169 protein-coding genes and 5 pseudogenes are annotated in these 230,686 nt (G+C 46.1%); 96 read left to right on the top strand and 78 right to left on the bottom strand.

What is annotated here, in order from left to right; all coding sequences use genetic code 11:
* Nucleotides 1-261: 261 nt before the first annotated feature.
* Both QUA01_RS03050 and recN read right to left on the bottom strand, forming a co-directional pair.
* On the bottom strand, nucleotides 262-402 hold the full coding sequence (locus QUA01_RS03050) for a hypothetical protein (protein ID WP_333087654.1): 141 nt from the start codon (nucleotides 400-402) through the stop codon (nucleotides 262-264).
* A 174-nt stretch (nucleotides 403-576) separates the two neighbouring features.
* Entirely contained in the window at nucleotides 577-2,334 is a 1,758-nt protein-coding gene (gene recN / locus QUA01_RS03045; RefSeq protein ID WP_333087657.1) for a DNA repair protein RecN, read from the bottom strand.
* Here recN and QUA01_RS03040 point away from each other — a divergent pair.
* Nucleotides 2,333-3,718, top strand: a complete 1,386-nt coding sequence (locus QUA01_RS03040) for a TAXI family TRAP transporter solute-binding subunit (protein WP_333087659.1) — start codon at nucleotides 2,333-2,335, stop codon at nucleotides 3,716-3,718. The genes recN and QUA01_RS03040 overlap by 2 nt on opposite strands.
* Nucleotides 3,719-3,938: 220 nt before the next feature.
* On the opposite strand, the gene QUA01_RS27295 is transcribed toward QUA01_RS03040, so the two are convergent.
* Together QUA01_RS27295 and hemJ are read right to left on the bottom strand one after the other, a co-directional pair.
* Nucleotides 3,939-4,040 (bottom strand): hypothetical protein, encoded by a 102-nt coding sequence (locus tag QUA01_RS27295; RefSeq protein WP_333423514.1) that lies wholly within the window; start codon nucleotides 4,038-4,040, stop codon nucleotides 3,939-3,941.
* An 81-nt stretch (nucleotides 4,041-4,121) separates the two neighbouring features.
* Nucleotides 4,122-4,697, bottom strand: a complete 576-nt coding sequence (gene hemJ / locus QUA01_RS03035; protein ID WP_333087660.1) for a protoporphyrinogen oxidase HemJ — start codon at nucleotides 4,695-4,697, stop codon at nucleotides 4,122-4,124.
* A 489-nt stretch (nucleotides 4,698-5,186) separates the two neighbouring features.
* Between hemJ and QUA01_RS03030 the strand changes: the two are divergent.
* Nucleotides 5,187-5,779, top strand: a pseudogene (locus QUA01_RS03030) (ISAs1 family transposase).
* A 554-nt stretch (nucleotides 5,780-6,333) separates the two neighbouring features.
* Here QUA01_RS03030 and ruvB read toward each other — a convergent pair.
* On the bottom strand, nucleotides 6,334-7,434 hold the full coding sequence (gene ruvB, locus QUA01_RS03025; RefSeq protein ID WP_194010242.1) for a Holliday junction branch migration DNA helicase RuvB: 1,101 nt from the start codon (nucleotides 7,432-7,434) through the stop codon (nucleotides 6,334-6,336).
* Nucleotides 7,435-7,505: 71 nt separating this feature from the next.
* Here ruvB and QUA01_RS03020 point away from each other — a divergent pair, with 71 nt between their 5' ends.
* The 9 genes from QUA01_RS03020 (at nucleotide 7,506) to QUA01_RS02980 (ending at nucleotide 22,079) form a co-directional block, all read left to right on the top strand.
* Complete coding sequence (locus tag QUA01_RS03020) at nucleotides 7,506-8,045, top strand: hypothetical protein (RefSeq protein ID WP_194070679.1); 540 nt, start codon at nucleotides 7,506-7,508, stop codon at nucleotides 8,043-8,045.
* Between the two features lie 181 nt (nucleotides 8,046-8,226).
* A complete protein-coding gene (locus QUA01_RS03015) occupies nucleotides 8,227-9,075 on the top strand; it encodes an ABC transporter permease (protein WP_194070687.1) in 849 nt (282 codons plus the stop codon).
* 187 nt (nucleotides 9,076-9,262) lie between these two features.
* Complete coding sequence (locus QUA01_RS03010; protein ID WP_194070678.1) at nucleotides 9,263-10,675, top strand: ABC transporter ATP-binding protein; 1,413 nt, start codon at nucleotides 9,263-9,265, stop codon at nucleotides 10,673-10,675.
* Nucleotides 10,676-10,702: 27 nt separating this feature from the next.
* The gene (locus tag QUA01_RS03005) at nucleotides 10,703-12,247 is read left to right on the top strand and encodes a methyltransferase (protein ID WP_333087663.1); all 1,545 of its coding nucleotides are present in this window, start codon (nucleotides 10,703-10,705) and stop codon (nucleotides 12,245-12,247) included.
* A 147-nt stretch (nucleotides 12,248-12,394) separates the two neighbouring features.
* A complete protein-coding gene (locus QUA01_RS03000) occupies nucleotides 12,395-17,788 on the top strand; it encodes a glycosyltransferase (protein WP_333087665.1) in 5,394 nt (1,797 codons plus the stop codon).
* Nucleotides 17,789-17,817: 29 nt separating this feature from the next.
* Nucleotides 17,818-18,849: a class I SAM-dependent methyltransferase gene (locus QUA01_RS02995; RefSeq protein WP_333087668.1), complete on the top strand. Its 1,032-nt coding sequence runs from the start codon at nucleotides 17,818-17,820 to the stop codon at nucleotides 18,847-18,849.
* A 172-nt stretch (nucleotides 18,850-19,021) separates the two neighbouring features.
* Nucleotides 19,022-19,975, top strand: coding sequence for a class I SAM-dependent methyltransferase (locus tag QUA01_RS02990; protein ID WP_333087669.1), 954 nt, complete (start codon nucleotides 19,022-19,024; stop codon nucleotides 19,973-19,975).
* A complete protein-coding gene (locus tag QUA01_RS02985) occupies nucleotides 19,956-20,672 on the top strand; it encodes a class I SAM-dependent methyltransferase (RefSeq protein ID WP_333087671.1) in 717 nt (238 codons plus the stop codon). Before QUA01_RS02990 ends, QUA01_RS02985 begins: the two co-directional genes overlap by 20 nt.
* A 126-nt stretch (nucleotides 20,673-20,798) precedes the next feature.
* A complete protein-coding gene (locus QUA01_RS02980) occupies nucleotides 20,799-22,079 on the top strand; it encodes a glycosyltransferase family 4 protein (RefSeq protein WP_333087673.1) in 1,281 nt (426 codons plus the stop codon).
* Between the two features lie 105 nt (nucleotides 22,080-22,184).
* Here the strand turns inward: QUA01_RS02980 and gatC are convergent, their stop codons facing one another.
* On the bottom strand, nucleotides 22,185-22,466 hold the full coding sequence (gene gatC / locus QUA01_RS02975) for an Asp-tRNA(Asn)/Glu-tRNA(Gln) amidotransferase subunit GatC (RefSeq protein WP_333087674.1): 282 nt from the start codon (nucleotides 22,464-22,466) through the stop codon (nucleotides 22,185-22,187).
* Between the two features lie 234 nt (nucleotides 22,467-22,700).
* Nucleotides 22,701-23,222: a photosystem I assembly protein Ycf3 gene (locus QUA01_RS02970; RefSeq protein WP_194010252.1), complete on the bottom strand. Its 522-nt coding sequence runs from the start codon at nucleotides 23,220-23,222 to the stop codon at nucleotides 22,701-22,703.
* Between the two features lie 391 nt (nucleotides 23,223-23,613).
* Between QUA01_RS02970 and QUA01_RS02965 the strand changes: the two genes are divergently transcribed.
* Nucleotides 23,614-24,921, top strand: coding sequence for a hypothetical protein (locus QUA01_RS02965; RefSeq protein ID WP_333087678.1), 1,308 nt, complete (start codon nucleotides 23,614-23,616; stop codon nucleotides 24,919-24,921).
* 80 nt (nucleotides 24,922-25,001) lie between these two features.
* Here the strand turns inward: QUA01_RS02965 and QUA01_RS02960 are convergent, their stop codons facing one another.
* Together QUA01_RS02960 and QUA01_RS02955 are read right to left on the bottom strand one after the other, a co-directional pair.
* Entirely contained in the window at nucleotides 25,002-25,268 is a 267-nt protein-coding gene (locus QUA01_RS02960) for a hypothetical protein (RefSeq protein ID WP_333087680.1), read from the bottom strand.
* 324 nt (nucleotides 25,269-25,592) lie between these two features.
* The gene (locus QUA01_RS02955; RefSeq protein ID WP_333087681.1) at nucleotides 25,593-26,765 is read right to left on the bottom strand and encodes a SpoIID/LytB domain-containing protein; all 1,173 of its coding nucleotides are present in this window, start codon (nucleotides 26,763-26,765) and stop codon (nucleotides 25,593-25,595) included.
* Nucleotides 26,766-27,035: 270 nt separating this feature from the next.
* On the opposite strand from QUA01_RS02955, the gene QUA01_RS02950 reads away from it, so the two are divergent.
* The 4 genes and pseudogenes from QUA01_RS02950 (at nucleotide 27,036) to QUA01_RS02935 (ending at nucleotide 31,686) form a co-directional block, all read left to right on the top strand.
* Entirely contained in the window at nucleotides 27,036-27,986 is a 951-nt protein-coding gene (locus QUA01_RS02950; protein ID WP_333087682.1) for a ribonuclease Z, read from the top strand.
* Between the two features lie 246 nt (nucleotides 27,987-28,232).
* On the top strand, nucleotides 28,233-31,049 hold the full coding sequence (gene secA, locus QUA01_RS02945; protein WP_333087683.1) for a preprotein translocase subunit SecA: 2,817 nt from the start codon (nucleotides 28,233-28,235) through the stop codon (nucleotides 31,047-31,049).
* Nucleotides 31,050-31,274: 225 nt separating this feature from the next.
* Nucleotides 31,275-31,454 (top strand): annotated as a pseudogene (locus QUA01_RS02940) (DUF4160 domain-containing protein); the annotation flags it as partial.
* On the top strand, nucleotides 31,417-31,686 hold the full coding sequence (locus tag QUA01_RS02935) for a DUF2442 domain-containing protein (protein WP_333087685.1): 270 nt from the start codon (nucleotides 31,417-31,419) through the stop codon (nucleotides 31,684-31,686). The pseudogene QUA01_RS02940 and the gene QUA01_RS02935, both read left to right, overlap by 38 nt.
* A 36-nt stretch (nucleotides 31,687-31,722) precedes the next feature.
* On the opposite strand, the gene QUA01_RS02930 is transcribed toward QUA01_RS02935, so the two are convergent.
* Nucleotides 31,723-32,016, bottom strand: coding sequence for a DUF3288 family protein (locus QUA01_RS02930; RefSeq protein ID WP_333087686.1), 294 nt, complete (start codon nucleotides 32,014-32,016; stop codon nucleotides 31,723-31,725).
* A 297-nt stretch (nucleotides 32,017-32,313) separates the two neighbouring features.
* On the bottom strand, nucleotides 32,314-32,853 hold the full coding sequence (locus tag QUA01_RS02925; protein ID WP_333087688.1) for a tetratricopeptide repeat protein: 540 nt from the start codon (nucleotides 32,851-32,853) through the stop codon (nucleotides 32,314-32,316).
* Between the two features lie 71 nt (nucleotides 32,854-32,924).
* Here QUA01_RS02925 and QUA01_RS02920 point away from each other — a divergent pair, with 71 nt between their 5' ends.
* The gene (locus QUA01_RS02920) at nucleotides 32,925-33,665 is read left to right on the top strand and encodes an SDR family oxidoreductase (RefSeq protein WP_333087689.1); all 741 of its coding nucleotides are present in this window, start codon (nucleotides 32,925-32,927) and stop codon (nucleotides 33,663-33,665) included.
* Between the two features lie 117 nt (nucleotides 33,666-33,782).
* Here the strand turns inward: QUA01_RS02920 and QUA01_RS02915 are convergent, their stop codons facing one another.
* On the bottom strand, nucleotides 33,783-35,828 hold the full coding sequence (locus QUA01_RS02915; protein WP_333087690.1) for a serine/threonine-protein kinase: 2,046 nt from the start codon (nucleotides 35,826-35,828) through the stop codon (nucleotides 33,783-33,785).
* A 548-nt stretch (nucleotides 35,829-36,376) separates the two neighbouring features.
* Between QUA01_RS02915 and msrP the strand changes: the two genes are divergently transcribed.
* A complete protein-coding gene (gene msrP, locus QUA01_RS02910; RefSeq protein WP_333087692.1) occupies nucleotides 36,377-37,360 on the top strand; it encodes a protein-methionine-sulfoxide reductase catalytic subunit MsrP in 984 nt (327 codons plus the stop codon).
* Between the two features lie 278 nt (nucleotides 37,361-37,638).
* On the opposite strand, the gene QUA01_RS02905 is transcribed toward msrP, so the two are convergent.
* Both QUA01_RS02905 and QUA01_RS02900 read right to left on the bottom strand, forming a co-directional pair.
* Nucleotides 37,639-39,300, bottom strand: a complete 1,662-nt coding sequence (locus QUA01_RS02905; protein WP_333087693.1) for a putative bifunctional diguanylate cyclase/phosphodiesterase — start codon at nucleotides 39,298-39,300, stop codon at nucleotides 37,639-37,641.
* A gap of 21 nt (nucleotides 39,301-39,321) precedes the next feature.
* Nucleotides 39,322-41,673 (bottom strand): PAS domain-containing sensor histidine kinase, encoded by a 2,352-nt coding sequence (locus QUA01_RS02900; protein ID WP_333087696.1) that lies wholly within the window; start codon nucleotides 41,671-41,673, stop codon nucleotides 39,322-39,324.
* Nucleotides 41,674-42,548: 875 nt separating this feature from the next.
* Here QUA01_RS02900 and QUA01_RS02895 point away from each other — a divergent pair.
* From QUA01_RS02895 to QUA01_RS02885, 3 genes are all read left to right on the top strand, one after another.
* Entirely contained in the window at nucleotides 42,549-42,923 is a 375-nt protein-coding gene (locus QUA01_RS02895; RefSeq protein ID WP_333087698.1) for a DUF1257 domain-containing protein, read from the top strand.
* A gap of 990 nt (nucleotides 42,924-43,913) precedes the next feature.
* Nucleotides 43,914-45,269, top strand: a complete 1,356-nt coding sequence (locus tag QUA01_RS02890) for a sensor histidine kinase (RefSeq protein WP_333087699.1) — start codon at nucleotides 43,914-43,916, stop codon at nucleotides 45,267-45,269.
* Nucleotides 45,270-45,377: 108 nt separating this feature from the next.
* Nucleotides 45,378-46,754 carry a sensor histidine kinase gene (locus QUA01_RS02885; protein WP_333087700.1) on the top strand — a complete coding sequence of 459 codons (1,377 nt, stop codon included), beginning with the start codon at nucleotides 45,378-45,380 and terminating at the stop codon, nucleotides 46,752-46,754.
* 315 nt (nucleotides 46,755-47,069) lie between these two features.
* On the opposite strand, the gene QUA01_RS02875 is transcribed toward QUA01_RS02885, so the two are convergent.
* Entirely contained in the window at nucleotides 47,070-47,849 is a 780-nt protein-coding gene (locus QUA01_RS02875; protein WP_333087702.1) for an ion transporter, read from the bottom strand.
* 392 nt (nucleotides 47,850-48,241) lie between these two features.
* Here QUA01_RS02875 and QUA01_RS02870 point away from each other — a divergent pair, with 392 nt between their 5' ends.
* Complete coding sequence (locus QUA01_RS02870; RefSeq protein ID WP_442921514.1) at nucleotides 48,242-48,856, top strand: phosphate-starvation-inducible PsiE family protein; 615 nt, start codon at nucleotides 48,242-48,244, stop codon at nucleotides 48,854-48,856.
* Between the two features lie 296 nt (nucleotides 48,857-49,152).
* Here the strand turns inward: QUA01_RS02870 and rimM are convergent, their stop codons facing one another.
* The 3 genes from rimM to QUA01_RS02855 all read right to left on the bottom strand — a co-directional run bounded on the left by rimM (nucleotide 49,153) and on the right by QUA01_RS02855 (nucleotide 51,959).
* Nucleotides 49,153-49,794, bottom strand: coding sequence for a ribosome maturation factor RimM (gene rimM, locus QUA01_RS02865; protein WP_333087704.1), 642 nt, complete (start codon nucleotides 49,792-49,794; stop codon nucleotides 49,153-49,155).
* 187 nt (nucleotides 49,795-49,981) lie between these two features.
* Complete coding sequence (locus QUA01_RS02860; RefSeq protein ID WP_333087705.1) at nucleotides 49,982-50,614, bottom strand: response regulator transcription factor; 633 nt, start codon at nucleotides 50,612-50,614, stop codon at nucleotides 49,982-49,984.
* A gap of 70 nt (nucleotides 50,615-50,684) precedes the next feature.
* Nucleotides 50,685-51,959 carry a molybdopterin molybdotransferase MoeA gene (locus QUA01_RS02855; RefSeq protein ID WP_333087708.1) on the bottom strand — a complete coding sequence of 425 codons (1,275 nt, stop codon included), beginning with the start codon at nucleotides 51,957-51,959 and terminating at the stop codon, nucleotides 50,685-50,687.
* A gap of 352 nt (nucleotides 51,960-52,311) precedes the next feature.
* On the opposite strand from QUA01_RS02855, the gene QUA01_RS02850 reads away from it, so the two are divergent.
* The 3 genes from QUA01_RS02850 to QUA01_RS02840 are packed head-to-tail and all read left to right on the top strand — an operon-like array spanning nucleotide 52,312 to nucleotide 54,844.
* A complete protein-coding gene (locus QUA01_RS02850) occupies nucleotides 52,312-52,878 on the top strand; it encodes an SH3 domain-containing protein (RefSeq protein WP_333087709.1) in 567 nt (188 codons plus the stop codon).
* A 14-nt stretch (nucleotides 52,879-52,892) separates the two neighbouring features.
* Complete coding sequence (locus QUA01_RS02845) at nucleotides 52,893-54,017, top strand: hypothetical protein (protein WP_333087710.1); 1,125 nt, start codon at nucleotides 52,893-52,895, stop codon at nucleotides 54,015-54,017.
* An 8-nt stretch (nucleotides 54,018-54,025) separates the two neighbouring features.
* On the top strand, nucleotides 54,026-54,844 hold the full coding sequence (locus QUA01_RS02840; RefSeq protein ID WP_333087711.1) for an ion transporter: 819 nt from the start codon (nucleotides 54,026-54,028) through the stop codon (nucleotides 54,842-54,844).
* A 263-nt stretch (nucleotides 54,845-55,107) separates the two neighbouring features.
* On the opposite strand, the gene QUA01_RS02835 is transcribed toward QUA01_RS02840, so the two are convergent.
* Nucleotides 55,108-56,148 carry an AI-2E family transporter gene (locus QUA01_RS02835; protein ID WP_333087712.1) on the bottom strand — a complete coding sequence of 347 codons (1,041 nt, stop codon included), beginning with the start codon at nucleotides 56,146-56,148 and terminating at the stop codon, nucleotides 55,108-55,110.
* Between the two features lie 659 nt (nucleotides 56,149-56,807).
* On the opposite strand from QUA01_RS02835, the gene QUA01_RS02830 reads away from it, so the two are divergent.
* From QUA01_RS02830 to cobO, 9 genes are all read left to right on the top strand, one after another.
* Nucleotides 56,808-57,659, top strand: a complete 852-nt coding sequence (locus tag QUA01_RS02830) for a DUF1206 domain-containing protein (RefSeq protein ID WP_333087714.1) — start codon at nucleotides 56,808-56,810, stop codon at nucleotides 57,657-57,659.
* A gap of 60 nt (nucleotides 57,660-57,719) precedes the next feature.
* Entirely contained in the window at nucleotides 57,720-58,334 is a 615-nt protein-coding gene (locus QUA01_RS02825) for a hypothetical protein (protein ID WP_333087715.1), read from the top strand.
* A gap of 235 nt (nucleotides 58,335-58,569) precedes the next feature.
* Entirely contained in the window at nucleotides 58,570-59,610 is a 1,041-nt protein-coding gene (locus QUA01_RS02820) for a hypothetical protein (RefSeq protein ID WP_333087718.1), read from the top strand.
* A gap of 92 nt (nucleotides 59,611-59,702) precedes the next feature.
* On the top strand, nucleotides 59,703-60,323 hold the full coding sequence (locus tag QUA01_RS02815; protein WP_333087719.1) for a hypothetical protein: 621 nt from the start codon (nucleotides 59,703-59,705) through the stop codon (nucleotides 60,321-60,323).
* An 84-nt stretch (nucleotides 60,324-60,407) separates the two neighbouring features.
* Nucleotides 60,408-61,247, top strand: a complete 840-nt coding sequence (locus QUA01_RS02810; protein WP_333087721.1) for a hypothetical protein — start codon at nucleotides 60,408-60,410, stop codon at nucleotides 61,245-61,247.
* 385 nt (nucleotides 61,248-61,632) lie between these two features.
* Complete coding sequence (locus QUA01_RS02805; protein ID WP_333087723.1) at nucleotides 61,633-62,199, top strand: DUF3611 family protein; 567 nt, start codon at nucleotides 61,633-61,635, stop codon at nucleotides 62,197-62,199.
* A 324-nt stretch (nucleotides 62,200-62,523) separates the two neighbouring features.
* The gene (locus QUA01_RS02800) at nucleotides 62,524-64,143 is read left to right on the top strand and encodes an alpha-amylase family protein (protein WP_194070838.1); all 1,620 of its coding nucleotides are present in this window, start codon (nucleotides 62,524-62,526) and stop codon (nucleotides 64,141-64,143) included.
* Nucleotides 64,144-64,231: 88 nt separating this feature from the next.
* Nucleotides 64,232-64,810: a Uma2 family endonuclease gene (locus QUA01_RS02795; RefSeq protein WP_194070839.1), complete on the top strand. Its 579-nt coding sequence runs from the start codon at nucleotides 64,232-64,234 to the stop codon at nucleotides 64,808-64,810.
* Between the two features lie 148 nt (nucleotides 64,811-64,958).
* Entirely contained in the window at nucleotides 64,959-65,594 is a 636-nt protein-coding gene (cobO, locus tag QUA01_RS02790; RefSeq protein WP_194070840.1) for a cob(I)yrinic acid a,c-diamide adenosyltransferase, read from the top strand.
* A 462-nt stretch (nucleotides 65,595-66,056) separates the two neighbouring features.
* On the opposite strand, the gene QUA01_RS02785 is transcribed toward cobO, so the two are convergent.
* The 5 genes from QUA01_RS02785 to QUA01_RS02765 form a co-directional block, all read right to left on the bottom strand.
* Nucleotides 66,057-68,594, bottom strand: coding sequence for a sensor histidine kinase (locus tag QUA01_RS02785; RefSeq protein WP_194070841.1), 2,538 nt, complete (start codon nucleotides 68,592-68,594; stop codon nucleotides 66,057-66,059).
* Between the two features lie 560 nt (nucleotides 68,595-69,154).
* Nucleotides 69,155-69,649 (bottom strand): hypothetical protein, encoded by a 495-nt coding sequence (locus QUA01_RS02780; protein WP_333133006.1) that lies wholly within the window; start codon nucleotides 69,647-69,649, stop codon nucleotides 69,155-69,157.
* A 727-nt stretch (nucleotides 69,650-70,376) separates the two neighbouring features.
* On the bottom strand, nucleotides 70,377-71,381 hold the full coding sequence (locus tag QUA01_RS02775; RefSeq protein ID WP_194070843.1) for an RNA polymerase sigma factor, RpoD/SigA family: 1,005 nt from the start codon (nucleotides 71,379-71,381) through the stop codon (nucleotides 70,377-70,379).
* A 759-nt stretch (nucleotides 71,382-72,140) separates the two neighbouring features.
* Nucleotides 72,141-73,544, bottom strand: coding sequence for a sensor histidine kinase (locus QUA01_RS02770; protein ID WP_333087727.1), 1,404 nt, complete (start codon nucleotides 73,542-73,544; stop codon nucleotides 72,141-72,143).
* 222 nt (nucleotides 73,545-73,766) lie between these two features.
* On the bottom strand, nucleotides 73,767-74,318 hold the full coding sequence (locus tag QUA01_RS02765) for a heme NO-binding domain-containing protein (protein WP_194070759.1): 552 nt from the start codon (nucleotides 74,316-74,318) through the stop codon (nucleotides 73,767-73,769).
* An 899-nt stretch (nucleotides 74,319-75,217) separates the two neighbouring features.
* Here QUA01_RS02765 and QUA01_RS02760 point away from each other — a divergent pair.
* Nucleotides 75,218-75,871: a hypothetical protein gene (locus QUA01_RS02760; protein ID WP_333087729.1), complete on the top strand. Its 654-nt coding sequence runs from the start codon at nucleotides 75,218-75,220 to the stop codon at nucleotides 75,869-75,871.
* A gap of 7 nt (nucleotides 75,872-75,878) precedes the next feature.
* Nucleotides 75,879-76,559, top strand: coding sequence for an OmpA family protein (locus tag QUA01_RS02755; protein ID WP_333087731.1), 681 nt, complete (start codon nucleotides 75,879-75,881; stop codon nucleotides 76,557-76,559).
* A gap of 77 nt (nucleotides 76,560-76,636) precedes the next feature.
* Here the strand turns inward: QUA01_RS02755 and QUA01_RS02750 are convergent, their stop codons facing one another.
* The 3 genes from QUA01_RS02750 to ribBA form a co-directional block, all read right to left on the bottom strand.
* Entirely contained in the window at nucleotides 76,637-78,373 is a 1,737-nt protein-coding gene (locus tag QUA01_RS02750; protein ID WP_333087733.1) for an ATP-binding protein, read from the bottom strand.
* A 420-nt stretch (nucleotides 78,374-78,793) separates the two neighbouring features.
* Nucleotides 78,794-80,233, bottom strand: a complete 1,440-nt coding sequence (locus QUA01_RS02745; RefSeq protein WP_194070757.1) for a pentapeptide repeat-containing protein — start codon at nucleotides 80,231-80,233, stop codon at nucleotides 78,794-78,796.
* A gap of 29 nt (nucleotides 80,234-80,262) precedes the next feature.
* On the bottom strand, nucleotides 80,263-81,978 hold the full coding sequence (gene ribBA, locus QUA01_RS02740) for a bifunctional 3,4-dihydroxy-2-butanone-4-phosphate synthase/GTP cyclohydrolase II (protein WP_442921516.1): 1,716 nt from the start codon (nucleotides 81,976-81,978) through the stop codon (nucleotides 80,263-80,265).
* 721 nt (nucleotides 81,979-82,699) lie between these two features.
* On the opposite strand from ribBA, the gene QUA01_RS02735 reads away from it, so the two are divergent.
* Complete coding sequence (locus QUA01_RS02735) at nucleotides 82,700-84,094, top strand: DUF4339 domain-containing protein (protein ID WP_333087737.1); 1,395 nt, start codon at nucleotides 82,700-82,702, stop codon at nucleotides 84,092-84,094.
* 194 nt (nucleotides 84,095-84,288) lie between these two features.
* On the opposite strand, the gene QUA01_RS02730 is transcribed toward QUA01_RS02735, so the two are convergent.
* Entirely contained in the window at nucleotides 84,289-86,592 is a 2,304-nt protein-coding gene (locus QUA01_RS02730) for a PP2C family protein-serine/threonine phosphatase (RefSeq protein WP_333087738.1), read from the bottom strand.
* Nucleotides 86,593-87,345: 753 nt separating this feature from the next.
* Here QUA01_RS02730 and QUA01_RS02725 point away from each other — a divergent pair.
* Nucleotides 87,346-87,648, top strand: coding sequence for a hypothetical protein (locus QUA01_RS02725; RefSeq protein WP_194011901.1), 303 nt, complete (start codon nucleotides 87,346-87,348; stop codon nucleotides 87,646-87,648).
* A 187-nt stretch (nucleotides 87,649-87,835) separates the two neighbouring features.
* Here QUA01_RS02725 and QUA01_RS02720 read toward each other — a convergent pair whose 3' ends face one another.
* From QUA01_RS02720 to QUA01_RS02670, 11 genes and pseudogenes are all read right to left on the bottom strand, one after another.
* On the bottom strand, nucleotides 87,836-88,180 hold the full coding sequence (locus QUA01_RS02720) for an NAD(P)H-quinone oxidoreductase subunit M (RefSeq protein WP_332991772.1): 345 nt from the start codon (nucleotides 88,178-88,180) through the stop codon (nucleotides 87,836-87,838).
* A 143-nt stretch (nucleotides 88,181-88,323) separates the two neighbouring features.
* Nucleotides 88,324-88,845, bottom strand: a complete 522-nt coding sequence (locus QUA01_RS02715; RefSeq protein WP_333087739.1) for a hypothetical protein — start codon at nucleotides 88,843-88,845, stop codon at nucleotides 88,324-88,326.
* A gap of 186 nt (nucleotides 88,846-89,031) precedes the next feature.
* Nucleotides 89,032-90,936: a pentapeptide repeat-containing protein gene (locus QUA01_RS02710; RefSeq protein ID WP_333087742.1), complete on the bottom strand. Its 1,905-nt coding sequence runs from the start codon at nucleotides 90,934-90,936 to the stop codon at nucleotides 89,032-89,034.
* A gap of 526 nt (nucleotides 90,937-91,462) precedes the next feature.
* The gene (locus tag QUA01_RS02705; RefSeq protein ID WP_194012852.1) at nucleotides 91,463-91,768 is read right to left on the bottom strand and encodes an RNA recognition motif domain-containing protein; all 306 of its coding nucleotides are present in this window, start codon (nucleotides 91,766-91,768) and stop codon (nucleotides 91,463-91,465) included.
* 452 nt (nucleotides 91,769-92,220) lie between these two features.
* The gene (locus tag QUA01_RS02700) at nucleotides 92,221-94,428 is read right to left on the bottom strand and encodes a molybdopterin oxidoreductase family protein (protein WP_333087744.1); all 2,208 of its coding nucleotides are present in this window, start codon (nucleotides 94,426-94,428) and stop codon (nucleotides 92,221-92,223) included.
* Between the two features lie 419 nt (nucleotides 94,429-94,847).
* The gene (locus QUA01_RS02695) at nucleotides 94,848-96,596 is read right to left on the bottom strand and encodes a nitrate ABC transporter ATP-binding protein (RefSeq protein ID WP_333087747.1); all 1,749 of its coding nucleotides are present in this window, start codon (nucleotides 96,594-96,596) and stop codon (nucleotides 94,848-94,850) included.
* A 103-nt stretch (nucleotides 96,597-96,699) separates the two neighbouring features.
* Nucleotides 96,700-98,724 (bottom strand): ABC transporter ATP-binding/substrate-binding protein, encoded by a 2,025-nt coding sequence (locus QUA01_RS02690; protein ID WP_333087749.1) that lies wholly within the window; start codon nucleotides 98,722-98,724, stop codon nucleotides 96,700-96,702.
* Between the two features lie 161 nt (nucleotides 98,725-98,885).
* Nucleotides 98,886-99,755, bottom strand: a complete 870-nt coding sequence (gene ntrB / locus QUA01_RS02685; protein ID WP_194070878.1) for a nitrate ABC transporter permease — start codon at nucleotides 99,753-99,755, stop codon at nucleotides 98,886-98,888.
* A 152-nt stretch (nucleotides 99,756-99,907) separates the two neighbouring features.
* Nucleotides 99,908-101,230, bottom strand: a complete 1,323-nt coding sequence (locus tag QUA01_RS02680) for a CmpA/NrtA family ABC transporter substrate-binding protein (RefSeq protein ID WP_333087750.1) — start codon at nucleotides 101,228-101,230, stop codon at nucleotides 99,908-99,910.
* Between the two features lie 59 nt (nucleotides 101,231-101,289).
* On the bottom strand, nucleotides 101,290-101,535 hold the full coding sequence (locus QUA01_RS02675; protein ID WP_333113731.1) for a 2Fe-2S iron-sulfur cluster-binding protein: 246 nt from the start codon (nucleotides 101,533-101,535) through the stop codon (nucleotides 101,290-101,292).
* A 99-nt stretch (nucleotides 101,536-101,634) separates the two neighbouring features.
* Nucleotides 101,635-103,161 (bottom strand): annotated as a pseudogene (locus QUA01_RS02670) (ferredoxin--nitrite reductase); the annotation flags it as partial.
* A gap of 611 nt (nucleotides 103,162-103,772) precedes the next feature.
* Between QUA01_RS02670 and QUA01_RS02665 the strand changes: the two are divergent.
* The 4 genes from QUA01_RS02665 to QUA01_RS02650 all read left to right on the top strand — a co-directional run bounded on the left by QUA01_RS02665 (nucleotide 103,773) and on the right by QUA01_RS02650 (nucleotide 106,510).
* On the top strand, nucleotides 103,773-103,988 hold the full coding sequence (locus QUA01_RS02665; RefSeq protein WP_194011692.1) for a hypothetical protein: 216 nt from the start codon (nucleotides 103,773-103,775) through the stop codon (nucleotides 103,986-103,988).
* A 35-nt stretch (nucleotides 103,989-104,023) separates the two neighbouring features.
* On the top strand, nucleotides 104,024-104,152 hold the full coding sequence (locus tag QUA01_RS02660; protein ID WP_333087752.1) for a hypothetical protein: 129 nt from the start codon (nucleotides 104,024-104,026) through the stop codon (nucleotides 104,150-104,152).
* A 434-nt stretch (nucleotides 104,153-104,586) separates the two neighbouring features.
* On the top strand, nucleotides 104,587-105,024 hold the full coding sequence (locus QUA01_RS02655; protein ID WP_333087755.1) for a secondary thiamine-phosphate synthase enzyme YjbQ: 438 nt from the start codon (nucleotides 104,587-104,589) through the stop codon (nucleotides 105,022-105,024).
* Between the two features lie 583 nt (nucleotides 105,025-105,607).
* Nucleotides 105,608-106,510 (top strand): XDD3 family exosortase-dependent surface protein, encoded by a 903-nt coding sequence (locus QUA01_RS02650; protein ID WP_333087756.1) that lies wholly within the window; start codon nucleotides 105,608-105,610, stop codon nucleotides 106,508-106,510.
* A gap of 228 nt (nucleotides 106,511-106,738) precedes the next feature.
* Here QUA01_RS02650 and QUA01_RS02645 read toward each other — a convergent pair whose 3' ends face one another.
* The 3 genes from QUA01_RS02645 to QUA01_RS02635 all read right to left on the bottom strand — a co-directional run bounded on the left by QUA01_RS02645 (nucleotide 106,739) and on the right by QUA01_RS02635 (nucleotide 115,193).
* On the bottom strand, nucleotides 106,739-111,160 hold the full coding sequence (locus QUA01_RS02645; RefSeq protein ID WP_333087758.1) for a DUF4347 domain-containing protein: 4,422 nt from the start codon (nucleotides 111,158-111,160) through the stop codon (nucleotides 106,739-106,741).
* A gap of 640 nt (nucleotides 111,161-111,800) precedes the next feature.
* Entirely contained in the window at nucleotides 111,801-114,455 is a 2,655-nt protein-coding gene (locus QUA01_RS02640; protein ID WP_333087760.1) for a C39 family peptidase, read from the bottom strand.
* A gap of 297 nt (nucleotides 114,456-114,752) precedes the next feature.
* Complete coding sequence (locus tag QUA01_RS02635) at nucleotides 114,753-115,193, bottom strand: peroxiredoxin (RefSeq protein ID WP_333087761.1); 441 nt, start codon at nucleotides 115,191-115,193, stop codon at nucleotides 114,753-114,755.
* 318 nt (nucleotides 115,194-115,511) lie between these two features.
* Between QUA01_RS02635 and QUA01_RS02630 the strand changes: the two genes are divergently transcribed.
* Nucleotides 115,512-115,778 carry a type II toxin-antitoxin system HicB family antitoxin gene (locus QUA01_RS02630; RefSeq protein WP_333087763.1) on the top strand — a complete coding sequence of 89 codons (267 nt, stop codon included), beginning with the start codon at nucleotides 115,512-115,514 and terminating at the stop codon, nucleotides 115,776-115,778.
* Between the two features lie 286 nt (nucleotides 115,779-116,064).
* Here the strand turns inward: QUA01_RS02630 and QUA01_RS02625 are convergent, their stop codons facing one another.
* Nucleotides 116,065-117,822 carry a tetratricopeptide repeat protein gene (locus tag QUA01_RS02625; RefSeq protein WP_333087764.1) on the bottom strand — a complete coding sequence of 586 codons (1,758 nt, stop codon included), beginning with the start codon at nucleotides 117,820-117,822 and terminating at the stop codon, nucleotides 116,065-116,067.
* A gap of 250 nt (nucleotides 117,823-118,072) precedes the next feature.
* Here QUA01_RS02625 and QUA01_RS02620 point away from each other — a divergent pair, with 250 nt between their 5' ends.
* The 4 genes and pseudogenes from QUA01_RS02620 (at nucleotide 118,073) to QUA01_RS02605 (ending at nucleotide 124,798) form a co-directional block, all read left to right on the top strand.
* Nucleotides 118,073-118,483: an Npun_F0494 family protein gene (locus QUA01_RS02620; RefSeq protein WP_333087766.1), complete on the top strand. Its 411-nt coding sequence runs from the start codon at nucleotides 118,073-118,075 to the stop codon at nucleotides 118,481-118,483.
* Between the two features lie 323 nt (nucleotides 118,484-118,806).
* Nucleotides 118,807-119,391 (top strand): annotated as a pseudogene (locus QUA01_RS02615) (Uma2 family endonuclease).
* 332 nt (nucleotides 119,392-119,723) lie between these two features.
* Nucleotides 119,724-123,296: an isoleucine--tRNA ligase gene (ileS, locus tag QUA01_RS02610; protein ID WP_333087767.1), complete on the top strand. Its 3,573-nt coding sequence runs from the start codon at nucleotides 119,724-119,726 to the stop codon at nucleotides 123,294-123,296.
* 440 nt (nucleotides 123,297-123,736) lie between these two features.
* Complete coding sequence (locus tag QUA01_RS02605; protein WP_333087771.1) at nucleotides 123,737-124,798, top strand: NAD-dependent epimerase; 1,062 nt, start codon at nucleotides 123,737-123,739, stop codon at nucleotides 124,796-124,798.
* 619 nt (nucleotides 124,799-125,417) lie between these two features.
* On the opposite strand, the gene QUA01_RS02600 is transcribed toward QUA01_RS02605, so the two are convergent.
* Both QUA01_RS02600 and QUA01_RS02595 read right to left on the bottom strand, forming a co-directional pair.
* Nucleotides 125,418-125,927: a dihydrofolate reductase family protein gene (locus QUA01_RS02600; protein WP_333087773.1), complete on the bottom strand. Its 510-nt coding sequence runs from the start codon at nucleotides 125,925-125,927 to the stop codon at nucleotides 125,418-125,420.
* Between the two features lie 256 nt (nucleotides 125,928-126,183).
* The gene (locus QUA01_RS02595; protein WP_333087775.1) at nucleotides 126,184-129,351 is read right to left on the bottom strand and encodes a leucine-rich repeat domain-containing protein; all 3,168 of its coding nucleotides are present in this window, start codon (nucleotides 129,349-129,351) and stop codon (nucleotides 126,184-126,186) included.
* Between the two features lie 192 nt (nucleotides 129,352-129,543).
* Between QUA01_RS02595 and QUA01_RS02590 the strand changes: the two genes are divergently transcribed.
* Nucleotides 129,544-129,813 (top strand): type II toxin-antitoxin system VapB family antitoxin, encoded by a 270-nt coding sequence (locus QUA01_RS02590; RefSeq protein ID WP_333087777.1) that lies wholly within the window; start codon nucleotides 129,544-129,546, stop codon nucleotides 129,811-129,813.
* Between the two features lie 254 nt (nucleotides 129,814-130,067).
* Nucleotides 130,068-130,949 carry an aspartoacylase gene (locus QUA01_RS02585; protein ID WP_333087780.1) on the top strand — a complete coding sequence of 294 codons (882 nt, stop codon included), beginning with the start codon at nucleotides 130,068-130,070 and terminating at the stop codon, nucleotides 130,947-130,949.
* A gap of 132 nt (nucleotides 130,950-131,081) precedes the next feature.
* Here the strand turns inward: QUA01_RS02585 and QUA01_RS02580 are convergent, their stop codons facing one another.
* A complete protein-coding gene (locus QUA01_RS02580; protein ID WP_333087781.1) occupies nucleotides 131,082-131,783 on the bottom strand; it encodes a phosphatase PAP2 family protein in 702 nt (233 codons plus the stop codon).
* A gap of 256 nt (nucleotides 131,784-132,039) precedes the next feature.
* On the opposite strand from QUA01_RS02580, the gene QUA01_RS02575 reads away from it, so the two are divergent.
* Complete coding sequence (locus tag QUA01_RS02575; RefSeq protein ID WP_333087783.1) at nucleotides 132,040-133,116, top strand: M23 family metallopeptidase; 1,077 nt, start codon at nucleotides 132,040-132,042, stop codon at nucleotides 133,114-133,116.
* A 270-nt stretch (nucleotides 133,117-133,386) separates the two neighbouring features.
* Here QUA01_RS02575 and QUA01_RS02570 read toward each other — a convergent pair whose 3' ends face one another.
* Nucleotides 133,387-133,620: a hypothetical protein gene (locus QUA01_RS02570; protein WP_194070816.1), complete on the bottom strand. Its 234-nt coding sequence runs from the start codon at nucleotides 133,618-133,620 to the stop codon at nucleotides 133,387-133,389.
* A 193-nt stretch (nucleotides 133,621-133,813) separates the two neighbouring features.
* Here QUA01_RS02570 and QUA01_RS02565 point away from each other — a divergent pair, with 193 nt between their 5' ends.
* Nucleotides 133,814-136,000 (top strand): NAD(P)/FAD-dependent oxidoreductase, encoded by a 2,187-nt coding sequence (locus tag QUA01_RS02565; RefSeq protein ID WP_333087786.1) that lies wholly within the window; start codon nucleotides 133,814-133,816, stop codon nucleotides 135,998-136,000.
* Between the two features lie 342 nt (nucleotides 136,001-136,342).
* Here QUA01_RS02565 and QUA01_RS02560 read toward each other — a convergent pair whose 3' ends face one another.
* From QUA01_RS02560 to QUA01_RS02550, 3 genes are all read right to left on the bottom strand, one after another.
* Nucleotides 136,343-137,671 carry a hypothetical protein gene (locus QUA01_RS02560; protein WP_333087787.1) on the bottom strand — a complete coding sequence of 443 codons (1,329 nt, stop codon included), beginning with the start codon at nucleotides 137,669-137,671 and terminating at the stop codon, nucleotides 136,343-136,345.
* Nucleotides 137,672-138,011: 340 nt separating this feature from the next.
* Nucleotides 138,012-138,674, bottom strand: coding sequence for a (2Fe-2S) ferredoxin domain-containing protein (locus QUA01_RS02555; RefSeq protein WP_333087788.1), 663 nt, complete (start codon nucleotides 138,672-138,674; stop codon nucleotides 138,012-138,014).
* Nucleotides 138,675-138,815: 141 nt separating this feature from the next.
* Nucleotides 138,816-139,061: an Asr1405/Asl0597 family protein gene (locus tag QUA01_RS02550; protein WP_333087790.1), complete on the bottom strand. Its 246-nt coding sequence runs from the start codon at nucleotides 139,059-139,061 to the stop codon at nucleotides 138,816-138,818.
* 246 nt (nucleotides 139,062-139,307) lie between these two features.
* Here QUA01_RS02550 and QUA01_RS02545 point away from each other — a divergent pair, with 246 nt between their 5' ends.
* Nucleotides 139,308-139,850, top strand: a complete 543-nt coding sequence (locus QUA01_RS02545) for a Dps family protein (RefSeq protein ID WP_194070820.1) — start codon at nucleotides 139,308-139,310, stop codon at nucleotides 139,848-139,850.
* Between the two features lie 120 nt (nucleotides 139,851-139,970).
* Here the strand turns inward: QUA01_RS02545 and chlP are convergent, their stop codons facing one another.
* Nucleotides 139,971-141,191 (bottom strand): geranylgeranyl reductase, encoded by a 1,221-nt coding sequence (gene chlP, locus QUA01_RS02540; protein ID WP_333087791.1) that lies wholly within the window; start codon nucleotides 141,189-141,191, stop codon nucleotides 139,971-139,973.
* A gap of 225 nt (nucleotides 141,192-141,416) precedes the next feature.
* On the opposite strand from chlP, the gene yidD reads away from it, so the two are divergent.
* Together yidD and QUA01_RS02530 are read left to right on the top strand one after the other, a co-directional pair.
* On the top strand, nucleotides 141,417-141,935 hold the full coding sequence (yidD, locus tag QUA01_RS02535; RefSeq protein WP_333087793.1) for a membrane protein insertion efficiency factor YidD: 519 nt from the start codon (nucleotides 141,417-141,419) through the stop codon (nucleotides 141,933-141,935).
* 153 nt (nucleotides 141,936-142,088) lie between these two features.
* Nucleotides 142,089-142,484 carry a hypothetical protein gene (locus QUA01_RS02530; protein WP_333087794.1) on the top strand — a complete coding sequence of 132 codons (396 nt, stop codon included), beginning with the start codon at nucleotides 142,089-142,091 and terminating at the stop codon, nucleotides 142,482-142,484.
* 204 nt (nucleotides 142,485-142,688) lie between these two features.
* Here QUA01_RS02530 and QUA01_RS02525 read toward each other — a convergent pair whose 3' ends face one another.
* The 4 genes from QUA01_RS02525 to QUA01_RS02510 form a co-directional block, all read right to left on the bottom strand.
* Nucleotides 142,689-145,745: a tetratricopeptide repeat protein gene (locus QUA01_RS02525; RefSeq protein ID WP_333113289.1), complete on the bottom strand. Its 3,057-nt coding sequence runs from the start codon at nucleotides 145,743-145,745 to the stop codon at nucleotides 142,689-142,691.
* Between the two features lie 167 nt (nucleotides 145,746-145,912).
* Nucleotides 145,913-146,338: a universal stress protein gene (locus QUA01_RS02520; RefSeq protein ID WP_333087892.1), complete on the bottom strand. Its 426-nt coding sequence runs from the start codon at nucleotides 146,336-146,338 to the stop codon at nucleotides 145,913-145,915.
* A gap of 211 nt (nucleotides 146,339-146,549) precedes the next feature.
* Nucleotides 146,550-147,863, bottom strand: a complete 1,314-nt coding sequence (hisD, locus tag QUA01_RS02515) for a histidinol dehydrogenase (RefSeq protein ID WP_333087798.1) — start codon at nucleotides 147,861-147,863, stop codon at nucleotides 146,550-146,552.
* A gap of 387 nt (nucleotides 147,864-148,250) precedes the next feature.
* Nucleotides 148,251-148,601, bottom strand: a complete 351-nt coding sequence (locus QUA01_RS02510) for a hypothetical protein (RefSeq protein WP_333087801.1) — start codon at nucleotides 148,599-148,601, stop codon at nucleotides 148,251-148,253.
* A gap of 604 nt (nucleotides 148,602-149,205) precedes the next feature.
* Here QUA01_RS02510 and rpsT point away from each other — a divergent pair.
* Nucleotides 149,206-149,505 (top strand): 30S ribosomal protein S20, encoded by a 300-nt coding sequence (gene rpsT, locus QUA01_RS02505; protein ID WP_333087802.1) that lies wholly within the window; start codon nucleotides 149,206-149,208, stop codon nucleotides 149,503-149,505.
* 335 nt (nucleotides 149,506-149,840) lie between these two features.
* A complete protein-coding gene (locus QUA01_RS02500) occupies nucleotides 149,841-150,647 on the top strand; it encodes a TatD family hydrolase (RefSeq protein ID WP_333087804.1) in 807 nt (268 codons plus the stop codon).
* A 76-nt stretch (nucleotides 150,648-150,723) separates the two neighbouring features.
* On the opposite strand, the gene QUA01_RS02495 is transcribed toward QUA01_RS02500, so the two are convergent.
* On the bottom strand, nucleotides 150,724-150,870 hold the full coding sequence (locus QUA01_RS02495) for a hypothetical protein (protein ID WP_333087806.1): 147 nt from the start codon (nucleotides 150,868-150,870) through the stop codon (nucleotides 150,724-150,726).
* Nucleotides 150,871-151,227: 357 nt separating this feature from the next.
* Between QUA01_RS02495 and rpoB the strand changes: the two genes are divergently transcribed.
* The 5 genes from rpoB (at nucleotide 151,228) to QUA01_RS02470 (ending at nucleotide 162,320) form a co-directional block, all read left to right on the top strand.
* Entirely contained in the window at nucleotides 151,228-154,611 is a 3,384-nt protein-coding gene (rpoB, locus tag QUA01_RS02490; RefSeq protein ID WP_333087807.1) for a DNA-directed RNA polymerase subunit beta, read from the top strand.
* Between the two features lie 148 nt (nucleotides 154,612-154,759).
* Nucleotides 154,760-155,062: an HNH endonuclease gene (locus tag QUA01_RS02485; protein ID WP_333087809.1), complete on the top strand. Its 303-nt coding sequence runs from the start codon at nucleotides 154,760-154,762 to the stop codon at nucleotides 155,060-155,062.
* Nucleotides 155,063-155,104: 42 nt separating this feature from the next.
* A complete protein-coding gene (locus QUA01_RS02480) occupies nucleotides 155,105-155,797 on the top strand; it encodes an HNH endonuclease (protein ID WP_333087810.1) in 693 nt (230 codons plus the stop codon).
* Nucleotides 155,798-155,956: 159 nt separating this feature from the next.
* A complete protein-coding gene (locus QUA01_RS02475; protein WP_333087812.1) occupies nucleotides 155,957-157,831 on the top strand; it encodes a DNA-directed RNA polymerase subunit gamma in 1,875 nt (624 codons plus the stop codon).
* A gap of 349 nt (nucleotides 157,832-158,180) precedes the next feature.
* Nucleotides 158,181-162,320, top strand: a complete 4,140-nt coding sequence (locus QUA01_RS02470; RefSeq protein WP_333087813.1) for a DNA-directed RNA polymerase subunit beta'' — start codon at nucleotides 158,181-158,183, stop codon at nucleotides 162,318-162,320.
* A gap of 935 nt (nucleotides 162,321-163,255) precedes the next feature.
* Here QUA01_RS02470 and QUA01_RS02465 read toward each other — a convergent pair.
* On the bottom strand, nucleotides 163,256-163,651 hold the full coding sequence (locus tag QUA01_RS02465; protein WP_194009855.1) for a response regulator: 396 nt from the start codon (nucleotides 163,649-163,651) through the stop codon (nucleotides 163,256-163,258).
* A gap of 1,081 nt (nucleotides 163,652-164,732) precedes the next feature.
* Here QUA01_RS02465 and QUA01_RS02460 point away from each other — a divergent pair.
* From QUA01_RS02460 to QUA01_RS02450, 3 genes are all read left to right on the top strand, one after another.
* Nucleotides 164,733-167,285, top strand: a complete 2,553-nt coding sequence (locus QUA01_RS02460) for a DNA gyrase/topoisomerase IV subunit A (protein ID WP_333087815.1) — start codon at nucleotides 164,733-164,735, stop codon at nucleotides 167,283-167,285.
* Nucleotides 167,286-167,423: 138 nt separating this feature from the next.
* Nucleotides 167,424-168,851 (top strand): ABC transporter ATP-binding protein, encoded by a 1,428-nt coding sequence (locus QUA01_RS02455; protein ID WP_333087816.1) that lies wholly within the window; start codon nucleotides 167,424-167,426, stop codon nucleotides 168,849-168,851.
* A gap of 126 nt (nucleotides 168,852-168,977) precedes the next feature.
* Nucleotides 168,978-169,130 carry a chlorophyll A-B binding protein gene (locus QUA01_RS02450; RefSeq protein ID WP_194066599.1) on the top strand — a complete coding sequence of 51 codons (153 nt, stop codon included), beginning with the start codon at nucleotides 168,978-168,980 and terminating at the stop codon, nucleotides 169,128-169,130.
* Between the two features lie 556 nt (nucleotides 169,131-169,686).
* Here QUA01_RS02450 and rpoD read toward each other — a convergent pair.
* On the bottom strand, nucleotides 169,687-170,856 hold the full coding sequence (rpoD, locus tag QUA01_RS02445) for an RNA polymerase sigma factor RpoD (protein ID WP_333087819.1): 1,170 nt from the start codon (nucleotides 170,854-170,856) through the stop codon (nucleotides 169,687-169,689).
* A 2,011-nt stretch (nucleotides 170,857-172,867) separates the two neighbouring features.
* Between rpoD and QUA01_RS02440 the strand changes: the two genes are divergently transcribed.
* Complete coding sequence (locus tag QUA01_RS02440) at nucleotides 172,868-174,484, top strand: cation:proton antiporter (RefSeq protein ID WP_333087820.1); 1,617 nt, start codon at nucleotides 172,868-172,870, stop codon at nucleotides 174,482-174,484.
* Here QUA01_RS02440 and QUA01_RS02435 read toward each other — a convergent pair.
* On the bottom strand, nucleotides 174,441-175,157 hold the full coding sequence (locus tag QUA01_RS02435) for a potassium channel family protein (RefSeq protein WP_333087821.1): 717 nt from the start codon (nucleotides 175,155-175,157) through the stop codon (nucleotides 174,441-174,443). The two genes, QUA01_RS02440 and QUA01_RS02435, sit on opposite strands and share 44 nt — an antisense overlap.
* 970 nt (nucleotides 175,158-176,127) lie before the next feature.
* Nucleotides 176,128-177,012, bottom strand: coding sequence for an ABC transporter permease (locus tag QUA01_RS02430; protein WP_333087822.1), 885 nt, complete (start codon nucleotides 177,010-177,012; stop codon nucleotides 176,128-176,130).
* Between QUA01_RS02430 and QUA01_RS02425 the strand changes: the two genes are divergently transcribed.
* Both QUA01_RS02425 and QUA01_RS02420 read left to right on the top strand, forming a co-directional pair.
* Nucleotides 177,004-177,165 carry a hypothetical protein gene (locus QUA01_RS02425; RefSeq protein ID WP_333087823.1) on the top strand — a complete coding sequence of 54 codons (162 nt, stop codon included), beginning with the start codon at nucleotides 177,004-177,006 and terminating at the stop codon, nucleotides 177,163-177,165. The two genes, QUA01_RS02430 and QUA01_RS02425, sit on opposite strands and share 9 nt — an antisense overlap.
* Nucleotides 177,166-177,367: 202 nt before the next feature.
* Nucleotides 177,368-177,499 (top strand): hypothetical protein, encoded by a 132-nt coding sequence (locus QUA01_RS02420; RefSeq protein ID WP_333087824.1) that lies wholly within the window; start codon nucleotides 177,368-177,370, stop codon nucleotides 177,497-177,499.
* Nucleotides 177,500-177,537: 38 nt separating this feature from the next.
* Here the strand turns inward: QUA01_RS02420 and trxB are convergent, their stop codons facing one another.
* Nucleotides 177,538-178,908: a thioredoxin-disulfide reductase gene (trxB, locus tag QUA01_RS02415; RefSeq protein WP_333087826.1), complete on the bottom strand. Its 1,371-nt coding sequence runs from the start codon at nucleotides 178,906-178,908 to the stop codon at nucleotides 177,538-177,540.
* Nucleotides 178,909-179,665: 757 nt separating this feature from the next.
* Between trxB and QUA01_RS02410 the strand changes: the two genes are divergently transcribed.
* Complete coding sequence (locus tag QUA01_RS02410; protein ID WP_333087828.1) at nucleotides 179,666-180,625, top strand: methyltransferase domain-containing protein; 960 nt, start codon at nucleotides 179,666-179,668, stop codon at nucleotides 180,623-180,625.
* Nucleotides 180,626-180,677: 52 nt separating this feature from the next.
* On the opposite strand, the gene QUA01_RS02405 is transcribed toward QUA01_RS02410, so the two are convergent.
* Both QUA01_RS02405 and QUA01_RS02400 read right to left on the bottom strand, forming a co-directional pair.
* Nucleotides 180,678-181,838, bottom strand: coding sequence for a GGDEF domain-containing protein (locus QUA01_RS02405; protein WP_333087829.1), 1,161 nt, complete (start codon nucleotides 181,836-181,838; stop codon nucleotides 180,678-180,680).
* Nucleotides 181,839-182,494: 656 nt separating this feature from the next.
* Nucleotides 182,495-182,989 carry a DUF427 domain-containing protein gene (locus QUA01_RS02400; protein WP_333087830.1) on the bottom strand — a complete coding sequence of 165 codons (495 nt, stop codon included), beginning with the start codon at nucleotides 182,987-182,989 and terminating at the stop codon, nucleotides 182,495-182,497.
* Between the two features lie 952 nt (nucleotides 182,990-183,941).
* Between QUA01_RS02400 and QUA01_RS02395 the strand changes: the two genes are divergently transcribed.
* The 4 genes from QUA01_RS02395 (at nucleotide 183,942) to QUA01_RS02380 (ending at nucleotide 189,279) form a co-directional block, all read left to right on the top strand.
* Nucleotides 183,942-185,900 (top strand): cation:proton antiporter, encoded by a 1,959-nt coding sequence (locus QUA01_RS02395; protein WP_333087831.1) that lies wholly within the window; start codon nucleotides 183,942-183,944, stop codon nucleotides 185,898-185,900.
* Nucleotides 185,901-186,142: 242 nt separating this feature from the next.
* Entirely contained in the window at nucleotides 186,143-186,391 is a 249-nt protein-coding gene (locus QUA01_RS02390) for a hypothetical protein (protein ID WP_333087833.1), read from the top strand.
* A gap of 215 nt (nucleotides 186,392-186,606) precedes the next feature.
* The gene (locus QUA01_RS02385; RefSeq protein WP_333087834.1) at nucleotides 186,607-187,086 is read left to right on the top strand and encodes an NUDIX domain-containing protein; all 480 of its coding nucleotides are present in this window, start codon (nucleotides 186,607-186,609) and stop codon (nucleotides 187,084-187,086) included.
* Between the two features lie 465 nt (nucleotides 187,087-187,551).
* Nucleotides 187,552-189,279 (top strand): hypothetical protein, encoded by a 1,728-nt coding sequence (locus tag QUA01_RS02380; RefSeq protein ID WP_333087835.1) that lies wholly within the window; start codon nucleotides 187,552-187,554, stop codon nucleotides 189,277-189,279.
* A 1,181-nt stretch (nucleotides 189,280-190,460) separates the two neighbouring features.
* On the opposite strand, the gene QUA01_RS02375 is transcribed toward QUA01_RS02380, so the two are convergent.
* From QUA01_RS02375 to QUA01_RS02350, 6 genes are all read right to left on the bottom strand, one after another.
* Entirely contained in the window at nucleotides 190,461-191,042 is a 582-nt protein-coding gene (locus QUA01_RS02375; protein ID WP_333087836.1) for a hypothetical protein, read from the bottom strand.
* A 159-nt stretch (nucleotides 191,043-191,201) separates the two neighbouring features.
* Nucleotides 191,202-193,040: a CHAT domain-containing protein gene (locus QUA01_RS02370; RefSeq protein ID WP_333087838.1), complete on the bottom strand. Its 1,839-nt coding sequence runs from the start codon at nucleotides 193,038-193,040 to the stop codon at nucleotides 191,202-191,204.
* Between the two features lie 102 nt (nucleotides 193,041-193,142).
* Entirely contained in the window at nucleotides 193,143-194,282 is a 1,140-nt protein-coding gene (locus QUA01_RS02365) for a Gfo/Idh/MocA family protein (RefSeq protein ID WP_333087840.1), read from the bottom strand.
* Between the two features lie 177 nt (nucleotides 194,283-194,459).
* Complete coding sequence (gene gshB, locus QUA01_RS02360) at nucleotides 194,460-195,446, bottom strand: glutathione synthase (protein WP_333087842.1); 987 nt, start codon at nucleotides 195,444-195,446, stop codon at nucleotides 194,460-194,462.
* Nucleotides 195,447-195,505: 59 nt separating this feature from the next.
* Nucleotides 195,506-195,766: a glutaredoxin 3 gene (gene grxC, locus QUA01_RS02355; protein ID WP_333087844.1), complete on the bottom strand. Its 261-nt coding sequence runs from the start codon at nucleotides 195,764-195,766 to the stop codon at nucleotides 195,506-195,508.
* 189 nt (nucleotides 195,767-195,955) lie between these two features.
* Nucleotides 195,956-196,366, bottom strand: a complete 411-nt coding sequence (locus QUA01_RS02350) for a PEP-CTERM sorting domain-containing protein (protein ID WP_333087845.1) — start codon at nucleotides 196,364-196,366, stop codon at nucleotides 195,956-195,958.
* Between the two features lie 199 nt (nucleotides 196,367-196,565).
* Here QUA01_RS02350 and QUA01_RS02345 point away from each other — a divergent pair, with 199 nt between their 5' ends.
* Nucleotides 196,566-196,706, top strand: coding sequence for a hypothetical protein (locus tag QUA01_RS02345; RefSeq protein ID WP_333087847.1), 141 nt, complete (start codon nucleotides 196,566-196,568; stop codon nucleotides 196,704-196,706).
* A 146-nt stretch (nucleotides 196,707-196,852) separates the two neighbouring features.
* On the opposite strand, the gene hflX is transcribed toward QUA01_RS02345, so the two are convergent.
* Nucleotides 196,853-198,511, bottom strand: a complete 1,659-nt coding sequence (gene hflX / locus QUA01_RS02340; protein WP_333087893.1) for a GTPase HflX — start codon at nucleotides 198,509-198,511, stop codon at nucleotides 196,853-196,855.
* Between hflX and QUA01_RS02335 the strand changes: the two genes are divergently transcribed.
* The 4 genes from QUA01_RS02335 (at nucleotide 198,449) to QUA01_RS02320 (ending at nucleotide 201,140) form a co-directional block, all read left to right on the top strand.
* Nucleotides 198,449-198,586, top strand: a complete 138-nt coding sequence (locus tag QUA01_RS02335; RefSeq protein WP_228049827.1) for a hypothetical protein — start codon at nucleotides 198,449-198,451, stop codon at nucleotides 198,584-198,586. The genes hflX and QUA01_RS02335 overlap by 63 nt on opposite strands.
* Before the next feature lie 394 nt (nucleotides 198,587-198,980).
* Nucleotides 198,981-199,193 (top strand): chlorophyll a/b-binding protein, encoded by a 213-nt coding sequence (locus QUA01_RS02330; protein ID WP_194066620.1) that lies wholly within the window; start codon nucleotides 198,981-198,983, stop codon nucleotides 199,191-199,193.
* A gap of 299 nt (nucleotides 199,194-199,492) precedes the next feature.
* The gene (locus QUA01_RS02325; RefSeq protein ID WP_333087850.1) at nucleotides 199,493-199,771 is read left to right on the top strand and encodes a photosystem I reaction center subunit PsaK; all 279 of its coding nucleotides are present in this window, start codon (nucleotides 199,493-199,495) and stop codon (nucleotides 199,769-199,771) included.
* Between the two features lie 676 nt (nucleotides 199,772-200,447).
* Nucleotides 200,448-201,140 carry an SRPBCC family protein gene (locus tag QUA01_RS02320; RefSeq protein WP_333087851.1) on the top strand — a complete coding sequence of 231 codons (693 nt, stop codon included), beginning with the start codon at nucleotides 200,448-200,450 and terminating at the stop codon, nucleotides 201,138-201,140.
* 202 nt (nucleotides 201,141-201,342) lie between these two features.
* Here QUA01_RS02320 and galK read toward each other — a convergent pair whose 3' ends face one another.
* Nucleotides 201,343-202,422 (bottom strand): galactokinase, encoded by a 1,080-nt coding sequence (gene galK, locus QUA01_RS02315; RefSeq protein ID WP_333087852.1) that lies wholly within the window; start codon nucleotides 202,420-202,422, stop codon nucleotides 201,343-201,345.
* A 294-nt stretch (nucleotides 202,423-202,716) separates the two neighbouring features.
* Between galK and rsmA the strand changes: the two genes are divergently transcribed.
* The 5 genes and pseudogenes from rsmA to QUA01_RS02290 all read left to right on the top strand — a co-directional run bounded on the left by rsmA (nucleotide 202,717) and on the right by QUA01_RS02290 (nucleotide 206,950).
* A complete protein-coding gene (rsmA, locus tag QUA01_RS02310; RefSeq protein ID WP_333087855.1) occupies nucleotides 202,717-203,541 on the top strand; it encodes a 16S rRNA (adenine(1518)-N(6)/adenine(1519)-N(6))-dimethyltransferase RsmA in 825 nt (274 codons plus the stop codon).
* 275 nt (nucleotides 203,542-203,816) lie between these two features.
* The gene (gene ispE / locus QUA01_RS02305) at nucleotides 203,817-204,794 is read left to right on the top strand and encodes a 4-(cytidine 5'-diphospho)-2-C-methyl-D-erythritol kinase (RefSeq protein WP_333087856.1); all 978 of its coding nucleotides are present in this window, start codon (nucleotides 203,817-203,819) and stop codon (nucleotides 204,792-204,794) included.
* 177 nt (nucleotides 204,795-204,971) lie between these two features.
* Entirely contained in the window at nucleotides 204,972-205,325 is a 354-nt protein-coding gene (locus QUA01_RS02300; protein ID WP_333087859.1) for a DUF3082 domain-containing protein, read from the top strand.
* Between the two features lie 207 nt (nucleotides 205,326-205,532).
* A pseudogene (locus QUA01_RS02295) lies at nucleotides 205,533-206,039 on the top strand (DUF488 domain-containing protein); the annotation flags it as partial.
* Nucleotides 206,040-206,221: 182 nt separating this feature from the next.
* On the top strand, nucleotides 206,222-206,950 hold the full coding sequence (locus tag QUA01_RS02290; RefSeq protein WP_333087861.1) for a hypothetical protein: 729 nt from the start codon (nucleotides 206,222-206,224) through the stop codon (nucleotides 206,948-206,950).
* Nucleotides 206,951-207,309: 359 nt separating this feature from the next.
* On the opposite strand, the gene QUA01_RS02285 is transcribed toward QUA01_RS02290, so the two are convergent.
* Nucleotides 207,310-207,681, bottom strand: coding sequence for a type II toxin-antitoxin system Phd/YefM family antitoxin (locus QUA01_RS02285; RefSeq protein ID WP_333087862.1), 372 nt, complete (start codon nucleotides 207,679-207,681; stop codon nucleotides 207,310-207,312).
* Between the two features lie 303 nt (nucleotides 207,682-207,984).
* Here QUA01_RS02285 and metH point away from each other — a divergent pair, with 303 nt between their 5' ends.
* Complete coding sequence (gene metH, locus QUA01_RS02280; protein ID WP_333087864.1) at nucleotides 207,985-211,536, top strand: methionine synthase; 3,552 nt, start codon at nucleotides 207,985-207,987, stop codon at nucleotides 211,534-211,536.
* Nucleotides 211,537-212,003: 467 nt separating this feature from the next.
* On the opposite strand, the gene QUA01_RS02275 is transcribed toward metH, so the two are convergent.
* Both QUA01_RS02275 and QUA01_RS02270 read right to left on the bottom strand, forming a co-directional pair.
* A complete protein-coding gene (locus QUA01_RS02275; RefSeq protein ID WP_333087865.1) occupies nucleotides 212,004-212,627 on the bottom strand; it encodes a hypothetical protein in 624 nt (207 codons plus the stop codon).
* Between the two features lie 361 nt (nucleotides 212,628-212,988).
* Nucleotides 212,989-213,315, bottom strand: a complete 327-nt coding sequence (locus tag QUA01_RS02270) for a YbjQ family protein (RefSeq protein ID WP_194011360.1) — start codon at nucleotides 213,313-213,315, stop codon at nucleotides 212,989-212,991.
* 286 nt (nucleotides 213,316-213,601) lie between these two features.
* Between QUA01_RS02270 and QUA01_RS02265 the strand changes: the two genes are divergently transcribed.
* Nucleotides 213,602-214,702: a tetratricopeptide repeat protein gene (locus QUA01_RS02265; protein WP_333087867.1), complete on the top strand. Its 1,101-nt coding sequence runs from the start codon at nucleotides 213,602-213,604 to the stop codon at nucleotides 214,700-214,702.
* A 454-nt stretch (nucleotides 214,703-215,156) separates the two neighbouring features.
* On the opposite strand, the gene QUA01_RS02260 is transcribed toward QUA01_RS02265, so the two are convergent.
* Nucleotides 215,157-215,327 (bottom strand): hypothetical protein, encoded by a 171-nt coding sequence (locus QUA01_RS02260; RefSeq protein ID WP_333087868.1) that lies wholly within the window; start codon nucleotides 215,325-215,327, stop codon nucleotides 215,157-215,159.
* 9 nt (nucleotides 215,328-215,336) lie between these two features.
* On the opposite strand from QUA01_RS02260, the gene QUA01_RS02255 reads away from it, so the two are divergent.
* The 5 genes from QUA01_RS02255 (at nucleotide 215,337) to QUA01_RS02235 (ending at nucleotide 220,240) form a co-directional block, all read left to right on the top strand.
* The gene (locus QUA01_RS02255) at nucleotides 215,337-216,119 is read left to right on the top strand and encodes a class I SAM-dependent methyltransferase (protein WP_333087870.1); all 783 of its coding nucleotides are present in this window, start codon (nucleotides 215,337-215,339) and stop codon (nucleotides 216,117-216,119) included.
* A 282-nt stretch (nucleotides 216,120-216,401) separates the two neighbouring features.
* Nucleotides 216,402-218,093 (top strand): beta-carotene ketolase CrtO, encoded by a 1,692-nt coding sequence (gene crtO, locus QUA01_RS02250; protein WP_333087871.1) that lies wholly within the window; start codon nucleotides 216,402-216,404, stop codon nucleotides 218,091-218,093.
* A gap of 142 nt (nucleotides 218,094-218,235) precedes the next feature.
* Nucleotides 218,236-218,553, top strand: coding sequence for a DUF4258 domain-containing protein (locus tag QUA01_RS02245; RefSeq protein WP_333087873.1), 318 nt, complete (start codon nucleotides 218,236-218,238; stop codon nucleotides 218,551-218,553).
* Nucleotides 218,543-218,767 carry a YgiT-type zinc finger protein gene (locus QUA01_RS02240; protein WP_194066635.1) on the top strand — a complete coding sequence of 75 codons (225 nt, stop codon included), beginning with the start codon at nucleotides 218,543-218,545 and terminating at the stop codon, nucleotides 218,765-218,767. Before QUA01_RS02245 ends, QUA01_RS02240 begins: the two co-directional genes overlap by 11 nt.
* A 27-nt stretch (nucleotides 218,768-218,794) precedes the next feature.
* Nucleotides 218,795-220,240 carry a tetratricopeptide repeat protein gene (locus QUA01_RS02235; protein ID WP_333087875.1) on the top strand — a complete coding sequence of 482 codons (1,446 nt, stop codon included), beginning with the start codon at nucleotides 218,795-218,797 and terminating at the stop codon, nucleotides 220,238-220,240.
* 25 nt (nucleotides 220,241-220,265) lie between these two features.
* On the opposite strand, the gene QUA01_RS02230 is transcribed toward QUA01_RS02235, so the two are convergent.
* Nucleotides 220,266-220,391: a hypothetical protein gene (locus QUA01_RS02230; protein ID WP_255513389.1), complete on the bottom strand. Its 126-nt coding sequence runs from the start codon at nucleotides 220,389-220,391 to the stop codon at nucleotides 220,266-220,268.
* Between the two features lie 151 nt (nucleotides 220,392-220,542).
* Here QUA01_RS02230 and QUA01_RS02225 point away from each other — a divergent pair, with 151 nt between their 5' ends.
* The 7 genes from QUA01_RS02225 (at nucleotide 220,543) to cruG (ending at nucleotide 228,582) form a co-directional block, all read left to right on the top strand.
* Nucleotides 220,543-221,643, top strand: a complete 1,101-nt coding sequence (locus QUA01_RS02225) for a saccharopine dehydrogenase family protein (protein ID WP_333087878.1) — start codon at nucleotides 220,543-220,545, stop codon at nucleotides 221,641-221,643.
* A 291-nt stretch (nucleotides 221,644-221,934) separates the two neighbouring features.
* Nucleotides 221,935-222,414: a hypothetical protein gene (locus QUA01_RS02220; protein ID WP_333087879.1), complete on the top strand. Its 480-nt coding sequence runs from the start codon at nucleotides 221,935-221,937 to the stop codon at nucleotides 222,412-222,414.
* Between the two features lie 301 nt (nucleotides 222,415-222,715).
* A complete protein-coding gene (locus QUA01_RS02215) occupies nucleotides 222,716-223,237 on the top strand; it encodes a hypothetical protein (RefSeq protein ID WP_194012943.1) in 522 nt (173 codons plus the stop codon).
* Between the two features lie 807 nt (nucleotides 223,238-224,044).
* Nucleotides 224,045-225,370, top strand: coding sequence for a hypothetical protein (locus tag QUA01_RS02210; protein ID WP_333087895.1), 1,326 nt, complete (start codon nucleotides 224,045-224,047; stop codon nucleotides 225,368-225,370).
* Nucleotides 225,371-225,598: 228 nt separating this feature from the next.
* Nucleotides 225,599-225,739 (top strand): hypothetical protein, encoded by a 141-nt coding sequence (locus QUA01_RS02205; RefSeq protein ID WP_333087881.1) that lies wholly within the window; start codon nucleotides 225,599-225,601, stop codon nucleotides 225,737-225,739.
* Between the two features lie 164 nt (nucleotides 225,740-225,903).
* Entirely contained in the window at nucleotides 225,904-226,842 is a 939-nt protein-coding gene (gene cruF, locus QUA01_RS02200) for a gamma-carotene 1'-hydroxylase CruF (protein ID WP_333087883.1), read from the top strand.
* A 555-nt stretch (nucleotides 226,843-227,397) separates the two neighbouring features.
* A complete protein-coding gene (cruG, locus tag QUA01_RS02195) occupies nucleotides 227,398-228,582 on the top strand; it encodes a 2'-O-glycosyltransferase CruG (RefSeq protein ID WP_333087884.1) in 1,185 nt (394 codons plus the stop codon).
* Between the two features lie 14 nt (nucleotides 228,583-228,596).
* Here the strand turns inward: cruG and QUA01_RS02190 are convergent, their stop codons facing one another.
* Both QUA01_RS02190 and QUA01_RS02185 read right to left on the bottom strand, forming a co-directional pair.
* Nucleotides 228,597-228,803, bottom strand: coding sequence for a hypothetical protein (locus QUA01_RS02190; RefSeq protein ID WP_333087885.1), 207 nt, complete (start codon nucleotides 228,801-228,803; stop codon nucleotides 228,597-228,599).
* Between the two features lie 13 nt (nucleotides 228,804-228,816).
* Nucleotides 228,817-230,686 (bottom strand): calcium-binding protein (locus QUA01_RS02185; protein ID WP_333265739.1); only part of this gene is annotated, 1,870 nt, incomplete at its 5' end.

The following is a 230,686-nucleotide window of genomic DNA, read 5'->3' as shown; positions in this document are numbered from 1 at the left end:
GGCCTTGCGGGGGCAAGGTATCCGTTTCTGGATTGGATCTTACGGGTGGCGCAATACTCAAGTATGCGTAAAACTATTTCCCAGTTTACAGAAGTGCGAGCACAGAGCAAGAGAAGTTGAGTGAGCTTTCCTGGTGGACTGCGGGTAGGACGGTAAAGAGACTGTGGCATTACTTTACTTTGTTTGAGAGAACGCGAATTTTGTTTAAATGATTTATTAAGTGATTTTGACACTGTGCGTGCCTGGTTTAAGTAGGTTGTGTCAGCCGATCGCAAATCCGATCGCCTGCTGCAACATCAAGGCCCTCCGCGCGAGGGATTGCTGAAAGAGGGAGGACATTGCGGGAATAGCCGCAATTGTGACACCAGCAGTTGCTAGTGATGTGTGCCCTTCTCTACACAATTGTGGTTTTTAACTAAAATTTCTGTCAATTTTGCTGCTAGAAGCTTTGATCCGGGAACAAAGTCGCGCGGCTTTCAGCTTTTTCTTGTAAAATTTGCGGTTGCCATTTTTAGTGTAACCTCCGGTATGAAAAAAACTCCGCATTTTGACCCCCCGATCGGCTCAAGTGTGCTTTCAGGGTTTGGCGGACTGAATTTGGCGCAATCCGGCGGCTTCGACAAGTAGGGATTCGGCGAAGGCGATGGCTTCTGTGGCCGATCGACCGCTGGCGAGTTGGGCGAGTTCTTCGCGGCGCTGCTGGCTGTTGAGGCCCACAACTCTGACTACAGTACGTTCGCCCGGTTGGGAGTTGGAGTTGGCTGCTTCGTCGATATTTTGTTCTGCTGCGATCGTCATTTTGTTGACGCGAAAATGACAATCGGCCATCGCGGCGATCAGCGGCTGGTGGGTGACGCACAAAACTTGGTGTTTGTCGGAGAGTTGGTGGAGTTTTTTGGCGATCGCGCCGGCGACTCTCCCGGAAACTCCGGCGTCGATTTCATCAAAAATTAGGGTTCCGGCGCTTTCGATTTGGGAAAAACAGGCTTTGATGGCGAGTAGAAAGCGGCTCATTTCTCCGCCGGAGGCGATCGCCCCTAACGGTTGTAGCGGTTCTCCCGGATTGGGGCTGAAACAAAAGGCGATTTGGTCTGCACCGGTGGAGGTTGGGCTACAACGCGAGATTGCGACTTGAAATTGTACTTTTTCCATTGCTAAGGGCTTAAGTTCCGCGACAAGATGCGTTTCAAGCTTGAGAGCTGCTTCGCACCGCAGGATTGTCAGGTGGCTGCAAGCCTCTTTTAATTGGTCTAAAGCGGTCTGATATGCGAGTTCTAAGGCTTCCATTGACTCGCCTCCTTCTAAAAGTTCGTTTAGTTCGTTTTGGATGCCTTGGTAGTAGGCGATCGCTTCTTTGAGCGGCCCGTATTTGCGGCAAATTTGTTTGAGTTCGCGAATTCTGTCTTCTACTTCTTCGAGTCTTTCGGGATCTGCTTCTAATTGTTCGCCGTAGCTGCTAATTTGCCTGCTGGCTTCTGTGGCTTGAGCTAAAGCATCGCTGACCATTTCTAGGATTGGTTGCAACTGCACATCGTAAACGGCCATGTCGCTTAAAATTACTTCGGCTTTGCTCAACAAATCGGCGGCTGAGGCGGTGTCGCCGTCGTTTTGGTAAAGGGCTTGGTGAACTTTGTAACTTTGCTGCTGCAATTCGACGATGTGCCCGAGGCGGATTGATTCTTGTTCTAAGTGTGCGAGTTCCTCGCTGTCTTCGATGTTGGCTTCGCTGAGTTCTCGGACTTGGTATTGCAATAAATCGAGTCTTTGCAGGCGCTGCTGTTCTGACTGACGCCTGTGCTTGAGGGCTGTTTTGGCGGTGCTGGCTTCGATCCAGGCTTTGGTGATTGTCGATCGAGCTTCAGTGAGTTTTTTGCCGCCGTACAAGTCTAGCCATTCTCGTTGGAGGGTTTCTTGTCCGAGGTGGACGGTTTGGCCTTGGGCGGTAATTTCGACGAGCCGATCGCGCAGTTGCTCCATTAACTGGCGGTTGACGAGAATTCCGTTCAAACGCGATCTGGTACGCAGAGCACCGCTCGTGGCGTTAATTTCCCGGCTGCAAACGGCTAAATTTCCATCTATGGGTTCGATTTCTTGTTCGCCCAGCCATTTTGCGGAGGATGAGTCCAATTCAAAGGTAGCCTCCAATATTGCCCGTGTTGCTCCGGTGCGAATCGATCGGCGATCGACTTTCCCGCCCAAAACTGCATCGATCGCATCTAGGATAATCGATTTTCCTGCGCCGGTTTCCCCTGTAAATACGTTCAAACTCGGGCCAAAGTCTAGATCCAGGCGGTCAATTAGGGCAAAGTTTTCTATTCTGAGGGATAGTAACATGGGGAATTTAGAATTGATGATGGGAAATTGGGATTATATTTTAAACTACAATACTTTTAATTTTGCCATTATCGATCGAGTCTCAACATCAATGCAAAATAAATTTGTGCTGACCTTGGCTCTACTAAGCTTTATCCTGATTGGGTCTTTCGGCTGGAAGCTTCACCGAGACAAAGACCAAATCTATGAATTAACGTTAGCGACTGGTATAAAAGCAGGTAATTATTACCCTTTCGGGCAGGCAATTGCTGAGTTGGTTAGTCAACAAAATCCGCGCATCCACATTCAAGTTATTGAAACTCAAGGTGCCCAAGAAAATATGAACAAACTTGAGGCGAATGAGGCTCAGTTAGCGATCGTACAGAACAATACAGAGGCTGTACCTTCGGCGAGGGTAATTGCTTCGCTATTTAAGGAAGTTTTTCACTTAATTGTTTCTGAAAAATCTGGCATTCAGACTGTTGGCGATCTGAAAGGAAAACATATTTCCCTGATGGACAAAAAAAGTGGTTCTTACAGTTTTTTTTTCTTGATGAGCGAGCATTATGGCTTGCAAGAAACAGATTTTATTTATACTGCAACTAATTGGACAGAGGCTACTAAATTATTTAGTAAGGGGGAGGTTGATGCTATTTTTGGGGTACTGCCTCCTGGGAGCGATTTGGTTAGCGATTTGCTAAAAAATACGCAGGGTAAATTGGTGCAGATCGACCAAGGATCTGCCATGAAAATTAAGTTGCCTTATTTGGAAGCCGATATTATTCCGAAGGGTACTTACAAGGCCGCTCCGGCTGTTCCCGATGCAGATTTGGGGACTGTAGGAGTGCACGCTACTCTGTTGGCCCGGGAGGATGTCGATCCTGAAGTCGTGCGGGAAATTACGCGCATTTTGTTTGAGTACCGCCGCAATTTGGTGGCGGCTGATTCCCTGGCGGCAATGATTAATCAGCCGGGAGAAAACGGGAGTTTGGCTTGGCCCGTGCATGAGGGCGCTCAGGCTTATTACGATCGCGAAAAACCAGATTTTGTTGCTGCTAATTCTGATGCTATCGGTTTGTTTTTGTCGCTCGGCACTCTTTTGGCTTCTTGGCTTTGGCAGTTGCGATCGCGCTTTTTGCAGAAACCAAAAAATCGGGCTGATAAATTTAATCTGGATATTTTAAGTTTGATCCAACAAATTCGTCTAGCGAAAACAGTGAATGAAATTGATTTATTGCAAGAGCAGTTATTTGATATTTTTAAGCAGGTGATTTTGGATTTGGATGAAGATCGGATTGATTCTGATTCTTTTCAGTCTTTTACTTTTACTTGGGAAACTGCTATGAGAATTGCGAGCGAGCGAGAAAAAATGTTGCGGGAATTGCGGCTAATTTCGGATAGTTGATGATTGATGACAGACATATATATATATATAGCCTTTCTCAGAAAGATAAGGTACTATCCGGGATAGGGCATAGGGCATAGGGCATAGGGCATACCTCACTTTTTTGAGAAAGGCTATATCGAGTTATTGGCTTTAGTTTACTGTAGCTGACTTTTCACATTTTTCAACGGGAGCATCTCAGTTTTGATTTTGAGCGTGCGAACTGTCGCAAACTCGGGCTCTATCCAACACTCGCGAGTTCGCGACAGCTCGCACTATTGATTGGCTTTAAATTTTTGACTTCGCTGCAGTCTCTAACTCGCCGGAGCAAACGGTTAGTAATGCGGGGCGTTCTGTTGTGATAGTTTTAAAGCACCCACTCACCCCATTTCCTATGAGGAAATGGGGAATAAGTTTGACTTAGCTAGCCTTCTTGTTGGGGGATCGATGGGAGATTTTTGCGTTGGTCGTTGAGGCGCTTCTTGGCATAAAAATTAATGGTCACTACCATTAATACAATCATGGCAATAATCGTAGCAATAGTTGAAGAAACTGGTAAACTTTGCTTAAATACTGCTAGCAATACTATCATTGCCAACAAAACCGTTGGCACTTCATTTAATGCCCTAAATTGTTGACCAGTCCACTGACATTCATTCTTTGCTAATTTCTTCAGCAGCCAACCGCAATAGAAATGATAACCTATTAACAAAGTAACTAATGTTAACTTAATGTGCAACCAAGTGTCTTTTAATACATCTGGTTCTGTTGAAATCAACCCGATCGCCATCAGGACAGTCACAAACATTCCGGGCGTAGTAATCAAATTATAAAGACGTTTCTCCATAATTTGATATTGTTCTTTAAGAATTGTTTTTGCCGGTTCTGGTTTCTCTTCAGCTTCCGCGTGATAGACGAATAATCTTACTAAATAAAATAAGCCAGCAAACCAAACGACAATGCCAATAAAATGAAACGATTTAAACCAAAAATAAGCCATGATTTGTTACCTTTAATGAACCACAGAGGCAGAGATTTCCCAGAGGTTTGTTGATTTTCACCTCCAGCAACGGGGTTTCTCGTCGATCATTGTACAAGAAAGTCGGTTTCTTTGTCATCAAGAAACCCAGTTTTTCAGTCACCGGATAGCCCAAGGCCTCAGTCATTGTACAAGAAACCGGGCTTCTTTGCCGTAACTGTTGAGACCCCAAGGATTTTCACTCCCGTACAAAAAATCCGGTTTCTTTGCCGCAACTGTTGAACCCCAAGGATTTTTCCTCCAGCCCCGGCTCGATTGGGCAGCCCAAGCAGTTAATCATACTATAAAAAACCCGATTTCTTTGCTGTAAAGAAATCGGGTTTATAAATAATTTGATAGTTTAAAATGTTAATAGGAATACAATAAACCCCAGGGCGAACGCATCTAAATTTTATGTTAAGAGAATGTGGTATATTGGAGCAGAATTATTGAGTGTCCAAAAATTATTTAATTAGAGTTTACCATTATCAAACTCAAACCACCATTGCCGACCATTTTTCCGACTTAGAAGATCAAGCGAATTTAGCGAACGAAACATCATCAATTAATTGATATTATCACCATCTCAATTTGTGCAGTGATTTGCGGTGCTGATACATGGGTGGATATCGAAAGTTACGGGTTATTCTAAATACGAATAGTTAAAGACAATTTGAAAATTGCCGAATAGTATCCCGACCCATGACACAATTGCGAGAGTATTTTTTCGTCTCAAACCTGAGCAATTTCAAAAATGTTTTTTGAGTTGGATTCAATATTATATTAGTAGTTTACCAAATGATGCTCAAAAACTTGGTGAATCAGTCCGCAGCCATTGGAAAATGGAGAATTCTTTACATTGGGTATTAGATGTGGGTTTTCGTGAAGATGATTGTCGAATTAGAAAAGATAATGCTCCGCAAAATTTTGCTATAATTAGACATATCTCGCTTAATCTTTTGAATCAATAAAAAACCTCAAATACCGGAGCCAGAAATCAGCGACTTCGAGCCGGGTGGGATGATGATTATTTGACTAAGATTCTCGCTGTTGCAGTTAACTAAATTCTTACGAATAACTCATTAATAACTATTAGAACTCTTGCAAAAATCCAAAGCACCCCACCCCAACCCTCCCCTTATCAAGGGGAGGGAGCAAGATTATTCTTGTTTCTCCCCTTAATAAGGGGGGACTAAGGGGGGTAAATTTGACTTTTGCAAGAGGTCTATTATACAACTTGTAAACAGTGGTTATAATATTTTTATTGTCTCAAAATTCGCCTTAAGTCAAAATCACGATTAATCAGTTCCTATTTTATCTAACAGTTCATTACAAAGCGTGTCTGTAGCTTCTAAGAATGGTGAATTCATCTCAAAATATACTCACCACTGATGAACAGTGTTCAATAAGATGCGTTCCCCCTGGGGATTGGATAGGGGTTAGGAGCTTTCCGACAGTTGTATTTTTGGGGAAAAATGTAAGCTGTACTGCATTTTTATTGTAGATTTATTGAGCCATATCAAAGCTGGTGAAATCCTTTCTCCCTGTAATATCACTTTTTGAGCCTAGCAGATAGTTGAATTTTGAGGTTTCTTTTGCTGACCAAATCTAACACAGCCTACAATAGTTTAGGTGAGACAAAACCTAAGTGTTTCCAAGCGGCTGCTGTGGCAATTCTACCCCTACTTGTTCGCTGCAAAAATCCGATTTGCATTAAGTACGGTTCGTAGACATCCTCAATTGTTTGAGTGTCTTCTCCGGTGGAAGCGGCGAGGGTTTCTAAACCAACCGGGCCGCCGTTAAAGTTTTCGATCATTGCTGTCAAAAGTGACCGATCAGTCCAATCCAAGCCTAGGGGATCGACGTTGAACAATTCTAGGGCGATGGATGCAACTTCGGCATTGATTGGCTTTAAATTTTTGACTTCGCTGTAGTCTCTAACTCGGCGCAGCAAACGGTTAGCAATCCGGGGGGTTCCGCGAGCTCGGCGGGCAATTTCTTCGGCTCCTTCTGGGGTGATTTTAGTGTCGAGAACTTGGGCGGTTCTTTGGACAATTAGACTAAGTTCGTCTATTTCGTAGTAGCGCAATCTTTGGATTAAGCCGAAGCGATCGCGCAACGGAGATGTCAGCGATCCGACTTTGGTGGTTGCTCCTACTAAGGTAAAGGGTTTCAGGGGAATGCTGCGGATTTTGGCGCTTTTTCCTTGACCGATCGTAATATCTAAACGGCAGTCTTCCATCGCTGGATAGAGGATTTCTTCGGTAACTTTAGATAAGCGGTGAATTTCGTCGATAAACAGCACGTCGCCTGCTTTGAGGTTGACGAGCAATCCGACAATATCTCGCGGTTTTTCTAGGGCTGGGGCGGTGGTGATTTTGCATTCAACTTCCATTTCTGCTGCTAGAATTAGCGACATTGTGGTTTTTCCCAACCCTGGCGGCCCGTACAGTAACAGGTGATCCATCGGTTCGCCCCGCGATTTGGCTGCTGCAATTGCGATCGCCAAAACTTCTCTCAAGTCTTTTTGTCCGATGTATTCGGCTAACCGCTGGGGGCGGATTTTATCTTCTTGTTTGTTGTTGATTTCGTCTGGTAATTCTTGCGATTCTAGCAGCGATTCCGTCTGGGGTTTAGCTGCTCTTTTTCGGGGAGCAGGGGCTATGTCTTCAGGTAGATTTTGGTCTGGGGGTTGTTGTTTGGAGGAGATTATAGCCATATTTATTTGCGCTCGGACAGCGAAAATTGTTTACAATTATTAGCAGAATCGTGAAAATTATTGAGGTCGTTATGAGTGTTCCATCTTCTTTATTAGCATCGAAAAGTATAACTTTTGAGGAGGCGATCGCGCTGACTCAATCTTTACTGTCGCTGATTCAGAGCGATCGACTTTTAGAGGGAGATATCGAGCAAGCTGTTAAATCTCTAGTGAAAACTCCCAACGGTGCTAGGGGTTTTTTTGTCACCTATCTGACGGACGACCGACAGGCGGCAGACCGGCCGTCACCAGGAGTTATCAAGGCGCTGCGATCGGCTCCTGAGATCGTAGCAGAACTGCTGGTGAAAAATGTGGCGATGTCGGCGGCAATGGTGTTGCATCATTCGCGCCTTCAAAAGGAGGAAATGGCGGCGGGTTCTGCTAGAGTGCAGGAGCGATCGCGCAATTTAATTCAAATCCTGCAAATGCCAGCCTGTCAAGCTGTAGCGTCGCAAATGCTAGAAAGTTTACAAACTAAAGAAGGTGAGTATGAGGAGTTTTTCCAACGCTGGGGCTACGACGACGAGCAAAGAGTCGCGATCGGTTCGGCAGTTGGGGAGGCGATCGGCTAAAATAACCTCCTAAGCCAAAAGCCAGAAGCCAAAAGCCAGAAGTCTAAGCCGGGGAGACAGATCCTTGATCAAAGCGGCCCGGCTGTGGAATAATTGCGGTTTAGCAAAAGCTGCACAATTGTAGCTGGAGTTGATTTAGGTGTGAAGGTAGTCAACGAGGGCGAAAAAATTGCACAGATCGGTGAAAGGAGTTGTCCAAAAAGCCCGAAAGGGCCGCGGCCGGCGACCGACAAACAGCCAGCGCAGGGCAAAGCTGAGTCTGCTGGCTACATTGGTGCGTCGGGACTTGGAAGCTCAATACAAAGGCTCGATTCTGGGCAATTTGTGGCCGCTGCTGAATCAGCTATCGCAATTGGTGATTTACACCTACGTATTCTCGATCGTCCTCAAGGTAAAACTCAAACTTGCAGGCTTCCCGGAAAACAGCGACATCACATTTGGAGTCTGGCTATTTGCAGGTTTGTTACCTTGGAGTGCTTTCACCAGCGGTTTGATTAAATCGGGAGTATCCGTAGTAGGGCAGCCAAATTTAGTCAAAAAAGTAGTATTTCCCCTCGGTTTGCTGCCCCTCGTGCCGATTTTTACAGCTTTTATTGAAAGTTCTCTCGGTTTAGCAGCCTTGATTCTGATCGTAGCAGTATCCTCGCAAAAGCTCAACGCTACTTTATGCTTGCTGCCACTGGTTTGGGTGCCTCAATTGTTGCTCACAGCCGGCTTGGGATATTTGACAGCGGGCTTAACCGTGTTTTTGCGAGACATTCCTCAGACATTAGGTGTTATTCTAAATTTTTGGTTTTATTTGACGCCGATCGTCTATCCAGCATCAATCATCCCCCAACAGTGGCGAGCCTGGATATTTTGGTTGAATCCAATGGCCACCATCTCCGAGGTTTACCGAGACCTCATCCTGTTGGGAGAAGTCAAACACTGGGGCGAATGGGGTGTCGCCACCCTAATCTCTGCTGCTATATTTTGTGGAGGTTTAGCGGTTTACCGGCATTTGCGTCCCGCTTTTGCTGACGTGCTGTAATATGTTTTACATTTAAATGCAATCTACTATCAAAAATCGCGATCGAGGTTCGTAGTGAGGACTTTAGTCCGCATAAAAAATCAAAGGACTCCCATTCCCAACGAGCAAACCTATTTTTTGTTCTAGCGGACATAATATCAATCTAAAATCTAAAATCTAAAATCTAAAATCTAAAATCTAAAATCGGATGACAGAAAATGTAATTTCACTAAAAAATGTTTCCAAATGCTTTAAGCGGTACGATCGTCCTGGAGACCGCTTAAAAGAAATTATTTATCCCAATAAAAAACTTGCTGATGAATTTTGGGCTCTCCACGACATCAATCTGGAAATTGCTCGCGGACAAACCCTAGGAGTAGTCGGTCGCAACGGGTCGGGAAAAAGCACGCTTTTGCAAATCATTGTGGGGACGCTGACACCCACCGCAGGAAGCGTCCGAGTAGAAGGGCGAATCTCCGCTTTGTTGGAACTCGGAAGCGGGTTTAACCCGGAATTTACCGGAAGACAAAACGTGTTTTTCAACGCTCAAATACTCGGATTCAATCAAAAAGAAACTGAAGAAAAATTTGACGAAATTGCTGCTTTTGCTGATATTGGAGATTTCATCGATCAGCCAGTCAAAACCTATTCTAGCGGTATGTTTGTCAGACTGGCTTTTGCCGTTGCGACTAGCGTAGAGCCAGATATTCTAGTGGTTGACGAAGCACTTTCGGTAGGCGACGAAGCTTTCCAGCGCAAGTGTTTTGCCCGCTTGCAAAGCATTCAGGAAGGTGGCGGAACGATTTTATTTGTTTCTCATGCTGCTAGTTCTGTGGTGCAACTTTGTACTTCGGCGATTTTAATGGATAGCGGAGAATTGCTGCTAGCTCACACACCAAAGGTGGTAATTTCTAAATATCAAAAGCTGATCTATGCCGATCCAGATAAAGTCTTGGGGTTGAAGCAAGATATTCGAGTTCTGAACCAACTGACAAAGCAAGAAAGTCAAGAAAATCTTCATAATCCTAATTTAGAAAGTACCAAAAGGGAGGCTGTACCGGAGCAATATATCTCTCAACCCAAGGAACATTATGATGAATTTTACGAACCGGGGATGATCCCGTCGAATACGGTACGGTATCCGTCTCGCGGCGCGGAAATTATTAACCCGCGCATCGAAACGCTGCAGGGAAATGTGGTAAATCACTTGCTCGGCCGTCAAGATTATGTTTACACTTACTCTGTCACTTTCTCGCGGTCAACTTCCAAAGTTAGGTTTGGAATGTTGATTAAAACGATTAGCGGTTTTGAGTTGGCTGGTGCTTCTTTGAAGGCTTCTACTCAGTCAGTTAGATATGTGGAAGCAGGAACGACAATTGTAGTTAAGTTTCAGTTTAAATGTTTGCTGAATCCGGGGGTTTACTTTTTGAATGCGGGGGTGGTGGGAACGGTAGATGAGGATTTAAGTTATCTGGATCGCTGCGTTGATGTGGCGATGTTCAAAGTTCAGTCTTGTACTGAGTCCTGCGGCAACGGCATTGTTGACTTGCTGATAGAACCGTGTTTAACTGTTGTAAATTCTGATTGTCTGGTGCAAGAACAGTCAACGGAAGTCATCTAATAATTCTGTGAAAACTTTGTAAAAATAATGAGCAATCTCAATTTAGAATTGTCCAAAAATCAAGTAATCCAAGCATTGATTCAAGATCGAGCTAAGTTTCCCGAAGATTTTAAACTAAATATTTGCGAAGACGATGAAATGTATTTGTTTAGCTTGAGCAACGTCAAGGAGGATGGAGACGATGGAGACGATGACGATCGCGAGCGAGCTTTGGTGCGCTATTATGCGATCGGGCGACGCATCCGGGATGCGGTTCAACAAGTTGTAGATTGGCATTTTGGCGGCTTTGAAAATGTACCGTCTTTTCTGGATTTTGCCTGTGGTTACGGTAGATTTACCCGGTTTTTAATTCAGGAAATGCCACCCGAGCAAATTTGGGTTTCTGATATTTATGCTAACGCGGTCAAGTTTCAAACTGAATACTTGGGCGTTAACGGTATTGTTTCGACTGGAAAACCGGAAAAATATTTAATTGACCGAAAATTTGACTGCATTCTGGCTAATTCTTTTTTCAGCCATATCCCGGAAAGAACTTTTACGAGTTGGCTCCAAAATTTGTATAATTTGTTGACCGAAAACGGGATTTTGATGTTTAGCGTTCACGGCGATTGTTTGCTGCCTTCTCACATAGAAATGCCTGCTAACGGTATTTTGTTTAGTGCCGAAAGCGAAAGTCAGTCTTTGGATAAGGAGGAATACGGCACAACTTATGTAACTGAAAAGTTTGTGAGAGAAATTGTCGGTAAAGTTAGCGGTGGGAAAGCTTTTGTTCACCGGATCAAAAAAGGCATATGCAGGTTTCAGGATTTGTATGTTGTTACAAATAAGTTAACTAGAGATTTTTCGGAGTTAAATTTTTATCACCACCCTGGAGGATATATTGATGTTGCTGCTTTTACCAACAAGCAGAATTTGTATCTGGAGGGTTGGGCTGCTGATGTGAATTTGGGCGGTCGAATAGAAGAAGTTCAGGTGCTGGTAAACGGTGAGGTGGTGCAGAGGTGCGAGCCTTTTTACGATCGCCGGGATGTGGCTGACTATTTTCAAAAAGATGCAATTTTGCAGTCTGGTTGGAACTGTTATTTACCGAAAAACACTGTGACACCGGAGGATGTGTTAACAGTTAAAGCAATCAATAACTACGGTTGGGAATGGATTCTGGAAATTTGCAGCGTGAAATCGCTGGTGGGCCAACGGCAATCGCAGTCTTTGTTGGGCTCTACTCACGAAAAACTCAAGTTGGTTGAAACTCAGCTAGAGGCGGCTAAAATAGCATGGGAGATAAGTCAAAGTAAGTTAATGATTACTGAACCACTATTAGAAGAATCTCAAATAAAGTTGCAAGAAACTCAAGCTCAATTAATGTCAGCTCACGCGCAGTTGGAACAAACTCAAAGTCAGTTAGTATCTGTGCAAATGCAGTTAGAACAAACAGAATCTCAGTTAATTAATGTCAAGCAAGAATTAGACCGATCGCACAATCGAGTTGAGGCAATGGAAAGCAGCAAGTTCTGGAAGCTGAGAAGCACCTGGTTTCAAGTCAAGCGGTTGCTGGGGGTAGCGGGAGAATAGGGCGGCATCTCCAGCTTTGAAAAAAGCATTTTGATAGCGCGAGCACTTGAAAAGCTCGCGTTAGGAGACTCTTAAATGCTTGGAGGCAGAGGTTTCCGAGAATAATAAGTAAAGTTGGTGTGGGAATTAGGGCGAGGGATATAAATTGTGAGTACAAATGACAGCAAACCGTCGGTTTTTATTGTTACTGGAATGCACCGTTCCGGTACGTCTTTAACGGCTTCTTTGTTTCAGAAAGTCGGGGTTGATATTGGTAAAAAGTTGGTTGGGCCGGCGGTGGGAAATGTGAAAGGTCATTTCGAGAATGTTGATTTTGTGGAGTTTCACAAGAGTGTTTTACGATCGCACGGCATAGATGAACTCGGCTGTACGTTGGAAAAAACGATTCCGGTAGCAGCGTCAGATGTGGAAATTGCGAAACGGGCGATCGACCAAAATCAACAAACTCAGAAGCATTGGGGCTGGAAAGACCCGCGAACAGCTTTATTTTGGGATTTTTGGTTAAAATTGCTCCCCGAAGCTAATTTTATCTGCGTTTATCGATCGCCCTGGGAAGTAGTCGATTCGCTTTACCGCCGGGGAACCGATGTCAGCTTGCTGCAGCATCCCGAAATGGCAGTAAAAATGTGGCTGCACTACAACCAACAAGTCTTAGAATTGTTTGAAAGTTTTCCCGATCGCTGTCTGCTGGCCAACGTTTACCCGATCGGCAACACTCCCGAATTTTTTATCGATCGAGTCAACGAAAAATTTAACGTTAACTTAAGTGCGATCGCCGCCGACAACTTTGAAGAATCTTTATTAGTCAACGATATTGTTAAAAGTCATAGACCGAGTTTAATAGAACAATATTTTCCCGAAGCATTAGAACTCTATCAAGTTTTAGAAACCAAAGCCGGCAATCTCAGCAGCAAATTTCAATTGTCGAATGACCAAATTATTCATTTTCCAGTATCTCCTGTCGGGCCTTTTGAAGATTGGCTCAAAATCCGCTTGCTGGAAAAACAACAAAAAACCAGCAATTTAGAAGTCAAACAGTGGCAAGAACAATTTCAACAAGCTCAAGCAAAAGTGTTGGAATTGGAAACGAAGTTAGGAGAAACTCAAGTACAGCTTGACGGCAAAGAATCTCAATTTCAAGAAGCCCTAGCAAAACTGCTCGAATTAGAAACAGAATTAGGAGACACTCAGGTACAGCTTGACGGTCAAGAATCGCAATTTCAAGAAGCCTTAACAAAAGTCTTGAAATTAGAAACAGAATTAGGAGAAACTCAAGTACAGCTTGACGGCAAAGAATCTCAATTTCAAGAAGCCTTAGCAAAACTGCTCGAATTAGAAGCAGAATTAGGGGAAACTCAGGTACAGCTTGCCGGCCAAGAATCGCAATTTAAAATAGCCTTAACAAAAATTTTAGAATTAGAAGCAGAATTAGGAAAAACTCAGGTAAAGTTTGAAGAAAAAGAATTTAAATTAGATCAAAAATTAGCTGAATTATTGAGCTTGGAAACAGTCCAGAGTCAAACTCAGCAAGATTTGGAACAATCGCGGCAGGAAAATGCCAAAATCCAGGCTGAACTTTCTGCAATCAAGTCTTCTGACTGGTGGAAACTTAGAGAAAAATGGTGGGAATTTAAGCACAAAATCCGCGATTTATTCCCAAGATTTGTTTTTTCTTTAGACCAACCCACTACTTGGCAAGTTAGCGATTCCTACCTGCTAATTAAGGGTTGGGTGTTTAACACAAAAAAAGATATTAAAGCTGTCCGCGCCCGAATTGAAAATAAGAGTTTTGCCGCTGTTTACGGTCTGGAAAGAAGCGACATAGCTAGCTGGTATTCTAATATTGGGTCGGCAAAAAAATCTGGTTTTACAATGGAATTGCAAGCTCCCGCCGGACGGCACGAGGTGTTGTTGGAAGCGCAAGACGAGGGAGGAAAATGGCATTTTTTGGCAGCTTATCCGCTGTTAGTTTCAACGATTCAAGCGTCGTTAGATGTACCGGTGGTGTGGGAACAGCGTCAGGGTCAAGTTTTGTTTGCGGGTTGGTGTTGTCACCACGATCGCAAAATTGCTAAATTAAGTCTTTTGTGCGGCGATACTTCTGTAGAATGCGCCTACGGTTTGCGCCGAAAAGATGTCGGCGAAGTGTTTCCTGACTGGGTTAACAGTTCGGAAAGCGGCTTTGAGGCGCTTGTCAATTTGCCTCCGGGTGAATGGCACGTTTCTCTGCAAGCCGAGTTAGAAAACGGGGAAATTTTGTATTTTCAAGCACCGAAAATATTGACTGTGCGGCGCTACGATATTTGGCAGCGAAGTGCTGATAAATATGAGGAGTTTTCGAGTTTTGTAGAGGCAATCCGGCAGCGGGCGAGGGAGAGAAAACAGCGTCTCGGCAGAATTGTGCCGATGCCTTGGGAAATTGTGAAGGTGATGCGTCAGTTTGGGAAGATTTACAAGCAGCAAAAACAGTTTACTGCGCCGGGAGATTTGCTGCCGCCTGCGGGTTTTGTGCTTGCTTCACCGATTGATAGGTATGATGCTTGGCTGGAGGTGAATCAGTGGAACGATCGCGCGCGCGATTACCTGATTTATCGGCTAAAATCCTGTGGGGAAGCGCTGCCAAAAATCTCGGTGGTAATGCCAGTTTACAATCCGCAGATAGATTTTCTCGAAAGTGCGATCGACAGTGTAATCAATCAAGTTTATCAAAACTGGGAACTCTGCATCGCCGACGATCGCAGTACCGACGGTACGGTTGCTGAAACTTTGAAAAATTGGGCCGCAAAGGACGATCGTATCCGCATCACATTTCGCACAGAAAACGGCAACATCAGCGCCGCCACCAACAGCGCCGCCGCCCTCGCCACCGGCGACATCATCCTGTTTTTAGACAACGACGACGAACTAACTCCCGACGCATTAGGCGAAGTCGCCTTATATTTTGCCGCGCATCCAACCACCGACTTTCTCTACTCAGACGACGACAAAATCGACACCAAAGGTCGCAGATTCGCCCCGCAATTCAAACCAGAATGGTCGCCAGAACTGCTGCTTTCCTATATGTATCTCGGTCATTTGTGCGCCGTCAAAAAAGAAATCTTTGAACAAATAGGCGGCTTGCGGCTCGGTTTTGAAGGCTCGCAAGATTACGATTTTGCCTTGAGAGCAACCGAAATTTCTCGCCGCGTCGCCCACCTGCCTTTAGTGCTTTATCACTGGCGAACCGCACCAGGTTCTACAGCCGTATCTGGGGCCGCGAAACCATCCAGTTTTTCCGCAGGTCAACAAGCCATTCAAGACGCACTAAACCGCAGAAAAATTAAGGGAACTGTCGCTCAGCACGCCTGGGCAATCAAAGAAAATTTGGGCATATTTGCCCAGGATTTCCCTGATGATGGCCCGTCAGTAACTTTGATTATTCCTACTAAAAATCAAGTTAAACTGCTGAAAGCCTGTATCGATTCTCTCGAAATTACAACATACAAAAATTATCAAATTGCTGTCATTGACAACGAAAGCGACGATCCAAAAACCCTGGAATATTTAAATCAGTTAACTTGTCAAGTTTTGCGAATCAAAAATCCTGGAGGAAAGTTTAGTTTTGCGGCAATTAACAACCGCGCTGTCGAACAAGTTGACAGCGAATACGTGTTGTTTTTGAACAACGATACTGAAGTAATTACCCCGCGATGGCTGAGTCAAATGGTCGGATACGCTCAAATTCCTGCTGTGGGTGCAGTCGGTGCGAGGCTGTTATATCCCGACGGCAGAATTCAACACGCGGGCATAATTCACGGCCTCCATCACGGTTTAGCTGGTCACGCTTTTAAGCTGATGAACAGCGACAATCGAGGCTATCTTTCTCAAGCGATGGTAACGCGAAATTACTCGGCGGTAACAGCCGCTTGCACGATTACTCCGCGTCAATTGTTTTTAGAATTGGGCGGTTTTGATGAGGAGAATTTTGCTGTTGCTTACAATGATGCGGATTACGGATACCGATTGTTAGAACGCGGTTATCGGTGCGTTTACTGTCCCGATGCGGAGTTGTTGCATAAGGAGGGAACTTCTAGGGGTTTTACTGACAATCCTCAAGAAGTTGCAGCTTTTAGGCGCAAGTATGCGAGGAAAAATGATGGTTTTTACAGTCCTCATTTGTCTTTGGAAGATGAGTATTTTCATATTCAACCCCGACGGGTTTTTATGAAGGAAGAAGGTTCGGCAACGAGCAATGTACGGGATGTAACGGATGTAACGGATGGCGGATTGGCAGCGGATTTTGTAGCGGATTTAACGGATTTAACGGATGTCACTGATGGAAGGGACAAGGGAGAGTTACAATTTGCTGATGCTAGTTTGTTGGTAGGAGAAGCAGAGAATCTGATTCATCCTATCAAAGTTTTGATGTGCAGCAATTCGCTGGATTTTACGGGCGCGCCGCTGCATCAGTACGAAATTGCGGTGAAATTGGCGGCTGAGGGTGCGATTTTGCCGATCGTACTTTGCACGACAGACGGGCCGCTGCGTCAAGCTTACGAACAGCAGGGAATTGAAGTCATTGTGCGCGACAATCCCCTCGAACACATCTATCAACGCGATGCTTACGATGAAGCTATCCACAGCTTTAGCAAGGAAATTGAAAGTTTAAAAGTAGATGCGGTTTATGCCAATACTTTAGAAAATTTCTTTGTAGTTGATGCGGCCCAGGAAATCGGAATTCCGGCGGTGTGGAACGTTCACGAAAGCGAACCTTGGCAAACTTATTTTAACAGGTTTGGTTCAGAGATTGCGGCGAGAGCTTTGGAGTGTTTTCGCTTTCCTTACAAAGTAATTTTTGTGGCGGATGCAACGCGGGACAGGTATTTACCTCTCAACAGCCACTACAATTTTACAGTGATTCACAACGGTTTAGATTTGAGCAAACTGGAAAATTTGGATAATTTAGAAGTTGCTAGAAAAAGCTTAGGTGTTGCAACCGAAGATGTGGTAATTTTGCTGCTGGGGACAGTGTGCGAACGCAAAGGCCAGCAGGATTTAGTTAAGGCACTTTCGCTTTTGCCTGAAAAATGGCACAATAAAATTAGGTGTTTCATTGTGGGCGATCGCCCGAGTATTTACAGCAGTAAATTAGCCGATATGGTGGGCGAATTGCCGGAAGAGTTGCGGCAAAGGGTGACAGTAGTTCCAGAAACAGGGAAACCAGGAAAATATTACAAAGCGGCGGATATTTTTGTTTGCACTTCTAGGATAGAAAGTTTTCCGAGAGTGATTTTGGAGGCGATGGCCTGCGATTTACCAATTATTACATCGCCGGTTTTTGGGATTAAGGAACAAGTAAAACCGGGAATTAACGGTTTGTTTTATACACCGGATCGCCCGGAAGAATTAGTGGCAGCTTTGATTAGCTTATTGGAGGATAAATCCTTGCGCCAGCAGTTAGCTGGAAATGCTAAATATGTCTTGGATTCACTCAATACTTTTGAGGAAATGACTCAAGCTTATGCAGACATTTTCTGCGAAGCATATTTTGCTAAAGAATAAACGTTTAATAAAATCCAATGGTAAAAAATATGCCATCAAATTCCTCTAATAATACAGAAGATGAAAATCTCGATAAATCTACAGCTCAAAATTACTGTGAATCTAACCAAACAGCCGTAATCGCAAAAGACGGTTACTGGCTATCTAATCCGATTATTGAAAAAGCTGTAAATCATCGGCTATCAGGTGGAAAAACAGAAAATTACTGGCTATGCTGGTTAGTAAATAAATTCTTCAAAAAGCGACGGTTTGATAATCTTTTGTCTATTGGTTGCGGAGTAGGCAATCACGAGATTCTGATGGCAAAATTAGGATTTGCTACTCAAATTGATGCCTTTGATTTTTCCGAAACTTCTTTAGAAATAGCTAGAAAAGATGCCACAGCAGCGGGAGTAAATATTAATTTTTATCAAGATGACTTTAACTCATTTATAATTGACAAGAACAAAAAATATGATATAGTTTTTTGCTCTGGTTCGCTGCATCATGTCAAAGAACTCGAACGATGTTTATCAACCATTCAAAAATGTTTAAAGCCCGATGGATATTTTATTGTCAATGAATACATAGGAGATTGCTATAATATATACAATGAAAATCAAGTAGATTTGCTCGATCGCATTTACAAATGTTTTGACTACACGCTAAGGTCGGGAACAAGTGAAACGTTTTCTCGTCCTAGTATTGAGCAAGTATTTGCGAAAGATCCTTCGGAAGCAGTCAGGTCAAAGCTGATACTTCCTTTCTTGAAGTTCTACTTTGATATGGAAGTTTTAAATCCCGCTGGTGGGGGTTTGCTTTACGAAATGTACCCTTTGTTAGATCACTGTCAACTTTCTGATGGAGACCCCAAGAGTGAAACAATTGTCAAGTTATTGCTTGAGTTTGAGACAATCTTAATGGATTTGCCGACAGGACTATCAAGTGATTTTTGTTTGTGTATTTTGAGACATAAAAATCCGAAAATCTTAGAAAAATGGTTGCTGGGAATCTGGAGGAAAGCGAATCGTGGTAAACTTATTTTAACAAGTTTGGTTCGCCGATGGCGGCGAGAGCTTTAGAGAGTTTCCACTTTTGCGGGTGATTTGTGTGTTGTGTGCGACGCAGGAAGATATTTGCCGGCCCATAACTAGCAACCACAATTTTATAGCGATTTACTTCCCCTAAAATTTTTACAGAAGCTGATTTTACACATAATAGACTTTAAATCTAATACCAGAGTTAAAAAAAACTATGTTCTCAAATTCTGAAAACAGACAAAATGAAAATTCCCATAAATTAATAGCTCAAAAATACTGGCAATCTAACCCAACAGCCGGATTTACAAAGGAGGGTTACTGGTTATCCAATCCGATTATCTCAAAAACTGTAAATTATAGGTTGTCAGGCGGACAAACAGAAGGTTATTGGTTAACATGGCTAGTAAATAGCTTCTTCAAAAAACAACGGTTTGATAATCTTTTGTCTGTTGGTTGCGGAGTGGGAAATCACGAGATTTTGATGGCTAAATTAGGATTGGCTACTCAAATTGATGCCTTTGATTTTTCTGAAACTTCTTTAGAAATTGCCAGGAAAGATGCCGCAGCAGCGGGAGTAAATATTAATTTTTATCAAGATGATTTTAATTCATTTATAATTGACGAAAACAAAAAGTACGATATCGTTTTTTGCTCTGGTTCGCTGCATCACGTCAAAGAAATAGAACGATGTTTATCAACCATTCAGAAATGTTTAAAACCCGATGGATATTTTATTGTCAACGAATACATCGGAGATTGCTATAATATATACAATGAAAATCAACTCGATTTGATCAATCGCATTTACCGATGTTTTGACTCCCGGTTGAGGTCGGGAACAAGTGAAATATTTTTAAATCCCAGTATTGATAAAATATTTACGAAAGATCCTTCAGAAGCCGTCCGATCAAAGCTAATACTTCCTTTCTTAAAATTCTACTTTGATGTAGAAGTATTGAATCAAGCCGGCGGGGGTTTGCTTCACGAAATTTACCCTTCGTTAGATCACTGTCAACTTTCTGATGGATCTCCAAAGAGTGAAACTATTGTCAAATTATTACTGGAGATTGAGAAAATATTAATGGATTTGCCGGGAGGACTCTCAAGTGATTTTTGTCTGTGTATTCTGAGAAAAAAAACAAAAAATAATGGAAATAGTACCGCCTAAAATAGACTACGAAACCGCATGGGACAGTTACGCCCAACAGTGGCAAAAAACTAATGCCGAACTTGCCCATCTTGGCGACGAATGGATAGGTAAAGCCGCAGGTGCCGCCAACTCCTTAAGCGAATACGAAGCGCTGATCGAACAGCAATTTATAGCGCCGTATATCAAAAAAGAACATACGGTTTTAGAAATTGGTATCGGCGGCGGAAAAACAGGTTCGCTGCTGCTGAAATATTGCGATCGCCTAATTTGTGCCGACATTTCCAGTCAAATGCTGCAAGCCGCCCGATCGCGCTTGGGAGACGATCGCGTTTCTTACGTCAAACTCGACGGTTTAACATTAGACGGCATCGCCCCCGGTGCAGCCGATGTCTGCTTTTGTTACGATACAATGGTACACGTAGAACCCGTAGACATATTCAACTACCTAACACGCATTCCCAAACTGCTGCGGGGCGATCGCCTTTGCGTCTTTCACCACGGCAATATTCTCACCGAATTGGGCTGGGAAAAATTCGCCAGCGAGTGGGATAAAAACTTATTGGGACGCAGAGATGGCACTGCATTCTCAATAATGACTGATACAATTATGGAAAAATTTCTCAACCATTTAAACTATGAAATCATCCTGAAAAACACAACTTCAGTACCGCGAGATTGCGTCTGGATCTGCAAAGCACCCCCCTACCAAGAGTAAAATCAAAGCTTTTACTCGCAGTTAAATACTGAATTTTTACTAACAACTGCCAACCATTCGACAAGCAATCGGGCTAACTGCCAACTACCAACTGCCAACTGCCAACTGCCAACTGCTAACTGCCAAATGAAAGCATTATTTCTTCACCCAAACTTCCCCGCCCAGTACCGCCACATAATCACGGCTTTAGGCGCAGATCCCAAAAATCAGATTGTTTTCGGCACTAAAAACGAGCGTCCCGAATGGAACATTCCCGGCGTTCGCAAAGCAGCATTTACACCAAGCCGCGAACCTAACCCGCAGACTCACCAATACGTCCGCCCTTTAGAAAGTGCCGTCATCTACGGACAAGCCGTGTTTAGAATGGCAGAACAACTTAAAGCAGACGGTTTTGTACCCGATATTATCTGCGGACATTCCGGTTGGGGGCCGACACTGTTTGTCAAAGAAGCTTTCCCAAATACGCCGCTTTTGTGTTATTTCGAGTGGTTTTATCACTCGATCGGTTCCGACGCAGATTTCGATCCGGCTGAACCTTTAACAGTTGACGACATGGCGAGAATTAGAATCAAAAATGCGCCGATTTTGATCGATTTATACTCTTGCGATTGGGGTTTGTCGCCGACATACTGGCAGCGATCGCAATTTCCCCCAGAATTGCAGCAAAAATTATCCGTACTCCACGACGGCGTAGACACCGATTACTTCAAACCAGATCCAGGCGCTAAACTAATTTTGCCCAACTTAGATTTGTCTGGCGTTGATGAAATTGTCACCTATGTATCGCGGGGAATGGAACCTTATCGGGGCTTTCCAGAGTTCATTGAGTCGATCGCCTACGTGCAAGAACGCCGCCCCAACTGTCACGTTGTAATTGTTGGTTCAGACAGAGTTTGTTACGGCCGTTCTTTACCAAACGGCGAGTCTTACAAAGACCATATGCTCAAAAAAGTGCCACTAGATATGTCGCGAGTTCACTTTGTCGGGCCGCTACCCTACGGACTGTATTTAAAAGTAATTCAAGCATCGGACGTACACGTTTATTTAACCAGACCTTTCGTGCTATCTTGGTCGATGATTGAATCTTTATCGACAGGATGTTTAGTAATCGGTTCCGACACCGGGCCTGTTAGAGAAGTTATCCGCGACGGAGAAAACGGTTTAATCGTCGATTACTTCTCGCCAAAACAAGTAGCCGATCGCATTGACGAAGTTTTAGACCATCCTACCCGCATGGCAGAAATTCGTGTCAAAGCCCGTCAAACCGCTCTAGAACGCTACAGTTTAGCTAAAATGTTGCCGCAGCAATTACAATTGATCGAACAGATAGCAAATCGATCGATGCCGCCGACAGTTGGTATGCAGCCAGAACGGGAATTAGCCGCATCTTTTGGAGTGAGAATTTAGCACATTCCTAAACGCAATATCATATGTTGCACCATTCTCAAAAACAGGCTGTCCGGCCTGTTTATAAAAGGCTTGTTGAGAATGGTGCAACATCTCAGACGCACCCTACATAATCTTAGGCACTTTGAAAAACTCCCCATCGCGATCGGGAGCACCAGCCAAAATACTTTCTCCATCAGCAAAAGGTTGCAAATCGTCCGATCGCATAATATTGCTAACATCGATCGCCCGCGTTGTCGGTTTTACCTTACTCGTATCCAGTTCTTTCAACTGCTCAAAATAATCCAAAATACCGTTCAGTTGACCAGTAAACTGCTCTTCTTCTGCCGGCGTTAATTCCAATCGGGCTAAATTCGCTACTTTCCGAACTTCTTCTCTGTCAATCATAATATATTGGGAATTGGGAATTGGGAATTGGGAATTGGGAATTGGGAATTGGGAATTGGGAATTGGGAATTGGGAATTGGGAATTTGTTATTTGTTGTTTGTTGTTTGTTATTTGTTGCTTGTTATTAAAGAAGTTACTAACCAATAACCACTAACCCATAACTACTAACCAATAACTACTAACCAATAACTACTAACTATGCCCAATTCCCAATTCCCCATTCCCAATCATAGTTAAAAATACACATCAATTTGCGATCGGCCTGTCGTCTTCAGCCAATTTTGCACCTCAATGTAATTATTCGGCGCTAAGCGAATAGCCTCTTTCCAATAATCTGCAGCCTTATCAAACAACCCTTCCGCCGCTTCCACATTGCCAGATTCCTTTTCCTTTTCCCCTTGATAGTGGTAAATCACAGCAATATTATTCAGCGCCTGCGGCATTCTCGGATTCAGTTCCAGCGCTTCGCTGTAATACTCCAAAGCTTGCTCGTGTTCGCCGTTGCTAGTATGGATCAGGCCCATATTGTACAACACGTAACTGCGATCGTAAGGATCTTCTTCCAGCTTCAGCGCTTCATGATAATTGTCCAGCGCTTCAGCATATTCGCCATCAGCTTGAGCCGACATACCATCTCGATAGTAAGCAAAAGCTTCCTTCGCCTGCTTTTTCGCCGGCATAATCTTCAGGATAATATCGGCCATTACCGTGAAACTTTTGTCAATAAAGTTATCGTTGCGTTGAGTTCTGGGCATAATTCGATTCTTTGGTTAACGGCCAATCAAAAATATTAGCCTGTAAAGTTTTCCTATTAAGAGTTTTGCGACTGTTTCGGTTCAGTCCGGCCGCCGACGCTTGGAAACGCTGGTGAGACACAACTGCAAAGCTGAAAACACGCGCTTGCGAGGTGCAAAAGAGTGCAAATCTCATCCATTTTAGATAACTCTTGCCAGTATTGACAAAAAAAACCACATTTCTTTAACCTATTGACCGCACTCTACGGGCGATCGGGCAAAAACCTAGCAACATTTCGCCCCAAAGTCAAGAGCATCATCAAAAAAATTCATAAACCAGCGACTCAAAACCAGTTTGAATTCCCACAATATATAATATAAACAACCGGGTAATTTTCACAGAGAGAAACCTATGGCTCCGAATCCCACCATTATGCAAGCCGTCGAGCAACTTGGCTACCGCGTTACGGTTGGAGACGTGGCGGCAAAAGCTGGATTAGACGTTAATTTTGCCCAGCGAGAACTGTTAACCCTCGCCTCCGAAGCAGGCGGCCACCTGCAAGTAGCAGAATCCGGCGACATTGCCTACCTATTTCCCAACAACTTTCGAGATATTTTGCGAAACAAATTCTTTCGCTTGCAGTTGCAGGAATGGTGGCAAAAAATCTGGAAAATTCTATTTTACCTAATTCGAGTATCTTTTGGCATAGTGCTGGTAGCTTCCATCCTCTTAATTTTTGCGGCCATCACGATGTTACTCTCCAGCATGAACAGCGACAATAACGGGGGAGGCGGAGGCGGAGGCGGAAGCGACGGTAACAGAGGCGGCGGATTCTTCTTTTTTCCCTACTTCTGGAACGAGTTACCCTGGATATTTTATTGGAACCATAACGAACCTTACTACCAGCAGCAATCGCGCTTAAGCGGCCAAAAACCCCAGATGAGTTTTCTGGAAGCAGTTTTCTCCTTTCTATTTGGAGATGGCAATCCAAATTACAATTTAGAAGAGCGCAAGTGGAGCGATATTGCCGTCGCCATTCGCAACAACCGAGGTGCCGTAGTCGCCGAACAAATAGCGCCCTATCTCGACAATCTCGGACAAGGATACGCGAGAGAATACGAAGAATATATGCTACCGACTCTCGCGCGTTTTGACGGCCGCCCCGAAGTCAGTCCCGAAGGACAAATAGTCTACCATTTTCCGCAATTGCAAACCACAGCAGTTCAAAAAAATCCTCAACCAGTAGGAGCTTATTTGCGAGAAATGCTGTGGCGTTTCAGCCACGCCAGCTCCGGCCAACTCATGCTCGCGGCAGGGTTGGGAGCCGTCAATCTTGTCGGTGCGTTAGTTTTGGGGAATTTATTAACTAAAAGTGCGATCGCCAGTGGATTTATCGGTTTCGTCAGCGGTATTTATCCACTACTGCTGATTTACGGCATCGGATTTTTGACAATTCCCTTAATTCGGTACTTCTGGACTCAGTGGAAAAATAGCAAGATAGAAACCCGGAATCAAGAGCGGCAGCAGCGAGCCATGTTATTAAACCAACCAGATGCCAACTTGCAGCAAAAATTAAGCTACGCCCAGGAATTTGCAGCAGAAAACCTACTGACTGGAGAAGATTTAGCTTATACAACAGAAACCGATTTAACCCAACAAGAACTAGAACAGTCAGCAAAAATAGATGCCGAATGGCAGCGGCGAATCGATGGAGTTTAGATTTTCTATTTGACGATTTGAAATTAATTAATAATTTTGAGTCAACATCTAAAATCCGATGAATATTAGATTGAGCTAGGTCAAGTTTGCTGTACCAAAGACTGCTTCGTACTCCTGGCTTTTTTGACAATTTTAGGACGTTTAAAAATCAAACAATTTTGGTCGTATTTCGAGTCATGGCGCATAGCCACAAGTTCCCAACCCTCCTCCCCCAACTGATTGATAAATAGATGCAGCGATCCTTGTTTCCAATCTCGCAATTCCTCACCATTTACATATAAACTAATCAGCTTATTGCCAAAAGGATACATATTTGCATCCACAAAAAAATACTCCCACTTTTGCATAGTTATCCTTAATGTAGTTAGTCATTGGTCATCAGTCATTAGTCATTAGTCATTAGTCATTAGTCATTAGTCATTAGTCATTAGTCATTAGTCATTTACTCGTTACCAGGCTCTGCCTGGTAATGCAGACCCGGAGGCTCTGCCTCCATCTTCGCAGCCGACGACGAGGCAGAGCCTCGCTTACATGGGTTCCCAGGCTCTGCCTGGGAACCAGTTAATAACTATTTTTTGCTTCAACCTTCAGACTTTGCTCCTCAAAATCCATCCGTTAAACCCATTAAATCCGTTAAAAAACCCGCTGCCAAACTTCCTTCTTCCCAGCAGTTACTGAACAGCTATTCTAGCCAAAGCAGCGCCCCGGTAATAGTGCAACAAAATCTGCTGGTAGCCGTATCCCTGCCTGGCCAAATTGTAAGCTCCCCACTGGCTCATGCCAACACCGTGACCGAAACCTTTGCCAGCAACTTGAAAACTCGTAGGAGCTTGGCCGCTGTTCTTGGCGCTCCCGCCTGCATACTGAGGAATCACCGTAAACCGCGTGCTCCTCAAACTCAGAACCCGACGCAAATCTGCCCCAGTCATCACTCTAGAACCGCCATCTCCCACAACTTTCATCCTCAAAACGCTGCCGTAAGCGGTAGTGCGTTCTGGCTTCATCGAGATGACGTTACCGACACCGGAAATCTTGCTGCTGATTTGAGCGCGGGAAAAATTTTCTTTCCACTGATAAACCGGCGCGCCTTGGTCAAAGTCAGGAACACCGCGCAGGTAAGGCAGGGGTTCCGTCCAAACATCCTCAACATTTTCGGTATGTCCGCCAGATGCTGAGTGGAAAACAGCTAAAATAATCTGACCGTTGTAGGTGAGAACTTGACCTGCGGTGGCATCGACTGCGCTATAAGTACCCGAAGATTCTGTTTGCAGTCCTTTGTAAACCTGCGAAGACTGAGTGTCGTCCACATCGTAAAGGTCGGTTTCGCTTTTGAGGCGCTCGTGGATTGCGTAGGAACGGGCGGCGACTGCTTGGGCTTTTAAGGCCTCCAGAGGCCAATTGCCGCTCATTTCGGCACCCAGAACGCTGTAGAGATACTGTTCGATATCGACGTAGTTGACTGCTGTCAGGGATCCTTTTTCGGGAATTACAAGGGTGCGTCCGCGATACCACCGATCGCCAATCCAAACATACCCGTTCCCGGTCGGCTCGATCCAAATTTGATTGGCGGCCCAGCGTCCGATCGCCACTTTGCCCGATCGAAATTGAGCCGATCCAGAACTGTTGGCAGACAGTTCGCCCAAATTGCGCCCGCTACCGTCGCGGATTGCAGCCTTAGTAGAACTGCCGACTTTGATCTGACTTGCGCCGTCTTGTACCGCCACTCGCAAGATCAGCGCCGCCTGTGCTGGGGCTACCATTACCAGCCAAAACAACAGAGAAATCCAAAAGTAGCGTTTTGTTAATCTTGAAAGAAGCGAAGCAAATAACACTCCTGGCTGCATTTAAAAAATTTCCTCCTGTGCTGTACGAGTTTGAGAATTTTTAAGGGGAAGGTTTGGTTCGCGAAAAAGGAAGGAGAACGGCAGAAAGAAAACGTTAGAATTGGGTTTGGCACTTTGTGCGCCTGTCAAAAAAGATTGGAACGACTCGATGCTCGCAGCAACAGCGATTTATCCCGGTTCCTGCCTGCGACTATTTCATTTAGGTCGGATTTGCCGCACTCTGGATATATGTAACATATTTTTTAAGATTTAATTGAGGTGATTTGACTCTTGCAGATTACATTTCTCGGAACTAGCTCCGGCGTGCCGACGCGATCGCGCAACGTTTCCAGCATCGCCCTGCGTTTGCCTCAGCGAGCGGAACTCTGGCTGTTTGACTGCGGCGAAGGAACTCAGCATCAGTTTCTCCGCAGCGAGCTCAAAGTCAGCCAACTGAGCCGTATTTTCATCACTCACCTGCACGGCGACCACATTTTCGGCTTAATGGGTTTGCTGGCTAGCTGCGGTTTGGCGGGGAATGTCAAGCGCATCGATCTTTACGGGCCTCCGGGACTTGAAGAATATTTGCAAGCTGGCGTTCGGTATTCTCAAACTCATTTTTCTTACCCGGTGAAGGTACACAAAATTCACGAGGGAGTCATCTATGAAGATGATGAATATATTGTTAGCTGCGGCCCTTTGAAGCACCGAGTTACTGCTTTTGGTTATCGAGTAACTGAGAAAGATCGTCCGGGACATTTTGATGTAGAAAAAGCCAAGGCTGTGGGTATTCCTTGGGGGCCGCTTTACGGTCAATTAAAACAAGGAAAGACGGTAAAGTTAGAGGACGGGCGACAGTTTAAAGGTACTGATTTTTGTGGCCCCGATCAAATCGGGCGCAAGTTTGTTTATTGTACTGACACGGTTTTTTGTGACGGGGCCGTGGAATTAGCGAAGGATGCTGATTTGTTGGTGCATGAAGCTACTTTTGCTCATCAAGATGCTCAAATGGCCTTCGATCGCCTCCATTCAACTTCGACAATGGCGGCTCAAGTGGCTTCGATCGCTGGGGCGAAACAGTTAATTATGACGCATTTTAGCCCGCGTTACGCTCCGGGAAATGCGATCGTCTTGGATGATTTGCTCAAGGAAGCGCAGGCAATTTTTCCGAATACGAAAATGGCTTATGATTTCCTGAGTTACGAAATACCGCGAGCCCAGGATTCGGGGAATGCTTCATAGATGAGACGGCGGTTGAAATCGCGTCCGTACAAACAAACTCCATGCCAACCGGACTGAATGCAATCAGATAATCTCAATAGCCCGATCTTATTCAACCCTTGGCAATGGGCGCGAGTGTCTGTACAGGCGCGGTTTCAACCGCCCGGTCTTCTGCTACAATCTGGAAAGGTATATGTTGTGGCTAACACTACAGCCCGTAACCCTGAAAGCTAATAGCTAAATTATTAAAAATCTGCCTCTCCTGCCATGTTTAAAAATCTGTTAGGCGATCCCAACGCGCGCAAACTGAGAAAATTTCAGCCTTGGGTAGCTGATATCAATATCTTGGAAGAAGACTTCCGTACCCTCTCAGACGACGGCCTCAGAGGGAAAACTGCCGAGTTTCAAGAACGTCTGGCAAAAGCTAAATCTCTCAACGAAGAGAAAGAAATCCTAGACGAAATCTTGCCAGAAGCTTTTGCAGTGGTGCGGGAAGCGGGACAGCGGGTTTTGGGAATGCGCCACTTTGATGTCCAACTCCTCGGCGGCATCATCCTCCACAAAGGCCAAATTGCCGAAATGAAAACCGGTGAAGGCAAAACTCTGGTGGCGACACTGCCGGCTTACCTCAACGCCCTCAACGGTAAAGGCGTACACATCATCACCGTCAACGATTATCTCGCAAGGCGGGACGCGGAATGGATGGGGCAGGTGCACCGCTTTCTGGGATTGACGGTGGGGCTGATCCAGCAGGGCATGGATCAGGTTGAACGCAAGAAAAATTATAACTGCGATATTACCTACGCCACTAACAGCGAGGTGGGTTTTGATTATTTGCGGGACAATATGGCTACTGTGATGGAAGATGTAGTCCAGCGTCCTTTTAATTTCTGCGTGATTGATGAGGTTGACTCGGTGCTGATCGATGAAGCACGGACGCCTCTGATTATTTCCGGCCAGGTGGAACGCCCCAGCGAGAAATATATCGGGGCGGCTGAGGTGGCTGCTGCTCTGAGAAAGGAAAATGAGGAACATTACGAGGTTGACGAAAAGGCACGGAATGTGCTGTTGACCGATGAAGGGTTTGGGGAAGCTGAGCGGTTGTTGGGCGTTACGGATTTGTACGACCCGGCTGACCCTTGGGCGCATTACATTTTTAATGCGATTAAGGCGAAGGAATTGTTTATTAAGGATATTAACTACATTGTCAATCCCGATCGCGAAGTGGTGATTGTCGATGAGTTTACCGGCCGGGTGATGCCCGGAAGGCGCTGGAGCGACGGTTTGCACCAGGCGATCGAAGCGAAGGAACGGGCGGAAATTCAGCCGGAAACTCAGACACTGGCGACGATTACCTATCAGAATTTCTTTTTGCTTTATCCGAAGCTGTCGGGAATGACTGGGACGGCGAAGACTGAAGAAACCGAGTTTGAGAAGATTTACAGTCTGGAAGTGACGCTGATTCCGACAAACCGGGTGACGAGCCGCACTGACCTTTCGGATATGGTTTACAAGGCGGAGGCCGGCAAGTGGAAGGCGATCGCCCAAGAATGTGCTGAAATGCACGAAATCGGTCGCCCGGTGCTGGTGGGCACCACGAGCGTAGAAAAATCCGAGTTGCTGTCGCGGCTGCTCCAAGAACTCAAGATTCCTCACAATTTGCTCAACGCGAAACCGGAAAACGTGGAACGGGAGTCGGAAATTATCGCTCAAGCCGGACGCAAAGGCGCTGTGACGATCGCCACTAACATGGCCGGACGCGGTACAGACATCATTTTGGGCGGTAATTCTGAGTACATGGGGCGGCTCAAGTTGCGGGAGTATTTGATGCCCCGGATCGTCCAGCCGGAGGATGAAGAAGGGTTTTCGCTGGTGCAAGTTCCCGGTATTGGCGGCCGCCCCGCAGCTCAAGGTTTTGGTCAAACTGCCAAAAAGGTCAAGTCTTGGAAAGCTTCGGCGCAGATTTTCCCCACGCAGCTATCGAAAGATGCTGAGCAACTGCTCAAGGCGTCGGTGGAATTGGCGGTGAAGGAGTACGGGGAGCGATCGCTCTCGGAATTGAAAGCCGATGACATTGTGGCTGTAGCCTCGGAAAAAGCCCCTACCAAAGACATCGTAATTCAAAAATTGCGCGAAGCTTACAATTTAACTCGCAGCGAGTACGATGCTTTTACCAGCAGCGAACACGATGAAGTTGTGCAGTTGGGAGGCCTCCACGTCATCGGTACCGAACGCCACGAATCGCGCCGGATTGACAATCAGTTGCGGGGCCGGGCGGGACGCCAAGGAGACCCCGGTTCTACGCGGTTTTTCTTGAGTTTGGAAGACAATTTGCTCAGGATTTTCGGCGGCGAACGGGTAGCAGGTTTGATGAAGGCTTTCGGTGTTGAGGAAGATATGCCGATCGAATCTGGAATGCTGACTCGTTCCCTCGAAGGCGCTCAGAAAAAAGTCGAAACCTACTACTACGACATCCGCAAACAGGTATTTGAATACGACGAAGTGATGAACAATCAACGTCGAGCAATCTATGCAGAACGCCGCCGAGTCTTGGAAGGTTTGGACTCGAAGGAACAGGTAATTAAATATGCCGAACAAACGATGGACGACATCGTGGGAGCATACATCAATCCCGAGTTGCCTTCGGAAGAATGGGAACTCGAAAAACTTGTCAGCAAAGTGAAGGAATTTGTTTATCTCCTAGCTGACATGACTCCCGATCAATTAGAGGATTTGTCGGTTGAGGAAATTAAAACTTTCCTCCACGAACAAGTTCGCAACGCTTACGACATGAAAGAAGCGGAAGTTAATGCCATCCGAGCGGAATTGATGCGCGATGCTGAGCGGTTCTTTATCTTGCAGCAAATTGATACTTTGTGGCGGGAACACTTGCAGCAAATGGATGCTTTGCGCGAGTCTGTCGGGTTGCGCGGTTACGGACAAAAAGACCCGTTAATCGAGTACAAAACTGAAGGTTACGAGCTGTTTTTGGACATGATGACGGATATCCGCCGCAATGTGGTTTATTCGCTGTTCCAGTTCCAGCCGCAGCCGGCAATGCAAGTTTCGCCGGAGATGGTTTAAAAATAGTTAACAGTTGACTGTTGACTGTTGACTGTTGACTGGTTCCCTGGCTCTGGCTGGGAACCAGTTGAAATATAAAACCCGTGTTCTAGAAGAATAATAATAAAAAAATACAGAGATTCCCGTTGAAATATTGTATAGCTTGGAACTATGCCAACTATTTTACGAATAGGCCGTTACCGACTTTACTTTTACAGCCATGAACCAAATTAACCACCTCATGTTTATATTGACAGAGACAAATCATCGGTTAAATTTTGGTTGGAGCCAGTCAGTTTAGGAAATAACCTTGGTTTTAGTGCTAAAGAACTTCGTAAAATAGAGTCGGTAGTACAAGAAAATAAACAAACGCTATTGGAACCTTGGTATGGGTATTTTGGCGATTCGAGCGGACGAGAGAGTTAAGCACATTCATTTTACAGAAGAAACCATTAGTGTTGATTTGATGGATGGACGAATCATTACCGTGCCTTTAATTTGGTATCCAAGATTGTTTAATGCAACGCTCCACCAAAGGGAAAAATGGGAAGTATGTGGAGGAGGCTATGGCATTCACTGGGAAGAAATTGATGAAGACTTGAGTACAGAAGGAATGCTGCGAGGCGCACCGGCTCCGAGACCTAAAATTACTCATTAATTTAGATCGCTACTTCACTTCTAAGCTTTGGTATTATTAAGCCCAATCTTCTTGGTCGCTTTTTTGTTTCCTGTAAACTTCACCTGTGGCGTGAATTTTACGGGTTTGTTCGTAAAGAGTTTCTTCGGTATGATTCCATTGTTGCAGGACTTTTTTTAAGTCTGATTGAATATCTCTAGCGCCGGGAAAGCCTCGGTAGCGAATGATTAATCTTGCTAATTCCGATAAATTGTAGTCGGTTGCTTCTCCTGTTAATAAAGTATTGACACTGGCTCGATCGCGCTTGTATTGCGGGTGCTGTTGGTCTTGATTTTTGGCTTCTAAATTCATGTTTTTTTGCGATAAAACGGTTTGTAGTGAAGACTTTATTTCTATGATTTATGCGGACCAAACTACAGTCAACTTAGATTTGAGATTTGAGATTTGAGATTAGAGGATTGGAGGATTCGGGGATTGCGGGATTGGGGAACTGTTAAATGAATTGGTGAATACCTCATCTTTCCGAGAACAGCTATAAGTGTGCAAAAAAAATGTTGTTGTTTTTCACTCAAATTCTAAGCACAGGTGCGTTGCTGTGAGAATTTCGAGCTTGGTTTAGGGAGTTATCGCAGGCGACACACCCTACAACTACTTGGCTAATTCTGGCTCTAATTTTAAAGCTTTTTCTTGATATATTAAGCCTTCGTTGGTGCGCCCTTGCTGTTCTAATACTTTGCCTAAGTTCCAGTAAGCGGCGGCTAAGTCTGGCTGTATAGCGATCGCCTTTTGGTAATAAGTTATTGCTTCGTCTAGCAAGCCTTGTTTGTAAAACATACTGCCCAAATTAACATAAGCCGCCACCAAATTGGGGTCGAATTCGATCGCCTTTGAGTAGGCGCGCACCGCCGCTTCTATTTTGCCTTGGGCTTGCAGAATATTGCCTAGGGTTTTGTAGACTGGGGCGAAATTGGGTTGATGGCGCAGTGTTTGGTAACAGGATGCGATCGCCTCTACATATTTCTGTTGCGTATAATAAACTTCTGCTATCTTGCTGCACGCAACCGCCGCATCCGGTTTGAGTGCTAATATTTGTTGGTATTGGGCGATCGCCTCCTCAAATTTTCCCGATTTCTGCAGGTTCTCGCCCGCTGACAAATACTGCTGTGTTAACTCGGAATTTGCGGTCATAAATTTTACTTGAACAGCCGACACTACTTTACCATAGAGAGAATATCAACGCTAATTGGAGAGCAAATCTCATGGCATCACTAACAGGAAAAGTAGCAATTGTGACTGGTTCATCGCGGGGAATTGGACGCGAGATCGCCCTTCGATTATCTCAAGAAGGCGCATCGGTTGTCATCAACTACGCCAAAGCAGCAGAAGCAGCAAAAGAGGTTGTCTCAGCGATTGAAGCAGCAGGCGGCAAAGCATTAGCCGTGCAAGCGGATGTCAGCAAAACCGCAGAAATTTGCAATTTGTTCGATCGCGCTCTCGAAACCTATTCACAAATCGATATTTTAGTCAACAATGCAGGAGTAAATCTTTCCAAAACTGTAGCGGAAGTTACCGAAGCAGAGTTTGATAATCTTTTTGCAATTAACGTCAAAGGCACGTTTTTTGCTTGTCAAGAAGCTGCTAAACGCATGGCAGATGGAGGTAGAATTGTCAACTTTTCTAGTTCGACAACTGCTATGCTATTGCCAACTTACGGGGCCTACGTGGCGACAAAAGGTGCGGTGGAACAGCTAACTCGATCGCTGGCGAAGGAATTGGGCGATCGGGCAATTACAGTCAATGTCATTTCTCCGGGCCCAACGGATACAGAACTTTTCACAGTCGGAAAAACCGCCGAACAAATCCAAAGATTCACTCAAATGACTGCTTTGGGAAGACTCGGAAAAGTTGAAGATATTGCCGATGTGACGGCTTTTTTGTGCAGCGAACAAGCCCGCTGGATTACCGGACAAAATATCCGCGTTAACGGCGGAATTGCCTAACTCGGCGGAGGCGGACAAAAGTTTGACTCTTAAGCAATTTCCATCGCCGAGTTTTGAACAATCCCCAACCAAATCAAAGATTATGGTTAAAGATTGTTCCAAGAAAGAATAGAAAAATCAAGGAGACAGTCGCCACACCTTAATCGTGTCGTCATAACTGCCGCTGATCAACGTTTTGTCTTGAGGATTAAAAGCCAGTTCCACCCAAGTCGAATGACCTTTGAGCGTACCCTGTTCCCCGCTATCCATCGCCCACAGCTTGATAGTACCGCTCAAATCGCCGCTAGCTAACGTCTCGCTGTCGGGACTGAAAGCTAAAGACTGGATGCGATCGGCATGACCGGTAAAAGTCACCTCGCCCGAGGGCTGCGGCCCGTGATTCGTGGTGATATCCCAAATCCTCACCGTGTTGTCCCAACCGCCGCTGCCCAAAATATTACCATCCGGGCTGACAACCAAAGCCGAAACAGCATCGACATGACCCCTGAGAGTCGCTTGGAATTCCCCAGTCTTCCAATTCCACATCTCGATCGTACCGTCGCCCTTGCCAGCAAACAAAGTATCTTTGTTGGGACTGAAAGCCACTGAATGCACTTCGTCGGTAATCCCCTTGAGGGTTTGCAACTCGGCACCGCCTTCGACTTGCCACAGTTTCAATGTATTGTCTTTACCGACACTGGCGAGGACTCGGCCGTCGGGACTGAAAACAACTGAGAACACTCCATCTTTGTCTCCGTCCAACGTCCGAATTAACTTGCCAGAATAGAAATTCCACAATTTAATCGTACCGTCTGCGCCTCCGCTGGCGATCGTCCTGCCGTCGGGACTGACAGCCACCGACCACACGGGCCCCAAATGTGCTGAGATAACTTTGAGTATTTTGCCGTGACGCTTGTGCAGCAGGCGAATTGTCCCGTCATTGTTGCCGCTGACTATGACGCGGCCGTTGGGACTGACTGCTACAGCCCACACCGGGTTTTTGTCTTGCTCTGCGAGAGTGCGAACTGCAGGGCCTGACTGCAATGGCTCACTGCTGAAATTCTGCATCGGGGGCGGCTCGAACCGAATTTGGGGAATGCTGGAAACTGGTTCGGAAGAAGTGAAAGCCTCCGGTACTGTCGATGACAAGCCAGAACCCAGCAGCACAGAAATTAGGGCCACGGCGGCTCCTCCCCACAAAGCCAAAGTCACTCTGGGTTTGTTGACAATCGCGTCTATCGGTGTCGGGCCGTATTTTATGTCTCTGAGAATTGCTTCGGTCGATCGATAGCGTTTTGAGGCTTCTCGTTCTACCATTTTATCCAGGATGCGGCCGAGTCTGCTCGAAACTGGTATTTTCAAATAGTGCCTCCAGGCCCAAGTGTCCCCTTTGATATCAAACAAATCAAAGGGCGACATTCCTGTTAACAAATGAATGCAAGTCACGCCCAAACTGTAGATGTCGCTGCTCAAAATAGCTTGACCTTTGATTTGTTCGGGAGCGGCGAATTCGGCCGAACCCGTCACTGTTTCTGTTTTCAGCGGCCCGCTGTTGGCAGGAATTGCCGCGCCGAAATCGACTAAAACCAGTCCCGATTCCTCCTCCCAGGGTATAGTACCTACATCCTCTTTACCCGCCGTTATTAAGCCATTTTGGCTCGTTTTGCGGTGAATAATATTGGAGGGTTTGATGTCTCGGTGAATTAGTTGATGGTCGTGAACCAGTTGCAGGACAGGCAACAATTCGCTCAGCAAATACCAAATGTGAATTTCTTTCAGTACGCCTTTTTGCGACAGTCGATCGGCCAAATTGCGACCGGGGATGTATTCTTGCACTAAATACTGGCAGCCTTCGACTTCAAAAAATGCCAGCAGTTTCGGTATTTGGGGATGTTTACCCAACTCTTCGAGGACGCTGGCGTCGCTGCGAAATGTCTGGTTTAGCTGTGCGCCATTGTCGGCGACTGAGGACACTGAGCTGCAGAACTGTTGAATGACGCAGCGGGGTTGGGTTGGTTGGTCTTCATCGACTGCTAAGAAGGTGCGGCAACCGAGACTTTGACCGAGGGGGTGAAATACTCGGTAGCGACCTTTTAACAGCAAGTTTGACTCGCAGCTTTTGCAGGCTGTGGCGCGATCGAGATTTTCTGGATTCTGGCAATTGGGATTGATGCAGTAACTCATTTCTCTTTCCGCTGGAGACCCCCGTCCGACTTAAAGCCAGGAGTGGGGGAGGAAAGCGGGGCGGTGCGTGCCGCTTCCTTTGGACAAATTAAATAATTTGAATCATTGCTTTGCTTCATGATAATTGTTTCCAAGATTTTAGTGACAATTCCTGCGGTCGATCGCGCGTTAATTATTACTGACTTTCCTGCGATGGAGGTTTAATACCATTTTTCTAAAGCTGTGTTATGGGTGAAGTCCTAGCCCCCCCTTACTAAGCTACCGTTGGGGGGCTAATATCTAGCACTACTTTATGAAATTGGTATAATAGGTCGATCGCCCGCGTGCCGTGACATTGTTCGGCAGAACTCGCTTTCAACGAATTAGGCTATACTGTCATTGCAGATACAATAATTTTGCTCGCAGCGCCAAGTCAAGCCATCGCGAGGCCTTGCCAAAACTCCCCTATCCTCCGTTCGCCCTGAGTAAATCTCAAATTTCAAATAAACTAAAAAATTGAAATTTGGGCAAATTTCGCCCGACGAACTACTAACTTTTAACTATTACTTATGCCCTTCATTCGCATTCCTAAATCTTGGGAAATTCTCGATCCCCAAATTACCTCAGAAACAGCCTTTCTCAACCGCCGCCGCTTCATGACAAATTTAATCGGCGCTGGCGTGACTGCTTCGTTGCTGCCGCTGACAAGCTGTCAAAGCAGTGATAGCTCAAAAACCGCTCTGGACCAAAGCTCAACCCAAGCATATTCGGGATTGACCCGGAATTCTAACTTCGCAAAAGTCGATCGAGCAATTACCGACGAAGCCTTAGCTACAAAATATAACAACTTTTACGAATACGGCGGCACAAAATCTATCTGGGAAGCCGCTCAAGCTTTGCCAACAGAAAACTGGAAAGTAGAAGTAGCAGGTTTAGTCAAAAATCCCCGCACTTACGACATTGACGACATCTACAAAAAATTTCCCATCGAAGAACGAGTTTATCGATTTCGCTGTGTAGAAGCATGGGCAATGGTAGTTCCTTGGGTCGGATTTCCCATGAAATTACTCATGGCTGATGTCGAACCACAATCAAATGCTAAATTCGTTCGCTTCACCTCGTTTTATGACAAAAAAATTACTCCAGGCCCCGGTTTGATGTCACAATTTTATCCTTGGCCTTACACCGAAGGTCTGCGGATTGAGGAAATGGCCAACGATTTAGCATTTTTTGCTACGGGCTTGTACGGGCGGCAGCTACCCAAACAAAACGGTGCGCCACTGCGAGAAGTGATTCCTTGGAAGTACGGTTTTAAGGGCGCAAAGTCGATCGTCAAAATTGAATTTGTCGAAAAACAACCCGCTACTTTTTGGAATACAGTCGGCCCCAACGAATACGCTTTTGAGGCAAATGTCAACCCCGACCAACCTCACCCCAGATGGTCTCAAGCCAGCGAAAGAGTCGTCGGCCCCGGTAACAGTTGGTCGTGGGAAACTCGCCCGACTTTGCCCTATAACGGCTACGGCGAATATGTGGCGAGTCTTTACAGTTAAAAATAGATTCGGCTCGTTACCAGGCAGAGCCTGGTAACAAGCAACAAGTAACAGTTATTAAAATTTCATTCCTAAAATTCGATCGCGCGTGTGGAATGCGAGTCTGCTCTTTTGCGGACTCGCATTCCGCACGCGCGAACCGCTTTTGGGTACTATCTTATATCAAATCCTCTCTTCATCGGAATGATTCAGATATATATTCTCGGACTCTGTGTACTCTGTGTTCTCTGCGGTTAAATCATTCCGATCCAAGCGGAAACGATATTACCTGAAAACTGCTATAATTCCCAACGCTTATCGCTTTTGAGCAAGGCCTCAAACTCAGCCGCTGGTAAAGCCTGACTGAAAAAATAGCCTTGAATTTCGTCGCAATCGCGGGCGCACAAAAACGCAAGTTCCCGCTCATTTTCTACCCCCTCAGCAATCACAGTCATATTCAGAGAGTGCGCCATTTGAATAATCGCTACTGTAATCGCTGCATTTTGGCGATCGTCCGCAATATCCCGAATAAAACTCTTGTCAATTTTGAGCGCATCAAATACAAAGCGTTTCGGATAACTCAAAGAAGAATACCCAATCCCAAAATCATCAATCGCTATCCTAATCCCCATCTCTCTCCATACCTGAAAAGCTCCCGCCGCAGCCATTTCATCTTGCAAAATCAGACCTTCCGTCAATTCTAATTCCAGACATTTAGGATCGAGATTCGTTTCTCTCAATATCTGGCTTACTCTCTCCGTCAAATTTTCGCCTTCAAACTGGCGGGCTGACACATTGACCGCTACCCGCAGCGGAGGTAAACCCTCAATTTGCCACGCTTTAGTTTGCCTGCAAGCAGTCTCTAAAACCCATTCGCCCAGCGGTGCAATTAAGCCCATTTCTTCAGCCATTGGAATAAATTCTGCAGGGGAAACTCGGCCTCTTTTTGGATGATTCCAGCGCACTAATGCTTCAGCACCAACGATTTTTCCTGTTTTAATTTGTATTTGTGGTTCATAATAAACTTCAAATTCCGAGCGTTTTAAAGCATGGCGAAGACAATTTTCTTGACTAAATTTGTTAATGGAAATAATTGCATTTTTAGCGGTATAAAATTGATAGTTATTTCCTCCTTTCTCCTGAGAATTGTACATAGCTGTATAAGCATTTTTAAGCAGTTCGTCTCCATTGCTGCCGTCGTTTGGAGATAAACAAATGCCGATACTCGCCGTGACGTAAAGTTCGGAGCCTCTGGCTATTATAGGTTGGGCTACAATATCTAAAATATTTTGAGCAATTTTGACAGCATCCTGTTTTTTGGTAACTGGTTCGATAACAATTGCAAATTCAGCAGATTCCAAACGAGCCACCATATTAATTTTATCCGTGCAGTTGCTCAGCCGTTCGGCAATTTCGCAAAGTACAAAATCGCCAATATCGTGTCCAAATGTACTGTTAATCCTGTTAATTCTATCTATACTGAGAGTAACAACGGGAACGATTTCTGGCACTTCTTTGTGCTTTTCCAATACCTGACTTAGCTGCTCTCGCAACAGCGAACGATTTGGCAAGTTTGTCAAGCAGTCGTGCTGATGTCGGTGCAGAGCTATTTGAATAGTTGTGTGCAAGTTTTTTTCTTCAAATGGTTTAACAATATAGCCGAATGGTTTGGTTGAATTGACCCGCCGCAACGTATTTTCGTCAGCATAGGCTGTTAGATAAATTACCGGAATTGCCAAGCGCGATCGAATTACTTCTGCTGCTGTAATACCGTCGATTTCTCCTTGCAGGTTAACATCCATTAAAACTAAATCTGGTCGAGATTGTGTTGCCGATTGAATTGCTTCTTCTCCTGAATAGGCAATATCAGTGATTCTATAACCAAGAGATATTAAGCTGTCGGAAATATCTTCGGCAATAATGCTTTCGTCTTCAACTATCAGAATTTTTTTATTGGGCATATTTTTTGTCTCCGAAGATGGCTATTGTTGTTTAGAAAATGTTATTTTAAAAGTCGTGCCTGTTGTTGCTAGTAGCTCTATTTTCCCCCTAATTTGCTTAACTAAAGATCCGACAAGTCGCAAACCCAATGTGCGAGCATTTCGATAATCTAAGTCTTGAGGAAAACCAACACCGCTGTCGCTGACAGTTAGCACGCAAACCCTATCATTTTCCAAACTAAAGTCTATGTTAATTGTACCTGCAATTTCTCCTTCAAAAGCATATTTTAGTGCATTGGTCACAAGTTCGTTGATAATTAATCCGCAAGGAACAGCCTCGTCAATATTCATAGAACACGGCGCAATATTTGTTCGCAATTTGACGCTTTCTGCATGAGTTTCATAAGCTTGAAATAAATTGTGGGCGAGATTTTGGATATATTCAGCAAAGTTAATGTTTGAAAAATCTTTGGATTGATACAATTGTTCGTGAACCAGGGCCATTGACATGACTCGGTTTTGACTTTCTTTTAACATTTCAGTAACCCTGCTGTCTTTGATGTAGCGGGACTGAAGTTTGAGCAAACTGGAAATAACTTGCAGGTTATTTTTGACGCGGTGGTGAATTTCTTTGAAGAGGACTTCTTTTTCTGCGAGGGATGCTTTGATCCGATCTTCGTCGCGCTTGCGGTCTGTAATGTCTCGCACTACTGCTTGAATTACTTTACGACCGTTAATTTCCATTACATTTAACAGCACTTCGGCTGGAAATTCTGAACCGTCTAGCCGTTTGTGTACCCAGTCAAAGCGACAGCTACCTGCTTGCATTGCTGTCGATATTCTCTGTGCGGCTAAACTGTATGAGTCTTGTCCGCTAGGCTGAAATTGCGGGGAAAATTCGCTGGGTTTTTTTCCGTAAAACTGTTTTTTATTACTACAGCCGAAGATTCTTAAGGTGGCGACGTTACAGTCAAAAAATTCTTGTTCGTCTAGTAGCATTACTGCGTCGCTGGTGGCTTCGTAAAGGCTGCGTAATTTGCGCTCAGATTCTTGCAAAGAAGCGATTAGTTCGGTTTTTTGAGCTTCGGCGCGTTTGCGGTCGGTAATGTCTATTCCTACCGAAACTGCTGCGGTTCCTTGATGATATTTCTGAGCTACTATTAGATAATTGCGGGTGTTGCCATTAATTTCTATGTCTATTTCTTGCCAGATTTGGCGAGATGAACTGTCAAAAAAGTTTCGGATCAGTTCTCCAAAAGCCGATCCTTTGTCGAGAAAGTTGATTTCTTGACCGACAAAGCTTTCTGGAGACAGTTGGAAGGAGGTGGCTAGGTGCTGGTTGACTCCTATATACCGCAAATCTGAACCGATCCAAGAAATGAGTCCGGGCACTGCATCTAAGACTGCGCGAAGTTGGTCTGTGGCTTCTTGGAGTGCTGCTTCCGATCGCTTGCGATCGCTAATATCTGTTGCGGTTCCGCAAAGACCTAAAATAGCGCCGTTTTCACCTTGGTTGATGATGCTGTTGACGCGCAGGTGGACGGGGCTACCGTCTTTGCGAACTTGTTCTATTTCGTAAGGAGAATTGGGGGTTTGTTGCTGAAGGCTGGTTCTCGCTAAAAGTTCGGCAAATATTTCTATTTGTCTGCTGTTTTGTTGGGGAACTAAAAATTCAGTAAAGCGGCGGCCGATCATTTCTGGGGGGTCGTAACCGTAGATGCGTTTGGCGGCGGTATTGACAAAAGTTAAGATGCCTTGAATATCGATCGACCAAATAAGTTCTTGGGAGGTCTCTACAAGGTTGCGGTACTTTTTTTCGCTGGCGGCAAGTGCTGTATTGAAGGCTGTTGTTTGCTGCTGAAGTCTGTTTTCTAATTCTTGATTTGCTGTTTCGAGAGTGGCGATCGACTTTTGGCGATCGGTAATATCGGTAGCAACACCGACAGCCCCGACAATTTCCCCCCTTGCATCTCGCAGCGCTGTCGATCGAATTTCGTGAATAAAATCCCCCTCTTGGGCATTCCAAGTGCGATCTTTTCCTGCTATTACCTCGGCAATATTTTCTAAGATATCTGGCTGACTGCCGTAAACTTCAAAAATCGACAGTCCCACAGTTACAGGTTGTTTGAACCCCAAATTTTCTATGTTTTTGCCGGAAGCAAGGGTTAACCTGCCGTCTTTGTCAGTTGCCCACAGGAAAATTGGGGAACAACTGAGGGCGGCGTGGAGGGTTTCGTTTTCTTGTTTTAGCCGATCGATTTCGGCATGAAGCTTCGCGCGCGTGTTGCTCAATTCTACCGTTAGTCGATCGGCTATAAGCTGCCAACTCGCAGCAGTGTCGCACATTTCAGCAGGATTGCGCGATCGACAGATGGATTGGTTGCAGTATGACATGGTTCTCAGGGATGTACTGTATATTTAATCCCGGGCTATCTTTTAAGCATAAACTTTTTAAGTAAAATATTACAGTTTTTCGGGATACTCATCCGAGCCAGATGCGATAGTTTAAATCTTGTTTAAAACATTCAGCAATTGCTCCCCTGCCTGTATTCCTGGCAACTTTTTAAAGGTTGATAACAAGCTGAATAATGCCTGTAAATACGTATTTTCACGGTAAGCACCTGTAGTATTTTAAAAATGAGTTTCGCAATGTTAGTCTTGTACAAGACATACAATTATAAAATTTTCATATTATTTGCGTATATTCACGCACTCCAGAATCGGAAATCGGGATTTTTGAAATATAGTCACGGCTAACAAAAGTGCGAGCGGGGCGATCGCAAGGGAACAGCGATTTAAATCTAAAACCTAAAACCTAAGATGCTGTAACGCCATGTCGGGTAGATTATCCTAATAAAAACGGTTTGTAGTGCGGACTTCAGTCAGCGACCTATTGCCGACACTAGGGCGCACGCGCGATCGAATCCGATATCCGTTAACTTTAGATTTTAGACACTTCAAGTTACCCGTACAAGTTTTAGATCGTAGGATTAAAACACGGGTGAATAATGATTAAGCTATGGTTAAACTTTCGTTTTTAAAGTTGATTTTTTATCTTTATAGTATCTATTAAAAAAACGGAATTCGGGAATGACAAGGCGCGGTGGATCAAAGCACCGTTCAAGCGGGTTGATGTGCAGGTGTAACTCTGCAAAGCTCTATATTTGTCGTAAAAGTCGAGTTAAATAGCGCAAGTCCTAAGTTATTGACGGTGGTTGTTGATGCTATGATAATCAAATCAGCGTTTCACAAAAAAATCTGAAAGTGATATGTCACACTTCACAACGATCGAGGTTCAAATCACCAATGGCGAACTGCTGCATCAAGTGTTGGAAGAGTTGGGTTATAACGTAGAGTCCAACGTGCAGGTGCGGGGTTATCAGGGCGACCAAACTAATGCGGAGTATGTGATTCGGCAATCCAACGGTTACGATTTGGGTTTTCGTCGCAACGGAGAGAATTACGAATTGGTTGCGGATTTTTGGGGCGCTAGAATTAACAAGCAAGAATTTGTCAATTCAATTAGTCAAAAATACGCGCGCCGCCAGTTGATGGTGGCGGTGCAGTCCGAGGGTTTTCATGTTGAAAAAGAGGAAACGTTGGCGGACGGAACGGTGAGGGTTGTTGTGGGTCGATGGGTTTAAGACTTGCGCTTGAATAACTCGTTTTTATATACCAAGTAGGCGGGTACAAATCAATAAATATTCGATTGGTCAAGTGGGTTTTGCTTGGGAGCATCTGGTGTTTTGCGTTTATAGTGCGATCGTCCCCGAAGAGCGAGTACAATATGCGAGCGGGGACGATCGCACGCTCAATAAAAAAAATGCGTTTTGCAAAACACCAGATGCTCCCTTTTACTTTCATCTTCTGGCTGTGATTTCGTGACTCTTCGCTCGCGCCCGCTTCTAGGTTTTTGGGGATTCGGTAGGGGTTCGCTTGACTGACATCTTTGATAGCAACAAAAAATTCAGGTAAACCGTCACGCACACAACTAAAATTTTAGACTATTGTTCCTGCTCGCTGATTCATCTGTGGAGTAAATCTCAAACTTGTAGGGCGAAGTCAAAGTATCTAAAATCTCAAATCTACTGACTGGTGCGGGCTTTCGCAAACTAAGATTTAGGGGTTGTTGGAGTTGGAGTTGGAGTTGGAAACTTGCCTGCATTGGCATTTTTGCTTAAATACAGTAAAATCTGCCGATTTTTGCCTCCGGGCCAGTTTTGCGCGCTGGTGTCTCAAGTTCCTGAGACTGTGGGAATCCGGGCCGTCGAACTCTCGAAGGATGTCAGTATATTTGTTGATAACGGGCGATCGCAGTTCTCCAATTTCCTACCTAAAGAGGAAAATTGCATAACAGATTGCACTAATCTATTGATAGATTTTTAAGATTTTTCGGAAAACACGCGATCGCAGGGTATATCATGGTAAAAAGTTTACAGAAGAGTTCCGTAAGTTCCACAAAAGCTTCGATCGTTTAACATTGATTTAGAAACAAAATCCTTAGCAGACCATGCTATTGCGATCGGGTTTTCCCGTTGGGTGCTGTTGAAATTTGACAAACTAGCAATTACCCGTTAGCCATTAATAGCAACTTAACTTATCCATCAATACAAAATTTAACAGGGGTTTCATCTATGTTTGCTGTGCATGAAACAAACTCGGAGTTATCCGTTTTGCATATCAATGAAATTTGTAGTTGGGATATATCCTTAGAATCAACTCTCCTAGATTTGCCTCTCTACCACTGTCAAATTGACTTAACCCAACAGGCAAAAGAAGTAGCCCAGGCTTTTGAAGGAAATTCCATGCTTCCCGGCGTCATTTTGACCGAGCGGGGTAATTTTGTCGGCATGATATCCAGGCGTTATTTTTATGAAAAAATTAACAGGCGCTACGGGTTAGAAATGTTTTTTAAGCGACCGATAGAGGTATTGTACAGGTTTTCCAAGCAAGAGCTGCTGGTGCTTCCCGGTAGTAAATTAATAGTAGAAGCCGCCTCGGAATCTCTTTACAGGTTAGCAGAATTAGTCTACGAACCCGTAGTAGTGGAAGTAGCACCCCAGACTTACAAATTGTTAGACTCACACCAATTAATGGTGGCTCAATCCCGAATTCACCAACTAACAAATAAGCTGCTCAAGAAACAAACCCAAGCGAAACTCATTCAAACCGAAAAAATGGCGAGTCTGGGGAGAATTGTCGCAGAAGTAGCCCACGAAATTAGAAATCCGCTGAACAGTATTTGGGGAAATTTGACTTTTCTGCTGTCCTATTTTGAAAATTTGCTGCAACTAATGTCAGCTTATGAAGAGGAATATTCGGAACCCTCTCCCCGAATTAATGCCCTCAAAGAAGAAATTGAGTTTGATTTTTTACAAGAAGATTTGCCGATCACCTTAGAAGGGATGGAGTTGGGAGCCTCGCAATTGCTAAAAATAGTGAACGGGCTGCACCACTTTTCTCATATGGACGAGACAAAGCCAATGGAGACAGACATTCACGAATGCGTGGATATGACGCTGTTAATTCTCAAAAACCGCTTGAAGAATAGCATAAGAGTGGTAAAGATTTACGGCGAACTGCCCCTAGTTAGTGGCTACTCCGGTCAGTTGAGTCAGGTGTTTTTGAATTTGTTAGTTAATGCTATAGATGCCCTGACAGAGTACGCAGCAAATAGAGAAATACAGACCGAGTGCGCGGATAACTGGCAGCCCCAAATCGAAATTACCACTAATGTCAGAGAAACTGAACAGGGCCTGCAGGTAGCAATTGAGATTGCTGATAACGGGCCGGGCATTGCCCCAGAACATCATCAGCAAATATTTGATACCTTTTTTACCACAAAACCGGCAGGGAAAGGCAGCGGTATGGGGCTGGCTATCTGCCATCAAATCGTCACAGAAAAGCACGGCGGCCAACTTTTTTTGCGATCGCAACCAGGCCAGAACACCAAATTTGAAATTCTCCTGCCAATAGTTCGCAAAACATGATTAACTCAAAAACAGTTTTCTGGTTCGCTGCTGCGGTGAAATGATAGGCTACCTTAGTAGTGAGTTCTCATTTGACTTTTCCAGCATTTCGGCAATTATAAAGTTCCAGTGGCAAATACATTCAGTTCCAAACTACAAAGCCCTTCACTTTCCGAAGGCAGCCATCAAGACCTTTCACTAGAGTCTACCCTCTGGGATTTGCCCCTGTATGAATTTCAGGTAAAATCGAGCTGCTTGGCTGTGACAGTTGCCGAAATCTTTGAACGGCATCCTCTGGTGCCGGGAGTCGTCTTGATCGAAGCAGGAGAGTTTGCGGGCATGATCTCGCGCAGACAACTGCTGGAATATCTGCTCAAACCCCAAGGCCCTGAGCTATTTTTGCACCTGCCGCTGAAAGTGCTCTACAGTTACGCTCGCGTCGAAATATTATTGCTCGCAGAGAGTACAACCATTTTGGCGGGAGCTCCACAAGCTTTGCGCCGATCGCCCGAATTGCAGTCAGAACCAATCGTCGTCCAAATAGACTCCCAATCTTACCGACTCTTAGACCCTCACGCACTAAACATCGCCTACTGGCAAATTCGCGGCATAGAAACTCAAGTCCGCTACGAAAGAGCCCAAACTCAAATGATTCAAAGCGAAAAAATGGCTAGTTTAGGCCGTTTAGTCAACGGAGTAGCCCACGAAATTTTAGATCCGGTGGGCTTTATTTGGGGGAATTTAACCTACGTCAGCGACTACAGCAAAAACTTGATGGAGTTGCTCTTAGTTTACGACGCGCACTGTACCGAACAACCGCCGGAAATAGCACGGCTCAAAGAAAAGATAGACTATGACTTTTTGCAAAACGATTTCCTGCGAACTGTGGCCAGCATCAAAGCCGGAGCCGAACGTTTGAGTAAGTTAGCAACCAGTTTGCAAAATTTCTGCCACATCGACGATATTTATCCCAAACCGACCGACTTGCACGCCAATATAGACAGCATACTCTTGCTGCTCAAAAGTCGTTTGACCAGGGAAATAAAAGTAGTAAAAAACTACGGCTACCTGCCGCCGGTACCGTGCTATGCAGGACAGCTCAACCAAGTATTTATGAATATCTTGACCAATGCTATTCATACATTAATTAACGAAGCAGTCGGTCAAGAATTGGCGAAGGAGTTCAAGGGTGGAGGAATCAGAGAGGGCGATCGCCAGCCTCAAATTGAAATTACAACTGAAGTGGGCTGTCCCGAACCTGCGAGCGACTTGAACCAACTTCACGATCGCTGGGTTTCGATTCGCATAGCAGATAACGGGCCGGGAATGTCACCTCACAAATACAAAAGAATCATAGAATCATTCTCTGCCGAAAAACGCGCCCTCAAAGAAACCAGCTTAGCAGTTAGCTATCAAATCGTGACGGGCAAACACGGCGGCGCATTCAGAATGCGATCGGAATTAGGAACAGGTACCGAATTTGAAATCTTGTTACCTTTAGCTTAAAGAAGTTATTGGTTATTGGTTATTGGTTATTGGTTATTGGTTATTGGTTATTGGTTATTGGTGATTGGTGATTGGTTATTGGTGATTGGTTATTGGTGATTGGTTGTTGGTTGTTGGTTGTTGGTTGTTGGTTGTTGGTTGTTGGTTGTTGGTTGTTGGTTATTGGTGATTGGTTATTGCTTGTTGGTTGTTAGTTATTAGTTATTGGTTGCAGCTAACAAATAACCACTAACAAATAACCACTAACAAATAACTACTAACAAATAACTACTAACAAATAACTACTAACAAATAACTACTAACAACAGCCAACAGTCAACCATTATCCAACTGAGTGCCACACATTTTACAGAATTTAGCATTAGCATCATGTACTAACCAACCGCAACCCTTACAAACAATCTCTACTTGATTAGCACTTTTAACTAACTGTTTAATCAAATCCCCCAACTGCCAAGGAATCAGAGCAATTCCCGTCAAAATCATCAAAATAGTTAGAAAACGGCCGGATTCTGAAATCGGAGTAACATCGCCAAATCCTACTGTAGTCATCGTGACAACCGAAAAATAAACAGCATCTAAAAAAGTGCCAAAAGCTGCGGGATTTTCCGAATGTTCGACTTGATAAATCAAACCAGAATAAACAAAAATTATCGCCAGTAAAGTAAACACAATCCGGGAAAAAATCACCCCATCTTCGGTGCTGATGCGAAAAACCGAATTTTTTAATTCCAGAAAGCGGATGAGTCGGAGAATTCTAAACCAGCGAAAAATCCGAATAAAACTGACATTGACAAATCCCAGTAAAAATGGTAATATTGCCAGCAAATCGACTATTGAAAAAAAACTAAAAATAAACTTAAATTTATGATCGGCGCACCACAGCCGCACTAAATATTCAACAGTGAAAACGACTAAAAGAGCGGTATCGAGAGTTGCCAATCGAGTTCTAACTAATTCGGAAATCGGGTAAGTTTCTGCGATAAAGCTGGCAGTAGATAGGAGAATGAGTCCGGTAATAATTAAACTGACGGTTCTCCCTGGGGGCGTTTCAATGTCTTCTAAATAAAATGCAATTTGTTTGCGATTTAACATAAATAATCTGTATTTTAGCAGGACTCGGCGATTGAAATACTCAGCGTCAAAGGATGTGCGCGCCGGAGGGCGACTGAAAAGGAAACGGGGTATTAAAGCCGGCTTTAGGATAATTCCCCTAGGGGCTGGTTCACGAATGTATGCAGCAATACAAACGAGAAATCCTGTAAACCCGCCGCCCCAACCTACTCCTTTAAAGTATCGAAAGGCGACGGAAATCGCCTAAGCGTCAAACGATATCCGCCGGAGGGCGACTGAAGAATCTACGGGGTATTAAAACCTGATTTAATATAATTCCCGTAGGGGCTGGTTCAAAAATAATATATAATTCAGACACACAATCTATATACCAATACACTTGGGTTAACGCTGTTTCTTGCCAGGAGAGCTCCTTGCATCTCCCTGGTTGTAGGGAATTAGGGGTTGGCGCAAGAGCAATTTCTTGTCCCCTGGGGAGGGACGGTGGGCGATCGGGCTACATCAACCCGCCCCAACACGGCACAGAGTTCGATCGCTGGCAATTCAATGCACATGATATAACTGGTATGCTGAAAAAAATTTTTAGGCGAATTTCTCAGTTTGACAGCGAGAAAAATTTTCTGCATTTTACAGAAAGTGTAGAAGTAATAATATCGAAAATTCTCTCACTGGCGATGATTGTGGTAATTATCGTCAGCGTTTGCGATTTGCTGATTTATTTAGCAAAAGAGTTGTTTAACAACGACAATCCTTTACTAAAAGACACGTTGTTTGTCATATTTGGGCTGTTTTTAAATGTTTTAATTGCTCTGGAAATCTTGGAAAACATTACAGCTTATCTAAAAAAGCACGTAATTCAAGTAGAGCTAGTTATTGTAACTTCTTTAATAGCCGTATCTCGAAAAATAATTATTCTGGACTTAGAAAAAAAAACAGCAGCAGATTTGATAGGTCTATCGACGGCAATTTTGGCCCTTTCAATTAGTTATTTAATCGTGCGATATAGCAATAATAGACACGATACTTAATATCTAGATAGAGAGTATTCGACCTCTCGAACAGTTTTAACAATCGCGTATTGAATTTTAGTTTTATAGCCAATTTGAAGATTTGGCAGACGGTGAACTCAAGGGCAGTGGCGAAGTCTGGAACGGGAAGTTTGTCTTGGGGTCGATCGAATACGGCAATGGTGCGATCGCTTCGGTAGACAAAGATCAATTCTTTGTCGGGGTCAATCAGCCAGCCCATGTGGTTTGGTGCGTCGCTTCTCGCCAATCAAATAGTGGTGAAAATTTCGTTAACGACGCACCAAAATATTTTGATATTAGTCTAACAAACCAGCGGGAGGCACAATTTCAATTCGGCCTTTTTCTAAGTCAACAACTGGCACAATCTCTTGCACGAAAGGAATCAAAACTTTTGTAGATTTGGGCTGTTTGACGCGGATTTTCCGTGGTTTGCGGGTATTTCTGGGATCAGGGTTTGTTTTGGGAATTTCAGCTTTTTTGGGCTTTTCTAGTTCTGGGACGACAATTTCTGGCAGCGTTAGATTTGTTTCTACTTCTAACAAGTCGTTACCTGCGGCAAGAATATCACTTACTTTGCCTAAAATTTCCCCGGTTAATTGGTTAAAAACTTCCATACCGATCAAATCTTGCACGTAAAACTCATCAGGTTCGAGGTAAGGTCGATCGGTCTTTTCTACAAACAACTTACAGCCCCGCAGCGCCTCGGCACTATCGCGGTCTTCCACGCCCTCCACCTCTACAGCATACAAGCCTTTGCCCGGTATGTAGCGACCTCCCAAAAACTCGATCGGTTCCGGTTCACTTTTGTTAGGGCGCAAAAGCCACCGCTTCCCCGGTTCGATAAATCTCTCCGGGAAATCTGAATCGGGATAGACTCGCACTTCCCCGTCCAAACCTTGAGCTGCTACAATTGTACCGATTTCTATCCACTCTGACATAAACTTTTTGGGAATTAGGAATTAATTGGGAATTGGGAATTGGGAATTGGGAATTGGGAATTGGGAATTGGGAATTGGGCCCGCGCAGGGAATTGGCCCGCGCAGGGCAGTGGGAATAGGAACTAACCAATAACCAATAACCGATAACCAATAACTAATGACTGCTGACTCCTGACTGCTGACTTCTTTAAACCAACCCGGTTCTCAGGGCTACAACTGCCGCTTGCACGCGGTCATCCACAGCCAACTTATTCATAATACCGCGAACGTGAGTTTTAATAGTATTTGGACTCAAGTAAAGTGCCGCTGCTATCTCTGGATTGCTGTTACCTTCCACCATTAACTTTAATACCTCCAACTCCCGCTGCGACAACTGACCAAAAGTAGCTGTAGAGGCTGGTGTCGGCGGTTTGAGATGCTCGATCACAGTGCGGGCAATTTGAGGGTCAAGGTATGTAGCCCCCTCTGCTGCCGCTGCGATCGCCGCTAACAGCCTGTCTACGGAAGCACCTTTAATACAATAAGCATCAGCACCGCTAGAAAGTGCTGCAATAATTTCAATTTCTGCTGTGTGAGAAGTTAACATTACCACTCGAACTTCCGGCATTTGTGATTTAATTTTTTGAGTGGCTGCTATGCCGTCTAGCCTGGGCAAACCGATATCCATAACAATAATATCAGGCTTGAGTTTCAGTGCAGCAGCTACTCCTAAATACCCGTCTTCTGCTTGCCCTACTATTTCTATTTCTGGCGAATCTGCTAATACTTGCTCTAATCCCAGTTGCATCATCGGATCGTCTTCAACAATTAAAATTCTCATAATATGAATCAGGAAGGAATATGGAAGATTAATAACTACTAACTACCAACTACTAACTACTAACTAATGACTAATGACTAACTTTTAAAACTTTAACAAATTCGCCTGGGGGAATCCAGGTTTCTGCTGCTGGCAAAACTGCTAAACCAGTTGTATTAGCAAGGTTAATTAAATTCGCTGAATTTTGGCTGCCGCTAGCTGGTTCAAATTCCCAGACTCCCGCCACTAAATGTAGTTTACCCCAAACATAAGTTTCGCGCTTGCCGATCGATCGCAATTCCACATTACACCTAGCCTTGACAAACTCCGGCCCCCAAGCATCCGCACCGAGCCCCGACATCTTTCTCAAAGCAGGCACAACAAACCGCCAACAGCAGACTAAAGCTGAAACCGGATTTCCGGGCAAACCAAAATAGAGACAATCCAAACTCGAAATCGGCGCATCAGATTTTGTTTCACCTCGTTTAAACGCAGCAACGGTTAAGGGTTTTCCCGGTTTAATCGCCACAGCCTGAATGTGAATTTTACCTCCTAAATCTGCCAAAATTTTCTCTACATAATCGTAGTCTCCTACCGAGACACCGCCTGTAGAAAGCACCACATCCGCTGTCGAAACAGCCTGGGCGATCGCCTTTTGTAGCGCATCTTCGCGATCGGGAATTATCCCCAATCCGATCGGCTCACATCCCATTTGCGCCAACAAAACAGACAAAGCATACTGATTCGAGTCTACCAGTTTCCCAGGACTCAAAGGTTTGTCCGGCGATACCAATTCGTCACCAGTAGAAAAAATAGCGACGCGCACGCGCTTGTAAACGGGAACTTTAATGCACTGTGCAGTTGCTAACACTGCTATTTCTGGTGCATTGATAGCAGTACCGCGATCCATCAAAGTTGTTTCTGCTTGATAAAAAGCGCCTTTGTGCCTGACAAAAGCTTGCGGTTTTTCAGGAGTAACTAAGACAAAAATACGATCGCCCTCACGCCTCGTTTCTTCCTGCATTACCACCGTATCAGCACCATCCGGCATCATAGCCCCGGTAAAAATTCGCGCCGCTTGGCCCGGCTGCACCGTAATTTGAGGCAGATATCCCGCTGGAATCTCCTCAACTACTTCGAGCACCGCTGGTTTTTCGGCGCTGCAATTTTCCACATCGGCAAACCGCACGGCATATCCATCCATTGCCGAATTGTCCCAATAAGGAAAATCGAGGGAACTTGTCACAGGCGCGGCCAAGATTCGCCCCGATGCTGCCAGCAAGTCTACTGTTTCTACATCCCGCTGACTGTCGGGAGATTGCGCCAAATTTAGTATTATCGATTCTGCTTCTTTTACTGACAGCATGACTGTTTCCTGCGATCGCTCTGCGATTATTTTAACAGTCCTGCACGCAAAAAATACTTTGACAAACTACCCATATCGGTCAAGTGTGCAGTGTGCACATAAGCTATTAGCTGCGTAGAGGACTGGCTCTTTGCTGAGTTTGGCAGTGGCAATGATTGATGCTGTGGGCGATCGTAAACCGCGCGTTTATGCTTGATTACCGGCGATCGACCTTGAAAATCTGACCAGCACGGCAGCAAATATAACTTTTTTATGTCTTGCGAGTGATTCTTTATTCATGCTTTAAGCAGATGAGCAAAATCAAAATTTGAGATAGGCTGTTGACATAAAGAGTTAAAACTGAGATAAAGTGATGAAACAGAATGGAAGCTGGAAAAAATATACAAGTTTAACAAGTTCGTTATTGTTGAGTGCAACGGTTTTAGTTGCTCCGGCGTTTGCTAACGAGACCAATCAAACTCAAAACGTTAAACTTCAAAATACAAATCAATATTTACTAGCACAAATACCCGATAGCTGTCGCCAGGTAATTGCTAGTAACGGTCTTAACGTGCGCCAAGAAGCGAACAGTAATAGCCAAGCAGTTGGCATCATCGGCTCCGGCAGAACTGTGACAATTCAAAGTCTGGGTGAGAATGGTTGGGTGCCAATTACAGCACCGCTAAAAGGCTACGTATACGGTGGTTTTCTCGGGGAGTGCGAAACTGCAAATACTCCGCCTCCTACTGACTGCCGCTTAGTTGCAGCCGTCAGAGGAATTAACGTACATCAAACACCTTCGAGCGAGGGGGAAACGGCTGGTTTCATTGCGAACGGACGAAGAGTGACGATTGAAAGTTTAGGAAGCGATGGTTGGGTGCCTATTACAGTACCTCTGAAAGGCTACGTCCAATCTGAAAACCTGGCATATTGTCGTTAATTGAAAAAACAGTGATGAATGACCAATCAAACCCAGAAGAAAAAACTGATTTGCAGCCAAAGTCTAGTTTGTTAAATGTGGTTGCTGAGACAGCAGAATCTGCACTGAATGCAGGCAAAGCGGTTGTTGATACGGCAGTTGATTTGGGGGAAGCTGCTGCTAAACAAACTTATCGATTAATTGGACACGCAACGCAGGGAACCGGACAAGTTGTGACTTTTGTTGGGAATCTTCCTTTTGTCAGACAAGTTGCAGGTGTGTTCAGGGTTGATTGGTTAGTTGGAGTTACCTCGCGCGTCGATTTGGCCAAAGCCGAAGCGGAAGTCAAGCAACTTCAACAACAGTATCCCAAGGAAAATTCCAGCGAAATTGCCCATCGCATCATGGTGCAAAAAGCGATCCAAGCAGGTGGTGTCGGACTTGCTAGCAGCCTTTTACCCGGTGTCGCGGCTGCACTGTTGGCGATCGATTTAGTCGCGACTACTGCGATTCAAACTGAAATGGTTTATGAAATTGCTGCCGCTTATGGGATGGATTTGCAAGATCCAGGGCGAAAAGGCGAGGTTTTGGCAATTTTTGGGTTGGCGCTGGGCGGTAGCAACGCCATGAAAGCAGGTTTGGGTTTTTTACGCAACGTACCGCTGGCAGGTGCGATGATTGGTGCGAGTACGAATGCTACGATGCTGTACGCGCTGGGATATGCGGCGCGCGAGTTTTATGAAGCCAAATTGAGGGAAGATGCTGATAAACCTGCAACCGAAACGCTGCAAGCAATTCAGCAACAAAGCGAAGAATATCTCGATGTGGCGATCGCCCAACAAGCAGTTATGGATCAAATTATTGTGCACATGATTCTAGCAAGTTATCCCAACAAAAACTGGGAAGATATTTTGCCAGGATTGAAGGTGTTGCAATTAAATGCCCATTCTCTGAATACGATTGCTACTAATATTAAATCGCCCGAACCATTAGATGCCTTGTTAGAGCAACTCAACCCCGACTTTGCCGTACCGCTATTAGCTCAATGCCGTCGCATTGCCCAAAGTAGCGGGGAAGTCTCCGAACCAGAACAGAGAGTCCTCGGTGCGATCGCCGATCGCCAAAGCCGATCGCAAAAAATCGACGCTCTGGATCGGTGACTTAACCTATGAGCGACCCAAACCTTGCAGAAAAACCAGCCCTAGAACAAGAGCGCAGCGAGATTTTACAGCAGCTAGAAGATTGGCTGGAAACTCCCATGCTGGTGCTGTCATTTGTGTGGCTAGCTCTATTTATAGTTGAATTAATTTGGGAATTAAACCCGTTTTTAGAATTCGCCAGCAATACAATTTGGGCGATTTTTATTGCAGATTTTATACTTAAACTCGCCATTGCACCGCGCAAAATTTCCTATATCAAAAGCAATTGGATCGCAGTTTTTTCTCTGCTGTTACCTGCTTTGCGTACCTTTCGATTTATCCGAATTTTCCGAGCATTTAAGACAGCACGGGCTGTCCGAAGTTTGCAGTTGTTGCGAGTCATGACTCGTACCAATCGAGGGATGCGGGCCTTAGCTGCAAGTGTTCAACGCAGGGGATTTGGTTATGTTGTAGGACTAACAATAATTATTACCTTGGTAGGCGCAGCGGGGATGTATGCGTTTGAAAAAGATGTCGGCGACAGTTCCTCCGGTTTAAATAATTACGCCACTGCTTTGTGGTGGACGGCAATGTTGATGATGACATTGGGTTCGGAATATTGGCCAAAAACGCCTGAAGGCCGCATACTTTGCCTTGTTTTGGCACTTTATGCTTTTGCAGTTTTTGGTTATGTAACTGCGACAATCGCCACATTTTTTATCGGTCGCGATGCAGAGGATGAGGAAGCCGAATTAGCAGGAGCAAAGTCAATTGCAGCCCTGAGCGCTGAAATTGCTGCCTTGCGGACGGATATTCAGCAATTACTGCATCAGAACTCAAATTCTTGAATCAGATATAGCAGTCCTTGCAGGAATCGTAAAGTTTTTCACCCCACCCCAACCCTCGCCTTATTAAGGGAAGGAGTAAGAAATTCACAAATGATTTAGGATTGCTATACATATCAAGAGGGTGTAGGAAACCGGATAATTACAATCAGGACTTTCAAGATGATTGGGCGGTTGCAACCGCATCTAAAAAAACGATTTCGGCCTGAACCTACTGCTTCGCAAAGAATCTCCAAAACCCAAATTTTGTATAATATAACATCATTTCATGGTTTCCGCGAGGGAGCGGTTTCCCAGCGATCTAATATATCTTTGATTACAACTTCTTTAACCCAAGTTTGAGCAACAATTAGGATTGGAAGCGCTAGCAATAATCCTAAAAACCCCAATAAAGAACCAAATGCTCCCAACAAAGCTAAGGTGTATGCCGGGAGCAGGGACACTTGCTTTTCCATGATTATAGGTGTAATAAAATTGCCTTCTATTTGTTGAATTACCAAATAAAGTAACAATACGGCACCTGCTTTTCCTGGAGAATCTAACAAAGCTAGCAACATGGGTGGAACGACACTCAAAATCGCGCCAACATAAGGAATTAAAGCTAATAAAAATGCTAAAAATCCGTTAACAAAAGGCAGTTGCACTTGCAAGAGAAACAGACCCACAGTGCTCGCAATCCCAATAAAACTCATGCTGAATGCAATTCCCGCCAACCAGCCCATTAAATTTTTTTCACATTCAGTCAGAATTTCATCGACTCGCTGGCGGTAAAAAGCGGGAAACAGCCTGATTATTACTTGGCGGTACGGCACGGGATTTACCACAAGCATAATTGTCAAAACGGTAATTAACAAGAAATTAATTACTAAACTGAGGGAGTTGGATAAAAATAGATAGATATGGGAAATTATCCACTGAGAAAGGGTTTGGAGTTGTTGGCTCAAATTATCAAGATTGGGAATATTATTTAAGGCCGGTTCCGGCACTTTTGCTTGCAACCAGTCGATCCACAATCGCAGTTTTTCTATCCCTAGCGGGATAAGTTTAGTTAGCTGTTCAAATTGAGAACTGAGGCGCGTGAATATCAGGAAAATAAAAACAGATGAGATCACCAGTACAATGCCAACTGTTAAAGCGATCGCCAGTTCGCGCCTAGCACCAGACTGCTGCAATCTTCGCACTAAACGGTTGAGAGCGATCGCTAAAATTACGGCAGTAAAAAACAATAAAATGACCGCTCTAATTTTCCACAAAATATAGAGCGAGACTATCAAAGCCAAAAAACCGATCCACTCTCCTAAACCCATAACATAAACCCCTCCTACCGGTTATACAGGAACGGTGCAATATCTGAGATTAAACCAAAGACAACTGCGATCGCGATCGGGCTTAACCAGGTTCTCAAGTTGGACAGCGCAATTTTCATGAAACTTCTCTGATAACTCTTATGGGATAGCCGTCCCGTCTGTCTTGGAAAATATTTTTTGGAGAAATCTATTTTCTACAGCATACCTACCTATGGGAAAGATTGTGCAGAATTCCAGCAGATTTCCTCAAATCTTACTTAAGATATATTCCCCCTACATTCAATTTAAAAATTCTCGTACCTCAGATAGATCGCGCGCATAATTCGACTAACTAAAAAGCACGGGGCGATCGCCGGTACCGAGCCAGTCCCATCCTGGGCTAATCTTCCACAGAGGCTATTTGATGGCGATCGCCCTGACTGATTTACCTACCTGGAGGGATGCCAAAACTCTCTGAGCAGGAGAAAATCATAGTGGAATAAATACAAATACTATATCTGCCTTCAAAAAAACCTTTTTTACTCAGAATTTCCCTTTTTTGCTTGTCCTCTTACCAACCAAACACAGGCGAGCGAACTGCCTCCGGCACGCTGCGCGATCGCACTAAATTTATGAATAGGCGGCTCGAATACCCAACTAATTCCAAATTGTAGAAAAATATGACACGGCGCAACTCACCCACCGATAGCATCACAGAACCTGTCCGACGCGCAAGTTCTCATCCCTGGTTCGAGCGACTGGCAAGACTGGGATATGCCGCCAAAGGCTTAGTTTACTTTATCATCGGTTTTCTTGCCGCACAAGCTGCTTTTGGATCTGGTGGCAAAACAACCGATACTAAGGGTGCATTAGCAACAATTGTCTCCCAACCCTTCGGAAAATTCCTGCTATTTTTGGTGACAATTGGTATTATTGGGTACGTCCTTTTGCGGATTGCTCAAACCGTTCTCGATCCAGAACACGCTGGCGAAAAAATGGATGCCAAGCGAATTGCGACGCGCATTGGCTACGCTTTTAGTGGGTTAGCTTATGCAGGTTTGGCCGTGACTGCTGTCAAATTAATTATCGGTTCTGGTGGTGGTAGCAGCGGCAATTCAACTCAAGATTGGACAGCTTTGTTTTTATCTCAACCTTTTGGTCAATGGCTGGTAGGGCTGGGGGGAGCAATGACGATCGGTGTGGGTTTCTCTTACCTTTATAAAGCATTTAAGGGAAAATTCCGCCAGCAGTTCAAACTCACTCAAATGAGTAACAACGAGCAAACTTGGGCCGTGCGACTGGGTAGACTGGGGATTGCGGCTCGTGGCATTGTCTTCACTATCATCGGCTTTTTCTTGATTCAAGCTGCGAAGCAATCAGATGCCAGTCAAGCTAAAGGATTTAGTGAGGTGCTGGCATCCCTGGAACAACATCCGTTTGGCCCGTGGATTCTCGGTTTAGTGGCTTTGGGTTTGATTTCCTATGGCATCTACTCATTAGTTCAAGCTCGTTACCGACAAATTCTGCACTGATAAACTGTTCGCTCCCAACAAAATTAATAAAATTTTTTCTGTTAAGACGGAAAGATAGTCATGATAATTACAAACTGGCGTGGGTATCGAGTTGCAGCTTGGGTAGGACAGGCGTTATTAACAATAGCAGTAATAGCTGCTCTGAGTCAGGGAAAATGGCAAAATGCCTTGGGGTTAGCCTTATTCTTGGTAGCATCCCTGGCGTTTGTGGTGAGGGAAGATCATTTGCCAACGCTGTTTGATTTCCTGTTTGTGCTTGCTGCTTTACTCAACGCCGGAGGCTGGGTTTTGGGGCTGTTTTATCAACCGGGACCTTATGATGAAATTGTTCATGCTTTCACGACTTTTGCCGTGACTTTAGCATTGAGTTTTTTAGCATACAGTTCAATGCTGACTATTTTTCGCACCCATAAACTGCTGTACTTGCTAACAATAACCAGTTTTGGGATTGCGATTGGTGCTTTGTGGGAAGTTGCCGAATGGACGGCTGGTATTGTTCTCTCAACCGAAGTGATTGAGAGTCTGAATGATACGATTATTGATTTGATTATGGATAGTGTGGGAGCTGCAATAGCTGCCCTAACTAGCTTATGGACGTTGCAAGAATGGATGCGCCCCAGCGCGACAGTGGGGAATCAAGCATCTATCGGCAATAGTCGGAGCGATCGCACTTAACTCAAAGCAAATTCATCATTTTTTCTTCAATCATCTTTCATCAGATAGATATTTTCTTATTGCCTCCGACAGATGGCAAGCTTTGGAGAGTTGAGATTAAATGTAGAGAGATAAACAAGTTTTGAGAGAATGTAGAACACAGACAATCGACCTTTAGCCAAAGTCAATTTTTAATAATTAATTTAAATTTTCACGTTACTGCAAGAGGTTGGTTGTTGCGATTTAGGAGGATTTTATGAAAATAAAATCATTTTCAACGGCAATTGGACTGGTTATGTTGGGTTCAACCCTTTATTTACCGGAAATTGCCCAAGCTAGTCCCAAACCCTCGATCCAAGTAGCTCAACGAAGAGTAGTCGGCTCTGATATCGACAGTTTTACCGCGTATCCAGTACAACGATTAGATCCGGGAACAGAACTCTTTTTCGTGCTGCGAGGAGCCCCGTATTCTAGAGCTACGTTGACTATCCCAAATGCAGTGCAAAATCTGCCGATGCGGGAGGTTCAACCGGGAGTTTACGAGGCAAGCTACATGATTCGCGAGGGCGATCGAATTTCCGAAAATACAGTTGTGCGGGCAAATTTGCAACAAGGCGATCGCATCAGTAGCACCCGCTTGCAACAACCTCTAATTGCGGGTTATAGCGATCGCGGCTTTCAATCTTTGTCTATTAACCGGTTCAGTGCTCAACCAGTACAGCAGTTAGATCCGGGAACCACGCTCAATTTCAAATTGCTCGGCACTCCTAACGCTACAGCTAATTTCTCCATTGAAGGAGTTGCTTATAACATCCCCATGCGGGAAGAATCCAACGGCGTTTACACAGGGGAATATACGATCCGCAGGCAAGATTATTTCCCCCCTGCGGGTGCAGCGGTTACTGCTAGTTTGCAGTCGGGGAATCAAGTTATTCGTTCCCGTTTAGATCGAGAGCTAGTTGCTGGCGATGATACCAGTGTTGAGACTGCCGAAATCCCTCTAGAAATTATCACTCCCGAAGAAAATGCTCGCGTCAGCGGGACGGTTAAAGTAGAAGGCCGCAGCGCACCAAATGCAACAGTTAATGTCGAGGTTCAGGCGAATTCTTCTGTAGCAGGTTTGTTTGGGTTTAAACGAAACATCCTCGAACGCATAATTAAAGCGGACGAACAAGGTAACTTCAGTTTTGCTTTTAATCCGACCATTGCTCTACCAGGAACCAGATACGAAGTGAACCTCAGTTCTAACAGCGGCGATCGCACCAGTGAAGAAACTTTGGTACTGTTTCAAAATTGAGCAGTTACCAGCGACTATTTGCAGCGACTATTTGCTCGCTAAAAAACTGGCAAACTCTGACTAAATTTTAAAAATTCCATCAGGAGGTATCGATGAATAAACTCAATCGCTGGGAAAAAACACCAGGGATATTACAAAAATTCATCTCTGGAACTTTATTAATCGGTCTGCCAATCATCCCTCTGGCTGCATCAGCAACTCCTCTTTCTACACTCAAATCTTGTCCTGGCATTTATTATGAAGAACCTTACAACAGTAATGTTCGGGTTCCCCAGGGATGTCAGTCGAATGCTGCAAGTCAAAGATTGAACCAGCAAGAGTTGGGTCAAAATATGGTTCCTCCCGCGAGGCCAACAAATGTTACGCAACCACCTTTGCCAGAAACAAGACAGACTCCCATTGCCACTGTCATGCCAATAGCAGGTGAGGTGAGCGTGAAATTAACAAACAGCACAAATGCCTCGATTTCCTATCAGGCGATCGGGCATACTGAATCCCGAATGCTAGCGCGCGGAGCAGAAATTATCCTGCAAAATCTACCAACGCCTGTGACAGTCACAATGGTGCGCGCAGATGGAGGGCTGCTGAAAGTTATACCCATGTCTAGTTCTGAAAAAGGGATGCTAGAAGTTTCAATAGATGAAACGAGTAACTTTGATGGCAATCAAGGAGTTTTAAGAATTCAACCTGACGGTCAAGTGTTTTTGAATTAGCCAATCAAAAGACCCGGTTTTGAAGAGCAAAAACTCTGTAGCTTGATCAACAAAATAAACAAAAAAAATTTAGGAGGTTTTTCAATGGTTAATAATCGTTTAAACAATTCTACTCAAAAACTATCGAATGCTTGGGGAAGTGCGATCGCACTCGCACTAGCAGCTATGCTGCTTCCGGGTTGTACTACCCCACAGCGGCAAGCAACGGCACCTGTACCTGCACCTGGAACACCCGGTTCGGTTGCCACGACAACCGAGAATGTGGTTGATAACACAGCACAACTGCTTGGCAAAACTGTGACCATCAGAAGCGAACCAGTCAAAAAATTGGGGCCATCGACCTTTACAGTTAGCGATCAGGAGTTTTTTGGCAGCGAACCGATTTTGGTTGTCAATGCCACCGGCAAGCCTTTTGTGCTGCCGGCTGAATCAGGTCAAGAAGTTCAAGTAACGGGAACTGTTCGCAACTTTGTGCTTGCAGATATTGAGCGCGAGTACAAATTAGGCTTAGAGCCAAACCTGTACGCCGATTACGAAAGTAAACCTGCCATCGTTGCACAATCGATGGCGCTAGCCCCCACACCGGGGGAACTCACCTCAGACCCCAAAAAATACTACGGCAAAACCCTGGCGGTAAGCGGTGAAGTCGAAGACATCAAAAGTCCAAACTCGTTCACCTTGGATGAAGACAAATTAATTGGCGGAGAAGATTTGTTAGTGATACACACCGTTCCACAACCAAGCGTGAAAGAAGGCGAGAAAGTTGCCGTAACCGGTGTGCTCCGTCAGTTTGTTGTCGCTGATCTCGATCGCGAATACGATTTGCAATGGGATTTGACCTTAAAGCAGAAGCTAGAAGCCGAGTATACCAACAAACCCGTGCTAGTTGCTACAGGCGTGTATCCCTCAGCCATTCCTGACTGATGAATAGACCTCTCAAATAACTCTTGTGGAACAGGCTATTTGAGCCTGTTCTTTAGAGGATTTTAGAAGAGAAGTCTAATAGAGGACTCATATCGTGTGCGATCAATTAAGCCCGATCGCTCGGGTTCGTAGTGTTGACTTCAGTCCGCACTACGAACCTTTTTTGTGAGGGTAATAGATCGGACATGATATCACTCCGGGATGATGAGAAACCGGGTTTGATGCACTAAAATTATTGGTTGTTACCCGAAGATTAAGTAAAAAACTAAGGCTTGAAGGCATTGATGCGTCCAGGAGCGATGGCTTGCACCCGGACTACCGACCGAAAGAACCTCTTCCTTGTTTCGTTTGTGATAATTATCAATTCAGCAATAAGGTGTATATCATGAATCAATCAGAATCCGTATCGCCACCACTGCTCCAAAGCAAATTCGTCGAGAATTTTCGTTGGTTCAGTCGATTTAGCTTCTGGGTACAGTTATTGTTTGGTGCGGTTTCCGGTATTACTTTAATACTTGCCATGTTGAGCCGCAACCTGAGCGAGCAACCCAATAATCCAGGTATTGGGTTCGGCATAGTTTTAGCGATAGTTGGTGTGGTATTGCTTGCTTTTAGAATATTTTGGGATTTTAGATATCGACTTTTAGGCAGACGTTTACAAGGAGGCGATATCGAGTTCTATCCCAGCAAAGAAGATATTACTCAAGCCTTACGAATTGGATTAAATTCTAGTTTGGTAGGGCTACTGCTCGCGTTTCTCGCTTCGGAAGCAACAGTGGGTGTAGTTTTAGCAAAAACGCTCGCTCAACCACAAGCGCTCGCAACTAATACGCCAGAAAATGTGATTCGTTCCCTAGATATTTTTGTAACGATGTCAAACGTCAATATGATTGGCGCTCACTTTTTTGGAGCTGTTACTTCTCTTGGGTTACTCAATTGGGTAGAAGAGTAGTTGGGCAGCAAAAAACACAACTCCTATGCCGTCAGGACTTACAAATGGTGGTATATTCAACTGAGACCGTGTCCCCTCGATTACCACAACCAAAACGGTTCGCGCGTGCGGAATGGGAGTCCGTAAAATGCAAACGACTCGCATTCCGCACGCGCGATCGAATCTTACTATGATTAATCGAGCGGACAGGATAGGACATCTTGCACCATTCTCAATAAACTTATAACCGGGTTTTTGAACCATAAATATAGGTTTTGATGCTAATTTTTGGTTCAAAAACCCGGTTTTTGCCACAGGCGCAATATCTCAATTTAACTAACTAATATGAAAGACCTCTGGTATAAAGACGCAATTGTCTACTCCCTTGATGTTGAAACCTTCCTGGACTCGAACGGGGATGGTGTAGGGGACTTTCAGGGACTTACCAACAAGCTAGATTATTTATCAGGACTGGGAATTACTTGTTTGTGGTTGTTGCCATTTTATCCTTCGCCTAACCGCGACAACGGTTACGATGTGATGGATTACTACAACATTGACCCGCGACTGGGAACCCTGGGAGATTTTGTCGAGTTCATGCACCAAGCAAAGGAACGAGGGATTCGCGTGCTGATCGATCTAGTAGTAAATCATACGTCCCATCAGCATCCTTGGTTTGTGGCATCCAAAAGCGATAAAAACTCCAAGTATCGCAATTACTACGTGTGGTCAGAAAATCCACCCAAAACTGATCCAGAGTTGCTGGTGTTTCCCGATGCTGAGGACAGTATTTGGGAGTACGACGAACAAGCAAACGCTTACTATTTGCATCACTTCTATAAAGAACAGCCAGATTTGAATATTACCAATTCGGCGGTACGAGAAGAAATCTGCAAAATTATGGGTTTCTGGCTAGAACTGGGCGTGTCTGGATTTCGCATTGATGCTGTTCCCTTTTTAATTAAAGAAACTGGCACCGAAGGTACAAGCACCGAAGACCTGCGATGTTTCTTGGAAGAAATGAGAGAATTTGTGTCATCACGTCAGAGTGATGCAGTTTTGCTGGCAGAAGCAAATGTCGCGCCCGATCGCATTCACGTCTACTTTGATAAGGGCGACAGAATGCACGTCCTGTTCAACTTTTTGCTGAACCAATATCTGTTTTTGGCCCTAGCGCGTCAAGAATCCACAGCCCTGCGCGATGGACTAAAAATCTTACCGGACATTCCTGATATTTGTCAGTGGCTGAATTTTGTGCGCCACCACGATGAACTGACACTAGACCGCATTTCTTCATCCGAACGAGAGGAAATTTTTGCCGCATTCGCCCCCGATGAAAGGATGCAAATTTTCGGGCGCGGGATTCGCCGCCGCTTACCGCCGATGATGGGAAATGACCGCTGCCGGATCGAACTAATCTACAGCTTGCTGTTTACTTTGCCCGGTACACCAATGCTGCGCTACGGCGAAGAAATTGGCATGGGAGATGACCTTTCGTTGGAAGGTCGAAACAGCGTCCGCACGGCGATGCAATGGTCAGATTCTCCAAATGGTGGCTTCTCGACTGCTGCAACTGATGCTCTTGCCAAACCTGCGATCGCCAGCGGAGAATACAGTTATAAACAAGTCAATGTCGCCGCAGCGCAGCGCGATCCTAACTCATTAATTAACTGGGTCGAACGTGCAATCCGCATCCGCAAGCAATGTCCTGAGTTCGGTAGGGGAAAATGGCAAATTTTGGAAACCGACTGTTCTTGGGTTTTTGCCCACTGCTGTCACTGGGAAGGCAGGACATTACTTGTCGTCCACAATCTAGCCGACAAACCTTGCACGGTTACTCTCAAATCTAACGAATACACCAATCTTATTGATTTATTTGGCGATCGCCTGTACGAATCTCTCGATGACGGATCGCCCTGTATTCCCTTACAAGCTTACGGCTATCGCTGGTTGCGAGTCAATTAAATCTTAGACAAATCCTGATTGTTCAATATTCGGATTAGTTTGCGGATTTTCCCGGCTGATGCCACCCGATTTACCAACAGATAATACCATGCTAGCAGTTACCATTAATTTTGATGCGATCGCCCAAATCACCGACGACCAATTTTATCAACTGTGTCGCGAAAACCCCGATGTCAAATTTGAACGCAACGCCAAAGGAGAAATAATCGTCATGTCACCCACAGGAGGAGAAACCGGAAACAGCAATTCAGAAATTAATGCAGATTTTGTGATTTGGAACCGACAAACTAAACTGGGAGTTTGTTTCGATTCTTCAACTTGTTTCAAACTCCCCAGCGGTGCAAATCGTTCTCCCGATGTCTCTTGGATAAAAAAAGAAAGATGGGATGCACTGACTCCCGAACAAAAACAAAAATTTCCTCCTATCGCCCCAGATTTTGTCTTAGAGTTAATGTCCCCGACTGACAGTCTCAAGGATACTCAAGACAAAATGCAAGAATACATGAAAAATCAAGTAAAATTAGGCTGGTTAATCAACCGTAAAACCCGCCGAGTAGAAATCTACCGCCAAGGACAAGCAACAGAAGTTTTGGAAAGTCCCGCAGAGCTTTCAGGAGAAGATATTTTGCCCGGTTTCGTGCTAAACTTGCAAACAATCTGGGCGTAATACGATTTTAGATTTTAGATCGGGGATGATTTACTGGATAATAGTTTGAAGATTCCCTAAATTTGTATGTTCAGGAAAAATGGTATAACTAGACATCCTGAATCTATCAGCGTTTATTTGCGTTAATCTGCGGTTAAAAAGCAATCTCATGGAAACCAATACAGAAACAACTACAACCACTGGTTTAACAGCCGAACAGCACAAACAGAAAATGCAGCGCCGCCAAGAAGTGCAGGCGCAGCGAATTGCCAACGCTGCTAAAGACAAAGGTTTGATAATTGTCAATACCGGCAACGGTAAAGGCAAAACTACGGCTGCTTTGGGCATGGTTGTGCGATCGCTCGGTCACGGATACCGCGTCGCCATAGTACAATTTATCAAAGGAGCTTGGGAACCTGCAGAAAAAGCCGTTTTTGAAATGTGGGAAAAACAGCTAGAATTTCATGCAATGGGTGAAGGTTTTACCTGGGACACGCAAGACCGCGATCGAGATATCGCAACAGCTCAAAAAGCCTGGGATAAAGCCTTAACTTTTATCTGCAATCGCGAATTTAAATTAGTGCTGCTAGATGAAGTTAATATAGCATTAAAACTGGGTTATTTGCAAGTAGAGCAAGTTCTCTCCGGCTTAGAACAAAAACCCGAAGAAACTCATGTTATTTTAACAGGTAGAGGCGCGCCCCCAGAATTAATTGAACGGGCAGATTTGGTTACTGAAATGACTTTAATCAAGCATCCATTTCGGGAACAAGGGATTAAAGCTCAAGCAGGTATTGAATATTAATATGGTTCGTAGTGCGTCTTAGGATCGAAAACTTAATAACTTAAACAACTCCTACAGTCCTCTCTCCTGTAAGTTGCTTTCCTCAAAGGAGGCAGAGCCTCCGCACCTGCATTACCAGGCAGAGCCTGGTAACGAGCAATCGCTTAAGTTATACCAATTTTAAAAAAGAATGCAACAGTGTTCTTGTCCCCCCCCTTTGCAAGGGGGGGCTAGGGGGGGGTCGAAGAGTGTTGCACGATTTTAGAAAAATGGTATTATTAAATTTTTATTCCTTAGTGTCCGCAACAAAAGAACACTCAACCATTTAGTTTTTCGCCCTCTAGTCAACAGTCAACCGTCAACAGTCAACGGTCAACCGTCAACAGTCAACAGTCAACAGTCAACCGTCAACCGTCAACCGTCAACCGTCAACAGTCAACCGTCAACAGTCAACCGGAATTCATATCAAATATCAAATATATCCTATGCCGGCAACATGAGAGTAAAAGTTGAACCCTTGCCCAACTCGCTATTCACCGTAATTTCTCCCCCCAACATCTCAGAGTATTTCTGTGCTATTGCCAAACCCAAACCCGTACCTCCGTACTTGCGAGTAGTCGAAGCATCAGCTTGTGTAAAAGGTTGAAATAACTTTTGTAGCTGTTCGGGAGTTATCCCAATTCCCGTATCCGTACACTTAAAAATAAACCGTTCAGCATCCCAACTATTCTCATCATTTTTAATTTTTTCGACGCTGAGTGTAATTGTCCCTTTTTCGGTAAACTTAGTGGCGTTGCTGAGCAAGTTAAACAAAATTTGAGTAAATTTAATTTTATCAGAATGCAATTCGCCAATATCATTAGGGCACTCAATATTCAAACGATTAGTGTTTCGTAAAAATAGCGGTTGAACAGTTTTGGCGATATCTTGAACTGCGTCGAACAGGTCAAAAGTTGTCAATTCAAGTTCCGCGTGACCGGCTTCTATTTTCGATAAATCCAGAATATCATTAATCAATCCCAGTAAATGATTGCCTGCATTATGAATTCTTGTTAAGTCAGAAATAAAATTTTCTTCGCCCAAATCTAAAGCCTCTTCTTGCAAAATTTCGCTGTAGCCGATAATTGCATTTAGAGGAGTTCGCAGTTCGTGGCTCATGTTAGCTAAAAACTGACTTTTCGCCAAATTAGCTGCTTCTGCTGCTTCCTTGGCCTTGTACAGTTCTGCCTCGGCTTGCAAGCGGTCGGTCACGTCGTGAGCCATGACTAATTCAGCATTTTTGCTATCAAATATCAAGGCATAAGAAGTAATTTCTACGTCAATAATTCTGCCGTCTTTTTTCTGGTGCTGCCACAGGCTGGCAAAATCAATGTCTGCATCTACTTGGGATATATTTTGTAGCCATCTTGGTAGTTCTTGGGGAGGATAAATGTCGGCAACGGTCATGTCTAGAAATTCTTCGCGAGTGTAGCCGTAGTGGTGGATAGCTGCTTGATTGACGGCTATAAATTCGAGGGTTTCTAAGTCGTAAACCCACATGGGATGGGGGTTGTATCTAAACAAAAGTTTGTAGCGTTCTTCGGAGGCTCGCAGTTCGGCTTCGGCTTGTTTGCGCTCGGTAATGTCGCGGACAACAGTGCAAATAATCTCGCGGCCTCCGTAGGAAATCACGCTGGCACTCACTTCTACGTCCACGCAGGAACCGTCTCGGCGCTGGTAGAGAACTTCGCCCATTTTGAATTTTTTGTCGGTCAGCAGGGACTCGATATTGCTGTCAATTAGGTCTTGGGAGTAGGCGGTGATATCGTAAATAGTCAGTTGCGATATTGCTTCCAGGCTGTAATCTAGCAAGTTTCTAAATGCTGTATTGGCTTCTAAAAGCCGTTTGGTTTGAGCGTCCCACAGGAAAATACAATCTGTAGCTTGCTCGACTACGGCTCGGTAGCGGGCTTTTTCTTCTAGTTGTTCGTTTTCGGCACTGGCGATCGCCCCGAGCATTCCATTGATAGTATGGGCAAGGTCGGACAACTCGTCTTCGCCCGTCACCTGCAGCCGCATCGAGAGGTCTTGGCTGCTGCTGACACGGTTCACTGATGAAGCCAAACCGCTCAAGGGAGACAGCACCAAATACTCTAGCAACAGCAGAGTGCAGCCGACAAACCCAATGCCCGCTAACGTTACAGACACCAGCAGGTACAGCAAACTAATTTGACCTTGGCGGTAGATTTCTCTGGGTATATCAACTCGCAGCAGCAGTGCGGGTCGATCGTAAATATCCCGGATCAGGGCGTAACCTGCCATCAAATCTTCGCTGACACGGCGCACCAAAATCGGTTTTTTCCCCGACAGTTTCTCCCGCGCTTCCACAAAGTCAGCAGGTAACTGAGCCTCATTAACGGTGCGTACAATCAGAGGCAAGCGAGTAATTTTAGAAATCCTGGCAATTGCCGCAGCATCCAAATTGCGCCCGAATATCAGTGTGCCTCGAATCGGGCCAGTGTTTTTTGTAGTGACAATTGGTCGGGAAGCAATCAGTATCGGCCCTGACGGTAGCAGCAGAATACCAGCGAGGCTGCTTTTGATGTTGGGGTGCTGCAACAGCGGGTCGCTGAGAGAAATGCGCTTTTTTAATGCTTCTGGAACAGGGGTTAGTTTCACCTTCTGGCTGTCGAAACCCGTACCGTAAACTATTTTGCCCGAAGTATTGACAAATAGGGCTATATTAACTCTCACATTAGCCAGTCCTTCGGGAATCAAATTGGAGGCGATAAATTCTTTGTTACCGTTTTGGATGAAAGCGTAGTTGTCGTCCCAGGCTGACCAGTCGGCAAAGCGCAAGTTGAAATCATCGGCGGTTTGGCCGAACACGTTGAGCGCTCCCTTGACAACTTGTGTGGCTTCTTGTTCTTCTGCTTTGACAAGGCTGCTCAAAAGGATGCTTGAGGAGGCGGCATATAGAATGCTAGTCAGCCCAGCGATGGTAATGCCAACTATTGATAGTGTTTTTCGACGCAGTTTCATCTTGCCGAGTGTGTGGTGTCTGTCTAAAATTCAGGGTTCGGGAGCAATTTTCTTGCTGTTTCCTGAACCCTGACGGATGGCGTGGCGCAGTCTGCCGTCCGAGAGTGTTGTAGTTTGACTGTGCGTCAGAGGCCTACATTTTCTCCGGTATTTCCTGTTTTTTGTCTGACGCACCCTAGCAATGCCTTCTTAAGCAGTATACAGCTAACATCCGCTGACTTCCGGCATGGCGATCGAGCCTGGTTTGTCGCGAAACAATATCTTAGCCAAACGGGAAAATATTCTCAGAAAAAAGGTTGGGTTTAGGTTCTGGCCTTCAAAAAATGCGCCTTATTTCGCTTCGCTGTAGTCAATGGAGCAAAAAAATTGCGCTTGGATTCGTTAAATAAGCCTGATTTCTGACAAAAATAACAGGTTTGATAGCGAAGCATTGAGGAAGAAACTAGATTGCGAGATTGTTTTTGCTGCAGGCAGATTGGTGCTTCGTTCTAGTTTTAATAGCAGTTCCCCAAACAATACAACAAATCGAGTCCGCGATCCAAATTTTTATAAAAATAATATTACTTTGCCCACACTTGCTGTTTGTGAGCTTCCTTGCAAATACCCAAAATTCGCCGGTCGTTGTCACTAGGGGCGGAAAGTTGCTGATACTGTTGCAGGTTGACGGAGTAGGGAGAGCTAGTGCCGTCGTAACTGTCCACTACTGTTAAATTTAACCGAGTTCGGTCTAGATTGCCGTAAAAACAGTAAAAATTAGACTGAGGCAGGTAAAAAGCCCCAATTACTTTACTCTGTCTCATTTCAAATACAAAATATTCTTTTTTAATTTCATCTGGTTTGTTGGACTGGCCGTAGAGGTAAACACCGTCTGCTAAACCTGTGAATGCTGTATCTGGCTGGGGATTGGCGGGGGATTGCGAGATGGAAACGCCGGATTTGATGTCCCAGTGTCGGAATTCGCGCAGGGCGAATCCGATGCTGAAGTTACCGGGCGAGAGGGCCAGGGCGATCGCAATAGCTTCTACACTGCTTGTTAATATCAAATAATTTAACACCACTCTTCTACCCCAAAATTTTAACTAATACGAGTGGGAAGTCCCACACTCTATCCGTTTACAGGATGAGTGACGGGATGAAAACGAGCAGCCAACAAATTGAGCGATAGCGAATCCATGATAGGATCGAACTAAGCGGGGATGATAAGAGTAGCCGTGGTGGGCGAATTTTCCGTTGTATAAAGGCTAGACACCACCTATCAGTTTCTGACTGATAGCCCCAATATCCCGCTAGGCCGTAAAAGAGCTGATGGATGGGTGAAAAAATCAACAATTCTACTCCTTGGGACACAGGGAGTCTGCCTCGAAGATAAGTAATTATCTTGCTAGTAAGTACCACCTTCGGGTAAGTAAAACCTACGGAGGGAGGATAAGACCAGCTTAGAGATGGCTCTAATAAGGCTCTCCCGTTGAAAGAGGAAGCTTGCACTCTATTTGTTTACAAAATGAGTGTCGGGTATGTCACATAGCTGCCTCGAATCAACTCTTGTACCAGTTTCAAAAAGCTCGTAAAGAAACTGGGTATTTGACTCAAAGCTGACTATTCAATTGAAGTCTCGATCGCCCGCCCGGTTCCTGAACTCTCATCTAAAATTAGTTTTAATAAATTTTGTTTGCGATCGCGCCCGATCGGGCGATCGACCTTTCAAATAAAAACATCATTACCAGCAACACCAATACGAAAAAAGAGTTGAGATTTTGGTAAAAATCTCAACTCTTTAAGTCACTAACTAGCCAAATATTCTCTGACTTGAGATTGGCGCCGCCGCAGGTGGGCGAGGGCTTGATGTTCTAGCTGCCGCACCCGTTCCCGGCTGAGATTGAGCCGTTCTCCCACTTTCGCCAGCGACATTTCGGTGCCGTCTTCCAAACCGAAGCGCAGAACGATCACATCTCGCTGCTGCGGGGTAAGTTCTGAGATCAAAGTATTCAGGTCTTGCCGCAGCAATTCCGAGGTAATGTAGTTGTCTGGAGATGCAGTTTCGTCTTCTAAGAGTTCTTGCAGTTCTGTATCTTGGTTGTCTCCAACCCGCAAGTCCAAAGAGACTGGATGTCTTGCCATCAGCAGGTATTCCCGAATTTGGGAAGGGTGCAGTTCCAAGGCGGAGGCAATTTCTGCAGGGGAGGGAGAACGACCCAACTGCTGGGTGAGTTCCCGCTGCACTTTTTTAATTTTGTTGAGTTTTTCGGTGATGTGAATTGGTAATCGAATGGTGCGGGCGTGTTGGGCGATCGCGCGGGTGATTGCTTGGCGAATCCACCAGTAGGCGTAGGTAGAAAATTTGTATCCCCGCATCGGGTCAAATTTTTCTACTCCTCGTTCTAAACCGAGGGTGCCTTCTTGAATTAAATCCAAGAATTCCATGTTGCGTTTCTGGTATTTTTTGGCGATCGCCACTACTAAGCGCAAATTCGCTTCAATCATCTTTTTCTTGGCGCGCCGCCCCGACTGCAAGATCCTGTTCAGTTCAGCTTCTGTCAACTCCATTTCGGCAGCCCACTCTTGCTGAGTGAGTTCCCGCTGCCATTCTTTAGCCAGTGCTTGTTTGGCTTCGATTAATTTCATCATTTGCTGTACCTGCTTGCCGAAAATAATCTCTTCTTCTCGGGTTAGCAGGGGTACTCGACCGATCTCGTGCAGATAGGTACGAACCGTATCCGTTGAGGAGTATGGCCGACTGCTTGTGCGATCGGCTTTCACTGTTTTGGTTTTAGGGGTTGTAGTGGACATGGGTGAGTTTTGCACTCCTTGTAACAACAGATAAAAAGTTGGTGATACCCTGTCCCACTCTTGTAAGTGGGATCGAGACTGCTACAGAGGGGATATTACCCCCTCCTGTTTATCGGTGACGATCGGTAGAAGCTTGTTGTTTGGGATTAATTTTGTGCTTGATTGTCTAGTAATCCCCGTCGATTTTCCGTAAATTGCTAGCTTTAACAGCTTGTTCCGGCGAAGTGAATTTAAGTTTACTTTACTCAATATTATTCCAAATTTTGAGAGTCGTAAAGGGTAAAAACCTCTGTCTTAAGGTCAAGATTCTACATTTTTCCTTAAGGTTTTCAATTCCTTGCTAGTTTTAACTGCAACTCAACTTCACAATACTCATGCAAACCTACTCATACAAACAGACTCATGCAATTCGAGGGCTTTTTTTGCTCTCTGTTCTATCATCGCTTGAATTTTTCTCCCTGCCTAGATGCTGGGATGCGAGATAACCGAACCCGATCGCCGTATTCGCTGCACTTACCATTTAAAATATTTCTTGACATTTGTTATAAAGCATGATATGCAAATTATGCTGTGAGCGAGTAAGATGTGTGACATGACTCCGACTAGAAAAAGTGGCTGTTGGGCATTCAAATTGTAAATTTCAATGCCATATTCCCCTCTCCCCCTCTCCCCCTCTCCCAATCTCCCCCTCTCCCAATCTCCCCCTCTCCCCCTCATAGGCACATAATTCTTGAGGGCGATCGCAGCTTAAAAGCTGGCTTAGATCCCACCAGCCCTATTTTTTTGCTTCAAGGGAATTTCAATGCAAAACTCCGCTCCCTCTCCCGGTACACCAACAGGGCGAATCAACCCCTGATGTTTCAAAACAATAATCTGGTAACTGATCGAGAGCCCCAAGCCTGTACCCTGACCTACAGGTTTTGTGGTAAAAAATGGGTCAAACATTCGATCGCCAACTTCTTTACTAAATCCCGGCCCGTTATCGGAAATTAACACTCTGGCGCGATCGTCCGCCGACAAAAGTTCCGTGCGAATCCGAATCTGACCGCCCTCCTGCTTGTGGCTTTCTAAAGCATCTACCGCATTGCCAAGTAGATTGACAAACACCTGATTGAGCTGTCCTGGATAACATTCTATAAGTGGCAGAGGGCCATATTCTTTAATCACTTCAATTTCCGAGCGGCCATTATTTGCCTTGAGGCGATGTTGCAGTATTAGCAGGGTACTATCTAGCCCTTCGTGAATATCGACAAACTTCATTTCCGCTTCGTCTAGGCGAGAAAAATTACGCAGCGACAGCACGATATTGTGAATTCTGTCACCACCCACCCGCATGGAAGAACAAAGTTTAGGCAAGTCTTCATCTAAAAAATCCAATTCAATTTCATCTGCATAAGCTTCAATTTCCGGTGCAGGATCGGGATTGTATTTTTGATACAGCTTGATCAGTTGCAACAATTCTTGAATGCGATCGCTAGCGTAGTCGAGATTACCGACAATAAAGTTGATGGGATTGTTAATTTCATGAGCTACACCAGCCACAAGTTCACCCAAGCTAGACATTTTAGCACTTTGGATCAGTTGCGCTTGGGTTTGCTGCAATTCTTGGAGAGTTTTTTTGAGTTGTTGAGTTTGAGCCATAGCATTCGCCGCCTGTTCTGCTTCCTGTAATGCCGATCGCAATTGAGCTCGCTGTTTAGTTAATTTATCAGTGAGTTTTTTAGCATCCGCTAAGGCAGTTTTCTTTCCTTGCAACAATAAAAGCAAATCCACTACCCGATCGTGAAGAGCAAAATCGTTAATTGTCAGCCCCAGCGGAGTGAGATCGGCTAAGTCTTCGATCCAAGGAGAACCGAGGAAAAAGATGATTTCTGGATTTTCCGCCGGCACCATCTGCCCTTTAAGTAAGATTTTGCTGTGCAAGTATTCGATCAAAAACATCGAGTCAGACTTTTCTCGAATCACGTCAAATTCTACGGAAATCTTGGGGCGTTCGATCCGAAAATGTTCCTTCAGGGAACTTCCTAAAGATAATTCTGGGCAAATTCGAGCTAAAACATCTCCCAAATGGATAATTTCAGTCTCCCGTCTCCGAAATGCTAAATGAAATGGAAAAGCCTTTGCAAATATCAAAGGAGGAGAACTAAATGCAGGGGGAACCATAATATAGCTTTTCGATAAAAAGATGAGGTACGAGTTTAGAGTTTAGAGTTTAGATTTTATAGCAATTTCATAAAGTAGCGCTAGATATTACCCCCCCAATCCCCCCGATGCTTTGGGGGGGCTAATACTTAATCCATAGCATATCTTTAGAAAAATGGTATTAAATTTAGCAATTATTAATTAATTGATGAATAGCTCATGTTTGCGATCGAGGCTATAGCTTCAGTTAGATTTGTAGTGGATGGAGAACACGTCGTTATCTGCACCCTGAGTGCGATCGCTTGTTTGCTCAATTTCTACCTCTGTTTGGAATCGGCACGCCAAGCCTTTCAACAGCCCCTTCACCATTGGTGCCAACCCTTGCCGGTGAGAGTAATAGTGAAGTTCCATACTATTTTCGGAGTTGTCAGTACACTGAAACGAAGGCGGTTGAAGCTGGGGAAAATTCAACCCGACGCGGGCGTGGAGGTTGTCGAGGTTTGCCAGAAACTCCCGCAGGTTATCTCCCGCCAGATCGAGGATTTGGGCGTAGCCTTCGGAAGCGGTATAAATTACCCAATATTCCCCGAAAGCCTGTAAAATCTCGTCTGGGCTCATTCCTAGCACTTCGCTGGCGGAGTCTACTAGCCGGTGAGTCAAATCGTCTGGATAAGCTTCCATTGTCATGAAAAAGTCAATGTCTACATCTGCTTTCTCTTTGATGGTTTCCCAAGTCTCTTCTCCGAAGCGAGAACAAACCATTTCTTCGATCGCTTTGTTAACTAAACCGTACATACACTGCTCCTGTTTATTATAGTTGTGTTTGTTTATACTGGAATTCAACAGACGGGAATTTTAATATTTGGGACTTTCAAACTAGCGATCGCGCCGCAAAGCCACCCTATATTGTATCAAAAAATATATGGAATGTTGCAAAATTCCCTGACAATCGATTGTGACAGCCGAGAATGTCACAAGCAATTAATATAACTTAAACTCTGATTGGGGGTTTTCCTAAAGTTAGAGACGATCGCTCTTTCCTAATCCTAGCTGCTAAAAAATGTTCAAATCCTTAGAACTTGCGTTTAAATGCCTAAATTTTATCTATCTTAAGTTGTGGAAATTGAGGTTCGAGGATAGGAGGGGTGTAGATACGGGCTTCCTAGATGAGGGCTAATGTTATTTAACTGTCGATCGCCGCACCTTTTAATTGAGAATTCAATAGGCTTGGGTTAAGATTGTCATTGCGAAGTACGAAGCAAAATAAGAGTGTTTTTTTTCAGGGATTTTCCCTGTCGGAATCTCTTATGCCAAGCCCAATATGGTTCACTTAGGATCGAAAACTTAATAACTCAAGCACCTCCTACAGTCCTCTCTCCTGTAAGTTGCGAGACAAAAGGAGGCAGAGCAGAGCCTATCTACGTTACCAGAGCCTGGTAACAAGCAATTATGCCGATCGGCTTAACGATACTTAACTCGCTCCAAATTTTTATAGATTTACGATGAGGGGCGAGAGGGTGAGGGAAGGGGACTTTTTACACAAAAACATGACTAATTTTTTTGATAGTCGATAGTTAGAGATTTTAAAGGCGATCGCACTTTGTAGCTCATCTAATTCTCAAGGCTAGATTAAACCCGCAACACAAGCTACCACTCTATATTAAAATAGCGCAAAATCTCGATCGGGTGCTGCAATGAAAGCTAAAAATTTCCCACAATTAGCATTACTATCGCTGGTGTGTGTCGCCTGCGTGCAAAACCCCTTGGCACAAGCACCCGCCGCGTCGTCCGCACCCAATACCCCAACTCCTACGCCAATTCAGACTCCACCGATTTCACCGCCTACTCAAACACCAATAGCACAAGAACCCACCGCATCGCCCGCACCCAATACTCCAACTCCTACGCCAGTTCAGACTCAATCTCCAAAACCAATTCCGACTCAAACGAGTTTAGAGGTTGCCCAAAAACCTACAAACTCTCTGCCACCTGAAAAAACTTACGACCTCCGGGTTATCGATAACCAACTATGGAGACGGCTGACAAAAATTACCTTTGGTGAAGATAGCATTATAGTGACTATGGTGATTACAAATGGTGGCAAGGAAGTTGTAATACTTAATGCTGAAAATGGTATGTATCTCTACGACAACGATGGGCAACGATATAATTTGTTGCCTCCCTCCAATAATACCCAAATCATGATTAAACCAGGCACTACGCTCAAAGGGCAGTTTGTATTCGTAGGTTGGTTACAACCGAAAGCAAATAATTTGCGGATATATTCCACTATCAATGATTCGAGGAGTTCTATTGCCCTATTCGACAATATTCCAATTGACAGGTGATTGAGAAATGACAAAGCTAATTAGACTGATTAATACTACGATAATCTCATCATTGCTTTTCGCGACCTCATCCTCTCATTTGGCTGCCAGTAAACCCGCAAAAGTCGATACTGTTGAATCAGAATCAACAGCAGTTACAACCTTAGAAGTAATACCAATTGCTCCTACTACTGTAAAAGTTGAAATTATTGCTCAGACTACAGTAAAAGTTGAGAATATCACCGCGAATCTAACTGCGACAGAGGAGCAGCTACCAACTCAAATAACAACCGAGACTGTCAAAAAGATTGAAACAGAGTTGAACGCCGAAAAAGTATCTGAAGGCATCAGAATTAATGTACCAGAAACTATTTTATTTGATTTTGACAAATATAACGTCCGTGCCAAAGCTAAACCCACTCTCGCCAAGATAAATCTGCTGCTGAGACATTACAAAAACGCCCAAATTTTAATCAACGGACACACCGACAACCACGGGGCAGATTCCTATAATCTCGAACTTTCCCAGAAGCGAGCCGCAGCGGTAAAATATTATTTTATCAACGTTTTTAAGGTGCAGAATACCCGAATGCAAACTAAAGGGTACGGCAAAACTAAACCGATTTTTCCTAATAATCATTTAGACGGCTCAGACAACCCGGTGGGGAGGGAGAAAAACCGCCGCGTTGAATTAATTATTAAAACATAGGAATTAGATTTTTTTAACCGCAGATGCACGCAGATTAACGCCGAGCGAGAGGGATTTTATAAAAGTTTAATCTGTTGTTAAAATCCCAAATCCATTTTAGCAGCTTCTGCCTCGGCAAATACTTGTTCGTCGGGCATTTCTTGCCAGTCAATATCCCCGATTTCCCTGTAGAATTGCTCGTCGTAGGGACGAGTCTGCACGACTACCGGCATCGGTACGGCGTGCCCCAAAACTAATGCTTGCTGTTTCGAGTCTAGTTTCGACAAAACCGATCGCAAACTTTGGCCTCCTGAAACGCCGGTAAAGATAGCATCAATGTCCTTATCGTCGTTTAGCAAAGCAGTGATCCGGGTGCCGACTTGCGACATCACCTCGCCGTCGATACCGGAGGGACGCTGGTCTACAATTAGCAAAGTTACGAAGTATTTTCGCATTTCGCGGGCGATCGTACCGAAAATAGTCGATCGCACGATCGCCGGATCGAGAAAGCGGTGGGCTTCCTCAATGGTAATTACTAATGGTTGCGGGCGATCGCACGGATTCTTACTCTGCAAAAACTTCTCTGCTTTCTTCACGTAAGATGCATGAATGCGCCGAGTAATCACATTTGCCGCCAACATATACGACAGCAAATCCGAGTGCGAACCAAACTCAATTACTACATTTTTCCCACTATCCAAACACTGCAAAACTTCTGTCACATAATTTTTTGGACAGCGTTGGCGAATGTATTTCAAATCATTCAAACGTTCTAATTTGCGCTGCAAAGCCATAATCGAAGATTTATTCCCCCGCTTTTCTTCGCAAAACATTTGGATGTCTTCATTCGTCATATCCAACAACTTATTTATCCAGCCGCTTCCCAACTCGTTACGCAAAATAATTGCATTTTCGATACTAGCTTCCGACAAATTCAACTCCCGCTGCACCAGCGAGATATCTTCCACTTCAATTTGATCGAAACTCAAAAACAACTCTTGAGCATCACGAACTCCCCGACGTTTTGTCGATTCTGGATCTAGCGTATAAATCTGAATTTTATCGGGAAACAACTGCCGCAAACCTTTAACAGTGCTAAATTGTTTTCCTTCGGAAACCGCTTCCCACCCGTACTCCGAGTGCATATCAAAAATTAGATTGACAGCAGCTTGCTTGCGAATAATTCCCGACAAAACCAAGCGCGTCAGAAAAGATTTACCCGTTCCCGACTTCCCAAAAACTCCGTTGCTGCGTTCCACAAATCGGTCTAAATCCAAGCACACAGGAACGTCCATATCAATCGGTTTGCCGATCGCAAAATTGCGACGGTACGGGTCATCTTCCCAGCCAAAAACCGCTCTAAAATCGCTTTCTTTAGCATCAAACACCTGGGAAAAGTGGCTGGGAATAGTTTTGACCGGCAGCAGTTCCATATCTGCCCCGCTTTGCGCCTCAAAAGAACCCAAATTGCCTAACGCCGCCGCCTTTTCAGGGAATCCCTTGCTTTTGGGATCGAAGATTGCTTGAGATTTTTCTTTTTCTGCACTCAGCATTAACATCGGCGAAAGCTCGATCGTACCGTAGGTGCTGCTACCTGCGAGCACTGCGATCAAAAAATCGTCGTTGGGGTTAGGAGGGTTGGATAAAATGCGTCCGCTGGATGTTCCCAGAGACACGTCAGTTAGCATACAGAAAAAGTGCGATCGCACCCCCCGCACTACTAGAAATTTCCCCACCCTCATATCTTCCACCGAAACATCAGCGTGCAATCGCACTTCTAATCCCTTACTGAGGGAACCTTGAATCACAGATCCTAACGGTTTGTCATTAGTCATTGGTCAGTTGTCAGTTGTTAGTTGGCAGTTGTTAGTTGGCAGTTGGCAGTTGGTAGTTGGCAGTTGGCAGTTGGGGGTTGTTAGTTGGGGGTTGTTAGTTGGGGGTTGGTAGGGGCGGTACCCCCGTGCCCGCCCTCTTAGTTGTTAGTTGTTAGTTGTTAGTTGTTAGTTGTTAGTTGTTAGTTGTTAGTTGTTAGTTGGTAGGGGCGGTGTCCCCGTGCCCGCCCTCTTAGTTGTTAATTGTTAGTTGGTAGTTAGCAGTTGGTTAGTTATGAATGCCAAATGTCCACTGCTTTTTTCTCAAAGGCTTTCCTGTCAAATACCCAATGCTTTCGGGTCAAATGCTTTCGGGTCAAATAACAAATAACAACTGCCAACTGCCAACTGCCAACTGCCAACTGCCAACTGCCAACTGACTAATTACCATTCCGATTCTAATGACGGTTCAAAACAACTCGGACTCAGCTCTACATCGGTCAAATCTGTTTCGCTCAAATAAGCGTCGGTCAAAGATACGCCCTTCAAATGTGCACCTTTCAGGTTAGCACCTTTCAGGTTAGCACCTCTGAGATTAACTCGGAATAAATGAGCGTCGCTCAAGTCTACCTCAGTTAAATCTGCTCCCTCCAAATTTACTCTCATCAAATCTGCTTTTCTGAGGTCTGCTTCGTTTAACTTAGCGCCGCTGAGGTCGGCTTTTGTTAAGTCTACACCTCTCAAGTCTGCCCCGCTCAAATTAGCGAACAGCAAAGTAGCTCCGGTGAAATCTGTCTCCCTCAAATCGGCATCGCTTAAATTAGCGCCGCTGAGGTCGGCCCTTGTTAAGTCTACACCCCGGAGGTCTGCAGAACTCAAGTTTACTTGGTGCAAAATGGCGCTGCTTAAATCGGCTCCTCTTAAATCTGTTCCCTCCAAGTTGGCACCTTTGAGGTAAGCTTTTTTTAAGCTAGCTCTGCTAAGGTCTGTATTTTTGAGATTGACCGAACTTAAGTTAGAATTGCTCAAATTAGCTCCGCTTAAATCCGATCCGTTTAAGTCGGCTCCGGTTAAGTTTACCCCTTGCAGCGATACATTGGGAGCAATTAAATAAGCTCCGCCGAGACGGAGGTCAATTCCTTCTGAAAACAATGTTTGGTTGCTGTAAACAGCTTTTTCTAAAATGGTAGAGATCAAACTGGCTTCCCTCAAATCTGCTCCACTGAGGTTGGCTCCTGCTAAGTTTGCCCGATCGAGCTTTGCTCCAAATAAAATAGCTTTGTATAAGTTTGTCCGCCGCAAATCGGCTCCCTTTAAATCCGCTTCAGTCAAATCTACCATAATCAGATTTAATCCTGGGAGCGACGCATTGGGAGCCAGCAAAAATGCTCCCATTGCGGCTGGATTGATATCGTCAGGAAAAATTGTCCGGTTGTTGTATACGGCTTTGTCTAAAATCGCGCCGGTCATCTGAGCACCGCGCAAATCGGCTCCGCTGAGGTTGGTTCTGGTTAAGTTGGCTTGGAGGAGATTTGCTCCAACTAAATTGGCCTTGATCAAACTTGCGCCTTTGAGGTTGGCTTGATGGAGTTCGGCTCCTACCAGAGTAGCTTCTCGGAGGACAGCACCGGTCAAATCGGCTTTGGTGAGGTTGGCTACATTGAGCAGTGACTCAGTTAAATCCGCCCCACTGAGATTTGCGCCGGTCATATCTGCTTCGATCAGGTCTGCATACCTGAGAATAGCGCCTTTGAGGTTGGTTTCTCGGAGGTCAGTGCCTCTAAGGTTGGCTCCTCGGAATTCCGCACCGCTAAGGTTGGTGCCTTTAAGCGCTTGTCCCCGGAGGTCGAGCCGGTGCAGAAAGTCACCAACGTTCATGTCCATCTCAAATTCGCTCTCTTTAAATGCTGAACCTAGCTTGACATTCCCAGGCCTGAATCGGGAATAGCCGAAAAACTATAAATTGTTTGGGGTTGAAGCTTGGCGCAGGCGGACGCGACTTGTGCTAGGGGGAAGGTTTCTCGATCGATCCCTACTTGCAGGGTTTTGAGCGGGTCTCCACCGGAGGAAACCAGGAATTCTAATGTTTGCAAATTGGGATCTTTGCTGATGGATTGAAGAATTTGCCCGATCGCCTTGACATAAGGATGGTTTTGGTCTTTGTACCAGTCCGCGGCTGCGAGTCCGGCTTGATCGAAGCCGAGGTGAACTATCAGAGAGCCTTCTCCAAACAAAGCTACGCCCACCGGCCGCGCTTCTTCTTTCAGCACCAAATCTTGGCTGGCCGCCAATTCCCGCAGTTTTTCCAAGTGTCCGTACCGATTTTGGATGGCAGAATCTTCCTCTTTTCCATCTTCCCTCGAACCTCTTCCTTCTTCCTTCTTCCTTCTTCCTTCTTCCCTCGAACCTCTTCTTTCTTCCTTTGCTTCGTTCCACTGAATCGCCACTGTTACTAAATAAGTTTGCAGCAGCATATGACCGAGTTTTTCGGCTTTTGTTGCCAAATAAATCGAGTTGTAATCTGTGGCTTCTATCAGTAACGGGACGCGATCGGCTACTTCAATGCCGTAACCTTTCAAACCAGCAATTTTGCGTGGGTTGTTGGTAATCAACCGAATTTTTTGCACCCCCAAATCGTTGAGCATTTGCGCTCCAATGCCGTAGTTGCGAAGATCGGCAGGAAAGCCCAACCGCTCGTTAGCTTCTACGGTATCGTATCCCAAATCTTGCAGCGAGTAAGCTTTTAGTTTATTGACCAATCCAATGCCCCTACCTTCTTGGCGCAAGTAAACTACGACACCAGAACCAACATTTTCGATCATTTTCAGCGCTGCTTGTAGCTGCATCCGACAGTCGCAGCGCAGTGAACCCAAAGCATCGCCGGTCAGACATTCCGAATGCACTCGCACCATCACGGGTTTGTCCTTAAATTCTGCGGGGTCGCCCTTGACAATAGCAACGTGTTCTGAATCGTCTTGAGTGTCGCGGTAGGCATAAATCATGAAATTGCCGAATTCTGTGGGCAATTTGGCGACTGTTTCGCGGCGGACAAACCGATCGTACTTGAGTCGGTAGCTAATTAAGTCAGCAATGCTGATGATTTTGAGGTTGTACGTTTTAGCGTACTCGATTAATTCCGGCAACCTCGCCATCGAACCGTCGGGGTTTTGAATTTCGCAGATGACACCGCTGGGATAGAGGCCAGCGAGTCTGGCGAGGTCAACCGAGGCCTCGGTGTGGCCGGCGCGTTTGAGAACGCCACCGTCGATCGCCCGCAGCGGGAAAATGTGACCGGGACGGCGCAAGTCTTGAGGTTTAGTGTCCGGGTGAATCGCAACTTGGATGGTGCGGGCGCGGTCTTCGGCGGAGATGCCGGTACTGACGCCGTTAACTGCATCGATGCTGACAGTGAAGGCTGTTTGATTGTTGTCCGTGTTTTTGCTGACCATCAGGGGCAGTTCCAGGCGATCGAGCCTGTCGCCGCTCAAGGCCAGACAAATCAAACCCCGGGCGTTCACTGCCATAAAATTGATATTGTCGGGAGTGGCGAATTGGGCGGCACAAATCACGTCGCCTTCGTTTTCGCGATTTTCGTCATCGACTACTACCACCATCCGGCCTGCTTTCATGTCTGCGAGGGCGCTGTCGATTGAATCAAATTGAAATTGAGTTGAGGTGTTGTTGTAGGACACTGAGAGTTCAAGCTATAAACAGTATTGTTATCGAAATAGAATGTATGTTTGATTGTAACCTTTTGTTTCCGGCGCGGTCGTTGCCGGAGCTAAATTAATTTAGCACCATTTTATCGCTTACATACTATAAACATTGCTATTTGTCAATCAAAAAATGACCGAAGTATTTCATCAGGTCAACTAATATCGCGAAGATTTTAGACAAACCGTACTTGCCAACTCTTAATTACCTAATTTGGAACACACCTTTTTCACTCACAAATTATCGAAAATTCTCTGCGTCGATCGAGGTCAATCTGCCTTTGATCGGCGCTTGATGTATTAATCGAGGACTTATGCAATACAAATCTAATATCGATTGTCTTGATGCGAAAACCGCCGATAATTGCAGATAAACACAGATAATTTTGAGATTGTTTTTGACTGAATGGAAAAAAACTAATGTTTCCCGACACAACCCTAGCGGTGGGAAGATTTAACGCTATAACGGTTCGATGCGTGGTGAGGTATGCCCTGCGCGGGCCAATGCCCCATTCCCCATGCCCTATGCCCAATCCCGGATAGTAACTCATACCAGAGCACAGAAAGGCTATAAATACAATTGCCGCAGGTCAAGTGTAGTGGGACAATATTGAAATCCGTTCCCATTGTCGCCATCATGAATAACTGGCCCAAGTTCCTTCCCTATCCTGCATCATGGGCAAAAGGGTTTGCCTTAAGCATTGGCTTTTGGCTGATTATTTGGGTGCTGCTGCCTAGATATTATTACTACTACAGATTTAACACAGCGTACTGGCGCAGCATCAGCAATTCTGATTTTGAAGGTGCGATCGCCTTTGCTTGGTTGTGTCAGATACCGTTATTTGCTTTCTACCATTGGGGCTTAAGCAAATTTGCTGAGTGGGTGGAAATCCGCCGCCACAGTCACTCGCCGACAGCAACAGTATCGGCTTGGCTGCACTGGAGGGAAGGCATTATCGCATTTGCTACGCTGCCTGCTGCTATTGTTATGGGAATTCCGGCGATCGCCCTTTTCATGGTGCCGATGGCAAATTCTTCGGGCGAGATTGTTGCTTTAATTCTAGGAAGCGCGATCGCATCTACTTATTTGTATCACTTCCACTTTGCCAAGCGAATCAAAATTCTGGTCAAATTCCTCGGAATTTTCTATAGCTATTTGCTAAAGATATTGGAAATTCTGTTTGTGCCAATTCTGACTGGTACTCCATTTTTTTTACTAACTATTGTCACGGCCGAAATAGTGCCAATAAAGCTACTGCCGCTGACAACTTTTCTGTTAGTTGTTTGCGTATTTTGGAGCGGTATAGTTGGATATGCAGTTTGGCATCATTGGTCGGCGCATTTGCTTAATTGGGCTGCGACATGGTGGCCCGCTGACTCTCCCGGATACAGTCACATTCAAGCTAGAAAAAGTTGGAAACACAATCAAACAGCAGCGAGTCAATCTTTTGTTCGCCATACAACGAGTTGGCATTTAGCTGCTAATGATGCTACCTATCTAATTTATTTCAATCTGATCGCGATCGTATTTGGTGCGATCGGTTATCGGCTGTTTGGAGAACCTTCAGAATGGTTAAAAGCAGAAGAACAGATTTTAGGATATATCGTGGCGCTAGTTTGGGTTGTGCTGTGGCATTTCTGGGGTTCGCGTCGCGAAGTAGACATTGCTAGGGGTCAGCCTGCAGTTAAAACTTCAGCTAAAAGGCGATCGTCCAATGCTAATTTATCCGATCCAGATCCAGTTGAAGTCGAACTCAACCAGCTTGCAGCCGAGTTGGGCAATACTCGGATGAGGCCTGTCAGAAAGTCAACTTCACCACCTCAAAAGCGATCGTCACCAACGAACAAGCCCAAACCAGAACAGGCTCAATGGTACGTATTCCGCAGCGGTAAAGCCGAGGGGCCTTATACGAAAAAGCAATTGCGAGATGTGCAGAAGATTACCGATCGCACCAAAGTACGCCTGGGCGCAGCCGAGTGGCAGCGCGCGGGTGAAATTCCAGAATTAGCGACATATCTCACTCACAAATAAAGCGCTTGACCGATCGCGCGTGCGGACTTGCATAGGCTTTTATTCTGCCCGTTCGCGCGTGCGGACTTGCATAGGCTTTCATGCTGCGGACTCGCATTCCCCACGCGCGATCCAATCTGAAGAAACACCCTTGATTGCGAGTAATTAACCAAACTTGGATAACAAAAAAACTAATGAGCGATGACCGACGAGAATTAATTAGAATTGGAATTTGAGTCATAACCAACAGCGCATTTCCCCTGTTGAGTGGGGTTGGGAGTTGGGTTAATTGCTACTTTAGAAACGGCATCTTTTTCCTGAATCCATCCGATTTCTCCCGCTTGCAGTTTGGCGATTTCTACTGCAACTGTTGGCTTAATATCCGGCGAAGGCGAGGGACTGGCCGCAGCGGGAGATGGACTGATTGTTGGTTGGGAAACAGTAGAGAAATCTTTATTTGATTTTGGTTTGGGAGAGTTCGACGGCACTATTGCAGGAAGCGAACAAACTTTTAATTCCAGCCAATTGCCTTGAGGCGTAAGCTGTTTGTTTGTCACCTGCAAAACGCTTCCTGCAGGGACTGTTCCTTTGACAGTCAACTCACCGATTGCCGATCGCAAATCCAAGCGATCGCCCGAAGCGCCCAATTCCCCACTACCAGAATTTTTAAGTTCTACAAAGGAGCCTTTTTCTAAATAATTGAGTTCAGAAGATACTGGTTGAACAGTTTTCTCCGGCTCGCTTCTAGCATTAATTAAACCGCGTTTACCGAAAATCGACTCCCCGGCAGTATCGATCGCCCGACCCACCGGAGGAATGAAAAAATAAGCAAATACACCTCCCAAACCTAACAAAAAAACTATTTTTACTAACAGCGAAAATAGACTTTTGCCTCTGTCTGGCGGCTGTATTAACTGCGTTTTTAGTTGAGAATTAGCCTCGATCAGGGCTGTGCTGCCGGTCAAATCGGTGGGCATATCTTCGGCATCGGGCATTAGTTCGATCGGCACATCTAAAGGTGCGACAGACAATTCTGTCAAAGTATTGCCATTGTCCTTCAAATGTGCTTGACAGTGAATTAAAGCCACGGTGACGTTATCGTGACCGTTTTTGGTATTAGCAATCTCGATCAGTCGATCGCGCGCCTTCGCCACATTAATGCTACCGTCGAGAATTGGCAAAATTTCCGCTTCCCAACATTCCTCAACCCGGTCTTTATCGCTCAAACCGTCGGAGCACAGCAGAAAAACGCAATCCTCATCCACCGGAAATCGCTGCACTGTCGGGTGCAGAGTGTTGGAGGAAGTAATGCCCAAAGCTTGAATCAGAGCCCCGGCGGCGACTTGTTCCAAAGCATCGCGGTATAGCGAATAACCCAAACGCACCTCACGACAAGCTACATCGTCATCGAGAGTAACTTGATAGCAGCCGGTGCGGGTAATCCAGTAAGCCCGACTGTCTCCGACGTGGGCGACGTAGACTTCGTGAATGTGAGCTAAACCCATGACTAGGGTAGTGCCCATTCGCTGGCGGCCTTGGCGGTTTTCGCTGTCGTTGCGACTGGCTATCTTGTCGTTAGCGGCACAGGCGGCCCGTTCGAGCTTGGAAGTCAGGCTCAGCGGGTCCCAATTAGCTTGATGCAGGGGAAGAAGCTGCAATTTTTCCTGAAGTACAGCAATCGCCAATTCCGAAGCGACTTCGCCGCCGTCTTGTCCGCCGATACCGTCGCAGACGATCGCGCAAGCCGACGCGCCGGGGAGTCCGGCAAATACCGTACCATCCGGCGGATAGCAAGCATCTTCGTTATGAGCCCGGGCTCGGCCCACATCTGTGCCCGTAGCAATCTCAATGTGACGATCGTAAAATCGGCCGGATTTTGCCAGAGCTTTATCCAACTGGCCCATGAGTTGTTCGCCTTGGCGCACTTGACCGGCGACCATTTGCTGGCAAAGTTGCCTCAAAAAATTGGCAATCGTGGGGTCAGCATCATCGATCCACTGCTGCCACAATTTGCCCAACTGCGACAAATTAGGCGGTTTGCGATCGGGCTGCAATTCCAGAAACCTGACTAACTGGCCCGACACCAGCAACAGTTCGGGAGTCAGCAGGGTGGAAGCCACGCCCTGAGCCATACAAGGCTGCCACAACTTGGCAATTTGCCACAGCCAATTGAGCTGTCGCATGGCGGAGGCTCCTTTCCAGGAGTCCGCCAATTCCGGCATTAAAGATTCCGTCACCTTCACAATAGGCGCGTTTTCCAACAGCCAGATATCTCCTGAGAGTTTGCTCGTCTGGGACGATATCAGCCCGTATACTTGAGGTACGTGCAACTGATAGGCAAACAATCTCAAATAAGGAACGATCGCGCTCGGAATCTCTTCGGGCAGTTCCGGCAACTGTTCGGGTTGAGTATCGACAAGAAGCCGATCGCGCTTGACCAAATAGCGACCTCCGATTAGATCGCCTGGTTTACACGCTTTGATCCCTTCACCTACAGCCCACAGGTAGTGTTTTGGCATAGAGTTTTGCATAAGGGTTCCTGACGCCTTTGGGCCGTGCCGATCTGAACTATTTTAGCCCTTGAATCTCGACAGGTTGATATGTGGCGATTATATGACACTCCCGTTTTTTGTGCAGAGGGAGATTCTTAAGACTTTGCAGTCCTAATTTCTTGTTTTTTTTGGTTCCCAGGCTCATCACTTTTGCACTTTTGTGTGCGCGGCGATATTTTCTGAAAATTTTTTAGTTTTGACTTTCGCTTTGTACTCAAAGCAACAGTCTACCATTTTGTTGACCCCCGGATAAATCTGGCGATCGGCTTTCAGGAATCGACGCTGGCGCGACACCAGCCCAGGTCAGGATATTGCTGAGACTGACAGCCGACGAAGCAATCGCAGCCCTCAAGCTAATTGAGATTTTAGACGAACTCTGATGCTAGGATGCAGATATAGGCTTTTGAAATCTCATATGAGTTACTATGCGGCAAACCGGGCATTGGCCAAACAGGGCATACCTCACTACGCGATCGAACCGCTATACGTAGAAATACCCTGAGCTTTTAGCTATAAATAAACACATATTCTCGGTTTGGTCTATCTGGCGATCGGTGCCTTGTAGCCGAGGGCGGGCAAGTCAAGTTAAATTTAACCTGAGCCTGAGACGGATACAATCCCGCCCAGATTCATCCGTGGAATCAATTTCTAAGCGAAAATCTAAAATCTAAAATCTAAAATCAACTGACCGACAATCAGTAAGCTGTTAAATTTTTAACCATGCCCCTACATGAGTCCAGCGCCTTTGGCGATAATTTACGCGATCCGAAGCTGCTACCTCCTGTTGAGGTAGACGAAATGCTGACTAGGATTCAGCATTCTCACGGTTTTTATTACAAAGTGATGAATCTTGAAGTTTGGGCGCTGGTGGAAACCTTGGATCAGATGTTTCCCGGCGCTTGGGGTCAGTTTATGACTAACCGCCAACTTGCAGTAAAGCAGTTTTTGGCTCGCGATCCCAATTGTGCGATCGATCCGAATGACAGTGGGAAAGACGCAGAAACCAAGGGAACTGAAGAATAAGGATCGGGAAAATTCGGCGTAATCGAAGCAGTGCGGGAATGGGATTGTCAAGAATTTAACGGCTCAATGTTGAGGTTGGAGGGGAGAAAGAAGAGGAAATGGGGATGATTTTTCCCATCAGACTCTCTCCCACTCTTCCCTCTCCCCCAATCGCTATTGCACCCTTTCCCCCTCTCCGACTTTCCCCTTAGAGGTGAATTTTGGCATCAACACGGGGAAGTCCCATGCTGTAGTTGACAGCGCGGCTGTTGAGGTTGTAGCTGATTTGGCCTTTTTGCAAGAACGATCGCACCAAATGCTCCAATTCCGAACCAATGCGGCGGAGGTTGTACTCTGTCAAGTCTTCGCCCTCGTAAGCATCTACGAGTTGGTCGAATTTGGCATATACCTGCTTGACTGACTCGTCGTTCCAGTTTAGTTCGTTGTCTGGGTCAATGTCGATCGTCAAAAGGTCATTGCTGGGTACGAGTTCGTTGTCTTCGAGGATGGCGGTATAAATGCGAATATGGCGGGTTGTGGACTTGAGCTGCATGAGTTCTTATGTGTAAAGATTTTTTCCTGAACTTATTGTAATGGCTAGGAGAGACGCGGGGAACTGGGGAGGAGGAGGATTGAACCGCGAAGGCGCAAAGGGCGCGAAGGAAGATAGGGGGAAAGGGGGAAAAGGGGCGATCGTCAATTTCTCGGAATCCCGAAATCTTTTAGTTGTTGGGCCGTCCAATTTTTGTAATATTCAGTTTTCTCTAGAGAATCGGAAGCTGGCTTCAGCTTAGAATTTACTTGCACAGTGAAGCCCGGATACGGCATCCTCCTAGTATAAAGCCCGTCAATATTAAAATCTTCTTCGGGATGAGTGTGAAAAGCTAGCAATCCCAACTCATAAATCTGAGTGTTTAATTTGTCCATCAATTCTTGAGTTTGTGGCGCACTAATCGCAGTTTTATCGGGATTAATTACTACCATTATTTCAAATTCGGAATTAGCAAATTCATGAATCGATTTCATGATAGTAGAATCTGCCTCAAACTGAGTCAGCGCTGAAAACCGCTCGATTTTGAATAAAATTTGATTTGCCAAGCGTGCTTTTTTAGTGAAGGGACAAATCGGTAAATCGCTGAAAACTGGATGCGGTAACTCGACAAACTCCGTCATCCATCGGAGGGTAGATTCTATAATTTCTTTGTCCGATTCATTCATCGAAAATCTATGTATTTGATATTTCACATTAATTATAATCTATTTTTGGGCGATGCACACCCCACCATTGGTGTCAAGTTAACGCTCTTTCCCTCAGTCCGCCAGGGAATGAATTCCCTGGCGGACTTTCGGTTAAATTGACACAAATAAATTGTTCATCTTGCTCTTTAATATTGGCGATCGAATTCATTCGTTAATTGTCCCATCTGGCATAATTGCACCTGCGAGTTTTGCCGTTTCCCGATTTGTCACCCCACTTAGATTTGCTCCTATTAAATTAGCTTTTTCTAGGTTTGTACCCTGCAAATTTGCGCCACGCAAGTCTGCCAAAGTTAGGTTTGCTCCACTAAAATTTCCATAACTAAGGTTAGCTCCACAGAGATTTCCTTCACTTAATATTGCTCCGCTTAAATTGCATTGAAGAGTTACACCAACCAGATTAACTTTTGTTAGATTAGCACCACTAAAATTTGCTCCACGTGTTTCTGCATTTTGCAAATTCGCTCCACTTAAGTCTGCTGCAATTAGGTTGGCACCATTTAGATATGCTCCACTTAAGTTGGTGTTACTCAAATTAGCTTGCACGAGGTTTGCAGACTCCAAACTTGTTTTAGTTAGATTTTTACCACTCAAGTTAGCTTCACTCAGGTTGACATGACTCAAATTACGACTCGCTAGGTTTGCTTTTTGGAATGAAGCATTAGGAGCGATTAAGCAAGCACCTGCTTTAACAGGGTCAAAGCCTGTGGGGAAGATCGTATCTGCGTTGTAAAGCGCTTGTTGCAATTCTGCTCCTTCAAGATTTGCCCCTTGAAGATTTGCCTTTAATAAGTTAGTATTACTTAGGTTTGCATTACTCAAATCAGCCTTCATTAATTGTGATTCCCTCAAATTTAACCCAGTTAAGTTCGCTTTACTGAGGTTTGCCTTGCTGAAGTTTGTCTTCGAGAACAAATGAACACTACTGAGATTTACTCCACTTAAGTTAGCTTCACTTAAGTTAGCACAATGCAGATTTACTTCACTTAAATTTGCATTTGTGAATTTTGTTTTCCCTAAGTTTACTCCGGTTAGATTAGCTGTGTGAAGGTTTGCATGAGATAAATTTGCCTCACTCAGGTTAGAACCGTATAAGTTCGTTTCAGAAAGTTCTGCACCGCTGAGATTAGCGTTACTCAGATTGACAGAATGCAGGATTTTTCCGCTTAGATCCACTCCCGATAAGTTAATCCCTGTAAAATCTCGTTCTCCCTCTTTATACCGTTTCAAAAATTCCTCAGCACTAATAACTGGTTCCAGATTCTCTAGTGCAGAATCATCAATTTTTGCCTCTTCTTCAGATTCCACAGTATCCGCATTAATAGGAATAGCAGCCGGCTGTTCTACCGCTTCGCTAGATACTGGAATTGGTGTCTCCTCGATCGCCTCTTCGCGCAATAATCGATCCACCCGATCGCTAAACTGCTTCAAAACCTCAGCATCATCAACCTTCTCACCAGCATTCGAGCTTTTCTCAACCGCATTCTCAACATAATACTTGTCTACAAAACTTTGCAACCCAGCATTATATCCCTGTCCTACCGGCTGAAACCTCCATTCGCCATTTTTCTTATACAACCGTCCAAATTCTAAAGCCGTTTCTTGGGAAAATATCTGATTTAAATTGTACCGAACCAATTCGCTAAGATTCTCTGAACTGTAAAGCCGGATAAAAGCATTTTTAACTTGACTAAAACTTTGATTCTTTTCCTGTCCATCGTGAATAGTCACAACAAACACAATTTCCTGAATCGCCGAATTGATTTTACTCAAATCCAGATAAACCGTCTCATCATCTCCCTCAATTTGTCCATTCCTGCTGTCACCTGAATGTCGCACCGCACCGTCCGGCGAGGTCAGATTGTTGTAAAATACAAAATACTTTTCATCGGGAATGCGACCGTCAGCGCCTAACATAAACACAGATGCGTCAATATCGCAGTTTTGTGCTGTCTGGCTGACTTGCCACCCCAGGGCGATCGCAACTTTCTTGAAATCAGGAGCTTCTTTAGAAAGATTAAATCTGTCACCCTTTGTTAATTCAATAGTCATGTTCGATAATTACCTGATATTTTAAATTAGCGCTTTCCACATTTTAAGGGATTAGTTAAAGTAATAGACTTATTAATAAGATATATAGCATTTCTCAAAAAGATGAGGTACTATCTGGGATTGGGCATGGGGCATTGGGCATTGGGCATTGGGCGGAGCGAAGCGGAGGGATGGGGCATTGGGCGGAGCGAAGCGGAGGGATGGGGCATTGGGCTATCCTCGCTTTTTTTATAACCGCTATATTTCGACGATGGCTCAAAAATCTTCTCCCCCTCTCCCTCTCTCTCCTCTCCCTCTCCCTCTCCCTCCCCCTCTCCCCCTCTCTCAAGTTAGATACAAGCTTCTACAGGCGCGGATAAAAATTTGACATAAAAAAACCTCAAGCTGTTGTTTGGCAACATTTTGAGGATTTCAAGGCTCGATGCGATCGCAGAATCAACTATCTATTCTCAACAAATTATGATTGTTGACTCCGTTTTCGATCGGGCAAACACACGATCGAGCTAAAAATTTAGCTCTAAATGGTTTAGTAGCGACGAGAGGAGCGGTCGTTGTTGCCCCAGTTACCGCTGTTAGAAGAACCACGTTCTTCGCGGGGTTTTGCCTTATTGACTTTGAGGTCGCGACCCATCCACTCAGCACCGTCAAGAGCTTCAATGGCGGCAGTTTCTTCTGCTTCAGTAGACATTTCTACGAAAGCGAAACCGCGCATCCGACCTGTTTCACGGTCAGCAGGCACTTGAATGCGCTTGACTGTGCCGTACTCACCAAAAGTTTGGCTGAGGTGCTCCTGCGTTACTTCGTAGGATAAATTGCCGACATAGATTGACATTGAACATTCTCCAGAATCGAGGTTGTAGAGATTTAAATCCGGAGGAACGCCGATCGAACGAACTGTACTGCCGAAAATAAAGCTTTGTGAAAACAATCATAGCACCTATACCTGCAAACTGCAATTTTTTGAGCCGATCGATCCAAAAGAATGCCGCAAGCTTTTGGGCGAGACGAAAAACCGCGAATCTAGCAGGAAAAGCTGACCCTAAATTAATTGAATTATCCGGGTTTGCCAGGAGTTCCCGATAACGCCGTTCTTTCGGTGCGTCTGGGTCACAATTGCTAGGGCGAGAGAAGTTTTGACGAAAATAGAGCAACCGGGGATTGTGCCGTACTTGACTGCCTTGAAACCCGGTTCCTTAACAAAAAATTACGATTTTGCCGGAGTCTGTGGGACGAAACCCAGGTAATGAGATCGATCCGGCTAGGTGAGTATGTCAAATCCCAAAGTTAGAGGCCAGATAGAGAAGTAACGGCGACAGTGGATTTGGCCCAATTAAATTCCTCAACCCCTGCGGCAACTTCTGCCACAGCCGGCGCTGCTGTTTCCGCCCCCACCAATACCAATTGCACGGCGCAAGCTTTTAACTCTGGCTGTTTGGAATCGGGACAACTTGCCGAATGAGTCATAGCATTGGCTTCAGCTTCTTCGGCCCACAGAGCACCCCAGTGCATCGGTACAAATAGCGTACCAGGGGCGATCGCCTTAGTAACTTTTGCCGGAAACCGAGCCTTGCCGCGGCGCGATCGAACTTCCAACAAATCCCCCTCATTAATCTGCAATTTCGCAGCATCGCGCGGGTGAATTTCCAAAAACGGATCGGGGTGCAATTGATTAATTTTCTCAGTTCTACCCGTGCGCGTCATCGTGTGCCAGTGTCCGTAAAGTCTCCCCGTCGTCAACACAAACGGATAGTTAGGATCTGGAGGTTCAGCGAGTCCCCGCGAGTGATAAGCCGAAAATTTTGCCCGCCCGTCGTCGGTGTGAAAACGCCTGTCAGTATACAGCCGTTTCGCTTCATTGGCTGGATGCGGAGGCTCGTTTTCGGGACAGGGCCACTGCTGGGGGCCTTGGAGGCGCAAATATTCGTGACTCAGGCCAGTTACATCGCAAGGCCTGCCCCTTGTCAACTGCACGAACTCTTGATATACATCAGCGCTGCTGTCGAAAGCAAAATGTTCGACAAAACCCAAGCGGCGGCCGACTTCTGCAAAAATGCTCCAGTCATCGCGCGCTTCCCCTAAAGGAATGTCGAAACCCGGGCCGAGAGTAACGCGGCGTTCGGAATTTGTCATCACTCCGGTTTTTTCGCTCCACTGGGTTGCCGGCAGCAGGATGTGAGCGTAGGCTGAGGTTTCCGTGGGATAATAAGCTTCTTGATAAATCGTCAAGGGCGATCGCAGCAAAGCAGCCTTTGTCCGTTCCAAATCCGGCATACTCACTACCGGATTAGTAGCTGCAATCCACAGCAACTCAACATCGCCAGTTTCCAATCCCAAAATCATCTCCCAAGCAGTGCGGCCGGGATTTGGGGAAATGCTTCCCGGTGCAATTCCCCAAAACTCCTCGACTTGGGTTCTGTGTTCGGCATTTTTCACAAATCTGTAACCGGGGAGTAGGTGAGAGAGTCCTCCGGCTTCCCGCCCTCCCATCGCGTTTGGCTGGCCAGTCAGGGAAAACGGGCCGCATCCCGGTTTGCCGATTTGACCGGTCATCAAGTGCAAATTAATTAGCGATCGCACCTTCGCCGTACCTTCGGAGGACTGGTTGATGCCCATCGACCACAGCGACAAAACCCGCTGCGACTGTTCCCAATAACGGGCAGCCGTTTCTAAATCGCTAACACTAATACCGCAGCGCGAGGCGACAAAATCCGGCGTGTAGCTGCTAATAACTTCCGCAAAAGCTGAAAAATTTTCCGTACAGTCTTGAATAAATTCAGGGTCTATTGCCCGTTTTCGCAACAGTAAATATGCAATTCCATTGAACAAATCTATATCCGTACCGGGCTTAATTGCTAAGTGCAAATCTGCCGCTTCAGCAGTCGGAGTCCGCCTCGGATCTACCACAATCATCTTGACATTGGGATTTTTTTTGTGATATTTGGCCAAGCGGTTGAACACAATTGGATGGCATTCCGCTGTATTGCTACCGACAATAAAAGCACAATCTGTTAATTCTAAATCGTCGTAACAGCAAGGCGGCCCGTCCGAACCAAAGCTTTGAACGTATCCCGAAACTGCTGAAGACATACACAAGCGAGAATTCGCATCAAAATTATTTGTACCCAGACAACCTTTCATGAGTTTCTGAGCAACATAATAATCTTCTGTTACGAATTGACCCGAACCGTAAACGCACAAAGCATCGGGGCCAGTGGTGCTGCGAATTGTTTGGATGCGGTTAACAATGGCATCGAGAGCTTCGTCCCAACTAGCGCGGCGGAAGGGTTGGTCGAGAGTGTCTCGCATCATCGGATAAAGTAGCCGATCGCTCCGAATGGACTCTGCTACCGTTGCTCCCTTAATACAAACCATACCGTGACTTGATGGGTGATTGCGATCGCCTCGAACTTTCCAACTTTGTTTTTTGTCGGGAACAACTTCTAGACCGCAACCTACACCGCAGTAAGGGCAAAGAGTTTTTATAGTTTCCATCTGGTGATTTTAGATGCTAATTTTTGAAAGCTCATGGATAATAGGTAATTTGTCATTATAATCAGAACAAATTGTTCCCAACAATGTATCAATTATTACAAAATTACCCAAAAAACGCTTCACAGCAGCGGAAAATACCCTGATTTAAAATTAACCGCTGTCTTACTAAAACTCGCGATCGCTCTTATTTGCAGCCAGTTTATGACAGTTTATAACTCCCCTGTAAAACAGTGGGCGAATACACTAATTACCAAAAACGGAAACCAGACAGTCCTGATTCGATATCCCAAATTTTACACTTCCGCTAAAGCTGCCAGATTTATCTGTGAAATAAATTTTTAAGCTCAAATCTTGAATGCGAAAATCGACTAACTTGGTTGTTCATAGCAATCTAAGAGCTGCGTGCGGGAAGCTTTCGCCTACTTGGCTGTTTTAACTTCTAATACGCCGCTGGGGCTAAAATTTACTTGAAATTCAGCCGTTGTTCGATCGCCTGCGACGACACCTGCTGGAGTTTGCAAAACCGGCAGAGGCGTTTCTTTGACAAAATCTTTAGCTGCTTGATTTGTGGGATCGAACTGTAGGATATCGCCGTTTTGTTTCACTTTGACCCGATAAGTCAAACTTTCGGTAAATGTCGGAGTTGTCCTCCAATTTTGGTCAATTTTTGCATATAACTGGTTTGCGATCGTATCGAGTTCCGCTTTGTCAGAAATCCCCGATCCGGTGCTGTTAGTCGCAGCAACAGGCGCAGGGCTTGCAGCAATCGGCGCAGGACTAGCGACAGGCGCGGGGCTAACCGCAATCATCGGCGCGGGGCTAACCGCAATCATCGGCGCAGGACTCGCAGCCACAGGCGCAGAGCTCGCAGCAATCATCGGCGCAGGGCTAGCGACAGGCGCAGGACTCGCAGCAACAGGCGCAGGGCTAACCGCAACAGGCGCAGGGCTAACCGCAACAGGCGCAGGGCTAACCGCAACTGGCGCAGGGCTGGGGGGAGAACTCACAACCGCGGCCACAGTCGGCGCTTGCAGTGCAGTTTCTCCTAGTTTCGCTTGCTTTAGCTGACTGGAAACCGCAGACATATTGACTGCTGCTAAAGTAGCCATTGCTGCCAACCACGACACTGCGAAGATAGCTCCTTTGAGCGGTGAAGCTTCTACGGGTTCAGTAGCGTGAGGCATAAAAGATACCTCTGGCCTTGGCTTGTCAGCAACTGCAGGCTTTTTGCCAGCAGGTACTGGCAGGGGTATCGCGACGGTTTCTGTTTCCGATTCCGTTGCTTCATCTTCTTCGTGGTGGGCGTAGCGAGAAAACAGGAACTCCAAAGCAAAGTTCCGCAGTTCGTAATATCTGGGGTCTTCCATTACCCGAGTCCGGTTGCGGGGACGGCTGAAGGGAATGTGCATATCTTCGCCGATGGAAGCGGCGGGGCCGTTGGTCATCATCACGATGCGATCGGCTAAAAACAAAGCTTCATCAATATCGTGAGTGATCATGATGACGGTAATTTTGTGCTCGCGCCAGATTTTGAGCAATTCTTCCTGCAATTCTTCCCGCGTAATCGGATCTAGAGCTCCGAAAGGTTCGTCCAAAATCAATAGTTTGGGGCGAGTTGCTAGAGCTCGGGCGATCGCCACCCGCTGTTTCATCCCCCCGGACAATTGGCCCGGTCTTTTATTAGCAGCTTCGGTCAGCCCCACTAATTCTAAGTTTTGTTTGACGATCGCATTGTGTTCCTCTGCGGACTTGTCAGCATAAACACTTTCAACACCGAGGTGGATGTTTTCAGTAGCAGTCAGCCAAGGTAGTAGGGAGTAGTTTTGAAACACCACCATGCGATCGGGGCCGGGTTCAGTAATCGGCGAACCTTCCAGAGCAACTTCTCCGCTGGTCGGCCCGTTGAATCCCGCAATCATGTTCAGCAAAGTTGATTTGCCGCAGCCGGAGTGACCGATCAAACAAATAAATTCGCCTTCATTAACAGTCAGGTTTACACCGTCGAGAATGACAAAAGGTTTGTCAGGTTCTTTCTGATTTTTGTAGACTTTGGATACGTTTTTTATCGTTAAAAAACCGGGTTTTTCTGTGTGAAAATTAGTAGTTTCGGGAGTTGTTAGAGTTTGCATATTTTCAGAAATTGGCTTGTTTTTTTGAGGATTAGACATGAAGCTTTTAGATTGAGAGGGATTTTGGGAGTTGTGGAAATCGGAAAATGTGGAGTCTTGTTTCCTAATTTCTTACTCCTCATTTCCTCTTCCTATTTACTGGTTATGCAGGGATTTTGATAGAACACTGACTGCCTATTTGTTCAATTAAGATTTCTTCAATGCGGAGGCCGCGCTTGATTTTGACATTCTGGAGATAGTCGATCGGGTCGTCTAGATTAAAGACAGTGCCGTCAAATAGCTCGATCGTCCGACGAACTCTCGAAATATCCGGCAAACCCAACTCGCGAACTGCTTGACCGAAGACATCGGGCCGCAACACTCGATCGACCACTTCCACCCAGTTTTTCGGGAACGGAATCAGACCCCAGCGGGCCATCTGCGCCATCACCCACACCATTTCTAGGCGGTCTGGACAATTGGTTTGGTCAACGTAGAACTGGTTGAAGTTGTAGAGCATTTGGGGTTCCGCCTCGGTGCCGCAGTTGTACGGATCGAGGAATCCCGGGCGGATGTTTTTGGAGTCTGCGCCGATGTATTGTTCTTGACAAATCAACCCCAGCACTTCTTCGCGGTTGCGGCGATCGTCGCAGTAGTCGCAGGCTTCCAAAAGCGCTTTGACGAGGGCGACGTGGGTTTGAGGATATTTCTGAGCCCAATCTTCGGTAACACCGAGAACTTTTTCGATGTGTCCGGGCAGAATATCGAGGGAACGGGCGATGACAAAACCACTACCGTCGTTGACTGCGTGGTTGTTCCAGGGGTCGCCGGCGCAGTAGCCGTCAATGTTACCTGCTTTTAAATTCGATACCATCTGCGGGGGCGGAATCACGGTCAAGCCCACGTCAAGGTCGGGGTCGATGCCGCCGGCGGCCAGCCAGTAGCGGAACAGCAGATTGTGCATGGAGGCGGAGTGTACCGTCCCCAAGGTGTGAGCTTTGTCGGGGGTGCTGGCGATCGCAGCTTTGAAATCCTCTAATGTCCGAATACCTTGTTTGTAGAGGTGTTTGCTCAAAACAATCGAATTGCCGTTGCGAGACAGAGTGAGGGCGCTACAGACTGGCACCGGGGCTTCGCCGTCCAATCCCAACAACATGGCGATCGGCATTCCTGCGACCATTTGCGCCGCATCCAGCCGTCCTTGGGCTACGCCTTTAGCAATTGCTTTCCAGCTTGGTTCGCGCACGAGGGTAACTTCTTCTAAGCCGTGGGCTTTGAAAAATCCTTTTTCTTTGGCTACGACTAAGGGCGCGCAGTCGGTGAGGGGAATAAACCCGATGTCGAGGTTGACTTTTTCCAGGCCGTTGCGGGCGATCGCAGGTAGTTGTTGTTGGGCCCGGCGTTGTTTGACGCGCTTTTGCTGGTTGAGGAAGTAAACAATTTCGTTGCGTAGCGCGTAGTAACTCGGATGGTTGACAACTTCCATGCGCTTGCGGGGGCGGGGAATGTCCACTTCGAGGATTTGTCCGATTTGCGCTTCCGGGCCGTTGGTAAGCATGACAATGCGATCGCTCAACAACAAAGCCTCATCAACGTCGTGAGTTACCATCACGCTGGTGACTTTGCTTTCCTGGCAAATTTTCATCAACTGGTCTTGCAAACCGCCACGAGTTAAAGCATCAAGAGCACCAAAGGGTTCGTCTAACAGCAGCAATTTCGGGCGAATCGCGAGGGCGCGGGCGATCGCAACTCTTTGTTTCATCCCCCCAGAAATTTCCCCAGGCCGTTTTTTGGCAGCTTGTCCGAGTCCTACTAATTTAATATGGTGTTCTATGACTAATTCGCGCTCTTCTTGAGTGTTACCGCTGTAGATTTCATCCACTGCGAGGGCGATATTTTCGCGAACAGTCAGCCAAGGAAGCAGCGAATAATTTTGAAACACCACCATCCGATCCGGGCCTGGATCGCGGACTTCACGCCCTTCTAAAGTAATCCCACCCTGACTTGCCCTGTCGAGACCAGCGATGATATTTAGCAGTGTAGATTTGCCGCAGCCAGAGTGTCCGATTAAGGAGATAAATTCTCCCTTTTTAATTTTAAGTTCGATATTTTTAAGAGCGATGTATTGCTCTCCATTTGGCAGATCAAATACGCGGTCAACGTGGTCTACTTCAACAAATACTGACATGATTTTTTTTAGGTTAGTTTGTAATTTGTAGATTAAGTCAATGTAGTGGGTGCGCCTGTACCTGATCCTGTTCGCGCTGCGGGTGCGTCGGGTCGCGCACCTTACCTTATGTTAGTCAACAGTCAACAGCCAACTGTTAACTGTTAACTGTTAACCAAATCCTATTTGCTTTCTTCGGGAACCACTTTAGAACCGATAAAACCAACTATTCTGTCTAATAGCAAGCCGACAATTCCTACATAAAGCACTGCTAGAATCACGGAGCTTAGTCTAGAACTGTTGTAAGCGTCCCAGATGAAGAAACCGATGCCAACACCGCCGACTAACATTTCCGCCGCTACGATCGCCAGCCAAGACAAACCGATACCAATTCTCAAGCCTGTGAAGATGTAAGGAACTGAAGATGGAATCAGGATTTTCCAGAAGTATTTTCGGTTCGGTAGGCGCAAGACGCGGGCGACGTTTCTGTAGTCTTGGGGTATTTGTTGAACGCCTACTGTGGTATTGATGATAATCGGCCAAATTGCTGTAGCCAAGATTACAAAAAGTGCTGCTACTTCGTTGGTTTTCAGTCCCATACCTTCAAAGGGATTGAACTGTTGAAATACTGCCAGGGCGATCGGCAACCAAGCTAGAGGCGGGATAGTTCTAAATACTTGAAACAGCGGGTCTAAAGCATCGTACATTAAAGGATTTGTGCCGATCAATATCCCTAAACTTATGCCGAGAATTGCTGATAAAGTAAAGCCGATCGCCACTCGCTGCAAACTCGCTAAAATTTGCCAAAATAAACCTTTGTCGATACCGCCGTTGTCGAAGAAGGGATCGATAATCAAAGTCCAAGTTTCTTTGACAACTTTAACCGGGCCCGGCAAGGAGGAACCATCACCGTGGCAAAGGATTTGCCAAATTGTGAGCAAAACTGCGATCGCAACTAAAGGTCGAAGGATTTTTCGGCGATTTTTTTGCACCAAATCCAAAACGAAATTTACCGGATTTTTACTTTTAGAAACCGAGAGATTTGTTGCCATATCTTTGAGTGTATCTTAGTGAATAATCGATTATTTGTAGATACTTGGAAGTGTTCGCCGTGTCTGGGTGGTTTGAGTCAAGAAAGCCAACTTTACTACTAAAGTTAAAAATTGGTCATTCAGTCAACAGTCAACAGTCAACAGTCAACTAATTATGCTTTCTTGATTGCCAGACTCTTCAGATATTCTTCAGGTTTTTCGGGGTCAAACTTGATGCCGTCAAAGAATGTTTCGACACCGCGAGAAGTCGTAGCAGGAATTTGGGCTGCAGGAACACCAATTGCTGTGGCGGCGGCTTTCCAAATATCCTCGCGGTTAACTTTATCGACGGTTCCTTTGATATCGGTATTAGCCGGCATATAACCCCAGCGAATATTTTCAGTGATGAACCAAGCATCGTGGCTCTTGTAGGGATACGAAGCATTATCAGCCCAGAATTTCATCGCCACTGGACTAGCAGCTTCAACGCGACCTGTACCGTAGTCAATTTGACCTTTAGAGCGAGCGACAATATCGGCTGCAGGAACTTTTAACCATCTATCTTTACCGATGATTTGACACATCTCTTCTTTGTTTTCTGGCTTTTCGCACCACTGCTGGGATTCGAGAACAGCCATTGTCAGTGCTTTAGCAGCTTTGGGATTTTTGGCTACCCAATCTGCTCTTAAAGTTAAAGCTTTTTCTGGGTGATCTTTCCAAAGTTCTCCAGTGATTAAGGCGCTGTATCCTACTTTTTGAGCAATTAGCTGAGCGTTCCAAGGTTCGCCTACACAAAAGGCTTCCATGCTGCCGGATTTCATGTTAGCTACCATCTGGGGCGGCGGTACGGGAATCACGGAAACATCTGTATCTGGATTGATACCGCCTGCTGCTAGCCAGTACCGTATCCACAAATCGTGGGTGCCTCCGGGAAATGTCATAGCAATCGGAACTTTCTGATTGGCGAGGGCTGCTTTAAAAGGTTTGCTATCTGTACCTATTTTTAAATCAAGGTATTTTTTGCCGAGGGAAATACCTTGACCGTTAGTATTTAACCGCGCCAGAATGTTCATTGGCACTGGCTGATTGCCTTTGGTAATTGTGCCTAATGTCATCTGGTGAGCCATCGGGGATAGGAGGTGCGCGCCGTCAATGCCGCCTTTGTCGGAACCGAGTTCTAGGTTATCGCGCGTCACCGGCCAAGATGCTTGTTTGGTTATTTGCACGTCTTTCATGCCGTATTTGGCAAAGTAGCCTTTTTCTAGGGCGATGATTAAGGGTGCTGCGTCGGTGAGCGCGATGAATCCGAGTTTGGCTGCGGTAACTTCGGGGGCGTCGGCGGGGTTGATGTTGACTGCTGGGGCAGCGGTGGGTGAGGTTCCGCCGGGAGTTGCGCTAGATGTGGTGGAACCGGAACTGCAACCGTGGGCTAGCAGGGTGCCGGCGGCTGTGACTCCGGCGGTGATGATGAATTTTCTGCGGGAAAGGTTGCTCATTTGTCTTGAATTCTTGTTGTACTTTGAGATCGTTGGAATGTGAGATGGCAGATGTGAGATCAGGCGTCGATCGACACTTGGCCGATCGCCCGCGCGCTGCAAGCTAAAATGAACCCTGGTTCTAAATCGGCAGCCGCGTCTGGTTGACTGTCGTAAACTGTTTTGCCTTCTAGAAGTTTCTGCTTGCAAGTGCCGCAGGTTCCCGAACGACAACTGCTGTCGAGTTCGACTCCTGCCCGTTCGGCAACGTCGAGAATAAATTCATCTTCGGTGCAAGCAACTGTTTTGCCCGATCGGGCGAAAATAACAGTAGATGTCTGAGGTTTGGTCGCCGCGAGTGTCGTTTCGTCTCTCTCAACCGTCAGTTGCAGTTGTCGGTTGAGGGAAGCTACATCTCCTTGATGGGGAACAGCACCGAAGTTATCGACTAAAAGTTGATGCAGCACCGGTTTAAGGTCTTCGCAAGGGATGCTTTTTTGGACGCAAGTACCCAAATGAGCGTCTTTGCCAACCGTCCCTCCCATGTAAATGTCTACACCTTCAAGGGTTTTGCCGTTCTTGCGAACCTTTGTCCCCATCAAACCGATGTCTGCTACTTGGGGTTGGCCGCAGGAATTGGGGCAACCAGTCCAGTGAATTCTGACCGATTTGGGAATGGAGAGTTCGGTTTCGAGTTCCCCAATCATGGCGACGGCGCGAGCTTTGGTTTCAATGAGGGCGAAGTTGCAAAACTTGGAGCCGGTGCAGGAAAGTAAGGCTCGCGTCAGGGGTGCCGGCTCAATGGAAAAACGCTGCAACAGCGGTTCTTTCAGCAGCGACTCAATCCGCGATTCGGGAACGTTGGGCACAATCACGTTTTCTTCGACAGTCAGCCTGAGCTCGCCACTGCCGTAGACTTCGGCGATTCTGGCTAAATCGAACAAATCCGATGCAGTTAGCCGTCCGACGGGAACGTGCAGCCCTACATACTTGAGTCCTGCTTGTTTTTGGTCGTAGATGCCGATGTGGTCGCGTTTGTCCCAGATGATTTCATCTTTGAGGGCGGCCCGAAGCAATGTGCGCCCTAATTCTTGTTCGACGACGGCGCGGAATTGTTCGATGCCGAGTTCGTCAATCAGCCACATCAAGCGCGATTTTTGGCGGTTTGCTCTCGGGCCTCGATCGCGAAACACAGTTAAAATTGCTTTGCACAAATCTACAACGTCGCTGGGACTTGCCCAAGCGTTGAGGGGAATTGCAGCTTCGCAGCGTTTGGCGGAGAAGAATCCGCCGACTAAAACATTAAACCCGATGTTGCCGTCCAAGTAAGCGGGTACGAAGGCGATGTCGTTGATTTCGGCGTGGACTGAGTTGTCGCGACAGCCTGCGATCGCAATATTAAACTTTCTCGGCAAATTGGAAAACGCGGGGTTGCCTTCGCCGCTGTTGGTAATCATGTCTTGAACTTGGTTCGCCAGTTCCCGCGTATCTATCAGTTCGTCGGCATCCAAGCCTGCGACTGGGGAACCGGTGATGTTGCGAACGTTGTCCATACCGGACTGAACACTGGTCATCCCCACTGCTTTGAGGCGGCTGAAGATGTCGGGCACATCTTCTATGCGAATTCCGCGCAGTTGCAGGTTTTGTCTGGTGGTGATGTCGGCGCTGCCGTCGTCGCCGTACCGCTGTACAATTTCTGCGATGGTTCTGGTTTGATTGCTGGTAATGATGCCGTTGGGCAACCGCATCCGCATCATGAATTTCCCAGGAGTTACTGGCCGAAAGAAGATGCCGAACCATTTGAGGCGGTAGTCGCGATCGATTTCGTCCATTGCTTCCCAGCCGATTTGGGCGAAGTGTTCGAGTTCGGCTTTGACTGCTAAGCCATCTTTTTCGGATTTGAGTTTTTCAAATTTGTTCTGGCTGGTTTTTGGTTCTACTGTTTGGGTCATTGGTTTACCCTCGCGGCTGGCTTGTTCGGGAAAAGTATTGACTTGGAGCATAAAGTGTGTTTCCTGCTAACCTTAGTGACTGTATGAATTTAAAACTGTATATTTAGTTACTCGATAGAATTTCTTTTAAGCATGGTTGGTCTTTTGTATACTTGAGCTTTTTTGGACGCTGCCTCGAATGCCACCAACCTATTTATGGTTGTTATGGTTGCTACCGATTGTTCGATCGCTGCGTTTCGATGCGCCTTTGTTACGAACAAATGTAAAACCCACCACCGTAAAGATTCGTAGCTATTTTTACAAAATATTGAGTTTTATGAAGATTTTGCATACTGACAATGCGTTTTATACATGAGTAGTCGGTAAAGACACCCACAGAGCCTAAAAATCTTTGTAAATCTTTAGATTTGGGAGGGGAGAGAGGGAAATTGGCAAATAATAAAATAATGTTGTGACGCCGATCGCATACTTAAAACGCCGCTAGTCACACAATTAGATGCGTCGCGATCGCACAATTAGCGTCAAAAAATCACATTCTCTACTCTGTCAGCGTCACTGTTGATTTTGGGAGAATGATAGATGATATAACTATCGAATTCAGAGAAGGTCTTATGCTTTTTATTCAACTTATCCCCGGCGCTATTTCTGAAATACTGGCCTCTGTTACCGATACAGGCTGTTTGACATTGGCCGATCGCTACGGTTTGATGGCTGCTGTTTTGGATGACTCTCTCGACGAGCAAGATATATATTCGCTCAACCGACTGCTGCGCTACGTGCTTAAGGGAAGAGTCAAGATAGTTAATGAATTGTCGGCGATCGGTTAACAGCATTCAGCAATTTGATTGATGCAGCGCTTCAAGTGCAGAAACTACCGCCAGAGTCTCAAGGAACCCGCGATGCTCGCTACGGATATGTTGCAGGCAGTTTCTTGGCTTTTCTCAAAACGATCGCTCCTCGCCGTCAGTCGATTTTAGATTTTAGATTTTAGATTTTAGATTTTTAGATTTACTTACATCATTAGTAGGGTGCGTCGAGGAGCGATGAATCCCTAATATCATCTCCGGTAGATTGCCATAACACAAAAAAGGTTCGTGCAGTTAATCGAGCGGGCGCGATATAAGATCGTTTCCGGCTGCATCGTCAGGTGATAAATCAGAGAGCAATTCATGAATGATTTTTACAAGTCACCACCTATCTCGGTGCAATTTTCAGTTGTTCGATTCACAGTCAACAGTCAACAGTCAACAGTCAACAGTCAGTAGGGGCGGTGGATGGTGCGTGCGGGCCCTCTTAACTTGAGGAAACAATTTTTTATAAATGGTATAATTTTGGGCGATCGACCTTTGAGGAATTTGAGGACTCAAGTCCTCATTACCAACCTAATTATAATTATTAAACTGGGCTAGAGATAATAGGCAACCTATGAAAATCATCAATCAAACAATCGAAATACTCACAGAATCAGGTCTTAATATTTATAACATCACTCCTCAAATTGTCCAGCTTCTTGATAGCAGTGCCGTGAAAAATGGACAAGTTATAGTTTTTTCCAAACACACTACTACAGCTTTGGCAATTAATGAAGATGAAGAAAGATTGCTAGCAGATATTAAAGTATACTTGCAAAAATTAGCGCCTCCCGGTGACAAATACTTGCACAACGACCTGCATTTAAGAATAGTTCCAGCCGACGAACCGATCAACGCTCACTCTCACCTGATGGCCATGACGCTCAGTACCAGCGAAGTAATTCCAGTTGCAGAAGGTAAATTAGCACTGGGGACTTGGCAATCTGTTTTGTTTTTTGACTTAGACGGGCCGCGAAACAGAAGTGTAAGTATTCAAATTATGGGCGAATAAGTTGTGGTGTAATTAAATTGCATCTAGCGGTTTTCAAGTGAATGAAATATTGACCAATTAATCCCTCAATCCCTCAATCAATTTTATGGACTAACTCTGCGTAGGTGATGCGTTTGGGTAGCAATGTGCTGGTAGTGGCGAAATTTTGCTGTTTAATTACGGGCATTAGCTGTTTTTTGTGAATGTAGTTGATATTAGGCGATCGCCCACAAAATCGGGAGCAGAGCGGTTTTGCAAAAAGCATTTTTTTTATTAAGCGTGCGAGAAGCCCAGATCGCGTATTGTACTCGCTCTTCGGGGACGCTCGAACTATAAATGCAAAACCGATCTGCTATCACAAAATCTTTACCAAAACTTTAATAAAATTTGCCGGAATCTGTGATTTACTAAAAATCAAAGAGTCCCTACGAGGCGGCAGCATCTCCGGCTTTGTAAAAATATTTTTTTGTGCGAGTGCGATAGATAAAATCTCCCACGCATTAAAACAAAAGCGATCGATAGGATCTCCCACGCATTCAAGCAAAACACAGATGCTCCCGAGCGATCGACTTGATTTTTTATCACTCATTCCCCGGAGAATTTTATGAATTCTACTAATAAAAACAGTATTTACAGCACTTGCTCAGTGGCTGTTTTCTGTGCAATTATCGCGATACAGCCACAAAAAGCTACAGCAGCAACGCTATCTAACGGTTGGAATTATGCGATCGATTCCTTCAGCGACGGCGTGACAGGGCCGCAAATCGGCGGCGGCGAATTTGAATTTTACGGTATCGCTGTCAAAGAAACATCAGATACAGCTTTCATCGCCATTAACTCGAATCTAAGTTTAGCGGGATATGCAGACAGCGCCGCTCTCCGAGGCAACATCAACTACGGCGATTTATTCTTCAATTTTTCCGGTCAAAACTTCAACACAGCTAATGCAAATAACAGCTTGTTTGCCGTTCGCTTTGCCGAAGGAAATGACTCAGGCGTGGCAACAACTGGCGTTTACAGCAATGTCACTGCTAAAAACGTCACTAAAACCAACTCCGGCTTTAGCAATTTAAATCAATTCAACACTGTAGTTGCATCTCAAGGCGGTACTCCATCAATGGGCGATTTAGCTGCCACAGATCCCTATTTTGAACAAACAGGAAACTGGACAGTTCTCAACTCAATTGCTACAGGTACAAAAGTAGGAGAAATTAACTTTTTAACTCCCGCCACTTTGACTGCCCTCGGTCTGAATTTTGGTCAATTTAATGCAGTAGGTTCTCAAACAATCGGATTCAGTTTTAACAAATCCTCAATGCCTTCGGGGAGCTATATTGCTAATTTTTTGGCCGAGTGCGCTAATGATGCGATCGCCATTAAAAGCTCCTTTGAAGCAAGCTCTGCTGAAGCCGTACCCGAACCTGCTACTTGGTTGGGTACTTTTGCCGGATTTGGGATTCTGGGTATGGGTGCGGCGAAACGCAAAATTAAGGGCAAGATTAGCTGAAATTAAAAGTTTACAACACACTTAAGATTGCACTTAGAACCCCGAGTTCTTCCAGAATTCGGGTTTTGGATATTTTTGATGAATCAGTCGGTCTCCTGGTGGCGAAAGTAGTAGGGTGCGTCGCAGGGTAATATTTGCCATCTGCGGTATTTGTTTGTTGATCCGCACCTTACGCCGTTATGGATAATCGAGGGGTTGTCTTCCCCGGATTTGGTATAACCTCATGCTCTAAGCTAAATTGAAATTGGCAGCATTAATCGCACTTGCCGTCTCCCCATTCAGAGAAGCTAAAATTTCACCTGTTGCCGACAAACGGATGAAAGTTGAACTATTTTCTTGAGTAATTGACAATTGCGAGAAAGTTAGCCCGTTACCCAAGATTAATAAGTCTTTACCAACTTCAAAGTCAGTAATAATATCAGTCCCAGAATTGGTAGAAAGCAAGAATTTATCATTGCCATTACCTCCCGTCAAAGTATCACTTCCCAAACCGCCAGTCAGCAAATCATCACCCTTACCTCCCAGCAGAATATCGTTACCGTCACCACCATTCAAAATGTCAGCACCGCGGCTGCCAAACAAAACATCATTTCCGCTACCACCCAGCATAATATCGTTACCTTTGCCGCCGAAAAGAGAGTCATTGCCAGAGGTACCGTCGAGATAATCATTGCCCCTCATGCCCATCAAAACATCATTTCCGCTGCTTCCAGTCAGGATATCATCACCATTTGTACCGATAATTGCGTCGGGCGAATTGCTGCCTAACTCAGCATCGCCGGTGACAACAGGAGTCGCAATCCCACCAGGTGTTGTTATAGTTTCAATTTTGGTATCTAAAGCAGCACCAGTATTCTCAGCCACTACCTGAGAAATTGTCTTACTTCCAGCACCAACAGCTTTGAAATCTTGACTCGTTGCGCCCAAGGTTACTTTTTGGACGCGGGCGACTGCTTCAGGAATTGAAGTTGTTGGGTTGGAGACAGCGGCATCAATGCGTTGATTGGCTGTTGCCATTACAGTCGCAGCTTGCGAGGTAATTTGGGTAAAATTTTGACTATTGAAACTGGAGTCAGTTTGCTTGATTCTAGTGGCTGCTTGCTGAATAATTGGTTCTAAATCGGCTGCATTGCTCAGATTTAAAACAGTACCGGATTGAACTCGACTCGTAATTGAACTGACAACAGCCTTGACAATATCGCTAGTTAATGCACTAGAAGCACCGTCAATCAAAGCGCTAGTTTGAGTGATGAAATTTTGGACTTTCACCATTGCCGATAAAGTTGCGATACCGCCCGGTTGGTTGTTGTTGGTAGCTGCGATCGGATCTAAGCTAGTCAGGTCAATATTAGTGGGGATGGAAAGGGCAGTTTTGACTAAAAATTGTGCTTCTGCTGGTCCAATTCCTTTGTCGGTCAAGTCGGCAACTAAGCTGGTTAAGAGGGTGACAACAGTAGCATCTGGCGGTGCGGTGACTGGTGTTTCTAGGGGTAAGCCGGTGGCAGTGTCGGTGCCACCTATGGCAACTAAATTGCCTTTACCTGAGTCAATTTCCCCGTTTTGATTGTTGTTGAAAGTCTCGAAGGGGAGATTGAGATTAAATTCACCGTTAGAGTCAGTAGTAGTGGATGGTTCGCCGGCATCGAGGACACCGTTTTTGTTGACATCTAAGAAAACAGTAGCCTCGGCAATGTAACCGTCGATAACCCGGCCGTTTCGGGATTTCGTTACTTTGATTATCTGGCTGGAACTCGCACCATAAGGGTCTATTGCTGTTAATTTCGCGTTGAAGGATTGCCAGTTACTTGGGGGAGTTCCGGTGAACTTAATGCTGTTTGTGGCAGAGTCAAACGAGAATCCCAGCCAACTGCTGTTCGGATTGCTCTGTAATAAGCTTCCATCAGGCAGGGTTAGTGTGTAGGTGAGTAGGTCGCCATCCGGGTCTATGTAGACGTTAGGAATGTCCATATCGAAAGGAGTGTAACGAGAACGCAGGCGAATATTCTCGTCTGGAGGACGATTGGTCGGTGTTGGTGGTGTTGGTGGTTGTGGTGGTGTTGGTGGTGTTAGTGGCGTTGGTGTTGGCGTTGGTGTGACTGGTGTTGGTAGTGTTGGTGGTGTTGGTGGTGTTGGTGGCGTTGGTGTTGGCGTTGGCGTGACTGGTGTTGGTGGCGTTGGTGGTTCTGGTGTTGGCGTTGGTGGTGTTGGTGGTTCTGGTGTTGGCGTTGGAATTGGCGTTGGAATTGGCGTTGGCGTTGGTGGTTCTGGTGTTGGTGTCGGCGTCGGTGCAGTGTAGTTAATAATAGTTGTGGTAGCGGTATCAGCGGTAATTATCGGTGTTACCGCTGCGATACCTGTGGGATCTGACAGGGTGACGGTAATAGTTTCATCGGGTTCAACTATGGTGTCGCCCAACACATCCAAAGTGATAGTTTTTGATGTTTCACTCGTCGCAAAATTAATCGTGCCTGTAGCAGTTTTTGCCCCAGAAGTGCCGCCGATATTGTTATAATCGCTGCCGTTGGTAGCTGTTCCGGCGATCGCATATTTGACGCTACTTGCCCCGTTAGTGACGTTGCTGCGAGTCACAGTGAAAGTTAGAGGTTTTTTGCCGCTATTACCTTCGTCAATGCTGGCAGTATCGGTGGCAATGGCATAAGCAACAGAAACCTGGTCTGAAATAGTTAGTGTTGTTGTTTTTGTGGAGCCCGCAATCCCACCAGTAATTGTACCAAAGTTGAAAATTACAGTTTCGGGGTCTTCAGAGAGATTGTCAGGCTTGATAGTAACTGCAACATTCTTGGTGAGTTCGTCACCTGTTGCACCTGCGGGGAAGGTAATCGAAGTAGGGGAAAAGGTGTAGTCTGAATTTTCGGTGGCAGTGCTGCTGGGATCGAGGAGAATTGGCACAACTACATCGTTTAAGGGAGTGCCGCCGGCGATTTTGACGGGAACATTAACTACTGTATCTGTTGTTCCTTCCACACCGCTGTAAGTGGCCGCACCGAAATTAACTGTATTCGATGTATTCAGTAGAATCGAGACAGTTTGACCGGAAGCCGTAGCTATATCCAACTTACCGTCAGCATTAAAATCTCTCGCAACCGCAAAAGTAATATAACCATCAGTGTTCGGGGCCTTCGGGAGCGTAAAGTTGCTGAGAGTACCAAATTTACCCGTACCATCTCCTGACAAGACTGAAAGTTCCTGCTGCACGTAGTTAGACGTGGCTAAATCGAGTTTGCCATCGCCACTAAAATCCCCTGCAACCACAGATTCGGGACCTCCAAATAGATAAGGTGTGACACTAAAGTTGTTAGCAGTATCAAAATTACCCGTACCATCTCCCAAAAAGACAGAGACAGATCGATTGGAGCTGTTATTGGCGGCGATATCGAGTTTGCCGTCGCCATTAAAGTCGCCTGTAACGACAGTGCGAAACTCACTCCCTGCGGCAAGGTTAACGGGGGAGTTAAGGTTAACGGGGGAGTTAAAGTTGCCTTTACCATCTCCTAAGAAAACGGAGATGTTATTAGTATTTTCATAGTTCGACGTGACTAAATCGAGTTTGCCGTCGCCGTTAAAGTCGGCTGTGGCAACACTATACTTGCGTGCTTGTGTGTTAATCTTAACGGGATTGCCAAAGCTACCAGTACCGTCTCCCAAAAGTATTGAAATGAAGTTATCGCGGTCAGGAGTTGTGGCTAAATCTAACTTGCCATCTCCATTAAAGTCACCGGTTGCGATCGAAGCATGATCTATATTTTCACCGAAGTTGGTAGGATCGCCAAAACTGCCAGTACCTGTCCCCAACCGGATGGAAACGAAATTGCCGTTACCTTGTGTATCCTTACGATTCGCTACAGCTAAATCGAGTTTGCCGTCTCCATTAAAGTCGCCCACTCCAACGCCAGTGGGATTCTCCTTACCTGCTGGCTTAAGTAAGCTGATAGGAGTAGCAAAGCTGCCCGTAGTGCCCGTCCCCAACAATATGGAAATATCTCTTGGGAAGAAGCGATCCTGCTTACCTGTCACTACTAAGTCGAGGAAACCGTCACCATTAAGGTCGCCCGTATCAATGTCTCCAGCATTTGGTACACTATAGTTTCTGGCTTCACTGAAGGTGGCAAGGACGTGGCTGTATGTTGCTAGAACTTCGGGCCGAAATGCTAAAGAGGCTGCAATTTTCCCGGTTGTTACTTCTAGTTCCCAGTCGCCACCTTTTGCTGCACTGCCGGTGAGGTTTTTGGAGGCGGCAACGTTGGTATTTGTGAGTTGGGCGATGCGCTGGATGAAGGTGAAGGATGTCAATGCGACATTGCAACCGTAAATCAGAATATCCGCACCGACAGTTAAAGCACTCCGCCACTGCTGCAATTTCTCGGCATAAGCTTCCAGATTGTCAGCACACAATCTAGTTTTTCCCAATTGCAAGCTACTCGGACTGCCGTGAGAAATAATGTGAATGCTGTCTATATTTGTCCGAAGAGCTAAAATTTCGGTAATTTGTGCAATCGCATCCCTGTCCCCATCCAAAACCACTACTTCCGTACCCGGTGTTACCCCGGCAATTAAACTTTGATAATCTGTAACAAGGCGATCGATAAAGGCGATCGCATTTCCTAAAATTTGACAATTAAAATTTCGCATCACACCACCTATTCCTGGTTTAAAAAAGAGTGAAAATTTGTAGTCTCAACCATAACGGTTTATTGCAGAAAACTCTGTAAAGATTTGCTAAAGATGTATTTATCAATAGTCCCTCGATCGACCTTGGGAGTGCCAAGAGTGCCTCCCCCCGCCCACGATGGCAACCGCAGGGGGATTGCCCCTATAAAGAATAGGGGATATGCAAATCGGGTCGATCGCACTTTCTATCGTATTTTTATTAAATCAGGTGGCTATTTGAGAACTTGAGTGAGTTCTCATCGACTTCTCATCGACTTTTGATTGGACCTCTCCCATAATTAAGTTTTTGTCCAAATGGGGAAAGGCGTAACGCAATATTAAGTAATATTGCGGGCGGTCGAGACTTCGGTACAAACGATATATCTAGAGGGTTTCAGTCTTAAATTCACACAAATGCACTGCCAACCCTAGCCATATCGACTGTCGCAATCTCGATCGCACCTCATATCGTTTCCGGTTGTATCGGAATAATAAAATCGAGTCAACAGTTAACACTAAACCATTCAGTTTTTCGACCCGCTCGTCAACAGTCAACAGTCAAAAGTCAACAGTCAACAATCAACAATCATGTAGGAGTGCAACCGGAATTGATATCAAAAGATTATCGAGAGATAAAATGCGCCCAAACATTCCCATCAGGCCCAGCAACTTGATTGACGTAACTGTAGGGATACATCAACTTTCTTCCCTCAGTATTGCTGTAGCCCGTGAGTGCATCTCCCCAAGGATCTTGCACGATATAACCCTGGGAATTGTAGCCAATTAAAGTGATAATGTGACCGGCCGCCGTAAAATCTCCCGCTAAAACTACCGGCCGCCGATTCAACAATTCCGATCGCACATCCGCCCATGTACGAGTCGTACTAAAACTCGTCTTAAACCCGTAAGCCTGAATCAGCGCCGTCAGCACGTTGTGATCGGTTTGAGAACCCTGGCCGGCATAGTCGAAACACCACTGCAACAACTCATCCTCCAACTGTCCGCCCCATTTAGAGCGAACGCCGTAGTAATAAAATACCATTGCGATCGCAGTTACATTGCAAGTAGACCAGTCAAAGCGCGGATTGTCCCGCTGCGAAAAATACGGCACGTTCAATTCCACATTGTTCGGAACTGGATCGAAAATTTTATCTCCCCGTTTGAACTGAACAAAGCTCGGAAAAACATAACCTGTATTGCCAAAATTCGGCAGTTCTTCAGTCAGGGAAACTTTTAGGTGACTGCCTTCCAAACCGTAGCTTTCCACGCCGTAAACTCTACCTAAAGGCAGTGTAGTTCTTTCAGTAGCACTTAGTTGGCTAGCATCTAACGGGCGTTTTTTCAATACCGTTGGTTGCAGCATTGTCATTGTCAAAGCATCGGGGTCAAAGGGAACTTCTTTGCCGTTTTTCTTGATTTTAACGGACTGCCAATAAATAAATCCGACATTCCCGAAATCAGGAATAGATTCGGCGAGAGTTACTCGGAAATGACCCAAAACGCACGCATAGCCAGTGATGGTGTATGTGCTACCTAAAATTAAATCTGCAACTCCATTGGCGGGCAGTTTTGATGAATCTACTGGTTGGCTTTTAATCACAGTTGTTTGAGTTACCAACACTTCCGCACCCCCGCTGTTGTTGGGTACGTCGGCGAGGTCAAACTTCAAGGTTTTTGTACCTTTGGCTAACTGAACGTCTGGTTCGTAAAAATAGCCAAAACTGCCGATCGGCGAAATTGCCGAATCCAGCACCACCTTGAGATGCCCGTCAACAAATCCGTACTTGCTCAACGTAAAAATCTGACCTGCTTTGACAAAAACTTTTTGCTGATTTTCTAGTCGCGAAGAATCAACCGGAGCTACTTTAAAGAAAGTAGCAGAAACTATCTTTAAGGTCAAACCTTTTCCGACAGTCAGCGGATCGGAACTAACTGTAATGTAAATTACTTGGCTGGCGGTAACATTGCGTTTGCTGTCAGTTGCGCGCAACCTCAGCCAACGAGCTCCTGCTACGCTAAATCCTTTAGGCATATTCACTTGCCAAGTGCCGGCTTGTTGGTTTAGCGTAACGGTTAGCGGAAATTTATCTTCAGCTATTACATCAACTTTTACCGCTTCCTGCTTGTCAAAAGTACCCTGCAGGACGATCGCCTGATTTACCAAAACTTCTGTTGGCCCTTGATAAGTTAAATTAGGGGCAGGATTGAAAGATTTACCACCGCGACTGAATTGCACGAAATCGGGAAAAATAAAACCCGTATTGCCAAAGGAAGGCAAATTTTCAGTCAGCGAGACTTTGACATCACCTTGTTCTATAGAGAATCCTGCAACTCCGTAAATCATGCCCGCCGGCAAATTAATTTTTTCTTGCGGTTGCAGGCTTGCTGGATTGACCGGCCGCTTTTTAAGCACAGCAGTTTTGATAACAGTCATCGTCACAGCATTTCTATCACACTGAATTCCTATCCCGTTTTGCAAAATTTGGACGTGTTGCGAGTACAAAAATCCTGACTGGACAAAGTTGGGAATCTGGTTATTTAGGGTGACACGAAAATGATTGTCTACGCAAGCATAGCCGAGAATATTGAAAGTTTCTCCCTGGTAAAATCTGACTTTCTGATTTTCTGCTAAAGTAGCAGAATCTGCGGGATTGCGCTTTAACCAGGTTTTTTTGTTTACCCACAGCAACATCATTCCAGGCGGCGGGGTGGGTAATTCGGCGCGATCGAATATCATGATTTTTGCGCCGTTTGTGATGATTGCGTGCTTTTCGTAAAAAAAGCCGGACTTCCCCACCGGATTGATGGGATTCCTTAGTTGAACATTTAGGTGTCCGTCTTCTAACTCGTAGTCGGTAATTTGATAAGTTGTTCCGGCTGGTACGTCCGCTTTTTGTTGATCGTTGAGACTGCTACTAGGCAATGTTCCGGCTTTGAATCTGGTAAATTGGAGAATAATTAACGTAAAAGAGCGATCGGGTAAGTTAGAAGCAGGATTAACTTTGATGTTAATTTTTTGTTCGCCGATAACTTTACCAGCCTTATTAGTTGCCTTCACCTGCACACTGCGAGTTCCAGTGCTATCGAATCCTTTCTCTAAACTGATGTTCCAGATGCCCGTAGATAAATTCATCTCAGCATTCAGGGCATTTGAGCCTTCTGTTGCTGAAATCGCCGCCACTTGATTTTTGTCAAAACTGCCCACTAAGACGGCACCTAGATTTGCCTCAACTTCTTGTGGGCCTAAGTAACTCAAAATACTGTCGTTGCTTGTCATTCTCTATCTGCCTACCTACTTAATTATTCAGCTACAGCAAGGATAACTTCTGATTTTATGAAACACAATGACTCAATCTAGGACAAAACCGCCCCTCGACTGAATCTAGGGGCGGTGAAAGCCTTTTAAAGCATGAATTTTGAATGGTTGACAGGATTTGCACGCAAAATCTAACTGTAGGCTGTGCACCGCGCACCTGACGACAATCTAGGCTGCTCGATCGCATTTGTCGTGCAAGTTTTGGGGGAACAAATATAGTTAGAGTAGGTTGTTAACCCCCGTACCCGTGACCCCTCACTAAACTATGGTGACAAGAATATCTTGAGCGTGAGAGTCAACTTTCAGATTGTCTCCTTCATAAACCTGAATAATTTTGCCGGTGCCATCGATAACAAAGGTGACGCGCTTGGCATAATCGCCTTTCTCGACATCGTAAGCTTTGGTAATTGCGCCATCAACATCTGCTAATAGTTGAAAAGGCAAACCGTACTTTTCTGTGAATTTTTGGTGCGATTCTTCGTTGTCGCGGCTGACACCGAGAACTACTATATCTTTGCCCTTGTATTCTTCATGAGCTGCTTTGAAGCTTTGAGCTTGTCTGGTGCAGCCGGGGGTGTCATCTTTGGGGTAGAAATACAAGATTACGGTTTTACCGGTGAAGTCGGAGAGGGAGACTGTTTTGCCGTTTGTGTCTTTGGCGGTGAATTGAGGGGCGGCGCACCCTACTGGTAATGTCATAGTTGTGTTTCTCTTGGAATTTATAAATGTATTTTAATTCATTTTGGGCGGGCTAGGAGCAACTGCCGACAAGAAAATGCACTTTTTGACAGAATAGAAGAGACGGGGCGATTGGAAATCGCGTCTACAAAAACAAAACCCGCCTGCGCGGGTTAATACAACGTTTATTTATACAGGTATTGATACACGAAAAGTCTGCACTTTGCAATAGTTCGCACTGGTGATTGTCTGCCTTGACTTGCGGGCGATCGCGTGTTAGATTATTGGCATATCCTCAAAATATGCTGACTAAATTAAAATTAATTTACCAAATAGAATATGATTAATTTTTATACTGTAGTTATCCGCAAAAGTTCCGACTACTGGGTTTCTCTGTGTTTAGAAAATGGGTTGGTGGGGCAAGGCAATACTCGCGAACAATCTATCGATAAACTCAAACAAGCTATTGAGTCTTTTTCCGAAGTCTATCAATCAGAGTCTAATGTTTATCTCAGCCCTCTTTCTATTAATGAGTTGCACGAATTTATGACTTTAGAAGATGCGGAAGCTTCAGACACTTATGAATTAAGGAAAGTTTATGCCTAAAAACCTTCCATCTTTAAAACCTAAAGCATTAATTAAGATTTAAGAACAAAACGGATGTCAGTTTTACCGAGAGGGGAAAGGGGATCATCGTTTGTATATGCGTGAAGTTGAAGGCATAAAAAGGATTGTTCCGATTGATATCGGTGCTGGGGAAATGTCACCTGCTTATGTGTTGCGGATTTTCAGGCAATTTGGGTTTACCGATCCATAAAATGAGGGGATGATTAGTTAAGTCCGCCTTGATTGCTCAGCAATTGAATTAGCAATTTTAATGTACAGCAATTGCTTAATCAATACCCCAATTTTTCAGTTGTGTTGTAACTGATTGGATCGGAAAAGCAAGAGCAGTATCACTAACAGGTCGTAGAACTGGCTCTTGATTCTGCGATCCAGTAATGCTAATGTGATAACGACTTCGCTGACCAATGGCAACAACGCGATTTTGCCGATCTAATACGGGACTGCCAGCCTTAACTATAACTGAAATTGGAGATATTTGTAACTCTCGATCGCTCTTGTTGATGACTTTTCCTGTTGTAACTGTCCAATCATCATTGGTGTCGTCAGAATATCCAATAATGTGGGTAGGTGAGTTGAGGGGAACAGAGGCTGAGGCTCTGGCTAAAGGCTTAATATCCTTCGGAATGTTTGTGACTTCAAGTAAAGCTAAATTTAGGTTGTCAGAGGCAGCAGTAATTTTAGCAATCTTAGCGGGTTTCCGCTTGCGGAATTCGCCAGATTTCGGTTTACTATAAAATTCAACTTCGATTTCTGGATCACTCTGGAGCCTAGTTGTGTCAGTCGTTTTCACAATGCGCTCGGTCACAATCCAAGCTTTGTTTCCCTGCCGTTTTACTACCCAGCCAGTAAGCGACTGTAAGTCTGTCCAGCCAGTAAACGACGGTAAGTCTGTAGAATTTTTAATAACAACTCGGACAACAGACCGCTTTAATGAAACTAAAGGTTCATCTTTTAAACTGGGGAATCGCTCTGGAATTTCCGAAAATTGCGGATTTTTTCGCATAGCTAAGAGCCGTTCGGTTTCTTTGAGTAATAAATTAACCCTAATATTTTGGAGGAATGCACTTATCCTCTCGCTCAAATTGTTGTCAGCTTGGGTATGTTTGAGGTTGAGTTGAATCGCTTGGCGGTAAGCTGCGCTCGCCTCCTCTAATCTCCCCTGTTCCTGTAAAATCCAACCTAAATTTTTGTAAGCTTCGGCATAGTTTGTATCTATTTTAATGGCTTGGCGGTAAGCTGCGATCGCCTCATCTAATCTGCCCTGTTGCTGTAGGGCCAAACCTAAGTTTCTGTGAGCTTCGGCATCATTAGGATTTATTTGGATGGCTGGGCGGTAAGCTGCGATCGCCTCATCTAATCTGCCCTGTTGCTGTAGGGCCAAACCTAAGTTTCTGTGAGCTTCGGCATCATTAGGATTTATTTGGACGGCTTGGCGGTAAGCTGCGATCTCTTCATCTGGTTTGCCTTGGTAGGATAGCGTCTTACCAAGTTTGTTGTAAGCCCAAACCCACTGAGGGTTAACTTTGATGGCTTGGCGGTAAGTTGCGATCTCTTCATCTGGTTTGCCTTGAAAATACAGCAGAGCACCCAGCTCTTTGTAAGCTTCGGCATCATTGGGATTTATTTGGACGGCTTGGCGGTAAGCTGCGATCGCTTCATCATATGGTTTGCCTTGCCAAAACAGCACCTCACCCAGATTTTTATAAGCTTCGGCAAAGTTTGGATTTATTTGGACGGCTTGGCGGTAAGCTGCGATCGCTTCCTCTGGTTTTCCCCGAGCGCTCAACTGAAAGCCGAGAGTTTGGTAAATAGTAGCATCCCAAAAATTAGGTTGAATCGCTTGCCTCAAACTCTCTGTTGCTTCATTTGCTGCATTTTGCTTTTTCTGCACAACCGCTTGAACAATATAAGCAAAAGAAGTGAGGCGATTGGCAAGCAACGGCAGTGTCGCCGCCACGTATAAGAATAAGAAAACCGAGGTTAACTTGGGCAAGAATTTTTTAGGCACTTTCGGCAAAGGCATAATCTTTCTTCTTCTCTAACTTCGTTAAGCCTAGTCTACTTCTTCTCTCAAGCTACCTGCAAGGGTTTCTCTATACCGGGCGATTGGAAATGCAGAAGCCTCAGACAGTTATGAACTCAGAAAAGCTGATGCCTAAAAATATTTATTTCTGTTCAACGCCTGTCTGATTTTTTGTATAATTTTCATAACTCCACTTTGACTCTAAATCTGTAACAATTAAAAATATAGTACCTATTCAAAAAATCTCTCAATGACTTTTATCCCATCCGAAGCATTTAAATCTATTAGTTATCCCGATCGCACTGTCAAAAGAGCCGATCGCGCGATCCGGTGCAGCCCTTTTCAATTACACTTCTTCCAGACCATCCGCGATAACAGTGTTTTCCTAACTGCGATCGCCTCAAACGCGGGTGTTGAAAGCGGCTACACCCGATCGCCCGTATCCGAACTCGTAGCGGAAAACTCCCTACTCTGGCTGATCCAAGTTGGCGTTTTGCGGCGCGAAGTAGACGGACAAGGGATTACCGACAGTTTTCGCCTCACACCCCTGGGCCGCCAACTCGTGGAAAAATGGGAACAGGAAGGACAGGGAGTGCCGGCCGCGTCATTGTGCGATCGTATGGGAAATGCGGTTAGCCGCGGATTGGGACTGTTTCTTTAAGCGTTTATTGCTTGTCCGACAGTCCGACAGTCCGACAGGGAATGAATTCCGTGTCTCATAGCAAAAGTCGGTTAAAACCGACTGCAAGTCTCAATTTAATTGGATGTTGAGTTTCGCATTTCACGTTAATCAACCTCCTCAGTCCTCTTGCAGAGGACTTGCGCTATGAGACAGGGATTTCAATCCCTGTCGGACTCGCCGTCAAACGAGTTAGACCACTTAAAGCCGTCAAGCGAAGGACGGGGTTTTAGACCAATTTTCTTGATAAATTAAATGCCCGATCGCTTAACTAATACAAATTAAACTTAAATCAAATAACAATAATGGTTCAAACCGCTTCTAAACCTTTGAGTCTCCATGAATTTCTCCAACTGTCGGAAACCAAACCCGCCAGCGAATTCATCGACGGCCAAATTATCCAAAAACCTATGCCCCAAGGAAAACACAGCACAATTCAAAGCGATTTGGGTGCTGACATCAACCGGGTACTCAAACCGCAACGCATCGCCCGCGCCTATCCAGAATTGCGCTGTACCTTTGGCGGTCGATCGACTGTACCCGATCTTGCAGTCTTTACTTGGGAACGCATTCCCCGCGACGAGAACGGCGAAGTCGCCAACACTTTCGCCATCGCCCCCGACTGGACAATCGAAATTCTTTCCCCCGACCAAAGTCAAACTAAAGTCGTCCGCAACATTCTCCACAGTCTCGGCCACGGAACCCAGATGGGCTGGTTGATTGACCCGGAAGAAGAACTGGTATTTGTCTATTTTGCCGTTAGCGAAGCCCTCGCAGAGGATCGCACCATAGCATTTTTTGAATAACCGGGCGATCGCCTCCCCGTTCCACCCTTCGCTGAATCCTTGAATCTGACTGTTGGTGAAATGTTCGGTTGGCTGAGTCAGTAGCGCCACCTCGATTTATGAATGATTTTTTAACCGCAGAGGGCGCAGAGGGCGCGGAGAGAAGAGAGGGTTCTCTACGGATTTGGTTCGATCTAATGTGCGGTCGATCGCCTATACTGGAATATCTGGTTGTCAGCTCTTCAAGGACGAGAGAGGACTAAATTCCTTGCTAAAAATTAATTATGATTATTTCACCGGACTTGATAAGTAAGTCCACCTAACTAAAAATAAGATATTGATGGCTGAAAAAAATGCTGTACAAGCATTCTTTCTTCCTTCTTCCTTCTTCCTTCTTCCTTCTTCTAACAACTAACTAGATAAAACGTTTCTCAAAAATGGAAGCTAAATCCTACAAAGACACCGTAAATCTGCCCAAAACCAAGTTTGATATGCGGGCTAACGCCGCCCGTCGCGAACCGGAATTGCAACAATTTTGGGCAGATCAAGAAATCTACGATCGCCTTTCGGAAAATAACCCAGGCGAATTGTTCATCCTCCACGACGGGCCACCCTACGCCAACGGACAACTTCACATCGGCCACGCCCTCAATAAAATCCTTAAAGATTTTATCAACCGCTACCAAATGCTGCGCGGCAAAAAAGTTCGCTACGTGCCCGGTTGGGATTGTCACGGATTGCCGATCGAACTTAAAGTATTGCAAAACATGAAATCGGACGATCGGCTAAATCTTACGCCGATCGACCTCCGCCACAAAGCCGCCGCCTTCGCGCAGCAAACAATGGAACAGCAGCGCGAATCCTTCCAGCGCTACGGCGTTTGGGGCGACTGGGAACACCCGTATTTAACCCTGAAACCCGAATACGAAGCCGCTCAAATCGGCGTTTTCGGTCAAATGGTGCTCAAAGGCTACATCTATCGCGGCTTTAAACCCGTGCACTGGAGTCCGAGCTCGAAAACAGCCCTCGCCGAAGCAGAATTGGAATATCCCGAAGGCCACGTCTCGCGCAGCATCTACGTCGGCTTTCATGTCAGAAACTTGTCAAAATCTTTGCAGGCGAAGCTCAAGCGCTATATGCCGAGCCTCTGGGCCGCGATTTGGACGACTACCCCCTGGACGATTCCGGCAAACTTGGCGATCGCAGTCAATCCCGAACTGATGTATGCAGTGGTGGAACCGCCGGCAAATTCCCACATCGCACAACAATTTATGTTAGTCGCTGTCGATGCGGTCGATCGACTGTCGGCAACTTTCAACACAGAATTAAAAATCCTGGCTACCTTCCCAGGTAAAGAATTAGAAGGCTGCACCTACAAACATCCGTTGTTCGATCGCGAAAGCCCGATCGTTGCCGGCGGCGACTACATTACCGCTGACTCAGGAACCGGATTGGTGCACACCGCGCCCGGCCACGGACAAGAAGACTTTATAGTAGGAAAACGCTGCGGTTTGCCAGTTTTAACACCCGTAGACGAAAACGGAAATTTCACCGCAGAAGCCGGAGAGTTTGCAGGTTTAAATGTCCTCGGAAACGGCAATAGCGCGGTAATTGAGGCATTGGAAAAGGCAAATTGTTTGATTAAAGAGGAAGCTTATCCTCACTCCTATCCTTACGATTGGCGCACTAAAAAGCCGACGATTTTTCGGGCTACAGAACAGTGGTTTGCGTCCGTTGAAGGGTTCCGAGATGAAGCATTAAAAGCCATTTCTAATGTGAATTGGATTCCCGCCCAAGGTGAAAATAGAATTACTGCAATGGTCGGCGATCGAGCAGATTGGTGCATTTCTCGCCAGCGGACTTGGGGCGTTCCAATTCCCGTATTCTACGACGAAGAAAACAACGAACCGCTGTTAAATGAAGAAACGATCGCCCACGTCCAAGCCATCTTTGCCGAGAAGGGTTCCGATGCTTGGTGGGAATTGTCGATCGATGAATTGCTGCCGGAATCTTACCGCAACAATGGCCGCACCTACCGCAAGGGCACCGACACGATGGATGTGTGGTTTGACTCCGGTTCTTCCTGGGCCGCAGTTGCCAAAGGGCGATCGGAATTAAACTATCCAGCCGATATCTATTTGGAAGGTTCAGACCAACATCGGGGCTGGTTTCAATCCAGCTTGCTAACCAGTGTAGCAACCAACGGCATTGCTCCTTACAAAACAGTTTTGACTCACGGTTTTGTGCTGGATGAAAAAGGCCGCAAGATGAGCAAATCTGAAGGCAATGTCGTCGATCCGGCTGTGGTAATTAAGGAATATGGAGCCGATGTTTTGCGGTTGTGGGTGTCTTCGGTAGACTATTCTGCGGATGTGCCGTTGGGCAAAAACATTCTCAAACAGCAATCGGATGTTTACCGCAAAATTCGCAATACAGCTAAGTTTTTGCTGGGGAATTTGCACGACTTCGATCCGGCAAAAGATGCTGTAGCTTACGAGGATTTGCCAGAACTCGATCGCTATATGCTGCACAGAATGGGAGAAGTTTTTGCGGAAGTTCAAGATGCTTTTGAAAACTTCCAATTTTCCCGATTCTTCCAAACAGTGCAGAATTTCTGCACGGTGGATTTGTCTAATTTCTATCTGGATATTGGGAAGGATCGACTTTATATCAGCGCGACAGATGCCCAGCGCCGCCGCAGTTGTCAGACGGTAATTGCGATCGCTGTGGAGAATTTGGCAAGGGCGATCGCACCTGTGTTGTGTCACATGGCTGAGGATATTTGGCAGTACCTTCCCTATCCAACTCCCTACAAATCTGTATTTGAAGCCGGTTGGGTGCAAGTTGAGGCTTCGTGGCACAATCCAGAATTGGCTGCGCGCTGGCAATATTTGCGACAAGTACGCGGTGAAGTTAACAAGGTTTTGGAAAAAGCCAGGACTGAAAAGGCGATCGGTTCTTCTTTGGAAGCTAAGGTTTTATTGTACGTTCCCGATGTTGAGAAAAGAGAGCAATTGCAAGCTTTGAATCCCAGCAGTGAAGAATTGGTGGATTATGTGCGATCGCAAAATGCAGCGATCAAACTAACCGCAGAGGAGAAAGCAAAAGCAGTACAAGATCGACAGGAAGAAAAAGCTGCAAGTGTTGCAAAAAACTTGACAATAAAGACTGTTAGTGTTGAGCAACAAACAGTCGCTAAGCGCGATGCAGATTCTGAAATTGTAGAGTATTCTACCCCAGAAGAATCGGCTTTAGACTTGCAGCAAGTGTTAGATCGCAGCGCCCAGTTTGTCGCCGATCTACCTGCATACGCGGGCAACTTTATCACAGAATACCAAAAAGTTCTGGTAACGCTAGGGCTGTTAGCTTCTGTATTGGTAACGGGTAGAGTAACCCTGGCAGTTTTGGATACGATGAATCAAATTCCTCTCTTGGAAGTCTTCTTTAAAGTCATCGGTATCTTATTTACAATCTGGTTTGCTTTCCGTCACTTGCTGTTTGCAGAAAACCGTCAAGAAATTGGACAAACAATAGATTCTCTGACAGCCGATGTGCTGGGACAAACAACTGCGCTTATGCTTGTAGAAACACAGGCGATCGTGCTAGCGCCCGTAGTAGAGACAGCGCTTGTACCGATACAGGCGCAAACATCCGCAGCCCAACAAAGTTTTGCAGAAATACCTGCAATCCCGAAAGCAGAATTAAGTGCGGCACCCAAAGCAAAAACTCCTGCTGAAGTAGCTGTACACCATCATTCTGCAAGTGGTAGCAACGGTGTAGACGAATTGCGCTATTTGTTCATCACCTCAGAAGTTGAACTGATCGAATCGAATGCAGCAATGCCAGAATTGCCGTACAGTTACCAATCTCCAGAGTTGGCGATTGGTGTAGTCAAAGCAGACGGCCAAAAGTGCGATCGTTGCTGGAATTACTCAACCCACGTCGGAGAGTCGATCGAACATCCGGCAATTTGCGAACGCTGCGTCTCAGCAGTAGACGGCAAATTTTAATGCAGGATGTGTAATAAATAGTTTGTCATTGCCAGTGAAACGAAGCAATCGCTTAATTTCCGCCATTGCTTCGCTTCATCTCTCTCCTCTCTTCTCTTCCTCTGCGTGCTCTGCGTTCTCTGCGGTTAAATCATGCCGATTATTCAAATTTAAATAGCAATGGTTTACGCAGAATGTTTTTAGGCAGAGGTGTAAATCCCCATCTTAAAAACGTCGCGCGACCTATGTCAACTGTTTAAGGTATGTGTATGGTGCGGATCTGTGAGATTTCCCCGCTTTCTGGCAGATTGTCGGTGAATCCGCAGCCTACGGGGATTTTCCAGCTTTCCCAGCAGATGTTGAATAGTGACATACTTGCGATATGTTGTATGGTAAGTCGCACGAGTCGTTTCCCTCTCAGTACGCTTTGTGACCGATTTTCCTACTTACCGAATGTTTTTATGAAAATTTTAGTAACTGGTGCAGCAGGCTTTATCGGCTATCATTTAGCCCAAAGATTACTATCCCAAGGGCAACAAGTTTACGGCATCGATAACTTAAATGACTATTATGATGTCAACCTCAAAAAAGCGCGTTTAGCTCAACTCCAGACGCATTCGCAATTTACTTTTCAATATTTAGATTTGAGCGATCGCCCTAGCATATCCCAACTTTTCCAAGACCAAAAATTTGACCGTGTTGTTCACCTCGCCGGTCAACCGGGCGTTCGCTACTCGCTGGAAAATCCTCACGCCTACGCAGACAGCAACCTCACAGGATTTATCAACATTTTAGAAGGCTGTCGCCACAGCCAAATCGAGCATTTAGTTTTTGCTTCTTCCAGTTCTGTTTACGGTGCTAATACTAAAGTTCCCTTTGCAGTTAGCGATAACGTCGATCATCCGATTTCCCTTTATGCAGCCACCAAAAAAGCTAATGAACTGATGGCTCATTCCTACAGCCATTTGTACGGTTTGCCGATTACGGGATTGCGCTTTTTTACAGTATACGGCCCTTGGGGAAGACCGGATATGGCTTATTTCAAATTCGTCAAGGCGATCGCCGAAAACAAGCCCATCGACGTTTACAACTTCGGCAAAATGCAGCGCGATTTCACTTACATTGACGATGTAATTGAAGGAGTTGTGCGAGTCATGGCAAAACCGCCTCAATCGATCGCCCAAAATTCTGCCACCACGGCTCCCTACAAGATTTATAATATTGGCAATCATTCCCCTGTGGAATTGTTGACTTTTATCGAAGTCATTGAAAAAGCAACGGGGAAAACAGCCGTTAAGAATTTTTTACCAATGCAGCCCGGTGACGTACTTTCTACCTATGCAGATGTAAGCGATTTGATGCAGGATGTAGGATTTAAGCCCAGTACGCCGATCGCCCAAGGCATCCATAAGTTTGTAGAATGGTATCGAGACTATTACGGCGCTGCGGGCGAGAACTCTTACAGTCAGGAGGCTGCTGAGATAGAACATCTTCCCAATGGCGATCGTCTGGCCAAAGTTTAAGCGCCAAAAATATTCACTAATGTGCTTAAAAACGCATTAGTGTTCCCGCTATTGGTTCGTAGTGCGAAATTGAGTCCGCACTAGGAACCAATATTATAGATAAATACGGTTTACTTAAGACGATCTCCCTGGCACACCCCTTAAAAAGGGGAGTAGGGGGTGGGACAATAATGCTCTCAAAGTCCCCCTTCTTAAGGGGGATGCGAGGGGGATCTCCGGGGCATAAATATGTTAAGTGAACCCTATTGTATTATAGATGCTCCCGATTAGAGGAAAACGATATCAATCGATGAGCAAAACTATTTTCGGTCAAAAAAACTGCAGACTATTTCACCAGGGTTGTTTTGTCCAAACGCCAAAACACGGCCATCTTTCTTAACCGTAGTGCGATCGCGGCAATTATAGACTTCCAGAGGCTGTTTAACTCGATCCACACTCAGAGTTACCCTGTACTCCCAATAATTTTTCGCACTGCGTTTGATATCGACAATGCAAATCTCGCGCCCTTGATAATTTCGGCAAACAGATGCCTCAGCCGGCAGCGCGACCGAGAAAACAGATATTAATAGCAACCAGCCGCAAAAATATTTCATCATCAGCTTAACAACAAAGCGCGCCCTCAAGCCGCGACATCATAGGATAGCTGAACCATACCAGAACTATAAGTCTGACATCCAGTTAGCTGCAAAGCTGTAGTATTGGGATTAGCAAATAAAGGAATTCCCTCGCCCAAAATCAGCGGGTGTACTGAGAGAATTAACTCGTTGACAAGATTGTTTTTCAGGAAATCGCGAATTAACAAAGAGCCTCCCACCAACCAAATATTTTTGCCCTCTATCAAGCGCAAATCATTGACAAAACTCTCTAATTGTGTTACTACTTCCACATCAGAAGTTGCTGCGAAATCTAGATTTTTAGTAAAAACATAACTTTTTTTTTCTTGGTAGGGATACTCGCCAAAAGTTAGAACTTGTTCGTAGGTTTTGCGCCCCATAAGGACTGTATCGATGCTATCTAAGAATTTAGTATAGCCGTAATTTTGGTCTGTATACAGCCAGTCAATCTCGCCATTCGATCGCGCGATATAACCGTCCAAACTAGATGCAATGTATAGTACAACTTTACGCATGGCAATACCTGGATTTTGGCTGTGGGGGCGATCGCCCGAATCACCTTAATTTTAGATCGTATCATGTCCGAAGACAACGCTGGCAATAAGATTAGTGCGATCGGACTAATTGACCGGAGAGAAGTACCAATCGAGGCCAAGAAACCGGGTTTCTGCGAGTCTTTGGTTGGGTGACGAGAAATACAGAGAGAAACCCGGTTTCTGAGATTTACGCAGTGGGCCAAGAAACCGAGGAAATCAGAGATTTGGATCTAGTTTACTGTGCCGATGGTAGCTTAAGTTCGATACCCACTTTTTCACCAAGATCGATCGCCTTATTAGCCAAATCAACAGCACCTCCGATACCAACTCCGATCGCAGCCGCCGCCGCAACTATCGCAGTCTGACTCTTCTTTAATCTGGCTTTATTCCATTGGTTTTCCGGTTTCTTAATTTCCGCTTCGACATCTTCAATATCGATAATTACGCCCTCGCGGATGTCTTCGGGAAACTGCGTCGCGGTTTCGCGAATTGATGAAATTAGTTTGAGAATTTCGGCGGTATTGGCATTATTATTTTGCACGGATTGATTGCCACTAACTTCGGCGCTGTTCGACGAACCGCCGATATTGCCGGAAAAGTTAGCACCTTGAAAAGCACCTTGAAAGTTGTTGGTTTCAGAAGAATTTTGAGTCATTTTTGCTTCGGCTTTATTAATAATTGGTCTACTAACAGCTAGTTTAGCGATATCTACAAGGTCGTCATATTCTCTTCCGTATTTGTCATCGCCCCTAAGCTTGCTGCGCCGAAGTTCGATCGACTCATACCCATCCAGCAACTGCCGCAAATCGAGTTTGAGTTTGAGTTTGCCGACACGCACTGTATTCTCGCCCATATCCTCCAGCCCTAGCAATTCATCATAATCCAGCGGATCAGCATCGGGATAACCCGGAACCGGCACCCATTGACTGATTTCCAGATTGGCAAAAGAATTGTGGATTTTGGTAAACGTATCGCGAATCATGCTGAGGAAAGAACGCCGCGTCGATTCCCGCCCGCTAACGGCAATAAAGATTTTCTTATCTTCCGGGTCAGATTTGATCCGGGCGATGTTGTACACCTCAGCGCCTTCCCTGTACTCCAGCATAACCCCCGTGCGCCAGTGGGTGCAGTTGTGGATTTTCTCGTGCATGAGGACGATGAAGCGCGAGAGAATGCTGTCGGGGAGGATGCGGTAGTGATATTGAAATTCCAGCGTTTCGCCTTGGAGTTTGGTGTTTTCCGGTTGTTCTTTGGGCAAGATGCCGGGGATGAGGAAAGTCGGCGCGGGACAATGGCTGACGGGGAAGCAGAGTTCAAATTCCTCCATCAACCCGGTGAGGCAGTGGTAGCGGCGGCTGGGATATTTATTTGAGTCGAGGATGCGGCTGAGGTCGGCGTAGGTGAGAATGCCTTTGGTTTTGACTTTGAGTGCGTCGTCGCTGAGGAGGGCATAGATGCCTTCAGTCACCCAGTGGGGATTGAGGATGTTGGTGGATTGCAGGATGGGGTGTTCGCGGAAGTTGAGGACAATGCCCAGGTTGTGCAGCAGTCCGATGAGTTGGGTTTGGTCGGTTTCTTCAAAGATGTTTTCTGTGGCGCAGATGGTGGCGTATTCGCTGATGCTGATAATGTCTTTGTCGAGGCTTTCCAGGCGCTGCTTGACTTGGAACCAGCTTAGCGGCAAAAGATCGTAGACTTCTTTGAGTTGGGAGATTTCCGTGTGGATGGCGCTGCGGAGTTCGTCGATGCCAGTTCCGCTTTCGCAGGAGGTTTCGATAATCGCTTTGATGTTGGGATATTTGTCGCGCAAGGCTTTGCGGTTCAGATCCAGGGGTTGTTCGTCGCATTTGTTGCCGACGATGATCACGGGGGATGCGTCGCCGAAGCTTTCGATCAGTTTCAGCCAGTATTCGAGGCGGTTTTCCTCTTCGCTGGTGCGGCAGTTGCACACGAGGAGGTAGAGGCTGCGTTTGGTAAGGAAAAATTGGTGGGTGGCGTGGTAGATTTCTTGTCCGCCGAAGTCCCAGACGTTGAGTTTGACCGGTTTGGTGTTGACTGTAATTTGCCAGTTTGTGATATTGAGTCCGTCGGTTTGGGGTTCGTTGCAGTTGTATTGGTTGTGGATGAGGCGGTTGATCAGGGAGGTTTTGCCGACGCTGCCTTGCCCGACGAGAAGGACTTTGGCTTCGTTGAGGGGGAGAACTTCGCTGCTGCGGAGTTGGCGCAGGTAGTTGAAGACGGCCGCGGGAGTACCGGGGGGTTCTGTCTGGTTGGCAGGCCCCAGAACTTCTGGAGAAATGGGCAGGGGATTGCAGCGGAGGTCGAGTGTTTCAAGTTGTGGCAGTGTTTCCAAACATTCAGGAATAGTTTCAATCTGATTGTTACCGAGGAAAAGCCGTGTCAGATTCGACAGTTGCCCGAGCGCCTTTGGGATCGAGGTAATCTGATTGTTATGGAGGAAAAGCTGTGTCAGATTCGACAGTTGCCCGAGATCCTCTGGGATCGAGGTAATCTGATTGTTATGGAGGAAAAGCTGTGTCAGATTCGACAGTTGCCCGAGCGCCTCTGGGATCGAGGTAATCTGATTGTGACAGAGGTCAAGCACTGTCAGATTCGACAGTTGCCCGAGCGCCTCTGGGATCGAGGTAATCTGATTGTTACCGAGGAAAAGCGGTCTCAGATTCGACAGTTGCCCGAGATCCTCTGGGATTGCGGTAATCTGATTGTCACTGAGGTTAAGCACTATCAGATTCGACAGTTGCCCGAGCGCCTCTGGGATCGAGGTAATCTGATTGTTATTTAGGAAAAGCCGTGTCAGATTCGACAGTTGCCCGAGCGCCTCTGGGATCGAGGTAATCTGATTGTGATTGAGGTAAAGCACTGTCAGATTCGACAGTCGCCCGAGCGCCTCTGGGATTGCGGTAATCTGATTGTCACTGAGGTTAAGCTCTGCCAGATTCGACAGTTGCCCGAGATCCTCTGGGATGGAGGTAATCTGATTTTCACTGAGGTCAAGCACTGTCAGATTCGACAGTTGCCCGATCGCATCTGGGATGTCTGTTAAACCAATGCTGGTTAAATTTAAACTCTCTAATTGCTTCATTTCCAGCAACAATTCTGGCATTGTTCCCAATGGATTGCCGATAAGGTCGATCGATCGCAAATTTAAGAGTGATCGTAATTCCTCTGGCAGTGTTCTTAATTGATTGGTGATTAGTTTCGGGCTGAATTCACCATCAACCCATTCCCCGCCTTCCACCTTCCCCAACAGCAACGTCTCAAGCTGTGTGCACTTGCCAATCTCCGGCGGCAATTCCTCCAAGTCCAGCCCCGCCAAATCCAGTTCCGTCAATTTTTCCTCGGCTGCTTGGTCGATTCGCCGCACTGCTTCCTCTCGCGTCATGCCCTTTGTCTCTCGGTAGGATTCATTTTATTGTGACAGGATTTTTCGCTTGGTGGGGAGTTGCCCGCGCGTCACAATCAAAGAAACCGGTTTTTTTTGTTTTTAGACTGTCATGCGTCTTCTGGGCAAAAACCCGGTTTCTGAGCGAGGCATTACAACTATAATAAAATAACCGTTAAAAGAGGAAAGCCAATGGTGACGAGCCTGAATGTGGATACGGCACTGCTGCAAGAGGCGATCGAACTTGAGGGAGAAATTGATTTCGAGACTCTAGTAGAAATCGCCTTGCGCGAATACATTCAACGCCGCAAACAGCCACAGAATCTCGAACTTAGCTTTGGAGAATCTCTCAGTGCATTTCGTGAAAAATATCAACTGCACGAACTGGGTTTAAATCCTGATGAAATTTGGGGAGAAGTTCGCGATCGAACTTTTGCAGGACGCGAGGTCATCTTTGAATGACGCTGCATTATTTACTCGATACCAACATTATCTCCGAAATAATGCGCTCGATTTGTTCGCGGTGGTGATCCTACTATTTTTTTGTTTAGTGACGAGAAATACCCAGAGAAACCAGGTTTCTCAGTTCTACGTGTGATACCTGCTTACTAAAACTTTAGCTAATCTAAATATAAACACATAATCAACCTCAATTTCATGTTTTTTACCAACAGATGACAAAGGGTGGTAGGCTTGGGATAGGAAGTTATTTGTTTATGAACCAAATTAAACGTGTTGCCATAGTGGGAGGAACCCACGGAAACGAACTCACAGGCATTTACCTGGTGAAGAAGTTCGATCGCGCACCAGAGTTAATTGGGCGATCGACTTTTGAAACTATCACCCTGCTAGCCAATCCCAAAGCTTGCGAAATCGGGACACGCTACATCGATATCGACCTCAACCGCTGCTTTAGAAAGCAAGATTTAGAAAATCCCCATCTCTCTACCTATGAAGCGCAGCGGGCAAAAGAAATCTACCGCATTTTTAGCTCAAAAAACACTCATCTGCCCAACGTAATTATCGATTTGCACAGCACCACATCCAACATGGGGCTAACATTTATTCTCGCCAGCCAGCATCCTTTTAACCTGCAACTAGCAGCTTATTTAACCTCTGTGTATCCCCACCTCAAGGTACTCGCTTCTACAACCAAGAATCATGATAGTCCTTTGCTGCGATCGCTTTCCGAATTAGGCGGTACGCTGGAAGTTGGTGCAGTCCCGCAAAGCGTATTGGATGCCTCTTTATTTCAGCAAACCGAGCAGGTTGTCGGCACAATTTTAGAGTGCGTAGAAAGCTACAATCAAGGCACAATGCCTGCTGCAACAAATCCCCTGACTGTTTATCATACCATCGGGGCGATCGACTATCCCAGAAACGAAAAGGGAGAGATTCAGGCAATGATTCATCCTCAGCTACAATCCAGAGATTATCAAGCCCTAAATCCCGGCGATCCGATGTTTTTGACCTTTGAGGGCGAGTCAGTCTTCTATGAAGGTAAATCGACGGTATATCCAATTTTTATTAACGAGGCGGCTTACTACGAAAAAGGAATTGCGATGTGTTTTACCCAAAAGCAAATAGTTAGTTGTTAGTTGGCAGTTGTTAGTTGTTAGTTGGCAGTTGGCAGTTGGCAGTTATTAGTAGGGGCGGTGCCCCCGTGCCTGCCCTCTTAGTAGTCAACAGTCAACAGTCAACAGTCAACAGTCAACCGTCAACAGCTAAAACTATTCTTGAGGATTTTCAGGCGACAAAAACTTCTCTTCAGCAACAGGACGAGAATCATGAAATTGCTGCCATACTTGTAAACTAAAAATACAAGCAAGCAGCCATATAAAACCAGCAATATAACCAGCAATAACATCGGTTGGCCAGTGAACTCCGAGATAAAGCCGGCTCAAACCAATAGCCGCAATTAATACCACAGTCAAGCTGTAAATCAACCAGCGCTGCTTGGGAAAGCGCGAACCCAAGAGATATCCTAGCAAACCGTAAATAATCATTGAAATCATCGCGTGTCCGCTAGGAAAACTGTAAAATTTTACGTCAACCGTGCGCTCCCAAAGTAGAGGTCGATCGCGCGCAAACAGTTGTTTCAAGAGTAGATTTAAACCCAGACCTCCCACGCCTGTAACAGCAATAGTTGTGGCTTCGGAGCGATGTTTGCGTACCCACAATATAATACCCAAACTCACGCTCAGCATGAGCAGCACGTTGGGTTCCCCCAAAAATGTCAAGCCGAGCATGAGGCGATCGCGCAGTGGAGTGTGCAGGCTCCTAAGATATAGTAAGATAGATGTATCGAAAGCGTAGGTTTCTTTTTCCAAAACCTCTTCGGCAATGGTGGCAAATGCCCACATCGCCAAAGCAGCAACCGCAAGGCCACAAAGCCGAATTATCGAAATCAGCGATCGAATTTTAGAGAGCATTTTTTAACTAATTAAGCAGTAAAAACCGAGAAAACTAAGCTGTTTTGCTTTGGCAAATTAACCTCTCTAGCGGGCAGAAATTCCGCTATACAAAAGTATCAAAAAACAGACCAGTATAAATAAAAGACGCGACAGTTTACAATAAATATGGGAAACTAAAACGCCAGATCGATCGTCTAGATGATTGAGCCAACTATATTTTGAATGATTGATTAATTTTTGACTTCATTCCTCAAATTTTATCTCCCACCGACGAATGACTATCATATCAAAAAAACACTTTTCTGCAATTTTGTTGGCCGTGGGGTTGACAAGTGCGGCTGCCTGTGCTAATAACACCTCAGTCAATGCACCGATCGCCCAAGCCAACACGATCGCCCAGCGCCTCGTTTCTTCAACCGTCGCCCAAAAGCCCAGCGGGCAATTCGGTAAGCCGATCGACTGTACCCTAGGAAAAGACTGTTTTGTATTGCTGTACTTCGATCGCGATCCGAGCCCGGCTGCAGTCGATTTTGGCTGCGGGCGACAAACCTACGACGGGCACGACGGCACAGACTTCGCCATTCCCGACGCCAAAGCAATGGCAAAAGGAGTTCCAGTTATCGCCTCCGCAGCGGGCAAAGTTTTGCGAGTGCGAGATGGTGTAGTCGATCGGCGCTTGCAAAACCCGACAGACAAAGCCAACGTCTCAGGCACAGAATGCGGCAACGGCATAGTAATCGATCACGGCGCAGGCTGGGAAGCCCAATACTGCCACCTCCGCCAAAACAGCGTGGTTGTGAAGCCGGGAATGCAGGTACAAAAAGGCACCGTTTTGGGCATGGTGGGAAACTCTGGGATGGCTTCTTTCCCCCACGTACACGTCACTTTTCGCTATCAAGGCAAAGCTGTAGATCCGTTTGTCGGTGCCGATGCCAAATTAGGCTGCAACACCGCCCGCAATCCAATTTGGGACAAGCCCATCGACTATGTTTCTACAGGTTTAATTCGCGCCGGTTTTGCCAACAAAGCACCTGACGATAACGCTATCTGGGCCGGACAATTTTCTGAGACTAAACTCCCCATAAATAGCCCTGCTTTAATATTTTGGGTGCAGGCTTACGGAGTCCTCAAGGGCGATCGCGAACAATACAAATTATTTGCACCCAACGGTGAAACCGTCATCAATGACAGCAAGGAAATTCCCGCCCCCAGCCGCACTTGGTTGCGTTATGCCGGCAAAAAAAACAGTACAAATTCTCCTCTGACTCCGGGAGTGTGGCGGGCAGAATATCGGTTGACGCGGGGCGATCGAGTTTTAACAGAAGTTAAGCGAGAAGTTGAATTGCGATAATCTTATTTATTCCTTCGCAACCTATCAATTCAAGCAGTCAGAAACCGGGTTTTTTCCGACAATCATGTATCTCAGCCTTGAATTAAGTAAAAACCCGGTTTCTTGGGTGTGGACGTGCAGATACTGTTAAAATAATCACAATATTTGGAAATAGTAGAAAAACCTCCGACGGCGAAGGGAATTCGCTCCTTGTCAAACGAAGTCCGCGCAGGCGGACTGAAGAAGAACGATAATTTTCGGCGCCGTGTCTTGTTCGGATTTTGATAACGATCAAGGCAAATTTTCCCAAGCTTGAGCTACAATTTCGCTCAACCAGAGCCTTTGAGCCAAATCGAGCAGGTTGTCGTCAGCGAGCAGCTCAGCCTTTAATTCGTCTAAAGACTGAGAACGCGATCGAGCTATTTGAATCACACCCGCGATCGCCGATGCCACCAATTCTTCATTCAGCGGCTGCTGTCGCAAAGCAATCATTTCTTGAGGATTCGTAGGAATGGGATAATTCATAAGAGTGCATATCAAAAAAAGTAAATACTGACCCGCAGCGGGTCAACTAAGAGCTAGGGCGATCGAGAAACTAAAAATCTTAAAACATTGTAAACTTATTTAAAACTAAATAAGTATTCGGGAGTATAGCCTACTTTGCTCCCTTGTCAACTCCCCCATCTTTATTAATTTATTCAGAATTGAACTCCCAATCATGCAAGAAATTCTTTATCTAGAAGTCCCCACACCCGATACAGCAGCAGTCTGTACCTGGCTGCAGCACGAATTCGACCCCGAAATCGGAGAAAAAATTATTACTCCTGACGGTTTTCGCCTGCTTTCCAACACAACAGCAGCGGAGTCGGTAAAATCTGGAACTCAAAATGCTAATCCAAAACCGACCCTCGCTGATACCAATTCAGAAAACCACAATTGGCGAACAGAACTTTCCACCTTTGTCTGGTCAGTACAGCGCACAACTTATTTAAAAGTCTTTCGTCTAGAAGACGCGCCGCCTGGAGAAAAAAAGTTCCTGGAATCTCTAAATCTGGCTGTCAGAAACAAGTTTCCCGATCGCTACCCAGAACCCCCCACCATAGACCTCTCCAAACAGTCAATTTTTGACGCTCTTGCCCCCTATTACCCTCTCACCGTCAAATACTTCCAAAAAATGCCCAACGGCGAATACGACCTGCAGCGCGTTTACTGGTGGGAGCAGCGCTGGCGCGAAAACACTCGCAATCCTCAAAAGCCAAAGCAAGTAGTGTTTTTGAAGGAAGAAGGAAGAGGGGAGAAGGAAGAAGGAAGAGGGAAGAAGGAAGAAGGAATAGGGAAGAAGGAAGAAGGAATAGGGAAGAAGGGAGAAGGCACTGTTTCGGTGTCAGATGCTGGCGATACTGTTTACGATTTAATTTATATCGGCGGAGCATTAGGAGTGATTCACGCCGCCGTCATGGCGAGATTGGGCTACCGAGTGCTGCTGCTGGAACGAATGCCTTTCGGGAAGATGAATCGCGAGTGGAATATTTCGCGGGACGAAATGCAAAGCTTAGTTGATTTAGGTTTATTTACTGCAGCCGAAATCGAAACTTTGATTGCGCGAGAATACAAAGATGGCTACTGCAAGTTTTTTGATGCTAACAATCCGCCCGTTGCTAAAGCGGCAATTCTACACACGCCGAAGGTGCTGAATATAGCTTTGGACAGCGACAAACTGGTGTATTTGGCGGGAGTTAAACTCACAGAAGCGGGCGGGGAAATTTGGGACGAAACTGAGTTTATCAGAGCCGATATTGAAGCGGAAAAAGTTATAGTTCAAAGCTGCCACTTGCCGACAAAAACCGATCGCACTGTCAGCGGACGTTTGCTCGTCGATGCAATGGGTTCAGCTTCTCCCATCGCTTGGCAATTGAACGAAGGACGGGCTTTTGACAGCGTTTGTCCGACGGTGGGAGGAGTCATCGACGGAGGAATGGAGCCGGGAGTTTGGGATTCCGATTACGGCGACGTTCTCTGGAGTCACGGCGATATTTCCCGCGGCCGCCAACTGATTTGGGAGTTATTTCCCGGCGCTGGAGGAGAACTCACAGTTTATCTCTTTCACTATCACCAAGTAAATGCCGAGAATCCCGGTTCTTTGCTGGAACTGTACGAGGATTTTTTCGCAATTTTGCCGGAGTACCGCCGCTGCGATGTCAATAAATTAATCTGGAAAAAAACTACTTTTGGTTATATTCCAGGCCATTTTAGCACCACCAGCAGCGATCGCGCCGTGGCTGTCGATCGCCTAATTGCGATCGGCGATGCAGCATCTTTGCAATCTCCCTTAGTATTCACCGGTTTCGGCTCTCTCATCCGCAATCTTTTTCGATTAACAGATTTATTGGATACAGCTTTAAAGCACAATTTATTAAGTGCCAAACACTTAAACCAAATTCGTGCCTACCAGAGCAATATATCAGTAACTTGGCTGTTTTCTAAAGGGATGATGGTACCGACGGGGCGCACTTTGCCACCCCAAAGAATTAATTCAATGCTCAATACCTTTTTCGGTCTTTTGGCAGAACAAGAACTCACCGTCGCGGAAACTTTTATTAAAGACAGAGCCGACTGGTTAACTTTCAATCAATTGGCAATTAAAGCAGCCAGAAAAAATCCTTCTCTCCTGTTGTGGATTTTAGATTTTGTCACCTTGCGCGATATTTGGCGCTGGTTGGGGAGTTACTTGACTTTTACTCTCTTGGCTTTGGCGAGTTTCCTATTCGGATGGCTTCCCAGTTTCGCCCGCAAAATACAGCCTTGGTTGGAGCCCCGCTATCCGGCTGTTTGGCTGCGGCTGTTGGCTACCAGCTATGCTCTCACTTACGGGATGGGAAAAGGGAAAAAAATAGTTTCGAGTTAAAGTTTGTAGTGAGGAATTCCGCACTACGAACTCGCGAAAACGGACGATCGTCCGCACTACAAACTGTTTTGTTGTGGTAATCGATCGCCCGTGATATTATCCCAAGCTGAAACCGTATTTGCTGTATTGTGGGTAATTGGTAAATCTGTGCAATCACCAATTATATCAAATCCTCTCTTCATGGGAATAATAAATTAACTGTTAACAAGTAACAAGTAACAAGTAACAATTAACTGTCAACAGTCAACAGTCAACAGTCAACAGTCAACAGTTAACAGTTAACAGTCAACAGTTAACATCATGAAGAGTGCAACCGGAATTGATATTACCGCATTGAATTAACTATCGAAAACTCGGCAATTCAATTTCAGCTAGCGATCGACGTTTTTTAGCAGCCCGCAGCGGACTAGCAATCAAAGTCAGCCAGTCTGGTTGCGCGATTGCTGTAGGCGTGGCTTCACTCGATCGCCCTTCTTGAATACCAAAGGTTTCCACAGAATTCAAAATTTGAACCGCCCTGGCCAATTCTTCGCTGCCCGATTTGACAGCAGCAATTTCTGTTTCAGACTCAGTTATCGGTAATTCCGGTTCCTCCACCGCCACCTCCGACTCAGTTACAGTCTCCTGAGTCCGGTAGGTTTCGCTCTCCTGCAATTGAAGGCCGGATACTTGGGCTAACTTGTTGAGTTCCTGATTGGCCGTGGGTTCAGTGTCGATCGCCTCTTCCACAGCCGCTGCATCTGGATGCTCTTCGGGCTCTGACCAAGGTTTGACAGGAGAAGCGTTAAAGGCTGGCGGCAGGGGAACTTGAGAGTTTTTGACCGTCGCCAGCAACGATTCTAATTGCTTGTGCGCCAAATCGTCCCCACTGTCAGGCGGCTCGTAAGTCGGCGGCTTCTGCGGCATCTCCAAACTTCTTTCCAAGGCTGCTTTGAATTGCAAAGTGTGGCGCTGCTGGCGGTGCAAGCGCGATCGTAATTCTCGGCAAACATTTTCTGTGGCTACTAGCTGATGAAACTGTTCGTTGTAGCGCTGCACCGTAGACGCACATTCCCGCTCAACAATCGCTAGCCTGGTTTGGCTGCTTGCTAACTTATTCCTTAAACTCTCCACTAAAATTTCTTGACTCTGGAGGGTTTGATGGGAAACTTCCACTTTGCCAAACAGCCGCGTCAATTGTTCTTGAGTGTTTTCGAGTTCAGCAGTCTGCTTTTCTAGCAAGGCTTCGCGATGCTGCCAGTTTTTTTGGGACTCTTCGAGCGCTGTTTCTAGCTGGGCGATGCGCTGCAAAAGGTCGCGGTTGCATTCGTGCAGTGCTTGCATCAGGGTTACTGGGGTCGATCCTTTGGCCTGACGCTGTTCGGCATTACCGAGCAGATTTTTGAGGTTCTCTGAAATCGGCGGTGTTCCCGCTTCGGGAGGCTGTGTCAGAGATTGCAAATTTTTTGTTTCTGCTGTTGTGGGAATGGCATCTACGCTGAGCGCGTTGGGAAAATCTAATGTTTGCCAGTCTTCTTCTGGCTGTTGGGGAACCGCAGGAGTATTTGTGGCAGGGGGGGCGATCGGATCAAAACCCCCAGCAGCGGCCAAATTTGACTGCAATGGTTCGGCATCCGATTGAACAGCAGGGTACGGTTGATGCTGATTAGCTCGAAGATCAGCTTCTGACATAGCTTTTTATCCCAATAGTCACAGGGTCTAAAATACAGTGTATCGTTATAGATTCTCTAAAAGGAAGCCCCCGGCCATTAGTTATTGGTCAATACGGTTCAGTTTATTTGAGATTGGGGATTTGGGGATTTGGGGATTTGGGGATTTGGGGATTTGGGGATTTGGGGATTTACCACTCTCTCAGTCTCCCACTTTTTCTTGACGCGCGATCGGCTAAGGAATTTGCTAGTTACCAGACTGGAGCCTGGTAACTAATAGCTGGAAGCTCTGCCTCCTCTGACTTAGCTGTCTGTCGAAAAAAAGGAATATGTCAGGTGTTTAACTTATTAAAATTTCGTTCCTAAGCTTTAGCAACTGCAAAATGTTTGTCAATAATTGCTGGAACCTCTGCTGGTGCAATGCGACTGTAGCGAGTTTTATCTGGCATCACAACTATATTGGGGCCAGCTTTGCACTGTTTGAGACATCCGGTACCCTGAACTGTCACTTCTTCTTCTAAACCCCGCGCATTCAAAGCATTTTCTAAAGCTTTACAGACTGTTGCGGCACCGCGTTTTTGGCAGTCAGATTTTTGACATACTAATATTTTGGTTTGAGTTTTGGCGCGAGCTTTTACAGTTCGATCTGCTTCTGGAGGGCTGACTTCGGTTTTGCCGATCGCGCGATCGTCTGATGTCACAATCTCACCAGGCACACCCGTAAAGCCTTGCTGGTCGGGCAATCTATCTTTGTTTCCCCCAGCCAGCGTCAGACTGCGAGCTTTCAGTTTTATTTTACCGTTTTTTAAATTAAGTTCTTGCTCGCCTACAACTTTCACTCTCAATCCAGGTGTCAAAACAGGCGCTAAAAATGACCGCAATTCCTTGCGAAGTTTCACGAGGTATTCTACTTTGCGAGCGGTACTAATCCGCAAATATTTAAGTTTGCAGCCATCTTCAATAACTAGGCTGAGGATTTCTCCCTCTAAGTTGAACTCGGAAACTTGCTTGCCAGATTTATACATTGTTATAACTCCTTGATTGACTGTTCAGTGAAAATTATCGAACTTGACAAAAAGCGTCGTTAGTGAATGTATTTATGCGTTAAATCGCATCATTATTGTTTTTACTTCTTCCCTCAGACGTCTTTCTTCTTCCTTTGAGCTTTACCCGATTTGCCAGCAGCACTCCAGCAAGTTCACCAGTTCGCGCCGTGGAGCGCTCAATTGCCTCAAAACGCTTGCGAGTTGAGCAGCTTGTTTGGCGGTGCTAATTTTTGCCCGCAAAGGCTGGTCAACTCCGCACCAGCAGGGAATTTCTAGTTCTTGCAAGCGTTGGTAAACTTGCCATCTGTCTAGCCAACTGACTTGCACGATGTCACAAACTTCTAATTCTGGATCTGCTGGGTTCATTTTTTTTGCAACAATAATGATTTGCATTAATTTTTGCTCTCGATCCACCCCCTTTTCAGGAAGCATTCAGAACGAGCATCTTTTTACAGGATAGCGCAACTGCAAATTATTCTCAATAGATTTTGAAATTTTTTTTTTACTATACAAAGTCTTCCACTATCGAGGCCGACCCTGCTTGACTGGTAAATCTAGGGTGCTACACTGAATCTATTGGCAACAAAACTGCCTATTGAGAGGAGAACACACATGGCTGAGACTCAGAGTGCATTGAGACCGTTTGGCCACATAGCTGAAAATCCAGTTCTACTGGAACATTCCGTCACAGCACCGATTTGTGAAGGGATGAACGCGCTGCTGGCCAGTTTCCAGGCTTTATACCTGCAATATCAAAAACATCATTTTGTGGTGGAAGGGGCAGAATTCTACTCCTTGCACAAATTCTTTGAAGAAAGCTACGGAGATGCTCAAGATAGCGTCCACGAGTTGGGCGAACGGTTGAACGGGTTGGGTGGCATACCAGCGGCTAGTTTTAGCAAATTAGCTGAGTTGTGCTGTTTCGAGCCGGAAGCCGACGGCGTGTATTCGTGTCGCCAAATGCTGGAACATGATTTGACTGCCGAACAAGCTATCATAGGTTTGCTGCGCCGTCAAGCAGGACAAGCAGAAAGTTTGGGCGATCGAGCTACGCGCTACCTCTACGAAAAAATCCTGCTAAAAACAGAAGAGCGAGCTTATCACATTTCCCACTTCCTCGCACCGGATACTTTGGTGCAGTTGAACTTGAACTAACAATTCTTCTTCTTCCTCTTCCTTCGCGCCCTTAGCGCCTTCGCGGTTCGTTATCTGAACCATAAAAAAAGCGAGCAGTTTTGTGACTGCCCGCTTTTTTTATACAAAGTGCTTTAACAGTTAAGGCGCTAAAGCATTGCCACGCAACAAGCTACCAATGGTTTTGGCGGTAATCTTCATTTGGATGAAAGGATTGGCTGGCACTACTGTCTTATACAAGTAGCTATCGAATGTGAGTTTCTGCACGTCGCGATCGGCACACATTTCCACAAAAGCTTCGCGAGTAGCATCGGAACGGTAGAACACGCGCTGCAAAATGTCAAGCACTTTATAAGTAATTCCGTAGGCCTTATCCCAACGCTTCAGATAAAGCTTGATTTCCTGTTCCGTAGGAATCCGCGTGCCCTGCTGAGAAATCTCCACAATCGTTTCGGCGCACATCCGGCCAGACTTCGCAGCAAAATAAATACCTTCGCCCGAAGACTTGGTAACGTAACCTGCAGCGTCGCCGACGAGAGCAACTCGGCCGACAACCCGGCGGGGACGCGGATGTTCCGGGATGGGGTGAGCTTCCACTTTAATAATCTCACCGCCCATCAGTTTTTTGGCAGCGCGGGCGCGGATGCCGGCTTGCAGTTTTTTGATGCTGGCTTGATTGACTTTCATCGTGCCGGTACCGACGGCTACGTGGTCGTATTTGGGGAACACCCAGGCGTAGAAGTCGGTGGAAACGTCGTCGCCGACGTACATTTCGGCTAAGCCTTCGTAGTAAGCCATTTTATCTTCTGGGAGGCGGATGCGCTCTTGGAAGGCGATCGCATAATTATAATCGCCTGCATCAATCGCCTTGGCTACGCGGGAGTTAGCGCCGTCAGCCCCGATTACCAAATCCACTTTCAGGGTTTTCTGAGTTCCCACAGCGGTGCCGTTGGAGTGGTCGGCGTAGTGGAGAATGTAGGGGTCGGTGTTGTTCCCAGGAATTTCTAAGGTGTGGACTGTGCCGTTAATTAGTTTGGCACCCAAGGAAGCAGCGCGATCGCGCATGAAGCCGTCGAGCACTTCCCGGCGGCACATACCGATGTATTCGTCGGCATTTTCGATATTGATGTCCACCTCTACGTTGGAGGGGGAGATCATTTTCATTTTTCTGACTTGACGGTCAATAATACTTTGCGGCAAGTCAAATTCGCTGACCATGCACAGGGGAATCGCCCCACCGCAGGGTTTTGCGTTGTCTAATTTGCGCTCGAATAAATAAGTTTCGATTCCTGCTTTTACCAATGTTTCGGCGGCGGAAGAACCGGCCGGCCCTGAGCCCACAACTGCAACCCGTAGTGTCAAAGCTTTTCTCCCCAGTTTTTTCTATAAGTATTTACTCAGTCAGATGTGATGGTATCACGGAGTTTCTTGGCTGTGGGGTAAGGACGGGAGATTTAAATGAAATGAAACAGAGCTTAACAATTGGATACGAAAATAGGCATCGCGCGAGGGATGGGGCGCGGGGAATTGTTGAGCTGTTGGTTGTAGTTTTTAGCAGGAAGGGAATATCTAACGTATGGGAAACCAATGCAAACGCCTATCTTTGATGCAGCCCTCCGACAACTAGCTGTAGCTTCTATTAGCGGATATCAGAAACACATATCACCGAGAAAAGGGTTTTCTTGTGCTCACCGAGTCCTGTACGGAGGAGAGTCTTGCTCTCAGTATATCAAGGGCGCGATCGCCAAATTGGGCTGCTTTGGGGCGATAAAAGCGTCGCGCCGTCGGTTTGCGGCTTGCAAGCGGGCAAATCAAATCTTGAAAGCCCGGTTTAGCAGTGAATCTGGCAGTGAAGCCTCCAATTTCGAGGGTAACGATGAACCAAAATCCGATCGACCAAAATCTCAGGGGGAAATTCCAGGCAGAAGCTCTCTGTGTGAAAACTGTATTGAAGGGCTAGACTATATTGAATGGCTAGATTGTGGAATCTCGGAATGTTTTTCTGGACTCGATTGTGGCGGCGCGGATTGTTCTGGACTCGATTGTGGCGGCACGGATTGTTCTGGACTCGATTGTGGCGGCGCGGATTGTGGCAGTTGTTTCTAGTTTTATTCGCCAACCGCTCTCCAAATAGGTAAATTTTTTTTACTATAATGTAGGGGAATTTTCTGAGGGTGCGATCGGCATTGTCGATCGAACTTCGTGCAATTACGTTACATTGAAGTTAAGTAAAGCTCCTATATAAAATTTCAAATTGCTATGCTAGGTAATTTTCAACAAAGTCAACTGCGGATTGAGGTTGAAGCTTCGGAAACCGCGATTCGAGACAGTTTGCTGCGTCCTGTGCAGTTGCAGCAGTGGCTGTGGCCTCAGCAGTTTTCTAAGGGTTTGCCGGAAATGATCGATCGCGAATTGACATTCACGAGTTGGATTGGCCCGGTAGCGGTGCAGCACTATGTGGACATTGCTGAGTCAAACTGTCTGCGGCTGTTATTGAGTGAGGGAATTGACGGGTTTCACGAGTGGTATTGGGGCGACGGTTGGGTGCAGTCTCGGTTGGAGGGAGTGTCGCTGCTACCGCTGAATTTGGGCCAAACCGCTAGTTTGTTGCGGCTGCGGGACTTTTTGACCAAGGGGAAGGGAAAGGGGAAGTAGAGATAGGGGAACGATTATTAGTATCAACTTAACTTCAAAGACCGACAGGGACTGAGGGTTTAAGGCTAAGTTGACACTAATGGGAAACTTTAGTATGTAGCCTTTCAAGCGAAAGATGAGGTATGCCGAGGTATGCTGCAACCCTTACAGTGTCAAGCTTTTCATGGCAAAACTGGTACCTCACCTTTTAGAGAAAGGCTATAGCTAGAGTGCTGATAATTCTTGAATTTTGTTAATAGCCTCTTGGTAATTACTTGTTTTCCCTTGGTACTTGTACAAGTCAGCGGCTTTTTGATAATCTGCGATCGCCTCTGATTTTTGCCCTAAGTCAGACTTGGCTAAACCCCGAAGGTAGTAGGCATTAGCATTATAGTAATTAAGCTCTATCACCTTACTATAATCTGCGATCGCTTCTTGCTTTTCCCCTAGACTATACTTAGTCAAACCACGATTGTAGTAGGCGTTACCATTATAGTAATTAAGCTCGATCGCCTTACTATAATCTGCGAGTGCCTCTGCTTTTTCACCTTGAGCAGACTTGGCATTACCGCGATTGTTGTAGGCAGCAGCTAGTGTGGGTTCGATGTCAATCGCCTGATTATAATCTGCGAGTGCCTCTGCTTTTTGCCCTAGGGCAGACTTGGCTAATCCCCGATTGTTGTAGGCATCAGAATCGTTAGGATTAAGCTCGATCGCCTGATTATAATCTGCAATCGCCTCTGCTTTTTGCCCGAGGGCAGACTTAGCTAAACCACGATTGTTGTAGGCATCAGCATAGCAAGAATTAAGGTGAATCGCCTGAATATAATCTGCGAGTGCTTCTTCATTTTCTCCTAAATTATACTTGGCTAAACCCCGATTGTTGTAGGCAACAGCATCTTTGGGATTGAGTTCGATCGCCTGATTATAATCTGCCAGCGCTGCTTCTTTTTTCTTTAGGTCAGACTTGGGATTACCCCGATTGAAGTAGGCATTAGCATTGTTGAAATTCAGGTCGCTCGCCTGAGTATAATCTACGAGAACTTCTTCTGTTGTCCCTAGGGAAGAGTTAGCTAAGCCCCGATTGTTGTAGGCATCAATATAGTTTGGATGAAGCTCGATCGCCTTCGTATGATCTGCGGTGGCCTCTTCTGTTTTTCCTAGGGCAGAGTTAGCTAAACCCCTAGTGTAGTAGGCATCAGCATAATGGGGGTTAAGCTCGATCGCCTGATTATAATCGGAGATCGCCTCTTCTTTTTGCTCAAGCTCATACTTGACATAACCCCGCTCGACGTAGGCAGCAGCTAATTTTGGATCGAGTTCGATCGCCTGATTATAATCTACGAGCGCCTCTGCTTTTTGCCCAAGCTCATACTTGGCACCACCCCGACAAAGGTAGGCCACAGCATATTTTGGATTCAGCTCGATCGCGTGATTATAATCTACGAGCGCCTCTGCTTTTTGCCCAAGCTCATACTTGGCATTACCTCGATTGTTGTAGGCAAGAGCTAATTTTGGATCGAGCTCGATCGCCTGATTATAATCTACGAGCGCCTCTGCTTTTTTCCCTAGAGCAGACTTAGCACTACCTCGACAAAGGTAGGCAGCAGCATATTTTGGATTCAGCTCGATCGCGTGATTATAATCTACGAGCGCCTCTGCTTTTTGCCCAAGCTCATACTTGGCAGCACCCCGACAAAGGTAGGCAGCAGCTAATTTTGGATCGAGTTCGATCGCCATATCAAAATCTGCCAGCGCCTCTTCAAGATTGCCAACCTCACACTTAATCTTACCCCGCAATAAGTAGGCATAAGCATATTTGGGATTCAGATTAACCGCATTAGAAAAAGCTGCCAGTGCCTCTGCTTTTTCCGCCAATTCAGACTTAGCTACACCCCTATAGAAGTATCCAACCGCTAATTTTGGATTCAGATAGTTCGCTTTGACAAAATCTGCCAGCGCCTCTTGTTGTGTCCCTATTTCACACTTCACATTACCCCTATTATTGTAAGCATCAGCATCGTTGGGATCGATATTAATTGCCTTAGATAAATCAGTCAGCGCCTCTTCTATTTTTCCGAGGCGAGACTTGGCTAAACCTCTATTGTTGTAACCAGCAGCTAATTTTGGATTCAAGTCGATCGCCTGATTAAAATCTGCGATTGCCTCTTCTATTTTTTCTAGGTTATACTTGGCTAAACCACGATTGTTGTAGGCATCAGCATAGTTTGGATTCAAGTTGATCGCCTGATTATAATCCGAGAGGGCCTCTTCTATTTTTCCTCGACGATACTTGGCTAAACCCTGAGTGTAGTAGGCAACAGCTAATTTTGGATTCAGGTTGTTCGCTTTAGCATAATCTGCCAGTCCCTCTTCTTTTTCCCCTAGTTCATACTTAACGTTACCCCGATTGTTGTAAGCATCAGCATCGTTGGGATCGAGATCGATTGCCTGATTATAATCTGCCAGCGCCTCTTCTATTCTTCCTAAACTAAACTTTGCTAAACCCCGATTTTTGTAAGCACCAATATCTTTGGGATTAAGCTCGATCGCCTTCGTATAATCTGCTATAGCCTCTGCTTTTTGCTCTAGGTCAGACTTGACTAAACCACGACCGACGTAGGCAATATCTAATTTTGAATCGAGGTATATCGCCTTCGTATAATCGGAGATCGCCTCTTCTTTTTTTCCTAGTTCCTGATTTACTAAAGCTCGACAGACGTAGGCAGCGGCTCGTTTTGGATCGAGGTAAATCGCGTGATCATAATCGGATAACGCCTCTTTCTTTTTCCCTAGCTGAGACTTGGTTAAACCTCTATTTAAATAGGCAGAAGCTAGTTGGGGATTCAGCTCGATCGCCTGATTATAATCGGATAGTGCCTCTTTTATTTTTCCGAGTTTATACTTGGCTAAACCCCGATTGTTGTAGGCATCAGCGAATGTAGGAGCTAGTTTGTAATAGACACCTAAACCAGCCGCCGCCCCAATTATCATCCACAAGCCTAATTTAGAATCGCCGAATTCCCTCAAAAAACCTGTGAGCCAGTCTTCTTTGTTCGCTAGTCTACGCATCTCATCGAGTTCATTCCGACGGTAGGCAATAGCATAGTTGGGATTAAAGTCTATTTTCTTATTATAATCAGCCAGATCACCCTTGAAATCTCCTTGATTTGCGCGAGCAAGTCCTTGACTGAAATAGACAGGGGAACAACCCGCCGCCCCAAACAGGGTCAAACCAGCAGCCAGAACTTGCGGAATCAAGCGATGCGGTTTTTTATTCATAGCCTTTGCAGTTAGTGAATTTTAATGAAAGTGCTTTTTTAACGGTTTAAAAAACTACGCCCAATTATATCTGAGTGTGTGAAATTATAACTCTTAGCTGACGCACCGTACAAGTTTTAGCTACTGTGCAAGAAGCCTCCCGCCTCTCCCCCTGCGGTTCAATTCCCCTACCTCGATCGCACCACCAACACCGAACAAGGAGCCTCAGCCACAACCTCAGCACTCACCGAACCTGCCAAAATTCGCTTGACACCAGTCAAACCCCGACAGCCGATCGCAATTAAGTCTGCTTTATAAATATTCGCCAAACGCAAAATCTCCTGCGCCGGTTCCCCCGAAACAATCTCTAACTCGCTCTGACAAGGCAACTTTTGCTGATAAGATTGCAGTAACTTCTCCACTTCTCGGTAAGCAATCTCCTTTCCCTGAGCGTGAGGTCGATCGACCGCCGCATCAAAATCCGACGTACCAGAACTCACAACATGAACTAGAATCACCTTTGCCCTCGGTTCTAGCTGAAATTGCCCTACAACTTGCAATACCTGAGTCGCTAACTCTGAATTGTCGATCGCCACCAAAATAGTATTCAATATAATGCACCTTATAAATCTCAGATATTAGACTTTAAACTTCGCGTTAATTATCGGCTACTTTCCACAACTTCGCGCTACCGGGCCACATCATCATCAACACAGAAACCCGGTTTCTTAACATAATTGCGTCATTTAAGCAAGATATTGGAAGAAACCGGGTTTCTTAAGCCCGAATTGCGTAAATCCCGATCGCCAGCCTCAACTCTACCATCTAAAATTCACTCTTTCCCTCATTTTCAGTCCGCAACCGCACCGAATCAGCATGAGAAGGTAAACCCTCAGCTTTGGCCAACACATCAATCGCCTTACTAACCTTCTTCAGCGCCGTCGGCGAATATTCAATCAAACTCGAATGCTTCATAAAAGTTTCCACCCCCAGCGGCGAAGCATAGCGCGCCGCCCCAGAAGTCGGCAAAGTATGATTGGGCCCCGCCAAATAATCACCCACAGCTTCCGGTGTAGATAAACCCAAGAAAATCGCCCCCGCGTGCCGAATTTGGTCTAGCAAATCCCAGGGTTCTGCCACTTGCAATTCCAAGTGTTCCGGCGCAAACTCGTTAGACAGTTCCGCCGCCGCTTTGAGAGAATCAACCACTACCACTAAACCGTAATTAACGATCGCCTTTTCCGTCAAAGTCCGGCGCGGGTGATTTGTCAACTGTCTCTCTACCTCAGCCACCACCTTTCTCGCCAGCACCGAATCCGCCGTCAGCAAAATCGCCGACGCCATCGAATCGTGTTCGGCTTGCGCCAACATATCCGCAGCTACGTGTACGGGATTCGCCGAACTATCAGCAATAATCAGCACCTCCGACGGCCCCGCCAGAGAATCGATTCCCACCGTTCCATAAACCAGTTTTTTCGCTAGCGTCACGTAAATATTTCCCGGCCCGGTGATTAAATCCACCTTGGAAATACTTTCCGTACCATAGGCCAAAGCCGCGATCGCCTGTGCCCCGCCCACTCGATAAATCTCATCAACTCCCGCTTCCTGAGCCGCTACAAGCACCGCAGGATTCATTTTCTTCTCTTGTCCGGGGGGAGTACACATCACCACTCTCGGAACTTTAGCGACCTTTGCAGGTACCGCATTCATGATTACCGAGCTAGGATAGGACGCTTGACCGCCAGGAATGTAAATTCCCGCGCGATCGACCGGTGTGTAGCGCTTGCCCAAAACAATTTCGTCATCACCAAACTGCACCCAAGACTTGGGTACGCGCTGTCGGTGAAACGCCTCTACCTGTTTGCAAGCTGTGCGGATCGCATTTAATAATTCTTTCGACACCTGTTGGTAAGCAGCATCCAATTCGGCGCCGCTCACCCGCAAATCTTCCACATTTAGAGTCATGCGATCGAATTCAGCAGTGTAGTGAAGCAGGGCCAAATCGCCTCTACGCCTTACAGCTTGCAGCACCTCCCGCACGGTGGCTTCTTTATGAACAATAAGTTCGTCATGGGTGCGATCGCAGATTCGTCGCAGTTCAGCTTGCGCCTCAACCCACTGAGTAATAATTCGCAGCATGGAGATTAGGAATGCCGTCAATAATTCAGTGACGCTCCCACACCATACCCTTCGGGTTGGTGTGGGCTTCAGAGTCCGGTTAAGGATATCTAGAACTTCATTCAAGGTACTCCAATTGTTTCCCTCTACTGCGTTTTATAGTGAGGAACACGTCCCGCCCCACTTGTCACATGAAAAGTTTTTTACTTAGACCCAGATTGTTATTCTTGGATCCAAGATATGAATATTCTACCAGAATTATTACAATTAGTGCTGGTTTTTCATTTTAACACCAATCCGAAACGGTTATGGTTTGGGGATTCCCGCCTGTATAGCTAACATTTGCTTGACAATTTGGGATTTTTGTGAATATATCCTAGAAAAGTATGCCACCACCAGTCCACAAGCTTAAACTGCCAGACTCGTGGCATTTTCACAGGCTTCAATGCAGCGCTTAAATCTCTGTCGGGATTTTGCAACACCGAGGACAAGCCACAACCTTCCTGGGAAATTGCTCGCCAGAGAACCGGGTGCGGAGGGAGAGGGGGAGAATCTAGAGGGACAGAGGGACACAGAGGAGGGGAGAGGGGGATTTTTTCCCTCTTCCTTCTTCCCCCTTCCTTCTTCCCCCTTCCTTCTTCCCTCTTCCGACAGACTTACATCCGTTACATCCCGTACATTGCTCGTTGCCGAACTTCCCTCTTCCTTCTTCCCTTTTCCTTCTTCCTTCTTCCTTCGATTCGATGAGTGATCCAGCAAGAAGCCCAAATAACCCGTATTCTTTGTTATAGTTTAACTTGGATTTTTCCGGGAATTGGGATTTTAAGCAGAATAGATGCTATATTAGTTTTTCAAACACCAGATAGTTTTTTTTATAGAAAAACGCCAAATTATTGTATAATTGAAAATTGCGTGTCAGAAACCGTAACTTTAACTCGTGACGGTCGATCGCCCGCAACTAGCCTGTGTAACACCTGTATCATACCTTTGGGTATCGTCAGGGATAAAAAATTGGCAGTTAAATGAGTCAATAAAAAATTATTGCGTCGCCCGAAAGTACCCACAGACTGAGCTCAATCTGAGCTAGCGGTAGTGGCTGTCCGACCCGCCCAAAAACGGAAGCCCCCGACACTCGCCTGGTCGTGAGTCGTGGAGAACTCAAAATTTTAGACTTTGGTTCGAGATCTCAGGTTCACCTGCGGACTAAATCTAAAATTTTCAACCTCAAATCAACAGACTCAGCTTTTAAAAATCAAGCTTTTTGTGGCTCGCTCCCGAAAAGCTTGTCGCAAAATTCCCGTGTCTGGAGACTTTCTCCAGACGGGGATGTATCAATGAATACCTACTTCCAGCAACTGACATTATGGCAAATATTAAGTCCGCAATCAAACGAGTCAAAATCGCCGAGCGCAACCGCTTGTACAACAAGTCTTACAAGTCAGCGGTCAAAACTTTGATGAAGAAGTATTTTGTAGCCGTCGAAAAGTACGCCGCAACTCCTTCTCCTGAATTGATGCAAGAAGTTCAGCAGCGGATGTCTGAGGCATACAGCAAAATTGACAAAGCTGTCAAAAAAGGCGTACTCCACCGCAACAACGGCGATCGCAAAAAGTCCCGCTTGGCAAGAACCCTAAAGCCTCACGAAACACAAGCAGCATCCTAAGATCAGGAAGAAGGAAGAGGGAAGAAGGAAGAAGGAAGAGGGAAGAGGGAAGTTCGGCAACGAGCAATGTACGGGATGTAACGGATGTAACGGATGTAAGTCCGTCGGAAGAAGGAAGAAGGAAGAAGGAAGAGGGAAGAGGGAAGAAGGAAGAAAGAGAATTTTTCCCACTCTCCCCATCTCCCCATCTCCCACTCTCCCACTCTCCCATTCCCCCACTCTCCCACTCTCCCACTCTCCCCATCTCCCCTTCTCCCCATCCCCCCTTCTCCCCATCCCCCACTCTCCCGTCAACAACTCGGATGCTCTGGTATCAAATCTAATCTGCTTCCCCCATGCAGCTCATTGACACTCACGTTCATATCAACTTTGAGACTTACAAGTCTGAATTAGAAACTATTCGACAACGCTGGCGCGAAGCTGGTGTGGTTCGGCTAGTTCATTCTTGTGTGGAACCTGCAGAGTTTGCCTCAATTCAAGCAATTGCCGATCAATTTCCAGAAGTCTCGTTTGCGGTGGGGCTTCACCCCCTAGATGCCGCCAAGTGGAAAGACGAAACTGCGAATATGATTCGCGAAAAGGCAAGTTCTGACTCTAGGGTAGTGGCGATCGGCGAAACCGGACTCGACTTTTTTAAAGCTGACGATCGCGAACACCAGTTTAAAGTGTTTGAGGCACAGCTTGAAATCGCCAGGGAACTTGACAAACCAGTCATCATCCACTGTCGCGACGCTGCCGCCCCAATGGCCGAAATGCTGCGGAACTTTTGGGAAAAACGCGGCCCGGTGCGGGGAGTGATGCACTGCTGGGGAGGTACGCCCGAAGAAACCCAGTGGTTTTTAGACTTGGGTTTCTACATCAGTTTTAGCGGCACAGTCACCTTTAAAAAAGCCTTGCAAATACAAGAATCAGCTTGTATGGTAAATAGCGATCGCATCCTAGTTGAGACAGATTGCCCTTTTCTCGCCCCCGCACCCCAGCGGGGAAAACGTAATGAACCAGCTTACGTATACTACGTAGCCGAGCAAGTTGCGAAATTGAGAGGAGTTTCTCTTTTAACTTTGTCGCGGCAGACAACCGAAAATGCCTGTCAGCTATTTGGCCTTTCACTCGCTATAGAACAAGGAAACGAGGAAAACTAATCGATTTAGAGGCAAGCCTTCGGGGTAAGGGGTAATCTCATCTATATTTTGTTTGCCCTAAAAACCGGATTCATCCTCACCCTGAGATTCCTTTGACGTTGACGGCACGCGATCGAATTTGCGTCCTATAATAATAGAACCAGCCGATCGAGCTTTGGCTGACTATCCCCGCGATCGCAGCAGTCGGCGAACTGCCAGCAATCGGGCCAGCACGCCGTCCCAACGCTAGCCAAAACTTCCAGCAAAAACTCTTTCCTTACACAGTCAAATTTACAGACAGGGAGACACTTGGAACCTCAGTAATTTGGCAATAGCTTTCGAGTCAATTTGAGGAGTCGAATGTATGGGGAGTTTACCCTGAAACAGCAAAATATCGGTTCTAAAAACATCTCAATCAAGCGTAAATCCGCACAAAACGAATGCGAGCAACCCGCACAAATAACAGTTGCAAAAGTCGGATCGCGATCCAAAATATCATATACATTCTCTCACACAATCCATCAAAAAAACACAACAAAGTAAAAACGCCAAGCCTTGGCGCAATGTAAAAAGCTAGAGCCACAGCGGAAAAAGGACACCCATGATCACTAAAGATTACACAGAATTCGCGTTCACCTTGCCCGACCTGATCGAAATCCAGCGGGCAAGTTTTCGCTGGTTCTTAGAAGCCGGACTGATCGAAGAACTCGACAGCTTCTCCCCGATCTCAGACTACACCGGCAAACTAGAACTGCACTTCATGGGCAAAGACTTCAAACTCAAGCGCCCGAAATACGACGTGGACGAAGCCAAGCGCCGGGACAGCACCTACTCGGTACAAATGTACGTACCAACCCGCCTGATCAACAAAGAAACAGGCGAAATTAAAGAACAAGAAGTCTTCATCGGCGACTTGCCATTGATGACAGAACGGGGAACCTTCATCATCAACGGCGCGGAACGAGTAATCGTCAACCAAATCGTCCGTTCCCCCGGCGTATACTACAAATCGGAAACCGACAAAAACGGCCGCCGCACCTACAATGCCAGTCTCATCCCCAACCGCGGCGCGTGGCTCAAATTCGAGACCGACAAAAACGATTTAGTCTGGGTCAGAATCGACAAAACCCGCAAACTATCGGCCCAAGTCCTCCTCAAAGCCCTAGGACTCACAGACGGCGAAATCTACGACAGTTTGCGCCACCCCGAATACTTCCAAAAAACCATCGAAAAAGAAGGACAGTTCGGCGAAGAGGAAGCTCTAATGGAGCTCTACCGCAAACTGCGACCGGGCGAACCCCCCACCGTAGCCGGAGGAGAACAGCTCCTCAATTCCCGCTTTTTCGACCCCAAACGCTACGATTTAGGCAAAGTCGGCCGGTACAAACTCAACAAAAAACTGCGGTTGACAGTCCCCGACACGGTGCGAGTGCTGACATCCCAAGATATCTTGACGGCGATCGACTATTTGATCAACCTCGAATTCGACATCGGCTCGACGGATGACATCGACCACTTAGGAAACCGTCGCGTCCGCAGCGTCGGCGAACTGCTGCAAAACCAAGTCAGAGTCGGACTCAACCGCCTAGAACGGATCATCCGCGAACGCATGACAGTCTCCGACGCAGACTCCCTCACCCCCGCCTCCCTAGTCAACCCCAAACCCCTGGTAGCAGCAATCAAGGAATTTTTCGGTTCCTCGCAGCTATCGCAGTTCATGGATCAAACCAATCCCCTCGCAGAACTGACCCACAAACGCCGGCTTTCCGCCCTCGGCCCTGGAGGTCTGACCCGCGAACGCGCAGGTTTCGCAGTGCGGGACATTCACCCGTCCCACTACGGCCGGATTTGCCCGATCGAAACACCAGAAGGCCCCAACGCCGGACTGATCGGTTCCCTAGCAACCCACGCCCGCGTCAACCCCTACGGCTTCATCGAAACACCATTCTACCCAGTAGAAAAAGGACAGGTGCTGCGGGACAAAGCCCCCATCTACATGACAGCCGATGAAGAAGACGACTTGCGCGTCGCCCCCGGAGACATCAGCCTCGACGAAAACAACAACCTCTTGGGCGAAACCGTAGCCGTCCGCTACCGCCAAGAATTCACCACCACCACCCCGATGCAGGTGGACTACATGGCGATTTCACCCGTACAAATCGTCTCCGTCGCCACCTCCCTGATCCCGTTCTTGGAACACGACGACGCCAACCGCGCTCTGATGGGGTCGAATATGCAGCGGCAAGCCGTGCCGCTGCTCAAACCCGAACGCCCCCTCGTCGGTACAGGTCTCGAAGCTCAGGCCGCGCGAGATTCCGGGATGGTGGTAGTTTCCCGGATTGACGGCGAAGTCATTTACATCGATGCGACCCGGATTATTGTCAAGCCCCTGGCACCAGATGCCGAGTCTAATTCCAGCGAAGAACATTTCCTGATTCGTGAGTACGACGAACTCAAAGTCAGACAGCCTTCGGTTTGGAAGCAAAAATACGCCGGCTGCATCGAACACGAACTGCAAAAATACCAGCGATCGAACCAAGATACCTGCTTGAACCAGCGCCCCCTAATCTATGAGGGCGATCGTGTCGTAGCAGGTCAAGTCCTCGCCGACGGTTCCTCCACCGAAGGCGCAGAACTCGCCCTCGGTCACAACATCCTCGTAGCCTATATGCCTTGGGAAGGATACAACTACGAAGACGCAATGCTTATCAGCGAGCGATTGGTGTACGAAGACGTATACACCAGCATCCACATCGAGAAATACGAAATCGAAGCCCGCCAAACCAAACTAGGCCCCGAAGAAATCACCCGCGAAATTCCCAACGTCGGCGAAGACGCCCTGCGCCAGCTAGACGAAGGAGGCATCATCCGCAAAGGCGCTTGGGTAGAATCTGGCGATATCCTAGTCGGCAAAGTCACCCCCAAAGGCGAATCCGACCAACCCCCCGAAGAAAAACTGCTCAGAGCAATCTTCGGTGAAAAAGCTCGCGACGTGCGCGACAACTCGCTGCGCGTTCCCAACGGAGAAAAAGGCCGCGTCGTAGATGTGCGGGTTTTTACCCGCGAACAAGGCGATGAACTGCCCCCCGGCGCTAACATGGTCGTCCGCGTCTACGTCGCCCAAAAACGAAAAATTCAAGTCGGCGACAAAATGGCCGGCCGCCACGGCAACAAAGGCATCGTATCCCGGATTCTGCCGAAGGAAGATATGCCCTACTTGCCCGATGGCACTCCGATTGACATCGTGCTCAACCCCTTGGGCGTACCGTCGCGGATGAACGTCGGTCAAATTTTCGAGTGCTTGCTAGGCTGGGCGGGCGAAAATCTGTCGATGCGGTTCAAGATGGTGCCGTTTGACGAAATGCACGGCGCTGAAAAGTCGCGGGAAACCGTTCACGGCAAGTTGGAAGAGGCGCGGGAAAAAACTGGCAAGCCTTGGGTGTTTAACGAAAAACACCCAGGCAAGACTATAGTTTATGACGGCAGAACTGGGGAAGCGTTCGATCGCCCAATCACAGTCGGCATCGCCTATATGCTCAAACTCGTCCACTTGGTAGATGACAAAATCCACGCCCGCAGCACCGGGCCTTACTCCTTGGTGACGCAGCAGCCTTTGGGCGGCAAAGCGCAGCAGGGTGGACAGCGGTTCGGGGAAATGGAAGTCTGGGCCTTGGAGGCCTTTGGCTGCGCTTACACCTTGCAGGAGTTGCTGACAGTCAAGTCGGACGATATGCAGGGCAGAAACGAGGCTTTAAACGCGATCGTCAAGGGCAAATCCATCCCGCGCCCCGGTACGCCGGAATCGTTCAAAGTGTTGATGCGGGAGTTGCAGTCTTTGTGTTTGGACATTGCCGTGCACAAAGTGAATACGAACGACGAAGGCAGCGAGCACGTTGAGGTGGATTTGATGGCGGATGCTGGCGGGCGGCGATCGCCCTCTAGGCCTACTTACGAATCGCTTTCTCGCGACGAAGACGAAGATTAGGGATTTGAGATTTTTCGATTTTAAATTTTAGATTTTTTAGTAATATTTAATCTAAAATTTAAAATCGACAATCTCGAATAAAAATGCCTCAGCAGTGTTCGTACCACTACTGAGGCGAATCAACGCTCTAACAAGGAGATGCGCTGACATGATTATTTTAACAGTTATCCCCGGAATTGAAGGAGAATTCGATCGGGAGACAGGCTGTATTAACTGGCAAAGTAGTGAGTTTGGCAATGGTTACGGGCGTAAGTGGATGTCGGGGAAAACGGTATTAGTCCACCGATTAGTCCTCGAATCAAAAATAGCAGGATTCCTAGATTCCGGTTATTTTGTTTACCACACCTGCGACAACCCAAGCTGCATCAACCCGGAACATCTTGTAGCGGGGTCTGCCGCTGAGAACACGGGACAGATGATGGGGCGCGATCCTCTTCGAGGGCTGCGCTAACGCCAAACTCCCAGACGCAAAAGTATTCCGGGAATTGATAAATTGTCGATCGTACAACTGCGAGAAATTCAGACTAAATATTTATCGGAAAAAGTCAAGAACCACCTAGCAAAAGAGTATGGGGTACAACATGAAACTATTACTAAGATCGTTCAGACAAATATTCCTGATAACTTCACCACAGTTTCTCCACATTTTTTAGGAGAAATTCAAGACAACGGCTGCATAATTTTTCAAGGCGGAAAAGATTGTTCAGGCTATGGCAGATATTGGAAAAATGGGAAGTTGAAATTAGTTACTCGTGCTGTTTTAGCAGAGAAATTAGGATATGAAGTTCCCACATATATGGATGCTTGTCATACCTGCAATACTCCCAGTTGTATAAATCCAGAACACCTCTGGGCTGGTACTCGTTCCCAAAAGGCCTTAGATGCTTCAAAAAAAGGACGCACCCAAGGAAAAAGTCATCCCCTTTCCAATGCAAAATTAGACTGGGAAAAGGTGCGAGAAATCCGGCAAAAACTAGCAGCAGGAGAGAGAATGAAGGATATAGCTGAAGCATACAGCGTAAATCCGATAACTATACACAATATTAAGTATCACCTGACATGGAAGGAAGAAGGCGAAGAGATTCCGATTCCTCACATGGGTGGATATCTCGATCGCAAACTGACTTTTGCTCAAGCACAGGATGTGCGAGAACGCATTAAAGCTGGAGAATCTCTTGCTAACTAAGATTTCTCGCGAATTGGGAGCATCCAAAAATGTCATTTATGACATTAAAACTAATGCCACATATAAAGGAGTCTGACATTGATTTAAGCGCCAAACAATCAATCAAAACAGATAAATTACAGCAAATAATTTCAAGTAAATCATCGATTGGAGTCAAGAATGGCTAAGATAGAACAACGATTTGATTATGTAAAGATTGGGTTAGCTTCACCTGAAAGAATTCGACAATGGGGAGAGAGAACTTTACCCAATGGTCAGCTAACTGGCGAAGTCATAAAACCAGAAACCATAAATTACAGAACATTAAAGCCGGAAATGGACGGGTTGTTTTGTGAGCGAATTTTTGGGCCTGCAAAAGATTGGGAATGTCATTGTGGCAAGTACAAAAGAGTTCGTCATAGAGGCATTGTTTGCGAGAGATGCGGTGTTGAAGTAACCGAATCTCGCGTCCGTCGCCACCGCATGGGATTTATCAAATTAGCAGCTCCAGTTGCTCACGTTTGGTATCTCAAAGGTATCCCCAGTTACATGGCGATTCTGTTAGATATGCCGCTGCGAGATGTCGAACAAATTGTCTATTTCAATGCCTATGTTGTGTTGAATGCTGGTAATGCTGAAAAGTTGCAATACAAGCAATTGCTCACAGAAGATGCTTGGCTGGAAATAGAAGATGAACTTTACAGCGAAGATTCCACCCTGACCGGCGTAGAAGTAGGAATCGGTGCTGAAGCTTTGCAAGTTTTGCTGCAAAATATTCCGCTAGAAAGCGAAGCGGAAAAGCTGCGCGAAGATATTGCTAATGCTAAAGGTCAAAAACGAGCGAAGTTAATCAAACGTTTGCGGGTAATTGACAACTTTATCGCTACGGGTTCTCATCCCGATTGGATGGTGCTGTCGGTGATTCCGGTGATTCCCCCAGACTTGCGGCCAATGGTACAGCTAGACGGCGGGCGTTTTGCAACGAGCGACCTCAACGACCTTTATCGGAGAGTAATTAACCGCAACAACCGCTTGGCGAGATTGCAAGAAATCCTAGCGCCGGAAATTATCATCCGCAACGAAAAACGGATGCTGCAAGAAGCTGTGGATGCGCTGATTGACAACGGCCGCCGCGGCCGGACTGTCGTGGGCGCAAACAACCGCCCGCTGAAATCTCTGTCGGACATTATTGAAGGGAAACAAGGCCGCTTCCGGCAAAACTTGCTCGGGAAACGGGTTGACTATTCTGGACGTTCGGTGATTGTGGTGGGGCCGAAACTGAAAATTCATCAGTGCGGTTTACCGAGGGAAATGGCGATCGAACTTTTCCAGCCCTTTGTCATCCACCGCCTGATCCGCCAAGGATTGGTCAATAACATCAAAGCTGCCAAAAAATTGATCCAGCGCAGCGACCCAAGCATCTGGGAGGTGCTTCAAGAAGTGATTGAAGGACACCCAGTCATGCTGAACCGGGCCCCCACCCTGCACCGTTTGGGAATTCAAGCCTTCGAGCCCATTTTGGTAGACGGGAGGGCGATTCAGCTTCACCCGCTAGTTTGTCCGGCTTTTAACGCTGACTTTGACGGCGACCAAATGGCCGTGCACGTGCCCTTGTCTCTGGAATCTCAGGCGGAAGCCCGCTTGCTGATGCTGGCTTCTAATAACATTATGTCGCCCGCAACCGGAAGACCAATTGTCACTCCTTCGCAAGATATGGTGCTCGGTTGCTATTACTTGACAGCGGAAAATCGCGACGCTCAAAAAGGAGCAGGTCACTATTTCTCTAACCTCACCGATGCGGTTGTAGCCTACGAACAAGGAGTTGTTGACTTGCATTCCTACGTGTGGGTGAGATTTCAAGGCCCGATAGAAAATATAGAACCAGAAGGAGAACCGCTGAAACTAGAACGATCGACCGACGGTACGGTCACGAAAGAATTCAAGTTCCGCCGGATTCGAGAAGACAAAGAAGGCAACTTGCTCAATCAGTTTATTCGCACTACTCCCGGTCGAATTATCTATCACCAAACGATCGAATCGGTCATTAATAACTAGGAATAGGAAAATTGGGAAATAACAGCGGGTAATAGGCGATCGGTCAGTCGAGGAGCGAGAAACTAGGTTTCTAAGGGTTGGGTTATGTGACCAAAAATATTCTCAGAAACCCGGTTTTACTCCCACGACCGATGACCCATGTCCCAGAAGCGAGAAACTAGGTTTCTAAGGGTTGGGTTATGTGACCAAAAATATTCTCAGAAACCCGGTTTCTGAACTGATGACCGATGAGTGATGTGCCAGGAGCGAGAAACCGGGTTTCTACAGGTTGGGCTTGGTGAGGAGAAATATTCTCAGAAACCCGGTTTCTAAACTGATGACTGACGAGTAAATTACTAACAGCAAACAAATGACTGAATACAAAGAAAATAAAGAAATTGTTTTTCGCAACCGAGTTGTTGACAAAGGTCAGCTCAAAAAATTAATCTCTTGGTCGTTCATGGAATACGGAACTGCCCGCACCGCGCAAATGGCAGATAAACTCAAAGACTTGGGTTTTCGCTTTGCTACGCGCGCCGGAGTTTCCATCAGCGTAGACGACCTGCAAGTACCACCAATCAAACGACAACTCTTAGATGCAGCCGAAGAAGAAATCCGCATCACCGAACAGCGGTACACCAGAGGCGAAATCACCGAAGTCGAACGCTTCCAAAAAGTAATCGACACTTGGAACAGCACCTCAGAAGACCTCAAAGACGAAGTAGTCAAAAACTTCCGAGCCACAGACCCCCTCAACTCGGTCTACATGATGGCCTTCTCCGGTGCCCGGGGAAATATCTCCCAAGTGCGGCAGCTTGTCGGAATGCGCGGATTGATGGCAGACCCCCAGGGAGAAATCATCGACTTACCAATTAAAACCAACTTCCGAGAAGGTCTCACTGTCACGGAATACATTATTTCTTCCTACGGAGCGCGCAAAGGACTGGTCGATACGGCCCTCCGCACCGCCGACTCCGGCTACCTGACCCGCCGCCTGGTAGACGTGTCCCAAGACGTAATCGTCCGCGAAGTAGATTGTGGCACCCAACGCGGCATTCGAGTCCGGCCGATGACCGACGGAGCTACCGTGCTGATACCCCTGAAAGACAGGCTGCTCGGCCGGGTGTTTGCAAAAGACGTGGTGCACCCCAAAACCAAAGAAATCGTAAGGTTCGGCAACATCATGGCAGTCCGCAACCAGCCAATTAGTGAAGAGCTCGCAGACGCGATCGGCGCTTCAGGAGTTGGCGAGGTGTATTTGCGATCGCCCCTAACCTGCGAAGCCACCCGTTCCGTCTGTCAGTGCTGCTACGGCTGGAGCCTCGCCCACCTGAAAATGGTAGACATGGGAGAAGCGATCGGGATTATTGCCGCCCAGTCGATCGGCGAACCCGGAACCCAGCTCACCATGCGTACTTTCCACACCGGAGGCGTGTTCACTGGAGAAGTCGCCAAACAAGAACGCGCCCCATTCCCGGGCGTGGCAAAGTTTAAGAACTTGCGAACCCGTTCCTTCCGCACTTCTCACGGCGAAGAAGCCCTGATCGCCGAAAACGGCGGCAAGCTCGTATTCGAGGGCGACGGCTTCGAGGAAGGCAAATCGGGAGCCAAAAATCAGAAACTAAAGATTGAACTGGCGATCGCCCAAGGTTCCACGCTCATGGTCAAAGACGGACAGCGCGCCATCCAAGGTCAAATATTGGCTCAAGTGCCGATCGTCGGACGCGCAGCCCGCAAAACCACCGAAAAAGTCACCACAGACGTAGCCTCAGACTTAGCCGGCGAAGCCAAATTTGCCGACATCGTACCCGAAGAAAAAACCGACCGCCAAGGTAACACCACCCGCACCGCCAGCCGGGGCGGACTGATTTGGATACTCTCGGGAGAAGTCTACAACCTCCCTCCCGGCGCGGAACCGGCAGTCAAAAACGGCTCCCGAATTCCAGAAAACAGCGTCATCGCCGAAACCAAACTCGTCTCCGAACACGGGGGCGTAGTCCGCATCGCCGACGAGCGAGAAATTGAAATCATCACCGCTCAAGTATTGCTCGACCAAGCCATCGTCCGAGCCGAAAGCACCGGCGGCCGAGAATATTACACGATCGAAACAACTTCCAACCAGCGGTTCTCGCTCAAAACAACTCCCGGAAGCAAAGTCATCAACGGCGAAGTCGTAGCCGAACTGCTCGACGACACCTACCGCACCGCCACCGGAGGCATTGTCAAATACGCCGGCGTCGAAGTCCAAAAGCGCGGCAAAGCCAAACAAGGACTCGAAGTCATCAAGGGCGGCACCCTGCTGTGGATACCGGAAGAATGCCACGAAGTCAACAAAGACATCTCTCTATTGCTAGTCGAAGATGGCCAGTACGTCGAAGCCGGCACTGAAGTAGTCAAAGATATCTTCTGCCAAACCAGCGGTGCAGTAGAAGTAACGCAAAAAAATGATATTTTGCGGGAAATTGTCATCAAACCTGGAACCCTGCACCTCGTTGACCGCCCCCCACTTTCGGCAACCGAAGGTCAAATTGTCAACGCGGGTCAAGAAATCTTCCCCGGCTTAGTTGCTGAAGAACTCGCCTATGCGGAATACATCGAAACACCCGAAGGCCCAGCATTGCTGCTGCGGCCAGTCGTAGAGTTTCCTGTTCCCGACAAGCCGCCGGTGCCTTCCCAGACTGCGCTCAACGAGTCGATCGCCCTCAAAGCAGTCCAGCGCCTCCCCTACAAAGACGGAGAGCGCGTCAAATCAGTAGAAGGACTCGAACTCCTGCGGACTCAGCTCATCCTAGAAATTGGTTCAGGAGCTCCGCAACTGGCAGCAGATATCGAACTTTTGCCAGACCCAGAAGATGATACCGCCTTGTCGGACAACGATTATGACTCCCCAGCAGCAGTCTCCGACTCCACCGCCCTCTCTCAAGAATTGGCAGGAGAAAGCGACGAAGCACCGCCGGTTTCCAAAACCTTCCGCCTGCAGTTAGTGATTTTAGAATCCCTCGTAGTTCGGCGCGACGTGTCGGCAGACCCCACCCAGGGCAGCACTCAGACGCGGCTTTTGGTAGAAGACGGACAGTCGATCGCTCCGGGCGCAGTAGTAGCCCGCACCGAAATTCTCTGCAAAGAAGCAGGGACGGTTCGGGGCATCCGCGAAGGACAAAACGAGCCGGTGCGCCGCCTCTTGGTCATGCGGGAAGCCGACTCGATTTCGATCGACCTCCCCGTCGCCCCAGATTTCAGTCCCGGTCAACTGCTAGTAGCCGGTACGGAAATCGCCCCCGGCACGTTTTTGGAAGAATCCGGCCAAGTAGTCAAGGTCGTACCCTCGAACGGCTCGGAACCTGCAAAAATCGTGCTCAGAATAGCTCGTCCTTACCGGGTTTCCGCCGGTGCAGTCCTCCACGTCGATGACGGCGACTTGGTGCAGCGGGGCGACAACTTAGTCATCCTGGTGTTCGAGCGGGCGAAAACAGGCGACATCATCCAGGGTTTGCCCCGGATTGAAGAACTCCTGGAAGGGCGCAAGCCGAAGGAAGCCTGCATTTTGGCCCACCGTCCGGGGACTGCCCGCGTATCCACCGAGGAAGATATGGTCGAACTGGCTGTAGTTGAAGATGACGGCCGCATCGAAGCATATCCTTTGCTACCGGGGCAGAATCCGATCGTCTCCGACGGACAGCGAGTAGGTGTAGCCGAAGCCCTGACTGACGGGCCCGCCAACCCCCATGAAATTCTCGAAGTTTTCTTCCAAGCTCTCAAAGAGCGCCAGTCCACATTTGAAGCAGCTTTGGAAAGTTTCCAGCAGGTGCAAACCCTCTTGGTAAACGAAGTGCAATCTGTCTATCAATCCCAAGGGGTAGATATTTCTGACAAGCACATTGAGGTAATTGTGCGGCAGATGACCAACAAAGTCCGCGTAGAAGACGGCGGCGACACTACGATGCTACCGGGCGAGCTGGTAGAGCTGCGGCAGGTAGAGCAGGTGAACGAGGCAATGTCGATTACCGGCGGGGCTCCGGCAGATTACACTCCGGTGCTACTGGGAATTACTAAGGCTTCGCTCAATACTGACAGTTTCATTTCTGCGGCTTCTTTCCAAGAAACCACCAGGGTGCTGACGGAAGCGGCGATCGAAGGCAAGTCCGACTGGCTCCGAGGCCTCAAAGAAAACGTCATCATCGGCCGCTTGATTCCCGCCGGTACTGGTTTCAATGCTTACGAAGATGCCAGCGTTCAGGATGCGGGTTTTGAAGGTGCCGTGTTTGATGACGATTTCCAAGATTTGCAGGAGGATGTGGTACTTGATGACCGTACTGCCCGCCGCAAATATACGATCGAAAGCAGTTTCGATACCGCAGCAGTTTCTGACCTTGAGCCTGATGAAGAGTTTGAGGAAATTGAAGTTGATGAAGACGATTTTGTCGGCTCAAGTGATGACGGTTCGTTAGAAGTTTTGGCTGACGACGAGGACGATGATATCGGTTTCGATTTCGACGAAGACGAAGAGTAATACAGGACTTACTCGCGGGTGGTCAGAAACCGGGTTTTTTCGACAATTTTTCCCACTCGCTCACTGATTTGGTAAAAAACCCGGTTTCTTTAGCCTTAACCAATTTAGGGCTGTAATCTTAGTTATGAAATTGTCGCGCACGCCCGTAATACCGGGCGGCGTGGCATTTTTTTTCGGTTTCGGCACTGGTGTAAAAATATTAAGTTTGTTTCTTTAAAGCTTGGTGTTCTCCACAGGCAAATTCGCTACCAAAAGCGCGATCGGACTTTAAACAAGGAAAAAAGAAAGCAATAGGTGTATTCGTCAAAAAATATAAGTCAGAATTCAATAAAAATTTATAATTCCGAGGTTTTAAGTGTTTGATATAACAAATAGTGAAAGGGAGCATCTGTGGCTTTTCAACAAAAAGCTTTTTTTTAATATCCTGTCCGGTAGATTGACCGATATAATATTCTATCGCTATCGATCGCACCGCTGGTTACATACAGCCCGTGCAAACTCGATAGCGAGCTGTTGCTACAAATGTAGCATTGAGATCCAATGCAATTAAAATTCCTTCTTCCTTCTTCTTCCTTCTTCCTTCTTCCTTCTTCCTTCTTCTTTCTTTCTTCTTCCTTCTTCCTTACATTCGTTATATCGGCTACACAATCTGTTGCCGAACTTCCTCCTTCCTTACATCCGTTACATCCGTTACATAATCCGTTGCCGAACTTCCTTCTTCCTTACATCCGTTACATAATCCGTTGCCGAACTTCCTTCTTCCTTACATCCGTTAGATCAGCTACACAATCCGTTGTCCAACTTCCTCCTTCATGTATAGCGGTTCTCAAACTTGGTGAGGCGGGATCTTTCCACTCCTGCCTATGCGCGGTTTGGCCTATCCCCTATGCCCACTCCTAGCACCTCATGTTACCGAGAAAGGCTATATATTTCACTCAATCAGGGAGCAAAGCCTTGATCTGAGCGACAAACTCTTGATGGTCTACCACGGGTTTAGAGATGTAACCGTCCGCACCACTTTGATTTAGAAAAGTTTCTCTATCACCGGCCATCGCGTGAGCTGTTACCAAAATAATTGGTAGCGAGGCCGTTTGCGGGTCTGCTTTCAGCAGTTGAGTAATTTTAATACCGTCAACAGCTTTTCCTTGATAGACGCTGCGTGAAAGAGACACATCCATTAAAATCAAATCAGCTTCTCCAGACGCGGCAATCTGCATCACCTCTTCAACATTTTCTGTGTGCTTCACGGCTAAGCCACCCCGCTTAGTCAGAATTTTAGAAAAAACTCTAGCGTTAACCAAATCGTCCTCTACAATCAGAACGGTTTTCATCTTTGCGATCTCCTAGATACCAGCTTCCAAGGCGCTTTACTCAGCACGGGGAAGGCGAGAGGAAAGGATGGGCAACAATACGGCTGCATACAAATAGCCATCTTTTTTGTGAATGTGTTTGCAATACTTTTGACATCTGCCCCGCCGTAAAATGGACGGGGATTTCATCTATGTCAAAACTTGTTTCATCAAGCTAGTTATATCACAGATGGCACTAGGTGGCTCCGATCGGCGAATTGCGTTTCCCTTCAACTCGGTTGTCTTGGGCCCGCTGGTTTGTAGGCGAAATGGCCTACAGATGCCTAAAAGTTTCCAGGGAGTATCTCATTTATGTCGCCAAGCATTTTTTTGCGAGTGCAAGGCGGTGGCGATCGACCTATATAATACTCAATCGCCAGACAGCACTATAAATGGGCTGTCAAAAAAACACTTACTGCATTGATTGAGGTGTTCCCCCTGACACTGACAACAGTTTCAAAATTCTTCATTAGCAGGTTTTTAGGATTTTTTTCTGGGTCAAGCCTGCGATTTATAGTCGTGGTAGTGTGACAATTGTTTTATGTGCTGCCCTTAAAATCAAGCAATGTTGTTTCAGGTACTGCCGCTGAAGCATTCGGAGTAGGGAACATAGCGGGGATTGTTAAGGATGGGCAATTCTTAGTTTAGACCGATCGACATTGCTTTAAAATATCGACGCTTCGATCGATCGCAGGTCAGACTAGGACAGCTCATGAGAAAAGCTTTTGACTGCTGAATTCTCAAAGATCGGCATTTGTGAGCGATTATAAATAAAAGCATGACTGTAAATCAACCTTCTCGCGGCGGACGGTAAATAGACAGGTAATCGCAACGGTCGGCAATATAGAGGTTAGGGTAAGAGTGGAGAGTAAGAGGCAAGTGTTGTCTGTCTTCGGCACTCTGATTTTGCTTTAACCTGTTAAATTTATTTTTATCCTCCTGCTGGGCGGTTTTATCGAACTATCGGTTTGCTTGAAGGCAAACGCTTTTCATTCGAGACAGGCAACCTGAGCATTATTGACAGAGGCTGTCTTCACTCAGGAATTAACGGACACAAGAACTCATGGCCAAACAACTAAACCTACTTTCCGGGCAAGTAATTTCTACGCCTCTGCACGCCGAGATGCAGCAATCGTACCTCGAATATGCCATGAGTGTGATCGTCGGGCGAGCTTTGCCTGATGTCCGCGACGGTTTAAAACCCGTGCACCGTCGAATTTTGTATGCGATGCACGAACTCGGTTTGACACCAGACAGACCTTACCGCAAGTGCGCCCGGGTAGTTGGAGATGTTTTGGGAAAATATCACCCCCACGGCGACCAATCGGTTTACGACGCTCTGGTGCGGATGGTTCAGGAGTTTTCGAGCCGCTATCCTTTGCTGGCGGGTCACGGCAATTTCGGTTCGGTGGACAATGACCCGGCTGCTGCGATGCGCTACACGGAAACTAGGCTCGCACCGATCGCCCACGAAGCTATGCTAACCCAAGTCGGCGATGCAACTGTTGATTTTGCAGCTAACTTTGACAGTTCCGAACAGGAACCGACAGCACTACCGGCTCAGTTGCCGTTTCTGTTACTCAATGGCTGTACTGGGATTGCTGTGGGGATGGCAACTAATATTCCGCCGCACAATTTGGGAGAGGTGGTAGACGGTTTAATTGCTTTGATTGAAAATCCCGAAGTCTCGGACGAGAAGTTGATTGAACTGATTCCGGGCCCGGATTTCCCGACGGGAGGGGAAATCGTCGCTACAGAGGGCATTGTTGATGCCTACACTAAGGGTCGAGGCAGCATTGCGGTCAGGGGTGTGGCTGGGGTGGAAGAAGTGCCTGGTAATCGCAAGGTGCGGACTAAAACGGCGATCGTGGTGACGGAGTTTCCGTTTCAGGTGAATAAGGCGAGTTGGATTGAAAAGGTGGCGGATTTGGTGAATGCCGGCCGTCTCGACGGTATTTCTGATTTGCGCGATGAGAGCGATCGCGATGGCATTCGAGTTGTGATTGAACTCAAGCGGGAATTTACTCCCGAAGCGGTGCTAGCTCGTCTTTACCAACAAACTGACCTGCAAACAAATTTTGGTGCGATTTTGCTGGCAATTGTCAACGGTCAACCCCGACAGTTGACGCTCAGACAATTGTTGCAGGAATTTCTGGATTTCCGAGAAGTGACTATCACCAGGCGCTACAATTACGAGTTGCAGGTGGCAGAACGTCGGTGTCACATTGTCCAAGGCTTAATGTTGGCTTTGACAAATCTCGATACTACGATCGACATTCTCAGAAATTCTCCTGATGGTACTACTGCTAAGCAAACTTTCCAAGTTCGCCTCGATTTGAGCGAAAGTCAATCTGATGCGATTTTGGCGATGCCGATGCGCCGGCTGACTGGTTTGGAAAGGCAACATTTGCAAGCCGAACTGGATGAGTTGACGGGAAATATTCAAGAATTGCAGCGGTTGTTGAGCGACAGGCGCGAACTTTTAAAGGCTTTAAAGAAGGAATTGCGATCGCTCAAACGCAAGTACGCTGACCCCCGCCGCACTAAATTTGCTAGGGAAACAGGACGCGCGGCCAAGACAGACACACAATTTGCTGGTAAGAAAAATTCTGGACTCAAGCAGTTATCGCCGGCAACAATTCAGCCTAACTTATTGCCTGTTCTAGAGCCTGAAGAAACAATTGTTGAATTTTCGCACAAGCAGTACGTGCGGCGCTTGCCGGCTAACGATCGCCCGCGCTCGAAAAGTCGCGAAAAATCGGTTTCAGCTTTAGAAAAAAATGAAGATTTTATTGTGACTGCAGAGCTGACTAAAACCGATCGCACTTTGGTAGTCTTAACTCCTAACGGCAAAGCTTACCCGCTGAAAGTGGCTGATATTCCTAGCAGCAATCCAAAAGACCGAGGAAAGCCGATTGTCGGTTTGTTATCCCCTAGTGCTACTAAAGACAGTACGGATCGCGCTTTGTCGGAAATTACTATCGCACACTTTATTTTGCCGGAAAATTCGGAGGGGGTGGATTTAGTAACTATGACTGAGCAAGGCAAAATTAAACGTTTGCCGGTGCAGGAATTGGCTGATGTGACTAATCGCGGCATGACTGTTGTTAAACTCAAGGAGGACGATCGGCTTCGCAGCGCTAGTCTGAGCAAAGTTGGCGAGCAAGTGGCCGTCGCAACTTCGGGAGGCCGAGTTCTCCGGTTTGATGTTAATGACGAACAACTGCCGCCAATGGGTCGCAGCGCCCTAGGTTCTCAAGTAACCAGGTTGCGGAAGCAGGAAGTTTTGGTGGGTTGTATTACGATCGATCCCGAAGACAGTCTGGTGCTATTTTCGGAGTTGGGTTGGGCTAAACGAATGCCCGCAGGTTCTGTCAGACTTACTAATCGCGGCGAAATTGGCACTCAAGCTTTTCGTTTCGCAGAACCTAAAGATGCTTTGGTTGGCTTGCTGCGATCTGTTCCGGGTACGGATGTTAAACTTTTTACTACTTCTGGCCGCTTGCTGCGATCGACTACTGATGCTATAGCTTTTTGGGGGAAAGATGCTCCGGGCGATCGAGTTTTTGACCTCACTCCCGGTGAAAAAATTATTAAGGTTATTACCAGTCAATAGTCAGCAGTCAGTAGTCAGTAGTCATTAGTCAATAGTCATAAGACTTGTTCCCAGGCAGAGCCTGGGAATACATACCTGGAGGCTCTGCCTCGAATTCCCCCAATTCCCAATCTAAAATATAAAATCTAAAATTGTTTGATGGCGAAAGTTGTATTAGAAAATATCTACAAAAGTTTTCCACTCCGCCAAGGAGAACAGGAAAAAAAAGCAAACAACGTCGCAGAAAGTGTCTCGCCCGAAGCCTCTAGTTCAACTTCTAACAGCGTTTTGCGGCGGATTAACTTGACGGTCGAAGACGGGGAATTTATGGTGCTGGTGGGGCCTTCTGGCTGCGGAAAAAGCACTCTGCTGCGATCGATCGCCGGTTTGGAAGTTTTGACTGCCGGCAATATTTGGATTGGCGATCGTCTCCTCAACGATTTGCCCCCCAAAGACCGAAATATCGCTATGGTGTTTCAAAATTATGCTCTCTATCCTCACTTAACAGTTTACGATAATCTCGCCTTTGGATTGCGTCGCTCTCAGAAGGAAGAAGGAAGAGGGAAGAAGGAAGAAGGAAGAAGGAAGAGGGAAGAAGGAAGAAGGAAGAGGAAAGAAGAGACAGAGACAGAGACAGAGGTAGAAAAAAGCAGCTTGGTGCAGGCAGAAAAAATAAAAAATCAGTTAAAAGAGTTGATTAATTATTTGGCTTCTAATACTTTAAACAAAGAGCAAATATATACTTTGGGGGAGGACTTTTTAGTTGGAGCAACTCGCAAGCTTCCTCCGGGTTTGCGCTATTTTTCGGAACGGGAAAAGGCTGTAGGCAAAAGAGTTAGGGCGGTAGCTCAATTATTGCAAATAGAACCGCTTTTAAATCGCTTGCCGAAACAACTTTCGGGAGGACAAAAGCAGCGAGTAGCTTTGGGTAGGGCGATGGCTCGAAATCCTGAAGTTTTTTTGATGGACGAACCGCTATCTAATCTTGATGCGAAATTGAGGGCGGAAACTCGATCGCAAATTGTGCAGTTGCAGCGACAGTTGGGAACTACGACTATTTATGTGACTCACGACCAGACTGAGGCGATGACTATGGGCGATCGCATTGCGATTATGAATGCAGGTCAGCTTCAGCAAGTCGCTCAACCTCTGGAGCTTTACAACAAGCCCGCTAATCTATTTGTGGCTGAGTTTATCGGTTCTCCGCCGATGAATTTTTTGCCGGTGCAGTTTACAGCCCCGCTGTTGATTTCTCACCCGCAATTTCGCTTTACTTTACCGGATATTTGGGCAAAAAACCTACAGCAATATGACGGGCGAGAGCTAATTTTGGGCATCCGGCCCGAACATCTGAGCATTCACCCTCCTGCTACCAAAAATCTGTCTGTACAAGTGGAAATTGTGGAGGCTTTGGGGCACGAAACTTATTTGCGGGTGTGTTTGACTGATGCTCCGGCTGTGCGGATGCAGGTGCGGGTTCCTCCTGAGCGATCGATCCGTGTTGGCGAGGAGCTTTGGCTGGCCGTCGCCCATGACAAGATTCACTTGTTTGACCCGGATACGGAGTTGGCTATTTTCCCTCGTTAGGCGAAATTCTCAAGGTCGATCGGCCTTTGCGATCGATCTCACACATCATAAACTTGCATTTTTTTCAAGTTTCTGTTATATTAATTTACATAAGCCTTACAAAAGTTAACAAAAAGAGTTCGCACTATGCAAGAACAAAAACGCAACGCTTGGAACTGGGGCTTCAGCGAAGGAGCTGAAAATTGGAACGGTCGTTTAGCGATGATTGGTTTCTCTGCCGCTGTGATTATCGAATTGGTTTCCGGTCAAGGCCTGCTTCACTTCTGGGGCGTGATCTAGTACGATTTTAGATTGGAGATTGGAGGATTGGGACGCCATTCTTTTCTCGATCTGACTAAGATTAAAAAACCCGGTTTCTTTGACGCGAGTAGCTGCTCTTCGAGTGACTCCGATCGAGAAACCGGGTTTTTGAACTGCAGTGCGCGAGCAAAATGCTTTAAACTAATCTAATTTTTCACTTGAGATTGTTTAGACAATAGAAAGCTTGGGAGTCCCCAAAAGAACTCCCAAAATTTTGCCCGCGCCCTTTTAGCAGCGCAATTTACCAGCAGCAAATAGCTATCTCATATCCGTTCGATTGACCACACTACGAACCGTTTTTGTGATGCTAATCGACCCGACATAATATGATATCAAATCCTCTCTTCATCGGAATAGTAAATTCACTGTTAACAGTTAACAGTTAACAGTTAACATCATGTATGAGTGCAACCGGAATTGATATGACTCGCAGTGCAGCGAACACAAAAAGTTTAACAACCATCGCTTCCAAAAAAGCTATGGTTCGATCCCCAAAAGAGCCAATCACTCTTTTGGGTGATGCCAGACAAATACTCTAGCGGATATATTCTTTTAAGATGCTGTTGCGGTTGGGATGGCGCAGCTTCCGCAGCGCTTTAGCCTCGATTTGACGAATCCGCTCGCGAGTGACGTTAAAGATTTGACCAATTTCCTCCAAGGTCTTCATCCGTCCGTCATCTAAGCCGTAACGCAGTCGCAATACATCTCGTTCTCTAGGGCTTAGAGTATCCAAAACGCTCTCTAAATCTTCTCTTAGCAAGTTTTTAGAGACTTGATCTTCTGGCGTTTCTCCGTCAGATTCAATAAAGTCTCCCAGACGCGAGTCTTCTTCTTTGCCGATCGGAGTTTCTAAAGAAATAGGCAACTGTGCGGATTTAGCAATGAAACGCAACTTCTCGATCGTCATCTCCATTTTAGTCGCGATTTCTTCTTCCGTAGGCTTGCGGCCCATTTCCTGAGAAAGAAGTTTGGTAGTTTTCTTAATCCGCGAGATGGTTTCGTAAAGATGAACCGGTAGGCGGATAGTCCGGGATTGATCGGCGATTGCTCTGGTGATGGCTTGACGTATCCACCAAGTTGCATAGGTGGAAAATTTGTAGCCTTTTTCGTGATCGAATTTTTCAGCGGCCCGGATCAGACCCAAAGAGCCTTCCTGAATCAAATCTTGGAAAGACAAACCGCGATTCATGTACTTTTTGGCGATCGACACCACCAAACGCAGGTTTGACTGTACCATCTTCTCCTTGGCCCGCCGACCGACGTGGAGTCTGTGACGGAATGCCGGCAGTGCCATATCTACAGCATTAGCCCATTCGTTATCTTTGGGTTCGCGGTCTAACTCTTCGAGGAGTTGTTCTCGAACTCGCTCTAATTCCAGCAAATCGGCAATCTTGCGGGCGAGTTCAATCTCTTCGTCGGCTCGCAGCAGTCGAATTCTACCAATTTCTTGGAGGTAAAGACGAATAGAGTCTTCTGTATAATGCTTTTTCTTGGCTTGGGCCCGACGGCGGGCTTTGACACCTTTGCCAACTTTAGTATCGTCTTCTTCAGATGGGCTGTCTAGAAAATCTTCTCGATCGTCGTCTTCGTCGATAAAAAGTTCCAACTCGCTTTCGGGTAGAACGCTTTTGGCGTTCCTAAGCAACTCGATGGTTTCCATTTCGGGTGTGATTGTGGTTTCGAGTACGGTGTTAGCCTGGGTCATGCCGCCTTCCTCATGCTCCTGAATTAAAGAATAAATAACAGTGGAATAGTGTCTGTTTGTAGTTTAGACAAGTTAGCCAGTATTGGCATTTCCGCAGTAAGAAATAGTGGGCTTTTCAGTTTGCTAAATGAAGCATTGACCGAAACAGCACCAGTTTTACAAGTCAAATTTCGACTTCTGGTTGAAAGAAGCAGCGAGTACATTCAATCTATCGCATATTTTTAACGTTGCAACCTATATTGAGGGTGCAGCTTTTTCTTTCACAGCGAGTTATCGCCTCATCTGCGATACCTTACCCAGAAAAACGAATGCCAGAGATGCGACGATCGCACGCAGGTCAAAATACTGGCTTTTTTTTACCCGGTACTTCGATCTTTTACCCGTACCAGTTTTCTGGTACTGAGTCCTCTAACTTTTGTGTTTGAGGTGTCGAACTTTTGAGAAAGCCGGCAGCGTGCGAGTGACGATGTTGTCAGACATGATAGTTGCACGGCTAATTTTCGCCATCTCGGATGTAAGTTTGCTGCTTCCAACGCAACAGCAGAGAGTCGTAGCACCAAATGGTGAGAATCGGATCTGGCAAAGACCCTTCCGATTGTAGCCGTTCTCACAAAAAATGGAAGTTATTTTCAATTTTTGTCAAGAACTCGGAAAACTTTGTCAGCTTAGCTTGACAATAGTGACTCATGGCCGATTCCGATCAATCCTGAGAAAGGCCCCTAAAAACCTGGGTACGATCGAACGGCGCTGTTTTTTTGTGCTGATGTGGGTGAACGGCTGCGGCGCAGTCTGCCAGAGAGTTAGCAGACAATTTTTGATTTGCTGGAATTGAAACCAATAAAATCTTTGTAGATGCACCCATCATTACCCTGTTTCCCTGAATTGAATCATACACAATCTGCGATCTAATAAAGCTTGCGAACTTGAGTTGTAAGTCGGCCGCTCTGAAGTAGAAACCGACGATTTCCCCCAATGAAGCGTTGCGGGTTTAATAGTGCAACAGGGGCTTTCTTTGTTAAGTTAGCTCAAATCCCAGAAATTGGGTTTAATTTCGACATTAAATCACATTAAGTTATTAGCGTCACATTCTCATTTAAGCAGTGGGACACGAGTTTATGGCAGAGCGTGGCAAAAACCACCCGGATAAATTCTACTGAGAGTTAACCCGTCGCGCAACTCCCGGCAGCAAATGTCTCTAAAATTTGCTGGCTTTCGGCTCGCACTTGCGCGATCCTCTTCGAGGGCTTCGCTAACGCCCATTTTCACAAGCAAGACAATTCGCTATTTCCCGAAAGCACAACTTCACATTTACTTTAAATATATCCTAACAGTGTGAAGCTTTGACAAAGCAAATTCATCAATTTTAAGTAAAATTACTGGTGTTGTGTGGAAGATTTCCAGCAGATAGAACAAAACCCCAGCAGACTTTGCTACAAGGGAGGGCGGAGGATCGCTTAAAAAAAAAGAAACTTACCGAGTGTAGTGATGTGCTTGCTGTTTGGCGATCGTCCAAAAGCTGCCGAGTTCGTTCAAAGCTGTTAAACAATAGGACTCTGGTGCTATGTGAAGATTTTTGTTACATTTATTTACAGCCCTTCCTCCGAAAGCAGGTATCCGGGGTCGATACCCCACTCTGGTTTAAATCATGCGGCTCGATAGCTAGGGTATTTCGCTATCAGGATAAATTTCCGCTCCGCATCTGTCTTGAGAACGCCGGCAAAGTTAATTGTACCTGCTGATTATTGATGCTGCATATCCCTTAAATTTTTAATTTATTCGTTGCTTTTCTGTTTCTTTTTCAGGTTTTTGAACTACTAAGATGGGTTTTCCCTGAGACGATCGCCTAGAGCGTCCAACCAACTGATAGAAGTTGTTTCAGTTTCATCGGCATTCGTCTAAATACACTACATACATTGCAGGTACATAAAAAAGTGAACTGTCTCCTGTAGACTCAAACAGTAGCTAAGCTCTCAATTTCTGTGAGGAAAGCGAGTTTATTGGAGGAGTATCAATGATGGAGTGGATTATAGCGCAACAGACCCCCTTGGGCAACAATCCTGCAACAGATAGCCAAGCGGCAGGGAACATTCCTGAATTAGTCATTATCCTAATCATTCTGCTGATGATTGCAACAGCGGTTGCCCTGATCGCTCAGCGACTGCGAATTCCCTATGTTACGGGTTTAGTGCTAGCAGGTCTGCCAATTACAGAACTCTTGTCGCGTCGAATTGGTTTAGACCCTTCTTTAGTGTTGAATCTTTTTTTGCCCATTCTGATTTTTGAAGCGGCAATCAATACGGATATCAGCCGTCTCCGCAGCACCTTTAAAGCGATCGCACTTCTAGCGGGTCCAGGCTCGATCTTTTCCTCGGCAATTATCGCTGTTCTGGTTAAATTTGGACTGGGGCTAGACTGGATTCCCGCATTGCTGATCGGAGTCATTTTGGCAAACACCGATACTGTCTCGATGATCGCGGTTTTTAAGGATATCCGTGTGCCTTCGAGATTATCCACCATTGTGGAAGGAGAAACCCTATTCAACGATGCGGCTGCTCTGATTTCATTCAATTTGGTTTTGGTCATTTATGCGACAGGATCTCTCACCGCTGTGCAAGGCCTGAAGGAACTACTCCTAGTCGCCTTGGGTGGGGGGCTCGTGGGTTTCATCTTCGGCTACTTGAGCTTACCGATATTTGTTCGTTTAAACGATCGATTGAGTAGTCTCTTACTAACCGTCGCTCTAGCATTAGGAACCTTCCAAGTCGCGCAATTTTTGGGAGTGTCGGGTGCGGTGGCTGTGGTCATCGCCGGACTGATTTTTGGCAACCTTGGACTTCCTCGCAGTTCGTCTGCCTCGGATCGAATCACGTTATTGAGTTTCTGGGAATATGCGGGGTTTAGTGTCAACACTTTTATTTTTCTCCTGATCGGCATCGAAATTAACCCAGGCACTTTGTGGAGCATTTTGCCATCTATTATGTTCGTCATCCTAGCCTATCAACTGGGACGGATTCTTTCGGTCTATCCGTTGTTAGCTGGTCTGCGGTGGTTCGATCGTCCGATTCCCCTACGCTGGCAGCATATTTTGTTTTTAGGAAACATTAAAGGCTCTCTTTCAATGGCATTGGCTGTAAGTATTCCGCTGACTGTACCAGGACGGGATAACATTATTGCGCTAGTTTTCGGTGCCGTTCTGTTCTCTCTGGTTGGGCAGGGATTAAGTTTACCTTGGCTTGTCAAACGCCTGAAAATTAGCCGTGTTTCTGATATCATGCAGGAAGCTGGACAGTTACAGATTCAGTTGATTGCTTGCAAGGCCGCTCAAGACGAGCTAGATAGTTTGCTGAAATCAGGCGTATTGCCCAAGGCAGTCTACGAAGAGCTATGGGCATCCTATCAGGCACGGGTGGCACAGTCCGAGCGTGTGCTGCGCGAATTCTACAATCAACATCGAGCAAGTCACACAAAGGGCGATCGGGCTGGGTTAGATACTATTCGACGGCGATTGCTTTTAGCGGAAAAGGGGGCCGTTAGCGATGCGCTACGGAAGCGCATCATTCCCGAAAACCTGGTTGATCCCTACATCAAAGATTTGGATGAGAAACTTCTAAAATTGGAAGATGACTAGCGCGAAGGCCCAAATAATCAATCATGGGGTGAACTAGCTCAGGACGGGTAACAACCAGGATCGTAGAACCTGCTTCCAGAACGGTGTTGCCGTTTGGAATCTCCAAATTGGCGCAGGCATGGCATTGATAACCAATGATCAGCGAACCCGTTGGAAAACGGGGGTCTTGAGCAATGTGAGCAACGGTGCGACCGGCCACATAGCAATCGCCTGGAACGGGCAGTTTCAGCACCTCCACTTGTCCTTGCTCAAAGTGCATCATCGACTCAACTTCCGGGTATTCGATCGCATTTGCCATTGTTGCGACTGCTAAATCAGTGGTGCTGATAATGTGGCTGGCTTGAGCGAGGCGATAGGCTTCCAAAAATTCGCGATCGCGCATTCGCACCACAATATGGGAAATGCCATAGCTTCTGGACAAGGTGATCAACGCTAAATTCAAGGCATCATCTCTGAGGGCTGAAACGACTGCGTTTGCTTGTTTGATTCCTGCTTCGAGGAGAACCGTTGTGCTGACTGCGCTGCCCTCAAATGCCATCACCCCAATTTTTTCACGGGCAAAGCGACACGCAAGGGGGTCGGTATCGACGATCGCAACTGTGTGACCGAGTTTTAATAACTGCTGGGCTAAATCCAGCCCCATCATTCCTGCTCCACCAATTAATACATACATAAGTAACTATCGCCTTAAAAATGAACACTACAGATTTAGCACTATAAGCTTCTGAATGGTGCAAGTCACAGCGGGCAAATTTTACCCCTTTCACTTGAGACACGACTACCTGCTTCGCTTTGCTCAAGTTAGAGTCGATCGTTTTTGGGAAGTAGAGACTTCTTGCTTAAGTCAGGGGATCGATATACAAACCGCAGATGTAAGATAGATAAACACAGATAAACGCAGATATTTTTCACGATAGGCGAGGTTGGAAATGGAAGAGGTATAATGAAATAATTTTTATTTTTGAGCAAAGTTTTTGATTTATTTGATAATATTTTGATAGATAGATTGACGGTATGTAAACGCAGATGTTTGTCAAGTTGATTTATGATTTTTGTAATAAGTTTATTGTTAATATTATGGTATTATATGATTATATATAGTTGATTTTGTCAGTATCCTTTCCAACTGATTGGTGTTTTTTGTAGATAATATCGTTTCCGGTTGCATCGGAATAATAAAATCGAGTCAACAGTCAACAATAATAAGAAGTGCAACTGGAATTGATATAAAAACTATTCCGTCACCACTCCCAAAGTTTGGATGAGTGATAGCACTTTGACGATATAGCAATTTTCCACTGAGTGAGGTAAGGCTCGAAAACTTAATAACTTAAGCACCTCCTACAGTCATCTATGCTCTAAGTTGCGAGAGCGAAGGAGGTAGAGCCTGGTAACGAGCAATTGCTTAAGTTATTAAATTTTCATTCCTTAGCTGGGGCTCATATAGATTGTGTATGGCGATTTTAGATTGGTAATTGGATAATTAGTAATTAACTGGCGAGTAATTCACCTGATTATGATCCGCCAGAACGTTAAATAATACTTATTTAACGAACCGCGAAGACGCAAAGAGCGCGAAGGAAGAAAAGAGAAGAAGAAAAAATTAAATTCCTGACGGGAAATTAATTTAACCGCGAGACAAATTATTGTTGATTTCGCAGCCGAGGGTTAACAAATTCGTTCAATCCTTCTCCTACTAAAGATAGTCCGATTACCATTAAAGTCATTGCCAAACCGGGAAATAATGCTGTCCACCAAATGCCTGTAGGTAAAGCATCCAAGGCTAAACGCAAGTCGTGTCCCCATTCTGGGGTTTGTTCTGGAAGTCCCAAACCGAGAAATCCTAAGCCTCCTAATGTTAAAATGGCGTCGGCGGCGTTAAGGGCAAACAGCACGGGTACGCTTTGAATGACGTTGAGGAAGAGGTAGCGCGAAAGCACTGTCTGAGTATCTGCACCCATTGCTCGCGCGGCTTCGACAAATAATTCGGTTTTGATGCTGGCGGTGTGATTTCTGACTACGCGGTAGTATTGAGGGATGTAGGAAATGCTCAGGGCGATCGCAGCGTTGAATACTCCTCTTCCTACTACAAACGCCAGTGTCAAGGACAGCAGCAGCCCCGGCAAAGTATAAATTGTATCCATTAAAAATAACAGCGCTCGATCGAGCTTACCGCCCAAATAACCGCTAAGCAAACCTAGCGGTACGCCGATAAACAAGCTCAAACTTGTGGCTAAAATCACCACTTGCCAAGCAGCGCGAGAAGCAAACAGCGTGCGGGAAAAAACATCGTAGCCGCTGCGGCTGGTACCAAACCAATAATTCGCGGACGGCGGTTCGTGAATCGGATTAATCAAAGCATCGGTAGGATTTTGCAGCCATCCCCAAGCTTGCATGGCCGGAGACAAAGTGGCTACCAATACAAACACGGCAGTTATTGTCAAACCCGCCCACATCATTTTCATTGACAAGCTGGACTTTGAGGCAACATTGAGCAATCGCGGCAGTCGGAGGCGGCTTTGAGTCATATTTATGAAGGAAGAAGGAAGAGGGAAGAAGGAAGAAGGAAGAAGGAAGAAGTCATTAGTCATCAGTCATTAGTCATCAGTCATCAGTCATTAGTGCTGTCGCCTCTGAGCTTCCGTACAACGTCATCAGGAATAGGGATGAAAGGGTTTTAGCAATTAAGAATTTTCTAAGTGTCGGGCGCGGTTGCCATAATTGTGATCGACAAATATGAGACTTTTCGATTTTAGTAGCACCTAGGCTAAAAAACCCGCAATAGTCAAAAATTCTCTCCCTTAGTCGCCGAATACTAACTACCCGCTGCGACTCAAGAAACCGGGTTTTTTTGTGGGTTATCGAGCTACAACAGGTATTTTCGTGAAAAACCCCGTTTCTGGCAAGCCGCGAGTAATATCAAAGCCCGTAGCATTGGAATTATATAATGCGAGCTTCCCCGAAGAGCGATCGACTTCGATCGATCGCGGGGACGCTCGCACTATCAATGATTAAAATATATAATTCCGATGCTATCGGAAACGATATAAGTCCTACAAATTACTGGCAATTAACTCGCGGTACTGACTTTTCGGCTTAACTCCTTTGAGTTCGACTACCAATTCTTTGTCTTTGAAATACTGAATCGTCGGCGTACCAGTCACGCCAGCATTTTCAGCAATTTCTGGATCTTCTTCAATGTCGATTTCTACATAGTGAATTTTGCCCTCGAACTCATCTACGACTTTGCTCAAAATCGGCTTGAGACTGTGACAAGGGCCGCAAGTCGGAGCGGAGTATTTGACCACAATTAGTCGATCGCTATCGTGGAACAACTTCCGCAAAGCATAACCTCCTTCATGCCGCGTGTCTTCGATATCAAAATTCTCATCGGTTTTGCGGACTTTTGGAGCTTCCGGCGCAGAGGCTGGCTGCTCGGATTCCTCGGTTTGATGGAATTCCTGGGTTAAAGCATTGACCGATAGCCAACGCTCTGCTAGCATCGCCCCCATGCAGCCGCTACCTGCTGCAGTAATGGCTTGGCGAAACTCGTGGTCTTGCACGTCGCCCACGGCGTAAACTCCCTCGACGCTGGTTTCTACCGTGCCGTGTTTGGTGGCGATGTAACCTATTTCGTCGAGTTCTAGCTGACCTTGGAACAGTTGAGTGTTGGGAGTGTGACCGATCGCGTAAAACAATCCCTTCACCTGCAAATCTGTTTCAGCGCCAGTCTCGACATTTCTAATTCTCAACCCATCCATTTTGCTCCCCGGCACTCCCAAAACATCTACAGCTTCGGTGTTCCAGTGCACGGTGATTTTGGGATTGCTCAGCACTCGGTCTTGCATGGCTTTGCTGGCGCGCATTCGATCGCGCCGCACCAGCATATTTACGTGAGAACCGTATTTTGTCAAATAAATAGATTCTTCCGCTGCGGTATCGCCCGCGCCGATGACTGCTAAATCAACTCCTTTAAAAATTGGGGTAGCGCCGTCACAAATCGCACAGGCAGAAATGCCGTGACTCCAAAACACGTGTTCGCTAGGCAGACCCAACCTTTTTGCTGTTGCGCCTGTAGCGATTACTATGGTGTGGGTTTTGATTTCTCGGTCTTCCGATCGCACTGTAAATGGACGCTGGCTTAAATTAACAGAAATTACATCTTCGGTGTATAATTGAGCACCCCAGCGCACTGCTTGAGCTTTCATCCGATCCATCAGTTGCGGCCCGGTGATGCCTTCGGGAAAGCCGGGGAAGTTTTCGACTTCTGTGGTGGTCATCAGTTGACCGCCGGGAATGCCTCCCATTTGGTAGCCTTCAAAGACTACGGGTTTGAGGTTGGCTCTCCCGGCGTAGATGGCTGCGGTGTAGCCTGCTGGGCCTGAGCCTATAATTACTAGGTTTTCTACAGTTTCGTTGGTCACAGTTATTTATTCAAACTCATAACGACTTCGTTTTATCAATTCTAGCAGAGAGCGAGCGTATTTCTATTTTTGAGGGCGATGAGGGCGATCGGCACAACTCAAGGCTGTTGGATAAGCAAAAATAATCAAACAACTAATCTTGTTTTAAATGTTCAATCAATCTCCGAAAAACCCCAAAAATAGGCCCCCTTGACTATTGATTCCATTCTCATTTACTTGACGAATTTGCGCCGTTTGAGCTATCATACAATTCCGATACTCAACGGGTGCTATAACTATTTTTTGTACTTAGACGCTGAAACCTTTTAAAATCGTAGAATAAACGAACTCAACCAATGCAATTCATACAACTTTCCTATGCAAAATACGCATTTTATAGTTTAAGAATTGTAACGAAAATTTAGGCGAATTTGACAAGATACAGTTTTTGTGATATGGAAGGTGCGGTGGGGGGAATTTGGATGAGGATTTTTCACCGCAGATGCAGCATTTATCAGAAAGATTAGGTGTCGCTTATTGGGCATTGGGCATTGGGCGAGCGCGAAGCGGAGGGATGGGCCCGCGCAGGGCGAGCGCGAAGCGGAGGGATTGGGCATGGGCCCGCGCAGGGCATGGGCCCGCGCAGGGCATTGGGCATTGGCCCGCGCAGGGCATACCTCACAACGCGATCGAGCCGCTATAAGATGAAATTTTGCTTTTTAAATTTGTGGATAATACCAAGATATTGTTTGTTTGCAGCCGGAATAAGTGGAGAAGTTTGACTGCACAGAAGATATGCGAGAATGTTAGTGGCTTGAGTGTGCGATCGGCTGGAACTGAAAAAGGTGCCAGAATTAGAGTAACTGAGGGTTTGCTTGGTTGGGCGGATTTGATATTTGTGATGGAAAAGAAGCACGGCGATCAACTTGCTAGCAAGTTTCCCGCAATTATTCAAGGCAAGCAAGTTATTTGTCTGCAAATCCCTGATAATTACAAATATATGCAGCCGGATTTGGTCGAAATTTTGCAGGCGAAACTCGGTTCGTATCTGGTGGAAATGTCAGACAGTAGGATAGGTTTTATGCAGCGCGTTCTAGAGCCGGAGGTTATGGATTCTTGGGAAGAAGCTGTTGAGTATGACTCGATGGATTTTACTGAGGTGAATGCGGCTTTTGCTAAAAGTGCGATCGAATTAGGGCCGATGTCTGGGAAAATCTTAGATGCTGGGACTGGTACGGCGAGAATCCCGATCGCCATTGCTCGAATCCGCCCTGCTTGGGAGTTGACTTGCATCGATATGTCGGCAAATATGCTGAAATTAGGACTGGAAAATGTGTCTGAAGCGAATGTGCGATCGCAAATTAATCTAGAATTAGTTGATGCTAAAGCTATGCCGTATCCAGACAGTTATTTTGATATGGTGATTTCTAACAGCATTATCCACCATTTGCCCGATCCGCTGCCGTTTTTGCGCGAAGTTCGGCGAGTCTTAAAACCAAATGGAGCAATATTTTTGCGGGATTTGTTCAGGCCTGAAGATGAAGCAATCAGGGATAATTTAGTTGAGATGTATGCGGGAGATTGCAACTCGCATCAAAAACAGTTATTCAGCGATTCGCTGCACGCGGCTTTTACTCTGGCTGAAATACAGACAATGATGGAAACTGCAGGATTGGAAGGTGTGAGGATTTATGAATCTTCGGACAGGCACTGGACGGCTGAGCGTGCTTGGATGTAAAGTTGCGATCAGGCGATCGAACTCAATCTTTCCGGTTCGATTCCCAATTATCTCATATCCCGTCAACATTTTTCACCAAATTTTCCCCCTCCTCTACTAATTCCAGCTTGATATTACCTAACATTACTCGATCGCGCCCTCCGTCTTTAGCTTCATAAAGCGAACGATCTGCAGCTTCAATCAAATCTTTTTTAGAAATTTCCAGTTGAGGCACCGTACTCGACACTCCCAAACTTAGTGTAACACAACCAGAGTTTGGCGATTTAATATTTTTAATTTCAAGTTTTTTCACCCTGACTCGAATTTGCTCTGCAATCGTGACAGCCATTTCTGATGAAGTTCGAGGCAAAATTACCGCAAATTCTTCACCTCCGTAACGAGCCACCAGCGTCTCCCGCAAAACTTCCCCCGCTGAGAATTTTACCGCCTCAACAATAGTTTTGGCTACCTGTTGCAAACAAGCATCTCCCGCCTGATGTCCGTAAGTATCGTTGTATGTCTTAAAAAAGTCGATATCGCATAAAATTAAAGATAATTCTGCTGCTTCTTCTCCCAGATTTTGCCATTTATTTTCTAAGTATTCATTAAAACATCGGCGGTTAGCAACCTGAGTTAAACCATCTGAATTTGCAAGGCGATATAATTCCAAATTAGCTGCTGTTAATTGAGAATTTGCTGCTTCTAACTCCGATTGCGTGACAGATAAATTATAATAAAGTTCGCTAATATACCAAGTAGCTTGTTGGTGGATTTGAGATAAAGCTACTAACACTTGATGCACATCTAAAAGTCGGTAAACTTGAGGTTCTAACTGCACGACAATCGGTTCGTAAAGTTGTTCCGGCTGTCGCTGCACTGCTCGCTGAGCTGCCATGACAATTAGGGCGACTCCTGGTAAAATCAAAATATCGGTTTTAGCTATTTGATACAAAGCCACAATCGGTCGGCAAGCAAATATATCTACTCCGTAAGGGCGACTCATGCGTTCCATAAATCGCCGGCGAGATATCATTCCTAAAAATTCGCCATTTACGGTCAAGATAACTCCCGGAAGCAGCGGGTGAGACTGAAACAACCGAGATACATCTTTGGCAATACATGAATGTTGAACCTGAACATTAAATACAGCTAGATCTTTAAGAGTAGACTCTAAAGATAAATTTTTAGGTAGTTTTTCCGGTTCTAGGGGTGGCGTGATAAATTTAGCAAACACAGCGCATATCCAAAATCAACTATAAAGCAGCAATAAACCTACTGTCAACATTTTTTCGAGATTAACTTAATATACTATAACTGGTTGTATTGTGAATTACAATAAAAAAATGTCGCTCATCTCAGGAGTTTATTGATTCATTAATTGGTATTCATGTAATTGTATAACACTTAAATTATCGATCGTATTTAAATGTGAATTTTCACTGGAGAATATTAACCCCCATACTTTTCAAGAGTTGACAGTTGAGGGTGACTTCAGCCAGCGAATTTTTAGAATAGCGCAGCCCAACCAAGTCTTCGGGTTGACGAAAGGACAGTTACCCGATAGTCGATCGCTTTTGAGATTGCCTGCGAGGGAAATTAATTGGGGAGCATCTCAATTTTTGCAAAAAGGATTTTTTTTTACAGTGTGAGCGTCCCCTCGCACTAAAAATGCAAAACACCAGATGCACCCAATTAATTGTTTCTTTCGCCTGACAATGAGAAGGCTTTCAACCGATTTTTTTTGCAAAAACTAGGTTCTTAGCACCACTATAGCGGTTCGATCGCGTGGTGAGGATAGCCCAATTCCCAATTCCCAATTCCCAATTCCCAATTCCCAATTCCCAATTCCCAATTCCCAATCCCCAATGCCCAAACTCAAAACTAATTCTCTCACCAACCCCAAGTTCCCATTCCTCCCTTAAACGGGCCGACAATATCTTTAGTAATCCAACCGCCGTAAAAATCTCCTGGTTGAGCTTGCACTAATTCTCCGTCCACATAACAGGCATCCATCTTGCTAGGATAAAAAGCCACATAATCTTTAATAGCTACAAAAATCTGATTTGGTTCGGGATAAAACCAAGCAGCATTTACTACTTCCTTTTCTCCCACCGTCAAAGTGTAATAACCTGCTTGTCCCTTCCACTCGCACCACGAGCCCCGTGAAGTTTTGTGCAAATATTGCATTTGGATGTCTTCGGGGGAGATATAGTAGACTGGAGGGTGACTTGTCTCCAACACCCGCTGAGGATGTCGCGTGTCGGCGATCGTCACTTCATTAAAAACAATCTGTACGTGTTTGGTCAATTCCTCAAGGCGAGGGGGACGAGGGTAATCCCAAACAGACTCTTGACCAATGCCCGGTTCTATGCGATCGAAGTTCACTTGCACAATCTCCCCTGCAAAAAAACAATTAGGGACTGAGCGTTATCAAGCTAGTCCTAGTCCAAATAGTGCCTTAATTTGACTGCAAAGTCAAGTTTTTACCTCTATTTTAGGATGCTTTACTCAAAATTTGCGGACAAATGCTTTACCTCAAAACACTAATTTGTGATTATATAGATTTCAGTAAACTCGCTCGCGGTTTCGCAGACCAAGACAAAACTTTAGATGAGCTGCGACACAAAAATATCTGCGTCCATTAGTGTTAATCGGCTTGAAATCTGCGGTTTATCCATCAATCAAATGTTTTTGCAACTCAAGCCTGCTGTCCCAATTGTCCGATTTAACTGATATCTACCTTTCAAGCGTTGAAAAAACAGAGATTAAACCATTTTTTCAGAGCACCCAATTCCTAACTATACCCTTTTTTAAGAAGGTGAGAAGTTAGTGGATTTTAGATACTTCGGCTTGCTTCGGCTCCCTTCGACTACGCTCAGGACAAGACGCTGGCTCACAAGTCGCGATCGTACAAGTTTTAGATTGGGGAATTGAGGGATTGAGGGATTGAGGGATTGAGGAATAGCTGGCTGGATGCCTCATTTTTTGCGAGAACTACTATACCAATCAATCTTATTTGTGCGAGGTACAGATTGGGAATTAGTAATTCTCAGGAATTATCAAATATTTGCCGAATTATAACCTAATTTTAGCCATTGAGCCTAAAAGCCTTCAACTTTCAGCCTTTGGGAATCTACTTTCAGAAGGAGCTACTGGCATCTTTGACGCTAAGAGAATTATCTGATAAAGTTATAGCCAATATTAAGGTTTTTTAATCTTATTAGCAAAAATCTAGGGTCGTGCCGAGTTTGTAGGGGCGCAAAATCTAGCGCCTGTAATCACATAACCCCCGATCGCACTTTGAAAACGGATAGGGCAGCCTGTCATAATTAGATCTATGGAAACCCCCTTTAACATCACCCTGTTGATGGTCATGACCGTCACCTGTGGCATCAGCGCTCAAGTTCTGGCCGCTTATCTGAAAGTTCCGGCGATCGTATTTTTGCTGCTGTTCGGCATTTTAGCAGGCCCGGATTGCTTGGGAATCCTGCATCCCAGTCTGTTGGGAAACGGCTTGGAAGTTATGGTATCCCTTTGCGTAGCCTTAATTCTGTTTGAAGGCGGCTTGAATTTAGAATTGCGAGACTTGGGCAAAGTTTCTGGAAGCATCCGCAATTTAGTTACTTTCGGCACTTTGATTACGCTAATTGGTGGCGGAATGGCCGCGCACTGGCTGGGGGAATTTCCCTGGCCGATCGCCTTTCTGTATGCTTCTCTAGTAGTCGTCACAGGCCCGACAGTCATCGGCCCTTTGCTCAAACAAGTATCCGTTGACAAAAAAGTCGCCGCCTTGCTAGAAGGCGAAGGTGTTTTAGTCGATCCCGTTGGGGCGATTCTGGCAGTATTGGTACTGAACGTGGTTTTAAACGGCAATACCGACTTGCTGATTTTGTTCAGAGATTTAATGGTGCGGCTTGGTGTTGGCACAGTTATCGGAGTTACCGGAGGTTGGCTGCTAGGCCTCATTCTCAAACGAGCGAAATTCCTGTCAGAAGACCTCAAAAATTTAGTAGTTTTAGCCGGTTTGTGGGGATTATTCGCGATTTCAGAACAAATCACCAGTGAATCGGGACTGATGGCGGCCGTACTATCGGGCATAGTGCTCAGAGCCGCTTCAGTGCCGGAAGAAAGGCTGCTGAGGAGGTTTAAAGGTCAGCTCACAGTCCTCTCTATATCCGTACTTTTCGTGCTGCTGGCGGCTGATTTATCCCTCGAAAGTGTGGTTGCCCTCGGTTGGGGGAGTGTGTTTACAGTTTTAGCTTTAATGTGGATAGTGAGACCGATTAACATTTGGCTTTGCACCATCAACAGCGGGCTAAACTGGAGGCAAAAATTATTTGCTTGTTGGGTAGCGCCGAGGGGAATTATTTCCGCTTCAATCGCCTCTTTATTTGCAATTTTGCTCACCCAGCGAGGAGTCACCGGCGGGGATTCAATTAAAGCCTTAGTTTTCCTCACAATAATTATCACAGTTTTTTTACAGGGATTGACTGCAGGCCCGATCGCTAAAATTTTGGACATCACCTTAAAATCAGCTACCGGTGCCATGATTGTGGGATCAAATCCTTTGAGCAGATTAATTGCTCGCTTGTTTCAAGAACGCGGAGAATCTGTCGCCATTATCGACACTGACCCGGAAGCTTGCGAACAAGCAGAAAAAGCAGGTTTGCGAGTGTTTTTAAGCAGTGCTCTGGATCACAGCATTTTAGAAGAAGCTGGACTTGATTCGATGGGAACTTTTTTGGCAATGACTAACAACGGTGAAGTAAACTTAGTGTTAGCTCAACGAGCAGCCGAGGAATTTGCACCGCCGAGGGTTTTAGCAATGTTTCCCAAAGATCCGCAGGGAAATGCGCCCGCAAATCAGAATAAAATAAATCAAGCTTTTGTCTCCGATTTGCCGCTGAAGGATTGGAATGAATATTTGAACAACAGCGAAGTAAAATTGGGAGAAACCGAGTTAAGAAGTGAGGGATTGAAGTTTCAGATTGCTCACTTGGAAGCTTTGGTGCAAGGCGGGGAATTAGCGCCGTTGCTAGTGGAAAGACAGGGATACTTGCAAGTAGTGTCTGCCGCCCAAATTTGGGAAGCGGGCGATCGAATTATTTATTTGCTGCACGATCCAACACCGAAATTGCTAAAAAGATTATCTGGTGGGTCGCAGTCTCGCTTAACTTTAGAAAAGCATCAGGTAGTCGAGAAAGTGCCGATTCCCGATCCGGTTTTAGAGCCTGTTTTGAAAGAAGCAGAAATAGTAAAAGAGGCTGAAATTTTGCCACCGCCAGTTTCGCGTTAGGGGCATTAACCTGAGACTTCGAGCGATAGAACAACCGCAAATGTGAGGCAGATAAACACTGATTAACGCAGATGCTTTTAAAGATGGTTTGTGACTTGTACGCGAAGTTTCATCGATGATATATATCTGTTGGCAGCCGTATTGCTGTAATATTTGTTTAACCGCGCGATCGGGAGCATCTGGTGTTTTGCAAAAAGCATTTTTTTGATTGTAGTGCGAGATGTCGCGAACTCGCACTATAAATGCAAAACACCAGATGTTCCCGCGCGATCGATATGCCACAAAATGGGCACTATCTACCGCCCGCCAAAAGTCGGCAACCCATCTCGCTTGCAAGCGAGGTACTGTTACAGTTGGAAAACCTCGATCGACTAGAGATTTTTCTAATTCCCGCTAGTCCGAAGCAGCAGCAAAATATTCAGGCAAAATCACAGTTGACAATGGCACGATCGATTTTAGATTCTTCGACTTCGCGATCGAACAAGTTTTAGATTTTAGATTTTAGGATTGGTGGCTCATCGATTCTAGATTTGAGATTGGCGATTGGTGGCGCGGGGTGGTAGGATTTGAGATTTGAGATTATTGGATTGGTGGCCAGGGGATGCTACGATATGTTTTTCAAGTTCACAAACGCTTGAAGAAGCACTCTTTGGATGGCTAACACCTGTCGCTGGTTAAACTTTTTGCTTGGGGAATATCTACTTCTATGGCTCGCGAGCCGATTCCAACATTGTATTTTACCCTAGTTGTCGTTCACTTAGAAGACCGTTTTCTACTGGTACAAGAGCGCAAGTACGATCGACAGTGGTATCTCCCAGCAGGGCGGGTGGAAAAAGGGGAGACGTTGCTCGATGCTGCTGTTCGCAATACCGTCCAAGAAGCGGGCATTTCTGTGATCGTGGAAGGAATTCTCAGGGTAGAGCATACGGTGATGCCTAGGGGGAACGTGCGCCTCCGAGTCATTTTTGTGGCTCGTCCTGAAGATAAAACACCGCCTAAGAGCAAGCCGGACGAGTATACTTTGTGTGCTGGTTGGTATTCTCTCAAAGAATTAGACCAGTTGTCGCTGCGGGGAGAGGAAGTTCGGGAGATGTTTCAGTATCTGGCAAGCGGGGCTCCTATTTATCCGATCGACTTGCTGAGCATTGAGGGAGCTCCTTTTAAAAATTACCGCTATCGCTGGTGAATCGAGGGAGTAGTTTTGAGATTCCAGCTACAGCCCCGAATTTTGAGTTGTGAGTTTTTGTGATGGCGTTTCCAATTCGGTTACGCCGATAAATCTGTGCGAGCGATCGTGTTTAATTGGTTCAGCCCACAGCAGGGGTATGACAACAGCGCAGTCTGTGCCATCACCTCCAGCAGCAATAGTTCTATGAATCCGCCAGATGGCCTGATGCCCCGAATACGATTCTCAGCAATAACTGAGAAACCCGGTACAGCATTCAGCCTCCAGCCTAAAAACAGCAGAATCGTCCTCAAAGTCGATCGGGCAATTTCAATGCCGACCGTGCTAAAATTATACCTTTGAATTCCAGAACAACCGCTTTTAAATCGGTCAAAATAAAAAAATATCAACTAATAACTATTAACCTCCTATTCCAAATTATCAATTCCCAAATTACCAGTTACCAATTACTTATTCCCTATGGTCATGACAGACTCTTCGTCCCTAGCCAACACCCTTTCTGAACCGGTGCGCCAGCCTTTTTGGTGGGCAGCCCTAGCCTCTGTCGGCGTTCACGGAATCCTCGGAGTAGGTGCCCCGACGATTTCAAACTTAATGAATGGTGGAAATTCCTCAAACAAAAATATCCCCGGTTCCGTCGGCTTCGTACAATTAACTCCGGCCCAAGCGGGGCGCTTGCCACAAACTATACCACCAAAGCCCTCCAATACACCGTTTTCGCTCGTCGCCCCTGTTCCTGTTCCCCTCACGCCCAAGTTAGCCCCGCCTTTACCCCCCGCACCTCCAAGCATTAACTTGCCCGCCATGCCTCCGGGAATGCCCCCTCCAGGGTTCTTTTCCCCTCTCCCTCCCTCTCTCGACCCCTTAACAGCCCCAACAGCCCCGCCGCTTCCCAAAACTCCAGCCCCAACTCTCAAAATCCCATCCCCCACAACACCCACTATCCTGCCGCCACTGCCTCCCGGCAGTGTAATTTTTCCACCATTGCCCGGTAATTTCGATCGCAATATCCCACCGCCACCATCGCTGACAGAAGCGCCCCAGCTTCCCGGCGGGCCCTCGGAAGACGAGGCAGAAACGCTCAAAAAAATCATAGCTAGTAGAGGTGGACTGCCACTATTTCCAGACGGAGCTCCAGTCTTCACGCCCGAATTTCCAATTGCCGGCAGGAATTCGGGAATCGAGGGAGGGCCAAAATTGACTCAAAAAGATCCGAATAAAAGGAATCTGATTGCAGAAACTCCCGAAGAAAGACTCAGGAGGCAACAATTTGACCAGGGACAGCAACAGCTAGAACAGCAGGGAGTTCCCGGTTCAAACTTGCCCCGCGACAGAGAGACACAGCTTGCTGCTGCAAATACCTATGTTGCTTTGTTTGAGAAATTCAAAAAAGCTTATCCCGACTTGGAAATGACCGGGCCTACTCCTGTGGATGTGGCTTATCCTGCTGCTGCTTGCTCGCAAAAACTCGAAGGAGTCGCAGTTTTTGGAGCAGTTGTCAGCCCTCAAGGTTTGCTCAAAGCCGAGCCACAGGCGATCGTCCCCACGGGTTACAGTATTCTAGACAACACGGCTAAAACTGCGATTATCAACCCAGCTCTGACATTTCCAGCATCCAGCACGCACAAGCTTTACCAGGTAGCTGTCGCGTTTAAATACGACGAAAAAATTTGCCGCGGCATTCCTGTAACGCCATCCACCGCCCCAGCCAGTCCCCGACCAACAGGCCAGCAGCCGCCAGCCCTAGCGCCGACACAACCGAGTCCGACAAGCCAGCCATCCCCAGCACCTGCGGAAGTCAAACCCCAGTTTGAGAAGCCACCCGCCGGCCAAAACAAACCGCAGCCGGGTGCCAAACAGTCGCCGCCGGCACCTGCGCCCGCCACCAAACCGTCGCCCTCGCCTCAACCGAAACCATCCGGCGAAGTGTCGCCGTCGCCACAACCTGCTCCGTCGCCTCAACCTGCGCCTTCTCCCGCCGAAGTGTCGCCGTCTCCTGCTCCTGCTCCCGCCGAAGCCTCGCCGTCGCCGTCTCCTGCGCCTGCTCCCGCCGAAGCCTCGCCGTCGCCGGAAGCTGTTCCCTCACCGTCTCCTGCGCCTGCTCCCGCCGAAGCCTCGCCGGAAGCTGCTCCGTCGCCGGAAGCTGCGCCTTCTCCCGCCGAAGTGTCGCCTTCTCCTCCTACCGAAAATTAATTGTTCGTGACTAATTGGGAATCGGTAATTGGGAATTACAGCACTTCCCGATGTTATGAGGTGCAATAGAATCGACTAAAAATAATGGTTCTTCCTTACTTGGGATGCTAAGGTACTCGCGGAAAAATAAAATACCAGTTAAAATGGGATAATCGTGATGTCCCATTTTTGTAAAGTTTCATAACGTTGCCATTCGCATAAAGGTAGTCCTGCATAGCAAGGAAAATTAAGGATTTTCATTGATAAATTGGCGTTATACTCATGAATAAAATGCCAAAGAGCTGCCAATATGATTGGAGAGTTTTTTAGAGAATGAAATAGTTTTTCTTGCCAATCGAGATATTCTTTGTATCATCGTATTATTAAATATTTCTATATAGTTTGTTAGATTAATCTCCTTTCCTACTGTATTGTATTTTTTATGAGGAAAAAATGTGACCGAGGCATTCCCAAAGTCTGTATAACTTACGGCATATTGACCATAAACGGGTGGCAAAGAATCCCATAATCCTTGAGCGCCTGCTCGATCTTTTTTACCAATATATACTCCTACAATTTATGAATGTTGAGGCATCATATTCGTTTCCGCTTGCATCGGAATGATTTAACCGGCGCTCGAACACAGAGTACACAGAGTCCCAGAATATATATCGGAATCATTCCGATGCTACCGGATTTGATATCAATTGCCAGCCAAATCTACTGCTTATTATCCTTATTAGCTACAAATGACAACATTTAATCACATTGAATTGTTAGCTTCCCCTTTTTTTTGACTTCACTTCTACTTGTCTTTTTACAGTTCCTAATTTTTTATAAACACATAGTATTGCAACCACCGTTCCGAAACCCCAGTCGCCCTCACAATCCCAGCCAGAGATATAGCGGTTCTCACAAAAGTGAGAACCGCTATATACAGTTTACACCGCCAACCCAGAAAGCGCGTTTTTACGCGATTTGTTGCTAAAAACGCAGATTTTTCGTAAAAAAAACCAGGTTTCTGACCGCCTGTGTATCAGTTCTAATCAAGTCTAAAAATTGAATAGGATTGCTATATCAAACTATAGCAATCCAGGTGTTTTAACAACTAGACAAATTTAACATCTAACTCAAGGTAGATTAATTTTATATTAATTTGAAAAATTATGGCGATCGCAGCATAAAACCCAACCGTGAAAAAACTAATCAGAAATTTCTAATTGCGAAATTGCATAGCGGGCGACAGTCAAACCAACTCTCGCCTGTTCTATTTCCGACAATTGCGCCCAAGGTCTTTTAGTCTCCACAGCCGCTTCCACCCCGGACGAATCACCCTCTCGCATGGCATAAGCCAAAGGACGCGCCAACACCTGCAAATCTTCCTCAGCCCACTGAGGTAAAATATTTAACACGCACTCTACCATTTGGTCAGCTAAAGATTGATACTTCACAGTTGCATTTTGGACGCTTTGAGCGATGCGGGTCAAAAAATCTTCAGGAACGCCAGCAAATTTATCGCCCAAAGACTTTTGCAGGGCGCTAGAAAGCCAAACTTGTTCTAATTGCGCGAATAAAACTCCCGACTTCAGGGCAATATCGCTGTCGCTGAAAGAGTCAGACAGTGAAAATTCCTGCTCTAAATCCGCCCAATAAGATTCTGATTCAAGCTGTGCCGGATTCCAGGGATAGGCAACATCAGTCTGAACAATTGTGGCGAGCAGTTCCATTTCGGCCTGAGAGAGAGAGTCGCGAAAATATTGAGAATCGGGAGATTGGGTAGCCATGATGTAATACCTAAGTGCTTCAAGGAAAGTACAGAAAGTGGATTCTACTAAGTGATAGTTGCGAGCGGCCTGCGGTGAGTAACTCTTTTAACTTCAGACTTGAGACTTAACGCTCAGAAGTTTGCTGTTTCGATCGCATTCATTAACTACACCCGCACCTTAATTGGTTCCGCAATCAGTCTCACTGTAGCCCGAACTTTTTGGAACCTCAATAGTAAACTCAAAAATCTGACCTTGAGAACTGCCAAATTTTAGCTGAGTGCCCGATTGCAACAGCAGTTCTTGGTGGTGAACTCTCACCCATCCCTGGGCCCCCAAAACTAAAGTCCCGTAACGAGAAAAATCGCGCAAAAAGTAGCTAGGTTCTTCCCGGCTATCTCTGATGCTGTTGCGGCAGAAAATCTCGGCGTGTTTCTGAGAAACCCACTGTTCTCGAATCACTACGTCGTTTTCTTCCCAGCGTCCGACTCGAACCATCCCGGCGCAAATCTGCCAAACCTGATTGGTTGATTCGGTGGATTTGACATTTGGTCGATCGCGCCCCCGCAAGTAAGCACAAGACGGCAAACGTCCCAGCCAAGTAGAAGAATTTAGAGGCAATTCCGTTTTCAGGTCATCTACCGGCTCAGTCAGTTCGCCGTCAAACTCTGGGTGCATATACAGCACGGGAAGCGTCCAAGCCGGTTGATTGAACTTGTAAAGCGTCAGTAGCTGCTGTCTGGCGACGGCGACGGCCCGATCGACCGACATCCGCCCGGCCAAAGCTCGAGCAAAAGTTTGGATAAAACTTAGGGCCTCGCGATCGGCGATCGAGTCCCGCATCCCCAACACCGCCGGCACCCCGTGATGGATCAGTACCTCAGCCAAACTGCTGCGGGCGATCGCCTGTTGCTGGCCGTTATTCGAGTGCAGCCTCTCCACCGCCGGCTGAGCTCCCCAACAGGCATTAAACACTGCCAGAGTCACGCGACACCGAACTAAAACCTGAGCCAGTTCAGTACCGTTCATCGTCGTGTCCGGCGCCAAAAACAGCAAGCCGCCGTCAGGCCCCGGTATCCCGTGGCCCGAGTAGAACAGAATGTTATAAGCTTGCGTTTCCAGCCGAGAAATTAGTTCGGCCGGAGTAGGTTCGATCAAAGTATCAACGCGAGTCGGAACGCTAATATCGAAATATTTGTCGCTGTCGTCGGTTTGAAAAGCACTTTCGAGAACCCCAGCGAGGGCGAGTGCTTCAGCTTCCAACTGCAAATGACGGTTATTGCTCGTAGAAAATTCAGAATTAGCACCGCGGCCTGGTTCTGCTTGTCCCAAAACTAGCAAAATGTTCAGCGACTCGGCAGGACGCAGGGGCGGCAAAGGCTCGACATTGCTGGTAGTGCGGCTGAACAGCAATTGCTGCGACAGAGAAATTGCCGGTTGACCGGCTTGAGGCTGCATAATTTCCCAAGGCAAAGCAATTAAATAGGGTTCGCGCAAATCTATGCGAACCCGCAGGGGTAGATTTTGCCCGATCGCGATACCTTTACTTTCCTGCAGACTGCCCTGAATCGGCCCTTCAAACAGCCACCGCCAAAGATCGATCCCCAAATGCTGCATCAGGCGGCTGCTGTAGCTTGCAGGTGGCTGCTGCAGGTTCGGCTCGCCCCTGTCGCCCCACCCCCCTTGACCGAGCTGAAGCGACACAGAGGGGAGCGGTGGAGGTAGTTGTAGCGACTTAGGAGTTCGTTTTTCAGTTTCTGCAAGTATATTCTGGTTGTTTTCCGGCGAGACGAAACTGCCATCAGGATGTAGGGGCAATTCGTGCATTGTCCCGGAGGGGGAAAACATTTCCTGCCAAGCTTTCCAGGATTGGGATAGGGTATGGGGCCACATACAGTCGTGGTGAACGTACCCGCTGGGATAGGGAGCTTGTAGAACCCAAGTGGCAAAATGGTTTGCCCCAGCGGTTCTCAGGCGAGCGATCGCTATACTGAGGCAAGGACTTTCAGGGCGCGCCATCTTACAACTCTGGATATAAGGGTGATCGAGTTTATCTATATCGTAGTTTATCGGGTTTGGGGCGCGATCGAGTGGGAGAGATTACTTTGTGAGTTTTTAATTTTACTTACTGCCCAAAAATTTATCTAAATTCGGTACATCCACCCACGTTCCCGTAGCATTTGACTCCTGAGTCAAATCCATCAACAACTGCGAGTAAACTCCTTCTTTGAGCGACGGTATCAAAGATTTCCCCGCATCTATTGCTTCTACCCACCTATCCACTACTCGAATAAACGGTGCAATTCTCCCGTCTGGATAAACTTGAGGAAACTCCAATCTTTGAGGAATCTTAATTTCAGCTAAAGGTTCTCCAGCTTGGGAACCCCACAAACGAAATCCGTGGACATAATCCTGCTGATTGTCGCTTCCCAATACCAAAGTACCCTTACTCCCGTAAATTTCGACCCAATGTCCCCGCCCTTGATAAGTAACCGAACTCAAACAAACTTGACAAGGCGTTCCCCCGGCCAATTCCAACATCAACGTGCAAGAATCATCAGCATCAACAGGTTTTAAATTTCCCGAATCCTTCGGATCTGGTCGCGCTGAAATTCCTGTAATCAATTGCCCAGAAAGCCTCTGCACGGGCCCGAACAGCCAGCTAAGATAATCAAAAACGTGGGAACCTGTCGCCCCCAAAACTCCGCCGCCTAGCTCTTTTTGCGCGTACCAATTCCAAGGGCGAGCAGCATCAGCGCGCCCAGACACCAACCAATCAATCTTAATTAAACGGTTTTCTCCGACATATCCTGCTGCTAATAATTCTGCTAGCATTCGCCATGCGGGGATGAAGCGAAACTCAAAGTCCATTGTGGCAATTGCTCTCGAACCACTGTTGTTAACATTAGTTTGAGATTCGCTGTTTGTTAATCGGTAAAGTTCCCTAGCTTCATAAGCTGTGAGGGCTGTAGGTTTTTCTAATAATAAATGTTTGCCTGCTTGCAAGACGGTTTTTGCCATTTCAAAATGCAAAAATGGCGGGGTGGAAATGCTGACTCCCGCTACTTCTGGGATGGCTGCTATATCTGCGATCGAGTTGCAAGCATAGGGGATGTTGTGGGTGCTGGCGATCGCCTGAGCTTTGTCTAAATTCCGGTGGTAAACAGCCACAACCTCTGTCCGGTGGTGTGCCTGGAATCCGGGAAGGTGCACTTTTTGACCGAAACCTGTACCGACTATTGCAACGCCAATTTTTGACATAATTTAATAATTGGGAATGGGGAATTGGGAATTGGGAATGGGGAATTGGGAATTGAGAATTGGGAATTGGGAATTGGTAGCAACTAACCAATAACTAATGACTTCAACATCGGCCTGACGCTCGATAATTAATCAGTGTATGTGTGTCCTAATCTGTGTCGTGCTTTCCTTTTTCCCTCATCCTTCTTCCTTCTTCCTTCTTCCTTCTTCCTTCTCCACCCATTCAATTACTTGTTTGCCCAAACTAACGCCGTCAAGCAAGTCAATTTCTCTGATCCCTGTAGGGCTGGTGACATTAACTTCGGTGAGATAACCGCCAATGATATCAATGCCAACAAAGTACAGTCCGTCCCGTTGCAGTACCGGTGCTAAGTCAGCGCAAATTTGATGTTCGCGATCGGTAATTTCTGTTTGTGCGACTCGGCCGCCGACGGCCATGTTGCCACGAAATTCGTTGCCTGTGGGAATGCGGTTGACAGCGCCGATGGGCTTGCCGTTTAAGAGGATGATTCGTTTATCTCCGTCTTTTGCTGCGGGCAGATATGTCTGAATCATCACTGGGATTTGCCCTTGTTGAGTGCTGATTTCGACTAGGGAGTTGAGATTGCGATCGCCCGCTTCCAATAACAAAATCCCCTCGCCAGCTTTCCCACCTAATGGTTTAAGAACTGCCGCTCCTTTTTTCTCAACAAATTGCCTAATTACCCGCTTGTTTTGAGAAACAATTGTTTCGGGGATCGAGTTCTCAAATTGCAAAGCATACATTTTTTCATTGGCTGCGCGCAATCCTTTGGGGCTGTTAACTACCAAAGTTTTAGCGGGATCGATGCCGTCTAGAAGGTAAGTAGCATAAAGGTAAGGAATATTGACAGGGGGGTCTGTCCGCATAAATACTGCGTCCATTGCTTCGAGAGGCCCGAAAGTAGGCTGTTCTACTTCGTACCACACCTGAGCTGCTTCCCAGCGTCCCTCTACGATTTTTACAGGGGTTAGGGCTACCCGGTAGAGGGTAGCCCAGGTTTTGCCGTCGATGACGCTTAATTCGTTGGCTTGAGTCGCCCAAACTTCGTGACCCAACTCTTGAGCGGCTTCCATCAGCGCTACGCTGGTATCGTGTCCTGGAATGAGTCGCGCGAGGGAATCGATGATGAATGCAAATTTCATTGTTCAGTTGGCACTTATGAATTGGTTTGAGGAAAATTTGGCAAGCGATGGACTAATGTTTATGTTGCCAGCAGCGGGTCAAGTTGGCCGCGAGCATCGAGTGCGTGGAGTTCGTCGCAGCCGCCTATGTGTTGGTCGTTAATGAAGATTTGGGGCAGGGTGCGGCCTCCGTTGGCTCGATCGCTCATTTTATCCCGTGCTGCTGCATCTCCATCGATGGCGTACTCTGTAAAATCTACCCCTTTTCGCTTCAGCAGTGCTTTGGCCCGAATGCAAAACGGGCAGGTTCTCCAAGTGTAAATTTCTACTTTAGGGGTCATCGGGCGCTCAAACAATAACAATATTTTTTTATTGTAATCTTAACTAATCTTATTTTTATTTTTATATAGTTGCAGCCAACGACTTGTAATGTTATTATTTATACAACTTTTTTTAAATTTGTCTAAAAATACCAAAATATCCGCCCTTCTTGAAACGGAGAGATTTTGACAATTAGCAGCACGATCGGTCTATCGCGACTGACCGACCTGCTTGTTTCGTTTTCTGCCGGAACCGATGATTCCTGCACCTGTCACTAGGAGTGCTACCACAGTGCCCGGTTCTGGGATAGATGTTGCTGCTCTCTGCGGGGTGGAGTTGTTGGTGTATATTTTTGTGAAGTTCGGCGATTGTGCCGGCGCTGGGTCTGGCGATTTCTCTACCTGGTCTGATGCTTGTGTCCCAGAGCGCAGAGATTCTATGGATGGGCTTGATGGTGCTTCCGGGCTTGGGGAATTGTCAGGGCTACAGGCGCTTGAAAAGTTTCCCGGCCCGCACACATCTACCTGTGCTGCACCCGGAGGGGCGGCAGCCAAATAGAAGAACCCTGTTGCCATTGTGGCAGAGAGTCCGATTGCTAGTTTTGCCAGTGGCGTACACATAACTATTTAGTTAAAAAGTGGTAAAATCGGAAATTAGAAATAGTGCTAGAGATGAGCGTTGCGGGGTTGGTAAGGATTTTAGAGTTATTACAATAGATGGATGCTTTTCTCGCGCCCGTATAGTATAGTATAGCGCTTGGGGAGGTCGCCCAAACACTTTAATAATCTTATTTTCTTACACCTTGAGGTCGAGAACTTCGTGGTTGGCACTACGTTACTTAGTGCTTTGCAGGGAGCGATCGAGCAACATCTTCTGGCAACATCTCCACCACCAGCAGTTACAGTCATTAACAAAGAGTGTTGTTACGAGTACCGCCACCTCCTGAAATTAATTATTTAATTCCTCGCAAACTAGCTCTGCTTTATCGTACTTGGCAATGCACAATCTGACTACTCTTTTATCGTCTCATGCTGCGATAGGAACTGTCCTCAGTATATGTACGTGTATTCCTGACTGTCAACTACTTAAAAGGAATATTTAAGTATTTACCGAGGATAGAGGGCGTATTCAATGAGTTGCGCTAATCGATCGCGCAGAGTTTCCAATCCGAGACCTTTGGCGGCCGAAATAAATACGGCTTGAGGAAACTCTTCTCGTGCGAGAGCGAGTCTATCTTCATCTACGGCATCGATTTTGTTGAAAACTACAAGAGCAGGCCCAGGAGTTACGGGCATATCTGTCAAAATATTCATGACGGATCGAATTTGGCTTTGCCATGCGGGATGGGAGAGATCGACGAGGTGCAGCAAAGCGTCGGCGTCTGTGACTTCTTCGAGGGTAGCCCGAAAAGCGTCGATCAGTGAGGGGGGCAGTTCGCGAATAAAGCCCACTGTGTCTGTGAGGACGAGCGACAAAAGTTCCCCGCCCTCGGCGCTAGGAATTGTCAGCTTGCGGGTGGTGGGGTCGAGGGTGGCAAATAACTGGTCGGCGGCGTAGACTTCGGAATTGGTGAGCAGGTTGAGCAGGGTCGATTTACCGGCGTTTGTGTAGCCGACGATGGCGACTGAGGGTACGTCATTGTGGTGCCGGTTCTGCCGTAGCCGGAAGCGGTGAGCGAGGAGTTGATTTACTTCTTGCTGCAATCGAGTAATGCGTTTGGCGATCGTCCGCCGTTCGGTTTCTAGTTTAGTTTCCCCAGGGCCTCTGGTACCGATGCCGCCGCCCTGCTTTGACATGGCCTGACCGATCCCTCTGAGCCGGGGCAGGGTGTATTGTAGCTGAGCTAGTTCGACTTGCAATTTACCTTCGCTAGATCGCGCTCTTTGGGCGAAAATGTCCAGAATTACCTCCGTGCGATCGACTACGCGAATGCCGAGGAGAGTTTCTAGGTTACGTATTTGTGCGGGTGCCAGATCGCGATCGAATACCACGAGGTTAGCGCTAACCGTCTGAGCGGTGAGAGCAATTTCTTGAACTTTGCCTTCGCCAACGACTGTCTGAGGATGGGGGCGCGATCGTTTTTGGCGCACTGTTTGCAGAACTTGACCCCCGGCGCTTTCCACCAGCCGCGTGATTTCTGCGAGTCCGTCCTCAAAATCCAGCAGAGTCATCTGCTGAGTCATTACACCCACCAGCAGAACCTTGTCTTGGTCTGCATCCACCTGCTTAGCGACAAACTCAGCTTGAAACTCTGCTTCTAGTCCTTCCACCAACTCCTGAAAATCTTGGTCTGCGAGGTCGTCCAAATTCAGCGGTTCTGAGATTGTCCAGGGAAAGTGTTGAGTTTTGATTGGTGAGTTTTGAACTGAAGACTCTTCTATTTCATCAGTTTCATCAGTTTCATCAGTTGCAGATTTTTGTAACTGAGCGCTTAACACGGAAAACTCAAAATTTGGTCGGTCTCCTTGAGGTATCAGGTGAACGAGATAAGTTTCTTGGATGTAACCTGTCGCACCGCCGCCGCGGCGCTGAAATCCTCCGCCGGTCAGCGTCAGCCACACTAGGGCATCTAGGCGCTGAATTGCCATTGCTGTGAGAGCTGCTTCGCTTGGGGTTTCTGGCTTCAGGTGGGTGGCGATGCAGCGAATGCCGCTGAGGCGACCTCCGCCGTATCGGGGCAATTCTAGGGGCGAAATTTGGGTTTGGCGGGGTGTACCTACGCCGACGCGAATTACTTGTCCGCGACGGTTGATGTAGGTGCAGATTGGTTTGTCGATTTCGGTGCTGATGGCTGCGACGCGCTGGGCGAATTCTGCCGTGGTGATGCGATCGCCCGGTAGTCGCTGGTGGTAAAGCTTTTCGAGTTGCTTGAGCTGGCTGGACTTTAAACCTTGAAGATTGCCGTAGATGGTTTCGATAACTGTTTCTCCCTCGCGATCTGTGAATCTTATATTTTACTTAACTCCGGGCGATCGTGTTGTGGTTTGAAGTTTAAATTTACCATTCCTACCATGAGACACTTCCTTTGACAACAGCAGTCTCAACTTGTACTTGTCTTTTGTATCGGCTGATACAGGCGATCGCTAAAAAAAACCTTAACAAAACTTAACACATATTTTTGTGTTTCAGAATCCTCCTTTAGACTTGTGTGTATCTTGAGCCTAGAGACAGATAGCAAACTAAAAATTAGGTCGCTACTATGATAAGCGAAACATTGTTAAGGAATGTAAAAACATGGAAACTCGTCCTACTAACGTACCTACAACCACTAATGCTTACAACGGCAAAGATCGCAATGCCTTTTTGTTTGGCTTTAACCCGCAAGCAGAACTTTGGAACGGCCGCTTAGCGATGATCGGCTTCTTAGCTTATTTGCTCTGGGACTTGGCTGGATATAGCGTTCTACGCGACATCCTTCACTTTCTGCCTACCTATATCGCTCGCTAATAACGAGCATTGTTTCCGGTCTGGCAGTATGAGTAAATGCCACAACTGCCAGATCGGCTAAAAGTTACAAATAGCAGCGAGTATAATTTAGTTCGTTTGTAGCTTGCGTTACTTTTGACTGGCATTAAAAGATTTATTGCTGTGATTTGATGATTGCAGTTGGGGCGCGATCGCTGGCGCAGTGAATATTAAGAGCAAAACAGATATTTATTCCTGAGATGCGATCGCCCCTGCTGTCTTTTTGGCAAGAAATTTCATCGATAACCTCTGATTGTATAGGAAAAATAGGAGCATCAACGATGATCAACTCAAATTTACTGGCAGTAGTAGAATCAGCTCTGACTGACACAGCATCAGGAAACTGGCAAAAGCCGATAGTGATGTTTGTTTGCAATATCTTAGCATTGCTAGTTCTGAGCCGCGTAATTTGGCATCCCCACGTCGGCCCGAAAATGCCTTTGCCTTTCCCATCTCTGTTTAACAATGTTAGCGTTCCCGCATTTTTGGCATCAATGAGCGCCGGTCACATTCTAGGAGTATTAATGATTTTGACGATCGGCATCGATAAGTATATTTAGGAGCAATTGCGCTGCTGTTTTGGGGAATTTTTCCTTTAATGGATAGAGTGAAATCCGCAGAAAGTTTGTAGGGGTTAGTGAAATGCACTCACCCCTAATTTTAGGTTTGTATCTAAACTTTGTCTCAAATCAGTAGTAGACTTCTTCATAAGTTTTCGTTCAATACATAAACCGCAGATGAAAGGCAGATGCAACATCGATTGACGCAGATAATTTTAGATGGATTTGTGCGTGAGTGCAAGAGTTACAGTATGGTGCATCAGATTGTTGGCTGGAAATAGCGGAGCAAATGTAAGGGTCTGACGGACGATACTATACTCTAAGTAATCGGAAAAAATTAATTACAAAAGGGCTTTGGACGCTTACAGACTTTTAGGTAAGATTTTATTAAATTAATTCTGTCCAGCTACTTAACTACTTTAGACAGACGCAGGAGCGCGGGAAAGAGAGATAGATTTTAAAGAATCGGGTTTTTTCAAAACAAAACGCCTGAGTGTAGGAGTTTCAGCGGTGAAGCAATCCACGCCGATCCAGAATTGGGGGAAGAAGATTTGTTGAATGCGAAAGCAATTCAAACTATTCAATGATAGCCCAACGGTGGGCATCGTGCCGCAGAACTGCCCGACTAGCGGCGTGAAAGCTGCTATTTTTCGATTAATAGATGAGGTTTAAAACAATGGATTCTAATTCGATCGCAAATTCTGACAAAGAAAACCAAACTAACACCGGCGAGACCGAACGCTGGGCTTCGTTAATTGGTGGCGGGGCGCTGGTGTTGTTTGGTTTGTCGCAGCGTTCTTTGAGAGGTGCTTTGCTGGCGGTTGCCGGTGGCGGTTTGGCGGCGCGCGGGCTGGGGGTTGCAGAGGGTTTGCAGTCGGCTGCAGATGCCAATCAAAGTATTAAAGTTGAAAAGACGGTGACGATCGACAAACCGGCTGATGAATTGTACCGTTTCTGGCGCGATTTTGAAAATTTACCTCGGTTTATGAAGCATCTCAAACACGTAACGGTAATAGATGACAAGCGTTCTCACTGGATTGCCAGCGCCCCGACCGGCAATAGTGTAGAATGGGATGCAGAAATTGTCCGCGAAGAAGAAAATCGATTAATTGCGTGGGTGTCTGTGGAAGGCGCGGATGTTGAGAATTCGGGTTTTGTGCGCTTTCAACCGGCACCAGCAGGACGCGGTACTGAGGTCAAAGTTGCGATCGAATACAACCCTCCGGGCGGTGCGATTGCTGGTGCAGCGGCTAAGCTATTTGGGGAAGTCCCAGAACAGCAAATTGCTGACGATTTGCGCCGTTTTAAGCAGTTTATGGAAGCTGGGGAAATAGCTACGACGGCCGGTCAATCTTCTGGCCGCAAGTAATAATTGCGATCGTGTCGGATAAATTAATTGTAATTCCGCTTCGGGGCGGGTTTTACCAACAATCCAAGATTCAAATCCACAATAGATTTCTGGCAAAAGTTTTTTTCATCAATTTATAGGGCCGGCGAGAAATCCCACAATAAAAAATGATTCTTGTGGGATGGGCCGGAAAGCCCGCCCTAGTTATTTTTGCAAGAGGTTATTAAGAATTCAGTTTAACTTCGGGAACTAAAACGCGGCCGCTGTAACCCGCACGCTGGTATCGATCGATCGCCTCTGCTGCGATAACATCCGTTTTACCTGTCTCGACGAGCGCAACGCAAGCACCGCCAAAACCTCCACCCGTCAGCCTTGCACCGAAGACTCGGGGGATTGACTGCAAGATGGCCGCCAGCGTGTCTGCAGCGGGCACTGAAACTTCGTAGTCGTCGCGCAAACTCGCGTGGGAAGCATTCATTAACTGGCCGAAACGCTTTGCAGACAAAGATTTTACTGCTTGCAGGACGCGGTTGTTTTCGGTAATGACGTGGCGAGCTCGCCTTCTGAGGGGTTCTGGCAATACTTCGACTGCTTTGGGATCGGCGATATCCCTGAGAGCTTTAACTCCCAATATTCGGGCGGATTCCTCGCACTCAGCACGCCGTTTGTTGTAGCCACTTCCTGCTGCTAGTTGGTGGCTTTCGCCGCTGTCAATTACTAAAATTTCGGTGTCTGGAGGAAAAGGTATCGGGCGATATTTGAGGCTGCGGGTGTCGAGAAATAGCATGGTGTTGGTGTCTGCTAAACTCGATGCCATTTGATCCATGATGCCGCAGTTCAAACCGGCGTACCGGATTTCGGCTAGCTGTCCGATTTGAGCTAGCCGCACGTCGTCTAGGGGGAGGTTGAGTAAAGCGCGCATTCCTCTGAGGGTGGCTATTTCTAAGGCGGCGCTGCTGGACAAACCGGCGCCGATCGGCACGTTGGAGGTAATGTAGAGATTTATTGGCGGTATTTTGTATCCTTCTTTTTCTAAAAGTCTGAGGCAGCCACAGATATAAGTGACGAATGTTTGCGGTATAGTATCGTCGTCTGAAAAATTTATGAGTTCGTCATATTCTGCTGAATAAAAATGGTGGCGCTCGTCGCTGCTGAAGCCAATTTGTACTGTTGTGCGCTGGGGAATTGCCGTCGGCAGTACAAATCCGTCGTTGTAGTCTGTGTGTTCGCCCAACAGGTTTACTCTTCCGGGCGCGCTGGCTTGGGTTTTGGGTAATGTACCAAATACTCGTTGGAATTTCATACCATTTAAGAATTTAAGAAGTGAAAAATTATAAATTACTTACTCCATAAAGGTTTGGAGGTTGCCAATAGTTGTTTTTTTTGGGGGAACTAATTTCATTTTTGGAGAATTGGGAATTGGGAATTGGGAATTGGGAAGAAATAAACTTATTTTTTCTCGTTTATTTTTTTATAGTGCCCAAGCTTTTTGCTGAATTCAACCCATGTTAACAAAAATCAACATGACTGTAGGTGAGGAAAAAATATGAGGTTGTGATAGAATAGCAGGCTAAGATTTCTTCCAGCAATTCAAAAAATGCGATCGACCAGACCCCGGAAACAGTTTGCTCAACATTGGCTCAAAAGCGAGAAAGCCTTAGATAAGATTGTCAAAGCAGCGAATTTGGATGGTTCTCGCGTCCTGGAAATCGGGCCGGGCACTGGAATTCTGACTCGGCGCTTGCTGCCGGAGGCTGAGTCTGTTGTTGCGGTGGAGATTGATCGAGATTTGTGCCTAAAACTAGCCAAGCAACTAGGCAAAACCGACAACTTTTTACTGCTACAGGGCGATTTTTTGGAAATAAACTTAGATGCTGAACTAACAGCCTTTCCAAAATTCCAAAATCCCAATAAAGTTGTTGCCAACATTCCCTATAATATCACCGGCCCGATCTTACAAAAACTGCTGGGAACTATATCTGCGCCTGCTGCTAAACCCTTTGATGCGATCGTGCTGTTAGTACAGAAAGAAGTCGCCCAAAGACTTTACGCTAAACCGGGTTCTACAGCTTTTGGCGCTTTGTCGGTGCGGGTACAATATTTAGCAGAATGCGAGTTAGTTTGTAATGTGCCTTCTAGAGATTTTTATCCGCCTCCAAAAGTCGATTCTGCTGTGGTGCGGCTGCGTCCCAGACAGATAGAAACTACGGCTGTTAATCCGCGCTATTTGGAGACTTTACTAAAGTTGGGATTTGGCAGCAAGCGCAAGATGCTGCGAAATAATTTGAAAGGGGCTGTGGATTTAGATAAGCTCGTTCAATTGTTAGAAAATTTACAGATAAATCCTCAATCTCGCGCTGAAGATTTGAGCGTGGATCAATGGGTAAATTTGAGCAATAATTTGTTTTCGGATGACCAATGACCAATCACTAATTATATCATATTCGGTAGATTAATCATAAAAACGTTTCGTTCGTAGTGCGGAATGCGAGTCCGCAACTTGGATCGGACTCGCATTCCACACTACGAACTAATTTTAGATCGATCGACTGGACGCGATATGACTGCTGACTAATGACCAATGACTAATGACTGCCGATCCTGCATAATATTTCCTTTGAGTTGTGAGAAAATGGACTATGACTCGTATCAATTAATTTCAACCAGGTGTTTCTTTCACCTGCGGCTTAATCACCTATGCGTTCCTATTCTCTCTTAGCTTCGGCAAAAATCAATCTGTATTTGGAAATAATAGGCGATCGCCCCGACGGATATCACGAACTGGCGATGGTACTTCAAAGCATAGATTTGACCGATCGAATTGACTTGCGGGCGATCGGTACCGACACGATTCGCGTGCGCTGCGATCACCCGCAAGTTCCTCCTGATAAAAATAATTTGGCTTACCGGGCGGCGGATTTGCTGGCGCAGCAATTCCCCGATGCTTTGGCCAAATACGGCGGAGTCGAGATTGCGATTCACAAGCAGATTCCGGTGGCGGCGGGGCTCGCCGGCGGTTCTGCAAATGCGGCTGCGGTTTTAGTCGGGATGGATTTGCTTTGGCAATTGGGACTCACTCAGTCGGAGTTGCAAGAGTTGGGGGGAACTTTGGGTTCGGATGTGCCTTTTTGCATTGGTGGAGGTACGGCTTTGGCAACTGGTCGCGGGGATAAACTGTCGCCACTGCCGGATTTGGGAGGTTTTTCTGTGGTGCTGGCGAAGTACCGCAATCTCAGTATTTCTACGGCATGGTCGTATCAAACTTATCGCCAGCAGTTCAGTAGTTCCTATTGTGGATCAGAGGATTTGGACTGTCGCCGGGAACGGCTGCATTCGGGGCCGATGGTGGGGGCGATCGCCCAAAAAGATCGATCGAAAATTGGTCAATTGCTGCACAACGATTTAGAAAAAGTGGCTTTACCCGTGTACCCGCAGGTGTTGCAGTTGCGCGAAGCATTTGAGTCGGCGGGGGTTTTGGGAACGATGATGTCGGGTTCCGGGCCGACGGTGTTTGCACTCTGCGAGTCTCAAGAGCAGGCTCAGCAGATTGTGGAACGGGTGAAAAGTGCGATCGCTTCTCCCGATTTGGATTTTTGGGTAGCAAATTTTAGCAATACTGGGATTCGCATTTGTTCGGAGGGAAACGATACAAAACCGCCGATTGCGAGGGTGTAACTCACAGGTGGTGCGATCGCCCGTTAAAGGCCAATTAGGGCGATCGACCCCGATATATCTAACTTCGCGCAGAGTCTATTGAGATCGAATAACTGATAAAATGCCATCAAACACGGATTTTTGTTTTGGTGAATTAACCACAGCGCTAAAATCTCACATCTCAAATCTAAAATTGCAATGGCTGATTTAACTAATCCAAATTCTAATTCCCAACCTCCAAATTCTGCTGGAAATGCAGCGCCTGCATCTTCTCGGCAGCCTACGGTTTTGCGGTGCGTAATGGGTTCGCTGATCGCCAGCGCCTTCGCTTATGGTTTGTATTCGCTAACTATGTCGATCGCTCTAAGTTTTGCTAGCAAGCCACTGCATTCCACCAATATTACTGTGCTTAAAATTAGTGTTGCCGTGCGAACTTTGGTAGTCGGAATGGTGGCTTTGGGTACGGGCGTGTTTGGACTCGCCGCTGTCGGTTTGATGCTGCTGGGTTTGCAAATTTTGATTCAAAAGCTGGTGAAACAACCCACAAGTTGAAGTCTGCAGATTGAAACCATCGGGCGACAAAAACTCTCCCCCGCAAGGCACGAACAAAATAGCCAGATCGAAGCAATGGAATTATTTACGATCGGACACTCCAATCAGAGTATTGAATCGTTTCTTTTGTTGCTGCAACAACACGGGATTACGGCGGTTGCGGACGTGCGTTAGCGAAGCCCTCGAAGAGGATCGCATCCTTTCAGCCGCTATTTACCTCATTTCAACAAATCAGAAATTACCGCTTCTCTGTCTGATGCCGGCATTCAATATGTTTTTTTAGGTAAAGAATTGGGCGCGAGGCCGGAAGATTTAAGCTGTTACGATACGGGCGGTAAAGCTTTGTACGATCGCATAGCAGCAACTCCTCTATTTTCCGCCGGAATTCAGCGCTTGCTCAAAGGCGCAGCAAACTTTAAAATCAGTTTAATGTGTGCGGAAAAAGACCCGATCGCTTGTCATCGGACTATTTTAGTTTCCCACAAACTCAAAGCATTTAATTTGCAAATTAAGCACATTTTGTCCGATGGAAATTTAGAATCGCACCAGGATTTAGAAGCAAGACTTTTGAGCAAGTTTAACCAAGCAAAAAACCACAATCTGCCAATTCAGTTAAGCTTGTTTGAATTAGCACCTCAAGTTCAGGATGAAATAGTTGATTTAGAAACAGCTTATTATCGTTACGGATTGACAAGGGCATATATCAGCAAATAAGGCAATTATCGGCTATACATTCTTTGTTTTTGATAAATTCTAGCAGCAACTCTTGACATTTCATACATTGGACAGTGTCGTAGGGCAATCGGCGCGCACCATAGCGTTAAAAATTTTATTCTAGATTTAACCTTCTTCGTGGTATAATTCTTCCGCACTGTAGCAGAAAGGGGTGCTTTTTTATGAAAGCAGAATTTTATTATGACTGTCACAGATATATTTGTAGTTTAGTTCAAGTTGATTTTGTCAAAGAATTAAAAATTAAAAATCATCAAGGTTTTGTGTTAGCTGTTAAGCAAGGCGAAAAGATTGGGCTTTTGGGAAAAAGTCGCCATAATGCTAAACAAATTGATGTTTCTAAGCCTCATTTTTATAATGTGATTAAAGCAGCTATGAGCGCTTTAGAATTAGAAACGAGAAATGAAATGATATTAGACAGAAATCGCACGATTGCTGAGGGCGAAGATATGATTCAGCAGCAAAACCGAGAAATTCGTGTTTTGAATGAACAGCTTAGAATTCAAGGGCTTAAAATTGAACAATTGTTAAGGGAGAATCAGCAGTTATCGGCGCAGCTTGTAGAGAAGGAAATTAGAGAAACTCAAATTAATCTAGCCAGCCAGGAAAATTTAGCGCAGGTGGGAATTGAGGAGGTAAGTGGAGAAGCTGAAATTAATCAAGAAATTGATGATTTGCCGATTATAGATTCTGGGTTAGAGGTGCATTTAATCGAAAATCAGCAGGATTTGGAGGAGGTTGAGATAGCGGAAACAATCAGCGAGGGCGGTGTTGAAGTTGTTGATTTAGAAATCATAGAAGAAGTAGACGCTACATTAGAAGTTGCAGGAGGTGAAAGTGAAATTAAGCACCTACCGAAAAGGGGTTCACAGAGAAAGACGAGAAAAAAATAATGACATTTTTTAATGTTTTTTAATAGTCAAAGGTTGGTTGTGAGAACTTCACTCCTGAGATTTTTCTGATTACTTCTGTTCTCACTCAGTAGAAAGGCGCAAATAAACAGCACTGTGCAATGAAATGTCAATCGCACGCTTCTCCTCAAGCCGAACTGCCTCCTGCGTGATGCCAAGGATAAATATTCGCGCCGATTTACTGATAGCAATCCTCAATCAGTACAAATATGTAGGATAGTGCCAAGAATGCCTGCCCGCAGGGATCGGGGCGGCTTTACCGGATCTATTTTTTTTATTTATAAATATTGGCGAAGCGAACTCCTACAGGAATCGCAACTAATTGAGCGGAGATGATATTATTATTCCATTTTCAGTCTGGCTTTTTCAGCTATCAGGTACTCCGGCACCCAAAATCGATCGACAGACATCAGAATAGCTACAGATATGAAAATATGAATATTCTCTCCCATTTCCTCCGTTGGCAGCAAACCAAACAATTCGTCAAATTCCTTGACATCTGTTAAAATATTATCAAAGTCCTTGACAAGTTCGTCCGGGTAGATGCAGTGAATTGCTCCACAATCTTCATAATAGGCTTCTTCGTCGGGGAAAAATTGTGACGGTTTGAGTTCTTCCAGCAGGTAATCTAGTTTTTGAAACTCTTCTTCCAAAACAATGGCGGCGATGTCTTCCCCGGCTTGCTGTAAGATAATTCGATCGCCCTTTTGCATGATTCGTTTAATTATCTCGATCGCATTTTTGCAAAAATCCTCAACAGTTAAGCGAAAAAAAAACCTCGCAACTGGCCAATTTTTCCTCCGCAGCGTCGCCCGCAGCCAAATTTTGACAATTATCTAAGGCGATCGGTAAAATCACAGGTGCGATGGCTACGCCCCGGCTTGCGCCTACGAACTATTGTCACTAACATTAAATCCTTCAGTCATCAGCAGTTCCCCAAGATAGGCATAATTGTTGAGAATATTGCACAATAGATAAAAATGTAAATATATAGCACCTACGTCTTTTTACCGCCGATGAATAGCAGATTTCTCGATCGACTCCACCACCCCTCGCGCCCCGTCATCGTCTTCGACGGCGCAATGGGAACCAACCTGCAAGTCCAAAACCTCACCGCAGAAGACTTCGGCGGCAAAGAATACGAAGGCTGTAACGAATATCTCGTGCACACCAAACCGGAAGCCGTCGCCATCGTGCACAGGGGATTCCTCGAAGCAGGCGCTGATGTCATCGAAACAGACACCTTCGGCGCTGCTTCCATCGTGCTCGCCGAGTACGATTTAGCAGACAAAGCATATTATCTCAACAAAACAGCGGCAGAACTCGCCAAGGGAATCGCCGCCGAATTTGACACGCCAGAAAAACCGAGATTTGTCGCAGGATCGATCGGGCCAGGCACCAAATTGCCAACTTTAGGACACATCGATTTCGACACGCTAACCGCCGCTTTTACCGAACAAGCAGAAGGACTTTATGACGGTGGCGTTGACTTATTTCTTGTCGAAACTTGTCAAGACGTACTGCAAATTAAATCAGCATTAAATGCTATTGAAGAAGTATTTAAGAAAAAAGGTGCGCGGATTCCGTTAATGGTATCAGTCACAATGGAAGCCACCGGCACAATGTTAGTCGGTTCCGACATCAGCGCCGCCCTAGCCATTTTGCAGCCCTATCCCATAGATATTTTAGGATTAAACTGCGCCACCGGGCCCGATCGCATGACGGAACACGTCAAATACCTTTCCGAACATTCGCCCTTTGTAATTTCCTGCATTCCCAACGCCGGTTTACCCGAAAACATCGGCGGCCACGCGCACTACAAACTCACGCCAATAGAATTAAAAATGGCCTTGATGCGTTTCGTCGAAGACTTAGGCGTGCAAGTCATCGGTGGCTGCTGCGGAACCCGCTACGATCACATCCAACAACTATCAGAAATTGGCGAAACTCTTACACCAAAAATTCGCGATTTTTCTTGGGAACCTGCCGCCGCTTCAATTTATAGCGCGCAACCCTACGAACAAGAAAATTCATTCTTAATTGTCGGCGAAAAACTCAACGCCAGCGGTTCCAAAAAATGCCGCGATTTGCTAAATGCCGAAGATTGGGACGGTTTAGTAGCAATGGCTAGGGAACAAGTGCGAGAAGGCGCGCACATTCTCGATGTCAACGTTGATTATGTCGGGCGCGACGGCGTGCGCGACATGAAACAATTAGTTTCCCGCGTGGTGACTAATGCAACTCTGCCCTTAATGTTGGATTCCACCGAATGGGAAAAGATGGAAGCGGGGTTAAAAGTTGCGGGCGGGAAATGTTTGCTAAATTCTACTAACTACGAAGACGGAGAACCGCGTTTTTATCAAGTTTTGGAATTGGCAAAAAAATACGGTGCGGGGATTGTGATCGGGACGATTGATGAAGATGGGATGGCCAGAACTGCTGACCAAAAATTTGCGATCGCCCAACGCGCCTATAACGCCGCCGTCGCCTTCGGAATTAGCGCTGAGGAAATCTTTTTTGACCCCTTAGCTTTGCCCATTTCCACCGGGATTGAAGAAGACCGAAAAAACGGCAAAGCTACCATCGAATCAATCCGCCGCATCCGCCAAGAATTGCCCGGTTGTCACGTAATTTTGGGAGTTTCTAATATTTCCTTCGGCTTGAATCCGGCGGCGCGCCAAGTTTTGAATTCCATGTTTTTGCACGAAGCGATGCAGGCGGGGATGGATTCGGCTATTATCAGCGCTAACAAGATTTTGCCGATCGCCAAAATCGACCCCAAACACCAAGAAATCTGCCGTAAACTGATTTACGACGAGAGGGAGTTCGACGGCGAAATTTGCGTTTACGACCCCTTGGGCGACCTAACAACGGTGTTTGCTGGCAAAACTACCAAGCGCGATCGGACAGAAGACGCAAACCTCCCCGTAGAAGAACGCCTGAAGCAGCACATCATCGACGGCGAACGAATTGGGCTCGACATCCAACTCGCCAAAGCCTTAGAAACCTATCCGCCCCTGCAAATCATCAATACCTTCTTACTAGACGGGATGAAAGTAGTAGGAGAATTGTTCGGTTCGGGACAAATGCAGCTACCGTTTGTATTGCAGTCCGCAGAAACCATGAAAGCGGCCGTTGCCTATTTAGAACCGTACATGGAAAAGTCAGAATCCGGGGATAATGCCAAAGGCACATTCCTGATCGCGACTGTTAAAGGCGACGTTCATGACATCGGCAAAAACTTGGTTGATATTATCCTATCAAACAACGGCTACCGAGTGATTAACTTGGGAATCAAACAGTCGGTTGACAATATCATCGAAGCCTACGAAAAGCACAAAGCTGACTGTATTGCGATGAGTGGCTTACTGGTAAAATCCACCGCATTCATGAAAGAAAATCTGGAAGTATTCAACCAGAAAGGAATCACCGTTCCCGTAATTTTGGGCGGCGCGGCTTTGACTCCCAAGTTTGTACATGAAGACTGCCAAAATACTTACCAAGGTAAAGTAATTTATGGCAAAGATGCGTTTTCTGACTTGCACTTTATGGAGAAACTCATGCCAGCCAAATCTGCTGGTAACTGGGAAGATTTGCAAGGATTTTTAGATGAAGTAGGGCAAGAAAATAAGACAGTGAAAGCAGCTAAAATTTCGGCAGAAACTGCTGTAGAAGATGCTGGAAAACCAGACATTCCGGTGGTGATTGATACCAAGCGTTCCGAAGCGGTTGCTGCAGATCTCGATCGCCCAAATCCTCCTTTCTGGGGAACAAAACTGTTGCAGGGAGAAGACATCCCCTTTGAGGAGATTTTCTGGCACTTAGATTTGCAAGCCTTAGTTGCCGGTCAGTGGCAGTTCCGCAAGCCCAAAGATCAATCGCGGGAAGAATACGATGCTTTCTTAGCCCAGAAAGTTTATCCGATATTGGAGGAATGGAAACACAAAATTATTGCCGAAAAGCTATTGAATCCCCAAGCAATTTACGGGTATTTTCCCTGTCAATCTGAAGGCAATTCTTTGTATGTGTACGATCCGGAAATTATGAATAACGGGCAAGATGTATCGACACCCGCTGCAACATTCACATTTCCCCGGCAAAAATCGGCGCGCCGGCTGTGCATTGCCGACTTCTTCGCGCCGAAAGAATCGGGTAAAATCGATGTATTTCCGATGCAAGTAGCGACAGTGGGAGAGATTGCTACAGAGTACGCACAAAAGCTATTTGCTAATAATCAATATACCGACTATCTCTACTTTCACGGGTTAGCGGTACAGACAGCGGAAGCAATAGCAGAATGGACTCACGCGCGAATTCGGCGCGAATTGGGCTTTGGTAGCGAGGAACCGGACAATATTCGCGATATGCTGGCACAAAGATATCGCGGTTCGCGGTACAGTTTCGGCTATCCCGCTTGTCCGAACATGGCGGATCAGTACAAGCAACTGGAATTGTTAAAGTGCGATCGGATAAACTTGTACATGGATGAAAGCGAACAGCTTTATCCCGAACAATCCACCACGGCAATTATCACCTATCACCCAGCGGCGAAATACTTCACCGCTTAATTTGTATGGTGCGCACTGCGTACATTCTTCTCAATGTATGATGCACGCTGCGCACCTTCCTCTTAATTTGTAGGTGCGCACTGCGCACATTCTTCTCAATGTATGATGCACGCTGCGCACCTTCCTCTTAATTTGTAGGGTGCGCACTGCGCACATTTTTCTCAATGTATGATGTGCAATTCCAGCCCTGCCTAACTTGTTAAATTTGAACCTGATAAAAAGGATCAAACCGCTATTTTACTTTGGGACTTTTCAGACTTAAAGCAAGTCAATCGGTGCGCATTGTGCGCCCTACAAAATCGGTGCGCATTGCGCGCCCTACAAAATCGGTGCGCATTGCGCGCCCTACAAAATCTACACAAATGAAGTCCGCCGGCACGGACTGAAGAATACATGAATTAAAACAATAAAAAAGCACCTTGAAAAAGTGCTTTATGAACATGAACTTTCCATGTCCGACCAAACTTTTACGAGTAATTCCGGGGAGTGCGCGCGCCTGCAGATGCCCCTGCCATTGAAGCAACTAAACCCAATAGCGAGCCGAACAAAAATGACCAACCTGCTTTGGCGGCATTTTCAGCAATATTGCGAGTATCTTGAGCAGATACGTTAGGCGCTTGGTTCGGCAGATTGACGACACCTTGCTGGGCTTGATTAATCACTTCTCCGGCATTTGCAGCTACTATGCCAAAAGTACCGGCCACGCCGTTGGCTAACAGCCAAGAGCCTATTGTTAAGGTCGTTGCCCACAAAATTGCTCCGTTCAAAAGTGCCGTGCTGCGGTTCATCGGGCCGCAAGCGCGAGCTGTTACCCAGCCCCCAACGCCTAAGCTAATTAGCAAACTGATGATTGACCAAATTCCTACTCCTGTACCGACGCTGCCGGCAATAGTGCGCGGTGCTCCTGAATTAGCGATGTTGCTTAGGCCGATCGCCGCGCCCAATGCACTTAACACCAGTTGTGTGGCGATCGCAATTACCAAACCTGAAAAGATCGGGCCCCACCGCACTCGATCGTGGTATTCCATCACTGAATTCACCACCACCGGTTCAGTAACAACGTTATCGGCAGGTCTATTTACGTAGGACATATTTTTTTTCCTCTGAAGTGTTTTTATTTTTAAGAATCTAGAACTTATGTATTGATTTTGGCTGAGATTGATAAAAACTATATCTGCCTGGGGAAATAACCAGAATCTCTGTCTGAAGAAAGAAACAAAAAAGTCATCATATCAATTCCGGTTTCACTCCTGTTGACTGTTGACTGTTGACGGGCGGGGCGAAAAACTGAATGGTTGAGTGTTAACTGTTGACTCGATTTTATTATTCCGATGCAACCAGAAACGATATCAGCCATCAGTCAGAAGCTATTAGCTAATGACTGATGACTGATGACGAATAACTATTTTATCCAGTTAAACAAAGTTCGCCGACGTATAGAGGAAAGGCTGCTTAACGCAATCTTACAGCCGTTCCGACGGCAGTAATCAGCAGCAGAGCTCCCGAAGAGTCTACATTAATCGTGCCAGTATCAACTTCCACCCCGATGACGGCATTAGCACCGAGACGCCCTGCCCGTTTTTCCAGTTCCGCGAGGGCATCTCGCTGTCCTTTGAGAAACACTTCCTCATAACTGCCGGTGCGCCCGCCGATGATGTCGCGAATCCCCGCGAAAAAATCTCGCAGGGCGTTGGTGCCGTAGACCACCTCAGCAGTTACAATTCCCAAGTAAGATTGAATTTCTGCTCCTTGGATGATATCAGTTGTTGTTACAATCATCAGTTGCCCTCAAGTGCGAAAATTTTGAGTGAGTCGAGTTCTGTAGATTTACTACATCTCGCCGTTCCAAGATTCCAGCCAAACCCTAAGCTGGAGCGTCGATTAAAGAATTGAAGAATTTTGGATTGATGCTCCAGCACCTTGAATCACCGGAGGTTGAACTAAACTCTAAAATTTTGGGATATACTCTGACGCTAGCGTCAGTGGTTTGTATCCGTTTCTTGCAGCTCAGCGCTAGCAAGCTGGCTGCAACTCGCTCTTTTATTCCACACATTCTTTGAAACAAATGGCCGTCCACAAACAAAGTCTCTTGGTATTAAGTACGCTGTTGGTAGCGGGATTCGCGATCGCAGCGCCGCAGGTAGCGCTATCAGCAGAAACATCTGTTCAAGTTCAACCTAAAAACGATTCAAATTTAGATGATCTGCTGCGACAAGGACGCGAGTTGGTAAATGCAGGAGATTACAGTAAGGCGATCGACGTTTATCAGCAAGCAGCGCGTTTAGATGCCGAAAACCCGCGCATTTTTTCCGGTATTGGCTATTTAGAAGCGCGTCAAGGCAACTATCAAGCCTCTGTAGAATTTTACCAACAGGCGATCGGTCTCGAACCAAAAAATGCTGATTTTCAATACGCCCTAGGATATGCTATGGCGAACCTACAAAACTATCCCGCAGCAGCCTCTGCTTACCGCCGCGCCACTGCGCTCGATCGCAAAAATGTCAACGCCCGCATCGGTCTGGGAGTGGTACTTTTTCAGCAAAAAGATTACAGCGGTTCATTTAAAGCATACCAAGAGGCGATCGCCCTCGATCCGAAAAATTGGCAAGCTTATTCTTCAATGGGTTTAGTATTGATCCAGCAGGGAAATTTTGCCAGTGCTGTCACCGTGCTCGAAGAAGCAGCCAAACTCGCTCCCAAACAGTCCAGCGTCCAGTTAAAATTAGGTAGTGCTTTGCTGCGGAACGGCAACACTTCCGAAGGACTAGCAGCTTTTGAAGAAGCAGCCAAACTAGAGCCCCGAAATCCCGAAGTGCAAGTAGAAATCGCCGAACTTCTCAGATCTCAAAACGACTTAGACGGAGCCGTGGTAGCTTATAAGCGGGCAATTGACGTGCGCCCGAATTTAGTTGAAGCATACGTGGCGATCGGGGAAATTCAAATCCAAAAACAAGATTTTGTAGGAGCGATTATCACTTTTAGGCGAGTGATCCAGATCGATCCAAACAGAGCAGAAGCTTATTACGATATGGGTCAAGCACTCAAAGCGCGCGATCGCACATCCGAAGCAATTCAAGCTTTCCAACAAGCTCTAGACACTTACCGCCAGCAAGGAAACAATGATGGTGCCCAAAAAGCCGAAGCGGCCCTCAATGAACTCAAATAATTAGTCAGTAGTCAGTGGTCAGTGGTCATTAGTCATTAGTCATTAGTCATTAGTCATTACTCATTGGTCATTACTCATTGGTCATTACTCATTGGTCATTACTCATTAGTCATTGGTCATTAGAAATGCTAGTTTTAAATCTCGCGAACTAACTTATCATCCAATACGGTTTAGTTAAGACGATCCATGTGCTGAAATATTCTGAAAACCAAATAATACTGCGATTGCTTCGTTGCTCTATTAAGAGAATTTTAAGTAAACCGTATTGATTTATAATTAGAATCGAAAACTTAATAACTTAAACACCTCCTACAGTCCTCTATCCTGTAAGTTGGCAGATAAAAGGAGGCAGAGCCTCGCCTATCTGCATTACCAGACAGAGCGAAAGTAACGAGCAATTGCTTAAGTTATTAAATCTTCATTCCTTAGTCATTAGTAGTTAAATGTCTACTAACTACTGACAACTAACTACTGACAACTGCCAACTGACAACTGCCAACTGCCAACTGCCAACTGACAACTGCCAACTGCCAACTGCCAACTGCCAACTGCCAACTGACAACTGACAACTGACAACTGACAACTGACAACTGCCAACTGTCAACGGCAAACTGCCAACTGTCAAATTATTAACATGAATTCTTATAATTCTAAACCTGCGCTATACGAGATGAATCCGCTAGGTCGATTTTCCGATCGCGCCGCCGATTATGTCAAATACCGCCCGACTTATCCAGCCGCTGCGATTGAGGCGATTTTAGATGGACTTGGGGAACCTTCGCAATTAACAGCAGCCGATATCGGTGCAGGTACGGGGATTTCTTCGCGTCATTTAGCAGAAAGAGGTGTTCGAGTATTAGCGATCGAGCCTAATGCCGAAATGAGACAAGCGGCTGCACCTCACGAGCGGGTAGAGTTTAGAGAAGGCACTTCTGAAGCTACTAATTTGCCCGACTCATCCCTCGATTTAGTCTCGTGTTTCCAGTCTTTTCATTGGTTTAATCCTGTTTTAAGCTTACCAGAATTTCGGCGAATTCTCAAGTCGTCGGGAAGGTTGGCTGTAGTTTGGAATTTGCGCGATCGCGCGGATGCGCTGACACTAGGTTACACTCAAATTGTTAAAAGCGCTTCTAACAGCCATCCGGCCGAAAAGCGAGCTCGCGCGATCGAGCCATTGCTTGCGAGTCTAGATTTTAGTGACGTGCGCGCGATCGAATTTGCTCACAGACAAAATGTAGATTTAGCAGGTTTGATCGGGCGGGCAAAAAGCGCATCGTACATTCCCAACTCCGGGCCTCACTTGCAGAAAATCATCTCGGATTTAACCGAGCTTTATCAAGCTCACTGCGGCGATCGAGGCTTTGTTTCATTAGTTTACAAAACAAGAGTTTATTTGGGATCTCGTACTGATAATTAATTTTTTGTGTGACGCAAGTAAATCCCAAAATCTGTGGTATGATGCAGGGGCAAGTTGGCAGGAGCGATCGAAGGTTCAACAATTGACAGTTGAAAGCAAACAATTGATCGGTCAATTCAAGAAACAAGAAGGCGATCGCACAACAGCATTTAACAAAAACTCCATCTTTTGTAAGATACTAAAACTAATCTCTGAAGATGAATCTATTTCTATTGATAGAGACTGCCAACTTGTTAACATTTGTAAAATCAAACAAAATATCCTATCCCCAGAGCTTCATCTATGCAAACCTATGATGTAATTATCATCGGAGCGGGTCACAACGGACTTGTCTGTGCCTCTTATCTCCTCAAAGCCGGATATACAGTCCTTTTGTTAGAAAAACGTTCGGTTCCCGGCGGCGCGGCGACTACCGAAGCTGCGATTCCTGAATTACCAGATTTTAAATTCAACTTGTGCGCGATCGACCACGAATTTATCCATCTAGGGCCGGTCGTAGAAGAATTAGAACTGGAAAAATACGGTTTAGAATATCTTTACTGCGATCCAGTGGTTTTTTGTCCGCATCCAGACGGCAAATATTTCTTAGCACACACTTCCGTAGAAAAAACTTGTGCAGAAATTGCCCGCTACAACGAGCGCGACGCGAAAAAATATGCCGAATATACAGACTTTTGGCAGCGCGCTTTAGGTGCAATGGTGCCGATGTTCAACGCGCCGCCAAAATCTATTATAGATATTGCCGGCAACTACGATATTGCCAAACTCAAAGACTTATTTTCAGTCATCGGTTCCCCCGACAAAACGCTGGACTTTATTCGCACGATGATTACCAGCGCTGAAGACATTCTCAACGAGTGGTTTGATGAGGAATTTCTAAAAGCACCCTTAGCGAGACTCGCTTCAGAATTGGGCGCGCCTCCTTCGCAAAAAACGATTGCGATCGGTGCAATTATGATGGCAATGCGCCACAATCCCGGCATGGCGCGGCCTCGTGGAGGAACTGGTGCATTGGTGCAAGCGCTGGTCAATTTAGTGAAAACCTATGCGGGTGTTATACTGACCGACCAGCACGTTGAGAAAATATTAGTTGATAGCGGCCGCGCTGTCGGTGTTCGAGTTGCAGGCGGCACAGAATATCGAGCTACCAAAGGTGTCATTTCTAATATTGATGCGAAGCGTCTGTTTCTGCATTTAATGGATGAGAGTGATGTTGACAGTGCAGATCCGAATTTGCGGGAAAGATTGGATCGCAAAATTGTCAATAACAACGAGACTATTCTGAAAATAGATTTAGCTCTCAACGAAGTACCTAAGTTCGATCGCTGGAATCACCGAGATGAATATTTAATGGGTTCTGTTTTAATTGCTGACTCGGTGAAACACGTGGAAATTGCTCATACTCAGCCTGCGATCGGCAAAATCCCCGATTCCGATCCGTCGATGTATGTCGTGTTTCCTACCGTAAGAGACCCGTCGATGGCTCCTCCCGGACACCATACGGCTTGGATTGAATTTTTTGCTCCTTACCAAATCGAAAATGCTGAGGGAACCGGTCAGCACGGTACGGGTTGGACGGATGAGCTGAAAAACAAAGTTGCCGATCGCTGCATTGACAAATTAGCAGAATACGCGCCGAATATCAAGAATTCAATTATCGGCCGCCGCGTGGAAAGTCCGGCCGAATTGGGAGAGCGTTTGGGGGCGCTGAAGGGGAATTATTACCACGTTGACATGACGCTGGATCAGATGATATTTTTCCGTCCTTTACCGGAGTTGGCCAATTACAAAACGCCGATCGACGGTTTGTTTTTAACTGGTGCGGGTACGCACCCCGGCGGCTCGATTTCGGGGATGCCCGGACGCAATACGGCTCGCGTTTTCATGCACTCGCAGCAGCCGATCGCGCAGACTTTGGCTGATGCAGCTAATTCTCTGAAATCGAAGGCTAAGTCGGTGTTTCGGAGTAATTAGAAGCTAAGGGGGCGGGCATTCCCCGCCCTTATTGATTGACTGTTTTTGGTAAGCTTAGTTGAAAAATAGGGTGATTTTATGTATAATTAAATGTTAAGTTTTAGATCAAAAGGAAATCCGTAAGCTGTTATGCACCCTGGTAATGATTGAAGAAATCCGCAATAAAATTGTTCAAAGCCAGTTTGAGTTCTCACAGCACGCTCTCAATCAAAGCATCGTCCGCCAGATCGGGGTGCAAGAACTGCGCGAGGCTATTTCAAGCGGTGAAGTTATCGAAGATTATCCAGACGACAAATATGGTCCAAGCTGCCTGATACTGGGTTTTACCCTAGCAGCTCGACCTTTGCACATCCAGTGTAGTTATCCATCCCGCCCTTTGATAAAAATTATTACCCTATACGAACCGAGCGCTGAACTGTGGATGAATTTCAAAGTTAGGAGAACTCAAAATGAGCAATGAAGTCTGGAAAGAAACCATGATTGAACAAAGAGTTAACTATACTCTTGAAATGGATGGAAATTTTATCATTATTGAAAATGTGCCAGCCCGATTGTGTGTAGAAACAGGAGAGCGTTTTTTCTCACCAGAAACTGTAGAGCGACTACAGCAAATCATCTGGAAAGGAAAACAGCCAAGTCGCACGCTGGAAGTCCCTATTTATGACTTTGTATAGTTAGCAAATCAAGAGGAAGTGCAGGTAATGTCATCCCAACTTTTAAAAGATCGTTTTCAGGCTCTGGAGTTGGTTGAAATCGCCGACAATCATCTAAAGTTGGGACAAATCGAGCAAGCTCAAGAAAATTTTGCGAGAGCTTTTCAGATAGCCCAAACATTCCCGAATGACATTCCTAAAGCTTTGCCTCAATGCTCAGTTTCTGTAAGAGAGCAAGTGTTAAATGCGTTCATCCGCAGCTATGCTCAAGTAGAAAACTACGGTTCTGCTGTTCTGGTGGCACGAGGCATAGAAGATGAGGATTTTCAAGCTTGTGCGTTAAGTGCGATCGCGTCTCAAGTTGCAGCATCTGGACAAGCTGACTCGGCTCTCAGTATTGCCCAAACAATAGAAAGTAACTATTATAAAGCTATGGCTTTGATTTCTATTTCTCGCAGCTACGGTAACACAGAACAAACGAGCAAAGCTGCTGAGGTATTGACTCAAATCATCAGAATTGCTTGGGTCATCAAAAACGATCCATATCCAGCTTGGATGTTAACTCATCTCTCCTACTATGTCCAGGAAAAATTAGGACAGTTAGATACAGCTTTTGAGATTGCCCAACTGGTAGAAAATGACAGTGACAAAGCCTGGATTTTAAATCGGCTCGCCAGAAAATATGCTAAAATAGGGCAATTCGATCGAGCCATCCAGATTGCTGAAATAATAATAGACAATGAGGAAAAAGAATTAGCTCTAGCTTGGATCGCTGATGAATATGCAAAAGCCGGACAATCGGATGCAGCCTTGAAAATTGTTGCAACCATAGATAATGATTGGAAAAACTCACCCTTAATTCAAATTGTCAAAAATTATGTCGCATCCGGACAATTTGAACAGGCCAAGGAAATTGCAGGAATGATAAAAGATCCAGATGATGAGGATGAGAATGATTGGAAATGGGAGGCAATGAGCGATATAGCTGGCGGTTATGCTAAAGCGGGGCAATTTGACAAAGCACTTGAATTTGCAGAAAATTTAGAGAACGAATATCACAAAGACGAAGCGTTATGGGCAATTGCTTACCGCTATGCTGAACTAGGACAATTTGAGTCGATTATTAAAATGGCTCCAGCTTCTATTTCTGCCGGTGACGATCCATTAGCGGTAATCGCGGAATTGATGGTCTCCCAAGAATTAGAATGCGAGCGAATTATAGCAATTACTAAAACCTTAGAGAACGAATTTGACCAAAGAGCGTTGTTAAGGTCGATTATTTATCAATATGCAAATACCGAAAATAATTCAGATAAAATTATCAAATTTGCTCGCTCTGCAACTGATGAATCAATCAAATATGTCGCATTGGAGCATCTGGCTAAAAGCTACGTGGAAGCAAAAGATTACGATCGAGTTTTGGAAATTGCTAAAAGCATAGGGCTAGAAAAAGTGAGAGTTACCTCTTGGAAATATATTATTCCTCCGAGCTGATAAAGTTAGTGATTTGCCAGAATAATTATTGCGAGATAATTTCTTCAGCATGATGACGCATCAAGGGAAAACGAAGGGCGATCGAACTTAACACCTTCTCTAAATCGGGAGCATTTTTTGCCAAACTTGGAGCTGGTTCGCGCTCTTTCAAAACGGGCTGACACTCACAGGCACCGGCCCCTACCAACTGTCACTGTCAACTATCAACGATCGACTGTTTATCAAAAATTCATCCTTTGTGCAGATGGAAAATATGACTAGAACAATGAGAAAATCAGATTAGCGTTACCCTATTTTTAGCGATGACAAACCGAGTTTTAATTGTCGGCGGGCGGGGCCGAATTGGCAGCAGCGTTGCTCAAGACCTTGTTACCCATACCGACGCAGAAATTACTCTTACTGGGCGCAACCCTGAAGGCTCTATTAGCCCTGGATTGCCGCCGGATAGGGTGCAGTATCAAGCTTTAGATTTAGCAGACAGCGCCGCTTTGCAACAAGCTGTTTCATCCTCTAACCTCGTAGTTCACTGTGCCGGGCCATTTCACTACCGAGATGCTAGCGTATTGAAAACTTGCATCGAAGCTGGTGTTAATTATGCTGATGTCAGCGACAGCCGCAGTTTTACTCGCAGAGCTTTAGAATATCGGGAAACAGCTAAGAATGCTGGGGTGACAGCGATTATTAACACGGGAATTTTTCCGGGAGTTTCTAACAGCATGGTGCGCCGAGATATCGAGAAATTAGATACAGCCGAACAGGTGCATTTGAGTTACGTTGTCGGTGGTTCTGGCGGTGCTGGTGTCACGGTGATGCGGACTACTTTCTTAGGTTTGCAAACTCCTTTTGAGGCTTTGATTGATGGCAAAATGCAGGAAATCAAGCCATACACCGATCGCGAAACGATAGAATTTCCCGAACCCTACGGCCAAACAGGGGTTTACTGGTTCGATATGCCGGAAGCAATTACTTTGCCGGAAACTTTCCCAGTAAAAACAGTTGTTACTAAATTCGGCACGTCTCCAGACCTTTACAATCACCTGACTTGGTTTGTTGCCAAATACTGGCCCGATAGCTGGCTGAAAAATCCTTCGGTGATTGAATTTTTGTCCTATGTCAGCTACGGGATGACTGCTGTTAGCAATAATTTTAGCGGTGTGGGTGTGGCTGTGCGATCGCAAGTGAGCGGCCTCAAAAACGGTAAACCGGCTAAAGTTCGATCGACAGCGCTACACCCAAATGCTGCTACAGCTACGGGCATCGGTACTGGCAGCATCGCTCAATTGATGTTAGAAGGCAAACTGGCAAAACCTGGCGTTTGGTCGGTAGAACAAGCTCTTTCTACCGAACTATTTGAAAGAGCTATGCAGAGTCGAAACCTCAACATAGACCAGGTGTGTGTGTAGTTTGTTCGGGTTTTAATGGCAATTTTAGATGTGTGGTGAACGGGCTTTTTTTGACGAACCGCGAAGATGCGCTAGGCTTTCGCCGCGCGCAAGCGCTCTTATCGCGAAGGAAGAGGAGAGAAGAGTGAGGGTTTGCAATAATTGTAGGAGAACCGCTAGATCAAGTGTTTTGCCGAATTGCGGGCCCTCATAACTAGATGAGTTTTGCTTGTTTAACTAATCTATCTTTTGGTAGAAGTAATTATAGCAAGCAGGAGTTTAATATATTGGACATCATCAGAAATAGCCCTTTTGGATCGATCGACACACGGTAGCTGCAACAAAGATTGCACTTTAACCAAGGTTTTGGACGCGCGATCGCCCGATCGGGACAACAAACACCATAGTTTTTGCGAAAAAATACCAGGAGATGTCGATATGAAGCGGGTTTTAAAAGCTCTCGGGCAAACATTGAGTCAAAGCATTTTGCTGATCTGTACGCTGGCTTTCATTGGTTTAGCAGGTATGGCGCTAGCACCCAATCAGGCGGCTTACGCAGCAGGTCAATACAGCAGTCAGGCGCAGCAGTCAGGTAAAATTACTGACCCTGCAGAAAAATTTGAGGATCTCAATCCCCAAGCAGCTTACGAAGATATCGTCAACACAGCTCAAAATCCTGCAAAGGTCGAGAAGGTTTATGATGAAAGTCTAAAGGAATACAACGAAGAGCACCCGCAAGAAAACATTGTTCAAAAAGCTGAAGAGCTGATCGAAAAGGTCACGGGTCAATAATAAATTAACAATTTTCTATCTATCTAATTCAAGTTGCTGGTAAATACGGAGCTTTGGTGAGAACACAATAGAGCATCGTTCTGAAATCGCTTGAACCTAACTATGTAGGGTGTGCTATCGCGCACCCTATGTCGTTTTAGTAACTTGTAAAACCACTTAGTTATTCCGTTGAAACCAGTTTTTTAGTGGCGCTGACCAGGCTTTTTAAACTAGCAGATTCATCCCAAAGGAAGATGAATAAATAGAAGCTTAAAAGGTAGATTTAATCATAGATTCAGTTAAATAAAAGGAAAAAAATATCATGAGCAACGATAAAGAAACAGTGAAGGGAACAGATGCTAACCTAGACCCGATTTCTGGGGAAACAGGAGCTCATCCAGTGGGAACCGGTATCGGTGCTGCGAGTGCGGGTGCTGCGGGTGCTGCGATCGGCGGTGCGATCGGCGGGCCTGTGGGCGCAGTTGTGGGCGCAGTTGTGGGCGCATTTGGTGGCGGTTTGGCGGGTAAAGGTGTCGCAGAGTCGATCGACCCTACAGTAGAAGATACTTACTGGCAAAACAACTACAGCACCCGTTCTTACGCGGACACGAGCGCGACTTACGAAGATTATCAACCTGCATACCGCACCGGCTACGAGGGTTACAGCCGTTACGGCGGTACTGGTAAAAGCTATAGCGACATCGAAAACGATTTGCAACGCGACTACGAAACAAATCGCGGTAAGTCGAACCTACAGTGGGAAAAGGCTAAGCACGCCACGCGCGACGCTTGGGATCGGGTGGAACGCGCTGTTCCCGGCGACATTGACAAAGACGGCCGCTAACACAATCGATTTTAGATTTTAGATTTTAGATTTGGGATTTTAGATTGACTTGCAGCGCAGTGAATCTGGAATCTGGAACTAGAATCTAAAATTTTGGGAGATTTACTGAGGAGCGTCGGGGGCGCGGTATCCGTTGTTTGCGAGTCAGCAAGTATTTTTCAGTCTTAGATGCACGTAAACTCGATCGCTCCAGGTTTATCAACTGATAAAAACTGGGTTTTTGAACCAGAGATACAGATTGTGATACTAGATTTTCGGTTCTATTCCCAGTTTTTGCCACAGGTGCAAGATAACATTGAAATTAAAAACTATTTTCAACGCGAGTTTAGCAAATTTATAGGGAATTTTTAGCTGATCTCTAGAGCGGGAGAGGTATTTTTATGCTGCGTTGAAATCCCATTTGTCAGCAAAATTTTTCCAGGGCGGGTTTTCCGACTGGGATCGCCCAAAAAAATATTAACAGCAGAGTTGGAAATTGGCGCTTTTTTTTTGACTATTAGCCATAAAATTAAACTAATTCAGGACTCATATCGTATTCGGATCGATTGACAAATCTAAGATTCGTTCGTAGTGTGGACTTGAGTCCGCTCCTAAAGTTCGTAGTGCGGACTTTAGCCCGCTCCCAGAGTTGGTACTCTTGTACGCAATTCAACGAATCGTTTTGTGATGGCAATCGATCGGACACGATACCGGGCATCGATCGCATATTTCTGCGATTTTTCGCAATCTGGGCGATCGATCGCAATCGAGTCCCATAATTGTTAATCTAAATCCTCTCATTCAAAATCGGTATTACTTGTGGATGAAATGTTGGAAAAAGCTTGGACGCTCAAGCAAAATTTAATTGACTTTGTGATGGATGCTGAAGGAGATTTAGCAGTAGCTTTGGAAGCTTTTGCAGCAGCTCGATCGACTGGCGAACGCTATGATATTGCTCAGCAAAATCAAGTGATTGACAGTTTTACCGTTGAAGGTAAAGTCGGAGATAAAACGCCGATCGACATTTTTATCGAAAGTCAGCCGGATTTAACCCAGAGCGAGCTCGGTTTGCTAGAAAGTTGGCAGCACAGAAGCTTCCCTGCGTTGTTTGAGATTACTCAAATTTCCCCCGACAGCTTGGAACTGATGAACTGGCTGACGGCCAAGCACTACGCTGTCAAGCCCAACAGCGCTAATTTCCTCGAACAAATGTCTCGCTTAAAGTTAGGAGAAATCTTGCGGGCTCGGATTGCGCCCCTCACCGATGACTGGTGGATACTCTCGGGCCCTGCGATTCAGATGGGGAAATTGGGCAAGCCGAAGTTGGCTGTGGCGATCGGCAATTTCAAGCAAAATTACAAAAATAACCTGTACAGTGACGCGCCGGAACTGTTAGAACAAGCTTGGAAGTCGGTAGAAAAGTACGACGAAGATTTTACCGAATTTTTTGGTAGCGACGAAGTGACGCTATCGGGATATCACCTGAATAAAAAGTTGGCTGAATTTCAGGAAGTAATCACTAAAAAACACCTAGCTGAGATCGGCGTTGATGAAACTAAATCTCTGGCGGATATGGTGGAAGATGCTGGAGTCGATCGAGAAGAGGTCAAAGCCGCGGCCATCGCAGCAGCAGGCGCGGATGCTAAAGCCGTTGAGGTAATGCTCGACAGCAATGCTAGTTCAAAAATGGTAACGCCGAAAGTCGAATTGCCCGATCGCTTCAAAAAAGCCGAAAAGGTGACAGCACTTTCTCATCCTCGCTGGGGGCAAACTTTTTTGTCTACCTACGCTCAATTTACCGAAATGCTGGCAGCAGAGGACTTTTCAACCATTCCTGGTTATGAAAAGTTGGTTCGCAGCTATCTTGAAGATGCTGCAATTAATGCCTGGATTTGGCAGCGGTTAGCGAAAGTTAATCCAGCGAAATTAGAACAAATTTTGCAAACTGTGTTGCAGCGGACTGATTTTGCGATCAAGACTGATTTAGATTCTTTACTGCAAGAGTTTAAAAAACCCTTAGAACCAGAACTCCCGGAAATTGCCAGCGTTCCCCTGCACCTGAACAACTTATTTCAGCAAGCTTTAGGCGAAGTTAACAAGTCAAAGTCCAAACCGCAGGACAAAAAGAAAAGCTCTAAGGGTTTTAAATCCTGACCCACATCTGGCACTAATGCCAAAAATTTGGAGGGGTGGCTTTACCAATAATCCATTCGGGAAAACCAGAAATTCCAATATTATGGTTGATTACCATAATAAAAACTGATCTGTGCCGAATGCAAGTCTTGGGCATGAGGGCGGACGGTCGTCCCCACTACGAACTTTGGGTGGACGGTCGTCCGCACTACGAACCTTATTTATTGTTGTCGATCGACCTGACATGATTTGACAGGCCGCGGGCGGGACGATCGCACTGCATCGGCAAAATTCTGGATCGTCGGGGAAAGCGAACTCCTAGCTGCCATTGACTTCGCTGGCGATCGCTCTGCGGTTGGCCCGGCTGGGTTCCCAGTTGCTGATTTTTAATTGGGGTGGGGATTCTGTATAATCGGGTTCGCGATTGGGGCGATCGCAGTGTATTCAGAAAATTCTGATTTTCCCAGTTCGTCTTTGTTTTTTGTTAAAGATGTTAAAGATTTGTAAACTGTTAGGGGATGCTTTCTGCATCTAATATTTTTTCGAGGAGTCCCATGAAGCAACTTTTGATGGCTGAGCGCTTTTGCTTGATAGCCCACGTCGTGTCAATGGCTTTTGGATTGGCAGGGCTGCTGCTGATTGTACCCAATCCTGAATTAGTGATGAGTTTACCGCCCGCCGGACAAACTCTGTTCCAATGGGGGATGGCTGGGGGTGGAGTAGTTTATATCATTTTTGGTGCAGCAGCGGTTGCTATCTATGCCTATCGGACGTTGGGGTTGGGTGCAACTCTGGCATTTTTGGTGCCTTCTGTGTTTTTGTCCTTAAGTAGCGAGTTGTTGGGAACGAGTACGGGTTTTCCCTTCGGAAACTATCACTACTTGAGCGGTTTGGGCTACAAAATTGCAGGGCTAGTTCCGTTTACAATTCCGCTGTCGTGGTTTTATCTGGGACTGGTTTCCTATATAATTGCTCGCGCTGGAGTCGGTGGCGGTAAAGGCCAACTCAACTGGGTGGGCCAAATCGGGGCGATCGCCCTTGGTTCTTTGCTTCTGACAGCTTGGGATTTTGTACTAGATCCGGCGATGAGTCAAACTTCAGTACCTTTTTGGGAGTTTGAAGAACTTGGGGCTTTCTTCGGGATGCCTTACCGCAACTTGGCGGGCTGGATGGGTACTGGAGCGCTATTTATGTCAGTAGCAGCTTTCTTGTGGAGAAAAACGTCGATTAAATTAGATCGATCGGAAATGGGTTTGCCGTTAATTGTTTATTTGGTAAACTTTGCTTTTGGAGCAATTATCACTGTAACTTCCTTGGATTCTCGGTTTTGGTTCCCGACATCCTTAGCTGTGCTTCTGGGTGTAGTTCCGGCGATCGTTTTAAGCTGGCTGGCGAAACCCGCAGCAAATGACTTAACAGAAGCAATTCCGTCTTTGGAATCTGCTCTGAAAGCTGAAATTCCTTCTCAGCGCGTCGGTGCTTTGCGTAAGTAAGCGGCCCCCGTGCAATCGCTGCTGATTTGGCAAAATTTTACACGAAATTTTGAGCTAATTTAAAAACCCGGTTTCTACAAGAAACCGGGTTTTTTCAGCTAGAGATTAGCAGTAGGGCGCCTCATAAAAAGTAATTCTCAAGTCTCATATTCTGTGCGGTTTACCATAATAAAAACCTTTGGTAGTGCGGACTAATTTGATTACTGTCGCTCCCCCGGACAGGGGAGCATCTGAGTTTTGCATTGAGCCTGCGAGCTTAAGAACTCGCACGCTCAATAAAAAAATGCTTTGTGCAAAACACCAGATGCTCCCCCGGACACTCTCTAAACTCCTAATTTAATTCGCTTTACACCATTTATTCCAAGCGTGCGTCTGTTAGGAAATTGTGAATTTTTTCCGACAATTTTCGCTAATGCACCCTACTGTACTGTAAGATGCTTAAAGCTAAAATTTGATTAAATTTTTCAAATTAATACTACCCACAATTCGCAATTCCCAATTCTTCAATTTAAAATCTAAAATCTAAAATCTAAAATCCATCAGATCGCCCCTAATATGCCAAATCTCTTGACAAGCATCCTACCTGCCGCACTTTTGCTGCTGCAATTACCCGCCGCCGCCCTTTTAATGTCGCGGTTAATTAAAGGCCCGTCGCGCATTCCGCCCCTGGAACCGGAATCGCCGACGCTGGACTTGTTAGGGGCTTGTACTGCGGTGGTGCCGACTTTGAACGAGGCCGATCGAATTTCGCCTTGTTTGGAAGGATTAAGCCGCCAAAGTTACGAGCTCCGAGAGGCGATCGTGGTTGACAGCTATTCGGTAGACGGAACCGGAGATTTAGTCAAAGCTGCAGCACAAAAAGACCCCCGGTTTCGCTTGATTAACGACGATCCGCTGCCGGCGGGCTGGGTGGGGCGGCCCTGGGCGCTGAATTGGGGTTTTTTGGCAAGTTCCCAGAAGTGCGAGTGGATTTTGGGGATAGATGCGGATACTGTGCCGCATCCGGGTTTGATCGCGAGTTTGCTCAAAACGGCGAAAGCTGGAAATTACGATCTGATTTCGCTGTCGCCGCAGTTTATCCTCAAGTATCCGGGGGAGTTGTGGCTGCAGCCTGCTTTGTTAATGACTTTGGTTTATCGGTTCGGGCCGACGGGAACTGGCGGGGACGTGCCGGAACGGGTGATGGCGAACGGTCAGTGTTTCCTCTGTAAGCGCGAGGTTTTGGTGGCGTTAGGGGGCTACGAGGTGGCAAAAGGTTCTTTTTGCGATGATGTGACTCTGGCTCGCTATGCGGCTGCTAAGGGCTTTAAGGTGGGCTTTTTGGATGGGGCTAAGGTGTTGAAGGTGCGGATGTATGAGGGGGCGATCGAGACTTGGAATGAATGGGGTCGATCGCTCGATTTGAAAGATGCTGCTTCTGGCGCTCAAATCTGGGGCGATTTGTGGCTGTTACTGGCGGTTCAAGGTTTGCCGGTGCCGATTTTACTGTGCTATTTGCTATTTGGTTTGTTATCGCCTGTGGCGGTGTTTCCCTACGGTTTGCTATTGGGATTGAATGTATTTTTGGTTGCGGTGCGATCGGCTTTGTGTTTCGCGATCGCCCCAAGCTACGATACAACTCAGGCCTCTGGTAAATGGCTATTTTGGCTGTCACCTTTAGCCGATCCGCTGGCGTTTTTGCGAATTCTAATTTCTGCGTTAAATCAACCTACTCAGTGGCGCGGCCGCAAGTATGAATAATAATTAAATTTTTGCTAGACATTAATTAAGGGCGATCGCCCGTAGGGAAACGGCACTGCCGTGTCCGGCGGCGTTCTGCGAATGAAAGATAATTTACAGCAGATTCCAGGTATGTGAAATACATTCAATATTCCGTAGGGACACGGCACTGCCGTGTCCCTACAGATGCTTGTGCGAGAACCCTTTTGGTCTTTTTTGTACTGAAGGAAGGGATCTCGCACTTTTCATTCTTCCCTAAACCAGCATGAAGTTAGCCACTGTAATCGAATTGGCACTCACTCCAATCATCACACCTAACTCTTCTCCTGTCAAGGCATTTTTGATAATTGTACCTTGAGTATTTTGAGTTATTGCTAACTGGCTAAAGCTCAAACCTCCGCTTAGTGCGATCGAATCTTGACCAATGGTAAAATCAGCAATCCGGTCAAATCCTTGACCTGCATTTAAGACAAAGATATCATTGCCGCTACCGCCAATCAAACTATCATTCCCCAATTCTCCGTAAAGGATATCATCACCTTTTCCGCCCAGGAGAGTATCATTATCTTCCCCGCCGTAAAGAGTATCATTTCCTTCACAGCCTCCCAAGATATCTGCGCCTTCGTCACCGCTGATAAAATCATTACCTTCACCGCCACAGATGGTATCCGCACCCTCATTTCCTAACAAGTAATCATCTCCCTCACTGCCAAGGATTATGTCATCACCTTTGCCTCCAAATAAGCTGTCATTACCCTTGCCGCCATCGATGAAATCATCATTTCTGTTCCCATAAACGATGTCATTACCTTCGCGGCCATTTATGGAGTCATTGCCTTTGCCTCCAAAGATTAAATCATTGCCCAAGTCGCCAAGAATAATGTCATTATTTTCATCTCCAAATAGGATGTCATCACCTGTGCCGCCGCTGATAAAATCATTGCCTTTGTTACCGTTGAGAATGTCGCTGCTATCGCCACCATACAAGTTGTCATCCCCGGATTTGGCATCGAATATATTGCCCGTGTTGCTACCCAGTAATTCATCATTTTTGGCAGTCCCTATTTGAATTGTCGATACACCGACTATCGTGTTTTCAACTGAATTCGGTTGGTTTAAATTGGGATAGTCAATGTCATCGCAGATGCAGTCATCGTTGGGGATGTTGTTGGTTGTTGGTGTGGGCGTTACCGCTATTGTTGGTGCGGGTGTGGGCGTTTCCGCAGGTGTCGGTGTTGGTGCGGGTGTTGGCGTTACGAATGGTACAGGAGTTGGTATTGGTGTTGGTATTGGCGTTACGAATGGTGCAGGAGTTGGTGTTGGTGCGGGTGTGGGCGTTTCCCCAGATGTTGGTGTCGGTGTTGGTGCGGGTGCAGGAGTTGGTGTTGGTGCGGGTGCAGGAGTTGGTGTTGTTACAGGTGCAGGAGTTGGTGTTGTTACAGGTGCAGGAGTTGGTGTTGGTGCAGGAGTTGGTGTTGTTACAGGTGCAGGAGTTGGTGTTGGTGCAGGAGTTGGTGTTGGTGCAGGAGTTGGTGTTGGTGCAGGAGTTGGTGTTGGTGCAGGAGTTGGTACCGCAACATTAACGTTAAAAGTTCCTAAACTAGCAGCAACAGCCTGATTTCCAAGTGCATCTTTAACCTGACTTGCTTGCAGATTAACAGTGTAAGTACCATTATCAACACTATCCCAACTTCCCCCTGGCGGAGTCAACGAATAAGTTGCTGTCCGAGGCGTACCATTACTATTAGTATCGACACTGACAAATTGTGCAGGAATAGCACCACCTGACCCATTTACAACAAGATCGGAATTATCTAAACTGGTAACATCAATTCCATTACTATCACTGAAAGTAACTGTCAATGTCTGACTTGTACCGTCGGCTGTAGTAATGTCAGAAATTGCACTCAAGTTAGCAGTAGGTGGAGTGACATCAACAATAGGTGTGGTGATATTAGCAGTGCGAGTCAGTTGCGCGGCTGCGATATTGTTATTACCGGCTGTATCCGTAGCTTGGGCTGCGGGAATATCAACTGTGACATTACCAGTAGCAGCGGGAGTGACATCAAAGGTGTAAGTTTTGGCATCAACTTTCACAAAGTTACTGACATTCGCATTGGCTACG

This window comes from Microcoleus sp. S36a_B3, from assembly GCF_036700745.1.
GTDB lineage: Bacteria > Cyanobacteriota > Cyanobacteriia > Cyanobacteriales > Microcoleaceae > Microcoleus.
Note: the sequence above shows the minus strand (reverse complement) of the source record. Positions and strands in the feature narration are given on the sequence as shown.

Coding starts and splice junctions, on each gene's coding strand:
- QUA01_RS03040 (WP_333087659.1), top strand. CDS start 2,333: ATGGGGAATTTAGAATTGATGATGGGAAATTGGGATTATATTTTAAAC.
- recN (WP_333087657.1), bottom strand. CDS start 2,334: ATGTTACTATCCCTCAGAATAGAAAACTTTGCCCTAATTGACCGCCTG.
- hemJ (WP_333087660.1), bottom strand. CDS start 4,697: ATGGCTTATTTTTGGTTTAAATCGTTTCATTTTATTGGCATTGTCGTT.
- ruvB (WP_194010242.1), bottom strand. CDS start 7,434: ATGGCTATAATCTCCTCCAAACAACAACCCCCAGACCAAAATCTACCT.
- QUA01_RS03020 (WP_194070679.1), top strand. CDS start 7,506: ATGAGTGTTCCATCTTCTTTATTAGCATCGAAAAGTATAACTTTTGAG.
- QUA01_RS03010 (WP_194070678.1), top strand. CDS start 9,263: ATGACAGAAAATGTAATTTCACTAAAAAATGTTTCCAAATGCTTTAAG.
- QUA01_RS03005 (WP_333087663.1), top strand. CDS start 10,703: ATGAGCAATCTCAATTTAGAATTGTCCAAAAATCAAGTAATCCAAGCA.
- QUA01_RS02995 (WP_333087668.1), top strand. CDS start 17,818: ATGCCATCAAATTCCTCTAATAATACAGAAGATGAAAATCTCGATAAA.
- QUA01_RS02990 (WP_333087669.1), top strand. CDS start 19,022: ATGTTCTCAAATTCTGAAAACAGACAAAATGAAAATTCCCATAAATTA.
- QUA01_RS02985 (WP_333087671.1), top strand. CDS start 19,956: ATGGAAATAGTACCGCCTAAAATAGACTACGAAACCGCATGGGACAGT.
- QUA01_RS02980 (WP_333087673.1), top strand. CDS start 20,799: ATGAAAGCATTATTTCTTCACCCAAACTTCCCCGCCCAGTACCGCCAC.
- gatC (WP_333087674.1), bottom strand. CDS start 22,466: ATGATTGACAGAGAAGAAGTTCGGAAAGTAGCGAATTTAGCCCGATTG.
- QUA01_RS02970 (WP_194010252.1), bottom strand. CDS start 23,222: ATGCCCAGAACTCAACGCAACGATAACTTTATTGACAAAAGTTTCACG.
- QUA01_RS02965 (WP_333087678.1), top strand. CDS start 23,614: ATGGCTCCGAATCCCACCATTATGCAAGCCGTCGAGCAACTTGGCTAC.
- QUA01_RS02960 (WP_333087680.1), bottom strand. CDS start 25,268: ATGCAAAAGTGGGAGTATTTTTTTGTGGATGCAAATATGTATCCTTTT.
- QUA01_RS02955 (WP_333087681.1), bottom strand. CDS start 26,765: ATGCAGCCAGGAGTGTTATTTGCTTCGCTTCTTTCAAGATTAACAAAA.
- secA (WP_333087683.1), top strand. CDS start 28,233: ATGTTTAAAAATCTGTTAGGCGATCCCAACGCGCGCAAACTGAGAAAA.
- QUA01_RS02935 (WP_333087685.1), top strand. CDS start 31,417: ATGGGTATTTTGGCGATTCGAGCGGACGAGAGAGTTAAGCACATTCAT.
- QUA01_RS02930 (WP_333087686.1), bottom strand. CDS start 32,016: ATGAATTTAGAAGCCAAAAATCAAGACCAACAGCACCCGCAATACAAG.
- QUA01_RS02925 (WP_333087688.1), bottom strand. CDS start 32,853: ATGACCGCAAATTCCGAGTTAACACAGCAGTATTTGTCAGCGGGCGAG.
- QUA01_RS02920 (WP_333087689.1), top strand. CDS start 32,925: ATGGCATCACTAACAGGAAAAGTAGCAATTGTGACTGGTTCATCGCGG.
- QUA01_RS02915 (WP_333087690.1), bottom strand. CDS start 35,828: ATGAGTTACTGCATCAATCCCAATTGCCAGAATCCAGAAAATCTCGAT.
- msrP (WP_333087692.1), top strand. CDS start 36,377: ATGCCCTTCATTCGCATTCCTAAATCTTGGGAAATTCTCGATCCCCAA.
- QUA01_RS02905 (WP_333087693.1), bottom strand. CDS start 39,300: ATGCCCAATAAAAAAATTCTGATAGTTGAAGACGAAAGCATTATTGCC.
- QUA01_RS02900 (WP_333087696.1), bottom strand. CDS start 41,673: ATGTCATACTGCAACCAATCCATCTGTCGATCGCGCAATCCTGCTGAA.
- QUA01_RS02895 (WP_333087698.1), top strand. CDS start 42,549: ATGTCACACTTCACAACGATCGAGGTTCAAATCACCAATGGCGAACTG.
- QUA01_RS02890 (WP_333087699.1), top strand. CDS start 43,914: ATGTTTGCTGTGCATGAAACAAACTCGGAGTTATCCGTTTTGCATATC.
- QUA01_RS02875 (WP_333087702.1), bottom strand. CDS start 47,849: ATGTTAAATCGCAAACAAATTGCATTTTATTTAGAAGACATTGAAACG.
- rimM (WP_333087704.1), bottom strand. CDS start 49,794: ATGTCAGAGTGGATAGAAATCGGTACAATTGTAGCAGCTCAAGGTTTG.
- QUA01_RS02860 (WP_333087705.1), bottom strand. CDS start 50,614: ATGAGAATTTTAATTGTTGAAGACGATCCGATGATGCAACTGGGATTA.
- QUA01_RS02855 (WP_333087708.1), bottom strand. CDS start 51,959: ATGCTGTCAGTAAAAGAAGCAGAATCGATAATACTAAATTTGGCGCAA.
- QUA01_RS02850 (WP_333087709.1), top strand. CDS start 52,312: ATGAAACAGAATGGAAGCTGGAAAAAATATACAAGTTTAACAAGTTCG.
- QUA01_RS02845 (WP_333087710.1), top strand. CDS start 52,893: ATGAATGACCAATCAAACCCAGAAGAAAAAACTGATTTGCAGCCAAAG.
- QUA01_RS02840 (WP_333087711.1), top strand. CDS start 54,026: ATGAGCGACCCAAACCTTGCAGAAAAACCAGCCCTAGAACAAGAGCGC.
- QUA01_RS02835 (WP_333087712.1), bottom strand. CDS start 56,148: ATGGGTTTAGGAGAGTGGATCGGTTTTTTGGCTTTGATAGTCTCGCTC.
- QUA01_RS02830 (WP_333087714.1), top strand. CDS start 56,808: ATGACACGGCGCAACTCACCCACCGATAGCATCACAGAACCTGTCCGA.
- QUA01_RS02825 (WP_333087715.1), top strand. CDS start 57,720: ATGATAATTACAAACTGGCGTGGGTATCGAGTTGCAGCTTGGGTAGGA.
- QUA01_RS02820 (WP_333087718.1), top strand. CDS start 58,570: ATGAAAATAAAATCATTTTCAACGGCAATTGGACTGGTTATGTTGGGT.
- QUA01_RS02815 (WP_333087719.1), top strand. CDS start 59,703: ATGAATAAACTCAATCGCTGGGAAAAAACACCAGGGATATTACAAAAA.
- QUA01_RS02810 (WP_333087721.1), top strand. CDS start 60,408: ATGGTTAATAATCGTTTAAACAATTCTACTCAAAAACTATCGAATGCT.
- QUA01_RS02805 (WP_333087723.1), top strand. CDS start 61,633: ATGAATCAATCAGAATCCGTATCGCCACCACTGCTCCAAAGCAAATTC.
- QUA01_RS02800 (WP_194070838.1), top strand. CDS start 62,524: ATGAAAGACCTCTGGTATAAAGACGCAATTGTCTACTCCCTTGATGTT.
- QUA01_RS02795 (WP_194070839.1), top strand. CDS start 64,232: ATGCTAGCAGTTACCATTAATTTTGATGCGATCGCCCAAATCACCGAC.
- cobO (WP_194070840.1), top strand. CDS start 64,959: ATGGAAACCAATACAGAAACAACTACAACCACTGGTTTAACAGCCGAA.
- QUA01_RS02785 (WP_194070841.1), bottom strand. CDS start 68,594: ATGAAACTGCGTCGAAAAACACTATCAATAGTTGGCATTACCATCGCT.
- QUA01_RS02775 (WP_194070843.1), bottom strand. CDS start 71,381: ATGTCCACTACAACCCCTAAAACCAAAACAGTGAAAGCCGATCGCACA.
- QUA01_RS02770 (WP_333087727.1), bottom strand. CDS start 73,544: ATGGTTCCCCCTGCATTTAGTTCTCCTCCTTTGATATTTGCAAAGGCT.
- QUA01_RS02765 (WP_194070759.1), bottom strand. CDS start 74,318: ATGTACGGTTTAGTTAACAAAGCGATCGAAGAAATGGTTTGTTCTCGC.
- QUA01_RS02760 (WP_333087729.1), top strand. CDS start 75,218: ATGAAAGCTAAAAATTTCCCACAATTAGCATTACTATCGCTGGTGTGT.
- QUA01_RS02755 (WP_333087731.1), top strand. CDS start 75,879: ATGACAAAGCTAATTAGACTGATTAATACTACGATAATCTCATCATTG.
- QUA01_RS02750 (WP_333087733.1), bottom strand. CDS start 78,373: ATGACTAATGACAAACCGTTAGGATCTGTGATTCAAGGTTCCCTCAGT.
- QUA01_RS02745 (WP_194070757.1), bottom strand. CDS start 80,233: ATGGACATGAACGTTGGTGACTTTCTGCACCGGCTCGACCTCCGGGGA.
- ribBA (WP_442921516.1), bottom strand. CDS start 81,978: ATGAAAGCAGGCCGGATGGTGGTAGTAGTCGATGACGAAAATCGCGAA.
- QUA01_RS02735 (WP_333087737.1), top strand. CDS start 82,700: ATGAATAACTGGCCCAAGTTCCTTCCCTATCCTGCATCATGGGCAAAA.
- QUA01_RS02730 (WP_333087738.1), bottom strand. CDS start 86,592: ATGCCAAAACACTACCTGTGGGCTGTAGGTGAAGGGATCAAAGCGTGT.
- QUA01_RS02725 (WP_194011901.1), top strand. CDS start 87,346: ATGCCCCTACATGAGTCCAGCGCCTTTGGCGATAATTTACGCGATCCG.
- QUA01_RS02720 (WP_332991772.1), bottom strand. CDS start 88,180: ATGCAGCTCAAGTCCACAACCCGCCATATTCGCATTTATACCGCCATC.
- QUA01_RS02715 (WP_333087739.1), bottom strand. CDS start 88,845: ATGAATGAATCGGACAAAGAAATTATAGAATCTACCCTCCGATGGATG.
- QUA01_RS02710 (WP_333087742.1), bottom strand. CDS start 90,936: ATGACTATTGAATTAACAAAGGGTGACAGATTTAATCTTTCTAAAGAA.
- QUA01_RS02705 (WP_194012852.1), bottom strand. CDS start 91,768: ATGTCAATCTATGTCGGCAATTTATCCTACGAAGTAACGCAGGAGCAC.
- QUA01_RS02700 (WP_333087744.1), bottom strand. CDS start 94,428: ATGGAAACTATAAAAACTCTTTGCCCTTACTGCGGTGTAGGTTGCGGT.
- QUA01_RS02695 (WP_333087747.1), bottom strand. CDS start 96,596: ATGTCTAATCCTCAAAAAAACAAGCCAATTTCTGAAAATATGCAAACT.
- QUA01_RS02690 (WP_333087749.1), bottom strand. CDS start 98,724: ATGTCAGTATTTGTTGAAGTAGACCACGTTGACCGCGTATTTGATCTG.
- ntrB (WP_194070878.1), bottom strand. CDS start 99,755: ATGGCAACAAATCTCTCGGTTTCTAAAAGTAAAAATCCGGTAAATTTC.
- QUA01_RS02680 (WP_333087750.1), bottom strand. CDS start 101,230: ATGAGCAACCTTTCCCGCAGAAAATTCATCATCACCGCCGGAGTCACA.
- QUA01_RS02665 (WP_194011692.1), top strand. CDS start 103,773: ATGCTTTTTATTCAACTTATCCCCGGCGCTATTTCTGAAATACTGGCC.
- QUA01_RS02655 (WP_333087755.1), top strand. CDS start 104,587: ATGAAAATCATCAATCAAACAATCGAAATACTCACAGAATCAGGTCTT.
- QUA01_RS02650 (WP_333087756.1), top strand. CDS start 105,608: ATGAATTCTACTAATAAAAACAGTATTTACAGCACTTGCTCAGTGGCT.
- QUA01_RS02645 (WP_333087758.1), bottom strand. CDS start 111,160: ATGCGAAATTTTAATTGTCAAATTTTAGGAAATGCGATCGCCTTTATC.
- QUA01_RS02640 (WP_333087760.1), bottom strand. CDS start 114,455: ATGACAAGCAACGACAGTATTTTGAGTTACTTAGGCCCACAAGAAGTT.
- QUA01_RS02635 (WP_333087761.1), bottom strand. CDS start 115,193: ATGACATTACCAGTAGGGTGCGCCGCCCCTCAATTCACCGCCAAAGAC.
- QUA01_RS02630 (WP_333087763.1), top strand. CDS start 115,512: ATGATTAATTTTTATACTGTAGTTATCCGCAAAAGTTCCGACTACTGG.
- QUA01_RS02625 (WP_333087764.1), bottom strand. CDS start 117,822: ATGCCTTTGCCGAAAGTGCCTAAAAAATTCTTGCCCAAGTTAACCTCG.
- QUA01_RS02620 (WP_333087766.1), top strand. CDS start 118,073: ATGACTTTTATCCCATCCGAAGCATTTAAATCTATTAGTTATCCCGAT.
- ileS (WP_333087767.1), top strand. CDS start 119,724: ATGGAAGCTAAATCCTACAAAGACACCGTAAATCTGCCCAAAACCAAG.
- QUA01_RS02605 (WP_333087771.1), top strand. CDS start 123,737: ATGAAAATTTTAGTAACTGGTGCAGCAGGCTTTATCGGCTATCATTTA.
- QUA01_RS02600 (WP_333087773.1), bottom strand. CDS start 125,927: ATGCGTAAAGTTGTACTATACATTGCATCTAGTTTGGACGGTTATATC.
- QUA01_RS02595 (WP_333087775.1), bottom strand. CDS start 129,351: ATGACGCGAGAGGAAGCAGTGCGGCGAATCGACCAAGCAGCCGAGGAA.
- QUA01_RS02590 (WP_333087777.1), top strand. CDS start 129,544: ATGGTGACGAGCCTGAATGTGGATACGGCACTGCTGCAAGAGGCGATC.
- QUA01_RS02585 (WP_333087780.1), top strand. CDS start 130,068: ATGAACCAAATTAAACGTGTTGCCATAGTGGGAGGAACCCACGGAAAC.
- QUA01_RS02580 (WP_333087781.1), bottom strand. CDS start 131,783: ATGCTCTCTAAAATTCGATCGCTGATTTCGATAATTCGGCTTTGTGGC.
- QUA01_RS02575 (WP_333087783.1), top strand. CDS start 132,040: ATGACTATCATATCAAAAAAACACTTTTCTGCAATTTTGTTGGCCGTG.
- QUA01_RS02570 (WP_194070816.1), bottom strand. CDS start 133,620: ATGAATTATCCCATTCCTACGAATCCTCAAGAAATGATTGCTTTGCGA.
- QUA01_RS02565 (WP_333087786.1), top strand. CDS start 133,814: ATGCAAGAAATTCTTTATCTAGAAGTCCCCACACCCGATACAGCAGCA.
- QUA01_RS02560 (WP_333087787.1), bottom strand. CDS start 137,671: ATGTCAGAAGCTGATCTTCGAGCTAATCAGCATCAACCGTACCCTGCT.
- QUA01_RS02555 (WP_333087788.1), bottom strand. CDS start 138,674: ATGTATAAATCTGGCAAGCAAGTTTCCGAGTTCAACTTAGAGGGAGAA.
- QUA01_RS02550 (WP_333087790.1), bottom strand. CDS start 139,061: ATGAACCCAGCAGATCCAGAATTAGAAGTTTGTGACATCGTGCAAGTC.
- QUA01_RS02545 (WP_194070820.1), top strand. CDS start 139,308: ATGGCTGAGACTCAGAGTGCATTGAGACCGTTTGGCCACATAGCTGAA.
- yidD (WP_333087793.1), top strand. CDS start 141,417: ATGCAAACGCCTATCTTTGATGCAGCCCTCCGACAACTAGCTGTAGCT.
- QUA01_RS02530 (WP_333087794.1), top strand. CDS start 142,089: ATGCTAGGTAATTTTCAACAAAGTCAACTGCGGATTGAGGTTGAAGCT.
- QUA01_RS02525 (WP_333113289.1), bottom strand. CDS start 145,745: ATGAATAAAAAACCGCATCGCTTGATTCCGCAAGTTCTGGCTGCTGGT.
- hisD (WP_333087798.1), bottom strand. CDS start 147,863: ATGCTGCGAATTATTACTCAGTGGGTTGAGGCGCAAGCTGAACTGCGA.
- rpsT (WP_333087802.1), top strand. CDS start 149,206: ATGGCAAATATTAAGTCCGCAATCAAACGAGTCAAAATCGCCGAGCGC.
- QUA01_RS02500 (WP_333087804.1), top strand. CDS start 149,841: ATGCAGCTCATTGACACTCACGTTCATATCAACTTTGAGACTTACAAG.
- rpoB (WP_333087807.1), top strand. CDS start 151,228: ATGATCACTAAAGATTACACAGAATTCGCGTTCACCTTGCCCGACCTG.
- QUA01_RS02485 (WP_333087809.1), top strand. CDS start 154,760: ATGATTATTTTAACAGTTATCCCCGGAATTGAAGGAGAATTCGATCGG.
- QUA01_RS02475 (WP_333087812.1), top strand. CDS start 155,957: ATGGCTAAGATAGAACAACGATTTGATTATGTAAAGATTGGGTTAGCT.
- QUA01_RS02470 (WP_333087813.1), top strand. CDS start 158,181: ATGACTGAATACAAAGAAAATAAAGAAATTGTTTTTCGCAACCGAGTT.
- QUA01_RS02465 (WP_194009855.1), bottom strand. CDS start 163,651: ATGAAAACCGTTCTGATTGTAGAGGACGATTTGGTTAACGCTAGAGTT.
- QUA01_RS02460 (WP_333087815.1), top strand. CDS start 164,733: ATGGCCAAACAACTAAACCTACTTTCCGGGCAAGTAATTTCTACGCCT.
- QUA01_RS02455 (WP_333087816.1), top strand. CDS start 167,424: ATGGCGAAAGTTGTATTAGAAAATATCTACAAAAGTTTTCCACTCCGC.
- QUA01_RS02450 (WP_194066599.1), top strand. CDS start 168,978: ATGCAAGAACAAAAACGCAACGCTTGGAACTGGGGCTTCAGCGAAGGA.
- rpoD (WP_333087819.1), bottom strand. CDS start 170,856: ATGACCCAGGCTAACACCGTACTCGAAACCACAATCACACCCGAAATG.
- QUA01_RS02440 (WP_333087820.1), top strand. CDS start 172,868: ATGATGGAGTGGATTATAGCGCAACAGACCCCCTTGGGCAACAATCCT.
- QUA01_RS02435 (WP_333087821.1), bottom strand. CDS start 175,157: ATGTATGTATTAATTGGTGGAGCAGGAATGATGGGGCTGGATTTAGCC.
- QUA01_RS02430 (WP_333087822.1), bottom strand. CDS start 177,012: ATGACTCAAAGCCGCCTCCGACTGCCGCGATTGCTCAATGTTGCCTCA.
- QUA01_RS02395 (WP_333087831.1), top strand. CDS start 183,942: ATGGAAACCCCCTTTAACATCACCCTGTTGATGGTCATGACCGTCACC.
- QUA01_RS02390 (WP_333087833.1), top strand. CDS start 186,143: ATGCAAAACACCAGATGTTCCCGCGCGATCGATATGCCACAAAATGGG.
- QUA01_RS02385 (WP_333087834.1), top strand. CDS start 186,607: ATGGCTCGCGAGCCGATTCCAACATTGTATTTTACCCTAGTTGTCGTT.
- QUA01_RS02380 (WP_333087835.1), top strand. CDS start 187,552: ATGACAGACTCTTCGTCCCTAGCCAACACCCTTTCTGAACCGGTGCGC.
- QUA01_RS02375 (WP_333087836.1), bottom strand. CDS start 191,042: ATGGCTACCCAATCTCCCGATTCTCAATATTTTCGCGACTCTCTCTCT.
- QUA01_RS02370 (WP_333087838.1), bottom strand. CDS start 193,040: ATGGCGCGCCCTGAAAGTCCTTGCCTCAGTATAGCGATCGCTCGCCTG.
- QUA01_RS02365 (WP_333087840.1), bottom strand. CDS start 194,282: ATGTCAAAAATTGGCGTTGCAATAGTCGGTACAGGTTTCGGTCAAAAA.
- gshB (WP_333087842.1), bottom strand. CDS start 195,446: ATGAAATTTGCATTCATCATCGATTCCCTCGCGCGACTCATTCCAGGA.
- grxC (WP_333087844.1), bottom strand. CDS start 195,766: ATGACCCCTAAAGTAGAAATTTACACTTGGAGAACCTGCCCGTTTTGC.
- QUA01_RS02350 (WP_333087845.1), bottom strand. CDS start 196,366: ATGTGTACGCCACTGGCAAAACTAGCAATCGGACTCTCTGCCACAATG.
- QUA01_RS02330 (WP_194066620.1), top strand. CDS start 198,981: ATGGAAACTCGTCCTACTAACGTACCTACAACCACTAATGCTTACAAC.
- QUA01_RS02325 (WP_333087850.1), top strand. CDS start 199,493: ATGATCAACTCAAATTTACTGGCAGTAGTAGAATCAGCTCTGACTGAC.
- QUA01_RS02320 (WP_333087851.1), top strand. CDS start 200,448: ATGGATTCTAATTCGATCGCAAATTCTGACAAAGAAAACCAAACTAAC.
- galK (WP_333087852.1), bottom strand. CDS start 202,422: ATGAAATTCCAACGAGTATTTGGTACATTACCCAAAACCCAAGCCAGC.
- rsmA (WP_333087855.1), top strand. CDS start 202,717: ATGCGATCGACCAGACCCCGGAAACAGTTTGCTCAACATTGGCTCAAA.
- ispE (WP_333087856.1), top strand. CDS start 203,817: ATGCGTTCCTATTCTCTCTTAGCTTCGGCAAAAATCAATCTGTATTTG.
- QUA01_RS02300 (WP_333087859.1), top strand. CDS start 204,972: ATGGCTGATTTAACTAATCCAAATTCTAATTCCCAACCTCCAAATTCT.
- QUA01_RS02290 (WP_333087861.1), top strand. CDS start 206,222: ATGAAAGCAGAATTTTATTATGACTGTCACAGATATATTTGTAGTTTA.
- QUA01_RS02285 (WP_333087862.1), bottom strand. CDS start 207,681: ATGCAAAAGGGCGATCGAATTATCTTACAGCAAGCCGGGGAAGACATC.
- metH (WP_333087864.1), top strand. CDS start 207,985: ATGAATAGCAGATTTCTCGATCGACTCCACCACCCCTCGCGCCCCGTC.
- QUA01_RS02275 (WP_333087865.1), bottom strand. CDS start 212,627: ATGTCCTACGTAAATAGACCTGCCGATAACGTTGTTACTGAACCGGTG.
- QUA01_RS02270 (WP_194011360.1), bottom strand. CDS start 213,315: ATGATTGTAACAACAACTGATATCATCCAAGGAGCAGAAATTCAATCT.
- QUA01_RS02265 (WP_333087867.1), top strand. CDS start 213,602: ATGGCCGTCCACAAACAAAGTCTCTTGGTATTAAGTACGCTGTTGGTA.
- QUA01_RS02255 (WP_333087870.1), top strand. CDS start 215,337: ATGAATTCTTATAATTCTAAACCTGCGCTATACGAGATGAATCCGCTA.
- crtO (WP_333087871.1), top strand. CDS start 216,402: ATGCAAACCTATGATGTAATTATCATCGGAGCGGGTCACAACGGACTT.
- QUA01_RS02245 (WP_333087873.1), top strand. CDS start 218,236: ATGATTGAAGAAATCCGCAATAAAATTGTTCAAAGCCAGTTTGAGTTC.
- QUA01_RS02240 (WP_194066635.1), top strand. CDS start 218,543: ATGAGCAATGAAGTCTGGAAAGAAACCATGATTGAACAAAGAGTTAAC.
- QUA01_RS02235 (WP_333087875.1), top strand. CDS start 218,795: ATGTCATCCCAACTTTTAAAAGATCGTTTTCAGGCTCTGGAGTTGGTT.
- QUA01_RS02225 (WP_333087878.1), top strand. CDS start 220,543: ATGACAAACCGAGTTTTAATTGTCGGCGGGCGGGGCCGAATTGGCAGC.
- QUA01_RS02215 (WP_194012943.1), top strand. CDS start 222,716: ATGAGCAACGATAAAGAAACAGTGAAGGGAACAGATGCTAACCTAGAC.
- QUA01_RS02210 (WP_333087895.1), top strand. CDS start 224,045: ATGTTGGAAAAAGCTTGGACGCTCAAGCAAAATTTAATTGACTTTGTG.
- cruF (WP_333087883.1), top strand. CDS start 225,904: ATGAAGCAACTTTTGATGGCTGAGCGCTTTTGCTTGATAGCCCACGTC.
- cruG (WP_333087884.1), top strand. CDS start 227,398: ATGCCAAATCTCTTGACAAGCATCCTACCTGCCGCACTTTTGCTGCTG.